Annotated in this window: 212 protein-coding genes, 2 tRNA genes and 1 riboswitch (2 of these 215 running past the window's edge); of the genes, 94 read left to right on the top strand and 120 right to left on the bottom strand. The window is 69.4% G+C overall.

Annotated elements, in window-relative coordinates; translation table 11 throughout:
• The 5 genes in view from AJAP_RS09120 to AJAP_RS09100 are tightly spaced (at most 25 nt apart) and all read right to left on the bottom strand, a layout consistent with a single transcriptional unit that may run on beyond the window.
• A protein-coding gene (locus AJAP_RS09120; RefSeq protein WP_038509650.1) for a sugar ABC transporter ATP-binding protein crosses the window boundary here: on the bottom strand, positions 1–635 show its beginning. It extends 886 nt beyond the left edge of the window; the window shows 635 of its 1,521 coding nt (coding positions 1–635); the start codon lies at positions 633–635; its stop codon lies beyond the left edge, outside the window.
• Complete coding sequence (locus AJAP_RS09115; protein ID WP_038509648.1) at positions 632–1,669, bottom strand: sugar ABC transporter substrate-binding protein; 1,038 nt, start codon at positions 1,667–1,669, stop codon at positions 632–634. The genes AJAP_RS09120 and AJAP_RS09115 overlap by 4 nt, the downstream gene beginning before the upstream one ends.
• Before the next feature lie 25 nt (positions 1,670–1,694).
• Positions 1,695–2,456 carry an SDR family NAD(P)-dependent oxidoreductase gene (locus AJAP_RS09110; RefSeq protein WP_038509646.1) on the bottom strand — a complete coding sequence of 254 codons (762 nt, stop codon included), beginning with the start codon at positions 2,454–2,456 and terminating at the stop codon, positions 1,695–1,697.
• A complete protein-coding gene (locus AJAP_RS09105; protein ID WP_038509644.1) occupies positions 2,453–3,754 on the bottom strand; it encodes an enolase C-terminal domain-like protein in 1,302 nt (433 codons plus the stop codon). The genes AJAP_RS09110 and AJAP_RS09105 overlap by 4 nt, the downstream gene beginning before the upstream one ends.
• Complete coding sequence (locus AJAP_RS09100; RefSeq protein WP_038509641.1) at positions 3,754–4,614, bottom strand: fumarylacetoacetate hydrolase family protein; 861 nt, start codon at positions 4,612–4,614, stop codon at positions 3,754–3,756. The genes AJAP_RS09105 and AJAP_RS09100 overlap by 1 nt, the downstream gene beginning before the upstream one ends.
• 230 nt (positions 4,615–4,844) lie before the next feature.
• On the opposite strand from AJAP_RS09100, the gene AJAP_RS09095 reads away from it, so the two are divergent.
• Positions 4,845–6,104 carry a Bcr/CflA family multidrug efflux MFS transporter gene (locus AJAP_RS09095; RefSeq protein WP_038509639.1) on the top strand — a complete coding sequence of 420 codons (1,260 nt, stop codon included), beginning with the start codon at positions 4,845–4,847 and terminating at the stop codon, positions 6,102–6,104.
• A gap of 77 nt (positions 6,105–6,181) precedes the next feature.
• On the opposite strand, the gene AJAP_RS09090 is transcribed toward AJAP_RS09095, so the two are convergent.
• On the bottom strand, positions 6,182–7,405 hold the full coding sequence (locus AJAP_RS09090) for an NAD(P)/FAD-dependent oxidoreductase (RefSeq protein WP_038509637.1): 1,224 nt from the start codon (positions 7,403–7,405) through the stop codon (positions 6,182–6,184).
• Positions 7,406–7,601: 196 nt separating this feature from the next.
• Between AJAP_RS09090 and AJAP_RS09085 the strand changes: the two genes are divergently transcribed.
• From AJAP_RS09085 to AJAP_RS09075, 3 genes are all read left to right on the top strand, one after another.
• Positions 7,602–7,820 (top strand): hypothetical protein, encoded by a 219-nt coding sequence (locus tag AJAP_RS09085; protein ID WP_039922712.1) that lies wholly within the window; start codon positions 7,602–7,604, stop codon positions 7,818–7,820.
• A gap of 58 nt (positions 7,821–7,878) precedes the next feature.
• Positions 7,879–9,852, top strand: a complete 1,974-nt coding sequence (locus AJAP_RS09080) for an SDR family oxidoreductase (RefSeq protein ID WP_038509636.1) — start codon at positions 7,879–7,881, stop codon at positions 9,850–9,852.
• A gap of 113 nt (positions 9,853–9,965) precedes the next feature.
• Entirely contained in the window at positions 9,966–11,774 is a 1,809-nt protein-coding gene (locus AJAP_RS09075) for a hypothetical protein (protein WP_038509635.1), read from the top strand.
• A 72-nt stretch (positions 11,775–11,846) separates the two neighbouring features.
• Here the strand turns inward: AJAP_RS09075 and AJAP_RS09070 are convergent, their stop codons facing one another.
• Positions 11,847–13,163 (bottom strand): aminotransferase-like domain-containing protein, encoded by a 1,317-nt coding sequence (locus tag AJAP_RS09070; RefSeq protein WP_038509634.1) that lies wholly within the window; start codon positions 13,161–13,163, stop codon positions 11,847–11,849.
• 128 nt (positions 13,164–13,291) lie between these two features.
• Between AJAP_RS09070 and AJAP_RS09065 the strand changes: the two genes are divergently transcribed.
• A complete protein-coding gene (locus AJAP_RS09065) occupies positions 13,292–14,119 on the top strand; it encodes an ABC transporter ATP-binding protein (RefSeq protein ID WP_038509632.1) in 828 nt (275 codons plus the stop codon).
• 32 nt (positions 14,120–14,151) lie between these two features.
• On the top strand, positions 14,152–14,808 hold the full coding sequence (locus tag AJAP_RS09060) for an O-methyltransferase (protein ID WP_038509631.1): 657 nt from the start codon (positions 14,152–14,154) through the stop codon (positions 14,806–14,808).
• Between the two features lie 542 nt (positions 14,809–15,350).
• Here the strand turns inward: AJAP_RS09060 and AJAP_RS09055 are convergent.
• Positions 15,351–17,291: a transglycosylase domain-containing protein gene (locus tag AJAP_RS09055; protein WP_038509629.1), complete on the bottom strand. Its 1,941-nt coding sequence runs from the start codon at positions 17,289–17,291 to the stop codon at positions 15,351–15,353.
• A gap of 100 nt (positions 17,292–17,391) precedes the next feature.
• Here AJAP_RS09055 and AJAP_RS09050 point away from each other — a divergent pair, with 100 nt between their 5' ends.
• Together AJAP_RS09050 and AJAP_RS09045 are read left to right on the top strand one after the other, a co-directional pair.
• Complete coding sequence (locus AJAP_RS09050) at positions 17,392–17,721, top strand: ArsR/SmtB family transcription factor (protein WP_038509627.1); 330 nt, start codon at positions 17,392–17,394, stop codon at positions 17,719–17,721.
• Between the two features lie 4 nt (positions 17,722–17,725).
• The gene (locus AJAP_RS09045) at positions 17,726–19,396 is read left to right on the top strand and encodes a SulP family inorganic anion transporter (protein WP_038509624.1); all 1,671 of its coding nucleotides are present in this window, start codon (positions 17,726–17,728) and stop codon (positions 19,394–19,396) included.
• Here the strand turns inward: AJAP_RS09045 and AJAP_RS09040 are convergent.
• The 11 genes from AJAP_RS09040 to AJAP_RS08990 form a co-directional block, all read right to left on the bottom strand.
• Positions 19,370–20,092, bottom strand: a complete 723-nt coding sequence (locus tag AJAP_RS09040) for a FadR/GntR family transcriptional regulator (RefSeq protein WP_016336365.1) — start codon at positions 20,090–20,092, stop codon at positions 19,370–19,372. The genes AJAP_RS09045 and AJAP_RS09040 overlap by 27 nt on opposite strands.
• 88 nt (positions 20,093–20,180) lie before the next feature.
• On the bottom strand, positions 20,181–21,554 hold the full coding sequence (locus AJAP_RS09035; protein WP_038509622.1) for an L-serine ammonia-lyase: 1,374 nt from the start codon (positions 21,552–21,554) through the stop codon (positions 20,181–20,183).
• A gap of 16 nt (positions 21,555–21,570) precedes the next feature.
• On the bottom strand, positions 21,571–22,572 hold the full coding sequence (lipA, locus tag AJAP_RS09030) for a lipoyl synthase (RefSeq protein ID WP_016336367.1): 1,002 nt from the start codon (positions 22,570–22,572) through the stop codon (positions 21,571–21,573).
• Positions 22,569–23,837, bottom strand: coding sequence for a serine hydroxymethyltransferase (gene glyA / locus AJAP_RS09025; RefSeq protein WP_038509619.1), 1,269 nt, complete (start codon positions 23,835–23,837; stop codon positions 22,569–22,571). The genes lipA and glyA overlap by 4 nt, the downstream gene beginning before the upstream one ends.
• A gap of 1 nt (position 23,838) precedes the next feature.
• A complete protein-coding gene (gene gcvH, locus AJAP_RS09020; RefSeq protein WP_038509617.1) occupies positions 23,839–24,216 on the bottom strand; it encodes a glycine cleavage system protein GcvH in 378 nt (125 codons plus the stop codon).
• Positions 24,217–24,233: 17 nt separating this feature from the next.
• On the bottom strand, positions 24,234–25,325 hold the full coding sequence (gene gcvT / locus AJAP_RS09015; protein ID WP_038509615.1) for a glycine cleavage system aminomethyltransferase GcvT: 1,092 nt from the start codon (positions 25,323–25,325) through the stop codon (positions 24,234–24,236).
• A gap of 8 nt (positions 25,326–25,333) precedes the next feature.
• Positions 25,334–28,165, bottom strand: a complete 2,832-nt coding sequence (gene gcvP, locus AJAP_RS09010; RefSeq protein ID WP_038509613.1) for an aminomethyl-transferring glycine dehydrogenase — start codon at positions 28,163–28,165, stop codon at positions 25,334–25,336.
• A 142-nt stretch (positions 28,166–28,307) separates the two neighbouring features.
• Positions 28,308–28,401: riboswitch (glycine riboswitch) on the bottom strand.
• 532 nt (positions 28,402–28,933) lie between these two features.
• Positions 28,934–29,701 (bottom strand): 3-oxoacyl-ACP reductase, encoded by a 768-nt coding sequence (locus AJAP_RS09005; protein WP_037342142.1) that lies wholly within the window; start codon positions 29,699–29,701, stop codon positions 28,934–28,936.
• A gap of 2 nt (positions 29,702–29,703) precedes the next feature.
• Positions 29,704–31,068 carry an aldehyde dehydrogenase family protein gene (locus tag AJAP_RS09000; RefSeq protein ID WP_038509612.1) on the bottom strand — a complete coding sequence of 455 codons (1,365 nt, stop codon included), beginning with the start codon at positions 31,066–31,068 and terminating at the stop codon, positions 29,704–29,706.
• On the bottom strand, positions 31,065–31,778 hold the full coding sequence (locus tag AJAP_RS08995) for a gamma-glutamyl-gamma-aminobutyrate hydrolase family protein (protein ID WP_038509610.1): 714 nt from the start codon (positions 31,776–31,778) through the stop codon (positions 31,065–31,067). Before AJAP_RS08995 ends, AJAP_RS09000 begins: the two co-directional genes overlap by 4 nt.
• A complete protein-coding gene (locus AJAP_RS08990; RefSeq protein ID WP_084098082.1) occupies positions 31,759–33,123 on the bottom strand; it encodes a glutamine synthetase family protein in 1,365 nt (454 codons plus the stop codon). Before AJAP_RS08990 ends, AJAP_RS08995 begins: the two co-directional genes overlap by 20 nt.
• Before the next feature lie 228 nt (positions 33,124–33,351).
• Here AJAP_RS08990 and AJAP_RS08985 point away from each other — a divergent pair, with 228 nt between their 5' ends.
• The gene (locus AJAP_RS08985) at positions 33,352–33,876 is read left to right on the top strand and encodes a general stress protein (protein ID WP_038509609.1); all 525 of its coding nucleotides are present in this window, start codon (positions 33,352–33,354) and stop codon (positions 33,874–33,876) included.
• A gap of 124 nt (positions 33,877–34,000) precedes the next feature.
• Here the strand turns inward: AJAP_RS08985 and AJAP_RS08980 are convergent, their stop codons facing one another.
• Positions 34,001–35,245 (bottom strand): DUF1700 domain-containing protein, encoded by a 1,245-nt coding sequence (locus tag AJAP_RS08980; RefSeq protein ID WP_038509607.1) that lies wholly within the window; start codon positions 35,243–35,245, stop codon positions 34,001–34,003.
• Entirely contained in the window at positions 35,242–35,565 is a 324-nt protein-coding gene (locus AJAP_RS08975) for a PadR family transcriptional regulator (RefSeq protein WP_034323457.1), read from the bottom strand. Before AJAP_RS08975 ends, AJAP_RS08980 begins: the two co-directional genes overlap by 4 nt.
• Before the next feature lie 164 nt (positions 35,566–35,729).
• Here AJAP_RS08975 and AJAP_RS08970 point away from each other — a divergent pair, with 164 nt between their 5' ends.
• The 4 genes from AJAP_RS08970 to AJAP_RS08955 are packed head-to-tail and all read left to right on the top strand — an operon-like array spanning position 35,730 to position 38,053.
• Complete coding sequence (locus AJAP_RS08970; RefSeq protein ID WP_016336380.1) at positions 35,730–36,107, top strand: GntR family transcriptional regulator; 378 nt, start codon at positions 35,730–35,732, stop codon at positions 36,105–36,107.
• On the top strand, positions 36,104–36,991 hold the full coding sequence (locus AJAP_RS08965; RefSeq protein ID WP_038509603.1) for an ABC transporter ATP-binding protein: 888 nt from the start codon (positions 36,104–36,106) through the stop codon (positions 36,989–36,991). Before AJAP_RS08970 ends, AJAP_RS08965 begins: the two co-directional genes overlap by 4 nt.
• Complete coding sequence (locus tag AJAP_RS08960; RefSeq protein ID WP_038509601.1) at positions 36,988–37,677, top strand: hypothetical protein; 690 nt, start codon at positions 36,988–36,990, stop codon at positions 37,675–37,677. Before AJAP_RS08965 ends, AJAP_RS08960 begins: the two co-directional genes overlap by 4 nt.
• A 28-nt stretch (positions 37,678–37,705) precedes the next feature.
• The gene (locus AJAP_RS08955) at positions 37,706–38,053 is read left to right on the top strand and encodes a DoxX family protein (protein WP_038509599.1); all 348 of its coding nucleotides are present in this window, start codon (positions 37,706–37,708) and stop codon (positions 38,051–38,053) included.
• On the opposite strand, the gene AJAP_RS08950 is transcribed toward AJAP_RS08955, so the two are convergent.
• The 14 genes from AJAP_RS08950 to rsmD form a co-directional block, all read right to left on the bottom strand.
• Positions 38,037–39,230, bottom strand: a complete 1,194-nt coding sequence (locus AJAP_RS08950; RefSeq protein ID WP_051972390.1) for an MAB_1171c family putative transporter — start codon at positions 39,228–39,230, stop codon at positions 38,037–38,039. The two genes, AJAP_RS08955 and AJAP_RS08950, sit on opposite strands and share 17 nt — an antisense overlap.
• Complete coding sequence (locus AJAP_RS08945) at positions 39,227–39,790, bottom strand: hypothetical protein (RefSeq protein WP_038509597.1); 564 nt, start codon at positions 39,788–39,790, stop codon at positions 39,227–39,229. The genes AJAP_RS08950 and AJAP_RS08945 overlap by 4 nt, the downstream gene beginning before the upstream one ends.
• Entirely contained in the window at positions 39,791–40,231 is a 441-nt protein-coding gene (locus AJAP_RS08940; protein ID WP_016336386.1) for a helix-turn-helix domain-containing protein, read from the bottom strand.
• Between the two features lie 67 nt (positions 40,232–40,298).
• Complete coding sequence (gene mutM / locus AJAP_RS08935) at positions 40,299–41,159, bottom strand: bifunctional DNA-formamidopyrimidine glycosylase/DNA-(apurinic or apyrimidinic site) lyase (RefSeq protein WP_038509595.1); 861 nt, start codon at positions 41,157–41,159, stop codon at positions 40,299–40,301.
• 42 nt (positions 41,160–41,201) lie between these two features.
• Positions 41,202–42,560: a polysaccharide lyase 6 family protein gene (locus tag AJAP_RS08930; protein WP_038509594.1), complete on the bottom strand. Its 1,359-nt coding sequence runs from the start codon at positions 42,558–42,560 to the stop codon at positions 41,202–41,204.
• A gap of 111 nt (positions 42,561–42,671) precedes the next feature.
• A complete protein-coding gene (gene rnc / locus AJAP_RS08925) occupies positions 42,672–43,418 on the bottom strand; it encodes a ribonuclease III (protein ID WP_084098080.1) in 747 nt (248 codons plus the stop codon).
• 15 nt (positions 43,419–43,433) lie between these two features.
• A complete protein-coding gene (rpmF, locus tag AJAP_RS08920) occupies positions 43,434–43,616 on the bottom strand; it encodes a 50S ribosomal protein L32 (RefSeq protein ID WP_005160412.1) in 183 nt (60 codons plus the stop codon).
• Between the two features lie 72 nt (positions 43,617–43,688).
• A complete protein-coding gene (locus tag AJAP_RS08915; RefSeq protein ID WP_037342128.1) occupies positions 43,689–44,306 on the bottom strand; it encodes a YceD family protein in 618 nt (205 codons plus the stop codon).
• 553 nt (positions 44,307–44,859) lie between these two features.
• Positions 44,860–45,585, bottom strand: coding sequence for a DivIVA domain-containing protein (locus AJAP_RS08905; protein WP_038522693.1), 726 nt, complete (start codon positions 45,583–45,585; stop codon positions 44,860–44,862).
• Between the two features lie 119 nt (positions 45,586–45,704).
• A complete protein-coding gene (locus AJAP_RS08900; protein WP_038509589.1) occupies positions 45,705–46,460 on the bottom strand; it encodes a hypothetical protein in 756 nt (251 codons plus the stop codon).
• The gene (locus AJAP_RS08895; protein ID WP_038509586.1) at positions 46,460–46,975 is read right to left on the bottom strand and encodes a SigE family RNA polymerase sigma factor; all 516 of its coding nucleotides are present in this window, start codon (positions 46,973–46,975) and stop codon (positions 46,460–46,462) included. The genes AJAP_RS08900 and AJAP_RS08895 overlap by 1 nt, the downstream gene beginning before the upstream one ends.
• A 67-nt stretch (positions 46,976–47,042) precedes the next feature.
• A complete protein-coding gene (locus tag AJAP_RS08890) occupies positions 47,043–47,735 on the bottom strand; it encodes a ribonuclease domain-containing protein (RefSeq protein ID WP_038509584.1) in 693 nt (230 codons plus the stop codon).
• Positions 47,736–47,834: 99 nt separating this feature from the next.
• Complete coding sequence (gene coaD, locus AJAP_RS08885; RefSeq protein WP_016336395.1) at positions 47,835–48,317, bottom strand: pantetheine-phosphate adenylyltransferase; 483 nt, start codon at positions 48,315–48,317, stop codon at positions 47,835–47,837.
• 52 nt (positions 48,318–48,369) lie between these two features.
• Complete coding sequence (gene rsmD / locus AJAP_RS08880; protein ID WP_038509581.1) at positions 48,370–48,924, bottom strand: 16S rRNA (guanine(966)-N(2))-methyltransferase RsmD; 555 nt, start codon at positions 48,922–48,924, stop codon at positions 48,370–48,372.
• Between the two features lie 122 nt (positions 48,925–49,046).
• On the opposite strand from rsmD, the gene AJAP_RS08875 reads away from it, so the two are divergent.
• Complete coding sequence (locus tag AJAP_RS08875) at positions 49,047–51,161, top strand: HelD family protein (RefSeq protein ID WP_038509579.1); 2,115 nt, start codon at positions 49,047–49,049, stop codon at positions 51,159–51,161.
• Between the two features lie 256 nt (positions 51,162–51,417).
• Here the strand turns inward: AJAP_RS08875 and AJAP_RS08870 are convergent, their stop codons facing one another.
• Positions 51,418–55,233: an nSTAND1 domain-containing NTPase gene (locus AJAP_RS08870; protein ID WP_456061782.1), complete on the bottom strand. Its 3,816-nt coding sequence runs from the start codon at positions 55,231–55,233 to the stop codon at positions 51,418–51,420.
• Between the two features lie 164 nt (positions 55,234–55,397).
• Between AJAP_RS08870 and AJAP_RS08865 the strand changes: the two genes are divergently transcribed.
• The 12 genes from AJAP_RS08865 (at position 55,398) to AJAP_RS08810 (ending at position 67,116) form a co-directional block, all read left to right on the top strand.
• Entirely contained in the window at positions 55,398–56,393 is a 996-nt protein-coding gene (locus AJAP_RS08865) for an LLM class flavin-dependent oxidoreductase (protein ID WP_174492010.1), read from the top strand.
• 798 nt (positions 56,394–57,191) lie between these two features.
• Positions 57,192–57,986, top strand: coding sequence for an MlaE family ABC transporter permease (locus AJAP_RS08860; RefSeq protein WP_016336400.1), 795 nt, complete (start codon positions 57,192–57,194; stop codon positions 57,984–57,986).
• Entirely contained in the window at positions 57,986–58,837 is an 852-nt protein-coding gene (locus AJAP_RS08855; RefSeq protein WP_038509575.1) for an MlaE family ABC transporter permease, read from the top strand. Before AJAP_RS08860 ends, AJAP_RS08855 begins: the two co-directional genes overlap by 1 nt.
• Positions 58,834–60,099 (top strand): MCE family protein, encoded by a 1,266-nt coding sequence (locus AJAP_RS08850; protein WP_038509574.1) that lies wholly within the window; start codon positions 58,834–58,836, stop codon positions 60,097–60,099. Before AJAP_RS08855 ends, AJAP_RS08850 begins: the two co-directional genes overlap by 4 nt.
• On the top strand, positions 60,096–61,103 hold the full coding sequence (locus AJAP_RS08845; protein WP_037342114.1) for an MCE family protein: 1,008 nt from the start codon (positions 60,096–60,098) through the stop codon (positions 61,101–61,103). The genes AJAP_RS08850 and AJAP_RS08845 overlap by 4 nt, the downstream gene beginning before the upstream one ends.
• Positions 61,100–62,089 (top strand): MCE family protein, encoded by a 990-nt coding sequence (locus tag AJAP_RS08840; RefSeq protein WP_037342601.1) that lies wholly within the window; start codon positions 61,100–61,102, stop codon positions 62,087–62,089. Before AJAP_RS08845 ends, AJAP_RS08840 begins: the two co-directional genes overlap by 4 nt.
• Positions 62,086–63,078: an MCE family protein gene (locus AJAP_RS08835; protein WP_037342113.1), complete on the top strand. Its 993-nt coding sequence runs from the start codon at positions 62,086–62,088 to the stop codon at positions 63,076–63,078. The genes AJAP_RS08840 and AJAP_RS08835 overlap by 4 nt, the downstream gene beginning before the upstream one ends.
• Positions 63,078–64,133 (top strand): MCE family protein, encoded by a 1,056-nt coding sequence (locus tag AJAP_RS08830; RefSeq protein ID WP_038509572.1) that lies wholly within the window; start codon positions 63,078–63,080, stop codon positions 64,131–64,133. Before AJAP_RS08835 ends, AJAP_RS08830 begins: the two co-directional genes overlap by 1 nt.
• Positions 64,133–65,326, top strand: a complete 1,194-nt coding sequence (locus AJAP_RS08825; protein WP_038509570.1) for an MCE family protein — start codon at positions 64,133–64,135, stop codon at positions 65,324–65,326. The genes AJAP_RS08830 and AJAP_RS08825 overlap by 1 nt, the downstream gene beginning before the upstream one ends.
• On the top strand, positions 65,311–65,814 hold the full coding sequence (locus AJAP_RS08820; RefSeq protein WP_038509568.1) for a hypothetical protein: 504 nt from the start codon (positions 65,311–65,313) through the stop codon (positions 65,812–65,814). Before AJAP_RS08825 ends, AJAP_RS08820 begins: the two co-directional genes overlap by 16 nt.
• Positions 65,811–66,419, top strand: coding sequence for a hypothetical protein (locus AJAP_RS08815; RefSeq protein WP_038509565.1), 609 nt, complete (start codon positions 65,811–65,813; stop codon positions 66,417–66,419). Before AJAP_RS08820 ends, AJAP_RS08815 begins: the two co-directional genes overlap by 4 nt.
• 37 nt (positions 66,420–66,456) lie before the next feature.
• Entirely contained in the window at positions 66,457–67,116 is a 660-nt protein-coding gene (locus tag AJAP_RS08810; protein WP_038509563.1) for a hypothetical protein, read from the top strand.
• 64 nt (positions 67,117–67,180) lie between these two features.
• Here the strand turns inward: AJAP_RS08810 and AJAP_RS08805 are convergent, their stop codons facing one another.
• Positions 67,181–68,095, bottom strand: coding sequence for an RCC1 domain-containing protein (locus AJAP_RS08805; protein WP_038509561.1), 915 nt, complete (start codon positions 68,093–68,095; stop codon positions 67,181–67,183).
• Positions 68,096–68,440: 345 nt separating this feature from the next.
• On the opposite strand from AJAP_RS08805, the gene AJAP_RS08800 reads away from it, so the two are divergent.
• The 3 genes from AJAP_RS08800 to AJAP_RS08790 all read left to right on the top strand — a co-directional run bounded on the left by AJAP_RS08800 (position 68,441) and on the right by AJAP_RS08790 (position 71,163).
• Positions 68,441–69,067 (top strand): DUF6801 domain-containing protein, encoded by a 627-nt coding sequence (locus AJAP_RS08800; protein ID WP_016336411.1) that lies wholly within the window; start codon positions 68,441–68,443, stop codon positions 69,065–69,067.
• Between the two features lie 70 nt (positions 69,068–69,137).
• Positions 69,138–69,758: a DUF6801 domain-containing protein gene (locus AJAP_RS08795; protein ID WP_038509558.1), complete on the top strand. Its 621-nt coding sequence runs from the start codon at positions 69,138–69,140 to the stop codon at positions 69,756–69,758.
• Between the two features lie 31 nt (positions 69,759–69,789).
• Positions 69,790–71,163, top strand: a complete 1,374-nt coding sequence (locus AJAP_RS08790; RefSeq protein WP_038509557.1) for a DUF6801 domain-containing protein — start codon at positions 69,790–69,792, stop codon at positions 71,161–71,163.
• A gap of 72 nt (positions 71,164–71,235) precedes the next feature.
• Here the strand turns inward: AJAP_RS08790 and AJAP_RS08785 are convergent, their stop codons facing one another.
• The 5 genes from AJAP_RS08785 to AJAP_RS08765 all read right to left on the bottom strand — a co-directional run bounded on the left by AJAP_RS08785 (position 71,236) and on the right by AJAP_RS08765 (position 79,480).
• Positions 71,236–72,519 (bottom strand): PucR family transcriptional regulator, encoded by a 1,284-nt coding sequence (locus AJAP_RS08785; RefSeq protein WP_038509555.1) that lies wholly within the window; start codon positions 72,517–72,519, stop codon positions 71,236–71,238.
• Positions 72,520–72,750: 231 nt separating this feature from the next.
• Positions 72,751–73,545 carry an arginase family protein gene (locus AJAP_RS08780; protein ID WP_038509553.1) on the bottom strand — a complete coding sequence of 265 codons (795 nt, stop codon included), beginning with the start codon at positions 73,543–73,545 and terminating at the stop codon, positions 72,751–72,753.
• A gap of 339 nt (positions 73,546–73,884) precedes the next feature.
• A complete protein-coding gene (locus AJAP_RS08775; protein ID WP_038509552.1) occupies positions 73,885–77,262 on the bottom strand; it encodes a pyruvate carboxylase in 3,378 nt (1,125 codons plus the stop codon).
• An 88-nt stretch (positions 77,263–77,350) separates the two neighbouring features.
• Complete coding sequence (locus AJAP_RS08770) at positions 77,351–78,250, bottom strand: S8 family peptidase (protein WP_038522687.1); 900 nt, start codon at positions 78,248–78,250, stop codon at positions 77,351–77,353.
• Between the two features lie 69 nt (positions 78,251–78,319).
• On the bottom strand, positions 78,320–79,480 hold the full coding sequence (locus AJAP_RS08765) for an erythromycin esterase family protein (RefSeq protein ID WP_038509550.1): 1,161 nt from the start codon (positions 79,478–79,480) through the stop codon (positions 78,320–78,322).
• Positions 79,481–79,511: 31 nt separating this feature from the next.
• Between AJAP_RS08765 and AJAP_RS08760 the strand changes: the two genes are divergently transcribed.
• The 3 genes from AJAP_RS08760 (at position 79,512) to AJAP_RS08750 (ending at position 81,724) form a co-directional block, all read left to right on the top strand.
• Positions 79,512–80,120, top strand: a complete 609-nt coding sequence (locus tag AJAP_RS08760; protein WP_038509547.1) for a TetR/AcrR family transcriptional regulator — start codon at positions 79,512–79,514, stop codon at positions 80,118–80,120.
• A 430-nt stretch (positions 80,121–80,550) separates the two neighbouring features.
• Complete coding sequence (locus tag AJAP_RS42430; protein ID WP_051972389.1) at positions 80,551–80,934, top strand: hypothetical protein; 384 nt, start codon at positions 80,551–80,553, stop codon at positions 80,932–80,934.
• A gap of 382 nt (positions 80,935–81,316) precedes the next feature.
• On the top strand, positions 81,317–81,724 hold the full coding sequence (locus tag AJAP_RS08750) for a hypothetical protein (RefSeq protein WP_038509545.1): 408 nt from the start codon (positions 81,317–81,319) through the stop codon (positions 81,722–81,724).
• Here AJAP_RS08750 and AJAP_RS08745 read toward each other — a convergent pair.
• The 5 genes from AJAP_RS08745 to AJAP_RS08725 all read right to left on the bottom strand — a co-directional run bounded on the left by AJAP_RS08745 (position 81,714) and on the right by AJAP_RS08725 (position 88,485).
• Positions 81,714–82,217, bottom strand: coding sequence for a GNAT family N-acetyltransferase (locus tag AJAP_RS08745; protein ID WP_038509544.1), 504 nt, complete (start codon positions 82,215–82,217; stop codon positions 81,714–81,716). The genes AJAP_RS08750 and AJAP_RS08745 overlap by 11 nt on opposite strands.
• A 2-nt stretch (positions 82,218–82,219) precedes the next feature.
• Positions 82,220–84,283 (bottom strand): caspase family protein, encoded by a 2,064-nt coding sequence (locus AJAP_RS08740; RefSeq protein WP_038509541.1) that lies wholly within the window; start codon positions 84,281–84,283, stop codon positions 82,220–82,222.
• Positions 84,280–84,660, bottom strand: a complete 381-nt coding sequence (locus AJAP_RS08735; RefSeq protein ID WP_051972388.1) for a hypothetical protein — start codon at positions 84,658–84,660, stop codon at positions 84,280–84,282. The genes AJAP_RS08740 and AJAP_RS08735 overlap by 4 nt, the downstream gene beginning before the upstream one ends.
• Before the next feature lie 83 nt (positions 84,661–84,743).
• Complete coding sequence (recG, locus tag AJAP_RS08730; protein WP_037342091.1) at positions 84,744–86,897, bottom strand: ATP-dependent DNA helicase RecG; 2,154 nt, start codon at positions 86,895–86,897, stop codon at positions 84,744–84,746.
• 4 nt (positions 86,898–86,901) lie between these two features.
• Entirely contained in the window at positions 86,902–88,485 is a 1,584-nt protein-coding gene (locus AJAP_RS08725; RefSeq protein ID WP_038509537.1) for a DAK2 domain-containing protein, read from the bottom strand.
• A gap of 133 nt (positions 88,486–88,618) precedes the next feature.
• Here AJAP_RS08725 and rpmB point away from each other — a divergent pair, with 133 nt between their 5' ends.
• Positions 88,619–88,810 (top strand): 50S ribosomal protein L28, encoded by a 192-nt coding sequence (rpmB, locus tag AJAP_RS08720; RefSeq protein ID WP_007031450.1) that lies wholly within the window; start codon positions 88,619–88,621, stop codon positions 88,808–88,810.
• 564 nt (positions 88,811–89,374) lie between these two features.
• Here the strand turns inward: rpmB and AJAP_RS08715 are convergent.
• From AJAP_RS08715 to AJAP_RS08705, 3 genes are read right to left on the bottom strand one after another with little or no spacing between them, the layout of a single operon-like run.
• A complete protein-coding gene (locus tag AJAP_RS08715) occupies positions 89,375–90,052 on the bottom strand; it encodes a uracil-DNA glycosylase (protein WP_038509535.1) in 678 nt (225 codons plus the stop codon).
• Between the two features lie 11 nt (positions 90,053–90,063).
• Positions 90,064–90,594: a gamma carbonic anhydrase family protein gene (locus tag AJAP_RS08710; RefSeq protein ID WP_038509532.1), complete on the bottom strand. Its 531-nt coding sequence runs from the start codon at positions 90,592–90,594 to the stop codon at positions 90,064–90,066.
• An 8-nt stretch (positions 90,595–90,602) separates the two neighbouring features.
• Complete coding sequence (locus tag AJAP_RS08705; protein WP_038509530.1) at positions 90,603–91,073, bottom strand: GNAT family N-acetyltransferase; 471 nt, start codon at positions 91,071–91,073, stop codon at positions 90,603–90,605.
• Positions 91,074–91,130: 57 nt separating this feature from the next.
• Between AJAP_RS08705 and AJAP_RS08700 the strand changes: the two genes are divergently transcribed.
• Entirely contained in the window at positions 91,131–91,877 is a 747-nt protein-coding gene (locus tag AJAP_RS08700; RefSeq protein ID WP_038509527.1) for a GNAT family N-acetyltransferase, read from the top strand.
• Here AJAP_RS08700 and AJAP_RS08695 read toward each other — a convergent pair.
• A complete protein-coding gene (locus tag AJAP_RS08695; RefSeq protein WP_037342083.1) occupies positions 91,874–92,830 on the bottom strand; it encodes a thiamine-phosphate kinase in 957 nt (318 codons plus the stop codon). The genes AJAP_RS08700 and AJAP_RS08695 overlap by 4 nt on opposite strands.
• Positions 92,831–92,963: 133 nt before the next feature.
• Here AJAP_RS08695 and AJAP_RS08690 point away from each other — a divergent pair, with 133 nt between their 5' ends.
• Positions 92,964–93,197, top strand: coding sequence for an Lrp/AsnC ligand binding domain-containing protein (locus tag AJAP_RS08690; protein WP_005160289.1), 234 nt, complete (start codon positions 92,964–92,966; stop codon positions 93,195–93,197).
• 19 nt (positions 93,198–93,216) lie between these two features.
• Positions 93,217–93,759, top strand: a complete 543-nt coding sequence (locus tag AJAP_RS08685) for a DUF3515 domain-containing protein (protein WP_038509525.1) — start codon at positions 93,217–93,219, stop codon at positions 93,757–93,759.
• A gap of 4 nt (positions 93,760–93,763) precedes the next feature.
• Here the strand turns inward: AJAP_RS08685 and AJAP_RS08680 are convergent, their stop codons facing one another.
• Entirely contained in the window at positions 93,764–94,732 is a 969-nt protein-coding gene (locus tag AJAP_RS08680; RefSeq protein ID WP_038509523.1) for a zinc-binding dehydrogenase, read from the bottom strand.
• Positions 94,733–94,765: 33 nt separating this feature from the next.
• On the bottom strand, positions 94,766–96,124 hold the full coding sequence (gene pdxR / locus AJAP_RS08675) for a MocR-like pyridoxine biosynthesis transcription factor PdxR (RefSeq protein WP_038509521.1): 1,359 nt from the start codon (positions 96,122–96,124) through the stop codon (positions 94,766–94,768).
• A gap of 81 nt (positions 96,125–96,205) precedes the next feature.
• On the opposite strand from pdxR, the gene AJAP_RS08670 reads away from it, so the two are divergent.
• Positions 96,206–96,859, top strand: coding sequence for a pyridoxamine 5'-phosphate oxidase family protein (locus AJAP_RS08670; protein WP_037342079.1), 654 nt, complete (start codon positions 96,206–96,208; stop codon positions 96,857–96,859).
• Between the two features lie 257 nt (positions 96,860–97,116).
• On the opposite strand, the gene AJAP_RS08665 is transcribed toward AJAP_RS08670, so the two are convergent.
• Both AJAP_RS08665 and AJAP_RS08660 read right to left on the bottom strand, forming a co-directional pair.
• The gene (locus AJAP_RS08665) at positions 97,117–98,553 is read right to left on the bottom strand and encodes a sensor histidine kinase (protein ID WP_038509518.1); all 1,437 of its coding nucleotides are present in this window, start codon (positions 98,551–98,553) and stop codon (positions 97,117–97,119) included.
• Positions 98,550–99,245 carry a response regulator transcription factor gene (locus AJAP_RS08660; RefSeq protein ID WP_038522680.1) on the bottom strand — a complete coding sequence of 232 codons (696 nt, stop codon included), beginning with the start codon at positions 99,243–99,245 and terminating at the stop codon, positions 98,550–98,552. The genes AJAP_RS08665 and AJAP_RS08660 overlap by 4 nt, the downstream gene beginning before the upstream one ends.
• A 145-nt stretch (positions 99,246–99,390) precedes the next feature.
• Here AJAP_RS08660 and AJAP_RS08655 point away from each other — a divergent pair, with 145 nt between their 5' ends.
• From AJAP_RS08655 to AJAP_RS08630, 6 genes are all read left to right on the top strand, one after another.
• Positions 99,391–100,728, top strand: a complete 1,338-nt coding sequence (locus tag AJAP_RS08655) for a ferredoxin reductase family protein (RefSeq protein WP_038522678.1) — start codon at positions 99,391–99,393, stop codon at positions 100,726–100,728.
• 17 nt (positions 100,729–100,745) lie between these two features.
• The gene (locus tag AJAP_RS08650; RefSeq protein WP_038509516.1) at positions 100,746–101,165 is read left to right on the top strand and encodes an FMN-binding protein; all 420 of its coding nucleotides are present in this window, start codon (positions 100,746–100,748) and stop codon (positions 101,163–101,165) included.
• Entirely contained in the window at positions 101,162–101,899 is a 738-nt protein-coding gene (locus AJAP_RS08645; RefSeq protein WP_038509514.1) for an FAD:protein FMN transferase, read from the top strand. Before AJAP_RS08650 ends, AJAP_RS08645 begins: the two co-directional genes overlap by 4 nt.
• Positions 101,900–101,941: 42 nt before the next feature.
• Entirely contained in the window at positions 101,942–102,322 is a 381-nt protein-coding gene (locus tag AJAP_RS08640) for a VOC family protein (protein ID WP_038509512.1), read from the top strand.
• Positions 102,319–103,143: a class I SAM-dependent methyltransferase gene (locus AJAP_RS08635; protein ID WP_038509509.1), complete on the top strand. Its 825-nt coding sequence runs from the start codon at positions 102,319–102,321 to the stop codon at positions 103,141–103,143. The genes AJAP_RS08640 and AJAP_RS08635 overlap by 4 nt, the downstream gene beginning before the upstream one ends.
• A 350-nt stretch (positions 103,144–103,493) precedes the next feature.
• On the top strand, positions 103,494–104,507 hold the full coding sequence (locus tag AJAP_RS08630; protein ID WP_038509508.1) for an asparaginase: 1,014 nt from the start codon (positions 103,494–103,496) through the stop codon (positions 104,505–104,507).
• A 46-nt stretch (positions 104,508–104,553) separates the two neighbouring features.
• Here the strand turns inward: AJAP_RS08630 and AJAP_RS08625 are convergent, their stop codons facing one another.
• The 3 genes from AJAP_RS08625 to AJAP_RS08615 all read right to left on the bottom strand — a co-directional run bounded on the left by AJAP_RS08625 (position 104,554) and on the right by AJAP_RS08615 (position 107,049).
• Positions 104,554–105,033: a cysteine dioxygenase gene (locus AJAP_RS08625; protein ID WP_038509505.1), complete on the bottom strand. Its 480-nt coding sequence runs from the start codon at positions 105,031–105,033 to the stop codon at positions 104,554–104,556.
• A 259-nt stretch (positions 105,034–105,292) separates the two neighbouring features.
• On the bottom strand, positions 105,293–106,306 hold the full coding sequence (locus tag AJAP_RS08620) for an NAD(P)H-dependent glycerol-3-phosphate dehydrogenase (RefSeq protein WP_174492009.1): 1,014 nt from the start codon (positions 106,304–106,306) through the stop codon (positions 105,293–105,295).
• Positions 106,306–107,049 carry a lysophospholipid acyltransferase family protein gene (locus tag AJAP_RS08615; protein ID WP_038509502.1) on the bottom strand — a complete coding sequence of 248 codons (744 nt, stop codon included), beginning with the start codon at positions 107,047–107,049 and terminating at the stop codon, positions 106,306–106,308. Before AJAP_RS08615 ends, AJAP_RS08620 begins: the two co-directional genes overlap by 1 nt.
• 90 nt (positions 107,050–107,139) lie before the next feature.
• On the opposite strand from AJAP_RS08615, the gene cofC reads away from it, so the two are divergent.
• Genes cofC through AJAP_RS08600 form a run of 3 tightly spaced genes read left to right on the top strand, consistent with a single transcriptional unit; the run spans position 107,140 to position 111,039 of the window.
• Entirely contained in the window at positions 107,140–107,745 is a 606-nt protein-coding gene (gene cofC / locus AJAP_RS08610) for a 2-phospho-L-lactate guanylyltransferase (protein WP_038509500.1), read from the top strand.
• Positions 107,746–107,803: 58 nt separating this feature from the next.
• Complete coding sequence (locus AJAP_RS08605) at positions 107,804–110,107, top strand: RNA degradosome polyphosphate kinase (protein ID WP_174492008.1); 2,304 nt, start codon at positions 107,804–107,806, stop codon at positions 110,105–110,107.
• The gene (locus AJAP_RS08600; RefSeq protein ID WP_038509497.1) at positions 110,104–111,039 is read left to right on the top strand and encodes an NUDIX hydrolase; all 936 of its coding nucleotides are present in this window, start codon (positions 110,104–110,106) and stop codon (positions 111,037–111,039) included. Before AJAP_RS08605 ends, AJAP_RS08600 begins: the two co-directional genes overlap by 4 nt.
• A gap of 623 nt (positions 111,040–111,662) precedes the next feature.
• Here the strand turns inward: AJAP_RS08600 and AJAP_RS08595 are convergent.
• The 3 genes from AJAP_RS08595 to leuC all read right to left on the bottom strand — a co-directional run bounded on the left by AJAP_RS08595 (position 111,663) and on the right by leuC (position 114,634).
• On the bottom strand, positions 111,663–112,328 hold the full coding sequence (locus AJAP_RS08595; protein ID WP_038509495.1) for an HU family DNA-binding protein: 666 nt from the start codon (positions 112,326–112,328) through the stop codon (positions 111,663–111,665).
• 253 nt (positions 112,329–112,581) lie between these two features.
• Positions 112,582–113,184 (bottom strand): 3-isopropylmalate dehydratase small subunit, encoded by a 603-nt coding sequence (gene leuD, locus AJAP_RS08590; protein WP_038509493.1) that lies wholly within the window; start codon positions 113,182–113,184, stop codon positions 112,582–112,584.
• A gap of 31 nt (positions 113,185–113,215) precedes the next feature.
• A complete protein-coding gene (leuC, locus tag AJAP_RS08585; protein WP_037342059.1) occupies positions 113,216–114,634 on the bottom strand; it encodes a 3-isopropylmalate dehydratase large subunit in 1,419 nt (472 codons plus the stop codon).
• Between the two features lie 79 nt (positions 114,635–114,713).
• Here leuC and AJAP_RS08580 point away from each other — a divergent pair, with 79 nt between their 5' ends.
• Positions 114,714–115,415, top strand: a complete 702-nt coding sequence (locus tag AJAP_RS08580; RefSeq protein ID WP_007031477.1) for an IclR family transcriptional regulator — start codon at positions 114,714–114,716, stop codon at positions 115,413–115,415.
• Positions 115,416–115,479: 64 nt separating this feature from the next.
• Here AJAP_RS08580 and AJAP_RS08575 read toward each other — a convergent pair whose 3' ends face one another.
• The 4 genes from AJAP_RS08575 to AJAP_RS08560 form a co-directional block, all read right to left on the bottom strand.
• Positions 115,480–115,872, bottom strand: a complete 393-nt coding sequence (locus AJAP_RS08575) for a hypothetical protein (protein WP_038509490.1) — start codon at positions 115,870–115,872, stop codon at positions 115,480–115,482.
• Positions 115,873–115,980: 108 nt separating this feature from the next.
• Positions 115,981–116,646: a winged helix-turn-helix domain-containing protein gene (locus AJAP_RS08570; protein WP_037342057.1), complete on the bottom strand. Its 666-nt coding sequence runs from the start codon at positions 116,644–116,646 to the stop codon at positions 115,981–115,983.
• A 9-nt stretch (positions 116,647–116,655) separates the two neighbouring features.
• Entirely contained in the window at positions 116,656–118,305 is a 1,650-nt protein-coding gene (locus AJAP_RS08565; protein ID WP_038509488.1) for a right-handed parallel beta-helix repeat-containing protein, read from the bottom strand.
• Positions 118,305–118,958, bottom strand: coding sequence for a helix-turn-helix transcriptional regulator (locus tag AJAP_RS08560; protein WP_038509487.1), 654 nt, complete (start codon positions 118,956–118,958; stop codon positions 118,305–118,307). Before AJAP_RS08560 ends, AJAP_RS08565 begins: the two co-directional genes overlap by 1 nt.
• A 159-nt stretch (positions 118,959–119,117) precedes the next feature.
• On the opposite strand from AJAP_RS08560, the gene AJAP_RS08555 reads away from it, so the two are divergent.
• The 4 genes from AJAP_RS08555 to AJAP_RS08540 are packed head-to-tail and all read left to right on the top strand — an operon-like array spanning position 119,118 to position 122,357.
• The gene (locus AJAP_RS08555; protein ID WP_174492007.1) at positions 119,118–119,783 is read left to right on the top strand and encodes a response regulator transcription factor; all 666 of its coding nucleotides are present in this window, start codon (positions 119,118–119,120) and stop codon (positions 119,781–119,783) included.
• Entirely contained in the window at positions 119,780–121,033 is a 1,254-nt protein-coding gene (locus tag AJAP_RS08550) for a sensor histidine kinase (protein WP_038509486.1), read from the top strand. Before AJAP_RS08555 ends, AJAP_RS08550 begins: the two co-directional genes overlap by 4 nt.
• An 8-nt stretch (positions 121,034–121,041) precedes the next feature.
• Positions 121,042–121,398: a hypothetical protein gene (locus AJAP_RS08545; RefSeq protein WP_038509484.1), complete on the top strand. Its 357-nt coding sequence runs from the start codon at positions 121,042–121,044 to the stop codon at positions 121,396–121,398.
• Positions 121,383–122,357, top strand: coding sequence for a DUF6177 family protein (locus AJAP_RS08540; protein WP_038509482.1), 975 nt, complete (start codon positions 121,383–121,385; stop codon positions 122,355–122,357). Before AJAP_RS08545 ends, AJAP_RS08540 begins: the two co-directional genes overlap by 16 nt.
• 46 nt (positions 122,358–122,403) lie before the next feature.
• Here AJAP_RS08540 and AJAP_RS08535 read toward each other — a convergent pair whose 3' ends face one another.
• Genes AJAP_RS08535 through AJAP_RS08520 form a run of 4 tightly spaced genes read right to left on the bottom strand, consistent with a single transcriptional unit; the run spans position 122,404 to position 135,061 of the window.
• Positions 122,404–124,635, bottom strand: coding sequence for a YrhB domain-containing protein (locus AJAP_RS08535; RefSeq protein ID WP_228694898.1), 2,232 nt, complete (start codon positions 124,633–124,635; stop codon positions 122,404–122,406).
• 2 nt (positions 124,636–124,637) lie between these two features.
• A complete protein-coding gene (locus AJAP_RS08530; RefSeq protein ID WP_038509480.1) occupies positions 124,638–134,345 on the bottom strand; it encodes a WXG100-like domain-containing protein in 9,708 nt (3,235 codons plus the stop codon).
• Between the two features lie 15 nt (positions 134,346–134,360).
• Complete coding sequence (locus tag AJAP_RS08525; RefSeq protein WP_038509478.1) at positions 134,361–134,687, bottom strand: hypothetical protein; 327 nt, start codon at positions 134,685–134,687, stop codon at positions 134,361–134,363.
• On the bottom strand, positions 134,684–135,061 hold the full coding sequence (locus AJAP_RS08520) for a YbaB/EbfC family nucleoid-associated protein (protein WP_038509476.1): 378 nt from the start codon (positions 135,059–135,061) through the stop codon (positions 134,684–134,686). The genes AJAP_RS08525 and AJAP_RS08520 overlap by 4 nt, the downstream gene beginning before the upstream one ends.
• 118 nt (positions 135,062–135,179) lie before the next feature.
• Between AJAP_RS08520 and mycP the strand changes: the two genes are divergently transcribed.
• Positions 135,180–136,466 (top strand): type VII secretion-associated serine protease mycosin, encoded by a 1,287-nt coding sequence (gene mycP, locus AJAP_RS08515; RefSeq protein ID WP_228694897.1) that lies wholly within the window; start codon positions 135,180–135,182, stop codon positions 136,464–136,466.
• A 70-nt stretch (positions 136,467–136,536) separates the two neighbouring features.
• On the opposite strand, the gene AJAP_RS08510 is transcribed toward mycP, so the two are convergent.
• Entirely contained in the window at positions 136,537–136,851 is a 315-nt protein-coding gene (locus tag AJAP_RS08510; protein WP_038509473.1) for a hypothetical protein, read from the bottom strand.
• Between the two features lie 12 nt (positions 136,852–136,863).
• The gene (locus AJAP_RS08505) at positions 136,864–137,199 is read right to left on the bottom strand and encodes a hypothetical protein (RefSeq protein WP_038509471.1); all 336 of its coding nucleotides are present in this window, start codon (positions 137,197–137,199) and stop codon (positions 136,864–136,866) included.
• A 134-nt stretch (positions 137,200–137,333) separates the two neighbouring features.
• On the opposite strand from AJAP_RS08505, the gene AJAP_RS08500 reads away from it, so the two are divergent.
• The 5 genes from AJAP_RS08500 (at position 137,334) to AJAP_RS08480 (ending at position 144,782) form a co-directional block, all read left to right on the top strand.
• Entirely contained in the window at positions 137,334–141,308 is a 3,975-nt protein-coding gene (locus tag AJAP_RS08500) for a type VII secretion protein EccC (protein ID WP_038509470.1), read from the top strand.
• 95 nt (positions 141,309–141,403) lie between these two features.
• Positions 141,404–141,787, top strand: coding sequence for a hypothetical protein (locus tag AJAP_RS08495; protein ID WP_038509468.1), 384 nt, complete (start codon positions 141,404–141,406; stop codon positions 141,785–141,787).
• Between the two features lie 17 nt (positions 141,788–141,804).
• Positions 141,805–143,136 (top strand): hypothetical protein, encoded by a 1,332-nt coding sequence (locus tag AJAP_RS08490; protein WP_038509466.1) that lies wholly within the window; start codon positions 141,805–141,807, stop codon positions 143,134–143,136.
• 10 nt (positions 143,137–143,146) lie between these two features.
• Positions 143,147–143,563, top strand: coding sequence for a hypothetical protein (locus AJAP_RS08485; protein WP_038509464.1), 417 nt, complete (start codon positions 143,147–143,149; stop codon positions 143,561–143,563).
• Between the two features lie 10 nt (positions 143,564–143,573).
• On the top strand, positions 143,574–144,782 hold the full coding sequence (locus AJAP_RS08480; RefSeq protein ID WP_038509461.1) for a hypothetical protein: 1,209 nt from the start codon (positions 143,574–143,576) through the stop codon (positions 144,780–144,782).
• 73 nt (positions 144,783–144,855) lie between these two features.
• On the opposite strand, the gene eccB is transcribed toward AJAP_RS08480, so the two are convergent.
• Together eccB and eccD are read right to left on the bottom strand one after the other, a co-directional pair.
• The gene (gene eccB / locus AJAP_RS08475; RefSeq protein ID WP_038509459.1) at positions 144,856–146,289 is read right to left on the bottom strand and encodes a type VII secretion protein EccB; all 1,434 of its coding nucleotides are present in this window, start codon (positions 146,287–146,289) and stop codon (positions 144,856–144,858) included.
• Positions 146,290–146,293: 4 nt separating this feature from the next.
• The gene (gene eccD / locus AJAP_RS08470; RefSeq protein WP_038509457.1) at positions 146,294–147,676 is read right to left on the bottom strand and encodes a type VII secretion integral membrane protein EccD; all 1,383 of its coding nucleotides are present in this window, start codon (positions 147,674–147,676) and stop codon (positions 146,294–146,296) included.
• Between the two features lie 102 nt (positions 147,677–147,778).
• Here eccD and AJAP_RS08465 point away from each other — a divergent pair, with 102 nt between their 5' ends.
• Positions 147,779–149,182 (top strand): serine/threonine protein kinase, encoded by a 1,404-nt coding sequence (locus tag AJAP_RS08465; protein ID WP_038509455.1) that lies wholly within the window; start codon positions 147,779–147,781, stop codon positions 149,180–149,182.
• 60 nt (positions 149,183–149,242) lie between these two features.
• Here the strand turns inward: AJAP_RS08465 and AJAP_RS08460 are convergent, their stop codons facing one another.
• The 4 genes from AJAP_RS08460 to AJAP_RS08445 are packed head-to-tail and all read right to left on the bottom strand — an operon-like array spanning position 149,243 to position 155,620.
• A complete protein-coding gene (locus AJAP_RS08460) occupies positions 149,243–151,414 on the bottom strand; it encodes a transglutaminase TgpA family protein (RefSeq protein ID WP_038509454.1) in 2,172 nt (723 codons plus the stop codon).
• Entirely contained in the window at positions 151,411–152,538 is a 1,128-nt protein-coding gene (locus AJAP_RS08455; RefSeq protein ID WP_038509452.1) for a DUF58 domain-containing protein, read from the bottom strand. The genes AJAP_RS08460 and AJAP_RS08455 overlap by 4 nt, the downstream gene beginning before the upstream one ends.
• Before the next feature lie 2 nt (positions 152,539–152,540).
• Positions 152,541–153,494, bottom strand: coding sequence for an AAA family ATPase (locus tag AJAP_RS08450; RefSeq protein WP_038509449.1), 954 nt, complete (start codon positions 153,492–153,494; stop codon positions 152,541–152,543).
• On the bottom strand, positions 153,491–155,620 hold the full coding sequence (locus AJAP_RS08445) for a fibronectin type III domain-containing protein (RefSeq protein WP_038509447.1): 2,130 nt from the start codon (positions 155,618–155,620) through the stop codon (positions 153,491–153,493). The genes AJAP_RS08450 and AJAP_RS08445 overlap by 4 nt, the downstream gene beginning before the upstream one ends.
• 128 nt (positions 155,621–155,748) lie before the next feature.
• Between AJAP_RS08445 and AJAP_RS08440 the strand changes: the two genes are divergently transcribed.
• Positions 155,749–157,068 carry a type VII secretion protein EccE gene (locus tag AJAP_RS08440; protein WP_228694896.1) on the top strand — a complete coding sequence of 440 codons (1,320 nt, stop codon included), beginning with the start codon at positions 155,749–155,751 and terminating at the stop codon, positions 157,066–157,068.
• Here AJAP_RS08440 and AJAP_RS08435 read toward each other — a convergent pair.
• Positions 157,061–157,537, bottom strand: coding sequence for a TspO/MBR family protein (locus tag AJAP_RS08435; protein WP_038509445.1), 477 nt, complete (start codon positions 157,535–157,537; stop codon positions 157,061–157,063). The two genes, AJAP_RS08440 and AJAP_RS08435, sit on opposite strands and share 8 nt — an antisense overlap.
• An 86-nt stretch (positions 157,538–157,623) precedes the next feature.
• On the opposite strand from AJAP_RS08435, the gene AJAP_RS08430 reads away from it, so the two are divergent.
• Positions 157,624–158,364: a nucleotidyltransferase domain-containing protein gene (locus AJAP_RS08430; protein ID WP_038509442.1), complete on the top strand. Its 741-nt coding sequence runs from the start codon at positions 157,624–157,626 to the stop codon at positions 158,362–158,364.
• 82 nt (positions 158,365–158,446) lie between these two features.
• Entirely contained in the window at positions 158,447–158,572 is a 126-nt protein-coding gene (locus AJAP_RS45045) for a hypothetical protein (RefSeq protein WP_007031507.1), read from the top strand.
• Between the two features lie 106 nt (positions 158,573–158,678).
• Here the strand turns inward: AJAP_RS45045 and AJAP_RS44260 are convergent, their stop codons facing one another.
• Both AJAP_RS44260 and AJAP_RS08425 read right to left on the bottom strand, forming a co-directional pair.
• Positions 158,679–158,819 carry a hypothetical protein gene (locus tag AJAP_RS44260; RefSeq protein WP_162483759.1) on the bottom strand — a complete coding sequence of 47 codons (141 nt, stop codon included), beginning with the start codon at positions 158,817–158,819 and terminating at the stop codon, positions 158,679–158,681.
• A gap of 7 nt (positions 158,820–158,826) precedes the next feature.
• A complete protein-coding gene (locus AJAP_RS08425) occupies positions 158,827–159,441 on the bottom strand; it encodes a hypothetical protein (RefSeq protein ID WP_038509440.1) in 615 nt (204 codons plus the stop codon).
• Between the two features lie 106 nt (positions 159,442–159,547).
• Here AJAP_RS08425 and AJAP_RS08420 point away from each other — a divergent pair, with 106 nt between their 5' ends.
• The 3 genes from AJAP_RS08420 (at position 159,548) to AJAP_RS08410 (ending at position 161,228) form a co-directional block, all read left to right on the top strand.
• Complete coding sequence (locus AJAP_RS08420; protein ID WP_038509437.1) at positions 159,548–159,988, top strand: Hsp20/alpha crystallin family protein; 441 nt, start codon at positions 159,548–159,550, stop codon at positions 159,986–159,988.
• A gap of 80 nt (positions 159,989–160,068) precedes the next feature.
• Positions 160,069–160,443 (top strand): DUF6292 family protein, encoded by a 375-nt coding sequence (locus tag AJAP_RS08415; RefSeq protein WP_038509434.1) that lies wholly within the window; start codon positions 160,069–160,071, stop codon positions 160,441–160,443.
• Positions 160,444–160,496: 53 nt separating this feature from the next.
• A complete protein-coding gene (locus tag AJAP_RS08410) occupies positions 160,497–161,228 on the top strand; it encodes a maleate cis-trans isomerase family protein (protein WP_038509432.1) in 732 nt (243 codons plus the stop codon).
• Here AJAP_RS08410 and AJAP_RS08405 read toward each other — a convergent pair.
• Entirely contained in the window at positions 161,218–162,006 is a 789-nt protein-coding gene (locus tag AJAP_RS08405) for a SigB/SigF/SigG family RNA polymerase sigma factor (RefSeq protein ID WP_038522664.1), read from the bottom strand. The genes AJAP_RS08410 and AJAP_RS08405 overlap by 11 nt on opposite strands.
• A gap of 237 nt (positions 162,007–162,243) precedes the next feature.
• Between AJAP_RS08405 and AJAP_RS08400 the strand changes: the two genes are divergently transcribed.
• The 3 genes from AJAP_RS08400 to AJAP_RS45420 are packed head-to-tail and all read left to right on the top strand — an operon-like array spanning position 162,244 to position 163,933.
• Positions 162,244–162,576 (top strand): hypothetical protein, encoded by a 333-nt coding sequence (locus AJAP_RS08400; protein ID WP_037342007.1) that lies wholly within the window; start codon positions 162,244–162,246, stop codon positions 162,574–162,576.
• Positions 162,577–162,587: 11 nt separating this feature from the next.
• Complete coding sequence (locus tag AJAP_RS45425) at positions 162,588–163,355, top strand: aminotransferase class I/II-fold pyridoxal phosphate-dependent enzyme (protein ID WP_228694895.1); 768 nt, start codon at positions 162,588–162,590, stop codon at positions 163,353–163,355.
• Positions 163,316–163,933: an Orn/Lys/Arg family decarboxylase gene (locus AJAP_RS45420; RefSeq protein ID WP_456061781.1), complete on the top strand. Its 618-nt coding sequence runs from the start codon at positions 163,316–163,318 to the stop codon at positions 163,931–163,933. The genes AJAP_RS45425 and AJAP_RS45420 overlap by 40 nt, the downstream gene beginning before the upstream one ends.
• On the opposite strand, the gene AJAP_RS08390 is transcribed toward AJAP_RS45420, so the two are convergent.
• Complete coding sequence (locus AJAP_RS08390) at positions 163,930–164,274, bottom strand: STAS domain-containing protein (RefSeq protein ID WP_038509429.1); 345 nt, start codon at positions 164,272–164,274, stop codon at positions 163,930–163,932. The genes AJAP_RS45420 and AJAP_RS08390 overlap by 4 nt on opposite strands.
• Before the next feature lie 44 nt (positions 164,275–164,318).
• A complete protein-coding gene (locus AJAP_RS08385; protein ID WP_038509427.1) occupies positions 164,319–164,870 on the bottom strand; it encodes a hemerythrin domain-containing protein in 552 nt (183 codons plus the stop codon).
• Between the two features lie 81 nt (positions 164,871–164,951).
• On the opposite strand from AJAP_RS08385, the gene AJAP_RS08380 reads away from it, so the two are divergent.
• Complete coding sequence (locus AJAP_RS08380; RefSeq protein WP_038509425.1) at positions 164,952–165,335, top strand: VOC family protein; 384 nt, start codon at positions 164,952–164,954, stop codon at positions 165,333–165,335.
• A gap of 77 nt (positions 165,336–165,412) precedes the next feature.
• Positions 165,413–166,195, top strand: a complete 783-nt coding sequence (locus AJAP_RS08375) for a GAF and ANTAR domain-containing protein (RefSeq protein ID WP_038509423.1) — start codon at positions 165,413–165,415, stop codon at positions 166,193–166,195.
• Positions 166,196–166,303: 108 nt separating this feature from the next.
• Here the strand turns inward: AJAP_RS08375 and katG are convergent, their stop codons facing one another.
• Both katG and AJAP_RS08365 read right to left on the bottom strand, forming a co-directional pair.
• Positions 166,304–168,538 (bottom strand): catalase/peroxidase HPI, encoded by a 2,235-nt coding sequence (katG, locus tag AJAP_RS08370; RefSeq protein ID WP_038509421.1) that lies wholly within the window; start codon positions 168,536–168,538, stop codon positions 166,304–166,306.
• A gap of 27 nt (positions 168,539–168,565) precedes the next feature.
• Entirely contained in the window at positions 168,566–168,988 is a 423-nt protein-coding gene (locus AJAP_RS08365) for a Fur family transcriptional regulator (protein WP_007031522.1), read from the bottom strand.
• Positions 168,989–169,114: 126 nt separating this feature from the next.
• Here AJAP_RS08365 and AJAP_RS08360 point away from each other — a divergent pair, with 126 nt between their 5' ends.
• Positions 169,115–170,056: a hypothetical protein gene (locus AJAP_RS08360; protein ID WP_038509418.1), complete on the top strand. Its 942-nt coding sequence runs from the start codon at positions 169,115–169,117 to the stop codon at positions 170,054–170,056.
• Here AJAP_RS08360 and AJAP_RS08355 read toward each other — a convergent pair.
• Genes AJAP_RS08355 through AJAP_RS08340 form a run of 4 tightly spaced genes read right to left on the bottom strand, consistent with a single transcriptional unit; the run spans position 170,032 to position 174,786 of the window.
• The gene (locus AJAP_RS08355) at positions 170,032–171,414 is read right to left on the bottom strand and encodes an MATE family efflux transporter (protein ID WP_038509415.1); all 1,383 of its coding nucleotides are present in this window, start codon (positions 171,412–171,414) and stop codon (positions 170,032–170,034) included. The genes AJAP_RS08360 and AJAP_RS08355 overlap by 25 nt on opposite strands.
• Positions 171,411–172,469, bottom strand: a complete 1,059-nt coding sequence (locus AJAP_RS08350; RefSeq protein ID WP_038509412.1) for a PLP-dependent cysteine synthase family protein — start codon at positions 172,467–172,469, stop codon at positions 171,411–171,413. The genes AJAP_RS08355 and AJAP_RS08350 overlap by 4 nt, the downstream gene beginning before the upstream one ends.
• Positions 172,466–173,812 carry a type III PLP-dependent enzyme domain-containing protein gene (locus AJAP_RS08345; protein ID WP_038509410.1) on the bottom strand — a complete coding sequence of 449 codons (1,347 nt, stop codon included), beginning with the start codon at positions 173,810–173,812 and terminating at the stop codon, positions 172,466–172,468. The genes AJAP_RS08350 and AJAP_RS08345 overlap by 4 nt, the downstream gene beginning before the upstream one ends.
• Entirely contained in the window at positions 173,803–174,786 is a 984-nt protein-coding gene (locus tag AJAP_RS08340; RefSeq protein WP_038509407.1) for an ornithine cyclodeaminase, read from the bottom strand. The genes AJAP_RS08345 and AJAP_RS08340 overlap by 10 nt, the downstream gene beginning before the upstream one ends.
• A 101-nt stretch (positions 174,787–174,887) precedes the next feature.
• Here AJAP_RS08340 and AJAP_RS08335 point away from each other — a divergent pair, with 101 nt between their 5' ends.
• Complete coding sequence (locus AJAP_RS08335; protein ID WP_038509404.1) at positions 174,888–176,171, top strand: amidase family protein; 1,284 nt, start codon at positions 174,888–174,890, stop codon at positions 176,169–176,171.
• 526 nt (positions 176,172–176,697) lie between these two features.
• Here the strand turns inward: AJAP_RS08335 and AJAP_RS08330 are convergent.
• A complete protein-coding gene (locus tag AJAP_RS08330; protein WP_038509402.1) occupies positions 176,698–177,564 on the bottom strand; it encodes a LysR family transcriptional regulator in 867 nt (288 codons plus the stop codon).
• A 195-nt stretch (positions 177,565–177,759) separates the two neighbouring features.
• Between AJAP_RS08330 and AJAP_RS08325 the strand changes: the two genes are divergently transcribed.
• The gene (locus AJAP_RS08325; protein WP_228694894.1) at positions 177,760–178,185 is read left to right on the top strand and encodes a cysteine dioxygenase family protein; all 426 of its coding nucleotides are present in this window, start codon (positions 177,760–177,762) and stop codon (positions 178,183–178,185) included.
• Between the two features lie 69 nt (positions 178,186–178,254).
• Here the strand turns inward: AJAP_RS08325 and AJAP_RS08320 are convergent, their stop codons facing one another.
• Together AJAP_RS08320 and AJAP_RS44255 are read right to left on the bottom strand one after the other, a co-directional pair.
• Complete coding sequence (locus AJAP_RS08320) at positions 178,255–178,674, bottom strand: GNAT family N-acetyltransferase (protein ID WP_038509396.1); 420 nt, start codon at positions 178,672–178,674, stop codon at positions 178,255–178,257.
• A 31-nt stretch (positions 178,675–178,705) separates the two neighbouring features.
• Entirely contained in the window at positions 178,706–179,218 is a 513-nt protein-coding gene (locus AJAP_RS44255) for a hypothetical protein (protein ID WP_162483758.1), read from the bottom strand.
• Between AJAP_RS44255 and AJAP_RS08315 the strand changes: the two genes are divergently transcribed.
• From AJAP_RS08315 to AJAP_RS08295, 5 genes are all read left to right on the top strand, one after another.
• On the top strand, positions 179,183–179,878 hold the full coding sequence (locus AJAP_RS08315; protein ID WP_073848090.1) for a response regulator: 696 nt from the start codon (positions 179,183–179,185) through the stop codon (positions 179,876–179,878). The two genes, AJAP_RS44255 and AJAP_RS08315, sit on opposite strands and share 36 nt — an antisense overlap.
• Positions 179,879–179,978: 100 nt before the next feature.
• Complete coding sequence (locus AJAP_RS08310) at positions 179,979–180,479, top strand: lamin tail domain-containing protein (protein WP_038509394.1); 501 nt, start codon at positions 179,979–179,981, stop codon at positions 180,477–180,479.
• Between the two features lie 32 nt (positions 180,480–180,511).
• Positions 180,512–180,796, top strand: coding sequence for a helix-turn-helix domain-containing protein (locus tag AJAP_RS08305; RefSeq protein WP_038509392.1), 285 nt, complete (start codon positions 180,512–180,514; stop codon positions 180,794–180,796).
• Positions 180,797–180,931: 135 nt separating this feature from the next.
• Positions 180,932–181,561, top strand: a complete 630-nt coding sequence (locus AJAP_RS08300; protein WP_038509390.1) for a lamin tail domain-containing protein — start codon at positions 180,932–180,934, stop codon at positions 181,559–181,561.
• Between the two features lie 206 nt (positions 181,562–181,767).
• The gene (locus AJAP_RS08295) at positions 181,768–185,811 is read left to right on the top strand and encodes a S8 family peptidase (RefSeq protein WP_228694893.1); all 4,044 of its coding nucleotides are present in this window, start codon (positions 181,768–181,770) and stop codon (positions 185,809–185,811) included.
• On the opposite strand, the gene AJAP_RS08290 is transcribed toward AJAP_RS08295, so the two are convergent.
• Together AJAP_RS08290 and AJAP_RS08285 are read right to left on the bottom strand one after the other, a co-directional pair.
• Positions 185,774–186,808: a helix-turn-helix domain-containing protein gene (locus AJAP_RS08290; RefSeq protein WP_038509387.1), complete on the bottom strand. Its 1,035-nt coding sequence runs from the start codon at positions 186,806–186,808 to the stop codon at positions 185,774–185,776. The two genes, AJAP_RS08295 and AJAP_RS08290, sit on opposite strands and share 38 nt — an antisense overlap.
• A gap of 98 nt (positions 186,809–186,906) precedes the next feature.
• On the bottom strand, positions 186,907–187,257 hold the full coding sequence (locus AJAP_RS08285; RefSeq protein WP_038509385.1) for an ArsR/SmtB family transcription factor: 351 nt from the start codon (positions 187,255–187,257) through the stop codon (positions 186,907–186,909).
• Between the two features lie 46 nt (positions 187,258–187,303).
• On the opposite strand from AJAP_RS08285, the gene AJAP_RS45190 reads away from it, so the two are divergent.
• Both AJAP_RS45190 and AJAP_RS08280 read left to right on the top strand, forming a co-directional pair.
• Positions 187,304–187,615, top strand: coding sequence for a hypothetical protein (locus AJAP_RS45190; protein WP_321167116.1), 312 nt, complete (start codon positions 187,304–187,306; stop codon positions 187,613–187,615).
• Entirely contained in the window at positions 187,516–188,583 is a 1,068-nt protein-coding gene (locus AJAP_RS08280) for an MFS transporter (RefSeq protein ID WP_321167115.1), read from the top strand. The genes AJAP_RS45190 and AJAP_RS08280 overlap by 100 nt, the downstream gene beginning before the upstream one ends.
• On the opposite strand, the gene AJAP_RS42425 is transcribed toward AJAP_RS08280, so the two are convergent.
• Together AJAP_RS42425 and AJAP_RS08270 are read right to left on the bottom strand one after the other, a co-directional pair.
• Positions 188,543–189,538 carry a hypothetical protein gene (locus AJAP_RS42425; RefSeq protein WP_148311484.1) on the bottom strand — a complete coding sequence of 332 codons (996 nt, stop codon included), beginning with the start codon at positions 189,536–189,538 and terminating at the stop codon, positions 188,543–188,545. The two genes, AJAP_RS08280 and AJAP_RS42425, sit on opposite strands and share 41 nt — an antisense overlap.
• Complete coding sequence (locus AJAP_RS08270; protein WP_321167114.1) at positions 189,535–189,882, bottom strand: PadR family transcriptional regulator; 348 nt, start codon at positions 189,880–189,882, stop codon at positions 189,535–189,537. Before AJAP_RS08270 ends, AJAP_RS42425 begins: the two co-directional genes overlap by 4 nt.
• 125 nt (positions 189,883–190,007) lie before the next feature.
• Between AJAP_RS08270 and AJAP_RS08265 the strand changes: the two genes are divergently transcribed.
• The 5 genes from AJAP_RS08265 (at position 190,008) to AJAP_RS44045 (ending at position 193,721) form a co-directional block, all read left to right on the top strand.
• Complete coding sequence (locus AJAP_RS08265) at positions 190,008–191,354, top strand: DEAD/DEAH box helicase family protein (protein WP_038509382.1); 1,347 nt, start codon at positions 190,008–190,010, stop codon at positions 191,352–191,354.
• Positions 191,355–191,486: 132 nt separating this feature from the next.
• Positions 191,487–192,464, top strand: a complete 978-nt coding sequence (locus AJAP_RS08260; RefSeq protein WP_198941815.1) for a zinc-binding dehydrogenase — start codon at positions 191,487–191,489, stop codon at positions 192,462–192,464.
• 293 nt (positions 192,465–192,757) lie between these two features.
• Positions 192,758–193,420 (top strand): hypothetical protein, encoded by a 663-nt coding sequence (locus AJAP_RS08255; protein WP_148311483.1) that lies wholly within the window; start codon positions 192,758–192,760, stop codon positions 193,418–193,420.
• The gene (locus tag AJAP_RS44050; protein ID WP_158509791.1) at positions 193,411–193,560 is read left to right on the top strand and encodes a hypothetical protein; all 150 of its coding nucleotides are present in this window, start codon (positions 193,411–193,413) and stop codon (positions 193,558–193,560) included. Before AJAP_RS08255 ends, AJAP_RS44050 begins: the two co-directional genes overlap by 10 nt.
• On the top strand, positions 193,557–193,721 hold the full coding sequence (locus AJAP_RS44045) for a hypothetical protein (protein ID WP_158509790.1): 165 nt from the start codon (positions 193,557–193,559) through the stop codon (positions 193,719–193,721). The genes AJAP_RS44050 and AJAP_RS44045 overlap by 4 nt, the downstream gene beginning before the upstream one ends.
• Before the next feature lie 239 nt (positions 193,722–193,960).
• Here AJAP_RS44045 and AJAP_RS08250 read toward each other — a convergent pair.
• From AJAP_RS08250 to AJAP_RS08240, 3 genes are all read right to left on the bottom strand, one after another.
• Positions 193,961–194,033 (bottom strand) — tRNA-Glu (locus AJAP_RS08250).
• Between the two features lie 131 nt (positions 194,034–194,164).
• Positions 194,165–194,236 (bottom strand) — tRNA-Gln (locus tag AJAP_RS08245).
• A gap of 51 nt (positions 194,237–194,287) precedes the next feature.
• Positions 194,288–195,022, bottom strand: a complete 735-nt coding sequence (locus tag AJAP_RS08240) for an HAD family hydrolase (protein ID WP_038522653.1) — start codon at positions 195,020–195,022, stop codon at positions 194,288–194,290.
• A gap of 552 nt (positions 195,023–195,574) precedes the next feature.
• Here AJAP_RS08240 and AJAP_RS08235 point away from each other — a divergent pair.
• The gene (locus tag AJAP_RS08235) at positions 195,575–196,810 is read left to right on the top strand and encodes an FAD-dependent oxidoreductase (RefSeq protein ID WP_038509378.1); all 1,236 of its coding nucleotides are present in this window, start codon (positions 195,575–195,577) and stop codon (positions 196,808–196,810) included.
• Between the two features lie 65 nt (positions 196,811–196,875).
• On the opposite strand, the gene AJAP_RS08230 is transcribed toward AJAP_RS08235, so the two are convergent.
• The 6 genes from AJAP_RS08230 to AJAP_RS08205 form a co-directional block, all read right to left on the bottom strand.
• Entirely contained in the window at positions 196,876–197,646 is a 771-nt protein-coding gene (locus AJAP_RS08230; RefSeq protein WP_037341952.1) for a fumarylacetoacetate hydrolase family protein, read from the bottom strand.
• Positions 197,647–197,665: 19 nt separating this feature from the next.
• On the bottom strand, positions 197,666–199,291 hold the full coding sequence (cimA, locus tag AJAP_RS08225) for a citramalate synthase (protein WP_038509377.1): 1,626 nt from the start codon (positions 199,289–199,291) through the stop codon (positions 197,666–197,668).
• Between the two features lie 285 nt (positions 199,292–199,576).
• Entirely contained in the window at positions 199,577–200,620 is a 1,044-nt protein-coding gene (locus AJAP_RS08220) for a 3-isopropylmalate dehydrogenase (RefSeq protein ID WP_007031599.1), read from the bottom strand.
• A 236-nt stretch (positions 200,621–200,856) separates the two neighbouring features.
• The gene (locus AJAP_RS08215) at positions 200,857–204,261 is read right to left on the bottom strand and encodes a S8 family peptidase (RefSeq protein ID WP_038509376.1); all 3,405 of its coding nucleotides are present in this window, start codon (positions 204,259–204,261) and stop codon (positions 200,857–200,859) included.
• Positions 204,262–204,547: 286 nt separating this feature from the next.
• On the bottom strand, positions 204,548–206,146 hold the full coding sequence (gene serA / locus AJAP_RS08210; protein ID WP_038509375.1) for a phosphoglycerate dehydrogenase: 1,599 nt from the start codon (positions 206,144–206,146) through the stop codon (positions 204,548–204,550).
• Positions 206,147–206,247: 101 nt separating this feature from the next.
• Complete coding sequence (locus AJAP_RS08205) at positions 206,248–206,814, bottom strand: TetR/AcrR family transcriptional regulator (RefSeq protein ID WP_038509374.1); 567 nt, start codon at positions 206,812–206,814, stop codon at positions 206,248–206,250.
• Between the two features lie 96 nt (positions 206,815–206,910).
• Here AJAP_RS08205 and AJAP_RS08200 point away from each other — a divergent pair, with 96 nt between their 5' ends.
• From AJAP_RS08200 to AJAP_RS08180, 5 genes are all read left to right on the top strand, one after another.
• Positions 206,911–207,819 carry a TIGR03620 family F420-dependent LLM class oxidoreductase gene (locus AJAP_RS08200; protein ID WP_038509372.1) on the top strand — a complete coding sequence of 303 codons (909 nt, stop codon included), beginning with the start codon at positions 206,911–206,913 and terminating at the stop codon, positions 207,817–207,819.
• Positions 207,816–208,652 carry a TIGR03620 family F420-dependent LLM class oxidoreductase gene (locus tag AJAP_RS08195; protein ID WP_038509371.1) on the top strand — a complete coding sequence of 279 codons (837 nt, stop codon included), beginning with the start codon at positions 207,816–207,818 and terminating at the stop codon, positions 208,650–208,652. The genes AJAP_RS08200 and AJAP_RS08195 overlap by 4 nt, the downstream gene beginning before the upstream one ends.
• Entirely contained in the window at positions 208,636–209,592 is a 957-nt protein-coding gene (locus tag AJAP_RS08190; RefSeq protein ID WP_038509370.1) for an ankyrin repeat domain-containing protein, read from the top strand. Before AJAP_RS08195 ends, AJAP_RS08190 begins: the two co-directional genes overlap by 17 nt.
• Before the next feature lie 365 nt (positions 209,593–209,957).
• The gene (locus AJAP_RS08185; RefSeq protein WP_038509368.1) at positions 209,958–210,899 is read left to right on the top strand and encodes an NADP-dependent oxidoreductase; all 942 of its coding nucleotides are present in this window, start codon (positions 209,958–209,960) and stop codon (positions 210,897–210,899) included.
• An 80-nt stretch (positions 210,900–210,979) separates the two neighbouring features.
• Positions 210,980–211,861: a nuclear transport factor 2 family protein gene (locus AJAP_RS08180; RefSeq protein ID WP_038522650.1), complete on the top strand. Its 882-nt coding sequence runs from the start codon at positions 210,980–210,982 to the stop codon at positions 211,859–211,861.
• Here AJAP_RS08180 and AJAP_RS08175 read toward each other — a convergent pair.
• The 4 genes from AJAP_RS08175 to AJAP_RS08160 form a co-directional block, all read right to left on the bottom strand.
• Positions 211,858–212,121, bottom strand: a complete 264-nt coding sequence (locus AJAP_RS08175; RefSeq protein WP_038522647.1) for a DUF397 domain-containing protein — start codon at positions 212,119–212,121, stop codon at positions 211,858–211,860. The two genes, AJAP_RS08180 and AJAP_RS08175, sit on opposite strands and share 4 nt — an antisense overlap.
• An 86-nt stretch (positions 212,122–212,207) precedes the next feature.
• Positions 212,208–213,221 carry a ketol-acid reductoisomerase gene (ilvC, locus tag AJAP_RS08170; protein ID WP_016336537.1) on the bottom strand — a complete coding sequence of 338 codons (1,014 nt, stop codon included), beginning with the start codon at positions 213,219–213,221 and terminating at the stop codon, positions 212,208–212,210.
• A gap of 37 nt (positions 213,222–213,258) precedes the next feature.
• A complete protein-coding gene (ilvN, locus tag AJAP_RS08165) occupies positions 213,259–213,765 on the bottom strand; it encodes an acetolactate synthase small subunit (protein ID WP_005162051.1) in 507 nt (168 codons plus the stop codon).
• The gene (locus tag AJAP_RS08160) at positions 213,762–215,636 is read right to left on the bottom strand and encodes an acetolactate synthase large subunit (RefSeq protein ID WP_038509367.1); all 1,875 of its coding nucleotides are present in this window, start codon (positions 215,634–215,636) and stop codon (positions 213,762–213,764) included. Before AJAP_RS08160 ends, ilvN begins: the two co-directional genes overlap by 4 nt.
• 321 nt (positions 215,637–215,957) lie before the next feature.
• Here AJAP_RS08160 and AJAP_RS08155 point away from each other — a divergent pair, with 321 nt between their 5' ends.
• Positions 215,958–216,416, top strand: coding sequence for a PH domain-containing protein (locus AJAP_RS08155; protein ID WP_038509366.1), 459 nt, complete (start codon positions 215,958–215,960; stop codon positions 216,414–216,416).
• Positions 216,417–216,479: 63 nt separating this feature from the next.
• Entirely contained in the window at positions 216,480–218,324 is a 1,845-nt protein-coding gene (gene ilvD, locus AJAP_RS08150; RefSeq protein WP_038509365.1) for a dihydroxy-acid dehydratase, read from the top strand.
• A gap of 66 nt (positions 218,325–218,390) precedes the next feature.
• On the opposite strand, the gene AJAP_RS08145 is transcribed toward ilvD, so the two are convergent.
• The 3 genes from AJAP_RS08145 to AJAP_RS08135 form a co-directional block, all read right to left on the bottom strand.
• A complete protein-coding gene (locus AJAP_RS08145) occupies positions 218,391–218,933 on the bottom strand; it encodes a DoxX family protein (protein WP_038509364.1) in 543 nt (180 codons plus the stop codon).
• Between the two features lie 77 nt (positions 218,934–219,010).
• Complete coding sequence (locus AJAP_RS08140; protein ID WP_038509362.1) at positions 219,011–219,835, bottom strand: DUF72 domain-containing protein; 825 nt, start codon at positions 219,833–219,835, stop codon at positions 219,011–219,013.
• A gap of 32 nt (positions 219,836–219,867) precedes the next feature.
• A complete protein-coding gene (locus tag AJAP_RS08135) occupies positions 219,868–220,773 on the bottom strand; it encodes a 2-hydroxyacid dehydrogenase (protein ID WP_038522644.1) in 906 nt (301 codons plus the stop codon).
• A 62-nt stretch (positions 220,774–220,835) separates the two neighbouring features.
• On the opposite strand from AJAP_RS08135, the gene AJAP_RS08130 reads away from it, so the two are divergent.
• Complete coding sequence (locus tag AJAP_RS08130; RefSeq protein WP_038509359.1) at positions 220,836–222,059, top strand: PQQ-dependent sugar dehydrogenase; 1,224 nt, start codon at positions 220,836–220,838, stop codon at positions 222,057–222,059.
• 6 nt (positions 222,060–222,065) lie between these two features.
• Here the strand turns inward: AJAP_RS08130 and AJAP_RS08125 are convergent, their stop codons facing one another.
• The 6 genes from AJAP_RS08125 to gatC all read right to left on the bottom strand — a co-directional run bounded on the left by AJAP_RS08125 (position 222,066) and on the right by gatC (position 228,081).
• Positions 222,066–223,463, bottom strand: coding sequence for an alpha/beta hydrolase family protein (locus AJAP_RS08125; protein WP_038509358.1), 1,398 nt, complete (start codon positions 223,461–223,463; stop codon positions 222,066–222,068).
• A 26-nt stretch (positions 223,464–223,489) separates the two neighbouring features.
• Positions 223,490–224,185 carry a cupin domain-containing protein gene (locus AJAP_RS08120; RefSeq protein WP_038509356.1) on the bottom strand — a complete coding sequence of 232 codons (696 nt, stop codon included), beginning with the start codon at positions 224,183–224,185 and terminating at the stop codon, positions 223,490–223,492.
• 78 nt (positions 224,186–224,263) lie between these two features.
• Positions 224,264–224,773 (bottom strand): hypothetical protein, encoded by a 510-nt coding sequence (locus tag AJAP_RS08115; RefSeq protein WP_038509354.1) that lies wholly within the window; start codon positions 224,771–224,773, stop codon positions 224,264–224,266.
• Positions 224,766–226,271: an Asp-tRNA(Asn)/Glu-tRNA(Gln) amidotransferase subunit GatB gene (gene gatB, locus AJAP_RS08110; protein ID WP_038509351.1), complete on the bottom strand. Its 1,506-nt coding sequence runs from the start codon at positions 226,269–226,271 to the stop codon at positions 224,766–224,768. Before gatB ends, AJAP_RS08115 begins: the two co-directional genes overlap by 8 nt.
• On the bottom strand, positions 226,268–227,785 hold the full coding sequence (gene gatA, locus AJAP_RS08105; protein ID WP_038509349.1) for an Asp-tRNA(Asn)/Glu-tRNA(Gln) amidotransferase subunit GatA: 1,518 nt from the start codon (positions 227,783–227,785) through the stop codon (positions 226,268–226,270). Before gatA ends, gatB begins: the two co-directional genes overlap by 4 nt.
• Positions 227,782–228,081, bottom strand: a complete 300-nt coding sequence (gatC, locus tag AJAP_RS08100) for an Asp-tRNA(Asn)/Glu-tRNA(Gln) amidotransferase subunit GatC (protein WP_005162012.1) — start codon at positions 228,079–228,081, stop codon at positions 227,782–227,784. Before gatC ends, gatA begins: the two co-directional genes overlap by 4 nt.
• 244 nt (positions 228,082–228,325) lie before the next feature.
• Between gatC and AJAP_RS08095 the strand changes: the two genes are divergently transcribed.
• Positions 228,326–228,979, top strand: a complete 654-nt coding sequence (locus AJAP_RS08095) for an ACT domain-containing protein (RefSeq protein WP_037341914.1) — start codon at positions 228,326–228,328, stop codon at positions 228,977–228,979.
• A 72-nt stretch (positions 228,980–229,051) separates the two neighbouring features.
• On the opposite strand, the gene AJAP_RS08090 is transcribed toward AJAP_RS08095, so the two are convergent.
• Positions 229,052–229,549 carry a GNAT family N-acetyltransferase gene (locus AJAP_RS08090; protein WP_038509346.1) on the bottom strand — a complete coding sequence of 166 codons (498 nt, stop codon included), beginning with the start codon at positions 229,547–229,549 and terminating at the stop codon, positions 229,052–229,054.
• Positions 229,542–229,976 carry the final stretch of an NAD-dependent DNA ligase LigA gene (ligA, locus tag AJAP_RS08085; protein WP_038509344.1) on the bottom strand. It continues 1,701 nt past the right edge of the window, so the window shows 435 of its 2,136 coding nt (coding positions 1,702–2,136); the start codon falls outside the window, past its right edge — the gene reads right to left on this strand; the stop codon is at positions 229,542–229,544. The genes AJAP_RS08090 and ligA overlap by 8 nt, the downstream gene beginning before the upstream one ends.

The raw sequence follows: 229,976 nt of genomic DNA, 5'->3' as shown, positions 1-229,976 counted from the left end.
ACCTCGTGGAGGTGGTGCGAGATGAACAGGAACGTCACGCCGTTCGCCTGCATCTGACGCATCCGCGCGAAAAGCCGGTCGATCGCCTGGCTGTCCAGCTGCGCCGTCGGCTCGTCGAGCACGATGAACCGGGCGCCGTAGGAGAGCGCCCTCGCGATCTCGACGAACTGTCGGTCCTCGACCGAGAGCTCGCCCGCCGGGGTGTCGACGTCGACCCCCACGTCCCAGGAGTCGAGCAGATCCCTTGCCTGACGGCGCAATCGCTGCCAGCCGATCGCGAACCCCTTACCGGACTGGCGGTTGAGGAACAGGTTCTCCGCGACGGTCAGCTGCGGGACGACCATCGCGTGCTGGTAGACGCAGGCGACCGCGCGTTTCCAGTCGTCCTGTTTGGACAAGGGCGGCGCGGGGACGCCGCCGAACTCGACGTGACCTGTGTCCGTTTTGGACAGTCCGGTGAGGATGGAGACGAGCGTCGATTTCCCGGCCCCGTTGCGGCCGACGAGCGCGTGCGACTCGCCGGGGCGCACGGTGAGGCTGACGTCGGACAGCGCCACGGTCGGTCCGTAGCGTTTGCCGACACCCTGTGCGCTGACCACCGGCACGGCGGCGGACCCGGCGGGCAGCGCGCTCACAGGTTGTTCCCCCAGAGTGCCTTGTCGTCCACGTTGTCCTTGGTGACGACGGGCGCGGGGAGCTGGTCTTCGAGGATCCCCGGCCGGACCTCGACGACGGTGCTGCCGTGATCGGTCGGCCCCGCCTTGAAGGTCTCCCCCGCCATCGCCTTCTTGATCCAGTACATGCCGTACTTGGCGTAGTCGTCGGCGGGCTGGGAGACGGTCGCGTCGAGTTCGCCCGCGCGGATCGCGGCCAGCTCCTGGGGAATGCCGTCGTTGCTGACCAGCACGACGTGCTTCGGGTCGCCGACCGGGAAGGAGAGGTTCTTGCGTTTGAGCGCTTGCTGCGTCGGCGCCAGGTACACCCCGCCCGCCTGCATGTACACGGCCTTGATGTCCGGGTGCGCGGTCAGCAGGCTGTCCAGGCCGGACGAAGCCTTGTCCGCCTTCCATTCGGCGGCGACCTCCAGCACCTGGACGCCCGGGAACTTCGTCTTCATGCACTGACGGAACGCTTCGGAGCGGTCGCGGCCGTTGACCGAGGCCAGGTCGCCCATGACCTGCACGACCTTGCCCGAAGTGACCTTCGCGCCGATCGCCTCGCAGGCCTTGGTGCCGTACGCCTTGTTGTCCGCGCGCACCACCATCGCGACCTTGCCGCCCTCCGGCGCCACGTCGACGGCCACCACCGGGACACCCTTGTTCTCCGCCGCCTTGAGGCCGGCCACGACGGCGGCGGAGTCCAGCGGCGTCACGACCAGGCCCTTGACGCCCTGGTTGAGCAAGGTGTTGATGTCGGTGATCTGCTTCGCCGGATCGCTGTCCGCGTTGACCGTGGGCAGCGCCTCGACGCCCTGTTCCTTCGCCTTCTGCGGTACGTAGTTGTTGTAGGCCTGCCAGAACGGCGAGGTCAGCAACGGGATCGTCGCGCCGACCTTGCCGCCCCCGCCCTGGGGAGCAGTGGCTGCGTTGTTCTTAGTGGACCCACAGGCCGACAGCGCCAGCCCGAGCGCGGTGGCCGCGGCGGCCACCTTGATCACCCTCGTACGCACCGCATCCTCCTTGATGGCAGCGAAACTACTGGTGGTGGACCGGGCCGCGCGGACGCAACCCGTACATCCCTCCGTCGACCGCGAGCGCCGTGCCGGTGGTCGAAGCCGACAGCGGGCTGGCGAGATACACGACCGCGTTCGCGACCTCGTCCGCGGTGACCAGCCTGCCCATCGGCTGACGGGCGGCCAGCGCGGCGCGTTCGGCCTCCGGATCGCCCGCGGCGTCGAGCAGCCTGCCGACCCACGGCGTGTCCGCGGTGCCGGGGCAGACGCAGTTGACGCGGATCCGGTCGGCGAGGTGATCGGTCGCCATCGCCAGGGTCAGCGAGAGCACCGCGCCCTTGCTGGCCGAGTACAGCGCGCGGTTGGGCAGGCCCGCCCACGCGGCGATCGAACAGGTGTTGACGATCGCGGCCGACGGCGAGTTCTTCAGATGCGGCAACGCCGCCCGCGCGAGCCGCACCATGCCGACGACGTTGATGTCGAGCACCCGGTGCCATTCGTCGTCGCTGTTGGCGGTGACGTCGCCCTGCGCGCCGATACCCGCGTTGTTGACCAGGACGTCGAGCCTGCCGAATCGCTCGGCGACCGCGTCGATCGCCGACCGAACCTCCTTGTCGGAGCCGACGTCGCAGCGGAATCCGGTGAGGCCTTCGGGAAGGTCGCCGGGATTCAGGTCGAGCACCGCGACCTTCGCCCCTCGCGCGGCGAGCAGGTCGGCGGTGGCCCTGCCGATTCCCGAGGCACCGCCGGTGACGGCGGCGACGAGGCCTTCGAACTCACTCACTGGTTTGTCTCCGTCCACTCTGGACCGTCGGGGAAGGTGAACCGGCGCAGGGTCGCGTCGTGCATCCGGGCCGAGAAGCCCGGCGCGGACGGGGCGACGTAGCGGCCGTCGACGACGGCGGCCGGATCGGTGAAGTGCTCGTGGAGGTGGTCGACCCATTCGATGGACCGGTCGGTGTCGCTCCCGGACACGGCCACGAAGTCGAACATCGACAGGTGCCGGACGAGTTCGCACAGCCCGACGCCACCGGCGTGCGGACAGACCGGGACGCCGAATTTGGCCGCCAGCAACAGGATCGCCAGGTTCTCGTTGAACCCGCCGACCCTGGCGGCGTCCAGCTGCAGTACCGAGATCGCGCCCGCCTGCAGCAGCTGCTTGAACACCACGCGGTTCTGGACGTGCTCGCCGGTGGCCACCCGGATCGGGGCGAGCGCCTTGGCGATCGCGGCGTGCCCGAGCACGTCGTCCGGCGAGGTGGGTTCTTCGATCCAGTACGGGTCGTACGGGGCCAGCGCGGTCATCCAGGTGATCGCGGTCGAGACGTCCCAGCGCTGGTTCGCGTCGACGGCGACCCGGATGTCCGGGCCGACGGTCTCGCGGGCGAGCTTCATCCGGCGGACGTCGTCCTCGAGATTCCCGCCGACCTTCAATTTGATCATCTCGAAGCCGTCCGCGACCGCCTGTTCGGCGAGCCGGACCAGTTTCGCGTCCGAGTAGCCGAGCCAGCCGGGGGAAGTGCTGTACGCGCGGTAGCCGTCGCGCTCGATCTTGGCGATCCGCTCGGCGCGGCCGGGTTCGGCGGCGCGGAGGATGTCGAGCGCCTCCTGTTCGGTCAGCGCGTCGGAGAGATACCGGAAATCGACGAGGGAGACCAGGTCCTCCGGCGACATCTCGGCGGCGAACCGCCAGACGGGGAGCCCGGCGATCCGCGCGGCGAGATCCCACGCGGCGTTGACCACCGCGCCGATCGCCATGTGCGCGACGCCCTTTTCCGGGCCGAGCCAGCGCAGTTGCGAGTCGCCGACCAGTGCCCGTGAAAGGTCGCCGAGCGCGGCCGCGTCGGTGGGCACGTCCCTGCCGACGACGTGCGGTTCCAGCGCGCGGATCGCCGCGGCCTGGACGTCGTTGCCGCGTCCGATGGTGAAGGCGAGCCCGTAGCCGTCCGGGCCGCCGTCGGTGTGCAGCACGACGTACGCGGCCGAGTAGTCCGGGTCCGGGTTCATGGCGTCCGAACCGTCCAGCTCCCGCGAAGTGGGGAAGCGGACGTCGAGCACCTCCATGCCCACGATCTTCGCCATCACGCCTGCCTGACGTTCTGACGCTGGCGGCCGAGGCCGTCGATCTCGAGCTCGATGACGTCACCTTCGGTCAGGTACGGCTTCGGCTCGGGCTGGCCGAGCGCGACGCCCTGCGGGGTGCCGGTGTTGATGAGGTCCCCGGGGCGCAGCACCATGTACTGGCTCACGTAGTGCACGATCTCCGCGACCGAGAAGATCATGTCCTTGGTCGACGAGTCCTGCTTCTTCTCGCCGTTGACCCACAACCGCAGGCCGAGGTCCTGCGGGTCGGCCACCTCGTCGGCGGTGACCAGCCACGGGCCGAGCGGGTTGAAGTTCTCGCACGACTTGCCCTTGTCCCAGGTGCCGCCGCGTTCGAGCTGGAACTCGCGCTCGGACACGTCGTTCGAGACGGTGTAGCCGGCGACGTACTCCAAGGCCTCTTCGACACTTTCGAGGTAGCGCGCGGTCTTGCCGATGACGACGCCGAGCTCGACCTCCCAGTCGGTCTTGGTCGAGCCGCGCGGCACGAGCACGTCGTCCTCCGGGCCGACGACGACGTCGGGCGCCTTCATGAAGACAACGGGTTCGGTCGGGACCTCGGCGCCGGATTCCTCGGCGTGCTGCCGGTAGTTGAGGCCGATGCAGACGACCTTGCCCGGCCGCGCGATCGGCGAGCCCACCCTGGCCGACGTGAATTCGGGGCCCGCTTCGGGCAGTTCACCGGCGGCCAGCGCGGCCGCGACCCTGGCGACGCCGTCGCCCGCGAAGAAGCTGCCATCGATGTCGGCGGTCAGCGCCGAGAGGTCGCGCAGCGTGCCGTCCCCGGCACGTACGAACGGACGCTCACTTCCCGGCTCCCCGAGTCGCAACAGCTGCACGGATTTTCCCTTCCAGCCGAACCGTCAACAATCAACGGCTCCCACAGCAACGAACAGACATCCGATGTATACCCGACGACCTCCGACGAGATCTAGGGGCCACTCGGATTTGTCCGGAAAATTGATCGGATCAGTCTTGCGAAGTCCGGGTGGCGAGACTCACAGTGGGAATAGTTACCTACTCTAAGCAAGTTGTTCCTCGCGGAACCATCACTGGGGAAGGAACGAGCATGACCATCGCGCCCGAGCGAGTGGAAGAACCCGTCGCGCGTCCTCTCACGACCGGACGCGCCCGGTTCGTCCTGATCCTCGGCGGCCTGTCCGCCTTCGGGCCCCTGTCCATCGACATGTACCTGCCCGCGCTGCCGCAGATGGCGGGCGAACTGCGCGCGGCGGACGCGACCGTGCAGCTCACGCTCAGCGCGTTCATCATCGGGCTCGCGCTCGGCCAGCTGATCCTCGGACCGCTGTCCGACGCGATCGGCCGCCGCAAACCGCTCGTGGCCGGGCTCGCGCTCTACATGGTCGGCTCGATCCTGTGCGCCGTCGCCCCGACCGCCGAACTGCTCATCGCCGCCCGCGGGGTGCAGGCCTTCGGCGCCGCGGCCGGCATCGTGATCGCGAGGGCGACCGTGCGCGACCTCTACTCCGGCACCGCGATGACGAAGTTCTTCTCGCTGCTCATGCTGGTCAACGGGCTCGCGCCGATCCTGGCGCCGATCATCGGCGGCCAGGTCCTGAACTGGACGTCGTGGCGCGGCGTGTTCGTCTGCCTGACCGTGTTCGGCGCGGTCCTGCTGGCCGTCGTCTTCTTCCTGCTGCCGGAACCCCTGCCCGAGGAACGCCGCACCCCCGCGCGGTTCGGCTCGGTGCTGCGGAAGTACGCGAGCCTGTTCCGCGATCGCGGCTTCCTCGGCTACGCGCTGGCCTCCGGGCTGATGTTCGGCAGCCTGTTCGCCTACATCTCCGGCTCCTCCTTCGCGCTGCAGGGCGTCTACGGGCTCAGCCCGCAGGCGTACAGCCTGGTGTTCGGCCTCAACGGCATCGGAATCGTGGCCGTCGGACAACTGAACGGGCGCATCGTCGGACGTTTCCCGGAGCGGACGCTGCTGACCGTCGGCCTGGTCATCGCGGCGGTGGCCGGCTTCGGCGTGCTGGCCGCGACGGTGCTGAACCTCGGGCTGATCGGGCTGCTGATCCCGCTGTTCATCCTGGTGTCGAGTATCGGCATGGTGGCGCCGAACGCGAGTTCGCTGGCGCTCGCCGAACAGGCGCGGTCCGCCGGTTCGGCGTCGGCGCTGCTGGGTGTGCTGCAGTTCGTCGTCGGCGGGCTGGCGACGCCGCTGGTCGGGCTGGGCGGTCCGGGCACCGCGGTCCCGATGGGGATCGTGATGGCGGGCTTCGGCGTGCTCGCGCTGCTGGCCTTCGGGACCATGACGCGGCCTTCGCGCGCTTCGGTGCCTCTCGCGGCTGTCCCCCAGGAGGCCTGACCCCCTCACGCGCGCTAGGAAAGGACCGTTCCTTGCAAATTTTGCAAGGAACGGTCCTTTCCTAGCATCCGGAGGGGTCAAACGAGCGAAGTGAGATCGGCAGTCCTCAGCTGCTCCGCGGTCACCGCCGCGCGTCCCTCGACCAGGGCCTTCAAGGCGTCCCCGTCATCCCACTGGTTGACGTTCATCGCGGCGGCCACCTGCCCGTCCCGCAGCCAGAACGCGGTGAAGTCCCGCGCCGCGAGATCGCCCCGCACCACGAGTTCGTCGGTCTCGGGATCGGCGAGGCCGCGGTACTCGCATCCGAGGTCGTACTGGTCCGAGAAGAAATACGGACTCCGCAAGTACGGCTCGTTCTCGCCCAGCAGGTTCCCGGCGACGTGCTCCCCCTGCCACTTCGCGTTCGACCAGTGCTCGACGCGGACACGTTTTCCGTAGCGGGGATGGAAATGCGCGGCGATGTCGCCGATCGCGTAGACGTCGGGCGCGGCCGTCCGAAGGCCTGCGTCGGCGCAGACACCGCCGTCGTCGGACAGTTCCAGCCCGGCGGCGTGCGCGAGGTCGACCCGCGGCGCGGCGCCGACGGCCACCAGCACGACGTCGGCAGAGAGCTCGTCACCACTCTGAAGGCGGACACCGGTCACCCCGTCCGGGCCGCCGGTGAAGCCGGCGACGCCTTCACCCAGACGCCAGTTCACCCCGTGCTGCGTGTGCAGGTCCTTGAAGACGCCGGACACCTGATCGCCCAGTACCGCGAGCAACGGCGAGCCGACCTGGTCGACCACGGTCACCTCGGCGCCGTGTTCCCTGGCGGCCGCCGCGGCCTCGGTCCCGATCCAGCCCGCGCCGACGATCACCACCCGCCGCGCGTCCTTGAACGCCGAGCGGAGCGCGAGCGCGTCGTCGAGGGTGCGCAGGGTCCGCAGACCCGGCAGATCCCCGCCGGGCACCGGCAACGAACGCGGCCGGGAGCCGGTCGCGAGGACGAGCCGGTCGAAGCGGTGTTCGCCGCCCGCGTCGTCGTGCACGAGCCGCGCGCCGAGCTCGATCCTGGTCGCGGTCACCCCGCTCCGGAACGCGATGTCCTTCTCGCCGTAGAAACCTTCGCCGTGCACCCAGTCGGGTTCATCGGTCTTGCCCATCAGAAGTCCCTTGGACAAGGGCGGCAATTCGTACGGGCGATGTGTATCGGTGCCGAGAAGCACGATCTCGCCCTCGTAACCGCGTTCTCGCAGCGTCCCGGCGGCCGTCGCCCCGGCGAGACCGGCGCCGACGATGACGATCTTCCTGGGTTCGGACATCCATGACCTCCCAAGCAGTCCCTCCCCCGGACGCTACTCCCGTTCGTCCCCTTCCGGCCTAGCGAGAGCGGAAGTCGATCACGATATGCAGGATCGGTTAACCCATCAGTAGGAACATGGGGTAATCGGCGTCACGCCCCCGAAAGCGCCTCGTCCCAGCCTCGGACGAGAAAGGGAGATCATGGGATACGGGAGGATGAGGACGTTGGCACCCCGGGACGAATGGTCGGTCGGCTGCCGGGATCTCGCGGGCAGGCGCAGGGACGTGACGGTGTTCGTGAGCAGCGACAAGATCGTGCTCGTGGCGCCGCCCGGAGAGGCCGCCGTACTCGGGCCGCTGGACGTGGGGCGCCTGCGCGCCGCGCTCCGCGACGCCGTGGTCGCGGTGGCCGAACATCCGGACCACAGTGAATGACAACTACCGTTCCTACTTCTGAGTAGGTAGAGTCGGCCCCGTTCGGAAGGAGCCGGCCATGACCACCTACTTCGTGACGGGCGCGACGGGTTTTCTGGGAAAACGCCTGGTCGCGCGCCTACTACGGCGACCGGAGACCGTAGCCGTCCATGTTCTCGTGAGGGAGACCTCACGCGGGAAGCTCCCGAGCCACGAGAAGCTCGTTCCCGTCACCGGCGATCTGACCGAACCCTCGCTGGGCATCGATCCCGCCCGCGTGGGACCCCTCGACCACGTCGTGCATCTCGGCGCGATCTACGACCTCACCGCGGACGAAGCGGCGAACCGCGCGGCCAACGTCGACGGCACGCGCAACGTCCTGGAGTTCGCCGCGGCCGCGAAGGCCGGGCTCTTCCACCACGTCTCGTCGATCGCGGTCGCGGGACAGTACGCCGGACGGTTCACCGAGGCCGACTTCGACCTCGGCCAGGGTTTCGCGTCGCCGTACCACGCGACGAAGTTCGAGGCGGAGAAACTCGTACGACGGCACGGGAAAACGCCGTTCCGCGTGTACCGGCCGTCGGCCGTGGCCGGTGATTCGCGCACCGGTGAGATGGACAAGATCGACGGCCCGTACTACTTCCTTCCCGCGATCTCGCGACTCGCCGCGCTGCCCCGCCGTCTTCCACTGGCCGCCCCGGATCTCGGCGCCACGAATCTCGTTCCGGTCGACTACGTCGTCGAAGCGATGGAACACCTCATGCACGTCGACGCGCCCAGTGGCAGCACGTACCACCTCGCGTCGCCCCGGCCACAGCCGCTTCACGAGGTCTACAACGCGTTCGCGCGGGCCGCGGGCGGGCCGAAGATCTCCGCCGTTCTTCCCGCCCGGCCTTCCGGAGCGCTCAAGCGCGCGGGAACCCGGCTGGCGAAATCCGCGGCCGCCGGCTTCGACCGGGTCCCCGGCGGACGGTCGGCCCGCGCGGCGGTGCTCGCGGAACTCGGCATCCCGCTCGAAGTCCTGCCGCATCTGAGCATGGAGGTCGACTTCGACACCAGCGCGACCACGGCCGCGCTCGAAGGCAGCGGGATCACCTTGCCCCCGTTGAAGGAGTACGCCGGTCCGCTCTACCGGTACTGGCTCGCGCATCTGGATCCCGATCGCGGCCGCCGCCGTCCCGGGCCGGAACCGCTCGACGGCCGCAAGGTCCTCATCACCGGCGCGTCCTCGGGTATCGGGCGCGCGTCGGCGCTCGCCGTCGCCGCGAAGGGCGGCGAAGTGATCCTCGTGGCCAGGCGCGCCGACGAACTCGAAGAGGTCCGCGAGCAGATCGTCGCGGCCGGCGGCAAGGCGTCCGCGTATCCGTGCGACCTCACCGACGGCGGCGCCGTCGACGCTCTGGTCAAGGACGTGCTCGCCGCGCACGGCGCCGTCGACATGCTGGTCAACAACGCGGGCCGCTCGATCCGGCGATCGCTTTCGCTGTCCACCGAACGGTTCCACGATTTCGAGCGCACGATGGCGATCAACTACTTCGGACCCGTGCGGCTGACGCTGGGCCTGCTGCCGTCGATGACCGCGCGCGGTTTCGGCCACGTCGTGAACGTGACCACCCAAGGACTCCAGACCGACACGCCGCGGTTTTCCGCTTACCTGGCTTCGAAGGCCGCGTTGGAGGAGTTCGGGCTGACCGCCGGGCGGGAAACGCTTTCCGACGGCGTCACCTTCACCTCGGTCCGGATGCCGCTGGTGCGCACCGACATGATCGCCCCGACCGGTTCCTATCGCGGCATGCCGTCGAGCTCCCCCGAACGCGCCGCCGCGCTCGTGGTGAAGGCGTTGGAGAAACGACCGGAGATCCTGAACCTGCCCGAGGGAACGGCCGCCGAACTGGTGACGCTCGTCGCACCGAAGACGGCCCGGTTCTTCGCCCACCTCGTCTATCGCGCGATGCCCGAATCCGCACCGGAATCCCGTGGCCTGCCCCGAAAGGCCCCGCTCGCGTCGGTGGCGGGCGCGGTCACGAGGCTGGTCTGGCGCCGTCGTCCCTGACGTCCCGCCGCCGGGGCTCGATCGGGGGACGCCCCCGGCCGCTACCATCGGTTTCCGATACGCCGGGGGTCGGCGGGCACGGGCCGAGGTAGGGACGACCGGGAAGGGGCAGTGTGGACGTCGCCAGTCCCCCGCTGTCGACCGGACCGGACGCAGCGGTGGTACGTCCGTCCAGGACAGTGCTGCGGCTGTGCCTGCACGCGGCCTGGGTGCTCGCGCTCGCCGTCGCCACCGAACTCCGGGTGGGGCGCTTCGGTTTCCACCCGTCGGACCAGGGTTTCATCCTCGCCCAGGCCTGGCGGGTGCGGCACGGGGAAGTGCCGCATTCGGACATCATCTCCGCGCGGCCGCTGGGTTCGGCGTACCTGCACATCGTCGACTTCCTGCTGCCGGGGCCGCTGTTCTTCGTCTCCAGCGTGCTCAGCATGCTGGAGATCATCCTGGCGACCATCGCGTTCGCGGTTCTGGTCACCCGCCGCCGCGTGCGTGACTGGGGGCCGGGACTCACCGGGCTGACGGCGGCCGCGTCGCTGCTGAACCTCAACGCGTTCCCGCTCATGGCGTGGCACACGATCGACGGGATCTTCCTGACCGCGTGCGGCGCTTGGGCGCTGGATTCGGGACTGCGCAACGGCAAGGCGTGGCCACGACGGCTCGGCCTGGTGCTGCTGGGCACCTCGGTGTTCGTCAAACAGAGTTTCGCGCCGGTGCCGCTGATCGCGCTGTGCTGGCTGCTGCTGCACCCGTCGCTGCGCGAGGGAGCGTTCCGCACCGGCCGCTGGTGGGGACGGCTGGCCTGGGATCTGCTGGCGCTGGGCGCTTTCCTGGTCTTCTACGTCGGAATCGTCACCCTCGACGGCGGGCTCGGCGCGATGGCCGAGCAGCTCACCGGCGGGCTGCCCGCGTACGGCGAGCGGCTTCTCGGGCTGTGGCTGGAAAATCCCGCGTCCCTGCTGCGTCCACCGGTGCGGGGCTTGACGTTCTTCCTGATCGCCGGGGTGTTCCTGGCCCTGCTCGGGACCTTCCGCGACCGCGCCGGTTTCGCCGGGGCGCTCCTCGCCCGGCTGTTGCTCCTGGCGGGGGTGGCGGTGGTGGTCGGCACCGTCGTCGACGGGCATTTCACCGGCGCGTCGCGCTGGGCGGACGTCCTCTGGTGGATCCTCGGTGTCGCGCTGCTGGTGAACTGGGTCGCGACGCGGCGATTCCCGAGAATGGCGGCGCTGGTCTTCGCGACCGGCTTCATGACCAGCCTGTCGTGGGGCAACGACACCCCGACGTTGTTCACCGGAACACTGGCGCTGACGGCGATCCTGCTGCTCGCGGACGCGCTGCCGCCGATGCCGGAGCCGGCCCGCCGGGTGCGGCTGGCGGGCGCGACAGCGATGGGCCTGGTCGCGGTGCTGGTGTCGGGCTGGGCCGTGGTCGCGCATCACGACGAAGCCGCGTACCTCGACATGGCGCACGAGAAGCTGACGGGCGACCTCGGCACGGTGACGCCGTCGATGCGCGGCATCCGGACGAATCCGGGTACCTACACCTACATCTCCCAGATCCACGACTGCGTCACGCGTTTCCCCGCCGGGCGCACGGCCGTCCTGCCCGACAATCCGTTCGCGTATCCCGCCTTCGGCCTGCGCAACCCGTTCCCGCTGGAATGGCCGCTGCCGCTGGAGATCGTCGCCGACGCCCCGGAACGCATGCTCGCGGCGGCCGACGGGCTCAACCGCGACGGCGACTACCTCGTGCTGTTCCAGACCGTGAGCATGCCGGTGCTGGCCAAGGGCGGCCCCGTGCCCGACCAGGTCGCCGGGGACGCCCCGATCTTCGACTACCTCGGGCTGGAGAACGCGCTGCGGTCACGGCTCACCGGGCGGACCGTCACCTGTGGCAGCTTCATCGGCAAGTGGGCACCCCGCCCCTGACGCGTTTCGTCCTCTGAATGCGGTAGTTCGCGCTGCCAACTACCGCATTCAGAGGACGAAACGCGTTGGGGGTCAGTCGACGCCGGCGTCCTCGGGGCGGCCGGAGGCGAGTCCGGCGAGGACGTCCAAAGCGGCCGCGAGCGTTTCGAGCGGCGGCGACGAGACGGCGAGCCGCACCGCGTTCGGGGCGTGACCGGGGACGACGGCGAACGCGGCCGCCGGGGTGACCGCGATCCCGCGGCGCGCGGCCGCGGCGACGAAGGTCTCGGCGCGCCAGTGTTCCGGGAGCTCCCACCAGCAGTGGTACGCCTGCGGATCGGCGCGCAGGGTGAACCCGGCCAGGCGTTCCGCCGTCAGCCGCTGGCGTTCCGCGGCGTCGAGCCGTTTCGCCCGTTCGACGGTTTCCAGCGTGCCACCGGTGATCCACCGGGTGGCTGCTTCGACCGCGAGCCGGGGCGCGACCCAGCCGCCCGAGCGCACGGCCGCGGCGAGCCGTTCCGTCCATGCCGCCGGGACGGCGAGGAATCCGGTGGTCAGCCCCGGCGCGAGCCGTTTGGACATGCTGTCGGCGAACACCGTGCGTTCCGGCGCGTACGCCGCGAAGGGGCGGATCTCGGGCCGCAGGAAGGTGTAGATCCCGTCCTCGATCACCGGGATGTCCATCCGGCGCACGGTTTCGGCCAGCTCGATCCGGCGCGCTTCGTCCATTGTGGACCCAAGTGGATTGTGCAGCGTCGGCTGGACGTACAGCGCGCGGACGGACGCGGCTTCGAGCGCTTCGGGAATGAGGCCCCGGTCGTCGGTCTCGATGGGCACCAGTTGCACACCTAGCCGCCCGGCGAGCGCCTTGACCACCGGGTAGGTGATGGCTTCGACGGCGAGCCGTTCCCCCATCGGCACGAAGGCGGCGATGGCGGCCGCGATGGCCTGCCGCCCACTCCCGGCGAAGAGGACTTCAGGTGTCCAGCCGTCCTTCGCGATCAGCCCGGCGACGGCGTCACGCGCCTGCTTCGAGCCCGAGACGCTTCCCGGCCGCAACGCTGCTGTCAGGACGTCTTCGCGCAGAAGCGGCTCCAGCGCCTTCCCGACCAGCGCCGACTGTTCCGGAAGGACGGCGAAGTTGAGTTCGAGGTCGACCGTCGCACCGCCGGGCTCGGCGAGCGCGGTCTCCAACGGCGGCCGACCGGCGCGGACGAACGTGCCCCGGCCGACCTCGCCGACCACGACACCCCTCCGGACGAGTTCGCCGTAGACCCGCGCGGCCGTCGAGTTCGCGATCCCGCGTTCCCTGGCGAACCGCCGCTGCGGCGGCAGCCTGTCGCCCGGCCGGAGCCTGCCAGCCTCGACGTCGGCGGAGATCTCGTCCGCGACTATCCGGTAGTCCTCCATGCCGCCCTTCGATCGCACCGAGTGCATTCACGCGATTGCACTGGGGATGATGCCATCGAAGCACGTCGTGAGCCGACTGCGACCTACGGAACACCACAACGGCGGCCTCCTAGGTTAGCCTAACCTGCGTGGAGACCGTGGAAACCCTCACCGAGCAGAGCACGACGTCCCGTCTGCACGCGGACGCGCTGACGCTCGCCTACGACGGCCGGACCGTGGCCGAAGACCTCGGGGTGGTCATCCCCGACCGGTCGTTCACCGTCATCGTCGGGCCGAACGCCTGCGGCAAGACCACCCTGCTGCGCGCGCTGGCGCGGATGCTCAAACCGCGCAAGGGTTCGGTGTTCCTCGACGGCCAGGTGATCAGCTCCTTCCCCGCCAAGGAGGTCGCCCGGCGGCTCGGCCTGCTGCCGCAGAGCTCGATCGCGCCCGACGGCATCACCGTCGCGGACCTCGTCGCGCGCGGCCGGTACCCGCACCAGCGCCTGCTGCGCCAATGGTCCCGTGAGGACGCCACCGTGGTCGCGGAGTCCATGCGCGCCACCGGCGTCGACGATCTCGCCGAGCGGCTGGTCGACGAACTGTCGGGTGGTCAGCGGCAGCGAGTGTGGATGGCGATGGCGCTGGCGCAGGAGACCGATCTCCTGCTGCTCGACGAGCCGACGACCTATCTGGACATCGCGCACCAGATGGACATCCTCGACCTGTGCGCGGAACTGCACCAGAAGCAGGGCCGGACGCTGGTCGCGGTGCTGCACGACCTCAACCACGCCGCCCGCTACGCGACGCACATGATCGCGATGCGCGGCGGAGAGGTCCTCGCGACCGGCGCACCCGAAGAGGTCGTGACCGCCGCCAACGTCGAAAAGATCTTCGAGCTGCCCTGCCGGGTCATGCCGTGCCCGGAAACCGGTACCCCGCTGGTGATCCCGAAAGCCGGCCGCCGCGCCGCCTGATGCACTCGGAGTAGGTTGGCGGCGGAGGTGCCATGTCACAGCAACTGTGGTCCGAAGTGGACGACTATCTGTCCGGGGTGCTCGTCCCGTCCGACCCCGCCCTCGAAGGCGCGCGGAAGGCGTCGGACGAGGCCGGGCTGCCGTCGATCGCCGTCGCACCGAACCAGGGCAAACTGCTCAACCTGATGGCGCGGATGATCGGCGCCCGGTCCATCCTGGAGATCGGCACGCTCGGCGGGTACAGCACGATCTGGCTCGCCCGCGCCCTGCCGCCGCAGGGCAGGCTCGTCACCCTCGAATACGACCCGAAGCACGCCGATGTCGCGCGCAGCAACATCGACGCGGCCGGGCTCGGCGGGCTGGTCGACGTCCGCGTCGGCAAAGCGCTGGACCTGCTGCCGTCGGTCGACGGCCCGATCGACCTGGCGTTCATCGACGCCGACAAGGCCAACAACCCGGCCTACTTCGAGGCGTCACTGAAGCTCGTCCGGCCCGGCGGCGTGATCGTGGTCGACAACGTCGTCCGCGGTGGCACGGTGACCGACGCCGCCAGCGAGGACCCGAACATCCAGGGCATCAGGCGGCTGCACGAGATGATCGCCGCCGAACCCCGCGTCGACGCGACGGCGATCCAGACCGTCGGCAGCAAGGGCTACGACGGCCTGACCGTCGTGCTCGTGAAGCCCTGACGGACATCGCTCGGCCCGCCGGGTCATGGGTGTTTCGGGTCGCTAGAGCCAACGGTGTCTTAGGTACCTACGCGGATCGCGGCTGAGCCAACCTGCGCCAGTAGGCACGTCAGCGCGTGAAGCTTCGGGTCAGGTCCGTGAAGGCCTCTTGCCTCGGCTCAGCCGAGGAAACTCGACCATGCCAGTACATGAAGGCCCCCATCCTTGCGCCTAGGTACAGGAAGGGGGCCTTCATGTACAACCCGGCTCGTGAGTGGCGTTTCGGGTTAGAACCAACCGTGTCCTGAGTACCTACTGGCGGTCTTGCGTGACTGGATGGACGACACACGTGATCCGACGGACGACACGCGTGTCTGGACGGACCACTCACGGCGAAAGCTTCGCCGCGAGCGTGTCGTCCATCTGATCACATGTGTCGTCCGTCGGATCACACGTGCCGTCCGCCCAATCACGCGAAGCCACCGTCTCGGTACAACCCGGCTCGTGAGTGGCGATTCGGGTTAGAACACGAAACGCCACTCACGACCCACTGGACCGAAGCATCACCGCGGCGCCGTCGTGGCAGGCCGCGGTTCGGAACCGTCCGGCCACCGCGCCGGCTGTCCTCGGTGGACACCGTTCATGAAGCGCTGCCACATGTCCGACGGCAGTGTCCTGCCCGTCAGTTTCTCCCCGGCGGCGTCCCGCATCCGGCGCGGCTCGTCGGAGCCGACCCAGACCGCGGTCGCGAGCTGCGGCGTGTACCCGACCGCCCAGCCGCCCGCGTTGTCGTCCGTCTCCTCGAACCGGAAGTCGCCGGTCTTCAGCGCCGCCGGACGATCCTTCAGACCGGTGGCCAGCACCTGGCTCATCGTGCCCGCGATCCGGCGGCTCAGCACCTCGTCGCCCTGGAACGCGGGCGTCTTGTCCGACGGCCGTTCCCACACGATTTCGCCGTTCTCGTCCCGGATCTTCGACACCAGATGCGGGGTGGCACGCATGCCGTCGGCGGCGAAGGTCGCGTAAGCACCGGCCATGTCGCTGGGGCGTAAGGGATACCGGCCGACGGCGATCCCCGGGCCGATCAGGAATCCGTCCTTCTCCCGCAGGGTCACCGCACCGTCGACGGACTCGGGGATCCCGGCCGCGCGGGCGCCTTCCCGGACCGCTTCGGCGCCGAGCTTCTTCGCCAGGTCGACGAACGGCCCCTGAGCGCCCCGCCCCATCGCCTCGCGCAGCGTGCACTTCCCGCCTTCGCCGCATTGGTCCTGGAACTCGAAGGTCTCGCCGAGGAAATCGACCGACGCGGCCGCCTTCAGCGGTTCGTCCACGTTCACGCCCCGTTCGAGACCGGCGGCGAGGAGCAACGGCTGGAACGCCGAGCCGGTGCCGTACTGGGTGCCCGCGTAGTCGTGCACGCTCCAGCCACCGCCGTTGTAGGCCCGGATGGCCCCGGTCCCGGGTTCGACGGCGACCAGCGACGCGCGGAAATGCTCAGGCTGCCCCTTCAACCGCTCCTTGACCGCCTTCTCGGCTTCGGCCTGGGCACGCGGATCGATGGTCGTCTCGACCTTCATCGCGCCGCCGCGCAGCCGGTCGAGCGGGTAGCCGACCTGCTCGAGTTCGGCGAGGACCTGCTGCTTGATGTGGTACTGCTCGTAGGTGACGCGGCCGGCGCGGGTCTCCGACGGCGCCTGGATCGCGTCCTCCGGATAGGTCATGGCGACCGCTTCGGCCTGGCTCACATAGCCACGCGCGACCAGTTTGTTCACCACGTAGGACCAGCGCTTCATGGCGTGCTCGTGGCTGGAGGCGTACGGGTCGTGCACCGAAGGCGACTGGATCATCCCCGCGAGGAAGGCCGCCTCACTCCAGGTCATCGAGTCGTCGAGTTTGCGGCCGAAGTAGGCGTTCATCGCCGAAGCCGGGCCGTAGGTGCCGCGGCCGAACGAGATGATGTTGACGTAGCTTTCGAAGATCTCCTTCTTGGTCTGCTGCTGGGTGATCTTCGTGGCGAGCACGAGTTCGGAGAACTTCCGCGTGAGGGTGGCGTCCTCGTTGCCGGTGGACTTCTTGATGTACTGCTGGGTGATCCCCGAGCCGCCGCCGACACCGGTCACCAGCGCGCGGCCGAGCCCGGTGAGATCGAAACCCTCGTTGTCCCAGAAGGTCGGGTCCTCGGTCGCGACGATCGCGTCGCGCAGTTTCGCGGGGACGGCGTCGTAGGGCACGAACAGCCGGTCGCCGCCGGGCGGGACCACCTTGAGCAGTTCGGAGCCGTCGGCGTTCTGCAGGACGACGGTCTTGTCGAGATCGGCGAGCACCTCTTGCGGGCTGCGGACGTCGAGCAGGACGTACGCGAGCCCGAACGCGACGACCGGGATGCCGATCACCAGGCCGAGCGTCCAGGCGACGATCTTGCGCCACCTGCGCTTCTTCGGTTTCGGCTCCGGGGTGGCCGTGGTCTCCGACTCGGGTGCGTCTGCCTCATCCGGGTTTTCCACGCCAGGTTAGACGCCCGAACGAGTGAAAAGGTTGTGGGAAAGTCACCAAACTGCCTCCTGTTCATGACTTGAAGAATTCTTCATTTGATAATGTGAACAGATGCCCGTCCCCCTGTACCAGGCCAAGGCGGAGTTCTTCCGCATGCTGGGCCACCCGGTCCGGATCCGTGTACTGGAGCTGCTCGCCGAAGGCCCGAAGGCCGTCCGCGAACTGCTCGCCGAGATCGAGGTCGAGGCCTCCAACCTCTCCCAGCAGCTGGCTGTCCTGCGCCGGTCGGGAATCGTCACCTCGACCCGCGAGGGCTCGACGGTGGTGTACGCGCTCGCCGGCGGCGACGTCGTCGAGCTCCTGCGCGCGGCCCGGCGCATCCTCACCGAGCTGCTGGCCGACCAGAACGTCCTGCTCGCCCAGCTACGCGACGCGGAGTGACGGCGTGGCGGGTCTGAGACTTTCGGAACTGCGCTCGCTCCTGCCCGGACGTGAAGACCTGCGGACGCTCAAACGCGCTCCCCGGCGCGACCTCACGGCGGGCCTGACCGTCGCGATCGTCGCGCTGCCGCTGGCGCTGGGCTTCGGCATCTCGTCCGGCCTCGGGGCGGAAGCCGGGTTGGTCACCGCGATCGTCGCCGGCGCACTGGCCGCGATCTTCGGCGGCTCCAACCTCCAGGTGTCCGGGCCGACCGGCGCGATGACCGTCGTGCTGGTGCCGATCATGGCCACGCACGGGGCGGGCGGCGTGCTGACGGTGGGCCTGCTCGCCGGGATCTTGCTGCTCCTGCTCGCGGTCGCCCGCGCCGGCCGGTACATGCGCTACGTGCCGACACCGGTGGTCGAAGGCTTCACGCTGGGCATCGCCGGGGTGATCGCGTTGCAGCAGGTCCCCGCCGCGCTCGGCGTCGCCACGCCGGAAGGCGAGAAGGTGGCCGTCGTCGCGGCGAAGGCGGTGGCCGATTTCGCCGGACATCCCGCCTGGCCGTCGATCGCGATCGCCGCCGGGGTCGCCGCCCTGATGCTGCTCGGCGCGAGGTGGCGGCCGTCGATCCCGTTCTCGCTGGTCGCGGTGGCCGTCGCGACCCTCGTGAGCCATTTCGCGCAGCTGCCGGTCGCGCGGATCGGCGCACTGCCCAACGGTCTTCCCGCGCCCTCGCTGGATTTCCTGGATCTGTCGACCTTGGGCGCGCTGGCTCCCTCCGCCGTCGCGGTCGCGGCGCTCGCCGCGCTGGAAAGCCTCCTGTCGGCCACGGTCGCCGACGCGATGAGCGTCAACGAACGCCACGACCCGGACCGGGAACTCTTCGGGCAGGGCCTCGCGAACCTCGTCACCCCGCTGTTCGGCGGCGTGCCCGCCACCGCGGCGATCGCGCGCACCGCGGTCAACGTCCGCGCCGGGGCGAAATCGCGGCTGGCCTCGTTCACCCACGCGATGGTGCTGGCGGTGATCGTCTTCGCGGCGGCGCCGCTCGTGGCCACGATCCCGATCGCGGCGCTCGCCGGGGTGCTGCTGGCCACGGCCGTCCGCATGGTCGAGGCGGGTTCGGTCCGCGCGCTCCTGCGCTCCACCCGGCGTGACGCGCTGGTCCTCGTGCTCACCGCCGCCGCGACACTGATCCTGGACCTGGTCACCGCGGTCATCCTCGGCCTCGTCGTGGCGGGCGCCCTGGCCCTGCGGGCGATCGCGAAGGCGGCTCGCATCGAAGAGGTGGCGCTCGACCACGCCGATCACGTCGCCGAGGAACGGGCGCTCCTGGACGAGCACATCGTCGCGTTCCGGCTCGACGGACCGCTCGTCTTCGCCGCGGCGCACCAGTTCCTGCTGGAGCTGTCCGAGGTCGCCGACGTCCGGGTGGTCATCCTCCGGATGTCACGGGTGTCGGCCATCGACGCCACCGGCGCCCTCGTCCTGCGCGACGCCATCGAACGCCTCGAACATCGCGGGATCACGGTGCTGGTGTCGGGGATCAAACCCGGCCACGAGAAGGTGCTCGACGAACTCGGCGTCGCGGACCGGCTCCGCGCGGAGGGCCGGGTCTTCCCGGATACACCGCACGCCATCGATTTCGCGCACGCGCTGCTGACCTCAAGCGAGGAACGCGCGAAGCAGTGACGCGGTCCCTTCGACGTGTTCCGTCATCGCCCGGCGGGCCGCCTCGGAGTCCCCGGCGAGGATCGCGTCGACGATGGCCTCGTGCTGGGCGTTGGAATGCTCCAGGTTCGGTTCCAGCAGCGGGATCATGTCGAGCAGCTGGTTGACCCGCATCCGCGCGTCGGCCATCGCCGTGGTCAGCGAGCCGGACGCGGTGACCTCGGCGATCGCCAGATGCAGCCGCGAATCCTTGCGCCGGTAATCGCCGACGTCGGCCGCCGCGGCCTCGGCGAGCGTGCTGGTCAGATGCTGCCGGTCGGCCGGGCTGAGCGAACGCGAGGCCGCCATTTCGGCGGCGCCGGTCTCCAGGACGTGCCGGAGGCCGAGCGCGTCCTCCAGCGTGGCGTTGTCGACCTTCCGGCCGTCGGCGGCGGGCGGGTCGGGCAGGACGTCGTTGACGAACGTGCCGCCGTACCGTCCCCGCCGCGACTCGACGTAGCCCGCGTCGGACAGCGCGCGGATGGCCTCGCGCAGCGTCACCCGGCTGACCCCGAGCCGCTCGGCGAGCTCGCGTTCCGAGGGCAGCCGCTCCCCCGCGCCCACCACGCCCAGCCGGATCGCCTGGAGCAGCCTTTCGACGGTCTCCTCGAAGGCGTTGCCCGCGCGCACCGGGCGGAACAGCGCGTCACCCGCGTTCGCGACCGTGCTCGACTCCACCCTTCGAGTTTAGGCGGCCCGCAATTCGTCCTCTGGATGCGGTACTTGCGTGTGCAACTACCGCATCCAGAGGACTAAATGCGGGCCGTCAGCACTCGATGACGTTCACGGCGAGGCCGCCGCGCGCGGTCTCCTTGTACTTGACGCTCATGTCGGCACCGGTCTCGCGCATCGTCTTGATCGCCTTGTCCAGCGTCACGACGTGCGAGCCGTCGCCGCGCATCGCCATCCGCGCCGCGTGGATCGCCTTCGACGCGCCGACGGCGTTGCGTTCGATGCACGGGATCTGCACCAGCCCGCCGACCGGGTCACAGGTGAGCCCCAGGTGGTGCTCGACGCCGATCTCGGCGGCGTTCTCCACCTGCGCGGGTGAACCGCCGAGGACCTCGGTGAGCCCGGCGGCGGCCATGGCGCTGGCCGAACCGACCTCACCCTGGCAACCGACCTCGGCGCCCGAGATCGACCCCGTCTGCTTGAGGATCGAGCCGATCGCGCCCGCGGTGAGCATGAACGTCACGATGCCGTCGTCCGACGAGCCCCGGATGAACCGCTGGTAGTAGTGCAGAACGGCCGGGATGATCCCCGCCGCGCCGTTGGTCGGCGCGGTGACGACGCGGCCACCCGCGGCGTTCTCCTCGTTGACCGCCAGCGCGTACAGGCTCACCCAGTCCATCGCGTACAACGGATCGCCGACGCCGTCCTCGGCGAGCAGCTTCTCGTGCAACGCCTTGGCGCGACGCGGAACCTTCAGGCCGCCCGGCAGGACGCCCTCGTGCTCGCAGCCGTTGCGCACGCATTCCACCATGACCTGCCAGATCTCCAGCAGCCCTTCGCGGATCTCCTCGCGGGTGCGCCACGCGAGTTCGTTGCGCAGCATGACCTCGCTGATGGACAGCCCGGTGTCCTCGCAATGCTTCAGCAGGTCCGCGCCGGTGCGGAACGGGAACTCCAGCTTCGTCGAGTCCTCGACGACGACGGTGTCGGTCTCGTAGGACTCGTCGCGGACGAACCCGCCGCCGACGGAGTAGTAGGTGCGCTCGCGCAGCACCTTCCCGTCGGCGTCGAACGCGCGGAAGATCATCCCGTTCGGGTGCGCAGGCAACGACTTCCGCCGGTGCATGGTCAGGTCGGTGTCCTCGGTGAACACGATCTCGTGCTCGCCGCGCACCTTCAACCGGCAGGATTCGCGGATCGCCGCGATCTTGCCGGGCACGGTGTCGGTGTCGATCTCCTCCGGACGCTCCCCGGACAGCCCGAGCAGCACGGCCTTGTCGCTGCCGTGCCCGAACCCGGTCGCGCCGAGCGAGCCGAAAAGCTCACTCTGGACGCGTGCCGTCGCGGTGAGGTCACCGTCGGCCGCCAGACCGTCCACAAAGGTCAGTGCGGCCCGCATCGGGCCCACCGTGTGGGAGCTGGAGGGGCCGATGCCGATCGAAAACAGGTCGAAGACGCTGATCGCCATTGATCTGCCCTCCTTCCTATCTGGCCAGCAGTGAGCTGGCCTCTTGGGCCGCGGGCCCTTCGGCGGCGAGATGGGCCAAATTCTCCGACAGCGCTTCGCCGCGGTGGGCCTTCGTCTGGGCGAACAGGCGACCGGCCCGATACGACGAGCGTACGAGCGGCCCGGCCATCACACCAGCGAAGCCCATCGCTTCGGCTGCCTTCGAATGCTCGACGAACTCCTCCGGTTTGACCCAGCGGTCCACGGGGTGGTGGCGCGGTGACGGGCGCAGGTACTGGGTGATCGTGAGGATCTCGCAGCCTGCGTCGACCAGGTCCTTCATCGCGGGCGCGACCTCTTCGGGGGTCTCGCCCATGCCGAGGATCAGGTTCGACTTCGTCACCAGACCGGCCTCACGAGCCTTCGTGATGACTTCCAGCGACCGCGCGTACCGGAAGCCGGGCCGGATGCGCTTGAAGATCCGCGGCACCGTCTCCACGTTGTGCGCCAGAACCTCCGGGCGCGAACCGAAGACCTCGGCCAGCTGGTCCGGATCCGCGTTGAAGTCCGGGATCAACAACTCGACACCGGTGCCGGGGTTCAGCGCGTGGATCTGACGGACGGTCTCTGCGTACAGCCACGCACCACCGTCCTCCAGATCGTCGCGCGCGACACCGGTCACCGTCGAGTAGCGCAAGCCCATGGCCTGCACCGACTCCGCCACCTTGCGCGGCTCGGTCCGGTCCAGCGCCTCCGGCTTGCCCGTGTCGATCTGACAGAAGTCACACCGGCGCGTGCACTGGTCACCGCCGATCAGGAACGTCGCCTCACGGTCTTCCCAGCACTCGTAGATGTTGGGACAGCCGGCTTCTTCGCAGACGGTGTGGAGGCCTTCACGCTTGACCAAGCCCTTGAGCTCCGTGAATTCCGGACCCATGCGCGCACGGGTCTTGATCCACGGCGGCTTCTTCTCGATCGGGGTCTGCGCGTTGCGGACTTCCAGCCGGAGAAGTTTGCGCCCCTCGGGGAGCGCGCTCATCGGCCGAGGTCCGCGTACAGCGGGTGCTTCTTGGCCAGCAGTTCGACCCGGGCGGCCAGCGACTGGCGCAGGTCCTCGTCGAAGTCCGGGCGCAGCGCCTCGGCGATGATGTCGGCCACCTCGGCGAAGTCCTCGGCACCGAAGCCGCGGGTCGCCAGCGCCGGGGTGCCGATCCGCAGGCCGGAGGTGACCATCGGCGGACGCGGGTCGAACGGGACGGCGTTGCGGTTGACCGTGATACCGACCGAGTGCAGCCGGTCCTCGGCCTGCTGACCGTCCAAAGTGGAGTTGACCAGATCGACGAGCACCAGGTGCACGTCGGTCCCGCCGGTCAGCACGCGGACGCCGGCCTCGCTGCAGTCCGTGCGCGACAGGCGGTCGGCCAGGATCTTCGCGCCTTCGAGCACGCGCTGCTGACGCTCGCGGAACTCCTCGCTCGCGGCGATCTTGAGCGCGACGGCCTTGGCGGCGATGACGTGCTCCAGCGGGCCGCCCTGCTGACCGGGGAACACCGCCGAGTTGATCTTCTTGGCGAGTTCCTGACGGGACAGGATGATGCCGCCGCGCGGACCGCCGAGGGTCTTGTGCGTGGTCGTGGTGACGATGTCGGCGTAGGGCACCGGGCTCGGGTGCAGCCCGGCGGCGACCAGACCGGCGAAGTGCGCCATGTCGACCATGACCTTCGCGCCGACCTCGTCGGCGATACGGCGGAACTCGGCGAAGTCGAGCTGACGCGGGTACGCCGACCAGCCTGCGATGATCAGCTTCGGCTTGTGCTCCTTGGCGAGGCGCTCGATCTCCTCGATGTCGACGATCCCGGTCTCTTTGTCGACGTGGTACGCGACGACGTTGTAGAGCTTGCCCGAGAAGTTGATCTTCATCCCGTGGGTCAGGTGCCCGCCGTGGGCGAGGTCGAGACCGAGGATGGTGTCGCCGGGGTTGAGCACCGAGACCATCGCGGCGGCGTTGGCCTGCGCGCCCGAATGCGGCTGGACGTTGGCGTGCTCGGCGCCGAAGAGCGCCTTCGCGCGGTCGATCGCCAGCTGCTCGATGACGTCGACGTGCTCGCAACCGCCGTAGTAGCGGCGGCCGGGGTAGCCCTCGGCGTACTTGTTCGTCAGCACCGAACCCTGCGCCTCGAGCACGCCCACCGGGGCGAAGTTCTCCGAGGCGATCATCTCCAGGGTCGACTGCTGCCGGTCGAGTTCGGCCGCGACGGCGGTGGCGACCTCGGGGTCCACATCGGACAGGGCAGCGTTGAACATCTCAGTTCTCCTGGGTCAAGACGGCGTACGCCTGGGCGTCGAGCAGGGCGGGCACGTCGCCGGTCAGACGCACCTTCAGGAGCCATCCTTCGGCGTACGGGTCCGAGTTGATGAGCTCGGGGGTGTCCGTTGTGGCCTCGTTCACCTCGACGACCTCGCCGTCCACCGGTGCGTACAGCTCGCTGACCGATTTGGTGGACTCGACCTCGCCGAACACCTCGCCCGCGGTGACGGTGTCGCCGACCGAGGGGAGCTGGACGAACACGATGTCACCGAGCGACTCGGCGGCGAAGGCGGTGATGCCCACGGTGGCGACGCCGTCGGCGACGTTCAGCCACTCGTGTTCCTTCGTGTACTTCAGGTCCTGGGGGATGCTCATGATGTCGGAAGGGCCTTTCAGGCGCGGGAGTAGAAGGGCAGGGCGACGACCTCGACGGGCTCGATACGGCCCCGGATGTCGACGGAAAGCTCGGTGCCGGGCTCGGAGTGCTCCCGGTCCACGTAGGCCATGGCGATCGGGTAACCCAGCGTCGGCGAGAGGGCACCGCTGGTGACCTCGCCGATCTCGGTCTCGCCCGCCAGGACGGTGTAGCCGTGACGCGGCGCGCGGCGGCCGGAGCCCTTGAGCCCGACGCGGACCCGGGGAACGTCCTTCTTGGACAGCTCTTCGAGCGCGGCCTTGCCGACGAAGTCGTTCGGCTTCTCGAACTTGACCACCCGGCCGAGACCGGCCTCGAACGGGCTCAGCTGGAGGCTGAGTTCGTTGCCGTACAACGGCATTCCGGCTTCGAGACGCAGGGTGTCGCGGCAGGCGAGGCCCGCCGGGAGCAGGCCGTGCGGCTCGCCGGCCTCGGTGAGGATGCGCCAGACGGCGGGTGCCTCACCGGCCGGGACGTACAGCTCGAAGCCGTCCTCGCCGGTGTAGCCGGTGCGGGCCAGCAGGACGTCGTGACCCTTCACCACGGCCGGGACGCTCGCGTAGTACTTGAGCGCGCCCAGGTCGGCGTCGGTGACGGCGCCGAGGATCTCGACGGCCTTCGGACCCTGGACGGCGATCAGCGCGACGTCCTCGGACTTGTTCTCGACGACCGCGTCGAAACCCGAGACCCGCTCGGCCAGCGCTTCGGCCACCACGGCGGCGTTGCCCGCGTTGGCCACGACCAGGAACTTCTCGTCGGCGAGGCGGTAGACGACCAGGTCGTCCAGCACGCCGCCGTTCTCGTCGCAGATCATCGTGTAGCGCGCCCGGCCCGGCTTGACGCCGGACAGGTTGCCGACCAGCGCGAAGTCGAGGGTGTCGGCGGCCTGCGGGCCGGTCACCTCGATCTCGGCCATATGCGAGAGGTCGAACAGACCGGCGGCCTCGCGGACCGCCTTGTGCTCCGCCAGTTCGCTGGAATAGCGGATCGGCATCGACCAGCCCGCGAAATCGGTGAACAGCGCACCCAGTCCTTTGTGGACTCCGTGCAGGGACGTCTCTTTCGACATCAAGTGCCTCAGTTCTCGTAGGCGTTGAGCGGCGGGCAGGAGCAGACGAGGTTACGGTCCCCGCGCGCACCGTCGATGCGGCGCACCGGAGGCCAGTACTTGGACTTGCGGTTCACTCCGGCGGGGTACACCGCCAGTTCGCGGTCGTAGGGCAGGTCCCAGTCGCCGACGAGGGTCTCGGCGGTGTGCGGGGCGTTGCGCAGCGGGCTGTTGTCCGCGGCCCACTTGCCCTGCGCGACGGCGTCGATCTCCGCGCGGATGGCGATCATCGCCGCGATGAAGCGGTCGATCTCGCCGAGGTCCTCGGATTCGGTCGGCTCGACCATCAGCGTGCCCGCGACCGGGAAGGACATGGTCGGGGCGTGGAAGCCATAGTCGATCAGGCGCTTCGCGACGTCGTCGACGCTGACGCCGGTCTCCTTGGTGAGCCCGCGCAGGTCGAGGATGCACTCGTGCGCGACCAGGCCGTCCTGTCCGGTGTAGAGCACCGGGTAGTGCTGGTTGAGGCGCTTGGCCACGTAGTTCGCGGCGAGCACGGCGACCTGCGTCGCGGCGGTGAGCCCGCCCGCGCCCATCATGCGGACGTACGCCCACGAGATCGGCAGGATCGACGCCGAGCCGTACGGGGCGGCGCTGATCGGGCCGACCCCGGTTTCGGGACCGGCCTTCTCCAGCAGCGGGTGGTTCGGCAGGTACGGCGCGAGGTGCGCGCGGACCGCGACCGGGCCGACGCCGGGGCCGCCGCCGCCGTGCGGGATGCAGAAGGTCTTGTGCAGGTTCAGGTGCGAGACGTCGCCGCCGAACTCACCCGGCTTGGCGAGCCCGAGCAGCGCGTTGAGGTTCGCGCCGTCGACGTAGACCTGGCCGCCCGCGTCGTGGACGATCTTGGCCAGCTCGTCGATGCCGTTCTCGTACACGCCGTGCGTGGACGGGTACGTGACCATGATCGCGGACAGCGTGTCGCGGTTGGCCTCGACCTTGGCCCGCAGGTCTTCGAGGTCGACGTTGCCCTCGTCGGTGCACTTGACCACGACGACGCGCATCCCGGCCATCACCGCGGAGGCGGCGTTCGTGCCGTGCGCGGACGACGGGATCAGGCAGACCTCGCGTTCGGTCTGGCCGTTGGCGTGGTGGTACGCGCGGATCGCGAGCAGACCGGCGAGCTCGCCCTGGCTGCCGGCGTTCGGCTGCAGCGACACCTTGTCGTAGCCGGTGACCTCGGCCAGCCAGCCCGACAGCTGCTCGACCAGGGTGTGGTAGCCCTCGGCCTGGTCGGCGGGCGCGAACGGGTGGATCCCCGCGAACTCGCGCCAGCTGATCGGCTCCATCTCCGTGGTGGCGTTGAGCTTCATCGTGCAGGAGCCGAGCGGGATCATGCCGCGGTCGAGCGCGTAGTCGAGGTCCGAAAGGCTCCGCAGGTAGCGCAGCATCGCGGTCTCGGAGCGGTGTGAGTGGAAGACCTCGTGGGTGAGGTACTCGCTCTGGCGGCCGAGACCGGCGGGCAGGGCCTGGGCGTCGGCCGCGGGGGTGTCGACGCCGAACGCGTTGAGCACCTTGGCGATGATCGCGGGCGTGGTGACCTCGTCGACCGCGATGCGGACGTGGTCGGCGTCGACCGGGCCGAGGTTGATCCCGTTCTCGCGCGCGACCGCGACGACCGCTTCGGCCTGTCCGGGCATGCGGGCGAGGACCGTGTCGAAGAAGCCCTCGTGGACGACCTCGACGCCGCCCTCGCGGAGGGCTCCCGCCAGTCCGGCGGCGAGTTCGTGGACGCGGGTCGCGATGCGCTTGAGGCCGTCCGGACCGTGGTAGACCGCGTACATCGCGGCGAGCACGGCGGGCAGGACCTGCGCGGTACAGATGTTGGAGGTGGCCTTCTCGCGGCGGATGTGCTGCTCGCGGGTCTGCAGGGCGAGGCGGTACGCGGGGTTGCCGTCGGCGTCGACCGAGACGCCGACCAGGCGACCCGGGAGCGAGCGCTCGAGCCCGGCGCGGACGGCCATGAACCCGGCGTGCGGGCCGCCGTAGCCGAGCGGGACGCCGAAGCGCTGGGTGGAACCGGCGGCGATGTCGGCGCCGAACTCACCCGGCGCGGTGATCAGGGTGAGGGCGAGCAGGTCGGCGGCGACGGTGTACAGCGCGCCGGCGGCCTTCGCGGTCTCGGAGATGGCGGAGTAAAAGCCCGCGCCGCGCAGCACGCCGGAAGCGCCCGGGTACTGGACGACGACGCCGAAGAACTCCTCCGGCAGGCCGGTGAGCAGGTCGCGGACCTCGACCTCGACGCCCATGGCCTCGGCGCGGGTGCGGACGACGGCGATGGTCTGCGGTAGGCACTCGGCGTCGAGGACGACCTTGTTCGACTTCGCCTTCGACGCGCGGCGCATCAGCATGACGGCCTCGGCGACTGCGGTGGACTCGTCGAGCAGGGAGGCGTTCGCGGTGGCGAGACCGGCCAGCTCGGAGACCATGGTCTGGAAGTTGAGGAGGGCTTCGAGACGGCCCTGCGAGATCTCCGGCTGATACGGCGTGTACGCCGTGTACCAGGCCGGGTTCTCCAGCACGTTGCGGCGGATGACCGCCGGGGTGACCGTGTCGTGGAAGCCGAGGCCGATCATCTGCGTCATCGGCTTGTTGAGCGCGGCGAGCGCGCGAAGCTCGGCGATGGCGTCCTCTTCGGACGCGGCGGGGGGAAGGTCGAGGTCGCGGGTGACGCGGATCGCGGACGGCACCGCGGCCTGCACCAGGGCATCGAGACTGCCGAAGCCGACCTCGGCGAGCATCTTGGCCTGCTCGGACTCCGAGGGGCCGATGTGCCGGTCGTCGAAGGACGTACTGGTCAAGGGAGCTCCTTGGGTCAGGCGCCGGATAGACCGGTGCGCTGGGAACTCCCCCTCTGTCATGGCACCTGAGAGTTTCACCACCGATGAGGGTGGCTTTCACCTTGGGTGAGGCGCACTTGCGCGCCTGCTTTCCAGAGTGGCCTCGCGTGAAGCGGTAGTGGGTACCTGAGAGATTCCGGGGAGTTTGCTCCTTCGGTGCCCCACCACGTTCGTGGGGGCTCTCCCGCTCCAGCTCGACGGCCCGATCTGCAGTTGTGCGCACACCGTACCTGGCCTGTTCAGCGCGCGTCTACTTCCCACCGACCACGTCACTTGCGAGTTCCGGCTCCAAGCACGCGAGTTCCGGCCCCGATCACGCGAGTTACGGCCCACATTCAGAGGACTAAACGCGCCGGGGCGCGGCAGGGCCCGGGGTGAAGGGGCCCTTCACCGCATGAGACGAGGGGAAAGCGTCCTTCGGCCCCCGGCCCGGGCGCGACGGTCGGCCCGAGTACATGAAGGCCCCCTTCCTGTACATAGGCGCAAGGAAGGGGGCCTTCATGTACCTCACCGCATTCAGAGGACGAAATGCGCCGGGGCGCGGCAGAGCCCGGGGGTGAAAGGGCCCTTCACCGCATGAGACGAGGGGAAAGCGTCCTTCGGCCCCCTACCCGGGCGCGACGGCCGGCCCGGAGGCCGTGAAGGCCTCCTTGAGGGACTCTGGGTCTCTCAAGGAGGCCTTCACGGACAGACCTCACCGCATTTAGAGGACTAAACGCGGGCCCGGGGTCAGAGCGGCGTGACGTAGGCGCCCGAGATGCCGCCGTCCACCAGGAACTGCGAAGCGGTGATGAACGAGGCGTCGTCGCTCGCCAGGAACGCGACCGCGCCCGCGATCTCCTCCGGCTCCGCGAACCGACCGACCGGCACGTGCACCAGCCGCCGCGCGGCCCGCTCGGGGTCCTTCGCGAACAGTTCCTTGAGCAGCGGCGTGTTCACCGGACCCGGGCACAGCGCGTTCACCCGGATGTTCTCCCGCGCGAACTGCACGCCCAGTTCCCGGCTCATCGCCAGCACCCCGCCCTTGGACGCGGTGTACGAGATCTGCGACGTCGCCGCGCCCATCACCGCGACGAACGACGCCGTGTTGATGATCGAGCCCTTCCCCTGCCGCTGCATATGCGGCAGGACCGCCTTGCAGCACAGGTACACCGACGTCAGGTTGACCTTCTGCACCTTCTCCCACGCGTCGATGCCCGTGGTGAGGATCGAATCGTCCTCGGGCGGGGAGATACCGGCGTTGTTGAACGCGACGTCGACCGAGCCGAAGGTGTCCACAGTGGTCTGGAACAGGGCCTCGACCTGCTCGGCGTCGGTGACGTCGGCCTGCACGAACAGGCCGCCGACCTCATCGGCCGCGGCCTTGCCCGCCTCGGCGGAGATGTCGCCGATGACGACCTTCGCGCCTTCGCTCGCCAGCCGCCGCGCGGTGGCGAGGCCGATCCCGCTGCTGCCGCCGGTGATGACGGCGACGCGGCCTTCGAAACGCTGAACCATTCCTATTCCTCCGTGCTGATGAAGACGTTTTTGGTCTCGGTGAAGGCGTCGACGGCGTCCGGACCCAGCTCACGGCCCAGCCCGGACTGCTTGAATCCGCCGAACGGCGTCCAGTACCGGACGGACGAATGCGAGTTGACCGACAGGTTCCCGGCTTCGACGCCGCGCGCGACGCGGAAGGCGCGGCCGACGTCGCGGGTCCAGATCGAGCCGGACAGCCCGTATTCGGTCTGGTTCGCCATGGTCACCGCGTCCGACTCCCCGTCGAACGGGACCACCGCGACGACCGGGCCGAAGATCTCGTCCGAGGCCAGCGGATGCCGCAGATCCGGCGGGGTGACGACGGTCGGCGCGAACCAGTACCCGGGGCCGACGGGCGCGTTGCCCCGGAAGGCGACCGGCGCGGAATCGTCCACATAGGACGACACCTTCGCGTGATGCCCCGCCGAGATCAGCGGGCCCATCTCGGTGACCTCCAGCCGCGGATCCCCGACGACGACACCGTTCACGGCGGGTTCCAGCAGCTCCATGAACTTCTCGTACACGCTCGACTGCACCAGGATCAGCGACCGCGCGCAGCAGTCCTGCCCGGCGTTGTCGAAGACGCCGTACGGCGCGGTGGCCGCGGCCTTCTCCAAGTCGGCGTCGGCGAACACGATGTTCGCGTTCTTGCCGCCGAGTTCCAGGGTCACCCGCTTCACCTGCGCGGCGCAGCCCGCCATGATCTGCTTGCCGACCTCGGTGGAGCCGGTGAACACCACCTTCCGCACCGCCGGATGGTCCACGAAACGCTGCCCCACCACGGATCCCTTGCCGGGAAGCACCTGGAAGACGTCTTCGGGGATCCCCGCCTCGCGGGCGAGTTCGCCGAGGCGGATCGCGGTGAGCGGGGTGAGCTCGGCGGGTTTGAGCACGACGGTGTTCCCGGCGGCGAGCGCCGGCGCGAACCCCCAGCCAGCGATGGGCATCGGGAAGTTCCACGGCACGATCACCCCGACCACGCCCAGCGGCTCGTGGAACGTCATGTTCACGCCACCGGGCACCGGGATCTGCTTGCCGCTCAGCCGTTCGGGCGATGCCGAGTAGTACGTCAGCACGTCGCGGACGTTGCCCGCCTCCCAGCGCGCGTTGCCGATCGTGTGGCCGGCGTTGGCGACCTCCAGCGCGGCGAGGTGCTCGATGTCGGCGTCGACGGCGTCGGCGAACCGGCGCAGCAGCCGCGCCCGGTCGCCGGGGGCCACCGCGCGCCAGGCGGGGAACGCCGCGTGCGCGCGGGCGATGGCCGCGTCGGTCTCCTCGGCCGAGGTCGGTTCGACCGACCTCACCACCTCCTCGGTGGCGGGGTTGATCACCTCGAACGTGGTCATTCGCGCTCCTTCGCAGCTTTCACCAGCGCTTCGAAAAGCCTGATGTCGTCGGGATTCTGTTCGGGATGCCATTGGACGCCGAGTACGAACCCGTCGCCGGGCAGTTCGGCCGCCTCGATGGTCCCGTCGGCGGCCCAGCCGGCCGGGACCAGCCCGTCACCGAGCTTGTCGATCGCCTGATGGTGGTAACACGGCACCTTGGTCTCGGCGCCGAGGATCGACGCGACGCGGCTGCCCTCGGCAAGCGTCACCGTAGTGGTGCCGAAGATCCCCGGCGAGGGCTGGTGATCCGCATTGTCCACCGTCTCCGGCAGATGCTGGACGAGCGTGCCGCCCAGCGCGACGCTGAGCACCTGCAGCCCGCGGCACACGCCGAGCACCGGTTTCCCACTGTCCAAAGCGGACCGCAGCAGGCCGAACTCGAACGCGTCCCGGTTCGGCCTCGTGTACGTCGTCGCGTGCTGCTCCTGGCCGTAACGTGCCGGGTCGACATCCGCGCCGCCGACCAGCACGAGACCGTCCACGGCGGAGATCAGCCGATCGTGTGCCTCGCTCACCGGTGGCAGCAGGACCGGGATCCCGCCCGCCGCGACGATCCCGTCGACGTAGACCCGGTGGAGCAGCGCCGCTTCGGTCTCCCACACCAGGAACTTCGCGGGCTCCAGATAGGACGTCAGCCCGATCAGGGGTTCAGAGCCGTTCGAAGCCACGGATCCTCTCCCAGTCGGTGACGGCGGCGTCGTACGCGGTGAGCTCGACCTTCGCCGCGTTCAGGTAGTGGTCGACGACCTCGTCCCCGAACGCGGACCTCGCGAGTTCACTCCCGTCCAGCAGCGCCGCCGCGTCCCGCAGCGTGGTCGGCACGGTCGGCTTGGCGGAACCGTAGGCGTTGCCGTGGAACTCCGGCTCCAGCTCCAGTTCGTTCTCGATACCGTGCAGCCCCGCCGCGATCAGCGCGGCCACCGCGAGGTACGGGTTCACGTCGCCGCCGGGCACGCGGTTCTCCGTGCGCAGCGAATCCCCGTGTCCGACGACGCGGAGCGCGCACGTGCGGTTGTCCGTACCCCACGCGACGGCCGTCGGTGCGAAGCTCCCGGGCACGAACCGCTTGTAGGAGTTGATGTTCGGCGCGAAGAAGTAGGTCAGCTCACGCAGTCCGGCCAGCTGACCGGCGAGGAAATGCTCCATCAGCGGCGAGAATCCGCCAGGACCGTCACCTGCCAGGACGGGCTCGCCCGCGGCCGAGCGCAAGCTGATGTGGATGTGACAGGAGTTGCCCTCGCGTTCGTTGTACTTCGCCATGAACGTGAGGCTTTTGCCTTCCTGCGCGGCGATCTCCTTGGACCCGGTCTTGTAGACGCTGTGGTTGTCGCAGGTGGTCAGCGCGTCGGCGTAGCGGAACGCGATCTCGTGCTGGCCCGGATTGCATTCGCCCTTGGCGGACTCGACGTACAGCCCCGCTCCGCCCATGTCGTTGCGGATACGGCGCAGCAGCGGTTCGATCCGGGCGGTGCCGAGCATCGAGTAGTCGACGTTGTACTGGTTGGCCGGGCGAAGGTCCTGATAGCGCTTGTCCCAGGCCGATTCGAAGGTGTCGTCGAAGACGATGAACTCCAGCTCGGTGCCGACGTAGGCGGCGAGACCGCGCTCGGCGAGCCTGTCGAGCTGGCCGCGCAGGATCTGGCGGGGCGAGGGGGCCACCGCGCCGCCCTGCACCCGTTCGAGGTCGGCGAGGACCAGCGCGGTGCCCTCCTGCCACGGAAGCAGGCGCAGCGTGTCGAAGTCCGGGCGCATGACGAAGTCGCCGTAGCCGGTCTCCCAGGACGACATCGCGTAGCCGTCGACGGTGTTCATGTCCACGTCGACGGCGAGGAGGTAGTTGCACGCTTCGGTGGCGTGCTCGACGACCTCGTTGAGGAAGTACTCGGCGGCGCAGCGTTTGCCCTGCAGCCTGCCCTGCATGTCGGTGATCGCCACCAGCACCGTGTCGACGGTGCCGTCCTCGACCAGTTCCCGGAGCCGATCCAGCGTGAGCATGCCGCGCCTGTTCGCCATCAGCCTCACCTAAAGGTTCGAAGCGGTACCTTTGCGGCTTCTTCCTACCGGGTCGACCCGACCCGGTCAACTCGGTCAATGGTCTAGTTCGCTATCCATTGCTCACCGTAGTTGATCCCTGGGCGGATTGTCTGTGATGCCCGGCTGAGAAGATGCTGTGAATCCCGCCGCACCGGGAGGAGATCCGCGCATCCGGGACGTTGTACGGATCAAGAGAGGTGAGAAGGAATGACACAGGCATTCACGCAGCAGACCACGTTCACCGAGCCCCAGGGGCGGGCTCAGCTCCCGACGCTGCCCAGCGGGTGGCCGATCGGCTCCTACGAGTCCTACTCCGAAGCGCAGCGTGCCGTCGACCACCTCGCGGGAACGGACTTCCCGATCACGGACGTCACGATCGTCGGTGTCGAGCCGATCCTGGTGGAGCGCATCGCCGGACGCATGGGCTGGAGCAAGGTGCTGACCAGCTCGGCGCTGTCCGGCGCGATGTTCGGTGTGTTCCTCGGACTCGTGCTGAGCCTGCTGAACCCGGGCGCCGGGCTGGTGCCGATCATCGTCGGCCTGGTCGGCGGTATCGGGTTCAACCTGCTGTTCGGCGCGCTGGGGTACGCGTCGTCGAAGAACAAGCGAGGGTTCATCTCGCAGAGCCAGCTGGTCGCCCGGCGTTACGACGTCCTGGCCCAGCCGCGCAACGCCGAGAAGGGCCGCGCCCTGCTGGCCGACCTGGCCGCCAGGAGCGCGTTCAACCACTGAGCCTCACCCCACGAGGCGCCGCGTTTCGTCCTCTGAATGCGATCGTTGGCATCGCGAACCACCGCATCCAGAGGACGAAGCGCGGATGGAGGCGGCCCCCGACGTCCGCCTCCACCCGGGCCACCTAGCGCGTCGGCTGGGTGGAGTTCGACGGCGGCGCCGGGGAAGACGGCGGCGCCTGGGCGGTCGTGGAAGGCGGCGCCGGGGTGATCTTCGGGATCGCCGCGCTGAACGGCACGTCCGTCCTTTCCAGACAGTAGCTGCGGTAACCGTTGTAGCCGTTGAGGTTTCCGTCGTTGTCCCGGACTCCCCGCTCGAGCCGCGGCCGCGGATAGCGGTTGTCGTCGCCGATCTTCCGCTTCTCGCCCGTGCTCTGCTCGCAGGCGTACCGGGTCGTGCTGAGCGGGCGGCCGTTCTCGTCGTAGAGGTAGATCTCGGTCAGCGGTTTGCCTTCGGCGTCGAACGCGTAGATGTTCTCCACGTCCTGGCTGCCGTACGTCAGCTGCGGGTTCCCGTAGCTGTCGTTGTAGCTCGGCCCATAGGGGCTGTTGTAGGAACCGCCGCCATAGGACCGCTTCGCGATCAGATCGACCGCCGCGCCCGCCCCGCCGAGCATGCTGCCGATGACGAACGCCGAGATCGGCACGGCCAGCCACAGCAGCCGCCGGTCGGTCTTCAGCTTCGGCCCCGCCCAGACCACCGCGACGGCGGCCAGCAGCATCAGCGGCAGCAACAGCACGGCCTCGGTGTCGCGCAGCACGAGCAGCAGGCCGAAGATGACCAGCACCGCCGCGCACAGCACCCACCACGCCGGCTTGAGTGTGCGGAAGTAGTTGACCCCCTTGCTGTTCCGGTTGTTCTGGAACGACGTCGCGATCTCGCGGAGCTTGACCACCTCGGGCAGCTCGACGATCGGGGCGACCCCCTTCCGCACCACGTAGGCGACGCTGATCGCGAGCACGGGCGCGACGAAAAGCAGGCCCAGCAACGGTTCCACCCGCACCCACACCGCGGCCGCGAAACCGAACAACGCGAAGCCGCCGACTGAGAACACCAAGCCCCAGAACGCGAACCGCGCCCCGCCGATCCCGGTCTTGACCTTCAGCACGGTGGTCTTGCCGCCCGCGTCGGGCGGACGCGGCGGATAGCCGCCGGACGCCCGCAATTCGGCGGCATAGCCTTCCGGGCTCCCCAACCGCTCGATCAAGGCGTCGACCTTGGGGTTCTCCCCCAGTTCCGCCTCCATCTCGGCGAGATGCGGCCGGACGTCTTCGAGGATCTCCTCGACTTCGCTCTCGGGCAGGTCGGCGAGCGCGCTCCTGACCCTCGCCAGATACACCCGCACGGCGGTCGGATTCTGCGTGCTCATGCTGCCTCTCCCAACAGGCTGTTCATTGTCGTGGCGAAAGTCCGCCAGGTCTGCCCCGACTCTTCGAGGCGCTGACGACCCGGCTCGTTGAGGCTGTAGTACTTGCGGTGCGGGCCTTCCTCACTCGGCACCACATAGGACGTCAGCAGGCCTGCCTTGTACAGCCGCCGAAGCGTCCCGTACACCGAAGCGTCGCCCACTTCCTGCAACCCCGCGATACGGAGTCTTCGGAGCACGTCGTAGCCGTAGCCGTCCTCTCCGCGAAGCACCGCGAGAACGGCGAGGTCCAGCACGCCTTTGAGTAGCTGACTGATCTCCACAGTCGCGTCCCTCCCAGTCTTACGCAACAGAAGGTACCACGCATTGCACAGTAGTGCGCACGGCGGAAGCCACTTGCGCCGAAGGGGTGGTTCATGGGTTACTTAGTCCAGTAATGAACCACCGCACCCCGAGAGGGTGCTCGAAGACTGGGGACGGAGGTGTCGTGCTCGACGAAGGAACACCCCTGTTCGTGCAGATCGCCGAACAGATCGCCGACGACATCGCCGAGGGAAGCCTGGCCGAGGGGGAACGCGTGCCGTCAACCAACGAACTCGCCGCCTTCTACCGGATCAATCCGGCGACGGCGGCCAAGGGGATCAACGTGCTGGCCGACGACGGCCTGCTCGAAAAGCGACGGGGTATCGGCATGTTCGTCGCCGCCGGCGCGCGGCAGAAACTGCTCACCGACCGGCGGCAGCGGTTCGCCGAGCAGTACCTCGACCCGATGCTCATCGAAGCGAAGCGCCTCGGCATCGACGACGAAACCTTGATCTCGCTCATCCGCGGGAACGGACACCGGAACGGAGGACCCGCCGCATGACGCCGACCATTTCGACCACCGGCCTGACCCGGCGCTACGGCGACCATCTCGCGCTCGGCGATGTCTCGGTCGACATCGGAGAAGGAAAGATCACCGGCCTGCTGGGCCGCAACGGTGCGGGCAAGAGCACCTTCCTGCGGATCGTGACCGCGCAGGAGTTCGCCAGCGCGGGCTCGGTCCGTGTGTTCGGCGAGACCCCGGTCGAGAACGAGCGGGTGCTGCGGCGCCTGGTGCTCGTCCGCGAAGACCAGCAGTTCCCGGACTTCAAGGTGCGGCACGCCCTTTCGGCGGCGTCGTGGTTCTACCCGAACTGGGACGCGGAACTGGCCGAAGACCTGCTCCGCGACTTCGATCTGCCGACGAAACGCCCGATCAAGAAACTCTCGCGAGGGATGCGTTCGGCGCTGTCGATCACGATCGGGCTCGCGGCCCGGGCGGAACTCACGCTGCTCGACGAGCCGTACGCGGGACTCGACGCCGTCGCACGCCAACTGTTCTACGACCGGTTGCTCGACGACTATTCGGCCCATCCCCGCACGATCCTGCTTTCCACACACCTGATCGACGAGGTCGCCGACCTGCTGGAGCACGTGGTGATGATCGACAAGGGCCGCGTCGTCCTCGACGCGCCCGCCGACGAACTGCGCGGCACTGCCGTCACGGTTTCCGGCCCCTCCCTCGCGGTGGACGACTTCGTCGCCGGCCGCCGGGTGCTGCACCGCCGCAGGATCGGGTCGCGCGCTTCGGTCACCGTCGCCGACGCGCTCGGCCCCGCCGACAAGGCGAAGGCGAAGGCCCTGCATCTCAAGCTGGAGCCGCTTTCCTTGCAGCAGTTGATGGTGCACACCTCCAACGGACAGACCGCAGAGGAGGCGTCCGCATGAACACCCTGGTCAACGTCGCGCGCTACCACCTGGTGGACCGGCTCCAGTACGTCGTCCTCCCGGTCGGCGTCACGTTCTTCGCCTTCGGGGTGAATCTCGCGATCTTCTCGCTGATTCCCGAAACACCCGAGGAGAACTACTCCGGCGGCCTGTTCACGCTGTTCGTGTTCATGCTCGTCTGCGGGGCACTGAGCATGACGAAATCGCTCCCATTCGGGCTCGCGCTCGGTGTGTCGAGGCGGTCTTACTACCTCGGCACGATCCTGCTGGTCGCCGGGCTCTCCGCCGTGTACGCGGTGGGGGTCACCGTGTTCCAGGTGATCGAAGACGCGACCGGAGGCTGGGGGCTCGGTCTCAACTACTTCCGCGTTCCCTGGTTGCTCGACGGTCCCTGGTACCTGACGCTGCTCACGTCGTTCGTGTTCCTGTTGCTGATGTTCGTCTACGGCATGTGGTACGGCCTGATCTACCGGCGCGCCGCGGTGGTGGGTGTCGTCCTGTTCGGCGCGGCGCAGGTCCTGGTGCTGCTGGGCGGGGTGCTGCTGCTCAGCTGGACCGACTCCTGGCCGAAGCTCGGAGAGTTCTTCAGCACGTTGACCGTCGGCGGGATGACCGGGGTGCTCGCCCTGATGGTCTGCCTCGCCGGGGCGGGCGGGTTCGCCACGATGCGCCGCGTCACCGTCTGAGATTCCTTCCACACCAAGGAGTTCCGTTATGGCCGTGGCTCATGTGGTGCTGTCGGTGATGCTGATCGCGATCTTCGCCGTACTGGGGGTGGCGAAGGTCCTGCGTCAGCCGGCGTTGGTCTCCCGGACCGAGAGGCTCGGCTTCTCGGTCCGGGGGATCCAGGGGATCGGAGCGCTGGAGATCGCCGGGGCGGCGGGCCTGGCGGCCGGATTCTTCTGGCCACCACTCGGGATCGCCGCGGCGATCGGCCTGGTGGCGTTGCTGATCGGGGCGGCGATCTCCCACGCGCGGGCGGGCGACGGGATCAAGGACGTCGCCCCTCCGGTCTGGCTCGCGCTGGTCGCGGCGGCGGCCGCCGTCACCGCGATCGTCTAGCCGTCCGGCGGAACTCGCGTGTTTGGGCACGGAACTCGCGTGCTTGGAGGCGGAACTCGCGGGTGACCTCCACCAGCCACGCCGCTTCGGTGGCGATGTCCGGCTCGTCGAGGTAGGTCGCCGGAACGTCGTCGGGGGCGTACCGGCGGCCTGCCTCGGAGGCGACGAGCGCGGCGGCCAAGGTCGCGGCCTCGACCGTCGCGGCCACGCGGGCTTCGGGGATCTTCGCCTTGCGTGCTTCGGCCTCGGCGACCGGCGGGAGGTCCGGATCGAAGTAGGGCCGCAGTGCGAGATGGCCGTCCCGGATCTCGATGACCCTGCGGTACAAGGCGAATTCCACGCCACCCGGCATACCGGGGCCCGGGTCCAGTGCGATGCCCGGGACGGCTTCGCGCAAGGCGGCCCACAACGGTTCGATCCGCCGGTACGTCCGGTACGTGCCGAGCAGCCGGAACGGAGTGGCCAGCGCGGGCCCCCACACGCTGAGCGTCGCGCCCGCCCCGGCGAGCCCGACGCTCAGCGCCGCCAGGATCGCCGAGAGCGTGTCCTCGCCGGCGTCGACCGCGCCCGTGGTGGCGAGGATGTAGATGTCGTCGACGTCCCAGAAAGTCCAGCCCAGCGCGGAAACCCCGCCGCCGACGAGCAGCCACAGCCCCGTGCGAAGCGGCCCGGGGTCGGCATGCCGCGCGAAGCGGGCGAAGACGATCGAGAACGTCAGCAGGCTGATCAGACCGTAGACGAGGAAAAGAACGTTGTACGCGACGAACCAGCCGAGCCCGCCCGGTCCGGCGGCGGTGTGCTCGCCGACGCGATAACTGCCGGAGAGGAAGAAGAGCGCGATCTCGGCGGCCACGACGGCCCAGGACAGCAGCGCGTGCCGGCCGATCCGCTTGCCCTCCCCCAGTTTCAGCGAATGCGCGAACGCGACCGCGAAGGCCATCGCGCCGATCTTGAGCAGATCGGCCGCGAGATTCAGGAGGCTGCCGATGGGTTCTTCGACACCGACGGCGTTCTCCATGGCCGGAGTGAGCAGCATGATGCCGCCCGCGATGCACATGCCGAAGGCGCTGAGGAACCACATCCGCCGCCGAGGCTGGGTGTGCCGGGCCTGGATCAGCTTGTAACCGAAACCCGCGAAGGCCACCACGCAACAGAAGTACGCGATGGTCTCGGTCACGGCAGGCGCCGTTTACGGCTGCCGAAGAGGTCGTCGACCCGCGCCAATCCGCCGGCGAGATCACTTCCGTCCTCGTGGTGCCGGGCCGTGCCGCGCACCGACGTCCGCGCGACGCGTTGCGCGAGGAGGCTGGCCAGCAGTTCGGCCTCCTGCTCCTCGACGGCGCTGTAACTCGTGCGGCCGAGGACACGGCGGACGAGCTCGGGCGCGAGATTCGGCATGAGGGCCTTGCTGGCGGCGGCGTCGAGTGCGATCCCGTCGGCTCCCGCGTTCGCACCGACGTGACCGCACAGCAGGTGGCCGACCTCGTGCAGCAGGATATGCCGCCGGTGCAGGGCGGTGGTGTTGGTCGGATAGAGGATGTAGTCCGCGCGCTCGGTGCTCATCAGCAGCCCGCACGGGCCACTGGAAGGGACGCTGACCTGCATCAATTCGATCGGACGGCCGCGTCCGGCGGCCAGTTCGGCGACGAAGGACTCCGCGTCGAAGGGTTCGGGAAGCGCCACGCCGTCGGCGAGACTCCGGCAGCGGCGCCACAACTCCTTACGGCGGCGATCCACTCACGACTCCTTCTTCTGGCCGCCCCGTCCGGATTCCCTGCGGGCGATCGCGTCGATCATGTCGCTGATGGTGTCGAGTCCGTCGGGGGAAAGCGTTACGGCCCGGAGCGCGACATCGCGGACGCCGGCGTCGCGGAGGGCGCCCAGGAGCGCGAGTTCCTCGGCGATCTTGGCGCTCTGCTCGTCGTCGAAGAAGTACGCGGGCGAGACGCCGAAGAACTGGGCGAGCGCCTCGAGATGGCGTTTCGTCGGGTTGTCGCGACGGCCGGTGCGCAACTGCCACAGGTACGTCGTCGAGAAGCTCTCGCCGGTGGCCTCGCGGCAGGCCTTGGCGACCTCCTCGTGGCTGTACGGCTCGCGATCGGGTCTCAGCACGATCTGGAACAGCTTGTCGATCTTCTCGGCGAGCGTCGTCTTACCGGGCTCGGTCGCGGCCACCATCCCACTCCCTACATGTCGTGCCCGTTCATGCTAGTTGACGCAGGCCCCGCGCCGTACACGACAGTTTTCACCTCGTGCGCGGCCTCGGCTGGCAACGGGGGCAGGAGAACGACGAACGGTTCATGAAGGGATCGCGCCGGATGGGCGTCCCGCACCGTCCGCAGGGCAGTCCTTCCTGGCCGTAGGCGTCGAGCGAGCGGTCGAAGTATCCGGACTCGCCGTTGATGTTGACGTAAAGCGCGTCGAACGACGTCCCGCCGACGACCAGCGCCGCGGCCATCACGTCGCTCGCGGCGGTGAGCACAGTGCGTCCTTGGGCCGCGGTGAGCCTGCCGGTCGGGCGGGCCCAATGGAGCTTGGACCGCCAGAGCGCCTCGTCGGCGTAGATGTTGCCGATCCCGGAGACGAGCGTCTGGTCGAGCAGGGCGCGTTTGAGCTCGGTCCGCCTCGACCGCAGCGCGCGGACCGCCTGGTCGAGGTCGAACCGAGGATCCATCGGGTCGCGGGCGATATGCGCGATGGTGGCCGGCAACTCCGTCCCGTCGACCTCGGTGAGTTCCGCGAGCGCGAGCCCGCCGAAAGTCCTCTGGTCGACGAAGCGCAGCTCCGGTCCTTCGTCGGCGAAGCGGAATCGCACGCGAAGGTGCTTCTCGTCCGGCGCGTCCCTGGGTTGGATGAGCATCTGGCCGCTCATGCCGAGATGCGCGAGCATCGCCTGGCCGTCGGAAAGCTCCAGCCACAGGTACTTGCCGCGGCGCCGGGCGGCGGTGATCTTCACGTCGGAGAGCCGTCCGCTGAAGTCCTCGGCGCCGAGTTCGTGGCGGCGGATCGCGCGGGGGTGGAGGACTTCGACCTCGGTGATCATCCGGCCGGAGACATGCGCCTCGAGCCCGGCGCGGACCACCTCGACCTCGGGGAGTTCGGGCATACCGCCGATTCTCCCACCGGCCCTCGTGAACGGTGAGGACGGTCAGGGAGCGGCCGGCCCGACATCCGCCCGCGTCAACGCTTTCCGCGTCCCTCCCGGCAGCAGTTCGTCGGCGCCGACGTCGTACTTCCCCGACCGCGTCTGCAGATCGAAGTCGGTCCCCGCGTACGGGTAGGAGCCGACACCGGCGTCGATCGCCGGGCTCCCGGCGGACAGCCGGTACAACCCGTCCTGAACCAGCTTGGGGTCGACGGCCTTGTAGCCACCCGAAGGCATTCCGGCCGGCCCGCCCCAGACGATGTTGCCCTCGTACTTCACGTCCGAACCGCCCGGCATGCTCACGAGCTTTCCGGTCCCCTGCAGGATGTTGTTCGCGAGCACGCAGTCCTTGGGCTTGAAGTCGCCGCCGTCGCCGTGGATGCCGTCGGTGGTCCCGACGACGGTGTTGTACGCGACCACGACCCGGTCGGGCCGGTCGTGGAGTTTGCTGTCCGGCCCGCTGTCCGCCTCGTTGCCCGAGCCGAACACGATCCCGCGGTCCGCCGTGGTGTGGACGTAGTTGTTGACGATCTTGTGGTCATTGCCGTGGAAGCGGATCCCGGACCGGCCCAGCAGAATGTTGCCCTCCACCACGCTGCGATCCCCGTGGCGCAGCACGATGAAGCCGCGGCTGTCGCGGATCGTGTTGTACCGGACGACGTTGTCCGACGACTTCACGGAGATCGCCTCGGAATCCCCGTCGGCCTTCTCGAACAGGTTGTACTCGACGACTCCGCCCGCCGAGTACTTCTGATGGTGGCTCAGCCCGAACCGGATCGACTCGCCACCGTTCGACCCGGTGAACTTGTGGTTCGAGAAGTAGTTGTGGTGCACCTTGACCCGCTTGGCCATGTCCTTCTCCGGGCCGAGCACCTGCAGGAAGACGCCCTGGATGGTGCGGTTCTGCAGGACGTTGTGGTCGAACTCGGTGTCGTCGCCGTTGAGCGTGACCCAGTTGCCGCCGCCGGAGAGCTGGACGTCGAGCCGCGTCAGCCGGTTGTGCGTGCTGCCCACCGGCACGCTCATCGAGCCGCCGTGCCGGAGTTTGAACCCGCGCAGCACGACATGCGAAGCGCCCGAAGAGAACGAGAAGCCCGCGGAGCCCTTGATCTCGGCCTTGCCGACGTGTTCCGCGGTGATGGTGATCGGCGCGTTCGCCGTTCCCGACCGTTTGATCACGATCGCCGAGCCCGCCGAATAGCTCCCGTCGGCCAGCCGGATCTCGTCGCCGGGACCGGCCTTGTCGATCGCGGACTGCAACGCGCTCAATGATGTGACTCGGACAACCTGAGCGGCCGAAGCCGTGGAAGGACCTGTCACCAGCGCCAGAATCGTCGCTGTGACCAGGCAGAAATGACGCATCCGCCGACCTCTCGACAAGCGACCTGAATGGTCGCGTCAGTGGCGGCGGACTGCGATGAGGTTACTGATTCACCGACTCGTGCGTCAACGAACCGTCCCGGTGAAGGGGACTCAGGTCGTCTTCGGCGGCTGCTCGATGTCGAGCTCGGACGAAAGCTGGCGCCAGGCCGTCTCGGCGGCCTTCTGCTCGGCTTCCTTCTTGGTCGTTCCCGAGCCGTAGCCGAGTTCACGCCCGCCGACGAGGACGGTGGCGCTGAACTCCTTGCGGTGATCGGGCCCGGTGTCCTCGACCTTGTACTCGGGCACGCCGAGCCCGGCCGACGCCGTCAGCTCCTGGAGGCTGGTCTTCCAGTCCAGGCCGGCGCCACGCAGCGGCGCCTCGGCGAGCAGGTCGTCGAACAGGTGGTGCACGAGCTTGCGCGCGATGTCGATGCCGTGCTGCTGGTACGCGGCGCCGATGACGGCTTCGAGCCCGTCGGCGAGGATGCTCGCCTTGTCCCGGCCGCCGGTGAGCTCTTCGCCCTTGCCCAGCAACAGGTGCCTGCCCAGCCCGCCTTCGCCGAGGCCGCGCGCGACCCTGGCCAGCGCGTGCATGTTGACCACGCTGGCACGGAGCTTCGCGAGCTGACCTTCGGCCAGTTCGGGATGGGTGTTGTAGAGGTGGTCGGTGACGACCAGGCCCAGCACCGCGTCCCCGAGGAACTCCAGACGCTCGTTCGGCGGCAACCCACCGTTCTCATAGGCATAAGAACGGTGGGTCAACGACAACGTCAGCAGCTCGGGCTCGATCGTGATCCCGAGTGCTTCGAGCAGTGGTGCGGGGTCCGCGGGTGGTCCACCGGCCGACTTGCCCCCCATGTCGTCAGCTGCCGATCAGGCGGGCTCGACGACCTGGCGACCGTTGTGCTGGCCGCAGGCCGGGCACGCGATGTGCTGGAGCTTCGGCTGCTTGCAGGCGCGGTTGGAGCAGGGCACCAGCTGAACCGGAGCCGCCTTCCACTGGCTGCGGCGCGCGCGGGTGTTGGATCGCGACATCTTCCGCTTCGGGACGGCCACGAGTAGATCTCCTTCAGACGGTCTGCCCGCGGTCGCGAGCGAACTTGCTTCTCCGGAACGAGCTGGTGCTCGTCAGGCTTGCTTTCCGGGGCCATCGGCCTGGTCATCGCCCGTTTCGTCCTCGAAACGATCGACCAGCGCGGCCCACCGAGGGTCTATCTTCTCATGCCCGTGCCCGGGCTCGAGATCGGCCCACTTGACACCGCATTCGGTGCACAGTCCCCGGCAGTCCTCGGTGCACAGCGGGGCCAGCGGCAGCGCCAGCACCACCGCGTCGCGGACGGTCGGCTCGAGATCGATCCGGTCGTCCACCAGGCGGGGGATCTCGTCCTCGTCGGTGGTCTCCTCGGTCGCGGAGCCGGGGTAGGCGAAGAGCTCGGTCAGGTCGACCTCGACGTCCTCGGTGATCGGGTCGAGGCACCGCGAGCAGTGCCCCGTCGCGACGGCGGACGCCGTACCGCTGACGAGCACACCCTCGACGACGGATTCGAGCATCAGGTCGAGCTCCAGGCTAGAGCCGGCGTCGATGGTGATGACGTCGGGCACACCGAGCGCGGACTCGACGGGGATCGAGCGTTGGACGGCCTTGCTCAGGCCGGCGTGACGGCCGAGCTCGCGGGTGTCGAGCACCCACGGGTTCCGGTCGTCCAGCTGCGCAGGCCTGGCCTGCGGCGACTTGTTCTCAGACATCGGTCACCAGGGTACGCAGGTACCGCCACTCACTTTCGGGCGGCCGGAGGCCGGGCAAGTCCGTGAAGGCCCCCTTGAGGGAATCGTCTTTGTTCACCCACCGGTCTTCGACGGATGAGTGCGCCCAATGTGGCATTGGGGACACTGAGCGCCTCCGATGCCACATTGGGCGCACCGGATGGAGCCGCGACTCTGGGCAGACTGGTGGTAGGCAAGTCCGTGAAGGCCCCCTTGAGGGACCCAGGGTCCCTCGAAGTTCCCCTCACCCATCGCGAAGCACCCAAGCTGGCGGCCAGCGAGTCGCTACTGCAGGAGCCGTCCGTGAAGGCCTCCTTACCTACCCTGAAGGTAGTGAAGGAGGCCTTCACTACCTTCAGGAGCGCCACCTTGTGCCCCATAAGCACCAGCAGTCACAACGGCCGCGCGTGAAGGCCCCTTCCCTCGGCTCAGCCGAGGAAACTCGACCTTCACACCTTCCCAAGTACGTGAAGGCCCCCTTCACTACGTCTAGCGCAATGAAGGGGGCCTTCACGTACTTCAGATGCCCAGGCGATCAGCTCTGGTAGTCGTACAGCGAGGTCCGGCTGTTGCCCGGCAGGTTGACCGGCGACCGCAGGTGGTTGCGCCCGGAGTCGACCGTCCGCAGCGTGGTCGCCAGCAGTTCGGAGAACTCGGCCAGCTTCCCGTCGACGTAGGCGTCGCAGTCGCCGCGCTGCTTGTCGGCCTCGACGTGCGCCTCGTCGACGATGCGCGCCGCCTCGCCGTGCGCGGCCTGGACGACCTCGGTCTGGGCGACGAGCCGGGCCTGTTCGGCGCGGCCGTCCTCGATTGCGCGCTCGTAGGCGTCGCGGCCGGCCTGGATCATCCGTTCCGACTCGGCACGCGAGCGGTCGGTGAGGTTCTGGAACTCGGCCTGTCCGGCGGCGACCATGCGCTCGGCCTCGCCGTGCGCGTCGCTCATCATCTGCTCGGCGCGGGCCCGGGCGTCGGCGAGGATGCGCTCGGCCTCGGCCTGCGCGTCGGCGACCGTGCGGTCGGCCTCGGTGTTCGCCGTGGTGATCGTCTCCGCCGCCTCGGTACGGGCGGTCTGGATCAGCTGATCACGTTTGTCCAGCACGTCCTGCGCGTCGTCGACCTCGCCCGGCAGGGCGTCACGGATGTCGTCGAGCAGCTCCAGGGTGTCGCCACGCGGGACGACGCAACTGGAGGTCATCGGCACGCCGCGGGCTTCCTCCACGATGGTGACGAGCTCGTCGAGCGCCTCGAAAACCCGGTACACGGCCACTCCCTACCTACAGCGATCCCCACATTCCCTGAGTTCAGTTTGCCCTCATCGCCGCCGTAAGGGGTGAAAGCGCGCGGTACCGGGCGTGTCCCCGCCGGTACCGCGCGCCATGATCACCTCGGAGCGAACACCGGATCCAGGACCAACGCGAGCAGTTGCCGGTCGGTCAAGGACGGGGCACCGCGGTCGCCGTCGTCCAGTGTGCCGAGATCGGCGATGTTGACCGAGCCACCGCCGCCGGACGGGAAGGCGATCGCGGCGCGGGTGACGATCCTCCCGGTCGTGAACCCTTGACCGAGGATGACGTCGCCGTCCGATTCCGCCGACTTCGGCGTGGTTTCGGAGATCACCACGAAGCTCCCGTCCGGCTGGGGAAGTTCCACGCACCGCGTCGGCTTGCGATCCGACCCGATCGCGTCGGCCCTCTTCGCCGGGTCACACCGGTTTTCGCGCGGATATCCGTCCTTCGTGCTCACCGGACCGGCGATCGTGAGGTTGACGCCCCGCGGCCTCCCTTCGGCGTCGGTGTACCTGACTTCCGAGGTCTTCAGGTCCCCGAACCCCACGAAGTCCCGCACTTGGATGTCCTTCGCGCCGGTGAGCACCTTCGGCATCACGTCCTTCAGGTGCTGGAGCGGGTCCTTCGGTGCGGCCTGCGACGCCGCCGGTGCCAGCGGCGCGGGGCCGCCCCCGGGCGCCACGAACACCACCGCCGCCGCGATCACCGCCAGCGTCGCGACCCCCGTGGCGACGACCCCTCGCCGGTTTCGCGCCTTCTTCGCCGCCTTCCCGGCGACCTCGTCCGGGTCGAAGCCGAGCGGTGGCTCGGCCAGTGTGATCCCGCGCAGCCTGTTTTCGAGTTCGTCCATCACGCGCTCCTCCCGGAGACAGCCTCGTCGTGCTGTCTCTGCAGGGCCGCGCGGAGGACGTCGAGTCCCCGCGCGGCCTGGCTCCTGACCGTCCCTTCCGAACAGCGCAGCGCGACGGCCACCTCCGCGACCGGGAGATCGGCGCAGTAGCGCAGCACGACGGCGGCGCGCTGTTTCGGGGGAACTTCGGCGAGGGCGCGAAGCAACGAATCCGAGATGCCGGCGGTGGCCGGAGCGGCGGGCTCGTCGGGGACGACGCCGTCGCGGTTCTCTCTGCTCCGCCAAGGTCGTCGCCGCTCGTCGAGCCAGCAGCGCATCAGGATCTGCCTCGTGTAGTTGTCGACGGGCCCTTTCCGGCGGACCTTCGGCCAGACCCGGTAGAGCTTGATGAGCGCGGTTTGGACCAGATCCTCCGCGAGATGCCAGTCGCCGCAGAGCAGATACGCCGTCCGTCTGAGCGGTAGCGCCTTGGCCCTGGCGAACTCCCTGAAGCTCGCATCGTCCCCAGACCGCATCGTGCCTCCTCGTCCGTGTTCCGGTGTATCTCACGGACGAGGAGGCACGAAATGTTGCACGGACTGGTCAACCGGCGAGATTCACCAGCTTGAAGGTGACGTAGCGGTCCGGCGTGTAGACGATCTCGCCGCCCTTTCCGGAGATCACGCGGTCGCTCGTGCCCACCGGGAACAGCTGGTAGTAGCCGGCGGCGCACGACGGCAGCACACCTTCGCGGTTCTCGTAGACGGTGCCGGTCGCGCCGCCGCGGGCCTTGTCCACCACGGACTTGGCCGCGGACGACAGCGTCGAGTAGCCGATCTTCGTCAGCTTCGAGGTGTCACCGCAGGACGGCGCCGGGGTGCCGTCGACGTCGATCACGGAGAAGGTCTTGTAGTGGTCGGCGGTGTAGAAGAACTCCCCGCCGTTACCGGTGACGATGCGCCGCGCGCCGCGGTCCGGCGAACCGGGCGTCGGGACCGTGTACTCGTGGTAGTAGGCCGACGCGCACTTCGGGAGGATGTTCTCCCGGTTCGAGAAGACCGTGCCGTCCTTGTCCGGGTACGGGAACGGCCCGCCCTTCTTGATGAGGTCGTAGGTCGTCGAGGCCTCGGCGGGCAGCGACGACAACGACACGTGCTTGAACCCGGCGAGATCCCCGCACGGGTTCTGCTGGATGGAGACGGGAGCGGCCGTGGCCTGCGCGGCACTGAGCCCGCCGAAGAAGCTGACAAGCAGAACGAGCAGCGCGGCGGCAATCCGCGATCGTTTGTTGGTCATTTTCGGACCGTAACCCGATCGTGTATTCACCAGAAGGCGTCGAGATGAACTCTTCATCGCCGCCCGCGACTGCCCGACCAACGGCTTCGGCCGTTCGGGTCAACCTCGTTCGGAGTACTTCTCCGAGAGACGTTTGAACACTATCGGCGGCACCAGGTGCTCGATGTCGCCACCGAGCGCGGTGACCTCCTTGACCAGCGAGCTCGACACGAACCCGTACGCCGGGTTGTTCGCCATCAGCAGGGTTTCGAGCCCGGTCAGCTCGCGGTTCATCTGCGCCATCTGGAGCTCGTAGTCGAAGTCGCTGACCGACCGCAGGCCCTTCGCGACCGCGATGATGTCGTTCTCGCGGCAGTAGTCGACCAGGAGTCCTTGCCAGGAATCGACGCGCACGTTCGGCAGCTTCGCGGTGATCTCGCGCAGCATGTCCATCCGCTCCTCGGTGGTGAACAGGCCCTTCTTGCTCTTGTTCACCCCCACCGCGACGACGACCTCGTCGAACAGCTTCGCCGCCCGCTCGATGATGTCGAGATGTCCATTGGTGGCCGGGTCGTAGGACCCGGGACAGACCGCACGCCGCATGGCGCGGACGCTACCAAGGAGAGTGGCCCCTTGCGCGCTCATCAGGGTTGCGTCACACCTGATATTCGGCCCAGTAGAGCGCCGTGTCGCCGTAGCGCTTCGTCCGCATCGGCTCGAAGCCCGCCGGCCAGTCCGGCTCCCCGTCGCGCGCCGCCCGCTCGATGACCACCAGCGCCCCGTCCGTGATCCACCGGTTCACCGCGAGCGCGGCCATGACCTCCCCCAGGCGGGTGGAATCCACTGCGTAGGGCGGGTCGGCGAGGACGATGTCGAACGTTTCCGCCGCCGGAGCGGCCACGACGGACTCGACGGCGCCCGCCCGGACCGCGCCGCCGAGCCCCAGCGCGGCGACGTTCCCCTTGAGCACTTCGACCGCGCGCCGGTCCGACTCGACGAACAGCGCGCCCGACGCGCCGCGGGACAACGCCTCCAGCCCGAGCGCGCCCGAACCGGCGTAAAGGTCGAGGACCTGGGCCCCCTGCAGCTCGCCGGCGACCTCCAGCGCGTTGAACAGCGCCTCGCGCACCCGTTCCGAGGTCGGCCTCGTGCCTTTCGGCGGGACCTTCAGCCGCCTGCCGCCCGCGGTCCCCGCCACGATCCTGGTCATTGGAGCATCGTGCCTCAACGCCTTCCGCCGTGACGTTGGCCGGGACTTGGTGAAGCCTCCGTCCAGCTCGCGTAGAGTCGTCCTTCGCCCTCGGAGGCGATAGAAGCGTTTAGGAGCGTTGCGTGTCCGAACCTCGGGTCAGACGGGCCGAGATCGCCATCGAGCAAGCCCATGTGGACACCGTCTACACCCGGCTCGCCGAGCTGCGAGCCCAGGCTGAGGCCATGCGTACCAAGGGCTACGAGATCGGCCATGGCGCCGGGCGGGAAGCCATTTTCGAGCAGGCGTCCATGCTGTTCGAGCGGGACATGATGGTGTATCACGCCAATCAGACCCTCCAGACCCTCGACGCGGAGTACGAGGGCCTGGTCTTCGGCAGGCTCGACCACCTCGACAACGACCACATCTACGTCGGCCGTCTCGGCATCCGCGACGCCGAGTTCGACAACCTCGTCACCGACTGGCGCGCGCCCGCGGCCGCGGCGTTCTACCAGGCGACGGCAGAGGAGCCGATGGACGTCGTCCGGCGCCGGGTGATCCGGTGCTCGGGCCAGAACGTGCTCGACGTCGACGACGACGTCCTGATCGCCGACGCGGTCCCCGAGAACATGCAGATCGTCGGCGAAGGCGCGCTGATGGCCGCGCTCGGCCGGTCGCGCGGCGAGAAGATGCGGGACATCGTCGCGACCATCCAGAAGGAACAGGACGAGGTCATCCGCGCGCCGTGGCGCGGTGTCACCGAGATCACCGGCGGCCCCGGCACCGGCAAGACCGCGGTCGCGCTGCACCGCGCGGCGTACCTGCTCTACCGCCACCGCCGTCAGCTCGGCGGCGCGGGCGTGCTGGTGATCGGCCCGTCCGGCGTGTTCACCAGCTACATCTCGCGGGTGCTGCCGTCGATGGGTGAGACGAACGTCGAACTGCGCGCGCTCGGCGAGGTCCTCGACGGCCTCGAAGCGACCCGGCAGGACCCGGCTCCCCTGGCGGCGATCAAGGGTTCGCTGCGGATGCGGAAGATCCTGCTGCGCGCGCTGCGTGACACGCCGGAAGACGCGCCCGAGGACATGAAGATCGTGTACCGCGGCGAGGTGCTGCGGCTCAACGCGCGCGAGCTCGACAAGGTGCGCCGCAAGGTGCACACCGCGGGCGGGCCGCCGAACCGGTCGCGGATCCGCGCCGCCGAACTGCTGCTCGACGCGCTCGCCGCGAAGGCCGAGCAGCACGCGAAGGACGACGGCCGTCAGATCGACAAGGCCGAGCTGATCACCGAGCTCGGCGAGCGCATCGAGTTCCACCGGTTCCTGGTGGTCTGGTGGCCGATCCTGTACCCGGCGCAGATCCTGCGGTGGCTCGGCACCGAGAAGCGGCTCGCCTCCGCGGCGAAGGGCCTGCTCAACCGCAACGAGATCAGCATGCTCGCGGCCGACTTCGCCGACCGCTCGCGCGGCTGGACCATCGCGGACGTCGCGCTCCTCGACGAGCTTCGCGTCCTCATCGGCACGCCGCCCAAGAGCCGCCGGGCCCGCCAGAGCATCGAGGTCAACCCGGAGCGCGGTGGCGCCCCGACCCGGCCCGAGCACTACGACGAGTACTCGCACGTGGTCGTCGACGAGTCGCAGGACCTCTCGCCGATGCAGTGGCGGATGGTCGGGCGGCGCGGCAAGTACGCGAGCTGGACCGTGGTCGGCGACCCGGTGCAGAGTTCGTGGCCGGATCCCGCCGAGGCCGCGATGGCGCGGGACCAGGCGTTCGGGCTCAAGACGACCCGGCGCCGGTTCACCCTGCGCACCAACTACCGGAACTCGGCGGAGATCTTCGATCTGGCCGCGAAGGTCGTCGCGGGGCACGCGGAGGCCGACGAGCTTCCGCGCGCGGTGCGGCAGACCGGCATCACGCCGGAGGTCAGGCCCGTCGAGGCTTCCGGACTGGAGGCGGCGACGCAGGCCGCGGTGAAGGAACTGATGGGGGCCGTCGAAGGCACCGTCGGCGTGATCACCGCCATGGACCGGGTGCCCGAGGTCGAGGGCTGGCTCGAAGGGCTTTCGGACGAGCGGCTCAAGGTCGTCGGCAGCCTCGACTCCAAGGGTCTCGAGTACGACGCCGTCGTCTTGGTGGAGCCGAACGACCTCATCACCGAGTCGACCACCGGCCGCCGGGTGCTGTACGTCGCGCTGACCCGCGCGACCCAGCAGCTGACCGTCCTGGCGTCCAACCCCGACTGGATCCCGGCCGCCTGATCCCCTCACGCATTTAGTCCTCTGAATGCGGTGCTTGCGCGTGCAACTACCGCATCCAGAGGACGAAACGCGTGCGAAAAAGCTGAAGGGCTCCTTCAGGACACTGGTGAATGCCCTGAAGGAGCCCTTCAGACCCCCGGTGAGTGAACGATGTGGGGACGCATCGCACGTCCAGGGGTATTTCTAGCGCCTCTTCGTTGTTCGGTGTCACAACGGTTTCACCGAACAACAACGCCGAACAACGAATCGGCCGTGGTCACGGGCACGGGGGCTGGTAATCGAGCCCCGGCAGGTGTTGTTCCCACTCGCCCGCCGTGATCCGCGGGTACACCGTCGCGCAGATGCGTTCGGCCGCCCGCTCGGGGCTGGTCTCCCACAACCGCACGCTGCCGTCCGCGACCGAACCCGCGAGCGTGTGCCCATCGGGGGCGAACGCCACGGCGTTGACCCGGTCGACGTCGTCGCTCAGGTTCGCCGATTCGCGGACGGATCCCGGATCGGAGACGTCCCATAGTCGCACGGACCGGTCGTAGCTGCCGGTCGAGAAGGTCTTCCTGTCGCCGCTGAACGCGACCGAGATGACGTTGTCGGTGTGCCCCGCCAGCAGTGCGGCCTCGCGGGGAGCCGCCGGATCCGTCACGTCCCAGAGCCGGGCCGTGCGGTCGGCGCTTCCGGTGGCGGCGAGTTTCCCGTCCGGGCTGTAGGCCACCGAGAACACAGTGTCGGAGTGTCCTTTCAGTACCGAAAGCTGCTTCGGCGCCTTCGGCATCGAGACGTCCCACAGCCGGGCGGTGTGATCCCACCCGCCGCTGAGCAGGGTGCGGCCGTCCGGGCTGAACGTGAGCGAATGGACGTCGTCCTCGTGCCCGGTGAGGGTCGCGAGTTCGACGGGCCGCCGGATGTCGGCGACGTCCCACAGCTTCATCGTGTGCCCGGACCCCGCGGTCGCGAGCGTCCGGCCGTCCGGGCTGAACGCGACGGGGTCGATCTCGTCCGCCGGGCGGTAGAAGACGCCCGCGTCGACCGGCTTGCGCGGATCGGTGACGTCGATCAGCCGCATCGTGTGGTCCCAGGAGCCGGCGGCGAGCGCGCGGCCGTCCGGGCTGAACGCGAGCCCGCAGACGCCCTGGCCGAAGCCCGTGATCTTGCCCAGCTCACGCGGGTTCCGTGTGTCGGACACGTCGACCAGGCGCACCACGCCGTCCTGGCTGCCGGTGGCCAGCAGCTCCCCGTCGGCGCTGAACACCGCCCGGCAGGCCGACCTCGCCGGGCCGCTGATCGCGGGCCCCGGCAGATCCCACATCCGCACCGTCTGGTCGTCGCTCGCGGTCACCAGCGTGCGGCCGTCCGGGGAGAACACGGCCCAGACCACGGCCGCGGTATGCCCGACGAGCGCCGGTTTCTCGCGCGGCTTCGCCGGATCGGTGATGTCCCACAGCCGCGCGGCGCGGTCGAAACCGGTCGTGGCCAGCGTCGTCCCGTCGGGGCTGAACGCCACGGACCGCACGATGGACTTGTGCGCGGTCATCGTCCCCAGCGGTGACGGCGCCATGGGGTCGGCGATGGACCACAGGCGCGCGGTCTGGTCGATGCTCGCGGTGGCGAGCGTCCTCCCGTCCGGGCTGAACGCCGCGGAGTGGACACCGGCGGTGTGCCCGTTCACCACTCCGAGCGGTTTGGCCTGGAGCGGATCGGCCACGTCCCACAGCCGCGCGGTCTTGTCGGCGCCGGTCGAGACCAGCGTCCGCCCGTCGGGGGCGTAAGCGAGCCCATTGACGTTGCCGGTGTGCCCGGTGAGCGTGGCCGTCAGCACCGGTTTCGCCAGGTCGCGGACGTCGAACAGGCGCACCGTGCCCTCGCCGTCCGCGGTGGCGAGCACCGCCGCCTTCGGGCTGAACGCCACCGCGTTGACCCGGCCCGGATGCTCCCCGACCAGCACGCCCGGCCCGGGTTTCGCCGGATCGGCGACATTCCACACCCGCGCGGTCTTGTCCCAGCCCGCCGTCGCGACCGCGCCGCCGTCTGCGCTGAAGGACACCGAGTTGACGTTGCCGGTGTGCCCGGTCAGCGTGGCCAGCTCGCTCGGGCGGTGGGGATCCTTGATGTCCCACAGCTTGGCCGTCTGGTCCCAGCTGCCGGTCACCATCACCTGGCCGTCGCCGCGCAGGGCGGTCGCGTTGACGCGGTGGCCGTGCCCCCGGACGCGGGTCGAGTACGGCGACTCGAACATCCCGAGCACGCTGCCGCGGGTGTCGACGCTCGGATCGACGCGGTACGCCGCCAGCGCGAGCTGCGCGGCCAGCGCCGGGTTCGTCGTCCGCATCTCGATGGCCTGCCCGGCCACCTTCTGCGCGAGCGCGCTGTTGCGCTGGGCGGTCGCGGTCTGCTCGGCCCGGACGGCGTACACCATCGCGGCCGTCGCCAGCACCAGCAGGACGGCCAGGAGCGCGACCAGCTGGCGCAGCCGCCGGGTGCGGCGCCGAGCGACGGCCTGCTCGTGGTTCTCGATCGCCGCGCTCGCCTCGAGGAACCGGCGTTCACGCTGGGAAAGCGCGCTCTCGTGCTCCCCCGCCCAGTCCCTGGCGATGGACAGCCGCGCGCCGCGGTAGAGCCAGCCGTCGTCGCGGCCGACCGATTCCCACGCGTCGGTCGCCTCGGTGAGCTGGCGGTGCACGCGCAGGCCCTCGCGATCCTCGGCGAGCCATTCGCGCAGGCGCGGCCAGCCCCGGATCAGCGCCTCGTGCGCGATCTCGATGCCGTTGTCGTCGAGGGTGACCAGCCGCGAAGACGCCAGCCTGTCCAGCACGACGGCGACGTCCGGGTCGTCGGCGTCCACCTCTTCGCGGGTGATGCGGCGTTTGGTGTCCTCGGTGCCTTCGCCGAGCGCGGTCATCCGCAGGAAGATCTGGTTCGCCAGCCGCTGCTGGTGTTCGCTCAGCGCGGTGAAGGTGTGCTCGGAGGTCTGGGCGACCGACCGTTCGATCCCGCCGGTGGACTCGTAGCCGGTGAGCGTGAGGGTGTTGCCGTGACGGCGGCGCCAGGTCTCCAGCAGGGCGTGCGAAAGCAGCGGCAGCACGCCGGGCTGCCCGGTCGCGTCGGCGACGAGCCGTGAGACCAGCGCGTTCTCGACGCGGTACCCGGCGTCGATCGCCGGCCGCGAGATGGCCTGTCGCAGCTCCTCGGTGCTCATCGGGCCGACGAGGATCTGCGCGTCCTGCATGGCCTCGACCAGCTCGGGATGCCGCGCGCAGTGCGTGTAGAAGTCGGTGCGGATGCCGAGGACGACCCTCGTCCGGCTCTCCGGCTCGGTCGTCGCGGTGACCAGCGCCGACAGGAAGGCGGCCCGCTCGTCGGCGTCCTGGCAGAGCGTGAAGACCTCTTCGAACTGGTCGACGACCAGCACGACGTCGCCCTCGCGGTCGGCGACCAGCTGACGGGCGGCCAGGCCGAGGTTGCGCGGATGCTCGGTGAGTTCGGTGAGCAGCCCGCCCGGGGCGAGCCCGAGCGCGGCGCCGAACTGGACGGCGCACTCCTGCAGCGGCCGCGACCCCGGGCTCATCAGCATCGTCACGGAGGTCTCGGCGAGCGCGGGGAGCAAGCCCGCCCGGAGCAACGACGACTTACCGGAACCGGACGCCCCCAGAACCGCCAAGAATCGTTGATCCGAAAGCCTCGCGACGAGTTTTCCGACAAGTCGTTCGCGACCGAAGAATCGGCTCGCGTCGTCCGGTCCGAATGCGGTCAGGCCGATATAAGGTGCCGATTCCCCATTCAGCGGGGCAACCGGTGAATCGCGGACTCCGGCGCGCGTACGCTCGGTCACGTCGTGCCACCGGGCCTCCCACTCCTCCTCGGGGCCGTCGCACGCCCGGACATAGGCCAACGTCACCGCCAAGCTGGGCATCTTCTTCCCACCGGCGGCTTCGGAGAGGGTTCCCGCGGAGTAGTGGGCACGCCTGCCCAGCTCGCGGTACGTCGGATTTCCGGCCTTCTCCCGCAGACGCCGGAGATCGGCGGCGAACTCCAGCAACGGATCGTCCCCGGGGTCCAAAGGTCGCTCCGGACGCGGCACCCTCAATCCTTTCTTTTCAGTGGTTTTCCCACCCTCGCATTCGGGGGCAACCGTACCGTGGAAACGGGGGAACCCCGCCGAGTACCGGGTACATCGAGGTGGTTAATTTCGATCGATTGACAGACACGGGAAGGGATCGAGGTCCCGGCGCGTTGTACCGGGGCGTGACCTCTTTGCCTGACATCCCGCTGTCCGTGCTCGACCTCTCGCCCGTCGTGGCCGGAGGCGGTGTGGCGGATTCGCTGCGCAACACCCTCGACCTCGCCCGCCGGACGGAGGCCCTCGGCTATCACCGGTACTGGCTCGCCGAGCACCACAACATGCCCGGTATCGCGAGTTCGGCGACCGCCGTGATGATCGGCCAGGTCGCGGCCGCCACCGAACGCATCCGGGTCGGCTCCGGCGGGGTCATGCTGCCGAACCACGCGCCGCTGGTGGTGGCCGAGCAGTTCGGCACCCTGGAGGCGTTCCACCCCGGCCGGATCGACCTCGGGATCGGGCGCGCCCCGGGCACCGACCAGCGGACCGCGCTCGCGCTGCGCGGGCCCGGCGGGCTCAGCGCGGAGAACTTCCCGCAGCAGTTCGCGGAACTGCTGGCCTACTTCGAGCACTCCGACCAGCGCGCCGTCAACGCCGTGACCGCCGAGGGCAACAAGCCGCAGGTGTGGCTGCTCGGATCGAGCGGCTTCAGCGCGCGGATGGCGGGCGAACTGGGCCTGCCGTTCTCGTTCGCGCACCACTTCAGCGCCGAGAACACGCTGCCCGCCGTGGCGCTCTACCGCGACGCGTTCAAACCGTCGGACGTCCTCGACGAGCCGTACGTGATGCTCGGCGTCTCCGTGGTCGCCGCCGAAACCGACGAGCGCGCCCAGTATCTCGCCGCCCCGAGCGGTCTGACGTTCCTGAGCCTGCGCAAGGGCCGTCCGATCCCGCTGCCGACGCCGGAGGAGGCCGCGGCGTACCCGTACACCGACATCGAGCGCGTGTTCATCGAGGACCGGGCTTCGAGCAGTGTCATCGGTTCGCCTGAGACGGTCCACAAGGGACTCGAGACCTTGCTGGCGGATACCGGGGCCGACGAGCTGATGATCACGACGATGGTGCACGACCAGGCGGACCGGGTGCGGTCGTACGAGCTGGTCGCCGAACTGGCGCGCTGACGCCGGGCGGTCTCGCCTGCCCGCTGCCGCAGGTGCCATGAAAGGTCCTTTCCTTGCAAAATTTGCAAGGAAAGGACCTTTCATGGCATCCGGGGTGGTGCAGGGCCGGAGGCTGTGTTGCGCGCGTGGCAGCACCGCGGCGCGTGTCATGAAAGGGTCGTTCAGGACGAAAGATGCCCTGAACGACCCTTTCATGACACGTGACCGACCGGCTTCAGTGCCGATATCGGCGGGCCGGGTCCCCGTTCCGTGAAGGCCTCCTTGAGGGACCCAGAGTCCCTCAAGGCGAACCAACGTTTGTGTACTTACGTCCGACCTGCGTGGGAGCGAGAGTCCGGTTGTCGTCGAGGAATGGCGATGGGCGGACGACCGAACGGGGAAGATCCCGGACGTTGGACGGCCGGAATCTTCCCCACTCGCCCAAGACGACAGCCGGCATCAGCTTCACTGCCCCCTCCCTTACCAACGGGGTCCCTCAAGGAGGCCTTCACGGACAAGCGCACTCACCCACCCCGCGCCCCGAACGGACCAACGCCCCACCGAACACGAAAGAACCGACAAGATCCCCGCCCGCCTTTGTCAGAAAAAGACAAGAATTCACCGGTTACCAGGACGTGACGTCTTGATCACACCGAAGTTCTTGTCACCAGGCAGGCGCGTGATTAGCGTACCGACCAGTAGCAAACAGCACGGTAACACCCCGTTGATCCTATTCAACGATTCCGTTCCGCCATTCGGAGCAAAGGAATTGCGCAAGCTGGGGTGTATTCGCCGTGCCCGGAAAACGGGAGGGTCGGCGTGGGCGTCCGGACTGGCGCACCCTCATTCCCCGGCGCGGGTGCGATCCGGGAGACCGGAAGGCTCTATTCGCTCGGCCTCGACGTCGTCCGCCTGACCTTCCGGCGGCCCTTCCAGGCACGCGAACTGATCCAGCAGTTCTGGTTCATCGCGAGTGTGTCGATCCTGCCGACGGCGCTGGTCGCGATCCCGTTCGGCGCGGTGATCGCACTGCACATCGGTTCGCTGACCGCGCAGATCGGCGCGCAATCCTTCACCGGCGCGGCCAGTGTGCTGGCGATCATCCAGCAGGCCAGCCCGATCGTGACCGCGTTGCTGATCGCGGGCGCGGGCGGTTCGGCGATGTGCGCGGACCTCGGGTCCCGCACGATCCGCGAGGAGATCGACGCGATGGAGGTGCTCGGGGTCTCCCCCATCCAGCGCCTGATCGTGCCGCGCGTGCTCGCCGCGATGGGGGTCGCCGCATTCCTCAACGGAATGGTCAGCGTGGTCGGCGTCCTCGGCGGTTATTTCTTCAACGTCATCATGCAGAACGGGACACCGGGTGCGTATCTGGCCAGTTTCTCCGCTCTCGCGCAGCTTCCGGACCTCTGGATCAGCGAGATCAAAGCGGTCATCTTCGGTTTCGTCGCGGCGATCGTCGCCTCTTATCGCGGGCTCAATCCGAAAGGCGGCCCGAAAGGCGTCGGTGACGCGGTGAACCAATCCGTGGTCATCACGTTCCTCCTCCTGTTCCTGTTGAACCTCGTGCTGACGACGCTTTACCTGCAGCTCGTCCCGGCGAAGGGCAGCTGATGGTCACGACCACACCCACCCGTGCGACGCGGGTTCGCGAAGCCGTCGATCGACGGTTCGGGTTCCTGGACACGCTCGGCGACCAGATCCTCTTCTTCCTCAAGGCACTCGCCTGGGTGCCGCGCGCGGTGCGCCGCTATCTCCGGGAGATCACCCGACTGCTGGCCGAGGTCAGTTTCGGCAGCGGCGCGCTCGCGGTCATCGGCGGCACGATCGGCGTGATGATCGGGATGACCGTGTTCACCGGCACGGTCGTCGGGCTTCAGGGGTATTCGGCGCTCAACCAGGTCGGGACGTCGGCGTTCGCCGGGTTCGTCTCCGCGTACTTCAACACCCGCGAGATCGCGCCGCTCGTGGCCGGGCTGGCCTTGTCGGCGACCGTCGGCTGCGGGTTCACCGCGCAGCTGGGCGCGATGCGCATCTCCGAGGAGATCGACGCGCTCGAAGTAATGGGCATCCCCAGCGTCCCGTACCTGGTGACCACCCGGATCATCGCGGGTTTCCTCGCGGTCATCCCGCTGTACGCGATCGGCCTGCTGACCTCGTATCTGGCGTCGCGCCAGATCACCGTCTGGTTCTACGGCCAGTCCGCGGGCACCTACGACCACTACTTCCTGCTGTTCCTGCCGCCGGGCGACGTGCTCTGGTCGTTCGGCAAGGTGCTGGTGTTCAGCGTCGTGATCGTGCTCGCCCACTGCTACTACGGCTTCCGCGCGAGCGGCGGCCCGGCGGGCGTCGGGGTCGCGGTCGGCCGTGGCGTGCGGACCGCGATCGTGGCGGTCAGCGTGCTCGACTTCTTCCTCAGCCTCGCGATCTGGGGCGCGACCACGACGGTGCAGGTGGCCGGATGAGCCGGCGCGGGCTGCGCAAAGCCGGGGTCAGGACGGCCGGGGTGCTGTTCCTCGTGGTGATGTCCGCCCTCGTACTGCTGTCGATCAAGATCTACCGGAAGGATTTCGTCGACTCCGTACCGGTGACGTTGCAGGCGGACCGCGTCGGCAACCAGTTGCGCACCGGCGGGCAGGTCAAGGCGCGCGGCGTGGTGGTCGGTGAGATCCGCGACGTCCGCGCCACGCCGGGCGGCGCGGAGATCGACCTGGCCATGGAGCCGGGGAAGGTCTCCCAGCTGCCGAAGAACGTGTCCGCGTTGCTCGTGCCGAAGACGCTGTTCGGCGAGCGCTATGTGCAACTGTCCATTCCGGACGGACCGAAGGCCGGATCCTTGAGCCCGGGCGACGTGATCACCCAGGACCGGTCGGCCAACGCGATCGAACTGGAGCGCGTCTTCGACAATCTGTTGCCGCTGCTCAAGGCCGTGCAGCCGCAGAAGCTCGCGACGACGCTGACCACGGTCGCCACCGCGCTCGAAGGCCGCGGAGACCAGATCGGCGACACGCTCGCCACCGCGGCCGCGTATCTCAAGGAATTCAACCCGAACCTCCCGGCGCTGAACGACAACATTCGCGACCTCGCCACGGTTTCGAAGCTGTACGGCGACATCGCACCGGACCTGCTCGACGCGCTGAGCGCCTCGGCCGTCACGCTCGACACGGTCAAGGAGAAACGGGCCGAGCTGGCGTCGGTGTACCAGCAGGTGACGTCGTCGTCCCAGCAGGTCACGACGTTCCTCGCCAACAACCGCGCCAACATCATCGCGCTCGCCGCCGACAGCCGCGCTCCGCTGGAGGTCGCCGCGAAGTACTCGCCCAGTTTCGCCTGCACGCTCGACGCGCTCGCCAAACTGAAACCGCAGATGGACAAGGTGCTGGGCGCCGGAACCGACGAACCCGGCCTGCACGCGGAGATCGTCGTGACCCAGCCTCGCGGCAAATACGTCCCGGGCAAGGACGATCCGGTCTACGACGCCACCGGCGAGCCGCGCTGTTATCCGTCCAACGGCCTGATGGGCCAGGGGATCGCGGCGACCGGTGAGAAGACCGCCGCGCTGCCGGGTGTGCAGGGCGACCTCGGGCTGCCGAACTCGCCGCAGGAACGGGAATTGATCTCGACGCTCGTCGCGCCGTCCATGGGCGTTCCGACAGCCGAGGTGCCCGCCTGGGGCAGCGTGCTCGTCGGCCCGCTCTACCGCGGCACGGAGGTGACCCTGCGATGAGGAACTTCGTGAGCCCCCTGATCAAGGGGCTGATCTTCGTCGTCGTCACGACACTGGCGACAGTGCTGCTGGCGGTGTCCATCACGAACACCGGCCTCGGCGACACCAAGAACTACAGCGCCAAATTCCTCGACGCGACGTCGCTGAACGTCGGCGACGACGTCCGGATCTCCGGGGTGCGGGTCGGCCAGATCGAGGCGCTCGAGATCGCCGACCACAGCCTGGCCCGCGTCGAGTTCTCCCTCGACTCCCAGCGCAGGCTGCCCGCCGACGTCACCGCGGTGATCAAGTACCGCAACATGGTCGGCCAGCGCTACATCGCGCTCGAACGCGGCAAGGGCACGCGCGAACTCCTGGAGCCCGGCGCGGAGATCCCGCTGGAGCGCACGACACCCGCGCTGGATCTCACGGAACTGTTCAACGGGTTCAAACCGCTGTTCCAGGCCCTCTCGCCCAAGGACGTCAACCAGCTCTCCGGCGAGATCGTCCAGGTGCTGCAGGGTGAAGGCGGCACGGTGGAAAGCCTGCTGGCGCACACCGGTTCGCTGACCACCACGCTCGCCGGCCGCGACAAGGTGATCGGCGAGGTGATCACGAACCTGGACACGGTGCTGAAGAGCATCAACGGCAAGGGCGACGCGCTGTCCACATTGGTCTCCACGCTCAAGGAGTTGGTTACGGGGCTCGCCGGTGACCGCACCGAGATCGGGGAAGCCGTCTCCGGCCTCGCGGAACTCACCACCGCCACGGCCGGCCTGCTCGAACAGGGCAGGAAACCGCTCAAGGACAGCATCGAAGGCCTGGGCCTGCTCTCCGGTCAGCTGACGACCGACGAGGCGAAGGCCGAGGTCGACAACTTCCTCACCGTCCTCCCGGGGAAGCTGAACGAACTGGGACGGATCAGCTCCTACGGATCGTGGATGAACTTCTACCTGTGCTCGGCCGTCCTCAAGGTCACGCCTCCCCGCGGGATCCCGGCGACGGCGGAGAGGTGCACGTCGTGAAACCCTTCAAGGAACGGAACCCGATCGTCGTCGGTCTCGTCGGCAGTGCCGTGGCGGCCGCGGTGCTGACCGCGACGCTCAACTACGAGAACCTCCCGATCATCGGTTCCGGGACCACCTACCAGGCCGAATTCTCCGAAGCGGCGGGCCTGCAGCAGGACGACGAGGTCCGCATCGCCGGGATCAAGGTCGGCGAGGTGAGCGACGTCCGGCTCGCCGAAGACCACGTGGTGGTCAGCTTCCGGGTCAAGGACGCCTGGGTCGGCGACAAGACCGCCGCCGAGATCAAGATCAAGACCTTGCTGGGCCGGAAGTTCCTCGCGCTGCGCCCGACCGGCGAAACGGTGCAGAACCCGAAGCAGATCATCCCGCGCACCAGGACCGTGACGCCCTACGACGTCACCGAGGCCTTCAACGGGCTGGCCGACACCGCGGGCGCGATCGACACCGATCAGCTCGCGGAGAGCTTCACGACGCTGTCCGACACGTTCAAGAACTCGCCCGAGCACATCAAGAAGGCGCTCGAAGGGCTGACGTCGCTGTCGAAGACCGTGTCCTCCAGGGACAGCGAGCTCGCCAGCCTGCTGTCCAACGCGCACGGCCTCACCACCACGCTCGCGAATTCGAACGACGACTTCGCCAAGCTCCTCTCGAACGGCAATCTCCTGCTGACCGAACTGGACCGCCGACGGCAGGCGATCCACGACCTGCTGACCGGCTCGCAGCAGCTCGCCGCCCAGCTTTCGGGACTGGTGAAGGACAACAAGGACCAGCTCGGCGGAGCGCTCAGACAGCTCGGAGAGGTGACCGACATCCTGCAGCGGCAGAACGACAATCTCGCCAAGAGCCTCGACCTCGCCGCGCCGTACTTCCGCGTGGTGAACAACTCGCTCGGCAACGGGCGCTGGGTGGACGGCTACCTGTGCGGCCTCGTCCCGGAGAACCGGGACCCCTGCACCCCGAAGATCCCGGGAGGCCGCCGGTGATCAGCAGATTCGTCACCCTCGCGCTCGTGCTCGCGCTGGCCGTCGTCGGCGGTCTCTGGTGGATCTTCTCCGGCAGCGGGCTCGACCGCGTCACCGTGTACTTCTCGCGCGCGGTCGGTGTCTACAGTGGATCGGACGTGCGTGTGCTCGGCGTCCGGGTCGGCCAGGTGGAATCGGTCGCCCCGGAAGGAGAGCGGGTCAAGGTCGTGCTGACCGTCGACGGCTCGACACCGATCGCCGCCGACACGAACGTCCTGGTCGTGGCGCCGAGCGTGGTGGCGGACCGGTACGTCCAGTTCACCAAGCTCACCCGCGCGGGAAACCGGCTGGACGACGGCGCGGTGATCCCGGTCGAGCGCACCGGCACCCCGGTGGAACTCGACCAGCTCTACTCCAGCCTCGACACGCTCGCCAAGGCGCTCGGCCCCAAGGGGGCGAACGCCGACGGCGCGCTTTCGGATCTGCTGCGCACCGGCGCGAAGAACCTGCAGGGCAACGGCAAACCGTTCAACGAGTCGGTGCGCAACTTCGCCGACCTCGCCAGGACCCTGTCCGGGAACTCGCAGAACCTGTTCGCCACCGTCGACGAGCTGCAGCGGTTCACCTCGATGCTGGCGACCAACGACCGCAACGTCAGCGAGGTCAACAAGCAGCTCGCCTCGGTGACCGGGACACTGGCCGCGAACAAGGACGAGCTCGCCCGAGCGCTCAACGGCCTCGGTAGTGCGCTCGCGGAGATCCAGCAGTTCATCAAGGAGAACCGCGCGCTGATCAAGTCCAATGTGGACAAGCTCGCGGTCACGACCGGGACGCTGGTCGACAAACGCGCCGCGCTGGCCGAGACCCTCGACACGATCCCGCTGGCGGTGACGAACGTGCTCGAAGCCGTCGACCCGAAGACCGGCAAACTGCAGAGCCGCGGCAACATGCTCGAATACGCCCCGCTCCCGCTGCCCGTCGCCGGCGACACCTACACCGGGGGGCGTTGATGGCCACGAAACGGGCGATCGCCGCGCTCGCCGCGTGCTGCGTCGCACTCACGGCCTGCTCGTCGGATTTCAAGGGGGTCTACGACCTGCCGCTGCCCGGCGGCGCGGACATCGGCGACCATCCGTACCGGGTGACCGTGCAGTTCGCCGACGTGCTCGACCTCGTCCCGCAGGCCGCGGTGAAGGTCGGCGACGTCCCGGTCGGCCGGGTCGAGACGATCAGGCTCGGCGAGGACGGCTGGACGGCCGAGACCGTCCTGGCGGTCAACGGCGACGTCCACCTGCCCGCCAACGCCATCGCGCGGCTGCGGCAGTCCAGCCTGCTCGGCGAGAAGTTCATCGAGCTCGCCCCGAGCGCGGCGAAGGCCGAGGGCAGGCTGGGCGACGGCGGCGTGATCCCCGTCGCGAGCACGAACCGCAACCCGGAGTTCGAGGAGATCTTCGGTGCGCTGTCCCTGCTGCTCAACGGCGGCGGGATCGGGCAGTTGCAGACCATCAACCGCGAGCTGTCGAAGGTGATGGACGGCAACGAGGAGGAGATCCGGTCCTTCCTGTCCACTGTGGAGAAGCTGGTGTCCAACCTGGACTCCCACCGCTCCGAGATCACCTCGGCGCTCGATGGGCTGAACCAGCTCTCGGCCACGCTGGCGAACCGGAAGAAGCAGGTCGAAGGCGCGCTCACCGATCTCACGCCCGGCCTTCAGAGCCTCTCCGATCAGCGCACCCAGCTCGTCTCGATGCTGCAGTCGCTGGACCGGCTCTCGGGGGTCGGCGTCGACGTGATCAAGAAGAGCCGTGCCGATCTCGTCGCGGACCTCACCGCGCTCGCGCCGATCCTGAAACGGCTGGCCGACGCCGGCGAGAGCCTGCCCAAGTCGCTGGAGATCCTGCCGACGTTCCCGTTCACCGACGCCGTCCGCGACGGGATCAAGGGCGACTACCTGAACGTCTACGCCACGATGATCCCCGCACCGGGCGTCGAACTCCCTCCCCCAGGCGAAGGGGTCCCGCCGGGACTTCCGACCCTGCCGCTGCCGTCCTCCGGAGGTAGCTGATGCTCACCACCCGTGTCCGGATCCAGGTGATCGCGTTCGTCATCCTCGCCCTGGCGACGACGGCGTTCGTCGGGGCGAGCTACGCGGGGCTCGGCAGGCTCTTCGGGGCGGGCGGGTACACCGTGAAACTCGCGCTGACCGACGGCGGGGGCCTGTTCACCAACGGCGAGGTGACCTACCGGGGCGTCGCCGTCGGCCGCGTCGGCGAACTGCGGCTCACCGACGGCGGGATGGAGGCGGATCTGCTGATCGACGACGACGCGCCGCCGATCCCCGCGAACTCACGGGCGGTCGTGGCGAACCGGTCCGCGGTCGGCGAGCAGTTCGTCGACCTGCAACCCCGGACCGGCGACGGGCCGTTCCTGGCCGAGGGTTCGGTCATCCCGCGCGAGGCGACGACCGTTCCGCTGCCGGTGCAGAACCTGCTGACCGATCTGGACTCGCTGACCGCGTCCGTGCCGACCGAGGATCTGCGGACCGTGGTCGACGAACTCGACAACGCCCTGCGTGGCTCCGGCGCGAACCTGCAGGTGCTGCTGGACTCCACCACCGACTTCACCAAACAGGCGTCGGATCATCTTCCGCAGACGGAGAAGCTGATCACCGACGGCTCGACCGTGCTGAAGACCCAGGTCGACTCGTCGCAAGCCTGGCGGCAGTTCAGCAGCAACGCCAAGCAGTTCGCCGAGCAACTGTCCCGTTCGGACGGTGATCTGCGGCGGCTGATCGCGACGGCGCCCGACGCGGCGACGCAGCTTTCCGGGCTGTTGCGCGACAACGAGCCGGGGCTGCCGATCCTGCTGGCGAACCTGCTCACCACGTCGCACGTGTTCTCGGCGCGCACCGACGGCCTCCGGCAGCTGCTGATCAACACCCCGAAGGCGGTGTCCGCGGTGGACGCGGCCGTCGACGAGCAGTCCGGGAAGATCGGGCTGGTCCTGACCTTCTTCGACCCGATGCCGTGCACCAAGGGCTACGAGGGCACGAAGGTCCGCACCAGCGCGGAGCTCTCGGCACTGCCGTTCAACACGGGTGCCGCGTGCACGCTCGAAAGGGGCAACGCGAGTTCGGTCCGCGGCTCGCAGAACGCGCCGAAGGGCGGGGTGCCGCCCGCCGCGATCCCCGGCGGCTTCGGCGCCGACGGCCAGCCGACGTCCACCAGCCTCGAGGAGATGTTGTGGCTGCGAAACTGAAGATCGCGATCGCGGTGTTCGCCGCGGCCTGCGCGTTCGCGGGATGGGCCGGGTACACCTGGTTCACCGCGTCGGCTTCCGAAGCCGTGTCCTACGGGAACTCCCGTGACGAAGCGCTGAAATCCGGACGCGAACTCGTCGCCCGGCTGACGAGCCTCGATCATCACCGGGTCGACCAGGGCATCGCCGACTGGCTCGCCGCGTCGACCGGTCCGCTGCGCGATCAGCTGGGCAAGACCGACGACGCGACGAGGCAGGCGCTCACCAAGGACGCGACGGTCTCGACGGGCAAGGTGCTCGACGCGGCGATCAGCGAACTCGACGACCACGCGGGAACGGCCAAGATGCTGGCTTCGGTGGAGATCACGATGGCGAAGGAAGGCGCGGCACCGACGACGAAACGCAACCGTTTCGCCGCCGGGCTGACCAGGACGGACGAGGGCTGGAAGCTCAGCGCGCTCGACCAGCTGCCGGTGGGTGCGCGATGACCGCCACGGCCGACACCGATCCCGACGCCGATGTCACTGCGGAGACCGAGCCCGAGACCACGGCCGAAGAGACCACCGAAGAGGCCGCCGGGAAGCCGTCCCGCCGGCCGGACCTGCCACTGATCCTGCTGGTCGCGGCGGCCGTGCTGCTGGCGGCCGGGGTGTGGTTCACGCTGGAGGCGAAGTCGGTCTCGGCGACGCCGTCGGCGGCCAACACCGCGCTCACCGACGTCGGGGCGACGGCCGAGGTGAACTCCGCGGTAACGGTGGCGCTCGACAAGATCTTCTCCTATTCCTACGACCGGACCGACGTCACCGAAAAGGCGGCCGCCGCGGTGCTCAGAGGAAAGGCACTGGAGTCCTACAACCGGCTGTTCACCCAAGTCAGGGAAAAGGCTCCGGCACAGAAACTGGTCCTCACCACCCGGGTCTCCTCATCCGCCGTCCAGGAACTCGGCGGCGGTAAAGCGAGGCTGCTGGTATTCCTCGATCAAGCGGCCGTCCGGGCCGACAACAATTCTTCGACGGCGGCCGCGGCGCAGCTTTCGATCACCGCGGAACGCGAAGGCGAAAACTGGGTCATCACCGACCTCATCCCCAGGTGATCCGCTTTGTAAACCAGGAGAGAAAACGAGGAGAATCATGTTCGGTCGAACGCGCTCTAAAACAGCCCGCCGCCGTCTCGGCACGGTCGTCGCGCTCACGTCCGCGCTCGCCATGGCGGGCGGTCTCGCCGCGACCCCCGCCCTGGCGGACGACCCGGTGGAGATCCCGGTCTCCTACACCGTCACCGGGAAGACCACGGTCAAGAAGACCGGCGGCACCCTCGACCTCGGCCCCGGTCAGCTCAACGGCGCGCTGGTCATCGACGGTGACAACGTCGGCATCCGCGGCGATCTGGCCCTGCCGCCGTCGACGGCGAACATCTCGCTGGTCTCGGGGGTCTTCAAGATCAAGGCCCGCGTGCGGATCGAGCCGACCGGCCCGGTCACCGGCACGCTCGCCAACGGCGACCTGACCACCCACTCGCAGGCGAACATGCTGATCGACAACATCGTGGTCGGCCTGTTCTGGCCGGTCATCCCGCTGCCGACGGTGCCGAACGCCTGCAAGACGGTCAAACCGCTCGACCTGACCCTGATCTCGAAGAACGTCGACCTGTTCGCCGAGACGATCCCGTCTTCGGGGACGTTCACCATCCCCGAGTTCAAGGACTGCTTCATCAACGACCTCGCGCTGGGGGCGTTGATCTCCGGTCCCGACAACACGATCAACCTGAGCATGAAGTCCAACCTGTCCTGACGCTCAAGTCCGTGAAGGCCTCCTTGAGGGACCCTGGGTCTCTCAAGGAGGCCTTCACGGAACGTCAGCAGAAGTACGGCGCCGTGGGGTCGACCAGCGCGACGCCGGTGCTGTCACCGGCGGAAACGGCGTAGACCGGAGCGCACACGCCGGAGAACTTCCACATGTCCATCGGCGGCTCCGAGCTGGTGTCCCGGCTCTCCGCCTTCACGTTGCTGCCCCAGGCGAAGACACTCCCGTCGGCCTTCAGCGCGACGTTGTGGTTGAAGCCCGCGTCGATGGCGACCACGCCGGACTGCGCTTCCGGCGGAACCGTGGCCTGGCCGTAGAAGTTGTCACCCCAGGCGATGACGCCACCGTTCTTCAGCGCGATGCTGTGCCGGAAACCGGCCGAGATCGCCGAAACCCCGGAGGTGGCCGCCGCGGGCACCGTGATCTGGCCCTTTCCGTTGCTGCCCCATCCGATCACGCCGCCGTTCTTCAGCGCGAGCCCGTGGTCGCCGCCCGCCGAGATCGCGGTGACCCCGGAGGACACGGACGCGGGAACCGTGGTCCGCGAGCCCCAGCTCACCACGCTGCCGTTCGTTTTGAGCGCCAGGTTGAAGTACGCACTGGTGGAGATCGCGGTGACCCCCGAAGTCGCGGACGACGGCACGACGTTCTGGCCGTAGAAACCGTTGCCCCAGGCGATCACGCCGCCGTTCTTCAGCGCGAGTTCGTGCGCCCAGCCGGCGGCGATCGCCGAGACGCCGGACGTGGCCGCCGCCGGAACCGACAACTGGCCGTAACTGTCGTTCCCCCAGGCGATCACCCCGCCGTCCTTGAGCGCGAGATGGGTGATCGCGCCCGCGGAGACCGCGCTGGCGCCGAGCGCGGCGGCCGGTATGGTCCCCTGCCCGTAGTCGTTGCTCCCCCATGGCCGCGCTTCGCCGGTCTGCGCGGCGCTCGCCGTACCGCAAAGGGAAACCGTTGCGATCATTACGGTAATCGCGACGCCCGCTACCCGTCGTGATGCCGATCGTCGATTCTCGGAAGACATGCGCCGAATGTTAACCCGGCTGCACCGATCGGCCGTCTCTTTGTCATCCACGGACAAACTTCATAATCGCATTCAGCGCCCACTGACAAGAAAGAACGGGCGTCTCACCCACTTCGAAACATGTCGACATGAATCCTTGTTACGTACATAACTCGCGGGTAACCTCGGTTTACCCCACCACCGAGAAAGCCGCTCGAGTCGAGCATATTTGATCAGAAAAATCCGCCGAAAGGCGCATGGGGAAAGCCGCCCGAGACGTAAACTGGATCAAAGGAGATGACAGGTATGTCCCGTAGACTTGGCAAGCTGTCGGCAGGCGTCGCCACCACCGGCATCGTGCTCGGCGCCGTCGCCGTGCTCACCGCCGGCACGGCCGCCGCCGCGACCACCTACGCCACCGGCACCGTCGCCTACATGTGCAACTTCCCCGGCATCGGCCAGCAGCAGCTGGACGTGAAGGCGAACTTCGTCGGGCCGGACTCGGTCGCCTCCGGCGGCACCGCCACTCCGTCGAGTGTCGGCGGCACCGCGACGATCAACGCGACCATCAACGCGCTGCTCAACGCCGCCAACTACGACGGTGTCCGCGGCAAGGCCAACATGCCGATCACCGCCACCAACGCCACCCCGACGTCGGCGACGGTGACCAACCTGGACGTTCCGACCCAGATCAACCCGTACGTGCCCGGCCCCCGGTCGTTCAACATCGTCCAGGACGCCGGCACCAGTGTTCCGACGCTGACCGCGGGCGCTCCCGGTTCGGGCGTGATCTCCCTCGGGACCACGATCAACGCTCCGCTGGACTTCCACAAGAAGGACGGCACCTGGACGGCGTGGAACTTCAACTGCACGGTGAAGAACACCAACCCGGCGCAGAACCGCGCGTTCAGCCCGGCGATCCCGATCACCTGACGAACCACCCGTGCGGGGCGGGGACGCCCGCCCCGCACGGTCTCCACCACACGATGCGAAGGGAAACCCCATGGGACGGCAGGTTCGCCGGGCGGGCGCGGTCTCGGCCGTCGTGATCGGCGCGGTCTCGCTGCTCACGGCCGCACCGGCCACGGCCGAAACATCCTTCGCCACGGGGACGGTCACGTACATGTGCGGCTTCCCGTCGATCGGCCAGCAGCCGCTCGACGTCAGGATGACCTTCACCGGCCCCGATTCGGTGCCCGCCGGTGGCGCCATCTCGCCGGGCGGAATCGCCGGGAGCCTCGTGTTCAACGCCATGCTCAACGCCGTGACGTTCAACGCCAGCAACCGGGACGGTATCCGCGGCACGATCACCACCTCGCTGACCGGGACGAACACCGCGCCGGCCTCGGCGGAGATGACGCGGCTGAGGATTCCCGAACAGATCGCGCCGTACGTCCCGGGGCCGCGCTCCGTCCTTTTCGAACAGGACACGAGCACCGTCGTCCCCACCTTCGCGGCGGGCACACCCGGCCAAGCGGCCATCGGGCTCGGGACCACGTTCCGTATCGAAGGCGCCCTTCACCAGAAGGACGGGACGTGGAGTCCCTGGATCTTCAACTGCACGGTGAAGAACACCAACCCGGCGCAGAACCGCACCTTCAGCCCGGCGATCCCGATCACGTGACACATCAGCGCAAGGCACGAGAGGAACACCCATGACGCAACAGGTTCGCCGGGCACTCGGGAGGTTTCCCGTTCTGGCGGGCGTCATCCTGCTCGTGGGTGTGAGCGGGGCACTGTCCTCTTCGGCCGCGACCGATCCGGCCACGCCGCCGCCGGCCCCGTTGCAGGGCACCACGTCCGCACACCAGCGCCTCGCGAACACCTGCGTCTTCCCGGATCCCGCCGGGGAACGGCCGGTCACCATGGACGTCCAGGCGACGCTGCCGAAAGTCGTCCCGACCGGGAAACCCGTTCAGGTCAAGGACTTCTCGCTGACCTTCACCATCGGCGAAGGGTCACTCGGAACCGTCGCCGAGGTCACGGGTGGCGCGACCGTCGAACTCACGGCCGCGAACGGGGACAAGAAGACCCCGATCCCGGTGTCCGTGACGATCCCGACGACGAAGGTGCCCACCACCGGCGAACTGAAGCTGGTCGCGACGGGTACCGTCCCCGACATCCTGCTCAAGGTGCCGTCCGAACTGCGGCTGAGCACGGGCGCGCCGTCGCTCGCGCTGACCGCCGCGGAGACGCCGCTCAAACCGATCACCTGCACCCAGACGCCGGACCAGAACACGCTGCTCGGCAGTGTCGCGCTCCTGCCGCTCGGAAAACCCAAGCCGCAGTCCGGCAAACCCGGCGAGCAGAAGAAACCCGGTACCGACGCGCGGGCCGCGGACGAGGTCCACGCCGACGCCCTCTACCCGATCGCGTTGCAGCCGTTCGAGCTTCAGGGCACGTCGTCGATCACGAAGCTCGGCGCCTTCGCCCGGCTGAAGCCCGCGTTCATGGTCAACGCGGTGTGGCATGTCGACCTCGAGAACACCGAAGGGCCCGGCAAGATCACCGGCTCCGTCATCATGCCGCCGAGCAAGATGAGCTTCCTCGGTTTCGGGTTCGTCCCGATCACCGCGACCATGGAACTGCTGCCGGAGGACTACGCGACCGGCAATCACATCATCGACGTCGACGGGGTTTCGATCCCGGAGCCGGAGGGCAGTTCGACCGTCCTCACCCCGCTCAAGGTCTACGGGAAACTGAGCGGGGTCACCATCAACGGGGTCGCCCTCGACGTCGGCGACCACTGCCTCACCGCGGAGCCGATCAAGATCAATCTCCGCGGGGAGAAGTACGGGATGTTCACCGGCGGCGTGGTGCGCACCGATCCGAAGTGGACGGATCCCGCCTATCGAGACTTCACGCTGCCCCCGTTCTCGGGCTGTGGCGCGAAGGAGGATCTCGACTCGCTGCTGACCGGGATGGCTTCGGGGCCAGGGAACCAGGCCTGCGTCGGGGTCAACCAGGTCGGGCTGCCTTGGGAACCCGAGCGCAAGTGCCCGAACGTCGAGCCGCCGGCGGGCCGCTGACGCGTGTCATGAAAGGGTCGTTCAGGACGTTTTTCGTCCTGAACGACCCTTTCATGACATCCAGGCGTGCCCCTACGACCCGCTCGGCGTCCACTGTGGACTCTTGCGCGGCGACGGCAGCACCTCCGGAAGCGTGAAGCCTTCGGGCGAAGCGGAAAGGCCGACCCCGGCCCGCAGCGCGAGTTCCATCTCGAACCGCGCCCCCGGGTCGCGCAAGTGCTCGCCGAAGGTCGCCTGCAGCTGCCGCATGCGGTACCGGACGGTCTGCGGATGCACCTGGAGCCGCTCGGCGATATCGACGACGTTGCCCTGGCTGTCGAGCCAAGCGCGGAGGGTTTCGAGCAGCCGTTCCCGCTGTTTCCCGGTCATCTCGGCCAGTGGGGCGAACAGCCGGTCACGCAGCTGGCAGGTCAGCGCGGCGTCGGCGTTCACGAGCAGGGTGGCGAGGTGGTCTTCGGCGCGGATCACGCGGCGGGCCTGGATGATGCCGCGTTCGGAAAGGAGCAGGGCCTCGCGCGCCCAGCGAAGGGAATCGGCGACGGAATGCAGCGGACGGCACGGGCCGATCGACAGCCGGTACTCCGGCAGCGCGGCCTGCAGGGTGGCCAGGCGGGCGATCGAGATCTCGCCCGGGACGAGAAGGCGCGGCTCAGCGCAGTCGAGTTCGGCGAGGACGTCCGAATCCACCGCGTTGTGCCGCCGGGGTCTGACGGTCTCGCCGATCGGGTGCAGCACCACCGGGGTGGCGCGTTCGGGCACCGTCCAGCCGGTCAGCTGCGCGAGTTCCGCGATCGCCTTCGACGGCGCGGGCGGCGTCTCCAGCACCAGGTGCAGCAGTTTGCGGCGCCACGTGTCCAGCGCGCCGGCGGTGCGCGCCTTCGCTTCGAGGTACCCGTCCAGCGCGACGGACGCGAGTTCGTCCATGAACGCGAGCATCGCGTCGGCCAGTTGCGACATCACCGCGGACGACAGCCCGCTGCGGCGCCCGACGCGCATGATGCGCCGCCACGAGACCCGGGCCCCGACCCGATAAGCCGACTGGAGGGTGTCGAGGCTGCGGCCTTCCCGCATCTCGTTCTGCCCGAGCCGGTGGTGGACCTCGTGCGACTGTTCCTTGGAGACGGTGGGATCCGCGATCTGGGCGACGAAGAGCGTGATCGCGTACTCGACGCCCGCGCGGATCGATTTGCCGTAGGGCCCGTCGAGCGGGCGCGCGTACGCGGGGATGGTCGCCCGGATCTCGTCGACGATCTCGTTGGCGAGACTGCCGAGCTCCGGTCGCAAAATGTCGGCGAGTTTGCGGGGAAGTGCCGCGGGAGGCTGCGCAGCGTGTTCGATTCCGCGCTCCACCGACATCGCAGCTCCTTTGCTCCGCCCAGCGTCCTGACATCCCACGATCGTCGTGAGGTGACAACGAACACATCGCGAAGTCGCCCGTGAATGTGTCACCTTTCGCAGAAGAAACCGATTTCTTGTCACCATCGTGACAAAATCACGGGGCAGCCCTGAATTTTGATGACAAGTGCCCGGCAAACGCCTCGCACGGTACGTACGAACGGCCGAAGTGGATGCGACCGTGACGCAGCGTCACTGCTTTCCGGTGAGCAATTCACCGAGTACTTCGAGCACGGGGGCCAGCACGCGGACCTCGGTGCCGACGCATTCGGTGATCCCCGCGCCGACGACCTCGAAATCGCTCAGGCCGCGAAGCATCGTCACCAGACGTTCGATCGTCAAGCCACCGGGCTCCGGATAGTTCAGCCCGTCGAACTCCGCCGGGTCGAGCACGTCGAGATCGAGATGGACGTACACCTTGTCCGCATCGGCCAGCCCGGCGGCGACGTCGGCCGTCTCGACGACGAGCCCGCGCTCGACCACGGCCCGCTCGGCGTCGTCGAAGGCCCTCGTCCCGGCGAGCACCACGCGTCCGGGTTCGACCGGCGGATTCGCGGCGAACTCCGGGTCGCCCTCACCGAGCAGCGACCGCAGCACCATGCCGTGGAACGCGCCCGACGGCGACGTCTCCGCGGTGTTGAGGTCGGAATGCGCGTCGAACCAGGCGACGCCGAGCCCCGGACCGAAGCGGTAGCGCGCGACCCCGATCGGGATCAGTTCGACACCGCAGTCGCCGCCGATGGTGAGCACCGGCCCGCCCGGCGCCTCCAGCGCGGCGAGCTGCGCGGCCCGGTTCGCGCCGGTGAGCACCGCGCGGTTGGCGATGCCGTCGACCGCGGGCGAGGTCTCACGCGTCTGCCGGATGTGGTGCACCGGCACGCCCAGCACGTGGCCCGCGAGCTCGGCGAGCGCGACGCAGCCCTCGGGCAACTCCGGCGCCCGCTCGGTCAGTGCGCCCTGGAACTGGGGTACGGCGTTGATCAGCACCGGTCCACGTTAGCGACGGCCGCAAGTGCGTGAAGGCCGGACCGAGAGGCCGACGTTGCGAAAGCCACTTTCGCAACGTTGAAGGTTGCGAAAGTGGCTTTCGCAACGTCGGCGAAGGCTGGGATCGACGGTCACCCCTGGGCCCGGCGACTATGTCGCGAAAGCCACTTTCGGGACGTCTGATGTCCCGAAAGTGGCTTTCGCGACACCATCGCCCCGCCACTGCGCGTGAAGGCCCCCTTTCCTCGTCCATCCATGCCCCCGCCGCCGCCCTCAACGGACGCGCTGACGCGCGGCAGGACTGAACTCGACCGGGGGAAGGGGGCCTTCACGGGCAAATCACTCCAGGACGAGCAGCAGGTCCCCTCCTTCCACCTGCTGGACGGCGTTGATCGCGCGCCGCGACACCTTGCCGCCGGTCGACGCCGTGATCGACGCCTCCATCTTCATCGCCTCGATGGTCGCGACCGTGGCACCGGCCTCGACCTCGTCACCCTCGGACACCTGCAGCGTGACCACGCCCGCGAACGGCGCGGCGATCTGCTTCGGGTCGCCCTTGGCGGCCTTCTCCGTCGCCGGGATGTCCGACGCGATCGCGGTGTCGCGGACCTGGATCGGGCGCAGCTGGCCGTTGAGCGTGGACATCACCGTGCGCAGGCCGCGCTCGTCGGCCTCGCCGATGGCCTCCAGCTCGATCAGCAGCCGGACACCCTGTTCCAGGTCGACCGAGTACTCCTCGCCCGGCCGCAGGCCGTAGAAGAAGTCCTTGGACGGCAGGACGGAGGTGTCACCGTACTGCTCGCGGTGCGCCTCGAAGTCCTTCGTGGGCCCGGGGAACAGCAGCCGGTTCAGCGTCGCGCGCCGGTCCTCGGCGAGTCCCTTGTGGTCCTCTTCGGACAGTTCCTGCACCGGCTTCGGCTGCGCGCGGCCTTCGAGGGCCTTGGTGCGGAACGGCTCCGGCCAGCCGCCGGGCGGGTCGCCCAGTTCGCCGCGCAGGAAGCCGATCACCGAGTCGGGGATGTCGAACTTGTTCGGCTCCGCCTCGAAATCCGAGGGCGAGACACCCGCGCCGACGAGGTGCAGCGCGAGGTCACCGACCACTTTGGACGAAGGCGTGACCTTGACCAGGTGCCCGAGGATCTTGTCCGCGGCCGCGTACATCGCCTCGATGTCCTCGAACCGCTCGCCGAGGCCGAGCGAAATCGCCTGCGTGCGCAGGTTCGACAGCTGACCGCCCGGGATCTCGTGGTGGTACACGCGCCCGGTCGGCGACGAGAGCCCCGCCTCGAACGGCGCGTAGATCTTGCGCACGCTCTCCCAGTACGGCTCCAGGTCGCCGATGGCCTGCAGATCCAGCCCGGTCGGCCGGTCCGAGTGGTCGGTGGCCGCGACGAGCGCGGACAGCGACGGCTGCGACGTGGTGCCCGCCATGGACGCGACGGCACCGTCGACGGCGTCCGCCCCGGCCTGGATCGCGGCGAGGTACGTCGCCAGCTGCCCACCCGCGGTGTCATGCGTGTGGATATGCACCGGAAGGTCGAATTCCTTGCGCAGCGCGGAAACCAGCCGCACCGCCGCCGGCGCCCGCAGCAGGCCCGCCATGTCCTTGATGGCCAGGACGTGCGCCCCCGCGCCGACGATCTGCTCCGCCAGCTTGAGGTAGTAGTCCAGCGTGTACAGCTTCTCGGCCGGGTCCGACAGATCCGAGGTGTAGCAGAGCGCCACCTCGGCCACGGCGGATCCGGTCTCGCGGACGGCTTCGATCGCCGGGCGCATCTGCTCGACGTCGTTGAGCGCGTCGAAGATCCGGAAGATGTCGATGCCGGTCGCCGTCGCCTCCTCGACGAAGGCGTTGGTCACCTCGGTGGGGTACGGCGTGTAGCCGACGGTGTTGCGGCCGCGCAGCAGCATCTGCAGGCAGATGTTCGGCACCGCTTCCCGCAGCTTCGCCAGCCGCTCCCACGGGTCTTCGGCGAGGAACCGCAGCGCGACGTCGTAGGTCGCGCCGCCCCAGCACTCCAGCGAGAGCAGCTGCGGCGTGGTCCGCGCGACGACCGGCGCGACGGCGAGCAGATCCTTCGTCCGCACGCGGGTGGCGAGCAGCGACTGGTGCGCGTCGCGGAAGGTGGTGTCGGTGACGCCGATGGTCGGCGACTCCCGCAGCCAGCGGGCGAAGCCCTCCGGGCCCAGTTCGGTGAGCTTCTGCTTCGAGCCGGGCGCCGGTTCGAGGCCCTTGGGCAGCTTCGGCAGTTTCACCTGCGGGTCGAGGGTGCGCGGACGCTCGCCGTGCGGTTTGTTGACCGTCTTGTCGGCGAGGTAGGTCAGCAGCCTGGTGCCGCGGTCGGCCGAATGGCGCGCGGTGAGCAGATGCGGGCGCTCCTCGATGAACGACGTCGTGACGCGGCCTTCGCGGAAGTCCGGGTCGTCGAGGACGGCCTGCAGGAACGGGATGTTCGTGGCCACACCGCGGATCCGGAACTCGGCGACCGCGCGGCGGGCGCGGCCGACGGCGGTCTTGAAGTCGCGGCCGCGGCAGCTGAGCTTCACCAGCAGCGAGTCGAAGTGCGCGCTGATCTCGGTGCCGGCGAACGCCGTCCCGCCGTCGAGGCGGATGCCGGAACCACCGGGCGAGCGGTAAGCGCTGATCATCCCGGTGTCGGGGCGGAAGCCGTTGGCGGGATCCTCGGTGGTGATGCGGCACTGCAGGGCGGCGCCGCGCAGGTACACCTTGTCCTGTGACAGGCCGAGGTCTTCGAGTGTCTCGCCGGAGGCGATGCGCAGCTGCGACTGGACGAGGTCGACGTCGGTGACCTCCTCGGTCACCGTGTGCTCGACCTGGATGCGCGGGTTCATCTCGATGAAGACGTGATTGCCGTCCCGGTCGAGCAGGAACTCGACGGTGCCGGCGTTGCGGTAGCCGATCTGGCGGGCGAACTTCACCGCGTCGGCGCAGATCCGGTCCCGCAGTTCGGACGGCAGGTTCGGCGCCGGGGCCAGCTCGACGACCTTCTGGTGCCGCCGCTGGACCGAGCAGTCGCGCTCGTAGAGGTGGATCACGTTGCCCTCGCCGTCGGCGAGGATCTGGACCTCGATGTGGCGCGGCTCGACGACGGCCTTCTCGATGAACACCGTCGGGTCGCCGAAGGCCGACTCGGCCTCGCGCGCGGCGGCCTCGATGGACTCGCGCAGCTGCGCGGGTTCCTGGACGCGGCGCATACCGCGGCCGCCACCACCGGCGACGGCCTTGACGAACACCGGGAAGCCGATCTCCTCGGCCGCGGCGATCAGCGCGTCGACGTCGGAGGACGGTTCGGAAGAACCCAGCACCGGCACACCGGCGTCGCGGGCGGCCTTGACCGCACGGGCCTTGTTGCCGGTCAGCTCGAGGATGTCCGCGCTCGGTCCGACGAAGGTGATTCCTTCGTCCTCGCACGCGCGCGCGAGGTCCGGGTTCTCGGAGAGGAAGCCGTAGCCGGGGTAGACGGCGTCTGCGCCCGCCTTCTTGGCGGCCGCCACGATTTCCTCGACCGACAGATAGGCCCGCACCGGGTGACCGGGTTCGCCGATCTCGTAGGCCTCGTCGGCCTTCAGCCGGTGGAGCGAATTGCGGTCTTCGTGCGGGAACACAGCCACCGTGCCCGCGCCGAGCTCGAATCCGGCGCGGAACGCGCGGATGGCGATCTCACCCCGGTTGGCGACCAGTACCTTGCGGAACATGCCGGTCCTTCCCATCATCGGATCGGTAGGTGAGGCACGTTACCTGCTTGCTCCCGCAGGGCGGGAGTTGTTGCCCAGGTGATGGACATCATCCCTGGCCGAGTTGCGCTCCGGGACTCTGCAGCAACCTGTTCGCGGTGCCCTCGTGAACCCCGGTCAGCACATCGACGGAAGCGAGGTCGACGAGGGCTTTCGCGACATCCGGCGCCGAGGCGTCCGGGTGCAGGGCCCGGTACAGCGCGGCCACCCCGGCAACGTGCGCGGCGGCCGACGACGTGCCGCTGAGCACCCGGCCACCGCTCCCGCCCGCGTTGGGTCCCGGCACGTCGACGCCGGGCGCGAACAGGTCGACGACCTCGCCGTAGTTCGACGTCGACCCGACCTGGTCACTGGCGTCGGTCGATCCGACGGTGAGCGCTTCGGTGACCCGGCCGGGTGAGAACTTCCCCGCGTCGGTGGCCTCGCCGCCCGCCGGGAGGGCGATCGGGACGACCGCCGCGAGCGCCCGGACGGCGGCGTCGAGCTGGTCGTTGGCCGCGCCGCCGATGCCGAGGACGGCGACGGCGGGCTGCCGTGCGTTCTGCGTCACCCAGTCGATACCCGCGATGATCTTGTCGGTCGCGCCGCCGCCCTGTGCGTCGATCACCCGGACCGGGACGATCTGCGCGGCCTTCGCGACACCGAAGGTCCTCGACGCGGCGACACCGGCCAAGTACGTGCCGTGACCGTTGGTGTCGGTGGTGTCCGTGCCGCCGTTCAGGAAGTCCTTACCGGGTTTGACGCGGCCGCCGAAGTCCGGATGCGCCGCGTCGACCCCGCTGTCGATCACGTAGACCGTGACGTCCTTGGCGTCGGTCTCGTAGTGGTAGAGCTGATCGAGACCGGTTCGCTGGTCGATCCGGTCCAGCCCCCAGTTCGGCGGGTTCTGCTGGACTTCCGTCGCGGAAGCGGGCTGCGCCACCAGCACCAGGAGCGCCAGCGCGGCCATGATCCGTACCAGTCGAATGATCATGCCTTGGCTCTACGCCTGTACCTGTGGGGCGGCAACCCCGGAGTGTCACCCGTTCGACTGGTCTTGGCCGATATGCGCGCTGACCGTCGACTTCGGGAAGCAGACCAGCGCGTCGAACGCCTCGACGACGTCGACGGGGTTGAACAGGTGCGCGTGCCGGATGCTCTGTGGTCCCTCGGTTCCACGTCGCGCGCGAAGGTCGACCAGGCCGGGGCCCTCGGCTTCGACGCTGCCGTCCGCCGGAGCGTCCAATTCCTGGCGGTACACGGTGAAACCGAGCCGCGCGGTCGCATCCGGCTTGAGCCCGGTGGTCTCGCCCTCGACCGCGGTGAGCCCGAGCGCGAAGTAGTCGTCGCCGAATTCGGCGGCCAGATGCGTCCCCGCCGACGGCGAGGTGAGGCCGGGAAACGGCGAGAACGGCACGCGCTGGAGATGTCCGTTGTGGAGCATCACGACGATCTTCGTGTCGTCACCGTGAAGCCGCCGGATCAGCCGGACGGTGTCGGCCATGTACGCGTCGCGCGAACCGCTCTGCAGGGCGGGCGCGGCGCCGGACATCATCGCGGCGACCTCGGCGAGGTACGCGTCGACGCGTACCGCGCCTTCGACGTGGTGCTCCGCGACGGCGGTGTCCCCGTAGACGGGACGCAGCGAGGTGAGGTGGGTCTTGAGCCGCGTGAGCGCCGCGGTCGCCTTGTCCTTGGCCTCGGCGTCTAGGGCGGCGTACTTGGCGGGCGCGTCCGCGCTGCTGACCGAGGCGTATCCCTTGGTCGCCTCGATCGCCGCGTCGACGAGGCTCGACGCCTCCGGGTCCACAGTGGACAGATAGGCGCGGACGGCGTCGAGCGATGGCACCGGCGAGCCCGCGGAACTCGGTACGTCGAGGCCGTAGTAGGCGACGTCGCCGCGTTCGCGGAGCCACGTCAGCATTTCGTGCGCCTCGGGGGACTCCCCGAGCGAGAACGTGAAGCCGTCGCGACCGATGTCGGTGACGTCCCCGGGCGCGCCCTTCAGCCAGTCTTCGACGAGCTTTCCTTCGGCGAATCCGGATTCGAACGCCAAGACCCGGAAGCCGTGGTGCTCGACGAGGTGCTGGAGCAAACGATTGCGCAGGTCGCCGAACTCATGGACGTGGTGGTTGTTTTCACCGATGGCGACGATCTTGGCGTCTCCGACGAGTTCGGCGATCTTCGCTGGGTCTGGCATACTGGCCACACTAACGCAACAGGAGTAGCAATTGGCAACCTCCGGCACCCAGCGGCCCGGCGGCCGGACCGAACGCACGCGCCAGGCCGTCTTGCACGCAACCCTCGATCTGCTGGCCGAACGCGGGTTCGGCGAATTGACCGTGGAGGCGGTCGCCGAGCGGTCCGGCGTGCACAAGACCACGGTGTACCGGCGCTGGTCCTCACCGGACGGTCTCGTCGCCGCCGCGCTGCAGATGGGCGCGGAGGACGACTGGAAGGCGCCCGACACGGGGTCGCTCGAGGACGATCTGTACGAGGTCGCGGCCGAGGTGGTGCGGTACTTCACCGAGCCCGCGCTGAAGGAGTTGCCGACGGCGTCGGTCCTGGCGGCCTTCCAGTCTCCGCAAGCGGCCGAGGCGCTGCACGACTTCTACGCCGATCGGCACGTGCGCATGGCGCCGATCGCGGAACGGGCCGTCGCGCGGGGCGAGATCCCGGCCGGCACGGATGGCGACGAACTGGTGCGGGCGGTGTGCGGGCCGATGTTCTACCGGCTCTTCCTGTCGCGGGAAAGTGTCACGGTGGCGGACGCACGGGTCACCGCACGTGCGGTGGCGGTCGCCGCGCGCGAAGGCGCCTTCGTTCGGCCACACGTTTAGTCGCGGAAATACGCGGTGGGGCGGTGATCGGTTGTTGATGAAGGAATCGGGACATTGAGTGTCCCGATTCCTTCATGGCCGTGGGTTATGTCGGCGATGGAGCTTGGTCGACGGAGGATCGAGAACACTCAACGTCCCCGATTTTCGCTGATCAAGGGCCATGCCTGGATCCCGCACTCGGGTGTCCCGGCTCCACGCACACGAGATCCGCTTTCAAGCACGCGAGACCCGGCTCTGAGCACGCCACCGTTGGCTTACCTCTCAATAACCCGAATCGCCGCTCACGACCACCCGCCAGTTCGGTCTGGTCATGAGCCACGAGCGGCTTACCGGGGAGAAGGAGGTTTTCACTGCAGCGAAAAGGTGTGGTGATCGATTCGTGCGGCGGCGATCGTGGTTTCGTCAGCAACATCCACAGAGGGGAAATATCATGCGAACCAAGCATGTTGTCGTGTCCACGATTGCCGGCGTCGCGCTGGCGTTCGGCGTTACGACGGGGACAGCAGCAGCCGCCGACGGTGGCACGACCGGCGCGCCGGTCGTGCTGGGTGCCTGCCCGGATACCGGTAATGAGGTCAGCATCAGCGGCGGCTACGCCGAGTGGGACATCACGTGCGAAAAGGGCCGGGTGCACGTCCGGGGGCACGTCAAGGACACCGCGCTCGACGGCAAATGTGCGCGGGTGAAGGCCACGAACATGACCGGAGGCAAGACGAAGAAGGTGTCCGCCTGCGGCTGGGGCACCGACAAGAAGATCAACTTGGATCTCGGTAAAGGCAGCAAGGGAGCCGAGGTCTACCTGTACAAGTCGTGAGGCCCAGCCTGAGTTGATCGCGCAGGAGTGAACCCGGCCCGGATCCCCGAGCCGGGTTCACATACGGTGTCCGACTCCAGGACCAGACAAGTCTTTGACACCCCGGGACTCGATCTCGGCCAGATACCGCCCCAACCGACGGACGCCTCCCGCACAACCTGCGGAAACTCGGGAAGAACAGTCTTGGACACCTCTGGATAATATCTCAAGATAATCGAACCTGTATTCGTAATTTAAGCGACAATGAAACCGGCGAAACAATACTGAAGGGTGATAGAGCCAGAAACACCGCTACACCCGAGCTCTTGAGGTCAGTTTTACCGTCAGCGCCGGGAACTTTCCGGGCCAGACTGGTTTCTCCGTGCCACGAGAGGGGACCGTCATGACCGAGGAAGTCCGGAAGCCGACGCGCGAGATGCCGCGCCAGCTCAAGTTCGTCCGCGTTTTCCTCTGGGTGCAAGCGGTCCTCAACATCCTCGTCAGCGTGCTCGTGACCGCGCTCGCGATCAACGAACTCGACCACGGCAACGAGGAAGCCGGCCTCGCCCTCGCGCTGGCGATCCTCGGTTTCGTCGTCGCCGCCGTGCTGATCGCTTGCGCGATAAGGATTTCCCACGGTTCGCCCTGGGTGCGGCCGACGGTCATCGCGGTGGAAGGGCTCTCCGTCGTCATGGGACTGATCAGCCTGGTCAACGGCGGGGCGATCACCCAGCTGATCGGCATGGGCATCGCCGTCGGCATCATCGTCACCCTCAACAAACCCGAGGAAACCGCCTGGTTCAAGCGCTGACGAGAGCGATCCGGTAGCGCACTTCGGCAAGCGGGACGTCCTCGCCGGGCATGGTGTCGGTCTTCGTCGCCCCGTCCGGCACCCATCCCCCGGCCGAGTAGAAACGCCGGGCGCGTTCGTTGGTTTCGAGCACCCAGAGCGTCGCCTCGCGGTGCCCCGAATCCCGCAGCGCGGCGACGGCGGTGTCGAGCAGCAGCCTGCCCAGTCCCGTGCCCCAGCGCGCCGGTTCGAGGTAGATCGCGCGCAGTTCCCCGCGGACCCGGTCGACGGCGGTGAAGCCGAGGAGCTTTCCGTCTTCGACCAGGACCAGGATGTCGCCCCGGTTGGCGGGATCGGCGAGCGTCCGCTGCCAGCGGGCCGCCCGTCCCTCGACGGACAGATCGCGAAGGTAGAGCTCGGGCAGCAGGCCCTGGTACGCCGACTGCCACGACCGCACGTTCACCTCAGCGATGGGCCAGGCGTCCTCGACGGTCGCGAGGCGGATCGTGGCCATCGTCAGCTTTTCACTTCGCGGGCGGCGAAACCGGTCACGACGGCCAACGCGAGCACCGCCCCCAGCGCGATCCACCAGCCGGCGCCGGTGACGCTCGAACTGCTCGGCATCGCGTAGGAAAGCACGCACGCCATGACGATGCCGCCTCCGGCCACCCCGCCGAGGAAGGCGATCCCGAAGGCCACCGGCCGTAGCAGCACACCGAGCAGCGTCCCGATCAGGAGCACCACCGAGACCACGAGGTAGATCGCCGCCTCGTCGGCCCGGCTCGACGAGTAGTCGAGCAGTTCGACGGCCTCCGCCACCAGCCCGGCCGTACCGGCGGCCCCGGCCACGAGGGCCGCGATGGCGAGTCCGCCCCTCGGCTTCCCCAGCCCGAGACGGAAACTCCGGTCACGCCGCACCGAGATCAGCGCGCAGACGGCCCCCGCGAGCAGGCAGCCGTCGGTGAGGACCAGCAGCACCGGACCGGACGGGATCGCCGAAAGCAGCGCGAGTCCGCACAGCGCTCCCGGCCCCGCCAACCGGCGTGTGGCAGGCAGGAACATCATGATCCCCGCCGCGATCGCGAAGATGCCGAGCGGTACGACCGTCCAGCCGCCGTCTTCGAAGAAGTCCTCCATGCTGCGGCTGAGCGCGAGACTGATGGGCAGCAGGTACACCGCGGCAGCGAACGCGAGCACACTCGCGGCGACGGCGAACGGCTCGAACTTCGGCGCGGCTTCGACCGGCCGCACGGGTTCCACGACCGTCGTTTCCGGGATCTCCACGGGCGGGGCGGGTTTCGGAGCCGGTTCGGGCCGCGACGGCGGCACCGGCGCGGGTTCCGCGACCACCTGGCCCTCGACCCGTACCACGACCTCGCCGGTCGGTCCGGTCACCGTGATCCGCCCGTCGAACGCCCCGAGTTCCGACAGCTCCAGGGAGATCTCGGCCCCGTCGGCGTCCTCGGTCACCCGCAGCCAGGAATGCGACGAGGCGAAGTGGCACGCCCGCGCGATCGGCGGCCCGGCCAGCCGGACGCGCGCCACCGGCCGCGTCCCCCGGACGACCTCGCCGAACCGGACCACTTCGGACTCGGCCCGCACCCGCGCTTCGGCCCGCGCCAGTTCGGCGGCCTCGGCGATATGCCGGATGTCGGTCTGCGCCATCGTCGTGAGGACCTCGTGCGCGCCGATGGCGACCGACAGGTTCTCACTCGTCAGCCGTCGCTGGAGTTCGGTCACCGCGCCGAGGCGGGTGAACATGTTGGGATCCTCGCTCGCCGCGCGCAGATCCGCCGGGACCGGCGACGGTTTGATCCGGCGGCGCCTGCTCCTGGCCAGATACAGCTCGCCCTGCATCTCGATGTCACGACTGGGTGTCTGATTCGGATTCCGCTCCCGGACACTGTCGAACAGGTAGTCGTAGAGCTCGCTGAGCGCGATCCAGCCGTCCTCGTCGCGGTCCGCGTCGCCCGTCCGCAGCCCGTCGACCAGTGCCGAGGTGAACACCGACGGCCGCGCGTGGTCGTCGGCGAGCTGATCACCCTCGAAGGCGTACTCGATGGAGTTCGACGCGGTGATCACCGCCCTGCCTCGGCCGCCGAAACCCCCGCCGGGGAACGCGTCGAGCACGTTGGCCTCGCCGGTGGCGCGCACGGCGACCCCCTGGCTGAAGGCGCCGCCGTAACAGCAGTCCAGCAGGAGGACGATGCTGCGCGACCGGCTCATCCGCATACAGCGCTGGACGAAGTCGGCGGGGACGGCGGTCGACGCGAGCCGCTCCGGCCGGGTGTTGCGGGCGGCGAAGAACAGCTCGCCCGATTCGCTTTTCAAGCCGTGGCAAGAGAAATGCACCAGCAGGACGTCGTCCGGCGCGCTGTCGGCGAACAGATCCTCGACCCGGCCCGCGATCACGTGCGCGGTCTCGTCGCGTACCACCTGGACGTCGAACTCGCTGACGGCACGGTCGGCGAGGACCTCGGCGAGCGCCTCGGCGTCGGCGGCCGGGGACCGCAACGCGCTCAGCCCGGGGTTGTCGTACTCCCCGTTGGCGATGATCAGGGCCCGCCGTTCGCCGGTCATGACGACGAATGCCTGCTCACGAAGAGATCGACGAGTTTGTCCTGATCGGTGAGCGTCGCTTCGGACAGCTCCAGCACGTCGCCGTCGATCTCCAGCCGGACCGTGCGCCTCACCCGTCCGCCGCGCGAAAGCCATTCCCGCACGGCCGTCACCACCGAGCGCAGGCCGTCGGCGGACTTCCCGAGCGTGACGAGCAGGCCGCCCGCGGTCGCCACGTCGAAGCCCCGCGCGCCTGGTGGCGCCTCACCGGCGGGCAACGCCTTGACGTCGGAGACGCCGCGATCGATCAGTTCCCCTCGGAGGTACCCGGCGAGCCGCTCGACCCGTTCCGCGTCCGCCCCCTCCTCACCGAGCTGGACCCGCACCGCTGCTGTCATCCCGGCCTCCCTCGCCCGTACGGATCGAGGAAAGCCCCTCGGCCCGTCCGGCGGCAAGGTCCGATCGGGCAGAGATGTTCACGTCAGCTTTTTTCCAGGTACTCCACACGATCTTCGTCGACGACGTCGGCGATCATGTGCGCCAGCCCCAAGTAATTCCCCAAGGCCGGGTCCTTTTCGACGATTTCCGACGCGCGGGCCCTCGCCTCGGCGATGACCTCCTCGTCCTGCAGCAACGAAAGCAGCTTCAGCGTCGACTTCTTCCCCGACTGCGCGGCGCCGAGGATGTCGCCCTCGCGGCGCAGTTCCAAGTCCATTCTGGACAGTTCGAAACCGTCCGTCGTGGACTCGACGGCGGCGAGCCGCTCGCGGGTGGTCGTCCCGTCCAGGGTCTCGGTGACCAGCAGGCAAAGCCCCGGCACGCTGCCCCGGCCGACCCGCCCACGCAACTGGTGCAGCTGGCTGATGCCGAAGCGGTCGGCGTCCATGATCACCATCGCCGTCGCGTTCGGCACGTTCACGCCGACCTCGATCACGGTGGTCGCGACGAGCACGTCCAGATCACCTTTGGCGAACGCCTGCATCACGGCGTCCTTGTCGTCGGCGGGCATCCGGCCGTGCAAGGCGCCGATCTTCAGCCCCTTCAACGGTCCTTCGGCCAGCTCGGGCGCCACGTCGAGGACGGCGAGCGCGGGCCGCTTGTCCCCCTTGTCCGAAGCCGGTTCGTCCCCGATACGCGGGCAGACGATGTACGCCTGATGGCCCTTGCCGCATTCCTCGCGGACCCGCTGCCATGCCCGGTCCAGCCATGCGGGCCGTTCCGCGACCGGCACCACCGACGTCTTGATCGGCGACCGGCCGGCGGGCATCACGCGCAGCGCGGACGTCTCCAGGTCGCCGTAGACGGTCATCGCGACCGTGCGCGGGATGGGCGTCGCGGTCATGACGAGGACGTGCGGGCTGGTCTCGTCGGAACCGCGGGAACGCAGCGCGTCCCGCTGCTCCACGCCGAAGCGGTGCTGTTCGTCGACCACGACCAGGCCGAGATCCGCGAAGGACACGGTGTCCTGGATGAGCGCGTGTGTGCCGACGACGATCCCGGCCTCGCCGCTGACCGTCTCCAGCAACGCCTTCTTGCGTTCCTTGGCGCCCATCGAACCGGTCAGCAGGGTCACGCGCGTCGCGTTCTCCGCGCCGCCGAGTTCGCCCGCCTGCCCGAGGTCGCCCAGCATCTCGCGCAGCGACCGGGCGTGCTGCGCGGCGAGGACCTCCGTCGGCGCGAGCATCGCCGCCTGCCGTCCGGAATCGACGACCTGCAGCATGGCGCGCAACGCGACCACCGTCTTGCCGGAGCCGACCTCACCCTGCAGCAGCCGGTTCATCGGATGCTCGGTGGACAGATCGCGGGCGATCTCTTCGCCGATCTCCTGCTGGCCCGACGTCAGCGCGAACGGGAGCCGCTTGTCGAAGGCGTCGAGGATGCCGCCTTCGGTGTGCGGGCAGGCTTTCGCGGGCCGCGAGACCAGGGAATGCCGTCGCTGCGCGAAAATCAGCTGCACCGCCATGGCTTCGTCCCATTTGAGCCGCCGGCGCGCGGAGTTCAGCGCGTCCCAGCCCGAAGGACGGTGGATACCGCGCAGCGCGCTTTCCAGGCTGGGCAGGCCGTACTGGGCGAGCAGCTCGATCGGCATCGGGTCCTCGTCGACCTCCAGCACGTCCAGCACTTGCCGGACGGCCTTGGCGATCACCCAGGTCGGGATCCCCTGCGCCGCCGGGTACACCGGGATGATCTCGGCGAGGAAGTCGTCCATCGCCTCGGCCTGCCGGTCGGCGTCGAACAGTTCGTATTCGGGGTTCGCCAGCTGGAGGACGTCGCGGAAGGCGGTGACCTTGCCCGCGAACAGCCCGTTCTTGCCGGGTACGAGCTCCTTCTCGCGCCAGGCCTGGTTGAAGAAGGTGCACTGCAGGCGGCGTTTGCCGTCGGTGATCACCATTTCGAGCAAGGTGCCGCTGCGCGCCTTCATCCGGCGCTTGTTGACCCGCTCGATCCGCGCCATCACGGTGGCGTGCTCGCCGAGTTCGAGACCGGCGATGTCGGTGAGCTGCCCGCGCTCGGCGTAGCGGCGTGGGTAATGGCGCAGGAGGTCGCTGACCGTCTCGATCTTGAGGCCCTTGGCCAGCGCCTTCGCCGTCGCCGCGCCCACGACCAGCTTGAGGTCCGCGCGCAGGTTGGTCATGCGGTCACTCCACCCCCATCAGCAGCACGGCGTCGGACTGACCGCCGGCGTAACTCGTCAATTCGACCTCGGGATGCTCCACGCGGAGCTGATCGGCCAGCTCACCGGGCAGCCGGACCGGCGCGTCCACGCCGGTCAGCACGGTGACCAACTCGCCGCCGAGGGCCAGCATCCGGTTCAGCACACCGACCGCCGCCGCGACCAGGCTCGTCTCCGAGGCGGGCGCGGGCTCGATCGACACGACCTCGCCGTCGACGAGGCCGACGACGTCACCGGCCTGCGCCCGGCCCACCCAGGTTAGCGACTCCTCCTGCGCTATCCGCAGTTCGCCACGCCTGGTCGCGGCCGCCGCTTCGGCCATCGCGACCACGTCGTCGTTGGTGCGGCGGTCCTTGTCGTGGACGGCCAGCGCGGCGAGCACCTGGACGGGTGAAACGCACGGGATGACGACGACGTCGCGATCCGCCGCCATCGCGTGCCCCGCCGCCGCGTCGGCCGCCGCGGTCAGCCGCTGACCGCCGGGAAGGACGGTGACGTGATGGCCGGCGGCCTCGTTGATCAGGCCCAGCATCTCCTCGACCGTCGGCTCGCTCCCCTGCGGGACCGAAAGCACCGCGACCCCCTCCGCGCGGAGGAGTTCGGCCAGCTGCCCGCCGTGGACCACGGCGACCACGGACCGGTCGATCCCGCCACCGACCTCGACCGGGGTGGGCGTGATCAGCGGCTCGACCCGGACGCGGCGTGGGCGGCCCAGCTCGATCCCGGCCTCCAGCGCCGCGCCGATGTCCGCGCAATGGACATGGACGGCGTACGCGCCCGCGCCGTCCCCGGCGACCGTGACGCTGTCGCCGAGGCCGCTGAGGGTCTTGCGAAGCCCAGGGAGGCTGCCTTCGTCGACGCCGTCGAGCAGGTACATGACCTCCCACGCGGTCGGCGCGTCGATCGTGTGATGGTGATGCGCTTCGAGCGGGTGCTCCGGTTCGGTGACGCCGCCGGAGATCACGCCGGACAGGGCGTCGAGGACCGCGACCAGGCCGCGGGCGCCCGCGTCGACCACGCCGGCCACCGCCAGGACGGGCAGCTGCTTCGGGGTCTCTTCGAGCGCTTCGGCGGCGACGCGCGCGGCTTCGACGGCCACCTCTTCGAGTGAGCCCGTCGCGTCGCGGACGGCCGCCGCGACGGTGTGGAGAACGGTCAGGATGGTCCCGGCCACCGGACGGCTCACCGCGCCCGTGGCAGCCCGGTCCGCGCAGCCGAGCGCCTCCGCGAGCCCCGGCCCGTCGAGCTCCCTCGCGGCCGCCGACTCGGCGATCCCGCGCACGACCTGCGACATGATCACGCCCGAGTTGCCCTTGGCGGCCGCGACCGCGCCCTTGGCGAACGCCGCCAGCGCCTCGGCGGTCGTCGCGGGATCGGCCTCCGCCAGCGCGTCGCGGGCCGCGGTCATGGTGAACAGCAGGTTGGAGCCGGTGTCGGAGTCGGCGACCGGGTAGACGTTGATGCCGTCGATCGCCGGCCGCAGCACGGCCAAGCTGTGCACACAGGCCGCGGACCAAGCCGAGACCGCCGCCACGTCCAGCACCCGCACCCCGTAACCTCCTACCTGTTCCAGCGAGGGTATCGACCCGGTGCCGGAGGGCTCTGAGCCACTGGTTACTATGGTCGAGTTGCCCAGCATGCTGGGCGCGTCATTCTTTGTCCCAGATCCAGAGGAGTTCGACGTGGCTGCCGTGTGCGACGTCTGTGGCAAGGGACCGGGCTTTGGCAAGTCGGTCTCGCACTCCCACCGGCGTACCAACCGCCGGTGGAACCCGAACATCCAGACCGTTCACGCCAAGATCGGTCTGTCCCAGCGCAAGCGCCTGAACGCCTGCACCTCGTGCATCAAGGCGGGCAAGGTCGTTCGCGGCTGAGCCGGGTTTTTGGGGAATGGCGGGTGCTCTTCGGAGCACCCGCCATTTTTTGTGTGCGGTGGGCTCGGGCGTCGTCGTGAGTGGCGATTCGGGTTCTAACCCGAATCGCCACTCACGACCACTGTGACCGAGCCGCAGCCCGCACCGTCCGTGAAGGTCTCCTTGAGGGACTCTGGGTCCCTCAAGGAGGCCTTCACGGACAGAAAGCCTTCCCGCGCGCCTCAGTAGCACCACCAGTCACAACGGCGGCGCGTGAAGGACCCCTTCCCTCGGCTCAGCCGAGGGAACTCGACCTTCACACCTTCCCGAGTACATGAAGGACCCCTTCCTTGCGCCTAGGTACAGGAAGGGGGCCTTCATGTACTCGGGAAGCGACCGCCTCAAGCCGGAAGTCCGTGAAGGCCTCCTTCCCTACCCTGAAGGTAGTGAAGGAGGCCTTCACGGACTTCGGCGAAACCTCAGGAGTCACAGCGGCCACTGCTGTCACGCAAGGGCCCAAGCAAGCGCGTGAAGGCCTCCTTCCCTCGGCTCAGCCGAGGAAAGGAGGCCTTCACGCGCAAAAGCTCAGGGGAGCTTCCACTCCACCGGACCGGCGCCCTGATCCGCCAGCAGCTGATTCGCCCGGCTGAACGGCCGCGACCCGAAAAAGCCCGCGTGCGCCGAGAGCGGGCTCGGGTGCGCCGACTCGATGCACGGCACCTGCCCCAGCATCGGCTTCAGATTCCGCGCGTTACGGCCCCACAGGATCGCGACCATCGGCTCGTCCCGCGCCGCGAGGGCCTTGATGGCCTGCTCGGTGACCGCTTCCCAGCCCTTGCCCTGATGCGAGTTCGACTTGCCCGGCTGCACGGTCAGCGACCTGTTGAGCAGCAAGACCCCCTGGTCGGCCCACGGCGTCAGGTCACCATTCGACGGCAGCGGGTGCCCCAGGTCTTCGCAGTACTCCTTGTAGATGTTGATCAGGCTCTTCGGGATCGGCCGGACGTCCGGCGCCACCGAGAAGCTCAGCCCGACCGCGTGCCCGGGCGTCGGGTACGGGTCCTGCCCGACGATCAGCACCCGCACGTCGTGGAACGGCTGCTGGAACGCCCGCAGCACGTGTTCACCCGCCGGGAGATAGGTCCGGCCCGCGGCGATCTCCGCGCGGAGGAATTCCCCCATCGCGGCGACCTGCGGCGCCACCGGTTCGAGGGCCTGCGCCCAGCCTGCTTCGACGATGTCCTGCAGCGGTCGTGCGGTCACGGCGTGCGAGCTTACTCACGTGGGTCGAGCCGCCGAAGTTCGACCCGGAACCGGGCAGCCCTCTCGACATACCCGTCCACCACGAGCTTGATCATGTCCGGCCCGAACGACGTGTTCGGCCGTGTCTTCGCCGGGACACCGAGCGCGATATACCCACTGTCCACATAGGAACCATAGGAAAGAACGGCGCCCGCGCCGACCATCCCGCCGTCCTCGACGACGGTTCCGTTCAGCACCACCGATCCCGAAGCGATCAGGCAGCCTTCGCCGATCCGCGCGCCCTCGATGTGCACGGAATGCCCGACGGCGGAGGACTTCCCGATGATCGTCGGTTCCTTGCGAGTGCAGTGCAGGACGCAGCCGTCCTGGACGTTGGACCGCTCGCCGATCTCGATGTACCCGTGGTCGCCTCGCAACACCGTCTGCGGCCACACCGACGCGAACGCCGCGATCCGGACGTCGCCGATCACCGTCGCGTCGGGATGGACGTAGGCGTCCGGGTGGATCGAGGGTTCGAGGTCACCCAGTGCGTAGATCGGCATCCGTCCTCCTATACCAGCGACTTGCCGTAACAGATGCTTTCCGGCTCGTCCTTGTAGTACCCGAAACCCGGAATCTCCAGGTAACCGGCCGACTCGTACAGCGCGATGGCCTCCGGCTGCTTGTCCCCGGTCTCCAGCACCATGCGCAGCCGCCCGGCCTCGGCGGCCGTCCGCTCCAGATCGGCGAGCAGCGCCCGCGCGAGGCCACGGCCGCGCGCCGAGGCCATCACGAACATCCGCTTGATCTCGGCGTCGCCGGGCCGCAGCGGGTCCGGACCGTCGTGCGCCCGCCAGGCACCGCACGCGACCGGGACGTCGTCGAGGTAGGCGGCCAGGAACAGTCCCTTCGGCGAGGCGAACTGCGCCGCGTCCATGGGCGTCTCGTCTTCGCTGCCGTACCGGGCGGCCAGTTCGAGCTGGGCTTCGGCCAACAGTTTCACCGCGTCGGGGTGGTCGTAGGCCAGCACACGAAGGTCCATGAGCGCGAGATTAGCGATCCGCCCTCCCGCCGGGGAAGCGAGCGCTAGGTTCTGCTCATGTCGATCGAAGCAGGCCTCGCCGAGGCGCAACTCCGCCAGGCCCGCAACTCCGCCGCCTTCTGGGCGGCCACCGGCCGCTCCCGCGGTCACGAAGTGATCCGCCGCAACGGTTTTCTCGCCGTCGCAGGTGACGAGCGCGCGGGATTGCGCGTTCTGATCCAGGAACCCGGCCTCACCGACGGCGAGGTGGCGGAGATCACGGAGCTCGCCAGGCGGGCGAAGGGCCCGGTGGACGCCGAGGATCCCTTCAGCGTCACCGATCTGAGCCACCTCGGCGACATGCGCAGCTGGCGGATGCCCGTCATGTTGCGGCCTCCCTCCCCGGTCGCCGAACCCTCGATGAAGGTGGTCAGGGTCGACGGGGAGGAAGACCTGCGAGGCGCCGAACGCGCGGTCATCGCGGGCTTCGAACTCGACCGGTTCGAGCCCTACCGCGCCGGAGAGATGTTCCCCATGGCCTTGCTCCGCGAGCCGGGGGTCGAGGTGTTCGTCGCGCGGCTCGACGGCGAGGTCGCCGGGGCGTGCGTCACCGTCGTCGAGAACGGCTTCGGCAGCCATTACTGGGTCGGCACGCCGCCGGCTTTCCGCTCCCGCGGCGTCGGGCGAGCCGTGATGCTCGGTTCCCTCGTCCCCTTGGCGGAAAAGCCGGTGACCCTCACCGCGTCCAAAGCGGGCAGGCCCCTGTACGAATCCCTCGGCTTCACCGTCGCCGGCGAGTCGACCTGGTGGGCTTCCCGCTCTTAACGCCAGTGCTGCCAGCCGCTGTCGTGGCCGTACCGCTTCCCGTCCACCGTGACCCCCGAATCCGGCATGGTGACGACGCCGATCTCGGTCCAGCCCTCCGGCAGTTCGGCGAACGAGGGGAAGGTGGCCGCGAACGCGTGGTCCTCGCCGCCGGTGAGCACCCATTTCAGCGGGTCGGCGCCGAGCGCGGTGCCGACCTCGGTCAGCCTGCTCGACACGTCGAGGTCCGCCGTCCGTACGTCGATCCCCACGCCGGATGCCTCGGCGATGTGACCGAGGTCGGACAGGAGCCCGTCGGACACGTCGATCATCGACGTCGCGCCGCCGTCGGCCGCGCGGATGCCCGCCTCGTAGTCCGGTTCGGGGCAGCGCTGCGCGTTGACCACGCTGACCGGTGACCGGAAACCGCGGCCGAGCACGGCGAGACCGGCGGCCGCCCAGCCGAGCCGTCCACAGACCGCGACGACGTCGCCGGGACGCGCGCCGGACCTCGTCACCGGCTCCCGGCCGCCGAGGTCGCCCAGGGCGGTGACGCTGATCACGATCTGGTCGGCGCGCACCATGTCGCCGCCGACGATCCCGATACCGGCGCGATCGGCTTCGAGCCACATGCCCTGGGTGAGTTCGGTGACGAGTGCCGTCGGGGTGTCCGAGGGGCAGGCGAATCCCATGAGGACGGACGTCGGGCGGGCGCCCATCGCGGCGATGTCGGTGAGGTTCACCGCGACCGCCTTGCGGCCCACCTGTTCGGCACTGGACCAGTCGAGCCGGAAGTGGACGCCCTGCACGAGGACGTCGGTGGACGCCACCGTCCGGCCGTCCGGGCTGGCCACGACGGCCGCGTCGTCCCCCGGTCCGAGCAGGGTCGACTCCGGCTGCTTCCGGCCTGCCGTCACCGCTTCGATCAACCGGAATTCACCGGTCCCGGCGACCGTGCCGTCGTTCGGTGACACCCGTCACCTCCACTTTCCCTTGTCCGGACAAATGTCGATCACCGATAGTCGGAAGCCCTAGGTTTTTCCCGGGGCTGGCGATACGTTGCTACAACGTTCCTACCTTGAGCCGACTTTTACGAAGGGGCGCGCCGTGGTCCACGCATACATCCTCATCCAGACCGAGGTCGGCAAAGCCGCCGCGGTCGCCGCGGAGATCTCCACCATCTCCGGTGTCACCAGTTCGGAGGATGTCACCGGCCCGTACGACGTCATCGTCAAGGCCGCCGCCGACACCGTCGACCAGCTCGGTCAGCTCGTGGTCGCCAAGGTGCAGAACGTGGAGGGCATCACGCGTACGCTGACCTGCCCGGTGGTGCATCTCTGAGAGGTGGTGTAGTGGTCCGGTGGCTGACACGGACACCGGCGCTCCCCCGAAACCCCTGCTGATCGCGGCCGCCTGCCTGGCGATCCTGCTCGTCGCGGGCGTGGCCGTGTTCGGGCTGACCCGCGGCGCGGACTCCGACGCCCCGGTGGCGGACGGTCCGCTCCCGCTCGTCCCGGTCCCGGCGCCGCAGTCGGGGTCACCCGAATGCGCGAAACTCATCGGTGCGCTCCCCCACGAGCTCACGTCGTCCGGCACCACGCTGGTCCGGCGGACGCTGGCCGATCCGGCCCCCGAGGCGACGATCGGCTGGGGCACCGGCGATCCGGTGGTCCTGCGGTGCGGTCTCGGCAAGCCGCCGGAGCTGACCCGGACCTCGCAGCTGCGGACGATCAACACCGTCCAGTGGCTGCAGGTCGAGGGTGAGGGCACCGCGACGTGGTTCGCGGTGGACCGGCCCGTCTACACCGCGCTCACCGTGCCGGACACCGCGGGGACGGGGCCGCTCCAGACGGTTTCGGACGTCATCGCCGCCAACCTCCCCGCGGTGCCGCTGCGGTTCTGAGCGCTCAGGGCAGGAGCAGGCTCTTCCCGGTGTACCGCCGCGCCTCGATGTCCGAGTGCGCGGCGGACGCCTCCGCCAGCGGATACGTCCGGCCGATGACCGGGGTCACCGTTCCTTCGGCCGCCCGCCGCAGGATCTCCCGCACCCGGCGCGCGTTGTCGGGCCAGAACCCGACCAGCTGCGCCATGTCCACAACGGACAGCCGGGCACGGTCGGCGTCACCGATCACGGTCTCCGCCCCGCTGGACATGCCGTAGCCGGAGAAGCGGCCGCCGTTGCCCAGCAAGGCCAAAGAGGCGGCGCCCAGTTCACCTCCGACGCCGTCGAAGACCACGTCCAGCCGGTGGCCTCCCGTGCGGGCGAGGACCTCCCCCGTCCAGTCCGCCGCCGAGTAGTCGGCCGGCTCGGCACCCAGTTTCCGCGCGATCGCCGCCTTTTCCTCGCCTCGGACCGCCGCGACGACCGTCGCGCCCGCGGCGCGGGCGAGCTGCACCAGCACACTGCCGAGCCCGCCCACCCCCGGCATCACCAGGATTCGCTCGCCGGCGGCGACCGGGGTCTTCTCCAGCAACGCCAGCGCGGTACTGCCGTCGTCGAACAGGGCCACCGCGTGCCGGGGATCCAGCTTCTCCGGGATCGGGAAGGTGTCGTCCGGCAGCGCGACGACCGTGTCCGCGTATCCCCCGCCGTAACCGCCCGGCGCGTGGGTGAGGACCGCCTTGCCCAGCCAGTCCTCGTCGACGCCGTCGCCCACCGCGTCGACGGTGCCCGCCACCGACCCGCCCGGGACGTACGGCGGCTCGACGGCGAACACGTCGGGACCGTCACCTCGCCGGATGAGGGCGTCGAGCCAGCCGACCCCGGCCGCCTTCACCGCGACTCGGAGCTCCCCCTCGCCGGGCTCGGGAGTGGGCACTTCGACCTGCTCGAGGACGCCGGGATCGCCGAACCGGGACACTCTGATCTCACGCATGAACGCAAGCTATGACCTCCAGCTTGGTCGAGGTCAACCGAGCACGGCGATCAGCGGTTTGAGCGCGGTGTGGAGCGCCTCGCGCGAGCAGCCCGCGTAACCGATGAGGTTCCCGAACACCGTCGGCGTCCCGGCGAAATGCCGGGCCAGCCCGTCGAGCCGGATCCCGGCGCGTTCCGCCGCCGCCATCCGCGCCGCCTCCTCCGCCGCGGATCCACAAGGGACGACCAGATGCGCGCCCGCGTCGTCGCCGAGCACCGGTATCCCCGCGGACGTCAGCGCGGCCGACACCAGGGACCGGCGCTCCGACAGTTCCCGCCGGAGTTTCCGCAGATGCCTGCCGAGATCGCCGTGCCGCGCCAGTTCGGCGAGTACCCGCTGCCCCGCGGGCGACGGCCGCGTTCCGGTCGCCTCGCGGTACTCCAGCACCGCGGCCGCGACCGGGGCGGGCGCGACCATCCAGCCCGCGCCCAGCGCCGGGGTGAGGATCTTGCTGGTGGTCCCGAGATGCGCGACGACGTCGGGCGCGAGCGCGGCCAGCAGCGGCAGCGGCGCGACGTCGAACCGCAGCTCGCCGTCGTAGTCGTCCTCGATCACCAGCATGCCTTGGGCACGGGCGAGCTCGACCAGGTCGACGCGGCGCGACGCGCTCATCCGGCTGCCGAGCGGATACTGATGCGCGGGCGAGCAGTACACCGCGCGCACGTCGGCGGGGACGGCGTCCGGGCGCAGGCCCTCTTCGTCGACCGGGACGGGCACGACCTCCATCCCCGCCCGGCGGAACGCCTGCACGGCCCGCTGATACCCCGGCTCTTCGATCGCGACGCGGTCACCGCGCGAGAGCATCGCGCCCGCGAGTTCGATCACCGCGGCCGTCGTGCCGCCGGTCGCGAGCACCGTTCCGGCCGCGAGACCGCGGTGGCGCAGCAGATGTTCGGACACGGCGTCCCGGTACGCGCGCAGCCCGGCCCGGTCCTCGCGGTAGGTCGGGCGCGGATCGGCGGCGGCCCGCCACGCGCGGCGCCAAGCGGCCTTCTCGACGCCGTCGGCCCACGGGACACCCGGGGTGAGGTCGACCAGCGTGGGCGGCGCGGCGGGTGTTCCGGGAGCGGGCCCCTTCGACGGCCGGTCCGCGGGCGGTGTGGTGGTGACATACGTGCCGGAGCCGTGACGGCCCGCGATCCAGCCTTCCGCGTGGAGCTGCTCGTACGCGGCCGACGTCACCGTGCGGCTGACGCCGAGACGGCTCGCGAGCGCCCTGGTCGACGGCAGCCTGTCCCCGCCGCGCAGATGCCCGTCGCCCGCGGCCGCGCGCAACGCGTCGGCCAGCTGGACCGCGAGCGGGACGGCCGAATCGCGGTCGAGACTGACCGGCAGGGCGGTGTCGGACATGGCGTACTCCTGAAGTGGACTTCTCAAGTATAGGAGAATTGGACATTATTACAGGCCACTCTCGTGGGTGAGACTGGTCGCATGTCCACCCCGCTCTCTCCCACCGACCGGACCACCCTCGGCCGCAAGAAGAACCGCGCGCTCACCGACCGCTCGGCGCTGTACGCGGTGCTCGACGAAGGCCTGATCTGCCATCTGGGCGTCGTGCGCGACGGCGTCCCGCTGGTCATCCCGACCGGCTACGGCCGCGACGGGAACACGCTCTACCTGCACGGATCGACCGGGGCGAGGAGTATGCGCGACTCCGACGGCGTCGAGGTCTGCGTCACGGTGACCCTGCTCGACGGCATCGTCTACGCGCGCTCGATCAACAACCACTCGATGAACTACCGCAGCGCGGTGATCCTGGGGAAGGCCGCCGCGGTCACCGATCGCGACCGGAAGATGCACGGCCTCCACGTGCTGACCGACCACCTCGCGCCCGGTTCGTGGGAACACGCGCGGGACATCAACGCGAAGGAGTTCGCGTCCGTTTCGGTGCTGGAACTGGACCTCACCGAGGCGTCGGTGAAGATGCGCGGCGAAGGTCCCGACGATCCCGAGGACGAGGTCGCGGACGATCTCGCGTGGGCGGGGGTGCTGCCGGTGCGGACCGTGTTCGGGGAACCGGAGCCGTCGGTGGACCTGGTCGGTGAGTGGACGGTGCCGGATCACGTGAAGCGGCGGGTCGGGTAGTCGCGCGCCGCTCTTGGTCACTTCCCCGAGTACATGAAGGCCCCCTTCCTTGCGCTAGACGCACTGAAGGGGGCCTTCATGTACTCGGGGAGGCCTTCACGCGCATCTCCTGTGACTGCTGATGCAGGTGGGGCGAATATGGCGACTCGCCAGTCCGTGAAGGCCTCCTTGAGGGACCCTGGGTCCCTCAAGGAGGCCTTCACGGACTTACCTTCGACCAGGCTTTCCCAGGGGCGCGGCTCTGTTCCGAACCGGGGTCACGAGCGGTGGCGCGGCAGCCGCACGGTGAACGTCGTCGCCCCCGGCACGCTCTCGACCTCGATCGTCCCGCCGTGCGCCGAAACCAGCGAGAGCACCACCGAAAGCCCGAGTCCCGTCCCGCCGTTGCCGCGCGTGCGGGCGGTGTCGACCCGGTAGAACCGGTCGAAAATCCGTTCCCGTGCTTCCGGCGGGATCCCGGGCCCGGCGTCGCTCACCCGCAGGACGACCTCCGAACCCGACGCCGCGGCCGACAACGTCACCGCGGTCCCGGGCGGCGTGTGCACCGCGGCGTTGGCGAGCAGATTGTCGAGCACCTGCCGCAGGCGCACCGGATCCGCTTGCAGGACAACACCTTCCGGTAACGCGCCGACGCTCAGCGGATGCTCTGGGCGTCCGGCCGCGAAGGCCTCCCCCGCGTCGGTGACCAGCTCGGCGAGGTCGACGTCGACCAGTCGCAAGGGTGGTTCGCTCTCCGGCGCGTCGAGGCGCGCGAGGAGCAGGAGGTCGTCGACGAGCACGCTCATCCGCTGCGTCTCTTCCCGGATCTTCGACAGATGCGCCTCGCGTTCGGCGGGTTCGTTCGCCGCGGCATAGCGGAAAAGCTCGGCGTAGCCCCGGATCGACGTCAGCGGCGTGCGCAGTTCATGGGAGGCGTCGGCGATGAACCGCCGCAGCCGTTCGTTCGCCTCCCGGCGCGCGACCAGCGAGGAATCCAGGTGCGCCAACATGACGTTGAACGCCGTCCGCAGTTCCTCGACCTCGGCGCCGCCGCCGTTCGCCCGCGCGCGCACCGGGAGATCGGCGTTCGTGGTGAGGTCGTGCGACGCGATGTCGTGCGCCGTCCCGGCCATGTCGCTCAACGGCCGCAGCCCACGCCGCAGCACCAGCCGTCCCGCGATCACCAGCACCGCGAGCGCCAGCAGGAACGCGACGACCTCGACCATGATCAGCTGGCTGACCGTCCGGTCCAGGTCCGCCTGCGGCGCGGCGCTGACCAGCACGATGTTCTGCGCCGGCTCGATCGGGCAGGCCCGGACCCGGTACGTGCCCTTGTCCTCGATGTAGACGGTGCGCAGGACCTCGGTCCGCGTCGCGTCCTCGGCGACCTTTTCGAGCGCTTTCGTGTCCGGCGGCAGGGAACCGCCCGCCTGCGGCAGCGCGTCGCCGTTCTGCACCGCGAAGACCGCGGAGAACCAGCCGTAGGCCTGCTGCGGTTTCCCGCCATGCGTGGTGCGCAGCGACGGCACCTGGCTGATCTGGGTCTTGGCGAGCTGTTCGTCGAGCCGGTCGTTCAGATAGCCCTTCATGATGCCGACCATCACGGTGCCGACGACGGCGAACACGACCAGCGCCAGCGCGCCTAGCCCGAGCGCCAGCCGGGTCCCGAGCCTCGACCGGCGCCAGGCGTCGTACCACCGGCGCACCATCTTCATCTCGCCGCCTGCCGCACGACGTAGCCCACGCCGCGCACGGTGTGGATCAGCGGCTCGTCGCCCGTGTCGAGTTTGCGGCGCAGATGCGAGATGACGAGTTCGACCACATTGGACCGGCCGCCGAAGTCGTACTCCCAGACGTGGTCGAGGATCTGCGCCTTCGTCATCACCGAGGGCGAATGCCGCATGAGATAGCGAAGCAGTTCGTACTCGGTCGGGGTCAGGTCGGCCGGTTTGCCGTCACGGGCGACCTCGCGGGTGTCCTCGTTGAGGGTCAGGTCGCCGACCCGCAGCACCGCGGCCTTGGCCTGGTTGGTGCTCCGCCGCAGGACCGCGCGCAGCCGCGCCATCAGTTCCTCGACGGAGAACGGCTTCACGAGGTAGTCGTCACCGCCCCGGGTGAGCCCGGCGACGCGGTCCGCGGTCGCGTCCTTCGCGGTGAGGAAGACCACGGGCACCGCCGTCCCGGCCTCGCGGAGCTTGTCCAGCACGGTGAACCCGTCGATCCCGGGCAGCATCAGGTCGAGCACGACGATGTCGGGCACGAATTCGGCCGCCTTGGCCAGCGCGGCCTCGCCCGATCCGGCGGTCACGGCCTGCCACCCCTCGTAGCGGGCGACGGTGGCCACCAGATCGGCGATATGCGGCTCGTCGTCCACCACCAGCAGGCGCACGGGGTTCTCGGTGTTCACGAAGCCATCCTCCGTGAACGCGCGCGCGAGGGCGAGGCGGGACCGCACACGACAGCAAGCCGACAGCTTCCGCCAAGAAAGGTCACAGGTTGACACAGCAGGCTCGGCACTTGAACCAGCCTGGAAGGGGCCACGTGTGACCACCATGACGCAGACCGCCGTGAGACCGCGCCCGGCGATCCGGCCCAGGATCGCCGCGCGCGCCGGGCTCTTCCTCTTCCTCGGGGCCAACGTGGCCGCCGTGACCGTGCTGTTCTTCGCCGCCGGGCCGTCGGACAACGTGCTCATCAGCATCGGCAGGCTCGCCGGGCTGTACGGGGCGCTGACGATGGCGTTCCAGCTGCTGCTGGTCGCCCGGCTGCCGTGGCTCGACCGCCGCCTCGGCATGGACCGGCTCACCGGCTGGCACCGCTGGACCGGATTCGGCCTGCTGTGGACGCTGCTCGCCCATTTCGTGTTCATCGTCTTCGGCTACGCGCAGGTCGAGGACAACGGTGTGGTCGACGAGTTCGTCACGATGGTGACCAAACTGGAGGGGATCCTGCGTGCGGTCGTCGCGTTCGCGCTGATCCTGCTCGTCGGCGCCGTTTCGGCCCGGTTCGCCCGGCGACGGCTGGCGTACGAGACCTGGCATTTCATCCACCTCTACACCTACGCCGCGGTCGTGCTGGCGTTCACACATCAAATCGCGCTGGGCGGATCGTTCGCGTCTTCGCCGGGAGCACAGGTCTACTGGTGGGCGGTGTGGGGCGTCGCGCTCGGCTCCGTCGTCGCCGGCCGGGTGGTGCTGCCGCTGGCGCGGAATCTGCGGCACCGGTTGAAGGTCGTCGCCGTGGTGCCCGAATCCCACGACGTCGTCTCGGTGTACATCTCCGGCAAGGACCTCGACAAGATGCCCGCGAGGGCGGGTCAGTTCTTCCTGTGGCGCTTCATGACGCGAGATCGTTGGTGGCAGGCGAATCCGTTCTCCCTCTCCGCCGCACCGGACGGCCGCACCCTGCGGCTGACCGCGAAGGCCGCGGGCGACGGCAGCGCGTCCTTGCGGTCGCTCAAGGTCGGCACCCGGGTGTTCGCCGAAGGCCCGTACGGCGCGTTCACCACGATGCACCAACAGAAACCGGACGCACTGCTGGTCGCGGGCGGCGTCGGGATCACCCCGATCCGCGCGCTGCTGGAGGAGATCTCCGGGCACGTCGTGGTGCTTTACCGCGTCCGTGACGCACGTGACGCCGTCCTCCTGCCGGAGCTGATCGGGTTGGCACGGGCGCGCGGTGCGGCCGTCCGAGTCCTCAGTGGACCGTCCGATCAGACCGGTCCGGTACTCGGCGCCCCCAATCTGCGGCGGCTGGTGCCGGATATCGCGGACCGGGACGTCTTCGTCTGCGGTCCGCCCGGGATGACCTCGGCGACGCTGCGCAGCCTGCGGGAACTGCGGGTGCCGGGCAGCCAGGTCCACGCCGAACGTTTCAGCCTCGCCGCCTGAACCAGGGAGACCCGATCATGAAGAAGACCATCGTCGCGGCCACGGTCGCGCTGTCGGCCGCCGGCTTCCTCGGTGTGTGGCTGTACGAACCCGGCCCGCTCGGCTCTGAGACCGTGGCCGTCGCGGCGCCCGCTCCGGCACCGTCGTCGAGCGCGGACGGTGGAGCGTCCGAGGGCGCCGAACGCACCCTCGACGGCTCGGTGGAGAGCAACCGGTACGGCACCGTGCAGGTGCGGCTGGTGCTCTCGGCCGAGGACAAGATCTCCGAAGTCCGTCTGCTGCAACGGCCGACGAGCGGCCGAGGGGTCGACGCGATCCCGATCCTGCAGGAGGAGACGCTGACCGCGCAGAGCGCCGACATCGACACCGTCTCCGGGGCGACGTCGACGAGCGAGTCGTACGTCAAATCGCTGCAGGCGGCGCTGGACGCCAGATGAACCGCGTCGAACAGGTGATGGGGCTGCCGGTCTCGGTCGACGTCCGCGCGGGCGGCGGGCTCGTCGACCACGCCATCGACGGCGTCTTCGGCTGGCTGCGGGAGGTCGACGCGCGGTTCAGCCCGTTCAAGGCCGACAGCGAGGTCTGCCGTTACGACCGCGGCGAGCTCTCGCCTTCGGAACTGAGCGACGACCTCCTGGAGGTGCTTTCGCTGTGCGACCACTACGAACGGCTGTCCGGCGGGGCGTTCACCGCCCGGCTCCCCGGACGGCGGCTCGATCCGAACGCGGTGGTCAAGGGCTGGGCGGTGCAGCAGGCGGCGTCGCTGTTGCTGGCCGAGGGGTTGGACGTGTTCTGCATCAACGCCGGCGGCGACGTGATCACCTCCGGCGAACCGGAACCCGGCCGCGCCTGGCGGGTCGGCATCCGGCATCCCGAACGGCCCGACGCGGTCTGCGCCGTGGTGGAATCCTCCGGCGGCGCGGTCGCGACGTCGGCCGAATACGAACGCGGCGCGCATATCCTCGACGGCCGGACCGGGCGCCCGCCCGTCGGGCTGCTGAGCGTCACGGTCGCCGCCGACGACCTCGTCACCGCGGATTCCCTCGCTACCGCCGCCTTCGCGATGGGGACGGAAGGGATCGCGTGGGTCGCGTCGCGGCCGGGCTGCCAGGTCCTGGTCATCGACGCGGAACGGCAGGTGCACCGGTCGCGGGGGCTGCGGCTGGCGTAAACCGTTGGCCGGGTTCCGCGGGCTCGGGCAGACTGCGGCGTCATGACCTCTGTCGTACAGAACTTCTTCTTCGACTGCGCCGACGCCTACGAACTGGGCCGTTTCTGGAGCGGTGTCGTCGGCAAACCGATGGCCGACGACGACGTCCCCGGCGATCCCGAGGCGATCATCGAGATGGACAACGGTGTCACGCTGTTCTTCGGGCAGGTCCCGGAGCCGAAGACGGTGAAGAACCGGATCCACCTCTGCCTCACCCCGGACATCCCGCGCGACGAGGAGGTGGAGCGCCTGCTGAAGCTCGGCGCGACCCTCCTGCACGACCGGCGCAATCCCGACGGCACCGGCTGGGCCGTCCTCGGAGACCCCGAAGGCAACGAATTCTGCGTGCTGCGCAGCGCCGCCGAAAAGGCCGCGACGGCGTGACGGATTACGTGACGGTCAACCGGGCGAACTGGGACGAACGCGCTCCCGCGCACGCCGCTTCGGCCGACTACGGCTACGAGAAGTTCGTCGCGGATCCGACGCATCTCAGCGGCGTGGTCACCTTCGACCAGCCGCTGCTCGGCGATGTCTCCGGCGCGCGCGGGGTCCACCTCCAGTGCCATATCGGCACGGACACGCTTTCCCTGTCCCGCCTCGGCGCCCGGATGACCGGTCTCGACTTTTCCGCGCCCGCGCTGGAGATCGCGCGACGGCTGGCCGCCGAGACCGGCGCGGAGATCGACTACCACGAGTCCGATGTGTACAGTGCCGCCGACGTGCTGGGCGCCGGGGAATTCGACCTCGTCTACACGGGGATCGGCGCGATCTGCTGGCTGCCGGACATCGCCCGCTGGGGACAGGTCGTCGGGAAGCTGCTGAAGCCGGGCGGACGGCTGTTCATCCGCGACATGCATCCGATGCTGGGCACTCTCGACGAGACGCAGCCGCAGATCACGCCGAAGTACCCGTATTTCGAACAGGCCGAACCGCTGGTGTTCGACGAGCCGGGGACCTATGTGGACACCGACGTTTCGTTCCAGCACAACCGGACGCACGAATGGAACCACGGGCTGGGCGAGATCGTCACCTCGCTGCTCGACGCGGGGTTGACGCTGACGCGGCTGGTGGAGCACGACAGCGTGCCGTGGAACGCGCTGCCCGGGTTCATGACCCTGAACGAGGCGACCGAGGAATGGCGGCTGACCGAGGATCCGCAGCGGCTGGCGGCGAGCTTCACCATCGAGGCCGTCAAGGCACGGTGAGCCTTGGGCTCGCAGGTCGCGGCCCCGCAGCCCCAGCAACACCACCGGTCCCGGCAGTCACAGCGGTGGCGCGTGAAGGCCCCCTTCCTCGGCTCAGCCGAGGAAACTCGCTATTGCCAAGTACGTGAAGGCCCCCTTCACCGCGTCTAGCGCAATGAAGGGGGCCTTCACGTACTTCAGAGTCGAGAAGATCAAACGTGTCTTGTCAGGCATAGCGTCCTGAAGGCCCCCTTCGGGACGCTGGATGTCTCAAAGGTGGCCTTCAGGGCATCGCTTCTGTCCGCGCCGGGGCGCCCAGCGGCCGTGTCACATTCGCCTTACCCGCCACAAAGTTTTGGGAAGATGTCCGTATGAGCGTCTCCCCTGAGAAACGGCCCCTTGTCGCCGTCGCCGCCCTGGGCGGCACCATCTCCATGGTCCCCGGTGACGGCGAAGACCACGCCGTCCCCCGGCTCACCGCCGCCGACCTGCTCGGCGACCTGGGCGAGAACCTCGAGATGGACGTCCGCGCGGAGACGCTGGCGGGGATTTCCAGCGCCTCGATGGACTTCGCGACCCTGATCAGGACGCGGGACTGGGCCGCTCGGGCCGTCGACGAAGGCGCTGAAGGCGTCGTCGTGATCCAGGGCACGGACACGCTCGAAGAGACGGCGTACTTCTTCGAGCTGACGTGGGCTTCCGAGGCGCCCATCGTGGTCACCGGCGCGATGCGCAACCCCAGCCTGCCCAGCGCCGACGGCGCGGGGAACATCCTCGCCGCGCTGACCGTCGCCGCCGATCCTCGCGGCCGGGGCCGCGGCTCGCTGGTCGCGTTCAACGACGACGTCCACGCCGGACGCTGGGTCCGGAAGACGCATTCGAGCCACGTCGAGGCGTTCTCCTCGGCCCCCGCCGGCCCGCTCGCGCTGGTCAGCGAGGGGTTGGTGCACTACTTCCACCCGGCGGCCGCCCGTCCGGCGGCGTTGCCGCTGGAGAACGCCGACTTCTCCGGGCTGGTGCCGATCGTCGAGAGCGGCGTGGAGGACACCGGCGAACTCCTGGAAACGCTGGTCAAGGCCGGGGTCAAGGGAGTGGTGCTCGCCGCCAACGGCGCCGGGCACGTTTCGGCGGGGTCCGCCGACGTGATCGAGCGGGCCCTGGCGGAGGTGCCGATCGTGGTCGCCGGCCGCACCGGTGCCGGGCCGACGTTCCGCGGCACCTACGGCTTCCGGGGTTCGGAGTCGGATCTGATCGCGATGGGCGCGACGATGGCGGGCTGGCTGGACCCGCGCAAATCCCGGCTCCTGCTGCACACCTTGCTCGCCACCGGCGCCTCCCGGGAACGCGTCGAAGCCGAATTCCGCCTGCGCGGCGACCTCGCCTGACCCCCGCGTTTAGTCCTCTGAATGCGTAAGGAACGCATTCAGAGGACTAAACGCGAGAAGGGCCGGTGACGGGGTCCAGGTGGTAAGGCCGCATGGCGCGGGGCCGGTGCCGGTAGACGTGCACGCTGACGGCGGGATCCGGGCCGTCGTTGCGCACCTCGTGGATGTAGCCGGGACCGAAGACGCGGGACTGCCCTTCCGACAGCGAGTGCAGCTCGGTCACGGCACGTCCGCCGGCCGCGCGCCGGGCGACGGTCTCGCTCAGCTTCCCGCTGACGACGGTGAACGCGCCCGCGGCGAACTCGTGGTCGTGCAGGTCGGTGTGCTGGCCGGGCAGCCAGCTCATCAACCAGATCTCCTGCAGCTCATCGGCGTCGACGAGAGCCGAGAAGCGCTCCTCGGGGTCGTAACGCAGCAGATGCCGCCAGCGGTCACGGTCCGCGGCGAACTCGAGCGCGACGCGCACCGGGTGGCGCAGGGCGGGGTTTTCGGGAATGACGAGCGTGTTGTCCGGGACGGCGAACATGGCGGTGTCCTCGCAAAAGGAAGTAGGTGTCGAGCTGGGCCGGGGCTGGGTTCACCGACAACAGCGACACGCGCACGCGACCACGCCAAGACCCGAGAGGCCCCGCGACACAGTCATCCCACGTGCGAACATGCGCCCAGCGAACCAGTGCGGAGCCCGGCGGTCAACAGATCTCATACCGTGGACCGTGAGTTCTGCACCTGACGTCCATGCTCGCAACACGGATCCGCCCCGGTCTGTCGCGATATTGCGGTCTCCCTCAGGACCACTCGTGCTTCTGCGACCGCCCGAGCAGCTCGGCCCCCGCACGCCGCGGGTCGACACCTTCGTGGCACACGCGGTGCATCGCGTCCGTGATCGGCATGTCGACACCGAGGCCCATCGCCAGTTCCCGGATCGACGTGCACGATTTGACGCCCTCGGCGACCTGGCCGCCGGTGGCCGCCAGCGCCTGCTCCAGCGTCTCGCCCCGGCCGAGCCGCTCGCCGAAGGTCCGGTTGCGCGACAACGGCGACGAGCAGGTCGCCACCAGGTCGCCGACACCGGCGAGCCCGGCGAAGGTCAGCGGGTCGGCGCCGAGTTTCGCGCCGAGCCTGGCCATTTCGGCCAGCCCGCGGGTGATCAGCGTCGCGGTGGTGTTGGTGCCCAGCCCCAGCCCCGCCGCCATCCCGCAGCTGAGCGCGATGACGTTCTTGCACGCCCCGCCCAGCTCACAGCCGACGACGTCGGTGTTGGTGTACGGCCGGAAGTACTGGTTGAAGCTCGCCTGCTGGATCGCCTTGGCGTTGTCGTGGTCGGTGCACGCCAGCACCGCCGCCGCGGGCTGCCCCAGCGCGATCTCCTTCGCCAGGTTCGGCCCGGACACGACCACGATCTGCCCGTCGTCGACCCGCGCGATCTCGGCGATGACCTCGCTCATCCGCTTGAGCGTGCCCAGCTCGACACCCTTCGCGAGGCTCACGAGGATCGCGTCGGGCGGCAGCAGACCGGACCACTCCGAGAGATTGGTCCGCAAGGTCTGGCTCGGCACCGCAAGGACCACGGCCTGCGCGCCGTCGAGGGCCTCGGCCGGATCGGCCGTCGCGGTGATCCGCTCCGGCAGTTCGATACCGGGTAAATAGGACGAATTGAGATGCCGCTCCCGGATTTCGGCCGCGACCTCGGGCCGCCGGGCCCACATGGTCACGTCGCGGCCGGCGTCGCCGAGCACCTTGGCGAACGCCGTCCCCCACGATCCGGCGCCGAGCACGGTGACCCGCTGGACCTCGGCCATCAGGCGTCGTCCTCCGGCTTCTTCGCGGGCGGTTCCTCCTGCCGGATCTCCGCGAGCAGCGCGGTGATCTCCGTCATCATCAGGTCGGTGACCTCGCGCAGCTTGGACGCGCTGCGGGTCGAACCTTCCTTGTACGCCGAAAGGTCCATCGGCTCGCCGACCAGGTGCGTGATCTTCTTGCGCGGGAACGGCGTGAACTTCTTCGTGTAGCCGTTGAAGATGTGGTTCGTGCCCCAGCGGGCGATCGGGATCACCGGCACGTCGGTCTCCAGCGCGAGCCGCGCGGCCCCGGTGAACGGCTTCTTCGGCCAGCCGTCCGGGTCCTTGGTGATCGTCCCCTCCGGATAGATCACCACGACCTTGCCGTCACGCAATGCCTGGTGGGCGGCCTTGAGACTGTCGCCGGCGGCGGCCGAACCGCGGGACACCGGGATCTGGCCGGCGCCGACGAAGATCTTGCCGAAGAGCGGCGCCCTGGTCAGGCTCTCCTTGCCGAGGAACCGCGGCACCCGCTTCTGCCGGTGCACGAACACCGCGTCCACCGCCGGGTCCATGTGGGACACGTGGTTGAGCAGGAGCAGCGCGCCGCCTTCGCGGGGGATCCGCTCGGCGTTGCGGTAGACCCGCTTGCCGATGGCCGTCGCCGGGTAGAACAGTGCGGCGGCGATGCCCACCCAGATGCCGCCCTTCTCACGCCGGGCCAATTCGTCCTCCTCGAAGTCACACGTGTCGTCCCAGACCATTGATCCTGCCGCGCGCATACGAGCGCGGTCCAGGGAGGGTCGGGTAAGAAGTGAGATGTGGACCGTGTGGGCTTTGACCTGATAGTGCCGATGAAACGCCCCGCCGAGGGCAAGTCGCGGCTTCGCGGCGCGGTGGTGCCCGAGCGGCACGCCGAACTGGTGCTGGCGCTGGCCTACGACACGTTGTCCGCGGCGACCTCGGCGGACGGGGTCCGGCGGGTGCTGGTGGTCGCCGCCGACCCGGCGTCCGTGGCGGATCTCACCGAGCTGGGCGTCGAAATCGTCACCGAACCGTCGCGCGGCGGACTGAACGCGGCCCTGCGCCACGGCGAGGAACTGCTGCGCCGGGACGGGCCGTCCGGTCTCGTCGGCGCACTGCAGGCCGATCTCCCCGCGCTGCGGACCGAAGACCTCACCGCCGCGCTGGCCGGGGCCGCCGGACGACGGGCGTTCGTCGCGGACCGGCAGGGAACGGGCACCACGCTGTTGCTCGCGGGCGCCGGGCAGGCGTTGGCACCCCGCTTCGGCACGGGTTCCGCGCGGGCGCACACCGCCTCCGGTGCGACCCCGCTCACGATCGCCGCGGAATCGCTTCGCGCCGACGTCGACACCGCGGATGATCTCGCTCACGTCCGCACCCTCGGTGTCGGAAAGCGCACTTCAACGCTGCTCGGAACACCCTGCGTGGTGATGTGACGAGAGTTCACCCTGCCGACCCGCGCGCGGCGCACATAATCGCCCCGAGTGGTGAACAATGAAGCCCGTGAGCACAAATGACGGCGGCACCCCGAACTCGGCAAGGAAGCGGAAGACCTCCGCCGCGAAACCGGAACCGGACAACGGCACGGCGAAACCCGTCCGTGCGCGGAAGACGAACAGTTCGACCCCGCGCACGGCCGTCCGCGCGACGCGTGGTGGCTCGGCGAGCCGCCCCGCCCAGGAGTTCCGCGCGCTGCCCGCCGCGCCGCCCGCGGTGACGTCGGCGCCCACGGCCGTCGAGAGCCTTCCCGACGACCGGTACTTCAACCGTGAGCTGTCGTGGCAGGACTTCAACGCGCGCGTGCTCGCGCTGGCCGAGGACGAGTCGCAGCCGCTGCTCGAACGCGCCAAGTTCCTGGCGATCTTCGCGTCCAATTTGGACGAGTTCTACATGGTGCGGGTCGCCGGGCTGAAACGCCGCGACGAGACCGGCCTCCCGGTCCGCAGCGCGGACGGGCTCACCCCGCGCGAACAGCTGGCGTACATCGCCAAACGCAACCAGGACCTGGTCGAGCGGCACACGAACGCCTTCGAGCTGCACCTGCGGCCGCAGCTGGCCGACGAGGACATCCACATCGTCGGCTGGAACGACCTGACCGGCGCCGACCAGCTCCGGCTGTCCAACTACTTCAGCGAGCAGATCTTCCCGGTGCTCACACCGCTGGCCGTCGATCCCGCGCACCCGTTCCCCTACATCTCCGGCCTTTCGCTCAACCTCGCGATCACCGTCCGGGACCCGGAAGCGGGCACCGAGCGGTTCGCGCGCGTCAAGGTGCCGAGCAACGTGCCGCGCCTGATGCGCATCGAGCAGCAGCCGCGTGAGGTCCGCACCGCGACGTTCCTGCCGCTGGAGGAACTGATCGCCGCGCATCTCGGCGAGCTGTTCACCGGGATGGAGGTCACCGAGCACCACGCGTTCCGGGTGACCCGCAACGCGGACTTCGAGGTCGAGGAAGACCGGGACGAGGATCTTCTCCAGGCGCTGGAACGCGAACTGGCGCAGCGGCGGTTCGGCCCGCCGGTGCGGCTCGAAGTGGCGCAGGACATGAGCGAGCACATGCTCGAACTGCTGCTGCGCGAACTGGAGGTCGACCCGCGCGACGTCGTCGAGGTCCCGGGTCTGCTGGATCTGACCTGCCTGCACCAGTTGTCCGGCGTCGACCGGAAGGAACTCAAGGACCGCCCTTTCGTTCCCGCCACGCATCCGGCGTTCGGTGAGCGCGAGACGCCGAAGTCGGTGTTCGCGACGCTGCGCGAGGGCGACGTCCTCGTGCACCACCCGTACGACTCGTTCTCCACCAGCGTCCAGCGGTTCATCGAACAGGCCGCCGCGGACTCGAAGGTGCTGGCGATCAAGCAAACGCTGTACCGCACCTCCGGCGACTCCCCGATCGTCGACGCGCTGATCGACGCGGCCGAGGCGGGCAAGCAGGTCGTCGCGCTGGTCGAGATCAAGGCGCGGTTCGACGAACAGGCCAACATCACCTGGGCCCGTACGCTGGAACGCGCGGGCGTGCACGTGGTCTACGGGCTCGTCGGGCTGAAGACGCATTGCAAGGTGTCGATGGTGGTGCGCCAGGAGGGTTCGACCATCCGCCGCTACTGCCATATCGGCACCGGCAACTACAACCCGAAGACGGCGCGGCTGTACGAGGATCTCGGCATCCTGACCGCCGACCCGACGATCGGCGCGGACCTGACGGATCTGTTCAACGTGCTGACCGGGTACTCCCGCCAGGACACCTACCGCAACATCCTCACGTCGCCGCACGGGATCCGGCGCGGCATCGTGCGCGCGATCGGCGAGGAGATCGAGCTCGCCAGGGCGGGCCAGACCGCCGGGATCCGGATCAAATGCAACTCGCTCGTCGACGAGCAGGTGATCGACGCGCTGTACCACGCCTCACAGGCCGGGGTGCCGGTCGACATCGTGGTGCGCGGGATCTGCGCGCTGAAGCCGGGTGTGGAGGGACTGAGCGAGAACATCCACGTGCGCTCCATCCTCGGCCGGTTCCTGGAGCACTCGCGGATCTTCACCTTCCTCGCCGGCGGCACGCGCTGGATCGGCAGCGCGGACATGATGCACCGCAACCTCGACCGCCGGATCGAAGCGCTGGTGCGGGTCAAGGATCCGAAACTCACGGCGCAGCTGGACTACATCTTCGAATCCGCGCTGCATCCCTCGACCCGGTGCTGGGTGCTGGGTTCCACCGGCGAGTGGACACCGTTCCCCGCGTCCGGGGACGACGTCCGCGACCACCAGGTCGAACTGGCGAAGCGGCACGGGGCGGCGGGATGAGCGGGACCGTGCGGGCGGCGGGAGCCGTTCTCTGGCGTCGTCAGGGCGACCGGATCGAGGTCGCGCTGGTCCACCGGCCTCGCTATGACGATTGGTCGCTGCCGAAGGGAAAGCTGGATCCCGGCGAGACCATCGCGGGTGCGGCGGTCCGGGAGATCGCCGAGGAGACCGGATTCGAAGCGGTGCTCGGCCGGTATCTGGTGCGGACCGAATACACCGTGGCGGGAGCGCCGAAGACCGTCGACTACTTCTCCGCGCACGCGGCTTCCGGCGCGTTCGCGCCGAACGAGGAGGTCGACGAGCTGCGCTGGCTCGACACGGAGTCGGCGGAGAAACTGTTGACGCGGCCGGGCGACGTCCGGGTGCTGCGCGAGTTCTCCGCGCTGCCGCCCGAACTCACCACGGTGATCCTGGTGCGGCACGCCAAAGCGGGTAAACGCGACGAGTGGAACGGCGACGACGATCTGCGGCCGCTGTCGGACGCGGGCCAGCGTCAGGCCGAGGCTTTGCGTTCGCTGCTGCGGTACTACGCGCCCGGCAGGGTGCTTTCGGCGCCGCGGCTTCGGTGCGTCCAGACGGTGAACGGGCTCGCCGAGGATCTCGGGGTCGAGATCCGGCACGAGCCGCTGCTGTCGGAAGAGGGCTACTGGCCGGACCCGGTGCTCGGTGTCGCCCGGCTGCTGGCCATCGCCGGAGACGGTGGGACGCCGGTGATCTCCAGCCAGGGCGGGGTGATCCCGGACGTCGTCAGCGCGCTGGCCGACCGCGACGGCGTCGACCTGACCGCCGCGCGCGGCGGTGTGGTGCCGTCGAAGAAGGGCTCGTTCTGGGTGCTGTCGTTCCGGGCCCCGACCGAAGAGGACGGGCCGGTACTGGTGGCCGCGGACTATTTCGCGTCGCCTTTGCCCACGCCCGCACCCGCCCATCCCTGAGGCTTCATCGCGCGTGAAGGCCTCCTTCCCTCGGCTGAGCCGAGGCAAGGAGGCCTTCACTCGCTGCAGGGCTATTCAAGGTCTGGCTGGGCGTATCCGCGTGCCGCGAGGATGTCGCGAAAGCCACTTTCGGGACGTCTGATGTCGCGAAAGTGGCTTTCGCGACATGCGACGGGGAGCGCCTCACGACGACCGCGCCCGCCGCGCCTCCTCGTTGCGAAAGTGGCTTTCGCAACGTTGAAGGTTGCGAAAGTGGCTTTCGCAACCCCCTCGCGTCAGGCTTGCCCCTCAAGGAAACCCGACGGCGCCGCTCCCCCACGTGGGTGACGTGCCTACTCCGGCGGTGTCGAGGCGAACCGGCGCACGTCGCTCCACTGTGGAGCCAGTGAGCGGGACCATGCGTCCATCGGAGTGACGATCGAAGCGGATTCTTTTCCGCGACTTCGCCTGAGGGCGCGAGAATCGCATCACATTCGCCCGCAGGGCCGCCGCGGATCCGTGGCGGGACAAGATCCCCGGAGACCGCGCGCGAGTGCGTCAGCGTCGATCACGGCCCTGGAAATGCGGCAAGGCCCCGCGCGGTGCGCGGGGCCTTGCCGTTGGCTCACTCGTGGAGAGGGAGCTTACTTCTTCTTCGCGGCAGCCGAAGTCCGCTTGGCCGGAGCCTTCTTCGCGGGAGCCTTGGCAGCGGTCGCCTTGGCGGCCGGCTTCGCGGCGGCCTTGGTGGCGGTCGCCTTCTTGGCCGTGGTGGCGCGAGTCGTGGCCTTGGCGGCGGTCTTCGGCGCGGCCTTGGTCGCGGTCGTCTTGGCCGCGGCCTTGGTCGCGGTCGCCTTGGCGGCCGGCTTCGCGGCGGCGCGCGTCGTCGTCGCGGCGGCGCGGGTCCGCGTGGTCGTGGAACGCGTCGCGGCCGGGCGGCTGGCGGCCGTCCGGGTCGTCGTCGCGCGGGTGGCGGTGGCGCGAGTCGCGGTGCCGGCGGTCGCGCGCTTCACAGCGGTGGCCTTCGGCAGCTTCTTCGAACCACTGATGACGTCCTTGAAGGTCGTGCCGGCGCGGAACGCGGGCACGTTGGTCTTCTTGACGCGAACGGTCTCACCGGTGCGCGGGTTCCGCGCGGTGCGGGCGGCGCGGGCGCGCTTCTCGAACACACCGAAGCCGGTGATGTTCACCTTCTCGCCCTTGTTGACCGTCCGGATGATGATGTCGACAAGGCCATCGACGGCCTCCGACGCGACCTTCTTGTCGCCCAGGCGCTCCGACAGCGCCTCGATCAGCTGGGCCTTGTTGGCCATTCCAGTCCTCCAAGAAGAACTACTTGTACACGGCCCCGTCGGCCGACTTAGCGCACACGGTATTACCAATGCAGCACAAATTCCAAACGACGCGCGGAAATTTCCCTTGTCTCGGGGGCTGTTCCGCCTCCCGAGGGACCCCTTGAGGGCCTCCGGAGGTGCCGTTCGGTGTGGTTTCGGGGCTGTGCCGAGGACTCCCGGCCGGGGTGCGGATTCCCTGCTCAGCAAGGGAATCCGCCCCCTTTGACCTGCCCTAGGAGGAGGCCGCCGGGAGGGTCACCGGCTTCCAGGTGGGGCGCCCGGTCTCGAAAGTGTCGATCTCATCCGCGTGGCGGAGTGTCAGGGCGATGTCGTCGAGCCCTTCGAGGAGCCGCCAGCGGGTGTAGTCGTCGATCTGGAAGGGCGCGGTGAAGTCCTTGGCCCGTACCGTCTTCGACTCGAGGTCCACCGTGACCTCCGTGCCGGGCTCGTTTTCGAGCAGCTTCCACAGCAGTTCGACGTCCGCCTGCTCGACCTGAGCGGCGACAAGGCCCTGCTTGCCCGAGTTGCCGCGGAAGATGTCCGCGAACCGGGAGGAGATCACGACCCGGAAGCCGTAGTCCATCAAGGCCCACACCGCGTGCTCACGGGAAGAACCGGTGCCGAAGTCCGGGCCCGCGACCAGGACCGACCCGCTCTTGAAGGGCTCTTGGTTGAGGATGAACGACTCGTCGGACCGCCAGGCGGCGAAGAGCCCGTCCTCGAAGCCGGTGCGGCTCACGCGCTTGAGGTAGACCGCCGGGATGATCTGGTCAGTGTCCACGTTGGACCTGCGCAGCGGGACCCCGACGCCGGTGTGGTGGGTGAACGCGTCCATGTTGGGAACTCCTTCGCGGATGTCAGCGATGTCAGCGAGCGGCGGCGGGCTGGAGGTCTTCGGGGCTGGACAGCGTTCCCCGCACGGCCGTGGCGGCCGCCACGAGCGGCGACACCAGATGCGTCCGGCCGCCCTTGCCCTGCCTGCCTTCGAAGTTGCGGTTCGAGGTCGACGCGCTGCGCTCGCCCGGCTTGAGCTGGTCCGGGTTCATGCCGAGGCACATCGAGCAGCCCGCCTGACGCCATTCCGCGCCCGCTTCGGTGAAGACCCGGTCCAGCCCTTCGGCTTCCGCCGCCTGGCGGACCCGCATCGAGCCGGGGACCACGAGCATCCGCACCGAATCGGCGACCTTGTGCCCGCGCAGGACGTCCGCGGCGGCCCGCAGATCCTCGATCCGGCCGTTCGTGCACGAGCCGAGGAAGACGGTGTCCACCGCGATCTCGCGCAGCGGCGTGCCCGGCTTCAGGTCCATATAGGACAGGGCCTTTTCAGCGGCGATGCGCTCGTTCTCGTCGCCGATGCGCTCCGGGTCGGGCACCTCGGCGCCCAGCGGGAGCCCCTGGCCCGGGTTCGTGCCCCAGGTCACGAAAGGCGTGAGCTCGTCGGCGTTCAGGCGCACCTCGGCGTCGAAGACGGCGTCGTCGTCCGTGCGGAGTTCGCGCCAGTTCTCGACGGCGGCGTCCCAATCGGCGCCCTGTGGCGCGTGCGGACGGCCCTTCAGATACGCGAACGTCGTCTCGTCCGGCGCGATGAGCCCGGCACGCGCGCCGGCTTCGATGGACATGTTGCACACCGTCATCCGGGCTTCCATCGACAGCTTTTCGATGGCCTCGCCGCGGTACTCGAGGACGTAGCCCTGCCCGCCGCCGGTGCCGATCTTCGCGATCACCGCGAGGATGATGTCCTTCGCCGTGACGCCGGGCCGCAGTTGCCCGTCGACCGTGATCGCCATCGTCTTGAATGGACGGAGCGGCAGGGTCTGCGTGGCCATCACGTGTTCGACCTCGGAGGTACCGATGCCGAACGCCATGGCGCCGAAGGCACCGTGCGTCGAAGTGTGACTGTCACCGCACACCACGGTCATCCCGGGCTGGGTCAGGCCCAGCTGCGGGCCGATGACGTGCACGATGCCCTGCTCGGCGTCGCCCATCGGGTGCAGCCGGACGCCGAACTCCTTGCAGTTGGCGCGAAGGGTGTCGACCTGGGTGCGGGAAACGGGATCCGCGATCGGCAGCTCGATGTCGATCGTCGGGACGTTGTGGTCCTCGGTGGCGATGGTGAGGTCGGGGCGGCGCAGTTTCCGTCCGGCCAGGCGGAGTCCGTCGAACGCCTGGGGGCTGGTGACCTCGTGCAGCAGGTGGAGATCGATGTAGAGCAGGTCGGGCTCGGCCCCCTCGCCGCGCCGCACCAGGTGCGACTCCCACACTTTCTCGGCCAGTGTCCGGGGCATTTCCGGCTCCTCACATGCGATGGAATAGGTGCTTCCCACCATCTGGACATCTCAAACTTCGGGAAGATAGTATCGGCTTGTGGGACAGCATAGCGGTATCGGAGTACTCGACAAGGCCGTGGCCGTGCTTCAGGCCGTGGCCGAAGATCCTTGTGGCCTGGCGGAACTGTGCACGCGGACCGGTTTGCCGCGCGCGACGGCGCATCGGCTCGCGGTCGGCCTCGAAGTGCATCGCCTGTTGCGGCGCGGCCCCGACGGCCGCTGGCGCCCGGGTACCGCACTCGCGGAACTGGCGGGCGGTTCGACCGACCCGCTGCTCGACGCGGCGAGTTCGGTGCTGCCGAAACTGCGCGACATCACCGGCGAAAGCGTTCAGCTGTACCGCCGCGACGGCGTCCAGCGGGTCTGCGTTTCGACGGCGGAACCGCCGAGCGGGCTGCGTGACACGGTGCCGATCGGTTCACGGCTGCCGATGACCGCGGGCTCCGGCGCGAAGGTGCTCGCCGCGTGGTCGGATCCGCACACACAGCGCACGATCCTCACCGAGGCGGTGTACGGGGAGCGCACTCTGCTCGAAGTCCGCCGTCGCGGCTGGGCCCAGAGCGTGGCCGAACGGGAACCGGGTGTGGCGAGTGTCTCGGCGCCGGTACGGGATTCGACGGGCACCGTCGTCGCCGCGGTGTCGGTTTCCGGGCCCATCGAACGTATAGGGCGTAAGCCGGGGGCGCGCTGGGCCGCGGACCTCCTCGCCGCCGCGGACGCGCTGCAGGAGCGCCTCTGACCCTCGAAACGAGTGAAGGCCCCCTGCGGTGCAGGGGGCCTTCACGTACTTCCGAAGGGTCCTATCAGAACTCGTCGGCCTTGGTCAGCTCGTGTTCGAGGGTGTCGGCACGCGTGACGAGGGACTTCAGCGGATGTTCGAATTCGTTGACCAGATTCAGGTCGACCAGCGGAATCGTGTGCTTGAGCAGCGCGACACCGTCGACCACCGCCGCGCCGCCGACCGAATCACCGCCGGCCAGTTCGAGCAGGCGCCGCAGATCGATCTTGTCGGCCCAGCCGACCGGAGACGAGATCTCCACCCACTCCGCGCCGTCGTGGTCGGGCAAGTGGTGCAAGGACACCTGCTGGCCGCGGCCGTCGCCGGTGTCGACGCGGAACCGGAGCCAGCCGTCCCGCTCTTCGAGCACCTCGTACCGCGCCCGGACGAAATTGATCACGCCTGCCCAGATGGACACCCTCGTCACCTCTCGGTTTCGCCGCCTCGTGCGCTGTCGAGCATGGCACATCCGGGACGCGCGGGGTGTCGACGGTCTCATTCGGGCGGGGTGGGAGCGGCCCGTGGCCTACTGAAGCGGCGCCATGCGGTAACCCGACCCTCGCACGGTGTGGATGAGCGGCGGGTCCTTGAGCTTCCGCCGCAGCCGCGCGATCACGACGTCCAGCACGTTGGACGCCGGATCGGCCATCTCGTCCCAGGCGTACCGGATCAGTTCCCGCCGCGAGACCGGCCGCCCGGTCGCGGCCATCAGCCGCTCCATGACGAGATACTCCTTGCGGGTCACGGTGAGCAGCACGCCCGCCCGCGAGATCTGGTGCCTGCCGGTGTCGAGTTCGACATCGGCGCAGCGCAGGATCACCGCCTGTCCGGCCATGTCCCGGCGGCACAGGCTGCGCACCCGCGCGATCAGTTCCGGCATCGCGAACGGCTTGACCAGGTAATCGCCGCCACCGACGCGTAAACCGTCGATCCGGTCGGCGACACTGTCGCGCGCGGTCAGGAACAGCACCGGCATCGGCCATCCGGCGCTGCGCCGGTTGCGGACGTAGGCCAGCGCGTCACCCGAAGGCAGCATCCGGTCGAACACCGCGCAGTCGTAGGCGTTCACCGTCAACGCCTCGTCCGCGCCCGGCAGATCGGCGGCGGTGTCCACCGCGAAGCCGTCGCCGCGCAGCGCGAATTCCAGCGCCACCCGCAAGTTCTCGTCGTCCTCGGTCACCAGCACCCGCACACCCGAACGTTATCGCGTGATCGCCGCCTCCACGTCGGCCACGTGCAACCCGCGCAGTTCTTCGATCGCGGGCATCCGGCCCAGCAGCCGCAAACGTTGCGACTGAGCCGTGCGCGCCTTCTCGAACAGCAGGCGCGCGTCCCGCGCGTTGCCGAAGTTGACGTCGCCGGAAACGCGCCGGAAATGGCCGGTCAGCACCGGGCCCGCGGCGGGATCGAGTTCGTAGTCCCCGGCGGACGCCATCCGCCCGAAGATGGCGAGCAGTTCGTCGGGGCTGTAGTTCTCGAACTCGATCGTCTTGCCGAAGCGCGACGCGAGACCGGGGTTGGCGGCGAGGAAATCGACCATCTCGCCGGTGTACCCGGCCACGATCACCGCCACCTCGTCGCGATGTTCCTCCATCAACGGCACCAAGGTGTCGATCGCCTCCTGGCCGAAATCGCCGCCGGAACCGGCGAGCCGGGTGAGCGTGTACGCCTCGTCGATGAACAGGACCCCACCCTTGGCCTCCTCGAAGACCGTCGCGGTCTTTTCGGCGGTGTGCCCGATGTACTGCCCGACGAGATCCCGGCGGGACACCTCGCGGAACTGGCCGACCGGCAGGACTCCCAACGCCTTCAGCAGTTTGCCGTAGATCCGCGCGACCGTCGTCTTCCCCGTGCCGGGCGCGCCCGCGAAGATCAGATGGTGCCCCGCCGCCCCGACCGGCAGTCCGGCCCGGCGGCGCCATTCGTTGACCTGCAACTCGTCGACCAGCGAACGGACTTCTTCCTTGACCCCGGGAAGGCCGATCATCGAGTCGAGTTCGGCGAGCATCTCCTCCAGGGCGTCGTCCTCCACCGCGCCGGGCTCGGCGGTCTCCCCGACCGTCGGCGTCGCCCCTTCGGCGATGGCGATCCCCGGTTCCGCCGTGTTCGAGACCCGGCAAGCGGAGATCTCGCCACCGCAACCGGACGCGAACGAGATCCCCGGGCCCCGGGTGTCGGTGACCGTGCACCGTTTGATCACCGGCACCCCGTGGTGCGCCACGGCGATGCCTTCGTGACCGGTGTGCGAGACGGTGCAGCCTTCGACGACCGGCCGGGCGTATTGGTAGACGTAGACGCCCCTCAGCCCGCAGCCGGTCACCGTGCATCCGGTGACGACCGGATCCGCGCCCTGCCCGACCGTGATCCCGTCGCCCAGCACGTCTTCGACGGTGGTGTCCTCGATCCTCCCCGGCGAACCGTCGACGAGGATCCCCTGCTCCGCCGCCGAAATCACGCAACCGCTCACGGCGAACGCCGTCGTGCCGCGGATCGCGATCGCCGGCCCGCGGCCGCCGGAGACGGTGCAGTTCCGGACGGCCAGTTCCGTGTCGTCGGCCTGGATCGCGGACGCGCCGCCCGCCAGGACTTCGATCCCGTCGAGCGCGAGAGCTCCTCCTGTGGTGCGGAAAACCGGCCGGTCGGCCCCCCGGCCGTCGACGACGACGGTGGCGCCGTCCGCCGCGGCCAACGTCACCCGGAGACCCGCGAGCTCGACGGTCTCGGCGTATTCGCCGCCAGCGATGGTGATGACGGCGCCGTCGGACGCGTCCACCAAGGCGTCGCCGATGGTCGGGTACGCGCCTGGCCGCTGGGACACCAGCAGGACGCGGCCGGAGGTCGAGGTGGTCATCAGCCCGCCTTCGCCATCAGCCAGCCGCGGTCGACGGCCTTGGCGCCTGCCTGGAACCGGCTGCGGGCACCGAGCCGGTTCATGATGTCGGCGACCATCCGGCGCACCGTCCGCACCGAGACGCCGAGCCGCGCGGCGGCGGATTCGTCGGTCGTGCCGGAGAAGAGCAGCGTCAGCAGTTCCTGTTCGCGGCAGGTCAGGATCGAAGCGTTCTCGGGTTCCGGGAGGTCCAGCGGGACGAGCGGGGCGGCGGCCTGCCAGATCCGCTCGAACAGCCCGACCGTCGCGGTGACCACGCCGGGCAGGCGGAACACCGCGGAACCGGCCTGCCTGCCTTCCGCCGGAAGGACGACCGAGGTCCGGTCGATCACCAGCGCGTCCATCGGGACCTCGGCGTCGGTCCGCACCTCGGCGCCCGCCCGCGACATCCGGTTCAGCGCGCCGGACATCCGTGCGGAGTCGGGGAAGAGCACCTTGTGCCGGACGCCGGGGCGCACGCCTCCGAGCGCGATCCGCTGGAACGCGGTGTCCGTTCCCGTGCTCATGACGAGCACCTCGCCGGTCGCTTCCGCGAGCAGCTCGCCGAGCCCCGCCCGGTCGCCGCCCGGGCCCGCTCCCGTGACCAGACTGAGCTGGCCGGCCTGCACGGTCATCGCAGGTACCTCCCTCTTCCCCCGGCGCGGTGCCGCCGACGACGTCCTGTTCATGCCAGTTCCCCGCCACCGGGGCGGTCACGGGCACCCGACGCGTTAGCGTTCAGGGGCACCGGGAACTGCACGCGTCTACTTTCGCTGTCCGAACATGAGGTTTTGATGACACGGGTGATGGTCGTCGAAGACGACGGGAATCTGCGGCTCGCACTGGTCACGCAGCTGCGCGCGGCCGGCTTCGTCGTCGACGAGGCGGGCGACATCGCGACCGCGGACCGGCTGCTGCGCGGAACGCACCACGACTGCGTGGTGCTGGACCGGATGCTGCCGGACGGCGACGCCATCGAATACGTGCACATGCGTCGGCAATTGGGCTGGCGGGCGCCGGTGCTGTTCCTCACCGCGCGCGACGCGCTCGCCGACCGGGTGGCGGGTTTCGAGCACGGCGGCGACGACTACCTCGTGAAGCCGTTCGTGATGGCCGAGCTGACCGAGCGGGTGGCGAACCTGTGCCACCGGTCGGCGTTCGACCGGCCCTCGGTGCTGCAGCACGAAGATCTGGTGATGGACTGCGCGCGGCGTGAGGTGCGGCGCGCGGGCGTGCTGCTCACCTTGACCAACAAGGAGTACGCGGTGCTCGAATACCTGCTGACCAGGGCCGGCCTGCCCGTGCAGCGGGCCGATCTGATCGAGCACTGCTGGGACGCGCAGGCCGATCCGATGTCCAATGTGGTCGATGTGGTGGTGAAGCGGTTGCGCCGCAAGTTGAAGGAACCCGAGCTGATCCACGCCGTCCGCGGCCTCGGCTACCGGCTGGGCGCCCGGTGAACACCCACTCCTCGGCCGACCGGCTGCGCAGGCTGCGCTGGACGCTGACCGCGTTGTTCACCGTGATGAACACGCTCGGGCTGGTCGTCTTCGCGTGGCTGCTCATCAACGAGGACGGCGACCAGGGTGACGAACGGATCGACGCGGCGCTGACCCAGGTCACGTCTTCGGTCAGCAGACTGGTCGAATTCGACGGCACCGTCGGCTTCGGTCTGGTCAACACCGACGTGCTGAACGACCGCTGCCCCCAGTTCGCGATCCTGTCCGGCGGGGCGCCCGCGTTCCAGCCGCATTTCTCCCGGGCGAACTGCGTCCCGATGAGCACGCAACTGCTGAACGGCCTGGCGACCGAGGCGGTGAAGACCGGCAAGCTGGTGCAGGGCCACCAAAAGGCGTCCGACGGCGCCATGGTCAAGGTCCGCGCCGAACCGCTGCGCGACGGCGACGGCAAGACGTTCGCGGCCGTCGTCGCGGTGCAGTCCACCGAGGCCGAGGACTCCGCGCACACCCGGTTCACATTGCTGGTGATCGGCGGCACCGTGCTGCTGATCGCGATCCTCGGCTTCGCGGGCCACCTGCTGTCCGGCCGCTCGATCCGCCCCGCGGCCGCGGCCTTGCAGCAGCAGGAGGTCCTGCTCGCCGAAACCGCGCACGACCTCCGCACCCCGGTCGCCGCCCTGCGCGCGCTCGCCGAAACCGCGATGGCCAACCCCGCGCAGTCCGCGGAACTCCTGCCGCGCACCGTCCGGCTCGCCGCGAGAATGGGCGGGATCATCGACGACCTGCTCGTCCGCGCCCGGCTCGCCGCGGGCGTGGAACAGCTGAGCATCCAGCCGATCTGGCTCGATCAGCTGGTGGTGGGCATCGTCGAGGACACCGCGACCGAAGGCGCCGAAGTCACCGTCACCGCCGCGCCCACGAAGGTCAACGCCGATCCCGCGCTGCTGCAACGAGCGATCGGCAACCTTCTCGACAACGCCATGCGCTACGGCCGCCACCCGGGCGCGAAGGCGTTCGTGCACCTGACCGTCGCCGGCGGCACCGTGACCGTCGCCGACCACGGCCCGGGGATCGACACGACGATGGCCGGCGACGCCTTCGACCGGTTCGCCAGCACCGGCGGCTCTTCCGGGCTCGGGCTGTCGATCGTGCGGTGGGTCGCGCAGGCGCACGGCGGCACGCTCGCGGTTTACAACGCCGACGAGGGCGGCGCGATCTTCGAACTGCGGTTCCCGGTCAGCCCGAACTGAGGAGTGGCATGACCTTCGACATCATCGGCTTGTGCCGCGACGAACCCGGCGCGGAGGAGACCATCGAGGCGCTGCTGGTGGCGGGCCCGGAACTGCTGGTCGCGGAGCAGGCGGAAGACGGTGTCACGCAACTGCATCATCCCGATGGGCGGCCGCTGGTGGTCATCGAGGACATCCGGCTCGTCCGGGTCGCCGGTGAAGCACAACGCCTGCTCGGCCTCGACGCCGAAGTGGAGGTCCCGCATCCGGTGTGGTGGGTGGAATGCCGCACGCGTGATGACGATGCGGAAGCGGAAACGGTCGCCAGGGCCTTCATCGGGGCTCTTGTCGAAAGAACAGGAGGACTGTCGTGGTCGAACCGCTGACCGGCACCCCCGCCGCCGACATCGAGACTGCGGAGGCCATCGTCGTCGAACAGTTCCGAGCCGTCGTCTCGGCTTCTCCCCGGCTCGTCGCCGCCGCGGGGGAAGCGGCTGCGAGCCGTCGGCTGCTCCAAGTGGTCACCGCCGAGCACAGCGGTCTCACGTATCCACTCGAACTGCTTCTCGGCGAAGGACGGTGCGAATGGGTGGTCCGGGACTCCCGTGGTGGTCATCGCGACGGGACGCGCGGATTCCCCTTGCACTGGACCGGAACCCGGTTCGCCCCCGAACCGGATGCCACGGCGGCGGAGCCGGCGGAACCGATACCCGGCTCGGGCTCGCTGGAGGTGCGGATCACCACGCTGCACGACGGCGGCGCGACATTCCGGCTCGGCAGGGCGGTCGAAATCTTGACGTCGGCGCTCGGCGACGGCGAACCAGCGGGATGGGGCGCCGCCGAACCGGTCACCGAGCCGTGGTCTGCCGCGACGCTCACGAACCTCTGCCGTGACCGGCTGCCCGCCCCCACGGAAGTGATCGTGACCGGCCCCGGAGTGGTGGGACGATTGCGCACGCGGAAGGTGGAGGCCGGTGTGCAGGAGGAGGTCGAGCTCAGCGGTCCTCCCGCGGGAACGGTTCCGCGGGCCGCCGTCGAGACGCTGGCCGCCGAAGCCGCGGGTTTCGCCCGGATGATGGTGGTCGCCGCTCACCCCGGCAGGCCGGACGGCTTGCGGGTCAGCGGCCCGACCCCGCCCGCCCTGCCCTACGGTGTCCTCATCGGACACGAACTGGTCGCCAGGAACGGTGTCGCACACGCCGAACGGACACCGGTCGCGAAGGTGGCGATCCTCGGCGGCGTCGGCCATGAGGCCGCGTGGTGCAGGCTGGACGGCGGACAGCGCCCTCCGTACGAGCAAATGGCCGCCATCCTGCACCACTACGGTATGCCGGATCAGGGCTGAGGTCGGCGTTCAGAGGCCCCGCTGCCGATCATCGAAGGCGCCGTCGTCAGGTTCCAGGCCGGCCACCGGCGAGGCCCGCGCCCATTCCGCCCGCGTCCGACGGCGGCCAGATCCGCGGATACCGCCTCGCCCACTCGTCGGCGAAACGCTCGTCTTCAGCCGGAGAGCGAGCCGAGAAGTGCCAGAACGCGTCGCCGGCGACGGTTTCCACCAAGCCGGGTCTTCCCAGCCCGCCGAGCCACTCCTGTGGCAGCCCGGGAACCCCGGCCCGTGCCCCCACCACCGCGCCGGCGATCGCCCCGGTGATCGCGCTGCGCCCGGAGTGATTGACGGCGGCCCGCATCGCCCAGCGTGGATCGAAGAACCGCCGCGACACCGCGATCATGGCACGGCCCAGCGCGTCGACGGCGGTGTCGCCGGTTCCGAAACCGTCCAGTTCCTCGGTATCGGGACGGATCTGCTCTACCTGAGCGCGCACCGCGGCGGCGAGTGCGGCCACCGCCGGGCCACGCGCGCCTTCACGCTCGGCCACCCGCCGGCAGACGACCTGCGGCGGCGGCGCGTCGGTGTGGAACAGCCCGGTGAACAGCTCGGCCGTCACACCGGCCGCCTCGGCGGTGGGTCCGTCGGCACCGGCACCGGTCGCGAGCAGCCTGCCGACCTGCGCGGCGGTCGCGGCATCGGAGTCGGGCCCGCCGCCACAGAGCGCCGCCACCATTCCCAGCACCAGAAAGGTGACGTCGTTCGCGACCGGGGGCGGTTCCGACCGGCCGTCCTGGATTTCCGGGACGCGGGAGAGCCAGCCTTCGAGGAGGTCCGGGCTCGGCCGCGAAAGCAGCGCGCCGAGCGCCATCAACCTGCCTGAGGCGGCGCCACCGAACCGCGGCGGTAAAGCGCGCAGCAGCCCTTCGGTGTGGAAGAGCAGTCGCCGGGTCAACGGGCCGAGCCGTCCGTCGGAGATCGGTTCGACGACCCCTTCCTCGCCGAACTTCGTCTTGATTTCGGGCCAGGTCACCGTGTCCACGGCCGAACCCAACGCCTCCCCCGCGGCGAACCCGGCGAACGCGCCCGCGATACGACGCCAGGCGAACCGGACTCCGTCGGCGTCCTGGCGAAAGAACTTCCCCGATGCCGACGCGTGTGGCCGGACCCGGCCCGCGGCGTCGTATCCGGCGACGAGACCGTTCGCGCCGAGGTCCTCGGGCCAGGACTGTCCCTCGATGTCGTCGTCAGGGGAGGCGATCCCGCCGGTTTCCACCCCGTTGCGCTGTTCCCACGCCCGGCCGAGCACGAACCGCTGACAGTCCTCGACGGACAGTTCGAATCCGGCCGTTCTGGCCTTTCCCGCCGCGTCACGGAGCCCGGCTGCGGGGTCGATCCCCTCCGTTGCCGCACGGATCTGTTCGATCACGGCCACGACCGGCGCCGAGTACTCGGCGGGGACCTCCACGACCCGCGTGATCGCGCGGAGGACCGGCCACCGCGCTCGCGCCCAAGTGAGCTCCTCGACGGTGACAGAGTCCGAAGGAACCGAACCGGGGTTGACGACCAGGCCGGTCCCGGGGAACTCGGCGGCGAACGACAGCACGTCCATCCGCACCCATTTCACCGTCCCCGCCGGAACCCGTCTGCTGGAACTGAACACCGCCAAGGCTCGCGGATTCTCCCGCCACAAAGAGGAAAGCGGTCGTTCCGTCCGCGGGTCGACCGGGATGTGGACCGTCGCGGTGAGCAGCCCGGCGAGGTAGCGCTCACGACTGAAGCGACGGGCCTCAAGGCAACCGAGGAGTTGTTCGAGCCGGGTCTCCATGACTGGATGTCCGAGCCGCTCGGGACCGGGCCGGTAGCCGGGATTGGCCCGGATCTCCTCTGTCGGCCCGCCCGCCTGATCGTGCTTCCGCCAGCCCAGTACTGCACTCGCCGGCACTCCGAGATAGGCCACCCCGCTGCGCGCGAACTCGGGTTCCAGGATCTCTCGCCAGTCCTCCTGTCCGGCGAAGGGGACCGGGACGCTCGGCCCGAGACCGTCCGGATCGGGATCCGGACGGCGCAGCTCCCCGTTTTCCCGCACGAGCAACATCGGTCGCGGCACGAGCGAGGCGAGCCGGTCCCCGCCGTCCAGCGCGCGAATCGTGTTGTAGGGCACCAGCCAGCCGTCCGGAACCTCGCGCACCCGATCATGCTCGATCCGGACCGCGTGCTCCCCCGTCGTCAGATCCACGGATGTGCCGAAGCGCAGCCACGCCTGTGCCTTCGCGATCGCCTCACCAGCGTGCACGATCACTCCTCCGTCTGCGTGTTCTTGGTGACCACGACTTCGAGTTTGGCGAAGTCGTCCTCGATCCGGACTCCCTGCGTCGGGTACCAGGCCCGCATCGCGACATTGGTGCCGTGCCATTTGGGCTTGATGTCGGTCCAGAACTCGACTCCCCTGCGTCCTTCCGGCAACGGGCCGCGGTAGGCCTGCACCACCGGCGCGCTGTCCCCGTAGACGGGTGCCCTGCCCCAGATCTCGCGGGACGCCGACTGCATCCCGGCCACGCCGGCGTTCTGGCTCGTGCTTTCCAGCCGATGGAACGGACCGTACCGCGCCGGGGCGCCCGGCGACGCCGGATCGGCGTCCGCGATCAGCTCGAAATCCGGGCTTCCGCCGTATCTCAGGACCAGGTCCGCCCCGGCCTCGAGAAACCCGTCCGCCGGTTTCCCTTCCGCCCCCACGTAGAGGTACACCACCTTGCCACCGGGTGGTACGACCCCGCGGTCGAAGGGGCGGGAATCCGGTGAGACGGCACCTCTGGCGAAGACCCGGACCTCGGTCCCGTCGGCGAGCCGCCCGTGCAGGTCGAGTCCCGCCACGAGCTCCACGGTCTTCTCGATCTTCAGGCCCGGCAAGCCCAGCGCCGCCAGCCGCCGGGAGCTCAGTCCGCTCAAGCCCTTCGCTGCGCTTTCGAAGGGAACGTCGGTGAACGGCAGCAGGGCGAGGGCGACCGGCCGCTCGGGCAGTTTCAGCAACCAGCCCGTCTGCGGGTCGAGGAACACGATCCCGTATGGCCGCCGAACCACCAATGCGACGTGCTCGCGTGCCAGTCCGTCGTCTCCGGTGTGGACGATGTCGATGACCGCCATCGCGCCGACCGGACGGGAATTCATCGCGGCGATGACACTGTCGTAGCTCACGCCGTGACCGGTCTCCCACACACCTCCGAGGCGGTCGGAGACATACGCCAGCGTCGCGGCTTCCTCCGGCAGGACCGGACCGGCCGTCACCTCTTCACCACGCAGGCGCAGCACGAAGGCGACCACCGCCTTGGTGCAGTTCGTCCGGTAGCCGTCTCGCTCGGCGTCGGGCGAGTGGCCGTTCGGATTCGTCTTGGGCAATTCGGGGAACTCCGCCGCGATGAGCCGTTCCGCGTCGGCCCGCCGCACGGAGCCGTCGTGGATCGACGGCGACGAAGTGAGCGGCGTCGCCTTGGCCAGCTTCGAGAAGTCCGCTTGTGACGACGCCGATGCCGCGGTGCGGTTCCGCCACGTCGGCAGCCAGCTCCCCGCACCCCGGGGCACGGTCCCCCAACCGGTACTGGCCGGCCAGTCCAGTGTGTCCAGTATCGGTGGCGAACTCCACGGTGCGGGGAGCGCCGCCGCGGCACTGGTCTTGCCGGGACCGGACGGCCAGTCCGGGGCGGGTTCCTGAGTCGCCTTCGCCCAGTCCGCCGAACTCAGCCGCTGGTAGCTCACGATGGCGTTGTTCAGGTCCGCGTTCCCCACCCAGACCGGTTCGCCGTTGCCACTCCGGCGATAGTGTTCCAGCAGCGTGACCACTCGGTCGGCGAGCCGCGCGAGTTCGACGACGGCCAGTCGCCGCGCACCGATCGTCTCGTAGTCGCCCCAGTCCTTCGTCGTGTCGAGCCGGGTGGACTCCGCCGCGATGGAGCGCCGCGCTTCGAGGAGTGCGGCCTCGTAGGGAGCCGCCCAGTCCAGGTTCGGCCACAGATACTCGGCGATCTCGAGCGGTTTCAGATTACGGAGGGGCGTGGGCGGCTTTTCCGGCGGCCGGGCCGCCATGAACGCGGCGACCTGCCGCATGGCGTCGAACGCCTTCGGGGCCAGGCCGAGCACCGCGGGCCGGTCGGCCCGCCGTGCCTCCGCGGCGACCGCCTCGGCGGACATGGTCACCTTGGCGGTGACGAACCGCTCCGTCTCCGCCTGCTCCGCGGCCCTCTTGTCCGCCTTCTGCTGGTTGGTCGCGGCGATGTTCTTGTCGCTCGCTTCTAGTTCGGCCTTCCGGTGCCACCATTTGCGCCAGCCGATCACCGGCCCGGCGGCCGCGACCGCGACGGCGGAGACCGCGAGTGCCGGACTCGCCCCGGACAGCTCGACGGCCCCGACAGTGGCCGCGGCGCCGATCGCCGAAACCCTCGTGTAAGCCTTCATGAAGTCCGCTTTCGAAGCGAATCCGGGACGGATCGCCGCTTCGTCCGATGTGGACACCGATCGCGGCTCCGTCCGCGGCGGCTTCGGCGATCCGAAGAGAACCGCCGCGTCACGCAACCGCCCCCAGAAGCCGGGCCGCGGCCCGACCGCCGACTCGGCCAGCTTCAGAATCCCTTCGCGTTCCTTCGCCACCTGTGGACTCGCGAGATAACGCAGTTGCCGCTCATCGAAGGTCCGCCTGGCGACGGTGTGCTCCAGTTCGGTCTGGTCGAGCTTGTTCAACTGCCAGACCGCGATGAACAAGGTGGCGAGACTGCGGCCTGCGCCATAGGCGAACATGGATTCGAAGAGGGTCAGATGCCGCGCGAGGAACGCGCTCTGGTCGAGCGTCCCCGCGGCGGTGCCCCGGAACGTCCGCCTGACGATCTCACTGAAGTAGGGCAGGATGTCCGGTGTGTTGGCCGCCTTCCCCAGCCCGAGCGGCTTCGGATCGCGGTGCGCGAGACTGAGGCTCTTCGGTTCTGGGCCGGGGTCGAGACCGAGACGCTTCGCCAGGTCCACATAGACCTGGACGTCGTAGGCGGCCAGCAGGTGGTCCAGCTCCCTGGCGTTGTCATCGATCTTCCTGAGCTCTTCTCCCTTCTGGATCTGCGTCCGCCGCCGTTCGGCGAGGGGCTGCAAGAGCGCGGCGACCCCCGCGAGAGCGGCGATGCTGAGCACGGACGCCCCTGTGAGTCCGAGGGGGATGCCCACGCCGATCCCGACACCCGCACCGGTCAACGGCGGCAGGGCGAACCGCCGGACGTGCTTCCCCAGACTCTGGGCGAGATCGGGCCGCGGCCCCAGCCGTGCGAGACCCGCCTGTCGTTCGGAGGGCGCGGACGGCCCGTGGTGGGCGGGCACGCCGACCTGAGCCAGGTGACCACGTACCTGTCCGGCCGACGCGGCGCCGGCGTCGATCCTGCGTGCCGTGGCGTCGTACACCCGTCCCTTGGCTACCTGTTCGTCCTTGGCGATCTCCCATTTCCGGGCCATCCCCGCACCGAGCAGAGCGTTGACCAGACCGAAAACCGCCCAGGCGATGCCGCCTCCCCCGGAGCCCAGCATCATGAAGACACCCGCCGAGATCCCCGACGGGAGGACACTCGTGTAGAGGCCGGTGACCGCGTGGGTCTTCGTCGCGAGGTAGCCGTCCGTCACCTTCGGCGGGAGGTGGCGCCGGACCTCCCACCTACCGGGTTCACCCGCCAGTGCCGCAATACGGTAGTCGCTCCCGCTCTGGTTCGGATCGAGACCGAGGCGGCCCAGCAGTTCCACGATCGCCTTGCGCGTGCGGGCACGCGCCGGTGGATTCAGCGCGGTCCGCTGGAATTCGCGGTCGAGGACGACGACCTGTGCGAGATGTCCGCGGTCGGTGGGAGTCAGCTCCGGCCTGCGGTCGAGATCTCCCTCCGGGTCGAGATATCCCGGAGTGGCGGACCCGCCGTCGGCGAGATCGGCCGCGCCGGCGGCGAGGGCGTGAGCGAGCGCCCGGGGAACGGCGCCGGGCGCGAGCCGTGCCGACACGACGATCCGGAGGACGTTCCTCGCGGGGTCCCCGACCGGTCCCCGGGCTGATACCGACCACAGCGCCGCTCGGTCCCCGAGCCAGTCACCGACTTCGGCGACGACCGTGAACCGCTGATCTCCGTCACCGGCCACTATGGACGATCGGACGTACTCCGCGAGCACCGTCAGCCCGGCGGCCTCGACGGCTTGGGAGAAGGCGCGCGCGAGCTCGCCTTCCAGTTCCGGCCGCGCCGGCGCGGCCACGGCGGCACCGCGGATTTCGATCGACGTCCAGCCGCTACCGAGTGGCGGAGCCGGCCTGGCCGGGCGGGCCTTCGCCGCCTCGGCGGCCGCACGGTCCAGCGCCGACGCGAGATCGCGGTGCTGTTCAGGTGTCAAGGAAGCGAGCAGCTTGGGGATTCGCCGCGGCTGGGGATGTTTGCGCGCCCCCGCCAGTTCCGCCGCGTGCGCACCCAACAGCCGGACGATGTCCGAATGCCCCGAAGCGGCCGCCTTCGCCATCGCCGCCTGACCGTCAGCGGAGAGTTGCTTCCACACCTTGGCCGGAACCTGGGTCGGCCTCGACGGAAGCGACGGCTCGGAAGTCCTCGCCGCCGGCACGGTGGTGGCTTTCACCGAAGAGGGCGGACGCTCGGGGTGCGGCCACTGGCGCTGCGGGTGCTTCTGCCGTTTACCGCCCAGCGGCCCGAATGGAGCCTGCAGGTCCATATCGGCCAGACCGGCCGCGAAGAGCTGGTCCCGGCGTCCTTGATTCCATCTGATCGGAAGCGCCGGTTTGCTTTTCGCGACCAAATCGACGTTCTGCAGGGGATCGAGGTGCAGGACCGCGTAGGCGCCGTCCGAGATCACCTGCTTGGCATAGGGAACGTCGACCTTCGACGCGAACAGCACGAAGAGCTTCGTGGGGCGGGCGGTGAAGTCCTCATGAGCGCCCTGGTTCCGGAGCTTGACCGCCAGATCGTCCTCGTACCTTTTGGTCCCGTAGTCCAGTTTGCTGCGCTTGACCTCGATCCACACCCTCGTGCCGTCCGTGAGCTCACCGAGGATGTCGATGTCGGACAACTCTTCGCCGTTCGGCCGGTAGATCTTGCGGTCCAAGGCGATGATCTTCAGTCCCGGCAGGCCGAGCCGCGCCAGCCTTTCCGGATCCGTATGACTCAGGTCCGCGAGCCGAAGCGCGCTGCGGAGAGTGGCTTCGAAACCCCTGAGGTTCTCCGGATTGCCGCCCACGTCCTTCGCGGCGATCTTGCCCGCCGGATCCAGACCGGTGAGTTTCTCGAACGTGAGCCTCAGGTTGCGGTGCAGCTCCTCGTACAGCTCGGCGACGTTGGTGACTCCGTGTCCGGCCAGCCTGTCTATGACCTGGTGAAGGACCAGCCACCTGTCGAGGATGGGACGAACGTCGTGGAAGAAGAGCGTGCGCCCCATCTCGGCGGCGGAAGTCGGCGTGACCTGTTCGGTGAACAGCCGGCGCAGGATGTCGAACCGGGCTGCGTCCAGGTCCGCGACCCGCTGCAGTGGAGTGCCTCGTACCGAGGTCAGCTCCCCGATCCGGTTGTTGAACTCGGACAGCGCGACCTGCAGGCCTTTCGTCTCGATCAGTTTCGCGAACGCTTGCTGCACGTCCACGGGCATCTTGTGCCAGGCCGGAACGAATTTGGGGGGCAGGTTGTCCGGTGGCGGAACCCTGGCCAGCCACTCCGCCAGCGAAGCGGACACGTCGCGGGAAAGCCCCTTCTCCTGTGCCAGCCAGGTCACGAAATTCGCCAGGGCGTAGCGGCCGGCCTTCGGTCCCACGGTCGCGGCCAGATCGGCGAGAGCTCGCTGTTCTCGGGCCTTCAGCTCTTCCCAGAGCGGGATCAGCTCGTCCGGCAGATCGGCGGGACGGGCGGGGGCGGCGGGCCGAGCCGGATGCGGCTCGTGGCGCTGGGGGTGCCGAGGCCGGACGTTGCGGGCGAAAAACGGGTCCAGCAAGGGAAGTTCGTCCGGTACCCGGCTTTCCCGCCCGTGGGGCAGCACCGCGTCGAAACCGAGCGCGCCCAGGTCCCCGGCGACCTGCTTGATCCCCGCGGTGCCTTCGAGCGATGCCGGGGCGCTGAGCACGAAGTACCGCTTTACGGCGGCGGACGACGGCGCGACCGACTTCGCCGCGCTGTCGAGCAAGTTCGCGGCGTCCTTCTCACTGGGCCCGGCGAGCCGCCCGACAGTTACCCACACCTCGGTTCCATCGGCGAGCCGTGCCTTGATGTCGATGGTGCCGAGAAGCTCACCCTCGGCTGAGAACACCGGTTCCCGGACGCCCTCGATCACCACCCCCCGCGGTCCCTTCGCGGCGAGCTCCCAGGCTGCGACGAGGGCGGATTGCACGTTGTCCCGCAAGTTCCGCAGGAGTTCTTTGAGCCGCGGCAGGTCCCCTGTCGCTTCGAGCAGCTTTTCGACCTCCTCGGGCGGCAGGAAACCGGCCGCCCACATGAGCTGCTCGAGAAGTTCTTCGTGCTCCCGGACCGCCTTGTCGTAGGCGGTTATCGTGTCGGAGTTCAGCGAAATCGTGTAGGGGAACCAAAGCCCTTCGGGCGAACCGAGGATCTGGTACTCGGGCTTGGGCTTTCCCTCGGTCGCGGGTCGTGGCCTGACCGGCTGTGCGTCGAGGATTCCCTCCAGCCGTTCACGGAAGGCCGCCCGTTGCGCGTCGGTCAGCGACGCGAGCCGGTCCGGGAGTCCGATTCGGTTCGGGATACCGGGCTTCCCCGTCAACTCCGTCAGGACGCGTTCCAGGATGAACGCGATGTTCACTCCGGCGGCGGCGAGTGCGTCGAGGAGGTCGCGCTCGGTTTCGGTCAGCAATTCCCGGATTTCGGGAGGAACCACGCTCGGCTGGTCTTCCCTGGGGCCGAGAGGGAAATCCGGCGCGATCGGCTGGTGCCGGGACGGGATCTCCACCGGCCAGGCGGGCACCGCGTGCTCGGGCACCGCGGACGGTCGCGGAGGTGGAGAGGTGACGGGCGCGCCGGGCCACGGCGGATTCGCCGACGGCAGCACGGGAACCGACTCGTCCGGCAGCAAGGGCAGCTCGACGGGAGCCGGGTCGACCGGGCGAACGGTGACGTCGGGTGGGTCGACGGGCGGGACGATCTCCACGGGCGGGCGATCCGGCCCACCGGGGGTCAGCGGGGAAACCGGATCGGCGACGCGGTCCGGAACGGCGGGAAGTTCCAGCGGCCGCTCCGGTACGCGCGGCGGCTCGGGGTACACCGGCCGGTCCGGGCCGACGGGTGCCACCGGGACCGTCGTCCGGCCCGGCGGGTTCCGCACCTCGCCGGGAGGACGTGGGAAGTCCACGGTGGCCGGTGGCGGGAAGCCCACCACCGGCGCGGGCGGGGTCCCCACGACCGGCCGCGACGGGAAACTTGTGGGAGGGCGGACCGGATCGCCGATGGCGGGCAGCCTCGGATCGGTCACCCGGGGGAGGCCCCCCGCTTCACCCGAGCGCACCTTGTCCGGATCGGGCTTCACCGTCAGCGGCTCCGCCTCCGGATGTGGAAGCGGCTTGGGAGCGCCCGAAATCACGTCGCCGATGGTGGCCTGTTCGGCGAGCCGAGCGGTGGCCGGGCTCGGCGAAGACCGGGTGGAGTGGACCGGCTGCGCAGGCTCGGCCCGCGCAACCGGTGCCTCCGCCCGGGCGCCCGCGGCCGACTGCTCGGCCGCGCGTTGGAGCGCGGGGGTGACGGGATCCAGCACCGCGGTCGCGACGCTGCCTCCCCCCGTTTCCGGTGCCGGCCCCGACCCGTCGTCGGTCCGTGCGCGACCGGAACCGCCGGGGCCACTGGGTGGCGGCTCGTCCGGCGTCCTGTCCGGCGAGCCTGGCGTGCCTTCCTCCGGTGAGTCCCCAGGGCGGCGCGGCCCGGGTTCGCCGTCGCCTTTCCACTGTCCGCTCGCCCGCGCCTCCTCGATGCCCACGTGCCCGGCTTCGCCCAGCTTCCCTCGCGCGAGGTCGTCCAGGCGGAGGACGTCCCGGGGGTTCACGGGAGGTCCGTCGTCGCCGTGGCGAGGACCGTCGCCGTCGGCGTGTTCCCCCGGCGCACGGCCTCCCTCGTGACTGCTGTGCTGGGGAACGGTCCTGCCGTTGTCACCGCCTCGCGGGGTGAGCGACTTCGCCGGTGGTTGCCCTTGTTTGCCTTGATCACCGAGTCGCTCGGTGTTCGCCGGGGGACGCTCACGATGCACGGGATGCGCGGCGGCGTTGTCCGACGGCGGCCCTGAAGGGTTATCGGCCTTCCCGGTGTTCGGAGTGGACGGTTCCACACCGCGAGGTACCTCGGGCGGCGGGTCTCCCTTCCACCTTCCGCTCGCGTGGGCCTCCGCCGCACCGGCACGGCCGGCCTCGCCCAGCTTGCCGTTGGCCAGCTCGTGCATGCCGACGGTGTCGAACACGTTCGTCGGCGGATGCCCGGCCTTCACCGGGGATTCCTGTCGCTGCGGCGAAGGCGGCGGAGGCGGTTTGTCGCCCGGCCCGTTGGGGGCGTGGTGTTCCGGACGGCCGCCCGGCCCGGGTGTCTCGGCGAGATCGGCGTTCCGGGCGGGTTGACCGGCATGCGGCGGCTCGGCCGCGAGTGACTGTTTCGGCGGGGTCGACGGCGGATCCGGTGTATGGGGCGGGCGGCCGCCGGGGCCTGCGACGCCGCTGTCCGGATCGCGCGGACTGTTCCCTCCGGTGTCGTGCGGCCGGGCCACCGGGACATCGGCGCCGGGGCCGGCATGCCTCGCCAGGCTTTCCCCGACCGAACCCGGCAGCGGTCCGAGCGGGTTCCGGATGACCTGCGCGGCGGTCTCCGCACTGATCCCGCGGTCGCCCCTGACGACACTCCGGACCTTCTCGAGAGCGTGGGGCGCGTTCCTGATTGCCAGTTCGGTGACCGTGGGGACCTTGACCAGAGCCTCCCCGCCCCGCCCCAGTCGCGCTCCGGCACCCGACACCACCTTGCCGACGCCCGAAAGGCCGGAGACCCGGCTGGCGGCCGCCCCCGCGCGCGAGATGCCCGCCCCGGCGGCGCGCGTGACGGATCCGGCCCCGCGCAGGCCGACGAGGGCGGCGACGTTCACGAGCGTTCCGCCGAGGGCGTGCCCCGGATCCTCTCCCCACTCGCCGTAATGGATGAACTGCTTCCCGAAATCGAGCAGCACCCCACCCAACTCGCCGCGCTCTCCCCCCGGCAGACCGACGACGAGGTCCACCCAGCCGAGGCCATGGGTGTACGCCTGCACGGCCGCGCCGAGCTTGGCCATCCCGCCCCATGCGAGCACGGCGTTCGACAAGCTCCAGCTGGAGCCACCGAAGGGGCCGTCCGCGTAGCCGATCAGGCCACCCATCATCTTGGCCAGGTTGACAAGTCCGTCGTAGATCCCGCCGACGAAACCCGGGTTGGCGATCTTGGGAGTGGCGGCGGGCGCGCTGTCCGGATCGGTGATCAGCGCGGCCGCGGCCGTCACCAGTTCCGCGATGTTCTTCGCCACGGCCCTGGCGAAGAACCGCTGTGCCGCCTCACCTCCGGGATTGAGCAAGGATCCGCCGTCATCCAGGTGGCTGTAGATGAAGCTGTGATAGGAGATCGTTTCCCGGATCTGGGTCTTGACGAAGTCGAGGATCTCCGCGTAGCCGTCGTAGGCCTTTCCCAGCCCCTCCATGGCGGGCGGGACCTCCCTGACACCGCCTTGACCTTCCAGGGTGCCGTTGTTGATCCTGGTTATGCCGTCATACAGCGCATAGCCGTTGGGATCGGGCCAGGACGTGCGCAAGCCCTGCGCGATGAGGTTCGAGGAGTCGACGGCCGTCTTCAGCGCGGCCGCGCCGTCCTTCCACGCCGTGGCCATCGCGCGAGCGGCCGTCTCGCTGTCCGGCGGCCAAAGGCTGTCCTTGGCGTAACCGCCCTCGGTGAGGACGGCGTTCCACAGGTCGCCGCCCGGCTCGCGGATGTCGCCCTCGCCGCTCATGGTCTCGGTGGTCCCTCAGGAAGACAGGGCGTCGGTCGCCGCGGCTTCGCCGTCCAGGTAGTACCCGACGGCCTTCTTCCCGCCGTCCGCCGCTCCCTGATAGAAGCCGGGCATCTGGTCGACGATCTTGCTCACTTCGTTCGACGGCGTCTCCAGTGCACCTTTCAACGCGATACCCATGGGACCGCCGAAAAGCGCGCCCGGCGCCTTGATCCGGTCGTGGGCGCTCTTCCACCCGTTCGCGAGATTCGTGCTCGCGGTGCGCAGTTCGTCCAGCTTGCCCTGGGTCTCGACGGGATAGATGTCGATGAACCCGTCGGTGTTCCAGTCGACGCCCGTCATCGCGGGTCTCCGGCGACCTGCCGGTCGAGTTCGTGCAGGAACGGGTCGAGCCGCAAATCCGTCGTCTCGGCGGTCGCGTCCGGCGGGAGGTAGTCCCCGGCGATGGCGACTCCCTCTTCCTTCGCCAGAACGACCGCCCGCTGGAAGGTTTCCACGATGGCCCGCGCCAGCGCCACCGAATCCGGAGTGCGGTAGATACGGGGATCGAGCCAGAGATCGTGCACCTCGCCGGTGCCACCGATGGTGATGCTGATCAGTTCGTCGTCGGATTCCGCGGTCGCCCGGATCTCGGCCAGGCGCTTCTTCATCGCCCTGACGTCCTCGGCCATCCGCTCGTACTCGGCGTACATGCCGAGGCGCAAAGATGTGTCCACCGGCCCTCCTCGATCGGTTCCGGTCCAGTGTCGCCACGACGACCGGGGCCGGGGCGTCCATGGCCTGTTTCTGCCACGAGTGCGTGAACCGGTGCCCCGCGAGCGGAACATGAGGGCGATGAGACGACTTCGGATGGCGGCTGCCGTCGCCGTGCTGACCATGACTGTCCCTCAGACGCTCGGCGGCACGAGCGTGGCGAACGCGGCTCCGCCCGCCGGGGCCTGCCATGACGCCGCTCCCGCCCGCGCCCAGGTGCGCGCGCACCCCTGGGCGCAGCAGGTCCTCGCCCCCGAAAGAGCCTGGCCGCACAGCCGGGGAGCCGGTGTCCTGGTCGCGGTGGTCGATTCCGGGGTGGACGCCGACCATCCCCAGCTGCGCAGGCCGGGGAAAGTCCGCGCGGGAAGGGATTTCTATCTTTCGGGTGGCCACCCCGGCGCTTTCGACTGCGTTTCGCATGGCACGGGTGTGGCCGGCATCATCGCCGCGGATCCCTTGCCCGGCATCGGTTTTCGTGGGGTGGCCCCGGACGCGGAGATCCTGCCGGTCCGGGTGAGCGACCGGGATCTCGGCGATCAGGGAGAGCAGTTGCGGATCGACCCGCAGGTCGTCGCCAACGGCGTTCGCTACGCCGCGGACCAGGGTGCGAAGGTGATCAACCTTTCGCTGGCCGGATTCGACGACTTCGCCGTCATCCGGGACGCCGTCGCGTACGCGGTGTCCCGGGACGCTCTGGTGGTCGCCGCGGCGGGCAACGGCCAGCGGGACGCGACGATCGCCTTCCCGTCCTATCCGGCCTCCTACGACGGCGTACTCGGCGTCGGCGCGGTGGACATCAACGGCGCCAGGATGACCGGCTCACAGATCGGGTCCTATGTGGACCTGGTGGCCCCCGGCGCCAAGGTTCTGACCGTGGCGAGAGTGGACGGCCACGCCTACGTCGACGGCACCAGTTTCGCCACCCCGTTCGTGGCGGGCACCGCGGCACTGGTGCGCGCCGCCTGGCCCCGGCTGTCCGCACCCGAGGTCGCCCGGCGGCTGATCGCGACGGCCGCACCGTCGCGCGGCGGGAACGGCAGCGCGGCTTACGGCCATGGTCTGGTCGATCCCTACCGTGCCGTGACCGACGGTCTCGACACTCGTGCACCGGACGTGCTGCCCGCCCATGCCCCCCGCCCACCGGATCAGGCGCGGCTCGACCGGGCCGCGTCGGAAGAGAGCATCGCGGAAACGGCGCGATGGTGCACCGTGGCCGTGGTCGGCGCACTCGCCTTGGCCTTGCTGATGGCGCTGGTGGTGCCGCGCGGCAAGCGTCGCCGCTGGCGAGCGGGCCGGGCCCGAGCGGTGCCCGTCGAACCGCGGATCATCGAGCCACCGGAGCAGGTTTTCCTCATTTCCGGCCGGTAGGAAGGGCTTCCGTCCTACCGGCATGCCGAATGCCCGGCGCTGCGACGCGCCGGGCATTCGGTGTTCCGTGTTACGCCATACCCGCGTTCCCGAGGGCGTTGCACGCGCGGCCGAGCGCGTCCTGGCATTCGACGCCGGCCTTGCCCCAGCCCTGGCTCACGGCGCGGTGTCCGTCGGCGGTTTCGAGGTTCTGGTTGTGGCTGCGCTGGTTCACCTGAAGGTACTGCTGGCCGCTTTCGTCGTACCAGCCGTCGGTGGCGAGGGCACGCGCCCGCTGAAGTCGTTCGGCGGAGGCGTTCTCGATGCTGTCACCACCGTCGCGATACGTCCGGCCGCCCGCTTCCCCGCTGGCGAAGTCCCATTTGAAGTGACCGTCTACCGACATTTCCTACCCCTTTCAGGCCTGGTTCCCGATGACCTTCGAGACTTGCGAGACGCTGTTGTGCAGCGAGTTCTGGGCACCGTCCTGACCGCTGCCGAGGATGTTCACCGCGGTCGTCGGATTTTCGACGAGGGCCTGCTGGCCCCAGTTGAGGAGCCGCCTGTGGCTGTCCCCGGTCACCTCGTTGGTGCTGAACGCCGCGGACTGGACGACGCCCGCCATCCCGCCGGAGGCCAGCTCGGTGATCTGCCTGCCGAGGGAGTCGGCCCCGGCAAGCTGTTCGCTTTGACTGGTGTCACCGAAGCTGATGCCACCTCGCGCCATCGCGAAATCGATATTGACTTCGGGCATTCTTCGCCCCTCCTTGTTCTGACGTGAAATGTCTGTGTCACCGAAGCTAGTTCCGGGAGAGGCTCCGCCCCGGCGGACGGCACGTTCCTGCCACCGTCCCCTTTCGCGGCCCTCGGACGCGAACCATCGGGTGGGTGGCGACAGTCGTGGTGAAGAGACCGATGCGCAGGCCCGCTCCGGAAATGCCGGCGGGCGAGCTGATCCTGCAGGCCCCGCCGGAGATCCCGCCCCCACCGGGCAGGCAGTGGGCGCAGGTGCTCACGGTGCTGCCGATGGTGGCCATGATGGCGGCGATGCTGCTGATGTACTCCGGCAGCATGACCGGCTCCCTGCGCTTCGTCATCTACGGGATGATGGGTGTCGCCATGCTCGGCATGGTCGTCATGGGATTCCTGCAGGGCGGCGGCCCGAGCAAGCGGGAGATGGCCTACGCCCGGCGCAAATATCTGCGCCACCTCGCCCAGCATCGGCTGCGGCTGCGGCGTTCGGTGCGCCGCCAGCGGGAGGCGATGGAATATCTGCACCCGGACCCGGCGTCGCTGTGGTCCCTGGTGTCGAGTTACCGGCTTTGGGAACGCCGCAAGGACGATGTGGATTTCGGCGTCGCACGGATCGGACGCGGCCCGCAGAACCCGGCCGCCACCCTGATCGCGCCCGACACGAAACCGCTCGAGGAGCTGGAACCGCTGTCCGCACTTGCGTTGCGCCGGTTCCTCACCACCTACTCCAGCATCCGCGATCTGCCGATCGCCATCGCGGTCAACGGGTTCAGCCGGGTCTACCTCCGCGGCGACCGGGACGCGGCACTCGGAGTGCTTCGGGCGATGCTCGCGCAGCTGGCCGCCCTGCACTCCCCGGACGACCTGCGGGTGGCCGTGTGCACCGGCGAGGATCGCCGCGCGGACTGGGAATGGGTCAAGTGGCTGCCGCACGCCCAGCACTCCGAACGCACCGACCTGCTCGGCCCGTTGCGGTTGGTGGCCCCCACCGTCCCGGCGCTGGAATCCATGCTGGAGGAGGAACTGGTCAAACGGCCTAGATTCGACCCGGAGTCCGACGGCCGAGTACCCGGCCCGCATCTGGTGGTGGTGATCGACGGTGGTTCGGTAGCGGGCTCGGACCATCTGATGACCGGCGGCGGCGTCGAAGGCGTGACCGTCGTGGACCTGACGACCATGCCGCCGAGGGCGCTGGACCGGACGACCGTGGTGCTGGCCGTGGACGCCGGCGGGGAATTGCTCAGCGAGACCATCGACGGCGAGGCCACACTCGGCAAGGCGGACCGGCTTGGCCAAGCGGCGGCCGAGGGACTCGCCCGTCAGCTCGCCCCGCTCCGCCTGACCGCGGGACTGCGCGGCGACGCCCCGATGACCTCGGAGCTCGGACTGGCGGAGTTGCTGGAACTGGGTGACCCGTACCGGTTCGACCCGGACGACACCTGGGAGCCGAGGCCGAACCGGGACCGCCTGCGACTCAAGGTCGGTATCCAGCCGGACGGGTCTCCGATCGAACTCGACCTCAAGGAGTCCGCACAGGACGGGATGGGCCCGCACGGATTGCTGATCGGGGCTACCGGCTCCGGGAAGTCGGAGCTGCTGCGCACCCTGGTGCTGGGCCTGGCCATCACCCATCCCCCGAGCTCGTTGAACTTCGCGCTGGTCGACTTCAAGGGCGGGGCCACCTTCACCCGGCTGGACGCGCTGCCGCACACCAGCGCGGTGATCACCAACCTCGCCGACGAACTGCATCTGGTCGACCGGATGACCGACGCGATCAACGGCGAGCTGATCCGCCGTCAGGAACTGCTGCGCGCGGCGGGAAACTTCTCTTCCTTGCGCGACTACGAGAAGGCGAGGACGGCGGGTGCGCCACTGCCCGAGGTCCCCACCCTGCTCGTGATCTGCGACGAGTTCTCCGAACTGCTGTCCGCAAAACCCGACTTCATCGACATGTTCGTCCAAATAGGACGGGTGGGTCGATCGCTCGGAGTGCATCTCTTGCTCGCTTCGCAACGGTTGGAGGAAGGCAGGCTTCGTGGTCTGGAAACCCATCTGTCCTACCGGATCGGCCTGCGAACGTTCTCCGAAATGGAGAGCAGGGCGGTGCTCGGCGTCGCCGACGCGTTCAAACTGCCACGGGCTCCCGGACACGGCTTCCTGAAGGTCGGGACCGAACAGATGGACCGATTCCGCTCCGCTTACGTCTCCGGGGTGTACCAGCGCGGTAGCGACGGCGGAGCCGCTGTCGCGATGGGCGGGGAGCACCTGGTGCTGCACGAGTACACGACGACCTACGTCGCCGCCGAACTCGCCGCCGACGAGGAGGAACCGGAACCCGCGGAGGATCCGGACACCGCGGTCGGCGAGACCCTGCTGGACATCCTGGTCGACCGGCTTGAGGGTCGCGGCACACCTGCCCACCAGGTGTGGCTGCCGCCGTTGGACGCGTCTCCGACGCTCGACGGGCTGCTGCCCGGCCTGATCGCCCATCCCCGGCGCGGGCTGTCCCCTAGCGGGTCCGACGCGGTCGCGAATCTGCGGCCGGTGCTCGGGATCGTCGACCGCCCCTACGAGCAGCGGCGCGACCCGCTCACCCTCGATCTCTCCGGCGCGGCCGGGCACGTGCTGATCCTCGGCGCGCCGCGGACCGGCAAAAGCACCGCGCTGCGCACGCTGATCCTCAGCCTCGCCCTCACCCACACCCCGCGCGAGGCCCAGTTCTATTGCCTGGACTTCGGTGGCGGCACCCTCGCCTCGGTCGGTGGCCTGCCCCATGTCGCGGGCGTGTCCGGCAGGCTGGACACCGGCGCGGTGCGGCGGACCATCGCCGAGGTCGCCACTGTGCTGGCCAACCGGGAAAAGCTGTTCGCGGAGCACCAGATCGACGGCATCGCGACCTATCGCAAGCTTCGGGCTGAGGGCCGTTTCGGCGATCAGCCCCACGGCGACGTGTTCCTGGTGATCGACGGCTGGCAAACACTCAGGGGGGACTTCGAGGGCCTCGAAGACATGGTCGGTGACATCGCCGCCCGCGGGCTGTCGTACGGCGTACACGTCGTGACGGCCACCGCCCGTTCGTTCGATCTCCGGATGAACGTCCGGGATCTGTTCGGCAGCAGGCTGGAACTGAAGATCGGCGATCCCATCGATTCGATCATCGACCGGCGCGCCGCGATGAGTGTCCCGGCCGACGCACCCGGACGGGGGGTCTCGATGAGCAAGCATCAGGTTCTCCTGGCCCTGCCGCGAACGGACGGCCGGAACACCACCGAAGACCTCGCGGAGGGCACGGCCGAACTGGTCGGGGCGATCGGCGCCGCGTGGCCGGGGCCGCCGGCCCCGTCGGTGCGGCTCCTGCCGGGTTTGCTCGCCTACGAGGAACTTCCCGCCACGGACGAGCTGAGTGGCGCCGACGCCGGACTCGCGGTCGGCATCCACGAGCGGGACCTGTCCCCGATGCGTCTCGACTTCGCCGCCGACCCGCACTTCTTCCTGCTGGCAGACACCGAAAGCGGGAAGACGGCCTTCCTGCGCACAGTGGCCCGCCGGATCGAAAACGCGTACCGGCCCGACCAGGCCCGCATCGTCGTGGTCGACCACCGGCGAGGACTGCTCGGCGAGATCGGCGACGACCACCTGCTCGGCAGCGGCACCAACGACGCGCACAGCCGCGAACTGCTCGGGGAGGTGGCCGAAGCGATGACCAAACGCCTGCCGGGCAAGGACGTCACGCCCGAACAGCTGCGCGCGCGCAGCTGGTGGGAGGGGCCGGAGATCTTCGTGCTGGTGGACGACTACGACATGGTCGCCACGCACAAGCAGCATCCGCTGATGCCGTTGCTCCCGCTGGTCGCTCAGGGCTCCGACATCGGGCTGCACGTGGTGCTCACGCGCCGCTCGGGCGGCGCCGGAGCCGGGTTGTTCGAGCCGTTCCTGTCTCGCCTTCGCGAGGTCGGCACGCCCGGCCTGATGATGTCGGGCGACCGGGACGAAGGTCCGTTGCTGGGCGGTATGCGCGCGCAGGTACTCCCGCCGGGACGGGGCTGGCTGGTCGATCGCCGTGGCGGCAAGGGACTCGTCCAGCTCGCCTGGCTCGAGCCGCGGGCGTAGACCGGCTGGCCGGAACCGGCCGCCCACCCCCGGCGGCCCGGCTGGGGTGGTGGGCTTGATCAGCAGACCGACGCGAGCACGGAAAGGGAGGGAACATGAGTGGCAGGGTCGACGCTTGGATACCGGCGCTTCGGACGTTCGCCAACAATTTGCACCAGCAGGTCAACGCCATCCCGGCGCCCACGATCGACCGGGAACCGGGTGCCGGTTGCACGCTCATGCAGGAATGCGAGGCACTGGCCGCCGCGGACAAGTTCGTGACCGGCGAACTCAAAGCCTTCATGACCGCGGCCGCCGAAGGATTCCAGACCTTCGAAGACCTCGCCCGGCGATGCGCGAACGAATACCAGAGCGCGGGCGAAGCGGCCGCGACGGCGATCCAGGGATTGTCCGACAAGGTGAACCGTGGCCCGCAACCACCTTCCGCCCCCGCGCCGGACATCCCCTTGCTCGGAAACCCCTACGCGCCCAGCCTCTGACCGGGACGAGAAACGAAATGGCCAGTTATACGAGGTTTTCCCTCGACGAGCAGCTCAACATCCTCCGCGGCGAGATCGCGCACACCTATCCCGCGCTCAAACAGGCGAGTGAGATGTGGAAGTCCGTGCAGACCTGGCTCAACCCTGCGAGCCGTTCCCTGCGTGAGTCGACCAACGCGCTGGAACCGTTCTGGGACGACGAAGCCGGGCGCCGGATGGTCCAGTGGCTGCGCGACACTCACACCGGCTCGCTGGGTCCATGGGAACGCGCGGCCGCGGAATCCCATGTCGTGGAACATATCGACAAGCTCACCGCGATGCTCATCCTGAACGCGTTCACGTTCGCCTCGGAGGCTACGAAAGCGGCCAACGACCCCGACTACGAAGAAACGGCCAGGTCGGTCGTCGGCGCGAAACTCGACGAAATGGCGACACAATATCTACGCACCGGGCAGGCCATGCTCGCCGCTCGCAGTCGCCCCTGGAACGGGGCACGGGGCGAGGTCGACCCCGGCGTCGACACCAGTTCGTCTCCGGCAGGCCCGGGCACGCAAAACCCGGCGTCCCCCACCTCGCCGTCGAATCCGGCCCCCGGCCAGGAAACACCGGCGAACCCGGACCAGCCGCAGAGCCCCACCGAGGACCCGCTGCAGGACGCACTCGAGGCGGCACCTGGGGCACTGGACGCCTTGACCAGCGCGCTCGAATCGTTGCAGCAGCTGGCAGGTGGCGGACAGAGCATCCCCGAGCCGGCGGCGCTGCCGGATCCGACGGGCGGGCTGCCCTCGTGGGATCCGTCGTCCATGTCGCCGTCCGGGCTCGGTGACCCGTCGGGTATGCCGAGCCTGGCAGGCGGTGGCGGCGATCTACCCGGTGGCGGCGGCGGTGCCGGCGGGCCGGGTACCGGTCTGGGAGCGGGCACCACGGCGGCGAACCCGGTATCGCCTTCCGGAACCGGTGCCGTCGGAACCGCACTACCGCCCGTCGCGACAGGGACCGGTGCGCGGTCCGCGGCCGGGACGGCGGGCTCCGGCGCGATGCCGCCGATGTATCCACCGCAGTCGGCCGGAGCGCGGGGAAGCGGCGGCGGGGTGAATCCCGGAAACGCCGACCGGGCCACCGGCAGGCAGCGTGAGCGGAAGCCCGGTGGCACGCCAGGTGTGTCCCTGATGGGTCGTGCGGGAAAGGGCCGGGCGGCGAAGGGGGCGGCGGCACCGTCCGCCCCACCCGGCGCACGGCGGGATTGGGACACGGAGAACGACGGCGTCCAGTTGCTCGACGAAGAACTGTGGCAAGTGGACCCGGTGCACAAGAACCAGGAAGAGCCGCGGTTCCACGCGGGACGATGAGGAGGGGCAGATGCCCGCAACCGAGATCAACGGCAACACGACGGCGATGAGCGCGTATTCCACCAAGCTCACCGCTCCAGCCCAGCCGTCGTCACTGACCCGGCCGGGGACGGCGGACATCGCCGGGATGTTCGAAGGGATCGCGATGTCCCTGTTGGACAAGGCCGCCGCCGCCGAGATGGCGGCGCTACTGGCCAAGATCACCGAGGACATGGCCACCGATTCGACGACGGTCAAGGCGATCGCCGCCGACTACACCGCCGCGGACGCGGCCAGCGCGCTGACGCTCGCCACGTCGACCATCAAGCTCGCAAAGCAGGGTTTGAGCCTGCTGAAGCAGGCGTCGGGCTCCATCGGCCAGGCACCCGGATCCACCGAGGAAAAGACCGACACGTCCGCGGCCGACGGCTCGCAGACCCAAGCGTGAGGAGCGATCGATGATCCCCTACCAGCTGCTCCCCATCGAGATGCACGATGTGATGGCCCGCGCCGAAGCCAAAAAAGTCCCGGCCCTGCTCGAAGCCGCGACCATGTGGCGGGACGTGCGTGGCTGGATCGACACCACCGCCGCGGAGATCAGCACCCGGGTCGGCGAGCTCACTCCGGAGTGGACGGACGAAGCCGGACGGAAGCACGAAGAGAAGGTCCAGCGGACCCTGGCCGAGCTCAAGTTCTGGGGAGACCGGATCGATCTGGCCGACCCCGCCGGGAAACTGACGACGCTCGCCTCCGACGTTTCGGCGACCGCGGCCGCGGTGGCGACGTTCTACGCGGAGTACCGCATCGCCACCCTCACTCCGTTCGGCGCGGCAGCGGCTTTCGCCCTCCAGCAGGCGTCAGGCATGAAAATGACCGAACTGGGCGGGAACTTCGACTTCTCGATGCTCAGCGTCTGCGCGGCGGCCGGTATCCAATCACCGGCCGATCTGCTGCCCGCGCAGCAAGCCGTCTCGGCGGAGGGCAACTCCCCCGCGGACTTCATCGCCGCCGCCGAAGCCGGAATGACCGCGCTGACCGAACTCCAGAGCCTCGCCGAAACCGCGGGGTCGTTCGCCGACGGCGGATCGTCGGACATCGACCTGCCGACGACCGGCGACGGGGCCGGATCGGGCACCGGCTCGTCCGGGCTCTCGCTGGCAGGCCTCGGCTCCCTGCCGACGGTGCCAACGGCGGGCGTCGTTCCCCCGATCGGCGGGCTGCCGGGTGGTACCGGCACTCCGCCCATGCCGGCGGGACTGCTGGGCGGGATCGGGGCGGCCGCTGGAGCCGGCGGTCTTCCCGTCTCCGCGAAGCCGGTCGTCGGCAAGCGGGCCCCTAGCCTGGCGTCGGAGGTCCAGCCGGGCACGGCGAGCCCCACCGGAGCGAAGTCCGCGAGCACGGGGATACCCCCGATGACGCCACCACACGGCGGCGGTCAGGCCACCGCAGGCACGCTACGGCCCGGCTCGGGCGACCAGCCGACCGGACGCAACGGGGCGGCGCGGAGGGAGTCTTCCGGCCGGAGCGACGGTGTTCCGGCGAAGCTGCGCGGCCGGGCCGCCAGCGGTAATCCGGACGGCGAGTTCACCTTGGCGCGCGGTCGCCGGTCGGATGAGTCGGACACGGGTTCGGTGCAGCTGCTCGACGAAGATCTGTGGCGGCGCTGAACCCGGACATGGCTGAAGGGAGCTTTCCCCGCATCGCATGCGGGGAAAGCTCCCTTCTTCGCGTCAGGGTCCCTCAGCCGCCCAGGGTCTGGCGCCGCGCGGCGGCCGGGTCGAGGCTCGGGCCCTCGGGCAGCCGCGCCACCAGACCGGCGGGAAGCCGCACCGGACGCGCCGACGGGTACCCCAGCATCTTCAGTACATCGGGCGAAGCCAGCGGATAGCGGCGTCCCATGTCGGTCACCACGGTGAGGGTTCCGACAGCCGCGGAAGGGGACGGCATCGCTTCGACGACGATCGCACTGCCGGGCGGCACGTGGACGCGGTCCGCGAGCGGGGTTCCGGAGGCGGTCCGGCGGGCGGTGGTGGACATCGGATCCGCGGGCGGCATCGAGGGATCGACGGTCAGTGAAGGAGCCGCGGAACCGTCGCCGAAGGTCGCGCACACGGTGGTGTCCTGGTCACGCAGGCGCGCGATGGCCGGGCGTGTGGCGGGTGCGGCGCCCACGTCGGCCTGGACGGGGTCCAGTTGCCGGGACATGGTCGCCAGTGAAGGCGGCAGCGGCACGGTTTTCGGTTCACCGCCGGGATAGGCGGCGAGCATCTGGGCGCTCGCGCGCTGGACGTCGTACTGCAGTTCGCTGATCGGCCGCAGGGCGTCCCGTTCGGCCAGATAGTGCTGCTGTCCCCCGCCGGAGGTCTGCACCATCAGCAGCATCCCGTTCCGGATGTCGGTCCGGCCCGGTACAGCGGTGGACACCTCGCCCGGCGCCGCCACCGGCAGCGGGCCGATCGGCGTGCCTTCCGGGAGCACGTCGAGCCACGCCCGGCCGACCCGCGCCCACGGCTCGGCGGTCAGCGCGAGTCCGGTGCCGACGGCGCCGTAGTCGGTGATCCGGTGCCGGTGCCCGCGCCACACGACGAACCGGTCGCCGGTCGACGTCGATTCCACCAGCAGCGCCTGGTCTCCCAGCTCCGCGCCGCCGGACGGCGAGGCGCCTGCCAGCAGCACCGATTCCTCGATCCTGCTGCCCGCCAGGTCGCTCGCGGGCGCGGAGCACAGCGACCACGATCCGGTGAGCAGTTTTTCGGGGCCGGGCAAGCCGTCCGGCGCGTCGGCGATCCCGATCCGGGGTCCTCGCGGGACTCCGGCGAGCGACTCGCGCGAAACCCGTTCCGTGGTGCCGTGTTCGCCGAGCAGCAACAGGGCGGACGCGTAGTTCGCGACGGGATGCAGCCGTTCGTCCAGATAGACGTACCGGGTCCCGCTCTCCTTCTCCACGATGACGGCGGCGTTCTTGCGCCACGCGTTGTTCCCGCCGGGCACGATCATCCCGTAGACCCCGACGCACGCCAGCGCCACGATCGCCAGTGCGACACCGGCGAAAGCGGCACCGGACGGGCGGCGGAACGGCGGCTGCTCCGGGTCGGTCTCCCTCGTCACGAGCGCGGAAATCGCGCGCTGCACCAGGAATTGGTAAGCCTGCAGCTGATCCCGTTTGGACGCCATGGTTTCAGCCCCCCAGTCCGCGCACGTAGCCGTACAGGCCGAGCACCGAACACGCCACCGGGACGACGGCGATCGTCACCAGGATCTCGAAGTACTCGGCGATCCGGCCGAGATACGGGTTGGCGGCGCGGGTGCTCAGCACGACACCGGAGGCGATCACGCCCGCCGCCACCGCCAAGGAAAGCGGCCCGGCCAGCACGAGCAGCAGCGAGCGGTCCGCCATGAGCGGGCCCGCCAGCAGGCAGCCGGCGCCGAAGATCCCGGCCACCAGGATCGGCGTCCGTTGCCGCAGGATCGGATACAGCCGCGCCCGCACCAGGAATCCGGCCGCGAGCAGGGCGACGAGGACGACCGCGGCCTCGCTGTCGCTGCGGATCAGGTGCATCTGGCAATACATGGCGACGATCGCCGCCCCGCCCAGCATCCCGGTGAGCAGCGCGTCCGCTCTGGCGACGGCGGCGTGCACGAGGTCGAGCGGTGGCTGGGGATCGTCGCGGACCAGATCCGCGGTCGACCGCGGCAGCACCGGCATCGGCACCCGGCCGAGCCGCAGCGACAGCGGCGCGAACGTGGTCGAGAGCACCAGCACCGCGCTACCGATCACCGCCGCCGACCGGTAGCCCGCCAGATCGTCGAAGGTGGCCAGCCAGCCGCCGAGCACCCCGAGCAGCCCGACGGTGGCGGCCCCGGCGAACAGGGCGGGCGCGGCCGTCACCCCCAGGTGACCGACGACGGCCGCGAGCAGCAAGGCCGCGCTCGCCAGCAACAGGTGACCGGCGGACAGCTCGCCGATCGGATCGTCGCCCGCCAGCAGCAGACCGCCACCGGCGAAGGCGAACGGGAGCGCGACGGCGGCGAGTACCGCCCCGGCACCGGCGTCGCGCAGTGCCCGCGCGAGCAGGACACCCGCCGCCAGCAAAAGCGCTGAGACCGCCAGCGCCCACGCCGCCGGTGACGTCCACGGCGGACCGGCGCGTAGTACCGCGAGCAGGCCGAAGGACATCGCCACCGCGCCGACGGCCAGTCCGGCCTGCCGCGTGTGCCGCGGTCCCCAGGCCTTGCCGGTGCGGCCGGAGCCGGTGGCGATGGCGTCCACGAGGTCGTCGTACTCGGGCTCCGGCCATTCGGCGCGGCGCGGCGTCAGATGGAGGATCTCCCCGTCCCGGACCCGGTGCGCGCCCAGCGTCCGGTCCAGATCGAAGGCCGTCCCGTCGGCGCGGCGCAACTGCCAGCCGCCGCCGGCGACGCCGTCGTCCGCCATTCCCTCACCCGCCCGCGCGAGCAGGCCGGGGAGGATTTCGGCGACGGACGCGTGTTCCGGCAGCGCCATGTCGATGCGCCGGTGCGGAGTGGTGATGGTGACCCTGACCAGGCCGGCAGTCTGCATGGGAAAAGGGTCGGCCAGCGACGGGTCCGCCGGGCACCGGCGGCAGGAACCTGCCGCCGTGAAAGTACTCCGGATCCGGACTTCTTGCGCGACAATGGGGTCATGAGCATCGAGACAGGGCTGCTCGCCCAGGGCCCCATCGCGACCGTGTACGCGGGCAAGGATCCCGCCACGGGCAACGACTTCGCGATCAAGATGTTCCCCAGCACCTTCGACCGCGAGACCTCCGCTTGGCTCGAACGCGAGCGGAAGGCGCTGGCGGCGGTGCGCTCGACGCGTTCGGTCCTGCAGATCGACGACGTCCTGACCCACCCCGACGGCCGGTCCGGTGTCCGCCGCGAACTGTGCCCGGGTTCACTCGCCGGTGTACTGGATTCCGGTGCCAGGCTGGGTGTTCCCGACGTGCTCGCCCTCGGCGCCGCGATCGCGTCGGCACTCGCCGCGGCGCACGGCGCGGACGTCCTGCACGGCGGTGTGAGCCCGCACAACGTGTTGTACCGGGCGTCCGGCGAGTTCGTGCTCGCCGACTTCGGGGTGGCCCTGCGGCGGCGATTCCCGCGCGACCCGATGTACGCGGTCGAGTACACCGCGCCGGAAACCCTGCGCGACGACACGCTTTCCCCCGCGTCCGACCTTTATGGACTCGGCGCGGTGCTCTACGTCGCGTTGACCGGGACGCCTCCGTTCCCCCGCCACACCGGGCAGCAGCCCGGCGAGCGGATCCTCCAGGTGCTGCGGGAACCGGTCGCGCCGATCCAGGATCCGGCCGTCCCCGGCGAGCTCGCCGCCACGATCCTGCGGTTGCTGGCCAAGGAACCGGCCGACCGGCCGCAGGACGTCGCGTCGCTGGCACGGCTGTTCACGAAGCTGAGCCGTCCCGGTGGCGAGATCGTCACGGGCGATTCCTCAGACCTGCCAAGCGAAGAAGAAGAGGTCGAGGTCGAATTCGACGACTTCGCCCAGGTTCACCGGCCCGCGGTCCCGGTCCACTCGGCCCCGGCGCCCGTTCAGGTGGTGCAGGCGCCGCCGAGGGGCGGCCGCACCCTGATCCGCGAGTTCAGCGGTCCGCTCAAAACCGAACGCGGGTTTCCGTGGAAGCCCGTCGCGCTGGCGGGCGGCGGCGTGCTCGCCGCCGGGCTCGCCGTGCTGCCGCTGGTCCTCGGCCCGGCGGAGATCGGCGGGCAGGCCGTCCCGGTGGCGGCCGCGATCCCTTCTCCCGCAGCGGCTTCCGCGCCGGCGCCGGACGTCAAGCTGGCGCTCGCGCCGCCGCAGGACCAGAGCGATCACGTGCAGCTGACGTGGACCGCGGAAGGCGAACTGGATTTCGTCGTGATCATGGCGGGCGAGCGGCTCGAGACGAAACAGCTCGTCGCCCACCGTCAGCGCAGCCTGGACGTCCCCGTCGACCCGGCGCGCCGGTACTGCTTCCAGCTGAGGGCGACCGACGGACGGCACATCTACACCACCGAGCCGGTCGCGATCCGCGGCGCCCGCTGCAACCCGTAGTCCGTGAAGGCCTCCTTGAGGGACCCTGGGTCCCTCAAGGAGGCCTTCACGGACAGGCCTTCACCCCTCGCGAGAGCCCCGGCCGCGGATCGGCACCAGGGTCCGCGGCTCGAGTGCCGCCAGCACCCGAGCCGCGAACGGTCTGGTGGCCAGCCCCCGTCGCACCTCGCCGACCTCCTGCCACGCCCGCCGGACCGAACCGTCCCCCACCGGGACGCCGGACCACAGCGTCACGTCCAGCACCTTGGCCAGCCGCGCGACCGGCTCGCGGATCCCGTCCCCGGCAAGCGATCCGGCCGATTCGGCGAGATCGCGCGGGGTCATCCCGATCCGGAACGGCACGCCGTGCGCGCGCAACCGGTCGCGGATCTCGTCCCACGCGCCGAGCACGCCTTCGGCACCGGACCGTCGACGACGCCGCCGGGCGCGGACGACCTTCGCCGCCGGAACCCCGACGAGCCACAGGAGTCCGAAAAGGACGATCGCGGCGACGAGCGACGGCCACCACCAGCTCATCCCCGCTTCGGTGCTCTGATCCTCGCCGGAGTCCGCGGGCGTGCCCGGTGGGAGCTGGGGCGGCCGCAGTTGCTGTTCGGCGGGCAGTTGCGCCCGCGCGCGGGCGACCGCTTTGCCTGGCCCTGCCTGGCTTCGCTCCGCCTTGCCCGCCGCGGCGGTCGGGTCGAGTGCCACCCAGCCCGCTCCGGCGACCGCGACTTCGGGCCACGCCAGGACATCGCGGTTGCGGACGACGTGCATCCCGCCGTCGGTCTCGGCCGAACCCCGGAACCCGACGACGAGCCGGGCCGGGATACCGCTCATCCGCGCCAAGACGACGTACGCGGCGGCGAACTGCTCGCTCGTCCCCCGCTTGCTCTCCAGCAGGAAGTGCCTCAGCTGCGGCCAGCCGTGCCCGGTCGGCAGTTCCTCCGTGCCCGTCGCGACCTGATAGTTCGTGCTGAGGAAGCGTTCCAGCTGCAAGGCGGACTGGAACGTCGGACGCAGGCCGCGCACGGCGTCCTTCGCCACGTTCTCCACGTCGGGCGGCACCGCGCCGAGCCCGCCGAGCGGCGCCCGCGGGTCGATCTCCCCGGAACCGAGATCGACCTCTGGTGACGACCAGCTGAGCCGGTAGTTCCGTTCCTGGCCCGTCGACGGCGATTCCGTCATCAGGGTGCCCGCGGACTCGTCCACCAACGGCGTCAGACCGTCCACACCGGTCAGATCCTGATGGCTCGGCAGCCACGGCCCGGAGAGCCCGCGCACCTTCAGTTCCGCGCTGCCACTCACGCCGGGAGCGCCTTCGAGGCCCGCGCCGAGCCTCCGGAGCCGGGAGTCGGACAGCCAGTTCGCCCCGTCGAAACCGTTCAGCACGATCAGGCGCCACTGGTCGACCGGGGTGTCACCGCGGTAACGGAACACCTCCTCGCCCGGCCGGATGAGCCGCTGGGCGATCTCGTCCAGCGGGTTGCCGATCCGGCTCCTCGGCGGCGGCGCGGCCTGGGTGTCCTTGAGCGTCAACGGATCCCGGCCGACCGGATCGAGCCCGGCGAGCGCGACCGCCCCGGCGACGAGGGCGACCACAGTGGACAGTGCGGGCCAGACCGCCGAGCCGGTCAGCCGCCAGGAGAACCGAGGTCCACCGGGTGCCCGGCTCACCGACCGGACCCGACGGCCCGACCACAGCAGGAGCCCGGCTGGCAGCGCGTAGGCCAGCGCCGCCACCACCGCGAAAACCCCCGTCAACGCCTGATACGCCTGGGCGAGGCAGGCGACGGCCAAGCTGGGCACGAGCGCTACGAGCGGCTTCTTGAGACGCAGCAACAGTTCCAGTCCGAGCACGACGGCGAGCAGCACCGAAAGTGGCACGAACAACAGTTGTTCGGGGATCGGCCGCGCGGGCCAGGTGGACTGCAGCGTGAGCCGCCAGCCTTCGGTGAGGCCGCGCGCCAGCCCCTGCAGCGAAGCGCCGGTCGGCAGGAAGGCGAGCGTGGTGGAGGTCAGCACCGTCTCGATCAGCCCGAGCAGGCCCAGCAGCGCGACGAGCAGCGGCCGGTACGGGGTCAGCTTGGGGAATTTCGCGGTCAGCTCGGCGCAGCCGTACGCGACGAGAACGACCACGAGCACCGGGACGAGCAGCTCCGCCCAGCCGAACACGGGCGCGAACAGCAGCCCGGCGATCCCGGTCACGGCGAGCAGCGCGGCGACCGCGATCTGGTCGAATCGGTCGCTCATGACTTACCCACCAAGGAATTCCACTGTGCCGCGGCACCGGCGGCGTCGACCGCGACGATCAGGCCGCGGGAGCCCGCCGACGGCCGGAGATCACCGATCCGGACCACGGTGTCGGGCCGCCAGCGGGCGGCGTGACCGAGATCGGCGTCGGGACCGGTGATCAGCACCAGCACCCCGCCAGGGCGTTCGGCGGCGGCCAATGCCGAGGGCAGCAGCGGCGCGTCGTCCGCGGCGTCCTGGGTGACGAGCGCGAGTTCGTCCAGCAGCGCCCTGGCCGCGCGTACCCCGCTGTCGGTCGGCGTGTCCGCGCCCGCGGAGGTGATGAAGCGGCAGTGCTGCCCCGCCGACGCCGACGCGTAGAACAGGGAGGCCGCCACCTCGACGGCTTCTTCGAAAACGGCAGGGCTCATCGACGCGGGCCGCGTGTCGAGCACGGCGGTGAACCGGGGCTGCGCGGGGTCGGCGTATTCACGCACCATGAGCCGCCCGGTCCTGGCGGTCGCCTTCCAGTGCAGATGCCGGACCTCGTCGCCGACCACGTACTCCCGCACCGCGCGCAGATCCGCCGAACCACGCAGCGGCGGGTCGGTGATCGGGCCTTCGTGGTGGTGGCGCGGATGACCGGCCTGCGCCGCGCGTACCGCGTGCCGTCGCGGATGCACCCACAACCACGCGGAGTCCCCGACGGTCTGGTCGCCGCGCGCGAGATCGAACAGGTCGGGCCGGTGCACGACGAGCGGGCCGACCCGCAGTTTCCCGCGTTTCGTCGTCGGAAGTTCGTAGTGGTACGTCGCTTCCGCGCCGGGCGCGAGCGGGCGGACCCGCAGGCCGTGCGTCTCGCCGCCGATGCCGTCCGCCGCGGCGAAACCGCCGTGCCGCCGCGAATCGGTGTTGCGCACGACGAGCGAGGCCAGCGCGGGTTTCCCGCGTTCGACCCGGTCCGGCTGGACGGTCCGGCCGATCTCCACCTTCGGCCGGAACCTGGTGGTGGCCAGCGCGATCAGCACCGCGCCGGCCGCGATCCCCGCGAAGGCACGGAAAAACGTGTACCCGGCCAGCTCGCCGAGGGCGTAGAACCCGGCGGCGAAGGCCAGCACGATGACGCCGCGGCGGGTGAGCCGCACGCCTACCTCCCCATCGCGGCCATGGGAGCGGCCGTCGCGCCCAGGAGTTCGTCGACGATGTCCGCGGTCCGCCGCTGGTTGAGTTCGGCGTCGGGGGTCAGCACGAGCCGGTGGTCGAGCACCGGATGCGCGACGTCCTTGACGTCGTCCGGGGTGACGAAATCGCGGCCGAAGGTGGCGGCGAGTCCCTGTGCCGCCCGGATCAGCGCGATACTGCCGCGCGGGCTCGCGCCATAGCGGACGTCGGGATGCGATCGGCTCGCCGCGGCCAGCCGGACCGCGTAGTTGACGATCTCCGGTGCCAGATGGGATTTGCGGACCTCGTCGATGACCGACTGGACGTCGGCGATGCTCAGCACCGGCTTCAGCTCGTCCGGCGTCACCCCGGCGCAGTCCCCCATCACCACCCGCATCTCGGATTCCAGATCCGGGTAGCCGACCGAAATACGCATGAGGAACCGGTCGAGCTGCGCTTCGGGCAGCCGGTAGGTGCCTTCCAGCTCGATCGGGTTCTGCGTGGCCACCACGAGGAACGGCCTCGGCACCGCCTGGCCGACCGAATCCACGGTGACCCGGCGTTCGGCCATCACCTCCAGCAGCGCGGCCTGTGTCTTGGGCGTGCCCCGGTTGATCTCGTCCGCCAGCACCACGTTGGCGAAGATGCCGCCGGGGTGGAACTGGAACCGTTCGTTGTTCTGGTGGTACACCATCACGCCGGTGATGTCGCCGGGCAAAAGGTCCGGGGTGAACTGGATCCGGCTCCACCGGCCGCCGATGCTGGCGGCGACGCAGCGCGCGATCGTCGTCTTGCCGACGCCGGGCACGTCCTCCATCAGCAGGTGTCCTTCGGCGAACAGCGCCGCCACGGTGAGCCGGACGACCTCCGGTTTCCCGCGCACCACCGATTGCACGTTCTCGGCGATCTGCTCGAAGGCGACCCTGGGTGTGAGCGTCACAGAAGTTCCTTTTCCTTTCGTCGGCGCAGGCCCACCAAGGCCATCGGGCCGAGCCAGACGAGCGCGCCGCCGTTCACCGTGGGCACACCTCGCCAAGTGTCCGTGGCGGTACCCGCGGAGGTCTTGATGGTCGCGGTGATCGTGATGGAGCCGATCCAGGCGACGTTGGAGATGGTCAGGGTCGTTGCCCCGGAACAGGCCGTCGGCTTGGTCTCGCTGAAGAACTCGGCCGTGCAGGTCGCGGAGACACCTTTCCCGTTGGCGTTCACGGAAACCAGCAATGCGTTGTCCTTGCTCCGCACCTGGGTGATCGTGATCGTCGGTGGTCCCGAGGCCACCGGCACGGTGACCTTCCGGCTCCCGGCGGCGCCGTTGATCGCCGCTCCCGAACCGAACTTCGTCACCGCGCGGACCGTGACGGTCGCGGTGCCGGTGACCCCGGTGAACTCCGCCGACGTGGCCGAAACCGTGCGCTGCCCCTTGCCCGTCACGCTCACCAGGTAGTGCACGAGCGTGCCGCCGCGGAGGTCGGGCTGGGTCCAGCTCACCGAAACCTTGCCGGCGGCGGTGGCGTTCGCGGTGACGACCGGTGCCGTGGCAGGCCTGTTCACGGGTCCCGGGATGACCGCCTTGGCGCTGGCGCCGACCCCGAGGCCCGCCGAGTTCTCCGCGACCACGGTGACCACGTACGGGGTTCCGTTGGTCAGCCCCGAAATCGTGGTCCCCCGCGACGATCCGCCCACCCGGGTCGAACCGCCGGGCCAGGACACCCGGTAGCCGGTGATCCGCGCGCCGTTGTCCGCCGCCGGGCTCCACGAGACCTTGATCGAGCCGTCCCCCGAACTCGCGCTCAGCTTCCTCGGCGCGCCGGGCGGAGTCGCCTTCGCCACCGGCGGGGGCGCCTGCTGGGTGTTCGGCGGCGCCTGCTGTCGCTGGTCCTGCTGAGGCGGGGGCTGGTCGCCGGACGGTTCCGGATCGGCCGACGGCGCGCCGGCGGTCTGGGTGTTGGCCGCCTTGTCGACGTCGACGTCGACCACCGAGCCGTCGTCACCGTTGACGACCAGCACGTGCGAGCCGTCGGAACTGTCGACGTAGATGCGGTTGTCCTCGCCCTTGGCGAGCCTCGGCGGCGTGCCCTGGCCCGGCACCTTCGCGGTGGACTTGAGCTTGCCCGCGGCGTCGTAGGTCAGCACCTCGCCGCGGGTCTCGTCGACCATGGCGACGACGTTCGAGGACGAGAGCGGGCCGTTGAACCGGCTGCCCTTGGTCAGCTCGACCGAAATCGGCTTCGCGGAAGGACGGTCCTGGTCGAGGCCGCTGATGTCGATGAGGTGGAGCTGGTTGCGCTCGGGGTCGGCGATGGCCAGCCGGTCGCCGACGGCGCTGTTGGCGACCTGTGCCGACGGCGAAAGCTTGATACCGAGCGGAAGTCCGTCGCCGAGCCCGTCCGGGCCGACGCGGTGGAGGCTGTCGCCGGTGGTGTCGAGCACGACCGGCCGGTCGCCGACGAGGGTGAGCCCGCCGCCGTGCCCCGGCGGAAGCTGCGCGGGGCAGGTCATGACGGCGGTGCCCTTGGGCAGATCGCAGATCGCGCCGCTGTCGACACGGTGCGCCCACACCGTCCCGTCGGTGGTCGCGACCGGCCGGGACAGTGGCCCCCCTGCGGGCACTGTCGCGGCCGGGTCCCCGAGCCGCACGATCTGCCCGGCGTTGCGGTAGACCAGGTACGGGCCGCCCGCGATCTCCATCACGAACGGTGTTTCCGGTGCGGGCGGCGGCGTGGACTCCTCCACGCTCAACGTCGCCTTGTCGAACTCCGTGATGCGGTTCCGCTCGACCACGTAACCGGAGCCGTCGCCCTGCGCGACCTGGCTGCCGTTCGCGCCGGGCACGTCCGCGCGCGCGTCGACGCGGTTCGTCGAGCCGTCGACGTGGAACGCGGACTGGGCGGCGTCGTTGTAGACCCAGTGGCCGACCTGGACGAACTCCAGCCGTTCCGGCGTCGCCGCCTGTCCGGTCACGGCCAGCCCGATCAGCGCCAGGCAGCCCGCGACCACCAGCGCAACGGCCATTCTCGTCCTGGCGACCACGCTGAACCGCTTCGTGCCCCGCTCGTCGGTGTTCACGCGATCAAGCTAGAGAGCGACCATGAAATTTCGATGAAACAGCCTGTCCCGTGCTCGCGGACGCCGTGTCATCGAAACCTCATGTTCGCCGGGGACGCTGAGCAGACCCGGTTCGAGGAGGCAGGACGATGACCGATCTCGGCGCGGCGAGGACGGACGGGCGGTACCCCGCGGCACCTCTGCCGCTTCCCCCGATCGCCCCGGCCGTACCGCGGGCACAGGCCATGGCCGATCCGCTCGCCTACGCCGCACCCGCCGCGCGGGCCGCCGCCCGTGAGGCCGCTTTGGCCGCGCTCACGGCGGCTCGACAGGCGGAGCAGCGACCGCGCTGGTCCGCGGCGGCGCCCGTTCCCGCCCCCGCGCCCGGTCCGCCGCGGCCGAATCCGCCGTCGCCCGGCCGAGGACGCCGGCAAGGTCGGCCGGTCGGGATCGGGGTGGCGCAGATCGTCTGCTGGCAACTCGTGCTCGTCGCGCTGGTCCTGGTGGCGGGGCGGCCCTGGCCGCTGGCGGCCGCGGTGGTCACCGCCGCCGTGGTGGTGCTCGCGCTGACCGCCGTGCGGATTCGCGGACGCTGGCTCTATGCCTGGCTCGGTTCGGCGTCGGGCTACCTGACCCGCGACCGCGACCGGGATCTCCGGCAAGCGGGCGAAGCGGGCCGTGCGCTGCTGGGTCTGCTTTCGCCGGAAGCGACGGGGATCACCGGCGAGATCGGCGACGAGACGGTGTTCATGGTCAGCCGAGCCGACGGGATCACCGCTGTGCTGCAACCGAAATCCGCCGCCCGCGAGCAGCCGATGCCGTCGCCGCCGATGTTGCTGCCGCCGCCGTCCCGCGAGCAGGCCCTGGACGTCGCCGCGCAGGTCATCCACCACGTCGGCGCGGACCGCTCCCGGCCGCCACGGGGCTGGGTCGCGCTGCAGGCACTGCGCACCGCCGACGTCCACCGCGACGCCGATGTGCGGCAGGCGCTCGGGAACACGGTCAGGCGGGTGCGGCGGCAGCTTCGCCGCGACGGCCTGCCGGTGCGGGCGCTCAGCGAAAACGAGGTCCTCGGCACCCTCGCGTCGCTGGCGCACGTCACGGCGGGCCGGTCACGGATCCGCGAAGACTGGCGGTTCTGGCACAGCGGGCCGATCAGCCAGGCGACTTTCCGCCTCGACGGCTGGGACGCGCTGCCCCCGGTGCTCGCGGCGGATCTGTCACGCCGTCTGCTCGCCGCCGCCCCCGGGTCCGCGGTGACCCTGGCCGTGACCGCGCGCCGGAGCGCCGCCGAGACCGAACCCCGCGTCAGCGCCGCGATCCGGGTCGCGGCCGCGGGGGTCCAGGCGGTGGACCACGCGGTGCGGGACCTGGAACTCGCCGCGCGCCGGGGCGGGATCACGCTGGAGCGGCTCGACGGCAGGCACGCCAAGGGAGTGGCCGCCACCCTGCCGATCGGGATCAGTTGAGCACGACGATCGCGGCGGTGAGCGCGGTCGCGTACAGCGTCCAGGCGAGGTACGGCACCAGCAACGCGGCCGAAACCCGGGAAGACCGGCGGAAGTACAGCGCGGTGACGACGATCGCGACGTCGAGCAGGACGATGTCCACCAATGCCACGCCGTACGCACCCGCCGCGAAGAACAGCGGCGTCCAAGCCGCGTTCAGGGCCAGTTGTGCCGCGTACCAGATCAAGGACCGGCGGTCGCCGCCGGATTTCCAGTACAGCCAGCCCGACAACGCGATCGCGAGGTACAGGACCGTCCACACCGGACCGAAGAGCCAGGCGGGTGGCGCGAACGACGGCAGTTCGAGTCCACTGTAGACAGAGCGGGCGCCGGCCGCGGCGAGCCCGCCGACGACCGCCACCACCGCGACCGCCGCCAGGAACGGAAGGAACGCCAGCGGCGCACGGAGTCTTCCCGGGATCGTGGTCATCGTTCGAGCGTACGGGCGCGGACACGGGCTCGCGCGCTCAAAACCCGTCGCTTCGGCGCGGGAGACGGTCTTACGATCTGCACGCGATGAACGACGACACCTTCCTTGCCCACGTGGCCGACGGCCTCGCCGCGCTGCCCGCCGTGCACGCCGTCACGCTCGGCGGATCCCGCGCCCAGGACACCCACGGTCCCGGCAGCGACTGGGATTTCGCCGTCTACTACCGCGGCGGCTTCGACCCGGCCGACCTGCGCGCCGTCGGCTGGGACGGCGAAATCTCCGAAATCGGCGCCTGGGGCGGCGGCGTGTTCAACGGCGGCGCCTGGCTCACGATCGACGGCAGGCAGGTCGACGTCCACTACCGCGACCTGGACGCCGTTGAGCACCATCTCGCCGAAGCACGGCAAGGCCGGTTCCATTGGGAGCCGCTGATGTTCCACCTCGCGGGTGTCCCGAGCTACCTGCCCGTCGCGGAACTCGCGGTCAACCGCGTGCTGCGCGGCGACCTGCCGCGGCCGGACTACCCGGAAGCGTTACGGGAGACGGCTCCGGCGATGTGGCGGGGCCGCGCCGAACTGACGCTGCGCTACACCCGCGGCGCCTTCGTCCCGCGCGGGCAGGCCACGGAGGTCGCGGGCGCGCTGGCCACCGCCGCCATGGAGACGGCGCACGCGGTCCTCGCAGCCCGCGGCGAGTGGGTCACCAACGAGAAACGGCTGCTGCGGCGCGCAGGCCTGCGTGAGATGGACACCATCCTCGCCGGGTTGCGCGCGGATGTCCTCGCGAAGGCGGTGGACGACGCGGAAGCGCTGTTCCGAACGGTCTGAGCGTTGTGGCGCGGGTCACGGAATGACCGGCGATCTTCAGCGCTACAGAGAGATGAGACCAGTTCCGTACCGAGGGAGAGACATGTCCGCCACCGCCACGCCGGAAGAGACCGCTCTGGCCGTCCCCGCGCTCGACGATTTCGACTTCCCGCTCACCGACGGCGCCGCCTGCCGCATCGACGACCCGGACTGCGAAGCCTGCCAGTAGCGGACACTCACGACCACCCGGACGGCGGGGGGGCGAAGGCTCCTTTTGTCGCATCACACGCGGCGAAGGGAGCCTTCGGCCCACGCACCTCGGACGCGTCGGCGGGCTATCCCGTCCGGCCGTCGACGGCCGCCACGATGAGCGCGGCGCACCGCTTGATCGGCAGCCCTCGTTCCCGCGCCATCGCGTCGAGCGCCGCACGGGCGGCCTCCCCGCGCAGTCCTTGCGCGGCAAGCACCGGTTTCACACCCGCGTCATCGTGAGGATTGGCGATCCCGCCGGTCGTCGACGGCGTCCCGCCGGACCTGCTCGGTGTGCATGCCGATCTCCCCGAGCCGTTCGGCGAATCCGGTGTGCTCGCGGGGCAAGCGGGCACGCAGGTCGGCCATCGGGGCGAGGAGACCGGTGACGTCGTCCTCGCCGAGCACGGCGCTCAGCCTGTCCGCGCTTTCCCTGGCCTCGGCGTCCAGCCCGGGCAGCGCGCCGGCCTGACCGGCGAGTTGCCGCAGGATCGCCGAATTGCGGCGAGCCCACTCCGCGACCGCGCGGTCACCGGCGCGCCGGTCCCGTTCCGCGTCGACCCGCGCCTCGCCCGTGCTCTCGCCGCTGACGGACGGCCGCAACCGCAGGAACCGCCGCTCCGCCGCCTGACGGCTCGCGACCCCCAAGGCCGGGGCGAGCGCGGTCCAGCTCGTCCCGCCCGCGCGTGCCGCCGCGATCAGCTCCGGTTCCCACGCTGCCAGTTGTTCGCGTACGTCCCTCAGCGCCGTCAAAGCCGCCAACAGCCGCTCCGGGTCCGAGACGCCGGAGCGTGCCTCTACCACGACATCGCGCACCGCACGCACGGTCCGGGCGGGGTCTTCGTTCATCTTTGTCATCCTATCGACGACTCGGTGGTTGTCATCGTTTCGATGACATGTTAGAACAGTAGGGCGTGTTGACACCAGAGACGACGAACCCAGGAGGTGGAACCCGATGTTGATGCGCACCGACCCGTTCCGCGAGCTCGACCGGCTGACCCAGCAGATGTTCGGCGCCGCGAACCCGGGGACCTGGTCCAAGCCGGCCACCATGCCGATGGACGCCTACCGCGACGGCGACGAGTTCGTCGTCTGCTTCGACCTTCCCGGCGTGGCCGCGGACGCCATCGAGCTGGACGTCGAACGCAACGTCCTGACGGTCAAGGCGGAGCGGCGGCCCACGCCCGGCAAGGATGTCCAGATGCAGGTTTCCGAGCGCCCGCTCGGCGTCTTCTCGCGCCAGCTGTTCCTCGGCGACGCCCTCGACACCGACCGCATCGCGGCCGGATACGAAGCAGGCGTGCTGACCCTGCGGATCCCCATCGCCGAGAAGGCCAAGCCGCGGCGCATCGAAATCTCCGGCGCCACGTCCGACCGCAAGGAGATCCAGGCCTGAGTGTCCGCCTCCGGTGCGGGGCCGCCGGGTCCCGCACCGGACCGAGACCGGGGAAGGAAGGGAAATCCTCGTTGCTCACCATGCCTGTCCGCCACCCGCACACCCGCGACGCCGTGTGGGGTTATCTCGGCGAAATCACCGAGGCGCTCGGCGTCGGCCTCGAATCCTGCACCGTCGACCTCGACGACCCGGTCTCGGCGTACGTCGCGCTCGACGAGCGGCTCGCCACCCATCCGGAACGCGACGTCGCCCTGCTGTGGGACGAGGTCCACGGGTGGGCCGTGGCGATCGAGACCCATTCCGGCGAGGACCTCATCGTCCTCCGCTACCTGGGCGGGAAGTCCGCCACGCCGCGCCCCGCCGAGGTCGCGCGCTTCGTCAAGGCCGTCCGCGAGGACGACCATCGCGTCGGGCAGCTCACCCCGCCGGATTTCCGCGCCGTCCCCGCCGAATGAGGGCGGCTCGCGTCGGGTACCTCCGAAGGGCGTCGAGCCGGAAGGAGTGAGCCGTGATCGGCCTGCTGTACCCGACGCGGGACTGCGGCGAGGACGATTTCCTCGCGTGCGCGCGAAAACTGGATCCGGACCTCACCGTGGACTTCGCCTACGTCCCGTGGGGCGAGAACATCGGCCGCGTCGACGACCTCGATCCGGCCGAAAAGCACGAAGCCGTCCGCGAACTCGGTGCACCGGAGAGGCTCGCGGCCGCCGCGCGGTTCGGTACGACACCGGACGTCGTCAGCTGGGCCTGCTCCAGCTGCAGTTTCACACGCGGCCTCGCCGGCGCGCGTGACCAGGCGAGCGTGCTCAGCGAGCGGCTCGGCGTTCCCGCGCGCAGTACTTCCTTGGCCTACCTCACCGCACTGGCCCACCTCGGGACCAAGCGGGTGGCGCTCGCGTCCGTCTATCACCACGACACGACGGCGTCTTTCGTCGATTTCCTTGCCGAGGCTGGAATCTGGACCGTTCATTCGGTCTCCGCCGACGCGCCTTCGGACCGCGCCCTCTCCACCTGGGGTCGCCGCCGGATCACCGAATTGGCGAACGCGGCCGACCACGAAGACGCCGAAGCCGTCCTGATCCCCGAAACCGCGTTGCACACGACGCCCCTGCTCGAAGACCTCGAAACCGCCCTCGGCAAACCCGTGCTGACGGCCACCGCGGTCACCCTTTGGGACGCGCTGCACGCACTGGGCGCCCCGCCGGTCCGGCGGGGCCTCGGGAAGTTGTTCAGCCGCTGAGACTGCCGCGCAGATCCTGCAGGATCTTCGCGAGCAGGCGGGAAACGTGCATCTGCGAGATCCCGATACGTTCGGCGATCTGGGATTGGGTCATCCCGTCGAAGAACCGCATCGTGACGATCGCCCGCTCCCGCTCCGGCAGCCGCCGGAGCAGCGGGACCACGGTGTGCCGGTCCTCGATGTGCTCGAACCGGGAATCCAGTTCCCCCATCACATCGGACAGGGGAAGCGAGCCCTCGCCATCGTTGACCGGCCGGTCGAGGGACGAGGTCTGGTAGCTGTTCGCGGCGAGCAGGCCGTCACGGACGGTGTCGACGTCCACGTCGAGATGCCCGGCGAGCTCGGACGGGGTCGGCGCGCGGCCGAGGGTCTGGGTCAGTTCCGTGGTCGCCCGCGTGAGCCGGGTGCGCAGTTCCTGCATCCCGCGCGGGACGTGCACCGCCCAGCCGGTGTCGCGGAAGAACCGCCGCACCTCGCCCATCACCGTGGGCACCGCGTACGCCAGGAATTCCCCGCCCTGTGCGGGATCGAACCGGTCCACGGCCTTCATCAGCCCGATCCGCGCCACCTGGATCAGGTCTTCCCTCGGCTGGCCGCGTCCACTGAACCGAACGGCGATGTGCTCGGCGATCGGCAGCAGTTCGAGGATCAGGCGTTCCCGCAGGCGCCGCCGGTCCGGGTGGCCATCGGGCAGTGCGGCCATTTCGTCGAACCAGGGGCGGCAATGCGAGTAGTCGTCCTTCCGCCGCGTTCGGCGGTCCCGAGGAGCGGGCGGCATCGGCTCCCGTGAGACGGGCCGGTCGACGTCTTCCATGAGGAGCGGGGCGCTCATCGAAGTTAACCTCCGTCCCTTGTGGACTGACATACGTCCGTACGTGCGTTATCGAGCTGATACCCGGGAAGCGGGCAGGGCAAACATCGGCCGCCGGGCCGGGCCACGCTGACCTGGACGGGTGATCTTCCGATTCACCGGCGAGCGGAAGGGGTATCCGCAGGTCACGACGAAGGAGGAGCCGTGCCTGAACAGAGCTGGAGCGACAAACGCGAACGTCAGTACGAGCACATCAAGTCGTCGCAGAAGAAACGCGGCGCGAGCACCGGCCGTGCCGAGGAGATCGCGGCGCGGACGGTCAACAAGAACCGCGCGCAATCGGGTGAATCGAAAACGGCGAGCAAGAGCTCGACCAAGGACACCTCCCCGCAGAAGCGCGGCGGGCAACGGTCCGGCAACCGGAAGGGTCCCGGCGGGCCGACCAAGGACCAGCTCTACAACGAGGCCAAGAAGCGCAACATCAAGGGCCGTTCCAGTATGACCAAGAAGGAACTGCAGAACGCCCTCGGCCGCTGATCGGAGGCAGGATGGACCACTCGCGCGCACCGGTACTGGAAGCCATCGAGGACTACCGCCGCGCGGGCGGGCTGGCCTTCACCCCTCCGGGTCACAAACAGGGCAGGGGCGCCGATTCCCGTGTACTGGACCTGCTCGGCCGCGACGCGTTCGCGTCGGATCTGCTGACCCTCAACGGTTTGGACGACCGCAGGATGTCGCGCGGCATCCTCGGCCAGGCGCAGGAGCTGATGGCCGACGCGGTGGACGCGGAGCACACCTTCTTCTCCACCTGCGGGAGTTCGCTTTCGGTCAAGAGCGCCATGCTCGCCGTCGCCGGCCCGGGCGAACGGCTTCTGGTGTCCCGCAACGCCCACAAATCCGTCGTCGCCGGTCTGGTGATCAGCGGGGTGCATCCGGTCTGGGTGCGCCCCCGGTACGACGAGGAGCACCATGTGGCGCATCCCCCCGGTCCGGAAGAGACCAAGGCGGCGCTGGCGGAGGCGCCCGACGTCAAAGGCATGCTGCTGATCACACCGACCGACTACGGTACCTGCGCCGACATCCGGGGCGTCGCCCGTGCCCTGCACGACGCGGACAAGCCGCTGATCGTCGACGAGGCGTGGGGCGCGCACTACCCGTTCCACGACGACCTGCCGACCTGGGCGATGGACGGGGAAGCCGATCTGTGCGTCACCAGCACGCACAAGATGGGCGGCGGGCCCTGCTGTTCGCCTCCCTCGACGGCTGGCGCAGGCAGATGGTCGAGCACGGCGAAGAACTGTTGGGCAAGGCGCTGACGCTGGCGGCCCGGGCACGCGAAGAGATCGAAGGCATCTCCGGTCTCCACGCGCTGGCGGAGGAGTTCCACCCGCTCGCCTTCGAACACGATCCCCTCAAAATCGTGATCGACGTCGCCGAACTCGGCATCACCGGCTATCAGGCGGCGGATCATCTCGCCGAACGCCACCTGCACGTGGGGTTGTCCGATCACCGGCGGATCGCTGCACAGATCACCCACGCCGACGACGAGGACACCGTTTCCGCCCTGCTGCACGGTTTGCGCGGGCTGACGGACCACGACTTCGAGCGGCGCCCGCCGGTCGACCTGCCCTCCGGGGCGGATCTGAAGCTGGAAACGCGGATGCTGCCACGCGACGCGTTCTTCGCCGAGGCCGAGCACGTACCACTGGACAAGGCCGAGGGACGCGTCAGCGCGGAGATGATCAGTCCTTATCCACCAGGGGTTCCGGCGATCGCTCCCGGCGAGGTGTTCACCGAGGCGATCATCGATTATCTCCACACCGGCGTGCGGACGGGCATGTTCATCTACGACGCCGCGGATCCCGAGCTGGGCACCGTCCGCGTCGTCGGCTAGTCGCCCGCCATTTTCAGCGTCGGCAAGAGCCCGGTGAGCTCGATGGCCCGGCGCACGACCTTGGACGGCGCGAAACTCAGGTCGATCCCGGACTCCTGGCACTGCCGGTTCAGTTGCACCAGCACGGAAAGCCCCGACGAATCGCAGAAACCGACACCGGTCATGTCGACCACCGCGGTGCCGGGACCGTGCGCCACCAACTCGAACAGCTCGGCGCGGAGCCGGGGACTGGTCGAAATGTCGATGTCACCCGCCACCTCGACGGTGATCGCGTCTTCGGAGCGGGCCGCCTCGGCCACGACGAGAGGAGCGGCCTGCCCTGCTTCGGAGTCGATCGCCATCCATCGACGGTAGAAGGGGGCGGTCCGGTCCGCAACCGTCGCGATCAGGAAGACTTGGCCACCTCGCGCGCGATCTCGTCCTTGTCCATCTTCGAAGCACCCGTCACGCCCGCGTTGCGCGCCTGGGTCAGCAACTCCCGTTTGGTGGCCTCACCGGGACGGGCGCCGAGATGGGAAGTCCTGCTGCTCACGAAGGCCTTTCCCAGCTCGCGTCGCCGGGCTTCGGTCAGCTCGCGCCGCATCTTCGGCAGGACGGTGGATTCCTCTTCCTTCACGTGATGTGTGACGGCCTCGACGAGGTCGGACAGCACTTTCTCGAACTGCTTCGATTCGGGCTCGGTTTCGTTCAGCTTCGCGAGCAACTGCTCGGCTTCGGCGTGTTCCTTCTGGCCGTGCGCGACGTCTTCGGCCTCGTCCGCCTCGCCCTTGGCGGCCGGGTACACCTCGGCCTCCTCGGCGCGGCTGTGCGCGGTGAGCAGCGACGAGAGCACCGGGACGAGCAGCGGCCGTTTCTCGGGATGCCGCTCGAGTTCATGGAACAGCCGCTCCACCTCGCGGTGGTCCTGCATGATCAAGTCCACGACGTCGCCCGCCACGTCCGCCTCCTCGGTTCGGGATCAACTCGACGCACCCGGATACCCGCTCCGCGCGGATTCAACCGGGCTATCCTCGGCCGTATGGCCTGCCGTATCACCGAACTCATCCTCGACTGCGCCGATCCTGTCCGGATGGCGGCGTTCTGGTGCGAAGTGCTCGGATACGTCGAGATCGGCAAGGACGGCGAAGACATCGAGATCGGCCCGCCCGGCGTCGGTTTCGGCGGCCCGCAGCCGACGTTGATCCTGAGCCGCGGCGACGACCCGAAACCGGGCAAACTCCCCCTGCACATCGACGTGAACCCCACCGACCGCGACCAGGACGCGGAGCTGGAGCGGCTGCTCGCCGCCGGGGCCCGGCCCGCCGACGTCGGACAGACCGGGGAGGAGTCGTGGCACGTGCTCGCCGACCCCGAAGGAAACGTGTTCTGCCTGCTTCGCAAGCGAGTAGAACCGTCCACTTAGGACGATCCACTGGTTGGCCCGCGGCGCCACCGGGTAACCGGCGAAGGACATCGAACCCCGACTGGGATGGTCAGCTGATGGCGGACGAAGGACTGTGGCAACGCGACAAGGACGAATTCGGTTCCGGCGAGTACACCTCGGCGGGCCCGTTGGCAGGCCAGTTCGTCGAACTCACGCGCCTGCTCTTGGCCGCCTCGACACCGGCCCAGGTCCTCGAACAGGTCGTCGCCGCCGCGTATCGGGTGGTCCCCGGCGCGGATCTGGTGTCGGTCACCCTCCGTGCCCCGGACGGGACCTTCCACACCCCGGTTTCGACCGGCGAGGTGGCGCTGGAGCTCGACGAGGTGCAGTATCGCGCCGGAACGGGCCCCTGCGTCGATGCGGCCGACAGCGGAAGCCCCGGCTACATCCGCAGTGAGGATCTGAAGGCGGAGAAGCGGTGGCCGGATTTCTCCGCGGCGGCCGTGCGGCACGGCTACACGGCGATCCTGTCCACCGTGATGATGCCCGACGCGACCCCGCCCAGGGTTCCCGGCGCGCTGAACATCTACAGCCGCCGCCCCGGCGCCCTCGATTCGCAGGCCCAGGACTCCGCGCTCCTGCTGGCCACGCACGGCTCGCTCGCACTGGCGAGCACCACCGCCGTGAGCCGGGCGGAGCTGGAGGCGAGCCATCTCCGGCGGGCCGTCGAATCGCGCGACGTCATCGGGCAGGCGAAAGGGATCCTCATGCAACGCCGCGGCCTGACCGCCGACGAGGCCTTCGACCTGCTGCGCCGGACCTCCCAGGACCTCAACGTCAAACTCGCCGAAGTCGCCCAGACCCTGGCCAGCCGGCATTCGGAACTCGACACCCCTTGACTCGCGTGAAGGCCTCCTGTTCTTACTGGTCCGAAGTCCGTGAAGGCCTCCTTGAGGGACTCTGGGTCCCTCAAGGAGGCCTTCACGGACCGGGCTACCCGACCGACGTCAGTCGAGGTCGAACCGGTCCAGTTCCATGACCTTGGTCCACGCCTTGGCGAAGTCGGCGGCGAACCGCTCCCGCCCGGCCTGACCCGCATAGACCTCGGAAAGCGCCCTCAGCTGCGAGTTGGAGCCGAACACGAGGTCGACCGGGGTCGCCGTCCACTTCACCGCGTCCGTGCCGGCGTCGCGGATCTCGTACACGTTCTCCTCGGACTCCGACACCTTCCACCGGGTGCCCGGCGAGAGGAGGTTGGTGAAGAAGTCGTTGGTGAGCACGCCGGGCCGGTCGGTGAGGACGCCGTGCCGGGTGTCGCCGGCGGTGATCCCGAGCGCACGCAGGCCGCCGACGAGGACGGTCATCTCGGGCGCGGTCAGGTCGAGCATGTAGGCGCGCTCGACCAGCAGGACCTCCGGCTGCAGTTTCTCCTCGGGACGCAGGTGGTTGCGGAACCCGTCGGCCCGCGGTTCGAGCAGCGTGAACGACTCGACGTCGGTGTCCTCCTGGGTGGCGTCGGTGCGGCCGGGGTGGAACGCCACGGTCACGTCGGTGCCCGCGTCGCGCGCCGCCTTCTCGACGGCGGCAGTGCCCGCCAGCACGATCAGGTCGGCCAGCGAGATCTTGGCGCCACCGGCGTCGTTGAACTCGCGCTGGATGCCCTCCAGGGTCTCCAGCACACTCGCGAGCTCTTCCGGCCGGTTGACCTCCCAGTCACGCTGGGGTGCCAGGCGGATCCGGGCCCCGTTGGCGCCGCCGCGTTTGTCGGTGGACCGGAAGCTCGCCGCGGACGCCCACGCCGTGCCGACCAGCTGCTCGACCGTGAGCCCGGACTCGAGCACCTTCGTCTTGAGCGCGGCGATGTCGGCGTCCCCCACGAGTTCGTGGTCGACGTCCGGCACCGGGTCCTGCCACAGCTGCGGTTCGGGCACCCACGGCCCCAGGAAACGGCTGACCGGGCCCATGTCGCGGTGCAGCAGTTTGTACCAGGCCTTGGCGAACGCGAGCGCGAAGTCGTCCGGGTTCTCCAGGAAGCGGCGCGAGATCTTCTCGTACTCCGGGTCGACGCGCAGCGCGAGATCCGTGGTGAGCATGGTCGGCTTGTGCTTCTTGGCCGGGTCGTGGGCGTCCGGGATGATCGCCTCGGCGTCCTTGGCGACGTACTGCTTGGCGCCGCCCGGGCTGGTGGTGAGTTCCCATTCGTAGCCGAAGAGGATCTCGAAGAACCGGTTGCTCCACTGCGTCGGCTTGTCGGTCCACGTCACCTCGAGACCGCTGGTGATCGCGTCGGCGCCCTTGCCGCTGCCGTGGGTGCTCAGCCAGCCGAGGCCCTGTGTCTCGAGCGGGGCGGCTTCGGGTTCCGGGCCGACGTGGTCGTCGGCGATACCGGCACCGTGGGTCTTGCCGAAGGTGTGGCCCCCGGCGATGAGCGCGACGGTCTCCTCGTCGTTCATCGCCATCCGGGCGAAGGTCTCCCGGATGAAATGCGCCGCGGCGGCCGGGTCCGCGTTGCCTCGGGGTCCCTCGGGGTTGACGTAGATGAGGCCCATTTCGGTCGCGCCGACGTCGGGGACCATCTCGGTGTCGCTCGCGTAGCGCTCGTCACCCAGCCAGGTGTCTTCCGGACCCCAGAAGATCTCCTCGGGCTCCCAGGTGTCCACGCGGCCGAAACCGAAGCCGAACGTCTTGAACCCCATCGACTCCAGCGCGACGTTCCCGGCGAGCACGAGCAGGTCGGCCCACGAGATCTGCTGGCCGTACTTCTCCTTGACCGGCCACAGCAGCCGCCGTGCCTTGTCGAGGTTGGCGTTGTCGGGCCAGCTGTTGAGCGGGGCGAACCGCTGCGCGCCGTCACCGGCGCCGCCTCGGCCGTCGTGGATGCGGTAGGTGCCCGCGGCGTGCCAGCTCATCCGGATCATCAGGCCGCCGTAGTGGCCGAAGTCTGCGGGCCACCAGTCCTGCGAGGTGGTGAGCACCTCGGTGATGTCGCGTTTGAGGGCCTCGACGTCGAGTTTGGCGAATTCCTTGGCGTAGCTGAAGTCCGCGCCGAGCGGGTTCGACTTCGACGAGTGGGCGTGCAGCACCGAGAGGTCGAGCTGGTTGGGCCACCAGTCCTTGTTGGTACGCGGGCGGCCGCCCGATTTCGGCGTCGGCGAGTCGATCGCCGGGTTCTCGCTCTCACTTCCGTGCGCGGTCACGGAGTCGTGGGCCACCGGGCAGCCCTTCTCCGGGTTGTCACTCATTTCTTTCCTTCCGAGCAGGCGAATTCATCACTGGACAGGTTCGGCCGCACAGCCGGGGCACAGGCCCCAGTAGACGACCTCCGCCTCGTCGATCACGAACCCGTGATCGCCCGAAGCGGTGAGACAGGGGGCATGGCCGACGGCGCAATCGACGTCCGCGATCGCACCGCAGGAACGGCACACGACATGGTGATGGTTGTCCCCCACCCGGGTCTCGTAACGGGCGAGCGCGCCGGCGGGCTGGATCCGCCGGATCAGACCGGTTTCGGTGAGCGCCCGCAGCACGTCGTACACCGCCTGGTGCGAGACCGTCGGCAGATCGGCCCGCACCAGCGCGATCACCGTTTCGGTGTCGACGTGCGGATGATCGCGCAGCGCCGCGAGCACGGCCAGCCGAGGCCGCGTCACGCGCAACGAAACCGCTCGCAGCTGTGCCTCGAAGTCGGACATCACCAAGGACGATAAGAGCGTCTTTGGAACGGGTCAAATCAAGAACCCCGGGGAGTGAAGGCCGGTTTCGAACGCCTTGACACCGGGTAGCCGTGGAACGAGCCATGACTTGCGTGAGGTGAGTTCATGACAACGACCGGCCGTATCGGTATCGCCGACGTCGAATGTCTCGAAAACGCGGTCGATACTCTGCGCGCGTTGGACTATCGGCAGGGCGGCGCCTTTTCCCACGACGCGGTGCACGTCGTGAAGTCGGTCAGCCTGCTGCTCACTTGGGGCGCCGTCCCCGGCGGACTCCGGTCACGGTTGCTGACCGTGCTCGCGGATCTGCACAATCTGCTGGGCTGGACGGAATTCGACATCGGCCGCCGCGTTCCGGCACGGCTCCGGTTCGACCGCGCGCTCGGTCTCGCCGCCGCGGCGGGCAACGACAATCTCATGGCCAACATCTGTTACCGCCTCGGCAGGCTGGCGTTGCATCATGACGACGTCGAAGGCGGGTTGGACCATCTCCGGCAAGGCCAAGCCGCCGCCCACCGCTCCGGTTCCCTGCGGGCCCAGGCGATCCTGACGATCAACGAGGCGTGGGCACTGGCCAAGGCCGGTGACGAGCGCGCGGCCCTCACGAGCCTGGCGCGGGCGGAGTGCGAGTTCGAGAACGCGGGCACCTGGGCGGCGCCACGACCGTGGGAAGCCTTCTTCGGCGCCACGGACATGGCCGCGATGCGCGGGACCGTCCTGACCGAATTGGCCAGGACGGTCGCCTCCCGGCACAGCGAAGAAGCGATCGAGCGGTTACGCGACGCCGTCGACGGCTACGGCGCCGAGATGTCCCGCAGCCTCGCGCTCACCTTGATCATGCTCGCGCAGAACCACGCGCTCCAGGGCGACTTCGGCGAAGCCGTCCGCACCGGCGACGAGGCGCTGGACCTCGCGCGGGGCCTCGGTTCCACCCGCACCAAGGACCGGCTCGCACCGCTGGCGGCACTTCTGCGCGGAGACGCCGATCCCGCCTCCCGCGACCTGCTCGCCCGGATCGACCGCTATCGCGCAGAACCGGCTCCCTGACCGGCGAAACTCCGTCCGAGCAGGACCGCGGTCGTCGCGAAGCCGAGACACAGCCCGGCCCAGACCCCCCAGCCGCCCCAGGCGAACACGTAGGCGCACAAGAACATCGCGGGCACGCCCACCGCCCAGTACCCCACGAGCGTGCAGCGGAGGCCGGAGACGGTGTCACCGAGCCCGCGCAGCAGGCCGACGAGGATGTTCTGCGTTCCCTTGCTGTACTGCTGCGCGATGGCGAACACCAGCAGGGTCGACGCCGTGCCGAGCACCACCGCGTCGGTCTCGTCGTGCAGGAACGGCCACAGCAGCACCTGCGGCACCAGCAGGTACGCCAGGCTCACCACCGCCATCAAGGACCAGGAGAGGGTGAACGCCTGGCGCGCGATCACCGGTGCGCGATCCCGGTCACCGTGGGCGACCGCGCGGCTGACCAAAATGGACGATCCTTGCGACAGCCCGATGTTGGCCTGGTAGACGATGTAGGCGAGCTGGTTCGCGACGTTCGACGCGGCGAGCATCGCCGGGCCGAACGCACCCATCAGCATCGTCGCGATCGAGGTGATCGCCGCCTCCGAGCCGTAGGTGAAGCAGATCGGCGTCCCGTGCCGGACGATGCGCCGGACCACCGCCCGATCCGCGCGCCACAGCGCGAGCGACACCATGGGGCGCAACAGCGGGTCCCGCCGGAGGGCCGAGGCGAACACGGCGAGCGTGAAGAACTGGACCAAGGTCGTCGCCAGGCCGATACCGGCGACGCCCAGCTCGGGCAGACCCGCCCAGCCGTAGATGAAGGCGGCGTTGAGGGCGGCGTTGACCGCGATCGACACCAGCGTCACGGCGAGGAGCGAACCCGGCCGCCGCAACCCGACGGCGAACTGGCGCACCACGTTCAGCCACACCATCGGGAACAGCCCGCCGGCCAGTGCGAACATCATCGGACCGGCGAGCGAAACGATCTCCGGTTTCTGGCCGAGCGAAGGCAGCGCGACGGCCAGTCCACAAAGGACGGCCGCGCCGAGCGCCGCGGTCAGGGTCGCGACGAGCAGCGCCGACCGCAGGAGCGACCGGATCTCGTCCCGCGCCCGCTCGTCGAGTTCGCCGGTGCCGGTGCGGAGTTCCCCGGCCCCGGCCGCCGTCGCCACGAGGTTCCCGACGCCGGTGACCATGCCGACGCACATGGTGCGGATCTGGTTGTAGAGCAGGATCGCCAGCCCGCCCGCCGCCACCGCGGTCACCCCGAGCAGCCCGAGCATGGCCAGGTCGACGCTGGTGAGCGCGACCTGTGCCAGCTGGATTCCCGCGATCGGCGCGGCCAGCCCGGCGAGGGCCCGGTAGCCGCGGGTCGTCACCGCCGTGCTCATCCGCCCACCGCCACCGGGGTCCGGCGCACCGCCCGGTCGCGCGTGGCGACCTTCACGGATTCGGCGTAGGTGGCGAACCAGCGGTCCATCCGGCGGTGGGCCAGTTCGTCGAGTACGCCCCTGGCGCGCAGCCATTCGTCGTCGTACACCGAATCGAGGTACTTCTCCCCCGCGTCGTTGCACAGCACCACGACGACGCTTCCGGCCGGATACGCGTAAAGCCGCCGCAGCGCGACGTGGATCGCGCCGCCGGTGGTCCCGCCGACCAGCACGCCGGTGCGCCTGGCGACGACGCGGGCCCCGGCGAACGCGTCGCTGTCGGAAACGCGGTGGGCTTCGCCGATCACCGACCGGTCGACGTTGTCCCCGATCGGGAAACCGGCCGGGCTGCCCGCCCCGGTCTGGTGGTAGATCCCCGGCGCACCACCGAAGATGATCGAGCCGACAGGTTCGACCGCCACCGCGTGGGTGCTCGCTCCCGCCGCGCGCAGGGCGCGGGCCGTACCGCACAGGGAGCCGCCGGTGCCGATCGCCGCGACGAGCACGTCGACGTCGCCGAGCTGCTCGACGAGTTCCCGCGCCAGCCCGGTGTACCCGTTGCCGTTGCCGGGATGGTTGTGCTGATCGGGATGGTAGGCACCGGTTTCCGCGGCGATGCGGGCCGCGACCCGCCGCCGCTGGACCGAACTGACCCCGCCGTCCGGCGGGCATTCGACGAACACCAGTTCCGCGCCGAGCGCGCGCAGCATCCCGAGTTTCTCGCGGGCGGCGTGGTGATCGACCACGGCGGTGAACCGGTAGCCGCGTTCCAGCGCGACCAGGGCGAGCCCGTTCCCGGTGTTGCCGGACGTGGGTTCGACGATATGCCCGCCCGGCCGCAGCCGTCCGTCCAGCTCCGCCTCGTCGATCATCTGCCTCGCCATGCGTACCTTGCACGAGCCGGTGGGGTTGAGGTGGTCGAGTTTGAGCAGCAGACGCGTCCCGGTGCCGGTACGCGCGAGCTCCAGCAGCGGCGTGTTCCCGATCAGGTCGGACGCGCGCCGGACGATCGTCATCGGATCTCCTGGATCGGGTGGTCGGTGTCGAGGTGCCAGCGGTCGCCGTCGACCACCACTTTCGGCGGCAACGGAAGCTGGTGGAAACCGCTCTCGTTCTTGTCCATCTGGTAGCCGGCCGTGTTGGGGTACACGAGCAGGTCGCCGGTCCTCGGTTGCGCGGGCAGCTCCACCGCGCGCCAGGTCAGCACGTCGTACTCCATGCAGCTCGACCCCGCGACGATGGTCCGCACTGGCGTACCGCCCGGTCCGTCCCTGCGCACGAGCAGCGGGTCGGGCAGGAACTCGCTGCCCTTCCACTGTTCGGACAGGCTCATGGACAGGCCCGCGACCGTGGTGATCAGGTGGTCTTCGGCCGGTTTGCAGCCCAGCACCGGGAACACCGAGAACCCGGCGCCGTCGACGAGGGCTCGGCCCGGTTCGAGCAGCAGCTCGATCCCGGCCGCGCGCAGGCGCTCGGCCAGTGTCTTCCCGGCGATCTCGTGCCGGAGGATCGCGGTCACCATCGCCGCCCCGGTCGGCGCCTGGTGGTATGGATAGGTCCTGGCCGGATTACGGCCGGCGTGGAACCAGCCGTCGTGCCTGCCGGACTCGAACCGCGCCCAGTCACCGGCGTCCACATAGGACACAGCGATCCCGCCGCCCGCACTGATCTTCGACGCGGGATGTCCGAGCGCGCGGGCGTCGTGACACAGATCGATCAGGTATGCGGCGAGTTCCGCCCTCGGCACGGGGTCGTAGCCGTCGAGGTGGAACGAGAAACCCCGCAGGACGACCGGGCCGCCGCACTGTCGCACGGCCGCTTTCACCGCGTCGGGCGCGAAACCGAACCGGCTCTCCGGCGCGGACGGCGGCCGCACTCGCAGCAGCACTTCGGCGGTCTCCCCGAGTTCGGTGGCCAGCCGGGCGACGCGTTCCAGCTCGTCGGCCGCGTCCACCGCGATGAGACAGCGATGCCGCAGGGCGAGCCAAAGGAGGCCGTCGGGTTTGGCGGCGCCGGTGACCCCGATCGCTTCGCCGCGCAGCCCGTTTCCGAGGGCGTGCACCAGTTCGGGCACACTCGCGACGTCGACCCCCGTGCCGGGACGCGTGCATTCCCGCAGCCAGGCCGCCGCCTTGTTCGCCTTCTTCCCGTAGTAGACGGTGCCTTCGACCCGTTCGGCGGCGAGCGCGTCGACCATTTCCCCGAGGTTCTCGGCGAAAGTGGCCGGATGGACCACGTGGAACGGGCCGCCGCCGACCCCGCGGGCGATCTCCCACAGCGTCTCCGAAGCACGCAGCCGGTGCGCCCAGGGACGTTCGAGCGCGGGCAGGGGCGGGGACAGGGTGTCGATCAGGTCCACAGGGCCACCTCGCGGCCGCGGCCGGCGGCGATGGCGCGGGCGGCCAGCGCGTGCGCCACCGGGATGTCGGTGATGATCATGCCGCTGCTGAAGGCGAACACCCGGTCTTCGTCGCCGCGGCGGCCGGGGGCCTTGCCCGCGAGGATCTCCGGGAGTTCGGCGTCGATCCGGAACACGCCGTCCGGACCCGCCATCCGCTGCCCGGTCACCTCGACCTGCGCGCCGCTGGTGGCCACCGTGTAGTCGGCCTCGGCGAGCGTGCCTTCCTGGACTCCCTTGCTGGCGACGGAGATCAGCAGCCCGCCCGGCGGCAGCCAGCCGAGACGGATCTTCGGGTGGGCCGCCCGGCCCGACGCGGCGACCACGATGTCGGACTCGCGCGCCGCGGCCTCCACGTCGTCGACGAGTTCGACCTCGCGGTCCGGGAAGCGCTCCTTCAGCGCGGCGACGCTGTCGCGAAGACCGTCGGGATGCGTGCCGAACAGCCGCAGCCGTTCCAGCTCCGGCAGCGCGGTGAGCAGGTACGGCAGCGTCCGGATCCCCTGCGCGCCGGTGCCGACCATGAGCGCGGATCGCGCGCCCGGCCGAGCGCAGGACCGCGCGATCAACGCGGTGCTCGCGGGCGTGCGGGTGGCGCCGACGCGGTGGCAGTCCATGAGCGCGAACGGCAGGCCCGTGGTGTCGTCGTACAGGGTGATGGTCGTGTAGTACTTCTCGGCCGACGTGCTGCCTTGGCGGTAGCTCGTCTTGAACGCGGCCTGTTCGAGGGAACCGTCGTAGCCGAGCATCGAGTACGCGACGGCGTCCCGCGCGGGATCCGGGATCGGCACCATCAGCTTCGCCGGGTTCCGCGAGGCCCCGGCCGCGTAGGCCAGATAGCCGTCTTCGACCATCGTGATCGCCTCGCCAGGGGTGAGTTCGAGGCTGTGCAGATCCGAGCGCGTGAGTACGTGCAGCGAGGGACCGGAGCTCATGAACGATCGACCTTTCTCGTGGGAAGGTGGCGCGCCGCAGCTTAATGAAAATGATTGTCTTTATCGATGACTGTGGTCCTTGTCACGCTAAGCTGGCGGCCGTGAGTGGACCCTGGAGCGCTTCGGAAAGCCGCGCGCGAGCGGAAGAAGTGCGGCATCTCAACGCGATCGGCCACCTGGCGCCGCACGATCACGCGGCCGCGCCGGCCGGCCCGCTCAGCGGGATCCCGTTGGTGGTCAAGGACAACATCCACGTCGCCGGGATGCCGAACACCGCGGGTACCCCGGCGCTGGCGGGCCACGTTCCGCGCGAGCACGCGACCGTGGTCCGACGGCTGACCGACGCGGGCGCCGTCGTCGTCGGCAAGGCGACCATGCACGAACTCGCCCTCGGCATCACCTGCGACACGACCCCGCTCGGCCCGGTGCGCAACGCGTGCGACCCGTCCCGGTTCGCCGGGGGCAGCAGCGGCGGGACCGCGGTCGCCGTCGCGGCGGGCATCGTGCCCGCGGGTCTGGGCACCGACACCGGCGGTTCGGCCCGTGTTCCCGCCGCGCTCAACGGGGTTTGCGGCTTCCGGCCGACCACGGGCCGCTACCCGTCCGACGGCATGACGCCGCTGAGCAGCACGCGGGACACGGCCGGGCCGATCGCCCGCACGGTCGCCGATCTCGCGCTCCTCGACGCGGTCCTCGCGGCGGAAGAGCCGACACCCCTGATCGAGAGCACGTCGGTCAGGCTGGGTGTGCCGCACGGTTTCCTGACCGGCGACCTGTCCGAGGACGTCGAAGAACTCTGGGAAGCCGCGCTTGCCCGCTTGGGCGCGGCAGGCGTCACCCTGGTGCCGCTCGACGACACGCCGCTCGCCGAACTCGTCGTCGATCAGGGAATGCCGCTGGTGATCCACGAAGCAGGCGTCGGGCTCCGCTCCTACCTCGCCGAGCACGTACCCGAGGTTTCGTTCGAGCGGCTCGTTCGCGAGATCGCCGCGCCCGACGTCCGGGCGATCTTCGCCGAAGCGGTCGTGCCGGGCGTCGAACCCGCCGTCTACGAAGCGGCCATCACCACCCGCTCCGCCTTGCGTCGCGCCTACGCGAAGATCTTCGACGAGAGCGGCATCGACGCGCTGGCCTTCCCCACCACACCGGCGACGGCCCGGGACTTCTCGGCCGTCGGGAGCTTCGTGCACCGAGGGCGCGAGGTCCCGACCTTCCCCACCTTCATCCGCAACTGCCAGCCCGGCAGTATCGCGGGATTCCCCGGCCTGACCGTCCCGATGGGGCGCGCACGCGACGGCCTGCCCGCCGGGCTGGCGCTCGACGGCCTGGTCGGGGACGACCGGAAGTTGCTGGGCGTGGGGGCTTTCGTCGAACGGGTTCTGTAGTGGTCCGTGAAGGCCTCCTTGCCCACCCTGAAGGTAGCGACCCCGGCAAGGTCACATAAGCGCAGGTCAAGCGCTTGATTGCCCTGGTCGACGGGAGTCGAACAGGCTCCAACCGTCCACTGTGGTCACTTCGCGGCGACCGAATGTCTCATTCATGGCGAAATGGGTGATTATGCCGAGGGGTCGTGAGTGGTAAAGGTCGTTCTAACCCTCTTTACCACTCACGACCCCTTTGCGAAACGCCCAAATCGGGCACTCTCCCCCTGGAAGAGTCCCTTGTGGACAGTCGAGAAGGAAGCGAGGCCACCGTGGCGAGTGCCTCCGTTGCCCACTTGACCAGCGAATAGGCGACTTTGCCGGAACCCTGACCCTGAAGGTAGTGAAGGAGGCCTTCACTACCTTCAGGAGCGCCACCTGCGGCTCTTCAACACCGTCGGCCCCAGCAGTCACAGCGGCCGCGCGTGAAGGCCCCCTTCACCGCGTCTAGCGCAATGAAGGGGCCCTTCACGGACTTCAGAACCCCGCCCTAAGCCCGGATGCTCGTCTGAAGCGCGTCGATCAACGCCGCTGCGGCCGGAGGATCGGGCGGGTCGCCATAGGTGACGGCATAGATCTGACGCGGGTCTTCGGCCAGCTCCGTGGCGTGCACACCGGGCATCCGATGCGCACGCAGCGCCAGCCGGGGCAGCGTGGTGACGCCCATCCGGGCCGCGACCAGCGCCTGCATGACCACGATGTCGTCGCTGACCATCGAAATACGCGGGGCGAACCCGGCCCGCCCGCAGATCGTGACGAGTTCGTCCTGGCATCGGGCGCAGCCGCCGATCCAGGTCGAGTCACGATGATCGGCGATGGTCTGCCCCGGTTCGCTGGTGAGCAGGTAGATCGGGTCCTCCAGCAGGTGCACGAGCCGGAGCCCCTGTTCCTCGCGGGGCGTGTCCGCGTACCGGAAGATCAGGGCGACGTCGATCCGCCCCTCCCGCAGCATGCGCAGCGCCTCGCCCGGATGTTCGTCCACCAGCCCGAGTTCGAGTCCGGGATGCGCACGGGCCAGCGTCGCGGCCGCGTCGGGGACGATCGTGCTCAGGATCGACTGGAACCCCGCCATCCGGACCCGCCCGGCGCGCAAGCCCACCTGCGCGGCCAACTCGGCTTCGGCGCCTTCGACCCGGCCGACGATCTCGGCCGCGCGGGCGGCGAGCAGTTCCCCTTCCGGTGTGAGCCGGATGCCGCGGCCGATCCGCTGGACCAGCTTCGCGCCCGTCGCCGCCTCCAACCTCGCGAGATGGTGGCTCACCGCGGGCTGCGTGTAGTGCAGTTCCTTCGCCGCCGCGGTCATCGAACCGTGCCGCGCGACCGCCGCCAGCACCGTGAGCTGCACCAGATTCAGCATGGATAAAGAATATCTATATCAACGAAAGAACGTCGTCATTGGACGCCGCCCGGACGGCGGGCCACGATGAGAAGCGACGAGAAGGGAGAACGAAAAATGACCGTCACGACCCTCAGACCAGGCCTTCCGGAGCTGATCAAACGTCTGCGCCAATGCACCGGAAGACCATCCGAACCCCTTGTCACCGCACAAGCCGTGGCGAACGTTCTCACCGAACTCCGCCCGACTCCGCAACTGCTCACCGCGACGGAACGCGCCGGCTCCCCCGACGGCTACACCCGCACCACCCTGCACGCCGAGTCCGCCTTTTCGATCGTCGGACTGGTCTGGCGGCCCGGTCAGCTCACCGAGATCCACGATCACCTGGTGTGGTGTACATTCCTTGTCCTGCAAGGAACCGAGACCGAGACCATCTTCGACATCGACGACGATCGGCTGGTCCGGAAGGCCCAGCGGCAACGCCCGGCGGGGTCGGTGAGCGGCGTCGCGCCGCCCGACGACATCCACCAGGTGCACAACGCGGGCGACACCGTCGCCATCACCTTGCACGTGTACGGCGCCGACCTGAGCAAGGGAACCAGCGTGCGCCGCAATTACCGGATGCGCGCCACTTCGCGGTGAAAGGCGCAATCAGCAGGGCCATTTCGCCCAATGCACCCGACCGATATCGCCGCGCGATTCCCGGACGCCTTATCCGGCGTTTTGGCGCCGCATGCCGATGGTCCCGGGAGCGGTCTCCACGAAACCGTGGCGTTTGTAGAGCCGCCATCCGGGTGGATCGCCGAGCAGATTGACGTACGCACCCGGCGCCGCGGTGTCGATCGCCGCGAGAAGGGCCTCGAGGACGGCGTCCCCGATGCCGCGGCGCTGATGGGCGGGCAGAACGGCCATGTCGACGATGTGGAAGTACCACCCACCGTCGCTGATCACCCGGCCCATCCCGACGGTCTCGCCGGTGGGCCGGTGGACCACCCGGACCGACGTCCAGGCGCCGCGAACCCCGCGCTCCGCCTGTTCCCTCGGCGGTTCGCTGAGACCGGCCTCGCGGCGCAGCCGCAGGTAGTCGTCGACCGACGGGGAGCCTGCTTCCAGGCGGTAAGAGTCGTCCATGACGGGCTTGCCTTTCTGTCATACCAACGGCCTACAGCGTCGCACCCGGGGCCGGTCCCTCCACAATGGCCCCACGGTGAATCACCGGAGCGAGCCGGGAAAACGACTTCACGAAGTCGATATCGGACGCCATCGGGTTTTCCAACGAAATCAACCAGTCCGCTACGCCGAGCGCCGCACCCCGGCTTTCCACGTGTCCGGCGCGGCGCGTTCGGAATCTGTATCCCCGTTCCGCCGTCCGGCCCAAATCCGGCGCCCCGCGTGGCGGCTTTTCGCCCTTGTCACCCGATTGCTGGTCCTCACCCGCGCGGATAAGCGGGAAGATCACTGCCGGACCGCGACGAAAGAGGATTCGGCGAAAAATGAGTACCGACGTCGCCGCGACGGTCGGTTCGACGGATCGCCCGAGCGAGCGAACCTGTTCTCGGCGAATGCGAGCGCCGCCCGGCCCGGGCCGACCGCACGGCCCGGGCCACACCGGGCGCCCGTCGATACCCCAAGGGGAACCATGAACCGCGTCACCACGCTCGTAGTAGACGATCAACCCCTCATCAGATACGCGCTCAGCAGGCTGTTGCGGGATTCGGCGGGGGTGGGGGCGGTGGCCGAAGCCGCGAGTGAGCCTGAAGCGTTGTGGCAGTGCGAAAAGAGCCATCCCGACATGGTCATCACCGAGCTGTCGATCTGGGGTGAGCCTGCCGGGACCGCGATCTGCCGGTTCGTGAAGGAACAGTTCGAACGCGCTGCCGTCCTGGTCTTCGCCGGTGATTCGTCGCCATCGGCCATCGCGATGGCGCTGAACGCGGGTGCGGACAGCTTCGTGCACAAGTCGGCCAGCGGCGGCCAGGTGATGTCGGCGGTGCGCTCGACGCTCGCCGGGCAGCGGGTGTGCCTGCAGGCGGGCGGAACCCCGCCGGCGGTCACCGAGGCCGTGCGCTACGCGAGCGCGATGACCAGACGGGAGGAGGAGATCCTCGCGCTGATCCTCTACCGGTGGTCGAACGACGAGATCGCCGAGGAACTGCATCTCGCCACGCAGACCGTGAAGAACTACGTCAGCCGGATCCTGCAGAAGCTGGGCTTCGGCAGCAGACGCGACCTCTTCCGGGCGCTGCGTTTCCGGCCGGGCGGAAACCTGTTGCCGCGCCTGGAGACGACCGAGCGCGAAGGCGAGTTGCACACGGCGGACGGGTACCGGGGCTAGCCCGGCCGGGCGAGCGACGTACCGGAAGTACCTGGACCGGACGAGGTTCGGTACCCGCCGTATCCTGTGGCACCGAGATCATTTTTCTAGCGTTGCTGTCATGACGAAGCCAGGTTCCCTGTTCCTGCTCCTCGCACTCGCCGGAACCCCGGCCCCGGACACCGTCCGGGCTTCGTCGGCCAAGATCCACGAGGTGCTCGGCGGCCCGGCAGGCTACATCGACCTGCACAACACCGGCGCCACCACCCTTGACATCGGCGGCTGGTCCGTTCAGGCGTGCACGGGCGGGGCGACACCCGTCGAACTGGCCGCCATGCCCGCCGGGAGCGAGATCCCCGCCGGTGACCATTTCCTCATCACCGCACAGGGTTTCGGCGGGACGATGCAGCAGGTGGTCGTCGAGGCTATCGTCGGGGACGGCGAGATACTGCTGGACCGGCGCGGGGCGAGGGTCGACAGCGTCGGATGGGCGCCGTCGTCGCCCTGCCGCGAGAACCAGGCCGCCGTCTCCTGCCCCGGGCTCGCCCAGTCGAGGGACGCCGTCAGCCGCGACACCGACAACAACAAGGCCGACTTCGGCTGTGTACGGCCGGCCGGCTGAAAGCACTCCACCAGTACGAGAAAGGTGCGGTCGTGACCGCGAACAGCGAACGCGGGGCCGCGGCCCCGCTTTGCGAACTGCTCGCCGAACAACGAATCGCGAAAGGATGGTCACAAGGCGATCTGGTCGTGAAGTTGCACACCCGCTCCGGCAACGACAGTGTCACCAGGGAAGAGATTTCCCGCTGGGAGCGGGGAAAACGCATTCCCGGTCCCTATTGGCGGCAGTGGCTCAGCGATGTGCTGGACACCTCCAGCCGCGAGCTCGAACTCGCCGCCGCGGTCGCGAGAAGGCGGCGCCGGAACATTATCGCGTGACGCGAAAGTACCGGAAAACTGGCCCCTTCCCGGCGGCACCGCGATTCTCGGATGATTGTCGTGTCGGCACCGGCGGAAAGGATTCCGGTCCGACGGAACAAATCCCCCGGAAAACCAAGCTGAAAGGACTTTCCCGTGCGACGAATTCTGGGCGCTTCGGCGGTATTCGCAATGCTGGCGATGGGTATGGCCGGTGGTGTCGCGAACGCGGCAGGCGAGAGCGAGGGCACCGAGGCCGCCCCGCTCGTGTCGTCCACCGTGGTCATCAACGAGGTTTCGACCCGCGGCGTGAACGGTCTGCTCGACGAGTTCATCGAGCTGCGCAACGTTTCGAACCAGCCGCAGGACGTGAGCGGCTACGTGATCCGGATCTACTCGCCGTCGAACGTCGTGACCGACACGATCGTCCTGCCGGCGGGCACGATCCTGCAGCCGAAGGGCAACGCGGGCCAGTACGCGGTGCTCGTCGGGCAGAACTTCTCCGGCACCGTCGTCGACCAGACCTACGTCATCCCCTTCACCCTGACCGGCGCCGAGGGCATCCCGACGGCCGGTGGCCTTTCGCTGCAGAACATGGCGGCCGCGAAGATCGACGGTGTGGCCTTCAGCAACGCCGTCGTGGCCCCGCGTGAAGGCCAGGCCGCGATCCCGGAGAACGTCATCACCGATCAGCTCAACGCGGCGAACACCCGCAACATCCTGAGCACCGACACCGACAACAACCGGCAGGACTTCTCGCTGCAGCTGCGCACCCCGGGTCTGTAAGTCCCCCAGCACCGACCCGTCTCTCGACCGGGCCCGGGCCGCCGTCGGCGGTCCGGGCCCTTCCATGGCGGTATCTCGCCAACGGCGACATACCGCCAACGATAATTGTGTTCATCCGGGAACTCCTGCCTCATCCTCGGGAAACTCCATCTTCGCGGCGGCCGTGCCCACGGCCGCTTCTCACTATCCGAGGAGAGTGAGGCTCGATGTTCCCCCGTTCCCCTCACCTGACGAGACACCCCTGGCACCCGGTGGCGATCCTGGCGGCCTCCGCACTGGTCGCCCTCACCCCCTTACCGGTGATCGCGACCGCCGCGACCGCCGCCGTATCCGGCCCCGCTCCCGTCACCGGGCGGCCGGACGTCCATCGCGTCACGTTGCTCACCGGCGACGTGGTGACCTACGAACGAGACGGCGCCGGGCACGGCACCGCACAGGTCGAACCGGCGGTGCGGCCGGACCGGCCGAGCCCGGCGTTCCAGATCACGACCACGGCCGAAGGGCTGATGGTGTATCCGTCGGACGCGCTTCCGTTCGTCGGCAAGGGACTGCTGAGCCCGGACCTGTTCAACGTCACCACGCTCGTCGGAGACCGGCGTGACGACGCGGCGAGCACCACGATCCCCGTCATCGTGCGTTACGGCGACCGGTCGGGGCTGTCCGCCCGGACTCTGGACGCGAAGGCGAAGGCGCTCCCGCAGACCCAGCGGCTCACCCCGCTGGTCACGGCCAACGGAGTGGGGGTTCAGGTCAAGAAAGCGGGGACGGGCGAATTCTGGCGTTCCCTCGTCGCGTTCGATGCGAGCGGGAAACCCGTTTTGAACCAAGGGATTTCGCAAGTCCGGCTGGACAGGAAGGTCCGGGTGACGCTGGACAAGAGCACCGCGCGGGTCGGTGCGCCGTCGGCGTGGAGCGGTGGGTGGACCGGGAAGGGGACCACGGTCGCGGTGGTGGACACCGGGATCGACGAGAACCATCCCGACCTGGCGGGCAAGACGGTCGCCTCCGCGGACTTCAGCGGCGAGGGCGACGTCGTGGACCGCCACGGCCACGGCACGCACGTCGCGTCGATCGTCGCCGGTACCGGCGCGGCATCGGGCGGCCGGTACAAGGGTGTGGCACCGGACGCGAATCTGGTGGTGGCCAAGGTTTTCGACGCGTCCGGCGAGGGTGACACCGCACAGGTGATGGCCGGGATCGACTGGGCCGTCGCGCAGGGCGCGAAGATCGTGAACCTCAGCCTCGGCGCCGGCGTCAGCGACGGGGCCGACCCGATGAGCGAGCAGATCGACTCGCTTTCGGCGAAGTCCGGCACGCTGTTCGTGGTCGCGGCCGGGAACTCGGGGCCGGGCGACCGGACAGTCACGACACCGGGGGCGGCGACGTCCGCGCTCACCGTCGGAGCGCTCGACCGGGAGGACAAGATCGCGTGGTTCAGCAGCCGCGGCCCGCGGTTGCGGGACGCCTCGGTCAAACCGGAGATCACCGCGCCCGGCGTCGGGATCGTCGCCGCCAGGGCTGCGGACACGGCGCTGGGCGAACCGGTGGACGACTCCTACACCGCCGCGTCGGGCACCTCAATGGCGACACCGCATGTCGCGGGCGCCGCGGCGATCCTGCTGCAGCAGCGACCGGGACTGACCGGGCAGGCACTGAAGAACACCCTCGTCACCACGGCCAAGGACGTCGGTCTTCACTGGTTCGAGCAGGGCGCCGGAATCCTCGACGTCGCGCGGGCCGTGTCTCAGAAGGCGACCGGCACCGCCGTCGCGAGCTTCGGCCGCAACGAACGGACGACCAACGCCTCGGCACAGGTCGTCCGGCAGCTGTCCTACACCAACACCGGGGACCAGCCGCTGAACCTCAACCTGAAGCTGACCGTGCGACCTTGGGACGGCGGCGCCGCGCCGGGTACCGGGATGCGCCTGGCGAAGACGGATCTGTCGATCCCGCCGAAGTCGAGTACCACCGTCGACCTCGCCGTGAACCCGAACGAAGGAACGGCGGGCGTCTACGGCGGCGCCGTGGTGGCCACGACCGCGGACGGGACCAACGCGGTGCGGACTCCCGTGAGCACCTACAACGCGGCCGAACTGTTCCCGGTGACGATCCGGGTCCGGGACTCGGCGGGCGGGCCCGCTCAGTCCGCGTCGGCCCAGCTGATCGACGACGCGGCCGGTGCGGGTAACCGCAACGACCCGTTCCTCGACCAGGTCAGCCAGCAGGTCGGCCTGGTGGACGGGGTCGGCCGGGTGCTCGTGCCAGCCGGACGCTATTCGGCGCTCGGCTGGGTGATGGAGCGCGGGCTGACGGTGCGCCGCTGGTCGGCGATGAGCGCGACGCAGGTCGCTGTCAGCGGCCCGGCGGAGATCGCGCTGAACGCGGCGAACGCCGTCCCGGCGGGGCTGATCACGCCCACTCCCACCGATCTGCGGGATCGCACGGTGATGCTGCGGCGCGTGATCCCCGGCGGAGCCGGTGTGAACGGTTACGTCGGCGAAGCCGGGCTGGCTTCGGGCGCGGGCTGGGAGGTGCGCGTGACCCCCGCGGCCGCCACCTCGGCGGGCGCGATTTCGTTGCAGGACAGCGCGACACTGTCCCAGACCGCGGTCGAGATGCGGATCGTCGGTGGCGGTCCGGCCGTGCTGAACCCGGCGTACGACGTGCCGACGTTGACGGCGAAGTCGCCCGGTGAGCGAACGCTGCCGGTCGTGTTCGGTGGCGCGGGTGATCTCACCGGTCTCGACGTCCGCGGAAAGGCCGTCCTGGTAAGGATTCCGGTCCCGGCCGGGGCACCGGACCCGGTGAGCGCGGTCTCCGCGGGCATCGCGAACGCTTCACGCGCGGTGTCCGCCGCGGGTGGGGCGGCGTTGATCCCCTACGCCGGTTCTCCGGGTTCGCTGAGCGTTCCGGGTCTCAGCAGCGCGGTGGTGCCGACCTTGTCCCTCGGCTGGGACGAAGGCGAAAAGTTGCGGACCGCCGGTGCCGTTTCGGTGCGCTTGCTGGTGCGCTCGGCTCCGGACGCGATGTACAACCTCAGCTATCTCGACGCCAACGGCGTGCCGAAGGAGCTCGTCCGGCGGGTCGACCAGAAGACCTTGGTCGCCACGAAAACCGGCTACCAGGCCGAAAAACCGGGACTGACCGGACAGAAGAACTGGTACGCCTTCCCGACCGGCCTGTGGAAGACACAGGCGGTGCAGGGCACGAAGATCCCGGTTCCCGGCTCCTGGACCGAATACACCGGCCCGGCGAACGATCGGCTGGTCTGGAAACGGGTCGTCACCCTGTCCGGCAACGACACCGCGGGGCGCCGCGCCGCGCTGAGCATGAACGCGCAGAACGTCTACCGCGCGGGCGAGCGGTCGAGACCGGACGAGTTCTGGTTCCGCGCGCCACTGCACAGCGGCACGGTGGAACTGCCCGCCGATCATCCGGCCCGGTACCCGGCGACGGCCTCCGGCTGGGCGGTGCTGTGCTCGATGTGCCGTGGTGGCACGGATCCCGACCTGTTCCTCCCCGGCCTGCAGTGGATGGACGGCACGACCGGGGCGGGCGGGCATTACGCGAATCCCTACGAGAACGCGCGGTACTTCGCGGCGACCACGGCACGGCTGTACCGGGACGGGACCGAGATCCCGCGGTCCAATGCGGACGATCCGCTCGCGCTCATCCCGGAGTTCCGGCTCGCGCCGACCCCCGCCACCTACCGGCTGGACGTGACCGACGTGCTGCCCGGCCAGGCGCAGGTCGGCATCCCGAGCGGGGCGCTGTTCCAGCACGCCCCGAGGACGGACACGTCGTGGACGTTCGCCTCGGCGCGGTCAGACGCCGCGGCACCGCTCGGCTTCTCCTGCCACAACGCGGGCAAGTCGTGTTCCTTCCAGCCACTCATCCAGCTGGACCACCGGTTGCCGCTCGATCTCGGCGGCCGCGCCCCGGCCGGACGCCCGTTCACCTTCGACGTGTCCGCCGGCTCGCACAGCGGCGCGCGGGGCGGCGGACCGGTGACGCGGCTGCAGGTGTCGGCGTCGACGGACGGCGGGCGTACCTGGACGGCGGCGACCGTCCGGCCGGGCGCGAACGGGCTGTGGTCGGTGACGGTGGCCCACCCGCCACTCGCGGCGACGGACGGGTTCGTCTGGCTGCGCTCGGAAGCACGGGACAGCTCGGGCAACACCGTGACGCAGACGGTCCAGCGGGCCTACGCGCTCACGGACGTGGCGAAGGCGAACCCGCGCGCTCGCTGACGTCGTCCTCGATCGGGGGTTGGGTCGACGGCAAGGTGACCCAACCCCGCGTGGCGACCTGAAGCCCGGCCTGGAACCGGGTGGTCGCGCCGAGCGCGGTCATGAGGTCGCGGAGCCGTCGCTGGAAGGTCCGGTAGCTCATGCCGAGTTGTTTGGCGATGCTCCGGTCCGGCAGGCCCGTGGTCAGCAAGGCGAGCAGGCGGGCGTCGTCGGAAGGGGCGACGTCCGCCAGTTCGGCCGAACCGGGCAGGCGCAGCGGAAGCCCGCTCTGCCAAAGGAAAGCGAAGACCGCGCCGAGCGCGTCGAGCAGTGCGCACGGGTGGATCACCAAGGCCGCGCCGACCTCGGGGCGATCGGACCGCAGTGGTACCAGTCCGACGCGCTGGTCGACCACGATCATCTTGAGCGGGGCGCTGGTGACCACGCGGGCCTCCTCGCCGAGCGCGAGGCCTGCCTCCAGGTCGGATGACAGGTCGTGCATTTCCAGCGCACTGCGCTCGTAAACCCCGCGAAAGCGCACCCCCCGGCCGAGGAGATCACGTTCGGCGGGATGCAGCACACTCGGCGTTCGCGCGTAAGGCGGTTTGTCGACGAAGGCGACCTCCCGCTCGGCCGAGCGCAGCAGCTGATCCGCCCGCTCGGCGATCAGCGCGTCGCCGTGGATCACTTCGATGAGATCGACCGCGCGTTCGCCGGACGTCGCCCGGTACCGCTCGCGCAACCGGTCGGCGACCAGCCGCGCGCTCGCGAGTTCCTGTTCCTTCAGCCGGAGCATCGCCTCCAGCGCGATCTCCGGCCGCACCGCCGAATACACCTCCGCCCGGCCGGGAAGCCTGACGAGCAAACCTTTTTCCGTCAGCGCGCCCAGTACGCGCAGCAGCCGTTGTTGCGGAATCCCGGTTCGCCGCCGGATTTCGGCGACGGTCAGCGAACCGGTGCCGGCGAAGGCATCGTAGACCTCGACGTCGGTTTCACTCAGACCGATGATGTCCAGCAAATCGTCTCCCGCCGCAGCCGCGGTCGCCTTCGTCCGACCATACCGCTGGAATCCGGCGGGCAAAAGGGACCGCGTCGCGTCCGGACCGTCCACTGTGGTCAGTCGTGGTCGGGGATCCCGTGAAGGTGGTGATCGGCCGCGTTCATGACCTCCGCCAGCAGCCTCCGGACGTGCCCGCCGCGGGCCCGGTAAAGGATCCGGCGGCCGTCCCTGCGCTGGGTGACCAATCCGGCCAGCTTGAGCTTGGCCAGATGCTGGGACACCGCCGGACGCGCGATGCCCACCGCGGCCGCCAGTGACGCGACGTCGTACTCCTCGCCGCTGATCAGCCACAGCATCCGCATCCGGGTGGGATCCGCGAGCATCCGCAACGCCGTGGACGCGGCTTCGATCTGGTCGTCCGGCGGCAGCCGGGACCATTGGCCGCCTGATTCGTCATGTGCGTACATGAGCACCTATCATGGAAGGAACGCCGCGCGAGAGGAGCCGTGAAGCATGTCGCTGTTCGGTCATCGTGACTATCGGCATCTGTTCGGGGCGCAGCTGGTCGCGCTGTTCGGCACTGGATTGACGACCGTAGCGCTCGGGCTGCTGGCCTACGACTTGGCGGGGTCCGACGCGGGCGCCGTCCTGGGCACCGCGCTGGCCATCAAGATGATCACCTACGTCACGGTGGCGCCGCTCGCCGTCGCGTACGCCGCGACCGGGTGCCGCGCCGTTTCTTCCTCGTCACGCTGGACGCGATCCGCGCGCTGGTGGTGCTCGCCCTGCCCTTCGTCGACCAGGTCTGGCAGATCTACGTCCTGATCGTGATCCTCCAGTCCGCGTCGGCCTCGTTCACCCCGGCGTTCCAGGCCGTGCTCCCCGATCTCCTTCCCGACGAACGCGACTACACGAAGGCACTGTCGCTGTCCCAGCTGGCTTCGACGATGGAGAGCCTCCTCAGTCCGCTCCTGGCCGCCGCCGTGCTCAGTCTCGTGTCCTTCCACTGGCTGTTCACCGGCACTTCGCTCGGTTTCGCGGCCTCCGCCGCACTGGTGCTGAGCACCCGGATCCCGGACGCGGCGCGCGGCGACCGCGGCGGGGCCTGGGATCGCACCATGGCCGGGATCAAGATGTACCTCGCGACCCCGCGCCTGCGGGGCACCCTCGGCCTCGACCTGGTGGTCGCGGCGGCCGGCTCCGTGGTCATGGTCAATACCGTGAACTACGTCCGAGACACCCTCGGCGGAACACAGTCCGACGTCGCCCTGCTCCTGGCGGCCAACGGCGCCGGCACCATCCTGGCCGCGCTCCTGCTCCCCCGTGTACTCGACGGGATCCCCGACCGCACCGTCATGCTCACCGGCGGCGGAACCCTGCTCGCCGGACTGACCGGCGCCATCGCACTGTCCACAGTGGAGCACGGGGCCGCGGCGCCGGTCGTATGGGCCGTCATCGGGCTCGGCACCGGGCTCGTCCTCACTCCCGTCGGCCGGGTACTGCGCAGATCCAGCCGTCCCGCCGACCGGCCCGCGATCTTCGCCGCCCGGTTCTCCCTTTCCCACGCCTGCTGGCTACTCGCCTACCCGATCGCCGGACGGCTCGCCACCGACGCCGGGTTCACCGTCACCTGGCTCGTCCTCGGCGCACTCGGCGTCATCGGCCTCGTCACGGCCGTCCGCGCGTGGCCACGAAACGACGACGAGGACCGACCGCGGCCGAAATCCCGGCCAGGTCAACCCTTCGAGGACATCACCGGGCAGCCACCGGCGGCAGCGCGCGCACGGCCTTGACGGCGAGCATCGCGAGCGGCACCGATATCGCCAGAACCGCCACGGTCTGCCCGGCGGCGATCGCGATCATGATGTCCAGTTCCGCGGTGCGGGCCGCGAGCCGGAGGTAGTCCAGCAGCGTCACGACCCGCTGCACGAGGGCGACCAGCGCGAGCGAAGCGAGCGTCGTCGACCACGACACCGCGGCACTCCGCCAGCCCAGGCGAGGCACGCTCAAGTAGACGACCGCGGCGACGAAAACCGCCGCACAGTCCACGCCCGGCCAGTCCACGAGCGCCGGAACGCTGACATAGGTGACCGACATCGCGACCGTCAGGAGGCCGACACCGGCAAGCAGCGCGACGAGCCACGGCCGCGCTTTCACCGGTGGGGCCTGCCGATGGAACGCGACCAGTGCCACCACCGGCAGCGCCTCCAGCAGGAGTCCGACGGTCCCGGACAGCCCGTACGCGCCCTCGACGGCCACGAGATCCACGCCGAAGAAGACCGAGGCTTGAGCCAGCGCCGTCACCGCGAGCCACCGCGCCGCGCGCCGCCTGCCGGTCACCAGGCACAGATAAGCCGCCACCCAGACCAAGCCGAGCAGGGTCTGCACGTCGGCCGGGATCGGATTCGTCACCGAGGGAGACCACAGCCACGCCCCGATACCGACCAGCGCGGCCACCGCCTGCACGAGCAACCCCACCAGCGCCAGCCGCCGGACCGTCTCACCCCACACGAGGTAGCGGAGGGGCGCGCCGTCGCCTCCCAGCCGCAGCCGCACCGCCAGCGCCACGACGCTCGCCACCTCCGGCCAGCTCGGCCTGCCGTGGTCGACGGCGAACTCCGCGTCCTCGGCGTCCTCCGGCATCTCGCTGTGCAGGAAGGTGGCGACCATGTCCTCCTCCCACGCCTGACGATAGGAGGCGGGGAGCAGCCGCAGCACCCGCCGGTACCGCTCCTCCAGGCGGTTCACGCCAGGCCCCCGGTGTCCGCCGGCCGCCACGCGCGCAGCCGTTCCGAGGCGGCGCGGGCGTTCGAGGCCTGCCGTTGGACCTCGGCCGCGAGCGCCGTGCGGCCGTCCTCGGTCAGCCGGTAGTACCGGCGGAGCCGCCCGTTGGCGACCTCCTCCCGATCCGGCTCGACCAAACCGTCCGCGACCAGCCGATCCAGCACGCCGTACAGCGTGCCGACCTTCAGCTTCACCCGGCCGTCCGAGAGACCGCTCACCTCGCCGACGATCCCGTACCCATGCCGCGGCGTGTCCACCAGCGCGGTGAGCACGAAGAACGCCTGCTCCGTCATCGTTCGACCAGCCATGGGCACAATATATCGCTAGCCGATATATTGTGCCACCTGCGAGAATCCGTCGCACTTGAAAAGAAAGTTCGCCATGCCTAAACTTTGGCTTAGGCGCCCCGACAACACCGCGGACAGGTGACCCGATGAACTGGAGTCAGCTCCTCGTTCCCGTGACCAGCGGTGTGTCCGTCGCCCTCATCGTGGCGACCGTCAGGTTCCTGTGGCGGCGCACCCGTCTGCCGACCGGCCTCTCCCAGCGGATGACCCGGCGGAACTACCTGGCGGAGATGCTCGTCATCTCCAAGAACGACAACGTCGACCGGCTCGACGCACTGGTCCCGAATCTGCTGCCGGCACAAGGCTCCCCCGTGCTCGTCGAGATCCAGGAGTCGTGGACGCAGATCAACGGCCGGCGCGGCGTCCGGGTGATCACCCGGACCGAGCCCGCGTCCCTGACCGCCGGAGCCGAGTTGCTCGCAGCGGGGATCGAGGTTCGCGTGTCCCGCGCACTGACCGCGGATCACCTGTCGTACCACCTGTTCTCCGGTTCGGAACACCACACGGTGCTCAACCGCCGCAACGGCGGGAAGGACCGGCCCGAACGACTGGACGAGATCTCCGCAGCCAAGGTGTTCCGCAGCCACTTCGACGAGACGTGGAGCGAGTCCGAACCCATCGAATCGTTCCTGGCCGGGCAACTCCTGGCCGGGCCCGACTCCGGCCTCGCGGACCGGATCCGGGAGCAGCGCGCGGCGTACCAGCTGCCCGCCAAGGCGGAGGACGCGATCCTGCGGCATCTGGCGTTCCGCCACCGGGCGCCGGTCGTCTTCGTCACCGGCCTGCCGGGTGCCGGCAAGTCACTGGTTCGACGAGCTCTCGCCGAAGAGCTTCGGCGGTGGCGGATGCAGGTCGACGAGCTGAACGACTACGTCTACGCGTTCGAGGAATTCCTCCACGCCTTGATGCTCCTCGGCGACGGTCGCGGTGCCGGCTTCAGCGCCCAGCAGGGCGGCGCGTTCCAGGTGGAGCGCGAGGACGATCTCCGGCCCGCCCTGCACACGCTCGGCCACCGCGTCTGGGAAAACCGCCGGAGCAACCCGATCACGATCGTCGAGTTCGCCAGGGCCGACACGATCGGAGCGCTCCAGGTGTTCGGCGACGAGGTACTGGCGGCGTCGCAGATCATCCACGTCCGCGCCTCCGACACCGAGCGCTCCGCCCGGCTGGCCAGACGGGGCGAACCACCGAAGATCTCGGTGGCGGGTCAGTCGATCAGTCTCGAAGTGTCCGACGAGCATCGGCTGCCCAGCAACGCCGCGGACACCCTGTACAGCAGGGATGACTTCGCACTCCTGAAGGCACAGAAGAACATCGCCAACCGCCTTTTCCTCGTCGAGAACGACGCCGAGGAAAAGGCGCACGTCGACGAACAGGTCACGGCGTTCGTCGAGGCGGTCGTGCGCCCCTACCGAGTACTCGCGCGTACCTAGACCGCAGAAGGTCGTTTCATGATCCCCCCAGTCCGGTGCCGCTCTACCATCGGCTGACACCGCGGGCGCGCTCCGGCGAGGTGACCGGCCGGAACGAGACTCCGCGTCGCGATCGGGAGAGGGGAACGAGTCATGACCATGCGGGCGGCATATCTGGCAGAGCCCGGAGTGGTCGCGGTCGGGCGGTTCCCGATACCGCGCCCCGAGGAAGGGCAAGTGCTCGTCGAAATGCGGCACGCCTCGATCTGCGGCTCGGACGTGCACATCGTGTTCGACGGCTTCCACGATCAAGAGCGGTTGGGCAGCCCTGGCTATCCAGGGCACGAGGGCATCGGAGTGGTGGCGGAAAGCCGCAGCCGAGCCTTCGCCGCCGGCGATCCTGTGCTCACCGTGCCGCCTGTGGAACACACCGGTTGCTTCGCCGAATACCAGGTCGTCGACGAGGGGAGCCTGGTACCGGTTCCGCGCGAGGGCGACCTGTCCCGCCTGCTGCTCGCACAACAACTCGGGACCACGGTGTTCGGGATGGCGAAATTCGTCGACGGACCCCCACCCCGGACCGCGGCCGTGATCGGTGCGGGCTCCGCGGGATTGTTCTTCTTGCAGTTGCTGCGCCGCATGGGATGTGAGTCCGTGCTCGTGTCGGACCTCGATCCCGGCAGGCTCGTCGTCGCGGACCGGCTGGGCGCACAAGTGGTCGACGCACGACGAGCGGCTCTCGCGGACACGGCACGCGAGATGACCGGCGGTATCGGCGTGGACCTCGTCGTCGAAGCCGCCGGGCCCGACGCCTGCAGGGTGGAGGCGGTCGAAGCCGTCCGGGAGCGCGGCACGATCGGGTTCTTCGGCTTCCCCGAACGCAAGGGCACGGCCCCGTTCCCGGTGGAGCGGGCATTCCGCAAGTCGGTACGGATGGAATGGGTCAACGGAACGCAGAAGGAACCGGGCCTGGTGTCGTTCCGGCGAGCCGTGGATCTGATCCGAAGCGGCGAGATAGTGGTCGACCATTGCCTCGAGCACGCCTTCGACCTCGGAGACATCGCCGAGGCGTTCGCGTCCGCCCGCCGCCACGGTGATGGCCACCCGAAGGTGGGAATCATTCTGCGCTGATCGGCACGCACTCACTTCGAGGACCGCGCAGCCACCTTGTCGGATCGCGCGATTCTTGAGTCTGTCGATCACCACGGAGCCGTCTGTGTCCCAGCCGAGTTGGGTGACGATTCCGTCGTTGATCACCGGGCGATCGACTACTTCATCGATATTGCGGTCGAGGGGCGGGCTACGGCGTTCCACCTTGGTCGGGGCGGATGTGTCGAGGTCCGAGAAGGTTGCATACGAGCCCTACTCCTGACAAACGCACCCATTTGCCGCCGTGCGGGTGGGAGCGACGCACCCTCATGCCGATGAGCGAGCGATCAGCGCGACGACGATGCCCGAGGCCCACATGCCGCGACTACAAGGCCGCGGCGACGGGCGCCGATGCCGTGGCTGACCGTGATCGGCACGATCGCTGGGCCGCGGATCGATTCGCCGAACTGGAGAAAGCCACCTCCTGGGCGGAATGGGGCCCGGCGACGACCCGCACCATCTGCGAGGTCGACCGTGCTTCGTCCTTCGGACAGTCTGATCCAGGCACCGTGACCTGTACTTCGACCTGGGTGCGGCAAGCAGGCTTCGACGGCGAACTGCCTGACCGGATCCGAGCTTTCGACGAGATCGTCAAGACACACGAGTGGTCTGAAAGTGCAGGCTCGATCACACAACCCATCGACTACTACCGCCAGTTCCGGGGTCGCCCGGAAGGACCGAACCGGGTCTACGACGCGAGCGACCTCCCCGGCGTCGGCTACACCCGGCAGGTGGCCGACACCACCCGCATGGGACTCGGCGAGTCCTGGACCGAAGCGGGACAGCCGGTACGGGAGCACCCCGAGCCGTCGTCAGACCTTTTCACCCATACCAGCGGACCGAACCAGCATGCCTTGATCACCGAGCAGCTGACCCGACACCATTACGTGATGACCTTGACCATGAGCACCAGGCAGACCTATCCGACGTGTCGGTGAAGCTCATGTGTTCGGCGGCCGGGAAGTACACGTCACGCTTCCAGCCCGTCGACGCCGTCCAGAACGCCGCCCAGTCGTCGTTGTACCGGTGGTTGAAGGCCGCCAGACGACACCAGCCACCTTCGACCACCCGCTGGTGACTTCCGGAAGCCGGCTGAACGACGGCGGCGTGGTGGTCGAACACGGTTTCGCCGGGGCCGGGGCCGGCCTCACGCTCTCCGTCGCCGCGATCGCCACCATCCCCGCCGCCTTCGACGCACACGTCCCGGTCACTCCGGTACTCAAAGCGGAGACCGCTTAGCAGCGCCACGCGAATCGGACCCGACCACACCGACGGTCGAGGACGGACGGTTTCTTCGAGGCCTGACCGTACGTCCATTCCGGAAGCCGATTCGGCCACTGTGGACACCACAGCCGCGCGAGCGCGTCTCCAACGACAAGCTTCCGCGATCGCGGAAGCTTGAGAAAGGATCACCGACGTCAGCCGGCTCCCGAAATAGCGAAAAGCGCCGATCGAAATGATCGACGCTTTTCGCGATGTACCCCCGATGGGATTCGAACCCACGCTACCGGCGTGAGAGGCCGGCGTCCTAGGCCGCTAGACGACGGGGGCTAGGATTTTCTCCTTCAGGAGGAGATTTTCAGTTGTTCACCTGCTGTGTTGCTGTGGAGAAACTTACCAGACCGGGTTTCCCGCCTTCGCAGGGGGGGTCACTCTGTGTTTCACTCCGGAGAGTTCTCCAGCTGGGGTACCAGGACTCGAACCTAGACTAACTGGACCAGAACCAGTCGTGCTGCCAATTACACCATACCCCAGTGAGGTACCGTTCCGATCTCGACCGGCTCGGTGCCGCACGAGAAAGAATACTAGAGCACGCTGTTCCGCACCGTGAAAGCGGGGGTCTCAGTAGCGCGCTGAGCGGGCACGCCGAGCTTCGCGAACTCGGAAACGAGCAGCTCAGGCAGCTCGTCGAGGCCCGAGATGGTGTGCACGCCCGCCGGGGCGCGCTCGGCGATGCCGTCCCGGTCGAGCCAGACGGCCCCCAGGCCGGCGTCGCGCGCGCCGATGGCGTCGGTGTCGAGTTTGTCGCCGACGTGGACGGCCTGCGCCGGGTCGCAGCCGAGGCCGAGGCAGACCGAGTGGAACATCGCCGGGTCGGGTTTGGCTACTCCGAGTTCACCGGCGATGGCCACGTGATCGAAGAACCGGGCGAGGCCGAGGTCGGCGATCTTCTTGCGCTGATGCGCGCCCGAGGCGTTCGTGACCGCGGCGACGAGAACACCGGCGGCCCGCAGCCATTCAAGGCATGGGAGGACATCTTCGAACAATTGCCACGAACGGGTGAGAATTTCACGACGACGTCTTTCGAAGCCGCTGACCTGCTGTTCGTCGGCCAAAATGCCGATCTCGGCGAGGAAACATTCCGTACGCTTGTAATGCATGGTCGCGTAATCGATTTCGCCCGCGACCACCAGCGCGACATGCTCTTCGGTGATGAGATCCCACAGCGGCCAAAGGTCGTTCTGGCCAGTGAGGGCGCTCAGGCTGAGGCGGATCGCCGCCGTGCAGTCGATCAACGTGTCATCGATGTCGAGGCACACCAATCGTAACTCCGGCGGCTCCCACGGGGCTCCGTCCGGAGCGTCCGGCGTGGTTCGTGACGAGGTCCGGGGCACGAGAGCGAAATCCACCAAGTGAGGCTAGGGCACTCAGCGCGATCGCGACTCTGCCGATGAGGTGATTAAGGCTGCTCTGTTCCGGCGCGGGCACTCTACTCCCAGTTGGTGAGATGACGTGTTTTAGTTACCGGACAACGGCTAACGCGGGCGGCCGGGTGAAATGTCGATACGCGGCACCCCATCCGATTCTCGGCGCGCACGCCCTGTGATGACAACGAAATCCTTGCCCCGCTTGGGTCGCGAGACCGTCCACAAGGGCATTTCCGCGATCGCCGTCCTTCCGGGACGGTCGCGCATCCCTCAAGTCCTTTTTGGACATTCGTCTCGACGTCCGCCGGTTCACGCGGTCCGGTGAGACCTGGGCCATACCCCGAACAGCGTATCCGCCCGGATGGCGCTTGACGCGCCCGTCGGAGGGGTGCATCCTGAGCTTATTCAACAAGTGATGAATAAGGGTTCGAAGGGGTGGGACGGATGAACGAACGTACGAACTGCGTGGTCGTCGGCGGTGGCCCCGCGGGTATGGTCGCCGGATTGCTGCTGGCCAGGGCCGGGGTCGAGGTCACCGTGCTGGAGAAGCACCAGGACTTCCTGCGGGACTTCCGCGGCGACACCGTGCACCCGTCGACGTTGACGTTGCTGGACGAGCTGGGCCTCAGCGAGAAATTCCTCAGCCTGCCGCACAGCGAGATCGCCTACGCCGGCTTCCCCGCCGAGGACGGCACGATGATGCGCCTCGCCGACCTGACCAGGCTGAAGGTGGCGCACCCGTACATCGCCATGGTCCCGCAGTGGGACTTCCTGGACCTGCTCGCCGACGCCGGGGCGAAGGAACCCACGTTCACGCTGCGGCAGAGCACCGAGATGACCGGGCTGATCTTCGAACACGGCCGGGTGAGCGGGGTCCGCTACCGCGACGCCGACGGGAAGGCCGGCGAACTGCGCGCCGACCTGGTGATCGCCGCCGACGGACGCTGGTCGCTGGCCCGCCGCGAGGCCGGGCTCATGACGAAGGACTACCCCATCCCGTTCGACGCGTGGTGGTTCCGGATCTCACGGCGGGACGGGGAACGCGAAGGCATGCTGACCCCGAAGATGCGGGATCGCCGCTTCGCCGTGCCGCTGCCCCGCAAGGGCTACTTCCAGATCGCCTACCTCAGCCCCAAGGGCCAGGACCTGCGCGACAAGGGCATCGAGGCGTTCCGGGAGAACGTGGCCGCGATCCTGCCCGAGCTGGCCGACCGCGTGGACGAGCTGAAGACGACGGACGACGTCAAATTCCTCGACGTCAAGATGAACCTGCTGCGGAAGTGGCATCTCGACGGGCTGCTGTGCATCGGTGACGCGGCGCACGCGATGTCGCCGGTCGGCGGGGTCGGCATCAACCTCGCGGTGCAGGACGCGGTCGCGGCCGCCACCCTGCTCGCCGAACCGCTGCGCCGCGGCAGGCCGTCGGTGGCGGATCTGGCGAAGGTCCGCAAGCGCCGTCTCGCGCCCACGATGCTGGTGCAGGGGCTGCAGCGGATTCTGCACAAGAACGTGATGGGGCCGGTGATGGCGGGCAAGCGCAACGGCCCGCCCGCGCCGATGGTGAAGCTGTTCAGCCGGTTCCCCGCGCTGTCCTACATCCCCGCGCGGCTGCTGGGCCTGGGGCTGCGGCCCGAGCACGCCCCGGCCTTCGCGCGGCGGGCGATGGAACCGGCCGGTTAGCCTCCGGATGCCAGGAAAGGTCCTTTCCTCGCAAATTTTGCAAGGAAAGGACCTTTCATGGCGCGCTAGATGTCTTGAACCGGGTTCGTCAGGGTGCCGATGCCCTCGATGGTGATCGACACGGACTGGCCGTCCTCGATCGGGCCGACGCCCTCGGGCGTGCCGGTCAGGATGACGTCACCGGGCAACAGGGTCATCACCCCGGACACGAATTCGACCAGCTCGGGGATCTTGTGCACCAGGTCCGACGTCCGGCCGTCCTGCTTGAGCACACCGTCCACCTCGGACTTGAGCGCGAGATCGGCCGCGTCGAGCGAGGTCTCGATCCACGGGCCCAGCGGGCAGAAGGTGTCGAAACCCTTCGCCCTGCCCCACTGGCCGTCGGACTTCTGCAGGTCACGCGCGCTGACGTCGTTCGCCACGGTGTAGCCGAGGATCGCGCTCGCCGCGCGGGCGGCGGGCACGTTCTTGACCGGCTGGCCGATGACGATCGCCAGTTCGCCCTCGAAGTCGACACGGCCGACACCGCGCGGACGGCGGATCGGCACGTTCGGCCCGATCACCGTGGTCGACGGCTTGATGAACAGCATCGGGTCCTGCGGGACCTCGTTGCCGAACTCGGCCGCGTGCTTGGCGTAGTTCCGGCCGACCGCGATCACCTTCGACGGCAGGATCGGCGCGAGCAGCCGGACGTCGGCGAGCGGCCAGCGTTTGCCGGTGAAGTTGGGGTTGCCGAAGGGGTGCTCGGCGATTTCCAGTACCTGGGCGTCGTCGCCGTCCCCTTCGATCGAAGCGAACGCGACACCACCGGGATGAGCAATTCGGGCTAGACGCACTCCCCCACTGTACGACTCCTCACGCCGGGCCCTCGCTGAGGGACTTGTGCACGAGCGCGTCGCACAGCGCCAGCCAGCTCGCCTCGACGATGTTGCCGTGCACGCCGACGGTGGTCCACTCGCGCTCGCCGTCGCTGGTCTCGACGAGCACACGGGTGACGGCGTCGGTGCCCGGATGGCCGGGCAGGATCCGCACCTTGTAGTCGGCCAGCTCGACACTGTCCAACCAGGACAGATGCGGGCTGAGCGCCTCGCGCAGGGCGGCGTCGAGCGCGTGCACGGGCCCGTTGCCCTCGGCGGTCGCGATCACGCGCTGCCCGGCGACGTGCACCTTCACCGTCGCCTCGGAGACGACCTCGCCGTCGGACCGGTGGTCGAGGACGACCCGGTACGACTCGAGTTCGAACGGCGGTTCGTCGAGGACGTCGCTCTGCGGGCCGTCGACCTCCCGCCGCAGCAGCAGTTCCAGTGAAGCGTCCGCGGCTTCGAAGGACCAGCCTTCGGATTCGAGGCGTTTCACCTTCTTCACGGCGCTCGTCAGCGCCTCGGGCTGGCCGGCAAGGTCGACCCCGAGCTCACGTCCCTTGAGCTCCAGGCTGGCCCTGCCGGCCATCTCGGTGACCAGTACCCGCATGTCATTGCCGACAGAAGCTGGATCGATGTGGTTGTACAGCAACGGATCCACCTTGATCGCGCTCGCGTGCAGTCCCGCCTTGTGGGCGAAGGCCGACGCCCCTACGTAAGCCTGGTGGGTGTAGGGGGCGATGTTCGCGATTTCGGCAAGGGCATGGGAGACCCGGGTGAGCTCGGCGGCGCCTCCGGTCGGGAGCACCTCCATACCGAGCTTGGTCACCAAATTCCCTGTCACGGCGAAAAGATCGGCGTTACCCGCCCGCTCGCCGTAACCATTGGCGGTGCACTGGACGTGCGTCACGCCGGCCTGCACGGCGGCGACGGAATTCGCCACCGCGCAGGAAGTGTCGTCCTGACAATGGATTCCGAGCCGGAATCCGGTCCTTTCCTTGACCTCGCGGACGGTTTCCGCGAGTCCGAGCGGCAGTTGCCCGCCGTTGGTGTCGCACAGCACGGCGACGTCGGCACCCGCGTTCACGCCCGCGTCGAGCACCTTCAGCGCGGTGTCCGGGGAGAACGCGTAGCCGTCGAAAAAGTGTTCCGCGTCAAGGAAGACGCGACGTCCTTCACCGACGAGGAACGCGACGGTGTCGCGCACCATCTCGCAAGCTTCGTCGACGTCGACCCGCAGCGCGCGTTCGATGTGCCGCAGATCGGATTTGGCCACGAGCGTGACCACCGGTGCCTGCGAGTCGAGCAGGGCCCGCACCTGCTGATCCTGCTCGGCCTTGGTGCCCGCCTTCCGCGTCGCGCCGAACGCGACGAGCGCGGCATGGCGAAGTTTCAGCTCGCCCGAAGCCGCACGGGCGAAGAATTCCGTGTCCTTGGGCAGCGCGCCCGGCCATCCGCCTTCGATGAACCCGACCCCGAGTTCGTCGAGCAGCCTCGCCACCGCCAGTTTGTCCGCGACGGAGTAGGAGATCCCCTCACGCTGCGCACCGTCGCGCAACGTCGTGTCGTACAGGTGGAAGGCGTCGCCGAGCGGTGTATCGGCGGGCTCCTTGCGGGTCACGGGAATCTCCTCGCGGTGGTGGCAAAGCGTGTTCAGGCAACAAAAAAACCTCCCGCATGGGTGCGAGAGGTTGCGCGCCGGGGGCTCTTGTGGAGCTGTTATCCGGCGCGCTCGGCGATAATGATGGTGCAGGAGGTCACGGACGCATCATGGCACACGCTTCGCCGGGCGTCCACAAACCGGGCGAAAGGTTCCACACTTCGGGACGCATTCCCGGATCACCAACGCAGCGAAGGGGCCCTTCACCGCGTGAGATGCGGTGAAGGGCCCCTTCAGCCCAAAAAACTACTGAGTGACCGGGCGCACGTTCGACGACACCAGGGCCGCCAGCCGGTCACCGATCGCGTGCGTCGCACCGGGCGACGCCTGGTCGCGGGTCGCGAGGTCGAAGGCCACCGAGGCCTCGATCCGCCGCGCCGCTTCCTTCTGTCCCAAGTGGTCCAGCAGCAACGAGACCGAGAGCACCGCGGCGGTCGGGTCGGCGAGACCCTGGCCGGCGATGTCCGGCGCGCTGCCGTGCACCGGCTCGAACATGCTCGGGTTCCGCCGGGTGATGTCGAGGTTCCCGCTCGCCGCCAGCCCGATGCCGCCGGTCACGGCGGCCGCCAGGTCGGTGATGATGTCGCCGAACAGGTTGTCCGTCACCACGACGTCGAACCGGGACGGGTCGGTCACCAGGTGGATGGTCGCGGCGTCCACATGGGAATAGGCGACCGTCACCTCCGGGTGCTCCAGCGAGACCTCTTCGACGATCCGCGACCACAGCGAGCCCGCGTACTCCAGCACGTTCGTCTTGTGCAGGAGCGTCAGGTGCTTGCGGGGCCGCGCCTCGGCCCGGTTGAACGCGTCGGTCACCACGCGCCGGACGCCGAACGCCGTGTTGACGCTGACCTCCGTCGCGATCTCGTTCTCGGTGTCCTTGCGCAGCAGGCCACCGTTGCCCGCGTACGGGCCTTCGGTGCCTTCACGCACGACGACCATGTCGATCTCGCCCGCCTCGGCGAGCGGTCCGCGCACACCCGGGTACAGCCGGGCGGGGCGCAGGTTCACGTGGTGGTCGAGTTCGAACCTGAGCCGCAGCAACAGGCCACGCTCCAGGATGCCGCTCGGCACCGTCGGGTCGCCCACCGCGCCCAGCAGGATCGCGTCGTGCTGACGGAGTTCACCGAGTACCGACTCCGGGAGCAGCTCGCCGGTGGAGTGCCACCGGGCGGCGCCGAGGTCGTAGTTCGTGATCTCCGCCGTCGGTACGACCTCACCGAGCACCTTGAGCGCCTCGGAGACCACTTCGGGCCCGATCCCGTCTCCTGGGATCACCGCGAGCCGCATCCACACACCTCCGTAGACCAGGCCACCGGCAGTCCGGATGGCCCATCCGCAAGAAAACGCCAGCAGCGGAAGGTTACCGGCCGTAGCCCGGTAGCCGTAGCCGCACCACCCTTATGCCGGAACCTCCCACAGAGCGAGACAGCCGAAAGAGTGAAAACAAGAAGGGACGCCCTGGCGCAAAGCATGCCGCCAGGGCGTCCCTCACCTCATCGAACGCCGGTTATCGCACTATCGCGTCAGCCCACACCGATCGGCTGACGTCCGGTGTGCCGCCCGCCGTTGCCCGGCCGGTCGACACCCGTGTTGCCTCCACCCGCGTTCGTCTGGATCTTCACCACGTTCGCCCGGTTGCCCGAGGCGTTGTGGTGCTCGATCGCCAGCAGGCCCAGCACGGTGTCCTGCGCGGCCGCGTTGCGGTTGACCACCAGCGCCGTGCCCGGCTTCGCGACGTAGCCCAGCGCGGAGTCGCCGCCGCCCTGGACCGTGTACGCGGGAGCCAAGGCGTCGAACGAAAGCGGCGTGCCGACGTAGTCGATCGTCGACGAGTCCGCACCAGGCGCCGCGTAGAACCCGGAGGTCCCGACCGTGTAGCTGATCTTGTGCGACGCGGCGTTGGGGTCGATCCCCAGCGCGGCGATGCTCACCGGCAGCACGACGACGTTGGTGTCGTACACGTTCGTGTCGACGTCGCCGAGCTGGCCGTTGATCGGCTGGATGTCCACCTGCGGGAAGCCCGGCTTCAGGGCCACGGTGACCGCCACGAGGACGTCGGTCGACGTCACCTTGGTCACATAGGTCTCGAAGTCCGGCTGCCCGTCGCCCGTGGTGTCGATGTCCACGAACGGCGAGGTGTTGCTGCCCAGGTTGGCCAGGTCGCTCCAGGTGGTGAGACCGAAGGCCAGCAGCGCGTTCTCCGGCTCACCCTGCGCCTTGGCCAGCGGAGCGGTCGACGCCGCGCCGATGTAGCGCAGGTCGGCGCCCTTGGCGGTCTGGTTCAGCGTGCAGTCGGTGGTGACGTCGCCGTCGCACTCGGGCAGCTGCGGGGATTCCGCCTGCAGTTCGAGCACGCTGATCAGCGAGCGGTACCGCTGCGCACCGGAGCCCTGGTCCACGCCCTTGCCGGTCAGGTTCAGCACGGCCTGGTTCTGGCCGGCGCCGAAGTTGACGTTGCCCGGGGTGTTGATGGACGAAACGGGCTTCGGCGCTGAGTACACCGAGAGCCGCAGCGGAACGGTCGTGCCGCTCTTCGGGGTGAACGCGATCCGGCCGGAGGCGTCCGCCACGAACTGGCGGGCGAGGCCGACCTGCGTGGCCGCCATGGTCGGGTCCATGACCTTGCGGAGCGCCTTGGGGTCGGCGATCTTCAGGGTCACCTTCACCAGCGCGATACCGCGCGGGCTCAGCTTCACCGTCGGCTTGTCCACTGTGTACTCGACACCGGGGAGCGAGTTCACGGCTTCGTAGCCCACCGAGTACTCGACCGGCTTGATGCCCTTGTTGACCACCTTGACCGTCTTGGTCAGGGTGACCGGGCCGCCCGCTTCGACGACGCCGAAGTTGACCGAGACGAAGCCGGGGTTGTCGACGACGTAGGCCAGGACCTGGTTGTCCAGCGCGGCCTTCGCGTCGATCCGGCCGCTGCCGACGCGCTGCGGACCGTAGACCCGGCCCGAAGCGTCGTGGATGTCGTGGCCGGCGGTGTTGATGACCGAGGCCTTGACCTCCTCGACCGACCAGTCCGGGTGCGCCTGACGGATCAGGGCGGTGATGCCCGAGGTGTGCGGAGCCGCCATCGACGTCCCGGAGATGACCAGGCGGCCCGCTCCGCTGCCGGCCAGCGCCGACGAGATCGAGTCACCGGGCGCCGCGACGTCCGGCTTGACGGCCGGGCCGCGCCCGCCACGCGAGGTGAACGAGCTCGGGGTGTCCACAATGGACTGATCGGTGGTCGGCACGGACACGCGGCCCTTGCCGGTCATCCGGATCTGCAGCGTGCCCGCGGCCACCGCCGGGCGGACCGAGGCGGTCGCGCTGCCGGTCAGCTGGAACGTCGGCAGGGCCGCGTTGCCCGCGATACCCGCCGAGAAGTGCTCCAGCGTCGAGGAGAACAGCGCGCCCTTGGCACCGGCTGCCTGCGCGTTGTTGGAACGGGCGCCGGAACCGCAGGCGCGGGTCGCGTCGTTGTCGTCCCATTCGAGGAACACGATCTTGCCCGCGGCCTTGGCCTTGTCGGCTTCGGAGTACGGCTTGCAGCCGGCGGCGTTGTCGGCCGACAGCGTGACCACCGGCGCGGTGACGTCGAGCGTGTCGTAGGTCGCGTAGTTCTGGCTGAACTGGCCGGTCTTCGCGCCCTTGACGCCGTCGGGAGCGACGGCTTCGACGGCGTCGCGGAGGACGGACGCGTCACGGCTGCTGGCGACGGTCAGCGCCTCGGGCGTGTTGCCCGGCGCGCCGCCGACGTCGTTGAGGTCGCCGCCGTTGCCCGCGGAGAACACCGGGACGACGTTGTTCGCGGCGATCTTGCGCACGAACAGCGAGTCCGGGTCGTCCGGGGTGGCGAAGTCGCCGCCGAGGGACAGGTTCACCACGTCGAGGTGGTCGGTGAAGTCGCCGTCGCCGTCCGGGTCGAGCGACCAGTCGAGCGCCTGCGAGGTGACGTTGGTCGAGCCGTCGCAGCCGAAGACCTTGATGGCGTACAGGAGGGCCTTGGGCGCGGTGCCCGGGCCGATCTGCATCGCTTCGATCTTCTTCTTGTTGAGCTTCTTGTAGTCGCCCGTGAAGGTCTTGCCCGCTTCGTCGACACCGAAACCGGCGACCGTGCCCGCGACGTGCGTGCCGTGGTGGCCGCAGGCGAGCGGGTTGGGGTCCGGCTTCGGGGTCTTGAGGGCCGGGTCGTCGCTGCCCGAGTCGTAGGCGTCGCCGACCAGGTCGATACCGCCGACGACCTTGTCGGTCGGGAAGGCCGGGGTGGCCTGGTCGCGGTTGATCGCGTTGTAGGCCTCGGCCGTGCCCGGGCCGCCGAAGTCGGCGTGGGTGTAGTCGATGCCGTCGTCGATCACGCCGACGCGGATGCCGTCGCCGTAGCGGCCGGTCTGCTGCCACGACGCGAGCGTGTTGGTCAGCTGGACCGCACTGGAGTTGGTGCGGGTCTTGGGGACCACCTTCTTGACCGAGACGACGTCCGGCCGCTTCGCCAGCTCGCGGATCTTCGCCGCGTCGGCCGTGACGACCGCGCCGGCGACCGCGTTGGCGGTCTGGGTGACCAGCTGGGTGCCGGCGTCGGCGGCCTTGAGCTGACCGACGACGGAGTTCACCGTCGCGGCCGCGGCGGCCTTGGCGTCCTTCGCGGCCTTCTTCGCCTTCTCCTTGCCCGCGCCCTTGTTCTGCTCGGCGTTGAAGGCGTCGACGGCGGGCTGCTTGGCCAGCTCGACGAAGGCGGTGATCTGCCCTTGGGCGGCCTTGAGCTTCGGCTCGACCTTCCCCTGGAATCCGTTACGGTCGATCTTCGCCGGTGTGACACCGTCCGCGAGGGGGACATCCTGCGCGGCTGCGGTCGCCCCGGTCACGGACGTCGCGAGCAACGCGGCGAAGACCGCGGCCGATGAGCGGATGGCCCATCGGGGTACGCGGGATCTGTTCATGAGTAAGTGCCCTCACTCGAGGCCTCGACTCGGAACCTGCCTGCCGCTCGAACACACCCCCGACGGTGAGCCCCGGCGCCGCGCCGTGCCCTTGACGGCGCGATGGTTCGGCCTCGCCGGAAGAACCTATCCGGGGACCAGCCCGACTTCAGTAGGCATTTTTCACCGTTATTGAATCTTGCTCTTCGCGCGTGGTCGACTACTTGCGAAGAGCGCAAACAACTTGTTGGCACATAACGAAAGCCGCGTCCGTGGACGCGGCTTTCGTCAGTGCGATTCCCGCAGGTCAGCCGAAGTTGACCGCGCGGATCGTGTGCGCGCCGACGGTGGCGCCGATCGGCTCCAGCAGGTGCGAGTCGACGGAACGGTCGACGCGCAGCAGCATCACCGCGTCCGCGCCGTCGGTGGTCTGGCTGATCTGCGCGGCCTCGATGTTGAGGCCCGCCTCGCCGAGCAGCGTGCCGACGCGGCCCATGATGCCCGGGCGGTCCGGGTACTCGAGCAGCAGCACGTTGCCCTCGGCGCGCAGGTCGAAGTGACGGCCGTTGACCTCGACCAGCTTCTCGACCTCGTCCTTGCCGGTGACCGAACCGGACACCGAAAGGGTCGTGCCGTCGGCGTGGACCGCGCGGACGGTGACCAGGCTGCGGAATTTGGGGCTTTCGGTCTCGGTGACCAGTTCGACCTGGACGCCCAGTTCTTCGGCGACGCGCGGCGCGTTCACGAAGGTGACCTGGTCCTCGACGACGCCGGAGAACACGCCGCGCTCGGCCGCGAGCGGCAGCACGCTGACGTCCTCGGCGGCCAGCTCGCCCTTGACCACGACGGTGACCGAGGCCGGGGCCTTCGGGTTCAGGGCGGTCAGCACGGTGCCGAGCTTCTGGGTGAGCGAGAGGTACGGCCGGACGTGCTCGCCGACCGTGCCGCCGCCCGCGACGTTCACCGCGTCCGGCACGAAGTCGCCGCGCAGCGCGAGCAGCACGGACTTCGCGACGTCGGTGCCCGCGCGGTCCTGCGCCTCGGCGGTCGACGCGCCCAGGTGCGGGGTGACGACGACGTTCGGCAGGCCGAACAGCGGGCTCTCGGTGGTGGGCTCGGTGACGAACACGTCGATACCGGCACCGCCGACGTGGCCGGAGCTGACGGCGTCCGCCAGCGCCTGCTCGTCGATGAGGCCACCGCGCGCGGCGTTGACGATGATGACGCCCTGCTTGGTCTTCTTGAGCGCCTCGGCGCCGATGAGGCCCTTGGTCTCCGGCGTCTTCGGCAGGTGGATGGAGATCGCGTCGGCGCGCTCCAGCAGCTCGTCCAGCGTGACCAGCTCGATGCCGAGCTGCGCCGCGCGGGCGGCCGAGACGTAGGGGTCGTACGCGATGATCTTGGTGTCGAACGCGGCGAGCCGCTGCGCGAACAGCTGGCCGATCTTGCCGAGGCCGACCACACCGATGGTCTTGCCCTGGATCTCGACGCCGGAGTAGGCGCTGCGCTTCCACGCGCCGCCCTGGAGGCTCTGGTCCGCGGCCGGGACCCGGCGGGCGACGGCGAGCAGCAGCGCGACGGCGTGCTCGGCGGCGGAGACGATGTTCGAGGTCGGCGCGTTGACCACCAGCACACCGCGTTCGGTGGCGGCGGGGACCTCGACGTTGTCCAGCCCGACGCCGGCGCGGGCGACGACCTTGAGCAAGGTGGTGGCGCCGAGGACCTCGGCGTCGACCTTCGTCGCGGACCGCACGAGCAGCGCGTCCGCCGTCTTCACGGCTTCGAGCAGCGCGGGGCGGTCCGTGCCGTCCACATGCTGGACCTCGACCTCGTCGGAGAAGACGCTCAACACGGAGGGCGCGAGCTTCTCGGCGATGAGGACGACGGGCTTGTTCGGCTTGGTCACGATACGGCTCCCACTATCTGGTCTGTGCCTGCGACTCACTGTTGACGGTCACGCCGTTGTGCCCGGTTGCGCCGCAGTTTAGACCTGGTGACAGGGGATTGTTAACTCGCCCGTAATCCCGCGAAAACGAGATCGAGGAGCCGTTCGAGGCCCTTGTCACCCGAAAGGTGTTCGCTGGCCCAGGAAAGCGCGTGCAGCAGCACCAGTAATTCGTGCACTGTGACGTCGGCCCGGAGCTCCCCCGAAGCCTTCGCCCTTTCCACCAGTTGGGACACCTGGTCACGCATGGCGTGGCAGGAGGCGTACAGCGGCGAGGTCTCGTCGTTGAGGACGTCGACCATCAGCTCGGGCAGCCCCCGGTAGCGCGCCGACTGTTCACCCATCCCGGCGAACCAGGCCTTCAACGCCTCCACCGGCTCCGGGGAGCCCAGCAGGTCGCGAGCCGCTTCGGCCTGCGCGTCGAAGCCTTCGCGCAACACCGTCTCGACCAGCGCTTCCCTCGTCGGGAAGTGCCGGTAGAGCGTTCCGATCCCGACTCCGGCCCGGCGCGCGATCTCCTCCAGTGACGCCTCGACGCCGTTCGCGGCGAAGGCGCGCCTCGCTTCTTCGAGGAGGCGCTCGTAGTTGCGCCGGGCGTCCGCCCGCAGCGGCTTCTTCTCGGTGTCCATCGCGCTCCAAAGCCTAGTCTCGACAAATCGGAGGCAGCCTCCGTATAGTCGGGCGGCGTAAGCGGAGGCTGCCTCATGTTAGCTGGGGAGACTGTGATGGACCTGATCGAAGAAACCCGGGAGCGGCTGGGCCCGGTGGGTGTCTGGTTGCCGGTCGGCATGTTCACGCCGACACCCGACGAAGAACGGCGGGCGATCCGACGCCTGGAAGAGCTGGGTTACCGCACCGTTTGGGGTGGCGAGGGGCCCGGCAACCGGGAGCTGTTCGCCTACAGCGCCATCACCCTCGCGGCCACCGAGCGAGTGGTGGTCGGCACCGGGATCGCGAACATCTGGTCGCGGCCCGCGTACACCGCCCACAGCGGCGGGCGCACACTCGCGCAGGCGTTCCCCGGCCGCTTCGTGCTCGGCGTCGGGATCGGCCACTCCTATCAGGCGGCGAAGGCGGGCTCGGACTACCGGCCGCTCGACCAGACCCGTGACTACCTCACGGCCATGGCCGCGGCGGCGGAGGAATTCCCTTCCCCTGTCCCCTTCCCGCGGGTCCTGGCCGCCGTCGGGCCGAAGATGCTCGAACTCGCGCGGGAGCTCACGGACGGGGCGCATCCGTTCGCCCAGCCCTTCGAGCACACGCCGTACTCGCGCGAAATCCTCGGCCGGGACAAGCTGCTCATCCCCACCCATTCGGTTCTGCTCGGCGACCGCGAACAGGCGCGGAAGAGCGTGGCGAGGGACATCGGGCTGATGAAGCAGTACGGCATCCCGCACTATTTCAAGGGCTGGAAGCGGCTCGGCTACACCGACGCGGACATCGACGACGTCAGCGACCGGCTCGTGGACGGGCTGACCGCGTGGGGCGACGAGGAGCGGATCGCCGGGCGGCTCAAGGAACTCGTCGACGCCGGAGCGGACACCGTGCTCGTCAATCCGGTCGGGGACGATCTCACGTCCATCGTGGACCAGCTGGAACGGCTCGCCCCCGCCCTGACGGCGGTGACCCGATGAACGTCGGCATCTGGACGTTTTCTTTCGACGGCAAGGAAATCGGCGAAGTCCGCGAGGCGGCCGCGGAAGTCGAGGAGCTCGGCTACGACACGTTGTGGTTCGGGGAGTATCTGGGCCGGGAGGCGTTCACGCAGGCGGGTCTGCTGCTCGCGGCGACCTCACGGATGACCGTCGCCACCGGCATCGCGCGGTTCTCGCATCGGGCCCCCGTCGCGGCGGCCGCCGCCGAGCGAACCCTCGCCGAGGCGTATCCCGGCCGATTCGTCCTCGGCCTCGGCGGACACCTTCCTGGCGCGAAACCGCTGGAAGGGATGCGCGGCTACCTCGACGAAATGGACGGGACCGAACTGTCCACACCGGACTCCCCGCGCCGGCGTCTGCTGGCCGCGCTGGGGCCGACGATGCTCGCCCTGGCCGCGGAACGCACCGATGGGGCACATTCGTACTTCGTCCCCGTCGAGCACACCGCGCTGGCGCGGGAGGCCATCGGGCCCTCGTCCTTCCTCGCCGTCGAACAGGCCGTCGTGCTGGGATCGGACCGGGAGATCGCGCGGCGGCACGTGTCGATGTACCTGGAACTGGCGGCCCACCATCGGGCGAATCTGCGGCGGTTCGGGTTCACCGAGGCGGACTACGGCTCCGACAAGCTGGTGGACGCGCTGGTCGCCGTCGGGGAGGACGAGATCTCCGCGCGGGTCCAGGCGCATCTGGACGCCGGGGCCGACCACGTCTGCCTGCAGGTCCTGACCGGGGACGAACGGATCCCGCTGGCCGAATGGCGGGTTCTGTCGGGGGTCGGGGGTAGCGTGCGGGAGCGTGACGTCACCGGCTGAGCTCGCCTTCGAGAAGGCACGGGAACTGATCGACGCGCGAGACCTGGCCGGGCTCGCGCGCCTGATCGGCGACCTGCCCACCCTTGTCCACGCGCACGGGAAGAACGGGAACGATCTGCTCGGTATGGCCGCCGCGACCCGCGACGAGCGGCTGTGCCGGATCCTGCTCGACCACGGCGCCGATCCGGCGTCCGCCAACGTGCACGGCTGGACGGCGTTGCACCAGGCCGGGTACGTCGGATTGCCGCTGCTGGTCACGATGCTGCTCGACGCGGGCGCCCCCATCGACGTCCCGGCCCGGGGCGACGGCGGGACACCGCTGGTGGTCGCGCTGTTCTGGGGCCATCGGGAAGCCGCGGAGCTGCTGGCTTCGCGCAGCCTCTCCCCCGGCAACCTCCGGGTGGCGGCGGGGCTCGGCCGGGCCGACCTGCTCGACGAACTGCTCGCACCGGACGGCACGCTCGCCCCCGCGGCGGGCGCGCATCGCGAATTCCACCGGCCGCACAGCGGTTTCCCGGAATGGCGGCCGAGCGAGGATCCGGCCGAGATCGTCGACGAGGCGCTTTCGTGGGCGGCACGGAACGACCGGTCCTCTGCTGTGCGCACCCTGGTGGAACGGGGTGCCCACGTGGACGCCGACGTCTACCGCGGCACGGCGCTGACGTGGGCCGCCGCCCAAGGGAAGGCTTCGGCGATCAAGACCTTGGCGGAGCTGGGCGCTTCGGTCGACCACCGGGGGACGTTCGGCGGGCTTTCGCACGGGGAGGGTGTCACGGCGCTGCATCTGGCCGTGCAGGGCGGGCATGTGGACGCCGTGCGGGCGTTGCTCGACGTCGGAGCGGATCCTTCGCTGGAAGACTCGCTGTACTCGTCGTCGGCCTTGGGGTGGGCCGAGCACTTCGGGCAGACGGAGATCCTGGCGGTGTTGCGGGGCGCCTGAGCCCTGAGGCCGACCTGCGAAAGTCCCCCGCCGTAGGTGTTGCGAAAGCCACTTTCGCAACGTTGAAGGTTGCGAAAGTGGCTTTCGCAACCCCGAGACGGGCGGGACGGTCGCGGAGGCGCCCGACCGGCCGCGCCCGCCCCAACCCGAACGCCATGAAAGGTCCTTTCCTTGCAAAATTTGCAAGGAAAGGACCTTTCATGGCACTGCCGCCGGTCCCCCGAGTGTCATGAAAGGGTCGTTCAGGACGAAAAACGTCAGGAACGGCCCTTTCATGACATCCGTGAGAGACGTGTCCCGATCCTGATGCCCACTGGCCCGCCAGACCCTCGCCGAAAGTACGACGCTCGCCGAACAATGGACCCATGCGAGCGATCAGCCAAAACCGCCTGGGCGGCCCCGAAGTCCTCGAACTCGTCGACGTCGAGAGACCCACCCCGGGCCCGACCCAGATCCTGGTCCGGGTGCACGCCGCCGGCGTCAACCCGGTCGACTGGAAGACCCGCGAGACCGGCGGCATCGGCCCGATGGGCGATCCGCCGTTCATCCTCGGCTGGGACGTGTCCGGCGTGGTCGAGGAGGTCGGCGCGGGCGCTTCCCTGTTCTCCCCCGGCGACGAGGTCTTCGGCATGCCGTCGTTCCCGTTCCAGGCGGGCGCGTACTCGGAATTCGTAGCCGCGCCGAGCCGTCACTTCGCGCGCAAGCCGTCCACTTTGGACCATGCGCACGCGGCCGCGGTCCCGCTCGCGGGACTGACCGTCTGGCAGAGCCTCGTCGACACGGCGGATATCCGGCCAGGGCAACGGGTCCTGATCCACGCGGCGGCGGGCGGCGTCGGGCATCTCGCGGTCCAGATCGCCAAGGCGCGTGGCGCGTACGTGATCGGGACGGCCAGCGCGGCCAAACACGAGTTCCTCCGCGGTCTCGGCGCGGACGAACTCATCGACTACCGCACGACGGATTTCGCCGATGAGGTCCGCGATGTGGACGTCGTCCTCGACACGATCGGCCTGGAGTACGGGCCCCGGTCACTCAAGACGCTGCGCCGCGGCGGCAGGCTCGTCCAGCTCACCCGCACGAACGACGAGCGGATGCCGGAACTGGCCGAGGCGGCCGGAGTCACCGCCGGGTTCACCCTCGCCGAACCGGACCGCACCGGCCTGCTCGCGCTGGCCGAACTCGTCGACAGCGGACGGCTCAAGCCGACCATCGACACGGTGTTCCCGCTGGAAGAGGCCGCGAAAGCCCAAGAACTCGTGGCGGCGGGCAAGACCACGGGGAAGGTGGTGCTCTCCGTCGTGGAATGACCAGTGGACAAGTGGAGTCTGTAGTCCGTATCGTCAAAGGCGGACTACAGACTCCGTTTATGTCCTCCTGGGAGACCTTCATGACCACACCCCGCGACGTCTTCGACGCGCTTTCCGAACGCATCACCGCCCGGCGCTGGGACGAGATTTTCGCGCTCTACGCGGAAGACGCCGTCGTCGAAAACCCGCAGCGACCACCGGTTCCGTCCAGGTACGAGGGCCGCGAGACCCTGCGGAAGAACTTCGGCGGCGGCCTGAACGCGCGCATGGACAGGGCGGATGTCCTGATTCACGGGACAACCGACCCGGAGGTGATCGTCGCCGAGTACCGCAATGTCGGCGAGGCGCTGGACACCGGGAAGTCCTTCGACATCGCCAACATCCAGCTGCTCCGCATGCGCGACGGGCTCATCGTCCATTCACGCGACTACCACGACTACCTGCCGCTCATCGCGGCACAGGACGGCCTGGAAAATCTGAAGAAGGGCTTCGAGACCGCGGAGCGCGAGCTCACACCGGTGCCGCCGCGCCCCGCGTCGACGGCGGATCCGAAGAGCCCGCGCGGCGTTTTCGAGCGGCTCGCGTACGGCGTCGCGGACGGCGACTGGGCCGGATTGCCGGAGCTCTACGCCGAGGAAACCCAGGTCACGCACCTGTTTCTGCCCGGGGCGGAGACCCTGAAGTCGAGGGAAGACCTGCGTGAGCATTTCAAGTTCGGCGAGCGGGGCGCGGTCCGTTTCCAGGTCCGGGATCTGGCGATCCACGAGACCCTCGACCCCGAGGTCGTGATCGGCGAGTTCGACTACCAGGGAACGGCGGGCGGCAGCGCGGAATTCCGCGTTTCCAACATCTTCGTGCTGCGCGTGCGCGACGGACTGATCGTCGAATCACGGGACTACGTCGACCATCTCGCCATCGCGGCCGCGACCGGCCGGCTCGACGAGCTGATCTCCCGGCTCTAGGCAGGCAGGTCGAATTCGCCGTCCCGAACGCCTTTCAGGAACGCGTCCCATTCAGTAGGCGTGAACACGAGCAGATGCCCGTCGGGTTCGACGACCCGGCGCATCGCGGTGTAGGTGACCCCGTCGGCGTGCGGCACCAGCGCGTACTCGACGGCGTCCTTGAGGTTCGCGCCTTCCGGTTCGCCTCGGATCCACACGGCGTCACTCAAGTCCAGGTCGGGCCGGATATGCGCCTTGTCGTCCACCGGCTGCTCACTCATGGTGCCCACGCTATCGCTTTCCGATGTGCAAAACGAAGGGGCCCTTCACCGCATCGCATGCGGTGAAGGGCCCCTTCAGCCCACGACTAGGCGGTTTCGGTGATCGGCCGGTCCACCCACGACATCAGGTCGCGCAGCTTCTTGCCGGTCTCCTCGATCGGGTGCTGGTTGCCCTGCTCCTCGAGCTTGGTGAAGTTCGGCCGCCCGGCCTCGTCTTCGGCGACCCATTCGCGGGCGAACGTGCCGTCCTGGATCTCGCCGAGGATCTTCTTCATCTCTTCCTTGACCGCCGGCGAGATGACGCGCGGGCCGCGGGTCAGGTCGCCGTACTCGGCGGTGTCGGAGATCGAGTAGCGCTGACGCGCGATGCCGCCCTCGTACATGAGGTCGACGATCAGCTTCAGCTCGTGCAGCACCTCGAAGTAGGCGATCTCCGGGGCGTAGCCGGCCTCGGTGAGCACCTCGAAACCGGTCTGCACCAGCGCGGAGGCGCCACCGCAGAGCACGGCCTGCTCGCCGAAGAGGTCGGTCTCGGTCTCCTCGGTGAAGGTCGTCTTGATGACACCGGCGCGGGCGCCACCGATGGCGGCCGCGTAGGAGAGCGCGAGCGCCTGCGCGTTGCCGGAGGCGTCCTGCTCGACCGCGATGAGCGCCGGGACGCCCTTGCCGTCGACGAACTGGCGGCGGACCAGGTGGCCCGGGCCCTTCGGGGCGACCATGGCGACGTCCACGTTCGACGGCGGCTTGATGAGGTCGTAGCGGATGTTGAAGCCGTGCCCGAAGAAGAGCGCGTCGCCGTCCTTGAGGTTCGGCGCGATGTCCTGCTCGTAGATGAAGCGCTGCTTCGTGTCCGGCGCGAGGATCATGATCAGGTCGGCTTCGGCGCTGGCCTCGGCCGGGGTGAGCACGCGGAGACCCTGCTCCTCGGCCTTGGCCCGCGACTTCGAGCCCTCGGGCAGGCCGATGCGGACGTCGACGCCGGAGTCGCGCAGGCTCAGCGAGTGCGCGTGGCCCTGGCTGCCGTAGCCGATCACGGCGACCTTGCGACCCTGGATGATCGAAAGGTCCGCGTCGTCGTCGTAAAAGATTTCCACTGCCATGAGGGGTACTACTTCCTTTCCTGACTTACAAACAAAGTTATCGAGCGGAGGTGGCGGTGATCGAGCGGGAGCCCCGGCCGACCGCGACCATGCCGGACTGGACCAGTTCACGGATGCCGTAGGGCTCCAGCATCCGGAGCAGGGCACCGATCTTGTCCGAGGTCCCGGTGGCTTCGACGGTGAGCGCCTCGGGAGACACGTCCACCACCTTCGCGCGGAACAACTGCACTGTTTCGAGGACCTGGCTGCGCACGGTGTTGTCGGCCCGGACCTTCACGAGCAGCAGTTCACGCTGCACGGCTGTGGACTTTTCCAGTTCCACGATCTTGATGACGTTGACCAGCTTGTTGAGCTGTTTGGTCACCTGTTCGAGCGGTAGCTCCTCAACGGCGACCACGATCGTCATCCGGGACACCTCGGGATTCTCCGTGGGCCCGACGGCGAGGGATTCGATGTTGAAACCACGCCGGGAGAACAGTCCGGAAACCCGCGCGAGGACACCGGGCTTGTTCTCGACCAGAACGCTCAGGGTGTGCACGCTCATCGGGCGTCTCCTTCTGCGGCCGCGTTGATTTCCGCCTCGGCGGCGACTTCGTCGTCGTCGAAGAGCGGGCGGATCCCGCGCACGGCCATGATTTCGTCGTTACCGGTGCCCGCGGCCACCATGGGCCACACCTGGGCATCCTTCCCCACCACGAAATCGATCACGACGGGGCGGTCGTTGATCTCCATGGCGCGCCGGATGGTGGCGTCGACGTCCTCCTTGGTCTCGCAACGGAGCCCGGCGCAGCCGAGCGCCTCCGCGAGGAGGGTGAAGTCGGGGATGCGGTGCTTGTGGGTACCGAGATCGGTGTTGGAGTACCGCTCGGAGTAGAAGAGGTTCTGCCACTGGCGGACCATGCCCAGGTTGCCGTTGTTGATGACGGCGACCTTGATCGGCGCGCCTTCGATGGCGCAGGTGGCCAGTTCCTGGTTCGTCATCTGGAAACAGCCGTCGCCGTCGATGGCCCAGACCTGCTTGTCCGGCACGCCGAACTTGGCGCCCATCGCGGCGGGGACGGCGAAGCCCATCGTGCCGAGGCCGCCCGAGTTGATCCAGGTGCGCGGGTTCTCGTACTTCACGAACTGCGCGGCCCACATCTGGTGCTGGCCGACGCCCGCGGTGTAGACCGCGTCCGGGCCGACGAGCGAACCGATGCGCTCGATGACGTACTGCGGGGACAGCGTCCCGTCCTCGGGCCACTCGTACCCGGCCGGGTAGTCGTCGCGCCAAGCGCTCGCCTGCGTCCACCAGTCCTTCAGGTCCGGCTTCGCGGACTTGTCGGTCTCGGCGCGGACGGCCTCGATCAGCTCGGTGATGATCTCCGCGCAGTCGCCGACGATCGGCACGTCCGCCTTGCGGTTCTTGGAGATCTCGGCCGGGTCGATGTCGGCGTGGACGATGGCGGCGTCCGGCGCGAACGAGGACAGCTGCCCGGTGACGCGGTCGTCGAAGCGCGCGCCGAGGGCGATCAGCAGGTCCGCCCGCTGCATCGCGGCGACCGCGGCGACCGAACCGTGCATCCCCGGCATGCCGAGGTGCTGCGGGTGCGAATCGGGGAACGCGCCGCGCGCCATCAGCGTGGTGACGACGGGGATGCCGGTCAGTTCGGCCAGTTCCATCAGCTGGCGCGAGGCGTCGGCCTTGACCACGCCACCGCCGACGTAGAGGACCGGGCGCCGCGACTTGCTGATCAGCCGCGCGGCCTCGCGGACCTGCTTGCCGTGCGGGCGCAGCGTGGGCCGGTACCCCGGCAGCCGCATCTCCGTCGGCCAGGAGAAGGAGGTCATCTCCTGCAGGACGTCCTTGGGAATGTCCACCAGGACCGGGCCGGGACGGCCGGTCGAGGCGAGGTGGAACGCCTCCGCGATGGTGCGCGGGATGTCCGCCGGGTCGGTGACCAGGAAGTTGTGCTTGGTGATCGGCATCGTGATGCCGCAGATGTCGGCTTCCTGGAAGGCGTCCGTGCCGATCAGCGCGCGGGACTGCTGGCCGGTGATGGCGACGACCGGCACCGAGTCCATGTTCGCGTCGGCCAGCGGGGTGACCAGGTTGGTCGCGCCGGGACCCGAGGTGGCCATGCACACCCCGACCTTGCCGGTCGCCTGCGCGTACCCGGTGGCGGCGTGGCCGGCGCCCTGTTCGTGACGGACCAGGACGTGGCGGACCTTCGTCGAGTCGAGCAGCGGGTCGTACGCCGGGAGAATGGTGCCGCCGGGAATACCGAACACGACCTCCGCGCCCACCGCCTCGAGCGAGCGGACGAGCGACTGCGCGCCCGTGACCCGCACCGGGGTCCCGGCGGGCGGCGCCGGCTTGGGTCGGGCACCGGAGGTACCGGAGTTCGCATCAGCTCGCGAGGTGGCACTAGTCATCGCTGTTTGCCTCGTCTTGTCTAGTCACTCGTTCGGGTATTCATTGGCTGGTTCGGCAGGGAAACTCTATCCAGGCAACAAAAAACCCCCGCCGACCGGAGTGGTCGCACGAGGGTCGCGCGTCGACGCAGCGGAGACTTCCCTAAGCGTCGACGCGCTTGGGAAGTACGAGGCCGGTCTGCGTTGTCACGAGAGTGAAGCTAGCCGGTCGCCGTCAAGAGTGTCAACTCTGCGGGACGGCGATTCCGCATGCTGGACACCTTCGGCGCGTGGTGCGACCCGCGTTCGGGGCCACGGAGGCGGCGGTGCACCATCTTTGACGTGGCAGAAGAAAAGCAGCGGGAACAGGCGAACGAGGACCGCAAGGCCGTCTTCAAAATCCCGAACACGGCATTGCTGGCGATCGCTTTCCTCGTCGTTTGTGTGACGCCTGTCGCGTTCGGCGACGTGCCGTATCTCCAGTGGCTCTACCTCTTCCCGATCGCGCTGGCGGTGTTCGTCATCCGGACCCGCACGACGGCGACGGCCAACGGGCTGGAGGTGCGGACGATGTTCGGGCGGAAGGATCTGCCGTGGACCTCCCTCAAGGGCCTCGCCATCACTGACAAGGCGAAGGTGCAGGCGGTATTGAAGGACGAGACCAAGGTCGCGCTGCCCGCCGTGCGCACCCGTCATCTTCCGGTGATCTCGCTGGTCAGCGCGGGCCGGATGGCCGATCCCTCCGGGCTGACCGACGACCTGGCCGAGGCTCCGGAAAAGCGTGACGATTCCGGGGAGTAGGATTGGTAGGACCAGTTTGGCGCTCGTTCGCCCTGGTCCCCATCCCGAACCTTGGAGTCAGCCGTGCCTCAACTCCGTTCCCGGACCACCACCCACGGCCGCAACGCGGCGGGCGCGCGCTCGCTCTGGCGCGCCACCGGAATGACCGACAGCGACTTCGGCAAGCCGATCGTCGCCATCGCGAACTCCTACACCCAGTTCGTGCCGGGGCACGTGCACCTCAAGGACCTCGGCGAGATCGTGGCCGGCGCGGTGAAGGAGGCGGGCGGTGTCGCCCGCGAGTTCCACACGATCGCCGTCGACGACGGGATCGCCATGGGGCACAGCGGAATGCTCTACTCGCTGCCCTCGCGCGAGATCATCGCCGACTCCGTCGAGTACATGGTGAACGCGCACCAGGCCGACGCGCTGGTCTGCATCTCCAACTGCGACAAGATCACCCCGGGCATGCTGAACGCCGCCATGCGGCTGAACATCCCGGTGGTGTTCGTCTCGGGTGGACCGATGGAGGCCGGGAAGGCCGTGGTCGTCGGCGGGGTCGCGCAGGCGCCGACCGACCTCATCACCGCGATCGCCGCGTCGGCCAGCAGCGAGGTCGACGAAGATGGACTGTCCATTGTGGAGCGCTCGGCCTGCCCGACCTGTGGCTCGTGCTCGGGCATGTTCACCGCGAACTCGATGAACTGTCTCACCGAGGCGCTCGGGCTCTCCCTGCCGGGCAACGGCTCCACCCTCGCCACGCACGCCGCCCGCCGGGCGCTCTTCGAGGACGCCGGGCGCACGGTCGTCGAGCTGTGCAAGCGCTGGTACGAGCAGGACGACGAGTCCGTGCTCCCGCGCTCGATCGCGTCGAAGAAGGCTTTCGAGAACGCGATGGCCCTCGACATGGCGATGGGCGGTTCGACCAACACGGTGCTGCACATCCTCGCCGCCGCGCAGGAGGGCGAGGTCGACTTCACCATCGACGACATCGACGCCATCGGCCGCCGCGTGCCGTGCCTGTCGAAGGTCGCGCCGAACTCGGACTACCACATGGAGGACGTCCACCGGGCAGGCGGAATCCCGGCCATCCTCGGCGAACTGCACCGCGGTGGGCTGCTGAACACCGACGTGCACTCCGTGCACTCGCCGGATCTGGAGTCGTGGCTGTCCACTTGGGACATCCGGGCGAAGGAGCCGTCGGAGCGGGCGATCGAACTGTTCCACGCCGCTCCGGGCGGGGTCCGCACCACGGAGGCGTTCTCCACCGAGAACCGTTGGTCCTCTTTGGACACCGATGCCGCCGGCGGCTGCATCCACGACGTCGAGCACGCCTACACCAAGGACGGTGGGCTCGCGATCCTGCGCGGCAACCTCGCCGAGAACGGCGCCGTCATCAAGTCGGCGGGTATCGACGAGGAACTGTGGCATTTCGAGGGCCCGGCCCGGGTGCTGGAAAGCCAGGAGGAGGCGGTCTCGGCCATCCTCAAGAAGGAGATCCAGCCCGGTGAGGTGCTGGTGATCCGCTACGAAGGCCCGGCGGGCGGCCCGGGGATGCAGGAGATGCTGCACCCGACGGCGTTCCTCAAGGGCTCGGGGCTGGGCAAGAAATGCGCGCTGATCACCGACGGCCGGTTCTCCGGCGGCTCGTCGGGCATCTCGGTCGGGCACATCTCGCCCGAGGCCGCCGCGGGCGGGGCGATCGGCCTGGTCCAGAACGGCGACCGGATCCTGCTCGACGTCCACGAGCGGCGGCTCGAACTGCTCGTCGACGAGGACGTGCTCGCCGAGCGGCGCGCGAAGATGGAGGCGAGCGAGCGGCCGTGGCAGCCGGTCTCGCGGGACCGGAAGGTCACCGCCGCGCTGCGGGCCTACGCGCGGATGGCGACTTCGGCCGACACCGGCGCCGTCCGGGACCCGAACAAGTAGGCCACGAGCTCGCATTGAGAGGACTAAATGCGCAACGAGCGCATTTAGTCCTCTCAATGCGAGCGGTCAGCGGCAGAGGACGATCACCACGACCGAAGCCGCGGCCGACAGGAGCAGCCCGATCAGCCCGAACGAAAGCGGCCGCTTCCGCCACGGGGTGTTGACGTCCAGCGCGATCCGCCCGGAGCCCGCGAGCAGGACGGTCAGCGAGGCCGCGGCCAGCAGGAGCTCGAACTCGAAGCCCTGCCCCTGCTTCTGGAAGAACCCGCCGCCGAACTTCACGTAGACGATGTTCGCGCAGACGCCGAGCAGCGCGGCGGCGCCGATCGGGGTGAACAGGCCCACCAGTACCAGCGCACCGCCGACCACCTCGCTGATCCCGGTGATCCACGAAAGCAGCGTGGTCTGGCTGGTGTAGCCGAAGTCGCCGAGTGCCCTGGCGAAGCCGCCGACCCCAGGGCCGCCGAAGGCACCGAAGAGGTGCTGAAGCCCGTGCGCGCCCATCGTCACGCCGAGCACCACTCGCAGGACGAGCAGACCGAGATCGATCCCGCCCCTGGTCTCCGCCGGGCCGGGGCCGCTGTCGGCGTCGGCCACGTCCGAGATCATGCTGGTCTGATAGTCATCGCTCACGCGCGAAGGGTAGGGGAAACCGGCCCGTCAGGCGACCGAACCGCCGGAGCGGCTCAGAACAAGGTCGCGGGCTCGACCGGTTCGGGCTCCGGCAGCGGGTCGAGACCGGGCACCAAGGCGCGCACGTCGTCGTGGAAGCGGCGGGCGAGCGCCGGGGCGTCGTCGTTGTCGGGGGTGTGCACGAAGACCGTCGGAGACCGGCCCTCGCGCAGCCATCCGGCGACCACCTCGGTCCACGGCCGCCATCCCTCGACGGTCACTTCGGTCGCATCGCGGCCCAGGTAGCGGACGATCGGGCGGTCGGTGAGCGCCCGTGTCCGCCGCGGCAGACGGGGTTTCTTCGCCCAGGCGTCCTGTTCGGCTTCGCTGACCGGCGGACTCGCGAAGAAGACCGTGGTGTCGAACGGCACCCATTCGGCGCCCGCGTCGGTCAGTGCCGTCTCCAGGAGCGCCGTCGCGCGGGCGTCGCTGTGAAACCCGGGGTGCCGCACCTCCACGGCGCGCCGGATGCCGGCGGGGAGACGGCGCAGGAAGCGGCCGAGGGCGTCGACGTCCGGCGGGCCGAACGAGCCGGGCAGCTGGGTCCACAGGACCGCCCGCTCGCCGAGGGGTTCGATCGCGTCGAGGAACGCCCGCATCTCGGTCTCGACCCCGGCAAGCCGTTTCTCGTGCGTGACGACCTTGGGCAGCTTGACCACGAACCGGAAACCGGGACCGGTCTGCCGCGCCCACGTCTCGACGGTTTCCCTCGCGGGGGTCGCGTAGAAGGTCGTGTTGCCCTCGACCGCGTTGCACCAGCCGGCGTAGGCCCGCAGGCGTTCCCCGGCGGGCGACGACCGCGGCACGAACCGGCCCGCCCACGCCTTGTGCGTCCACATCGCGCACCCGACATGAAGATTCGCCACGATGCTCAGTATTCGCCGTGGACCAGGTTCTTCGGCAACTCCCCGCCCAGATAGTGGCTCAGTTCCCGGACCACCACCGCGTAGGCGCGCTGCCGCCGCCCGCTCACAGCGCCCGCGACGTGCGGCGTCAGCAGCAGTCCCGGCACGTCCCACAGCGGGTGTCCCTCGGGCAGGGGCTCCGGGTCGGTGACGTCGAGGGCGGCACGCAGTCGTCCCGACGCGAGTTCCGCGACGAGCGCGCCGGTGTCCACGACCGGCCCCCTCGACACGTTGACGAGGATCGCGTCGTCCGGCATAGCGGCCAGGAACTCCGCGTCGGCCATGCCCCGCGTATGCGGTGTGAGCGGCACCATCAGGACGGTGATGTCGTGGTCGGGCAGCAGCCCGGGGAGTTCGTCGTTGCCGTGGACGCCCTCGCGGGCCGTCGCGCCCACCATCGTGCAGCGCACGTCGAACGTCTCCAGCCGACGGCGCAGATGCCTGCCGAGGTCGCCCGCGCCGACGATGAGTGCCCGCTTGCCCTGCAGGGTGTCGGTGATCCGGCGTTCCCAGTGCTTCCGCCGGTGGCCGTCGGCGAAACCGCCGAGGTCTCGGTAGATGGTCAAGAGGACCGCGACGACCCACTCGGCCGAGCTTCCGCCGTGCGCGCCGCGGCAGGTCGAGAGCAGCACGCCGTCCGGTACCTTGCCGACCCAGTCCTCGGCACCCGCCGCCAGCAGCTGCACGAGTTTGACGTTCGGCAGTTCGCGCCAGAGTTCCTCGCTGGGCCCCTCGCCGGTCACCAGGACCTCGGCCTCGGCGGCTTCGGCGGGCACCGGCTCCCCGCGGCGGTACACCACCGGACGCACGCCCTCGATCTCCGAAAGCGCGGCCACTCCCTCTTCGTCGGGCACGAGAACGGTCACAGTCATGATCACAACGGTATCGAGGAGCTCTTACCCGTGGCTCACGTACGCCCGCCTAGGCTGGTCCCGTGCGTACCCGGTACCGGCGGAAATGGACCGCGCCGCTGGCCATACTGGCCTGCGGCGCCCTGCTGCTCTCCGGTTGCGCCGAATTCGACAACACCGCCGCCGGGCAGAAGTTCACCCCGGTCAACCCGCCGTCCCCCGAGGTCCCGCCGCAGATCGGGCCGGGCGGTGAAGCGGGCGACGCCGGTCCAGGCCGGGGAAACGGGCCGAACCAGGCACCGACGCCGGTCCCGCCGCCGCAGGGCTGCAAGGACTTCGACAAGGCCGTCATCGCGACCTGCCTGGACACCGTCGCCGCCGTGGCCGCGATCCCCGGCGACGGCACCGCGCCCAGCGCGCTCGCCGGAGAACGCAAGAGCGGCCGGATCCTGCTCGCCGCCGCGGAGAAGGACCCGGCCGACTGGGCGACCGTCCCCGTGGACGGCTCCGGCGACGGCGGCCTCACCTCGCTCGCGCTCTCCCCTGGTTTCGCGGAAGACCAGCTCGTCTTCGCCTACATCACCACGCCGACCGACAACCGGGTCGTCCGCCTGGCGAAGGGCCAGGCTCCGAAACCGGTGCTGACCGGGATCCCCAAGGGGGCCACCGGCAACCGCGGCGCGATCGGCACCGACGCCAAGGGCGCGCTCCTGGTCGCCACCGGCGACGCGGGCAACCCCGGGCTCGCGGCCGATCCGGCGTCGCTGGCCGGGAAGGTGCTGCGCATCGACACCTCCGGCAAACCGGCGCCGGGCAACCCCACGGCGGGTTCCGCGGTCTTCTCCACCGGCGTGCACTCCCCCGGCGGGATCTGCCGCGACCAGGCCGGTTCCCGGGTGTGGCTCACCGACCGGCTGGCCGACAAGGACGTCCTGTACCGGCTTCGCGGCGGCCAGCCGCTGACCACCCCGGCCTGGAGCTGGACCGACAAACCCGGTGTCGCGGGGTGCGCGGATTTCGTCGGCACCACCGGGTATCTCTCGATCACCACGTCCATCGCGGGCAACCTGCAGAACCTGCCGGTCACTCCGGACGGGGCGGTGACCGGCAAGCCCAACGTCGTCATGGACGGCAAGGTCGGCAAGCCGCCGAAGACCTTCGGCAGGCTGTCCGCGATGAGCATGGTCAACCCGCAGATCGCGCTCGCCGGGACGGTCAACAAGGACGGCGGTTCCCCGGTTTCGAGCGACGACCGCGTCGTCATCATCACGCCGTCGGCCAGTTCCGGCGGGGGTGGCAAGGACTGAGCGGCCCTAGCGGGACGGCCGCGGGTGGGGCGCCGGGATGAACCGGGTGAACGACGGCGGCATCGCCTTTTCCTTACCCTGCGGGTCGAACAGCTCCGGCACGAGCCGGTAGTCCGGGCCCAGCGCGTTCGCGGCGGCGGTGAGCAGGCGCGGTTCGGTGGACGGCCAGCGGCCGGTGTCCACGCGGGACAGCAGGGTGCGCAGCAGGACGATCTCCTCGGCCGCGTTGAACGAGCAATGACCGCCCCGGTTCACGTAGGTCTGCCGCAGCAGAGCGGGATCGCCGTTGCGCCGGACCTGATCGCCGTACCACCGGGCCTGGCCGGCCACGGCGCCGCCGTCACCGGTGGTGTGCGTGGTCAGCACGGGTGACGGCGTGATGCCGCGCGCCACGGTGATGCGCTGCATGTAGGCCTGCGCCTTCGGATCCGCCGAAATCCGCGGGGCCGCGGCGAGCCGGTCGAGGTCGGCTTCCAGATCCACGCCGCCCGTCCGGTAGGCCTGCCGGACCAGGTCGAGACCGGCGGACCGGACGAGCTGACGCCGGTAGTCGATCCCGATGTTCGACGACGGGTTCCCGCCTGCCCGGCGCTCGATTTCGGGACGCGCGCCCGGTCCGTAGCCGTACAGGTAGGCGCCGGTGACCCACATCGCCTGCTGGGCCAGACGGTCGGCGGACGCCGTCGGCTCCGGCTCGTGGGCGAGCGCCCAGCCCGGCACGGCGCCCAGCGCTCCGGCCAGCGCGATCCGCGCCCGGTCCGCGTCGGTCTTCTGCGCTTCGGCCACGACGGCTTCGAGTGCCGCCTGCGCGGCCTGCGGATCACGCGGCCGGACCAGGTCGATGTCCGCGTCCGGCGCCAGCAATGTCTTGAGCGCGAAGAGCATGTCCAGCGCGCTGTTCCACGTTCCGTGCGCGTCGTACTCGCCGCACTGCGCCAGGACACCGTCGAACCGGCCCGGGTTGTTCTCGGCCAGCTTCAAAGAGATCACGGCGCCCATGGACATTCCGCTCGTGACGGTCCGCCGCGGTTTGCCCACGTTGGTCTCGAACCAGTCCAGCAGCGCGATCTGGTCGGTCAAGGCTTCTTCGATCGCGTGCCCGAAGGTGCCCTTGTAGTTCGACGCGGCCAGCGCGTAACCCTGGTCCAGCAACCAAGACTCGGTCTCGGGTCTGGTGGCCAGCATGATCTGCTTCGGCGCCCACGGGTCCACGTAGAGCCCGTGGCTGTAGAGCACCAGCGTGCCGTTCCAGCGTTTCGGCACTTTGACCAGGTAATCGGCGCCGTCGATGGTGCCCTCGTGGGTCCGCGGGCGCTCTCCGGCGGCCGCGGGCGCGGCGGTGAACAGCGCGCCGAGGAGGACTGCGACGAGCACGGTGACGAGTGTCCTGCGTGAAGTGGTCATGCAGGACAAAATAGGTGACCAAATGGTCACATGTCAATCCGGTACTCCGTCCGCCTCCCGCACATCCCGTAACCGTCCTCTTCGGACGGACCGGCGACCCGCACGCCGGACTGCTCCAAGTGGCTCGCGTCGCCGTTCGCGAGCGCCCTCAAATGCTCGCCGGTCAGCTCGGCGGCGGCCAGCGCACCGGATCGCCAGCGCGGGAGCCAGGCCTCGACCTTCGGCGCGACCAACGCGACGGCCGCGCGATGGAACTCCCTGAGCGGGCCGGGATCTCCCGCGACGAGCGCGTCCCGGATCGGCAGGTAGCCCTCGATCGCGAGGTCACGGCGACGACGGGCCGCGTCGTCGTCGGCGGGCATCGCGGCGGCCTTCGCGTACGCGTCCGGGTCGGCGAGGACCGGCGGCGGGAAGGTGAACACCGCGTCACCCGCTTCGGGCAGTCCACTGTTCTGCATCAGCACGGTGATGCGGAGTTCGTCGCGTTGCACCATCCGATGGACCGTGCCGGGCGCGAACCACGCGACGACACCGGCTTCGAGTTCGGTCTCCCGGTAGCCGCCGACGTCGAGCGTCTGCACAGCGCCGCGTCCGCCAGTGACGACGTAGGCCTCGGTGCAGGCGAGATGAAGATGCGGGCTGCCACCGCACACCCCGTCCGCGGCTTCCCATTCATAAGCGCACAGATGGGAAAGTCCGATGCCACCAGGAAGCGGGAACACGGTGACCTCCTCTTGAGAGAAAGCGCTTTCTCAACGCCCCCTTCTCGCATTCAGAGGACTAAATGCGAGAAGGGGGACTCAGGGACGGCGGGTGCGGGTCTCGGCACGCAGGCGCCGGACGTCGAAGAACGCCACGACGACGGAGACCGCGGCGGCCACCAGGCCGAGATGGCGACCGAGGCCGCTCCCGATTTCGATACCGGCGGCGGAAAGGATCCCGCGCTGGTCGGCGTCGAACTGCCAGTCGAGGGTGGTCCAGCCGAGCACCATCAGCAGCAGCGCGCCGATGGCCGCCATCAGCCACAGATGCGGCAGGCCCGCCCGGCGGACGGCGTCGACACGGCCGAACAGCACGACCGCGAGGCCGGGAAGGAACAGGAGGAACACCGGCGCCCAAGCGAGAAAACCGGAACGCCACGCGTCGCGCGTGACGTCGGTGGCGGGCAACGTCCTCAGCACGTCTTCGATTTCCGGGCGCGAGGCGGTCAGCGTCGTCCACGGAAGGAACAAGGCCACCAGCGCGAGCAGCCCGGCCGCGAGGCCGAGCCACTCACGCCAGGTGACCTTCTTCAAAGCGAGATCAGGCACCGACTCGCTCGACGATCAGTTCGCGCACGCGCTTGGCGTCGGCCTGGCCCTTGGTGGCCTTCATGACCGCGCCGACGATCGCCCCGGCCGCGGCCACCTTGCCGCCGCGGATCTTCTCGGCGACGTCGGGCTGCGCGGCCAGCGCCTCGTCGACCGCCGCGATGAGCGCGGAGTCGTCGGAGACGACCTTCAGGCCGCGCTTCTCGACGACCTCGGACGGCGATCCCTCGCCGGCGAGCACGCCCTGCACGACCTCCTTGGCCAGCTTGTTGGTCAGCTCACCGGCGTTGACCAGCGCGATGACCTCGGCCAGCTGCGCCGGGGTGATCGCCAGCTCGGCCAGCTCGATCTCGCGGGAGTTGGCCTCCTGCGCCAGCGTGTTGACCCACCAGCTGCGGGCCTCGTCCGGCGTCGCGCCCGCCTCGACGGTCGCGGCGACCAGATCGACCGCGCCGACGTTGAGCAGGTCGCGCAGCGCCTCGTCGGTCAGGCTCCACTCCCGCTGGATGCGCTTGCGGCGCTCCGACGGCATTTCCGGCAGCGTCTTGCGCAACTCCTCGACCCATTCGCGCGACGGCGCGATCGGGACCAGGTCGGGCTCCGGGAAGTACCGGTAGTCCTCGGCGGTCTCCTTGGTGCGGCCCGACGACGTGGTGCCGTCGGCCTCCTGGAAGTGCCGCGTCTCCTGCTTGATGGAGCCGCCCTCGGCGAGGATCGCCGCCTGGCGGGTCATCTCGTAGCGCACGGCGCGCTCGACACTGCGCAGGGAGTTCACGTTCTTGGTCTCGGTACGCGTGCCGAACTCGGTCGCGTCCTTGGCCATCAGCGAAACGTTCGCGTCGCAGCGCAGGGACCCCTGGTCCATGCGGACGTCCGAGACGTCCAGCGCGCTCAGCAGGTCACGCAGGGCGCTCACGTACGCGCGGGCGACCTCGGGGGCGCGGCCGCCGGTGTGCTCGATCGTCTTGGTGACGATCTCGATCAGCGGCACGCCGGCGCGGTTGTAGTCGAGCAGCGAGTGCTCGGCGCCGTGGATCCGGCCGGTGGCGCCGCCGACGTGCAGCGACTTGCCGGTGTCCTCCTCCATGTGGGCACGCTCGATCTCGACGCGCACGACCTCACCGTCGTCCAGCGTCACGTCGAGGTAGCCGTTGAAGGCGATCGGCTCGTCGTACTGCGAGGTCTGGAAGTTCTTCGGCATGTCCGGGTAGAAGTAGTTCTTCCGGGCGAACCGGCACCATTCGGCGATCTCGCAGTTGAGCGCGAGGCCGATGCGGATCGCGCCCTCGACCGCCTTGCCGTTCACGACCGGCAGCGAACCGGGCAGGCCGAGACAGGTCGGGCACACCTTGGTGTTCGGCTCGCCGCCGAACTCGTTGGCGCAGCCGCAGAACATCTTGGTGTTCGTGTTCAGCTCGACGTGCACCTCGAGGCCCAGCACCGGGTCGAACCGCTCGATGACGTCGGCGTAGTCCATCAACTCAACCACGGCGGTCACTTCTTTCCTCCCAGCTCCGGAACCTCGTGCACCAGCGAGCCACCGTTGGCGGCGTCGCGCGCGACCTCGTAGGCGGCGCCGACGCGGTACAGCCGGTCGTCGGCCATCGCCGGGGCCATGATCTGCAGGCCGACCGGCAGGCCGTCCTCATGCGACAGTCCACTCGGGACACTCATCGCGGCGTTGCCGGCGAGGTTCGACGGGATGGTGCAGAGGTCCGCCAGGTACATCGCCATCGGGTCGTCGACGCGCTCGCCGATCTTGAACGCCGTGGTCGGCGTGGTCGGCGAGACCAGCACGTCCACCTTTTCGTACGCGGCTTCGAAGTCGCGCGTGATGAGCGTGCGGACCTTCTGCGCCGAGCCGTAGTACGCGTCGTAGTAGCCCGAGGAAAGCGCGTACGTGCCGAGCATGATGCGGCGCTTGACCTCGGGGCCGAAGCCCTTCTCGCGGGTCAGCGACATGACCTCTTCGGCGCTGTGCGCGCCGTCGTCGGACACGCGCAGGCCGTAGCGCATGGCGTCGAACCGGGCGAGGTTCGACGAGCACTCGCTCGGCGCGATCAGGTAGTACGCGGGCAGCGCGTAGGTGAAGTTCGGGCACGAGACCTCGACGACCTCGGCGCCGAGCGCGCGCAGCTGCTCGACGGCGGCCTCGAACGACCGCAACACGCCCGGCTGGTAGCCGTCGCCGGCGAATTCCTTCACCACGCCGACGCGGACGCCCTTGAGGTCACCGGTCAGGCCCTGCCGGGCCGCGGCGACCACCGGCGGGACCGGCGCGTCGATCGAGGTCGAGTCCATCGGGTCGTACCCGGCGATGACCTCGTGCAGCAGGGCGGCGTCGAGCACCGTCCGCGCGCAGGGACCGGCCTGGTCGAGCGAGGAGGAGAAGGCGACGAGACCGTAGCGGGAGACACCGCCGTACGTCGGCTTCACGCCGACGGTGCCGGTGACCGCGCCGGGCTGGCGGATCGAGCCGCCGGTGTCGGTGCCGATCGCGATCGCGGCCTCGAACGCCGCGATGGACGCCGAGGAGCCACCGCCGGAACCGCCCGGGATGCGGGCGTGGTCCCACGGGTTGTGGGTCGGGCCGAACGCGGAGTTCTCCGTGGAGGAGCCCATCGCGAACTCGTCCATGTTGGTCTTGCCGAGCACCACGACACCGGCCTCGCGCAGCTTGCGCGTCACGGTGGCGTCGTACGGCGGGATCCAGTTCTCCAGGGTCTTCGAACCGACCGTGGTCGGGATGCCCTTGGTGGTCAGCACGTCCTTGAGCGCCAGCGGGACACCGGCGAGGGCCGACTTCGGCGCCTTGCCCTCGGCGACGTCGGCGTCCACCGCGCGGGCGGCTTCGAGCGCGCCCTCGGTGTCGACGTGCAGGAACGCGTGGATGTGGTCGTCGACCTCGGCGATCCGGTCCAGGTGGGCCTGTGCGACCTCGACGGCCGAGACCTCACGGGACTGGATCTTCTCCGCCAGCTCGGCGGCGGTGAGCTTGATGAGTTCGGTCACTGTTCTTCTCCCAGAATCCGCGGCACCCGGAAACGACCCTCTTCGCTGGCCGGCGCACCGGCCAGCGCCTGCTGCTGGGTCAGCCCCGGTCGGACCGTGTCCTCACGGAACACGTTGGTCAGCGGCACGGCGTGCGACGTGGGCGGGACATCCTCGCCTGCGACCTCGCTCACCTTGGCCACCGAGTCCAGGATCTGGTCGAGCTGGCCTGCGAAGACGTCCAGCTCCTCTTCGGTGACGGCAAGCCTGGCCAGCTTGGCGAGGTGTGCGACCTCGTCGCGGGAAATGTTGGGCACGCGGGTGACTCCCGGGGTGTGCTGTGCGGGTTCTGTCGGAAGCTGCAAGTCTATGGTGGCGGCGTCGGCGAACTCGACTGGGTTATGCCGCGGCCTGCGCTCCCATGTCGGGTAAGGAGTGCCTGGTTCGTTATCCCGCGCCCCGGACGTCGGGTCCCATTACTTCGTCCGGTCTGTCACAATCGGCGCCCGGCGTAGCGCGTTCCACGGCGAGGCTGGGACGCCTGAGGCGAGAGGGGCGCGTGTGTCGTTCCTGATCCGGGTCCAATTACCGGACACCCCGGGGACCCTCGGCGCGGTCGCCACCGCGCTCGGCACCGTCGGCGCCGACATCCTGAGCGTGGACGTCGTCGAACGGGGCGGCGGTGTCGCCATCGACGACCTCGTCGTCGAAATCCCCTCCGGCAGGCTGCCGGACGCGCTGATCACCGCCGCCGAAAGCGTCGACGGGGTCGAGGTCGACGCCGTCCGGCCGTACGCCGGGGTGCTGGACACCCATCGTGAACTCGAACTGGTCGAGGAGATCGCCGCGAAGCCCGCTTCGGGACTGGAGATCCTCGCCGAAGGTGTGCCGAGGATCATCCGGGCGGGCTGGGCCGTCGTCGTCGAGCACGCCGAGGCCGGCGCGATCCGGCTGGCGTCGTCCAACGCCGCGCCCGAGACGCCGATCACCGACCTGCCGTGGCTGCCGCTGGAACGCGCCACCATCCTCGACGCCGAGGAGGCCTGGGTGCCGGAGACGTGGAAGGAACTGGGGACCGAGCTCGCGGCGACGCCGCTGGGGAAGCCGGGGAAGGCGCTGCTGGTCGCACGGCCGGGCGGGCCGAACTTCCGGGCCGCCGAGGTGGCGCGGTTGGCGCATTTCGCCGGCATCGTCGCCGTCGTACTGGACAGCTGACCTCATGCATTTCGTCCTCTGAATGCGGTGGTTGCACGCGCAAGTACCGCATTCAGAGGACGAAATGCGGGGTTAGGTGAGCTCCAGGCGGTACGCGATCAGGGTCACCCCGGGATGCGGCTCCCAGTCCCGTTCGGGCAGCCGCACGAAGCCGAGCCGCTCGTAGAGCCGGTGGGCCCGCGTCATCGTTTCCAGGCTGCACAGGACCACCCGGGCCGCGCCGAGTTCCCTCGCCCGCGCGATGACCGCCCTGGTCAGCGCCTCGCCGATTCCGCGCCCGGTCGCCGAAGGCAGCACCCCGAGCATGCGGAACTCCAGTTCGCCTTCGCGGGACAGCTCGGCGAACGGCGTCCCCGGGTGGGCGATGGTGACCGTGCCGACGAGCGTGCCGTCCCCGTCCACCGCGACCAGCAGTTCCGCCAGCTCCGCCCGCCGGGCGGCGTCGAGCAGCTCGGTGGCGTAGCCCACGCCGTCGACGAGGTTCCGCTCCGCCGAGTACGCGGCCAGCGTGAGCTCGCCGACGGCCGTCAGCTCCTCCGGCCGCGCGGGCCGGATCTCCAGGTCACTCACCGCTCTCCTCCTCGCCGGTCGGCAACGCGAGCTCGGCCGCGGCCTCGGGCCCGTCTTCCAGCAGCACACGGAAGCCGTTCTCGTCGAGCACCGGCACCTTCAGCTGGACGGCCTTGTCGTACTTCGTGCCCGGCGCGTCGCCGACGACGACGAACGCCGTCTTCTTCGACACCGAACCGGCCGCCTTCCCGCCGCGGGCCATGATGAACTCCTTGGCCTCGTCACGGGAGTAGTCGTTCAGCGAGCCGGTGACGACGATGGACAGGCCTTCGAGGTTGCGCGGGACGGACTCGTCGCGCTCCTCCTCCATCCGCACGCCCGCCGCACGCCATTTCTCGACGATCTCACGGTGCCAATCGACTTCGAACCATTCCTTCGCGGCTCGCACGATGGTCGGGCCGACACCGTCGACGGCGGCGAGCTCCTC

The sequence above is a fragment of the Amycolatopsis japonica genome, assembly GCF_000732925.1.
Lineage (GTDB): Bacteria > Actinomycetota > Actinomycetes > Mycobacteriales > Pseudonocardiaceae > Amycolatopsis > Amycolatopsis japonica.
This window is presented reverse-complemented; position numbering and strand designations above follow the sequence as displayed.

Coding starts and splice junctions, on each gene's coding strand:
- AJAP_RS09105 (WP_038509644.1), bottom strand. CDS start 3,754: ATGGCGAAGATCGTGGGCATGGAGGTGCTCGACGTCCGCTTCCCCACT.
- AJAP_RS09095 (WP_038509639.1), top strand. CDS start 4,845: ATGACCATCGCGCCCGAGCGAGTGGAAGAACCCGTCGCGCGTCCTCTC.
- AJAP_RS09090 (WP_038509637.1), bottom strand. CDS start 7,405: ATGTCCGAACCCAGGAAGATCGTCATCGTCGGCGCCGGTCTCGCCGGG.
- AJAP_RS09085 (WP_039922712.1), top strand. CDS start 7,602: ATGAGGACGTTGGCACCCCGGGACGAATGGTCGGTCGGCTGCCGGGAT.
- AJAP_RS09080 (WP_038509636.1), top strand. CDS start 7,879: ATGACCACCTACTTCGTGACGGGCGCGACGGGTTTTCTGGGAAAACGC.
- AJAP_RS09070 (WP_038509634.1), bottom strand. CDS start 13,163: ATGGAGGACTACCGGATAGTCGCGGACGAGATCTCCGCCGACGTCGAG.
- AJAP_RS09060 (WP_038509631.1), top strand. CDS start 14,152: ATGTCACAGCAACTGTGGTCCGAAGTGGACGACTATCTGTCCGGGGTG.
- AJAP_RS09050 (WP_038509627.1), top strand. CDS start 17,392: ATGCCCGTCCCCCTGTACCAGGCCAAGGCGGAGTTCTTCCGCATGCTG.
- AJAP_RS09035 (WP_038509622.1), bottom strand. CDS start 21,554: ATGGCGATCAGCGTCTTCGACCTGTTTTCGATCGGCATCGGCCCCTCC.
- lipA (WP_016336367.1), bottom strand. CDS start 22,572: ATGAGCGCGCTCCCCGAGGGGCGCAAACTTCTCCGGCTGGAAGTCCGC.
- glyA (WP_038509619.1), bottom strand. CDS start 23,837: ATGTTCAACGCTGCCCTGTCCGATGTGGACCCCGAGGTCGCCACCGCC.
- gcvH (WP_038509617.1), bottom strand. CDS start 24,216: ATGAGCATCCCCCAGGACCTGAAGTACACGAAGGAACACGAGTGGCTG.
- gcvT (WP_038509615.1), bottom strand. CDS start 25,325: ATGTCGAAAGAGACGTCCCTGCACGGAGTCCACAAAGGACTGGGTGCG.
- AJAP_RS09005 (WP_037342142.1), bottom strand. CDS start 29,701: ATGGTTCAGCGTTTCGAAGGCCGCGTCGCCGTCATCACCGGCGGCAGC.
- AJAP_RS09000 (WP_038509612.1), bottom strand. CDS start 31,068: ATGACCACGTTCGAGGTGATCAACCCCGCCACCGAGGAGGTGGTGAGG.
- AJAP_RS08990 (WP_084098082.1), bottom strand. CDS start 33,123: ATGGCGAACAGGCGCGGCATGCTCACGCTGGATCGGCTCCGGGAACTG.
- AJAP_RS08985 (WP_038509609.1), top strand. CDS start 33,352: ATGACACAGGCATTCACGCAGCAGACCACGTTCACCGAGCCCCAGGGG.
- AJAP_RS08980 (WP_038509607.1), bottom strand. CDS start 35,245: ATGAGCACGCAGAATCCGACCGCCGTGCGGGTGTATCTGGCGAGGGTC.
- AJAP_RS08965 (WP_038509603.1), top strand. CDS start 36,104: ATGACGCCGACCATTTCGACCACCGGCCTGACCCGGCGCTACGGCGAC.
- AJAP_RS08960 (WP_038509601.1), top strand. CDS start 36,988: ATGAACACCCTGGTCAACGTCGCGCGCTACCACCTGGTGGACCGGCTC.
- AJAP_RS08955 (WP_038509599.1), top strand. CDS start 37,706: ATGGCCGTGGCTCATGTGGTGCTGTCGGTGATGCTGATCGCGATCTTC.
- AJAP_RS08940 (WP_016336386.1), bottom strand. CDS start 40,231: ATGGTGGCCGCGACCGAGCCCGGTAAGACGACGCTCGCCGAGAAGATC.
- mutM (WP_038509595.1), bottom strand. CDS start 41,159: ATGCCCGAACTCCCCGAGGTCGAGGTGGTCCGCGCCGGGCTCGAGGCG.
- AJAP_RS08930 (WP_038509594.1), bottom strand. CDS start 42,560: ATGCGTCATTTCTGCCTGGTCACAGCGACGATTCTGGCGCTGGTGACA.
- rnc (WP_084098080.1), bottom strand. CDS start 43,418: ATGGGGGGCAAGTCGGCCGGTGGACCACCCGCGGACCCCGCACCACTG.
- AJAP_RS08915 (WP_037342128.1), bottom strand. CDS start 44,306: ATGTCTGAGAACAAGTCGCCGCAGGCCAGGCCTGCGCAGCTGGACGAC.
- AJAP_RS08900 (WP_038509589.1), bottom strand. CDS start 46,460: ATGGACGAACTCGAAAACAGGCTGCGCGGGATCACACTGGCCGAGCCA.
- AJAP_RS08895 (WP_038509586.1), bottom strand. CDS start 46,975: ATGCGGTCTGGGGACGATGCGAGCTTCAGGGAGTTCGCCAGGGCCAAG.
- AJAP_RS08890 (WP_038509584.1), bottom strand. CDS start 47,735: ATGACCAACAAACGATCGCGGATTGCCGCCGCGCTGCTCGTTCTGCTT.
- coaD (WP_016336395.1), bottom strand. CDS start 48,317: ATGCGGCGTGCGGTCTGTCCCGGGTCCTACGACCCGGCCACCAATGGA.
- rsmD (WP_038509581.1), bottom strand. CDS start 48,924: ATGACCAGGATCGTGGCGGGGACCGCGGGCGGCAGGCGGCTGAAGGTC.
- AJAP_RS08855 (WP_038509575.1), top strand. CDS start 57,986: ATGGTCACGACCACACCCACCCGTGCGACGCGGGTTCGCGAAGCCGTC.
- AJAP_RS08850 (WP_038509574.1), top strand. CDS start 58,834: ATGAGCCGGCGCGGGCTGCGCAAAGCCGGGGTCAGGACGGCCGGGGTG.
- AJAP_RS08845 (WP_037342114.1), top strand. CDS start 60,096: ATGAGGAACTTCGTGAGCCCCCTGATCAAGGGGCTGATCTTCGTCGTC.
- AJAP_RS08830 (WP_038509572.1), top strand. CDS start 63,078: ATGGCCACGAAACGGGCGATCGCCGCGCTCGCCGCGTGCTGCGTCGCA.
- AJAP_RS08825 (WP_038509570.1), top strand. CDS start 64,133: ATGCTCACCACCCGTGTCCGGATCCAGGTGATCGCGTTCGTCATCCTC.
- AJAP_RS08815 (WP_038509565.1), top strand. CDS start 65,811: ATGACCGCCACGGCCGACACCGATCCCGACGCCGATGTCACTGCGGAG.
- AJAP_RS08810 (WP_038509563.1), top strand. CDS start 66,457: ATGTTCGGTCGAACGCGCTCTAAAACAGCCCGCCGCCGTCTCGGCACG.
- AJAP_RS08805 (WP_038509561.1), bottom strand. CDS start 68,095: ATGATCGCAACGGTTTCCCTTTGCGGTACGGCGAGCGCCGCGCAGACC.
- AJAP_RS08800 (WP_016336411.1), top strand. CDS start 68,441: ATGTCCCGTAGACTTGGCAAGCTGTCGGCAGGCGTCGCCACCACCGGC.
- AJAP_RS08795 (WP_038509558.1), top strand. CDS start 69,138: ATGGGACGGCAGGTTCGCCGGGCGGGCGCGGTCTCGGCCGTCGTGATC.
- AJAP_RS08790 (WP_038509557.1), top strand. CDS start 69,790: ATGACGCAACAGGTTCGCCGGGCACTCGGGAGGTTTCCCGTTCTGGCG.
- AJAP_RS08785 (WP_038509555.1), bottom strand. CDS start 72,519: ATGTCGGTGGAGCGCGGAATCGAACACGCTGCGCAGCCTCCCGCGGCA.
- AJAP_RS08775 (WP_038509552.1), bottom strand. CDS start 77,262: ATGTTCCGCAAGGTACTGGTCGCCAACCGGGGTGAGATCGCCATCCGC.
- AJAP_RS08770 (WP_038522687.1), bottom strand. CDS start 78,250: ATGGCCGCGCTGGCGCTCCTGGTGCTGGTGGCGCAGCCCGCTTCCGCG.
- AJAP_RS08765 (WP_038509550.1), bottom strand. CDS start 79,480: ATGCCAGACCCAGCGAAGATCGCCGAACTCGTCGGAGACGCCAAGATC.
- AJAP_RS42430 (WP_051972389.1), top strand. CDS start 80,551: ATGCGAACCAAGCATGTTGTCGTGTCCACGATTGCCGGCGTCGCGCTG.
- AJAP_RS08750 (WP_038509545.1), top strand. CDS start 81,317: ATGACCGAGGAAGTCCGGAAGCCGACGCGCGAGATGCCGCGCCAGCTC.
- AJAP_RS08745 (WP_038509544.1), bottom strand. CDS start 82,217: ATGGCCACGATCCGCCTCGCGACCGTCGAGGACGCCTGGCCCATCGCT.
- AJAP_RS08740 (WP_038509541.1), bottom strand. CDS start 84,283: ATGACCGGCGAACGGCGGGCCCTGATCATCGCCAACGGGGAGTACGAC.
- AJAP_RS08735 (WP_051972388.1), bottom strand. CDS start 84,660: ATGACAGCAGCGGTGCGGGTCCAGCTCGGTGAGGAGGGGGCGGACGCG.
- recG (WP_037342091.1), bottom strand. CDS start 86,897: ATGACCAACCTGCGCGCGGACCTCAAGCTGGTCGTGGGCGCGGCGACG.
- AJAP_RS08710 (WP_038509532.1), bottom strand. CDS start 90,594: ATGCCGATCTACGCACTGGGTGACCTCGAACCCTCGATCCACCCGGAC.
- AJAP_RS08705 (WP_038509530.1), bottom strand. CDS start 91,073: ATGGACCTTCGTGTGCTGGCCTACGACCACCCCGACGCGGTGAAACTG.
- AJAP_RS08700 (WP_038509527.1), top strand. CDS start 91,131: ATGTCGATCGAAGCAGGCCTCGCCGAGGCGCAACTCCGCCAGGCCCGC.
- AJAP_RS08680 (WP_038509523.1), bottom strand. CDS start 94,732: ATGCGTGAGATCAGAGTGTCCCGGTTCGGCGATCCCGGCGTCCTCGAG.
- pdxR (WP_038509521.1), bottom strand. CDS start 96,124: ATGTCCGACACCGCCCTGCCGGTCAGTCTCGACCGCGATTCGGCCGTC.
- AJAP_RS08670 (WP_037342079.1), top strand. CDS start 96,206: ATGTCCACCCCGCTCTCTCCCACCGACCGGACCACCCTCGGCCGCAAG.
- AJAP_RS08665 (WP_038509518.1), bottom strand. CDS start 98,553: ATGAAGATGGTGCGCCGGTGGTACGACGCCTGGCGCCGGTCGAGGCTC.
- AJAP_RS08655 (WP_038522678.1), top strand. CDS start 99,391: ATGACGCAGACCGCCGTGAGACCGCGCCCGGCGATCCGGCCCAGGATC.
- AJAP_RS08650 (WP_038509516.1), top strand. CDS start 100,746: ATGAAGAAGACCATCGTCGCGGCCACGGTCGCGCTGTCGGCCGCCGGC.
- AJAP_RS08645 (WP_038509514.1), top strand. CDS start 101,162: ATGAACCGCGTCGAACAGGTGATGGGGCTGCCGGTCTCGGTCGACGTC.
- AJAP_RS08640 (WP_038509512.1), top strand. CDS start 101,942: ATGACCTCTGTCGTACAGAACTTCTTCTTCGACTGCGCCGACGCCTAC.
- AJAP_RS08630 (WP_038509508.1), top strand. CDS start 103,494: ATGAGCGTCTCCCCTGAGAAACGGCCCCTTGTCGCCGTCGCCGCCCTG.
- AJAP_RS08625 (WP_038509505.1), bottom strand. CDS start 105,033: ATGTTCGCCGTCCCGGACAACACGCTCGTCATTCCCGAAAACCCCGCC.
- AJAP_RS08620 (WP_174492009.1), bottom strand. CDS start 106,306: ATGGCCGAGGTCCAGCGGGTCACCGTGCTCGGCGCCGGATCGTGGGGG.
- AJAP_RS08615 (WP_038509502.1), bottom strand. CDS start 107,049: ATGGTCTGGGACGACACGTGTGACTTCGAGGAGGACGAATTGGCCCGG.
- cofC (WP_038509500.1), top strand. CDS start 107,140: ATGAAACGCCCCGCCGAGGGCAAGTCGCGGCTTCGCGGCGCGGTGGTG.
- AJAP_RS08605 (WP_174492008.1), top strand. CDS start 107,804: ATGAAGCCCGTGAGCACAAATGACGGCGGCACCCCGAACTCGGCAAGG.
- AJAP_RS08600 (WP_038509497.1), top strand. CDS start 110,104: ATGAGCGGGACCGTGCGGGCGGCGGGAGCCGTTCTCTGGCGTCGTCAG.
- AJAP_RS08595 (WP_038509495.1), bottom strand. CDS start 112,328: ATGGCCAACAAGGCCCAGCTGATCGAGGCGCTGTCGGAGCGCCTGGGC.
- leuD (WP_038509493.1), bottom strand. CDS start 113,184: ATGGACGCGTTCACCCACCACACCGGCGTCGGGGTCCCGCTGCGCAGG.
- leuC (WP_037342059.1), bottom strand. CDS start 114,634: ATGCCCCGGACACTGGCCGAGAAAGTGTGGGAGTCGCACCTGGTGCGG.
- AJAP_RS08565 (WP_038509488.1), bottom strand. CDS start 118,305: ATGACCACCTCGACCTCCGGCCGCGTCCTGCTGGTGTCCCAGCGGCCA.
- AJAP_RS08560 (WP_038509487.1), bottom strand. CDS start 118,958: ATGACCGTGCAGGCCGGCCAGCTCAGTCTGGTCACGGGAGCGGGCCCG.
- AJAP_RS08555 (WP_174492007.1), top strand. CDS start 119,118: ATGACACGGGTGATGGTCGTCGAAGACGACGGGAATCTGCGGCTCGCA.
- AJAP_RS08545 (WP_038509484.1), top strand. CDS start 121,042: ATGACCTTCGACATCATCGGCTTGTGCCGCGACGAACCCGGCGCGGAG.
- AJAP_RS08530 (WP_038509480.1), bottom strand. CDS start 134,345: ATGAGCGGCGAGGGCGACATCCGCGAGCCGGGCGGCGACCTGTGGAAC.
- AJAP_RS08525 (WP_038509478.1), bottom strand. CDS start 134,687: ATGACGGGCGTCGACTGGAACACCGACGGGTTCATCGACATCTATCCC.
- mycP (WP_228694897.1), top strand. CDS start 135,180: ATGAGACGACTTCGGATGGCGGCTGCCGTCGCCGTGCTGACCATGACT.
- AJAP_RS08510 (WP_038509473.1), bottom strand. CDS start 136,851: ATGTCGGTAGACGGTCACTTCAAATGGGACTTCGCCAGCGGGGAAGCG.
- AJAP_RS08505 (WP_038509471.1), bottom strand. CDS start 137,199: ATGCCCGAAGTCAATATCGATTTCGCGATGGCGCGAGGTGGCATCAGC.
- AJAP_RS08495 (WP_038509468.1), top strand. CDS start 141,404: ATGAGTGGCAGGGTCGACGCTTGGATACCGGCGCTTCGGACGTTCGCC.
- AJAP_RS08490 (WP_038509466.1), top strand. CDS start 141,805: ATGGCCAGTTATACGAGGTTTTCCCTCGACGAGCAGCTCAACATCCTC.
- AJAP_RS08485 (WP_038509464.1), top strand. CDS start 143,147: ATGCCCGCAACCGAGATCAACGGCAACACGACGGCGATGAGCGCGTAT.
- AJAP_RS08480 (WP_038509461.1), top strand. CDS start 143,574: ATGATCCCCTACCAGCTGCTCCCCATCGAGATGCACGATGTGATGGCC.
- eccB (WP_038509459.1), bottom strand. CDS start 146,289: ATGGCGTCCAAACGGGATCAGCTGCAGGCTTACCAATTCCTGGTGCAG.
- eccD (WP_038509457.1), bottom strand. CDS start 147,676: ATGCAGACTGCCGGCCTGGTCAGGGTCACCATCACCACTCCGCACCGG.
- AJAP_RS08465 (WP_038509455.1), top strand. CDS start 147,779: ATGAGCATCGAGACAGGGCTGCTCGCCCAGGGCCCCATCGCGACCGTG.
- AJAP_RS08460 (WP_038509454.1), bottom strand. CDS start 151,414: ATGAGCGACCGATTCGACCAGATCGCGGTCGCCGCGCTGCTCGCCGTG.
- AJAP_RS08440 (WP_228694896.1), top strand. CDS start 155,749: ATGACCGATCTCGGCGCGGCGAGGACGGACGGGCGGTACCCCGCGGCA.
- AJAP_RS08435 (WP_038509445.1), bottom strand. CDS start 157,537: ATGACCACGATCCCGGGAAGACTCCGTGCGCCGCTGGCGTTCCTTCCG.
- AJAP_RS08430 (WP_038509442.1), top strand. CDS start 157,624: ATGAACGACGACACCTTCCTTGCCCACGTGGCCGACGGCCTCGCCGCG.
- AJAP_RS45045 (WP_007031507.1), top strand. CDS start 158,447: ATGTCCGCCACCGCCACGCCGGAAGAGACCGCTCTGGCCGTCCCCGCG.
- AJAP_RS08425 (WP_038509440.1), bottom strand. CDS start 159,441: ATGAACGAAGACCCCGCCCGGACCGTGCGTGCGGTGCGCGATGTCGTG.
- AJAP_RS08420 (WP_038509437.1), top strand. CDS start 159,548: ATGTTGATGCGCACCGACCCGTTCCGCGAGCTCGACCGGCTGACCCAG.
- AJAP_RS08415 (WP_038509434.1), top strand. CDS start 160,069: ATGCCTGTCCGCCACCCGCACACCCGCGACGCCGTGTGGGGTTATCTC.
- AJAP_RS08405 (WP_038522664.1), bottom strand. CDS start 162,006: ATGCCGCCCGCTCCTCGGGACCGCCGAACGCGGCGGAAGGACGACTAC.
- AJAP_RS45425 (WP_228694895.1), top strand. CDS start 162,588: ATGGACCACTCGCGCGCACCGGTACTGGAAGCCATCGAGGACTACCGC.
- AJAP_RS45420 (WP_456061781.1), top strand. CDS start 163,316: ATGGTCGAGCACGGCGAAGAACTGTTGGGCAAGGCGCTGACGCTGGCG.
- AJAP_RS08390 (WP_038509429.1), bottom strand. CDS start 164,274: ATGGCGATCGACTCCGAAGCAGGGCAGGCCGCTCCTCTCGTCGTGGCC.
- AJAP_RS08380 (WP_038509425.1), top strand. CDS start 164,952: ATGGCCTGCCGTATCACCGAACTCATCCTCGACTGCGCCGATCCTGTC.
- AJAP_RS08375 (WP_038509423.1), top strand. CDS start 165,413: ATGGCGGACGAAGGACTGTGGCAACGCGACAAGGACGAATTCGGTTCC.
- katG (WP_038509421.1), bottom strand. CDS start 168,538: ATGAGTGACAACCCGGAGAAGGGCTGCCCGGTGGCCCACGACTCCGTG.
- AJAP_RS08365 (WP_007031522.1), bottom strand. CDS start 168,988: ATGTCCGACTTCGAGGCACAGCTGCGAGCGGTTTCGTTGCGCGTGACG.
- AJAP_RS08360 (WP_038509418.1), top strand. CDS start 169,115: ATGACAACGACCGGCCGTATCGGTATCGCCGACGTCGAATGTCTCGAA.
- AJAP_RS08355 (WP_038509415.1), bottom strand. CDS start 171,414: ATGAGCACGGCGGTGACGACCCGCGGCTACCGGGCCCTCGCCGGGCTG.
- AJAP_RS08350 (WP_038509412.1), bottom strand. CDS start 172,469: ATGACGATCGTCCGGCGCGCGTCCGACCTGATCGGGAACACGCCGCTG.
- AJAP_RS08340 (WP_038509407.1), bottom strand. CDS start 174,786: ATGAGCTCCGGTCCCTCGCTGCACGTACTCACGCGCTCGGATCTGCAC.
- AJAP_RS08330 (WP_038509402.1), bottom strand. CDS start 177,564: ATGCTGAATCTGGTGCAGCTCACGGTGCTGGCGGCGGTCGCGCGGCAC.
- AJAP_RS08320 (WP_038509396.1), bottom strand. CDS start 178,674: ATGGACGACTCTTACCGCCTGGAAGCAGGCTCCCCGTCGGTCGACGAC.
- AJAP_RS08315 (WP_073848090.1), top strand. CDS start 179,183: ATGAACCGCGTCACCACGCTCGTAGTAGACGATCAACCCCTCATCAGA.
- AJAP_RS08310 (WP_038509394.1), top strand. CDS start 179,979: ATGACGAAGCCAGGTTCCCTGTTCCTGCTCCTCGCACTCGCCGGAACC.
- AJAP_RS08295 (WP_228694893.1), top strand. CDS start 181,768: ATGTTCCCCCGTTCCCCTCACCTGACGAGACACCCCTGGCACCCGGTG.
- AJAP_RS08285 (WP_038509385.1), bottom strand. CDS start 187,257: ATGTACGCACATGACGAATCAGGCGGCCAATGGTCCCGGCTGCCGCCG.
- AJAP_RS45190 (WP_321167116.1), top strand. CDS start 187,304: ATGTCGCTGTTCGGTCATCGTGACTATCGGCATCTGTTCGGGGCGCAG.
- AJAP_RS08270 (WP_321167114.1), bottom strand. CDS start 189,882: ATGGCTGGTCGAACGATGACGGAGCAGGCGTTCTTCGTGCTCACCGCG.
- AJAP_RS08265 (WP_038509382.1), top strand. CDS start 190,008: ATGAACTGGAGTCAGCTCCTCGTTCCCGTGACCAGCGGTGTGTCCGTC.
- AJAP_RS08260 (WP_198941815.1), top strand. CDS start 191,487: ATGACCATGCGGGCGGCATATCTGGCAGAGCCCGGAGTGGTCGCGGTC.
- AJAP_RS08255 (WP_148311483.1), top strand. CDS start 192,758: ATGAGCGAGCGATCAGCGCGACGACGATGCCCGAGGCCCACATGCCGC.
- AJAP_RS08235 (WP_038509378.1), top strand. CDS start 195,575: ATGAACGAACGTACGAACTGCGTGGTCGTCGGCGGTGGCCCCGCGGGT.
- AJAP_RS08220 (WP_007031599.1), bottom strand. CDS start 200,620: ATGCGGCTCGCGGTGATCCCAGGAGACGGGATCGGGCCCGAAGTGGTC.
- AJAP_RS08215 (WP_038509376.1), bottom strand. CDS start 204,261: ATGAACAGATCCCGCGTACCCCGATGGGCCATCCGCTCATCGGCCGCG.
- AJAP_RS08205 (WP_038509374.1), bottom strand. CDS start 206,814: ATGGACACCGAGAAGAAGCCGCTGCGGGCGGACGCCCGGCGCAACTAC.
- AJAP_RS08200 (WP_038509372.1), top strand. CDS start 206,911: ATGGACCTGATCGAAGAAACCCGGGAGCGGCTGGGCCCGGTGGGTGTC.
- AJAP_RS08195 (WP_038509371.1), top strand. CDS start 207,816: ATGAACGTCGGCATCTGGACGTTTTCTTTCGACGGCAAGGAAATCGGC.
- AJAP_RS08185 (WP_038509368.1), top strand. CDS start 209,958: ATGCGAGCGATCAGCCAAAACCGCCTGGGCGGCCCCGAAGTCCTCGAA.
- AJAP_RS08180 (WP_038522650.1), top strand. CDS start 210,980: ATGACCACACCCCGCGACGTCTTCGACGCGCTTTCCGAACGCATCACC.
- AJAP_RS08175 (WP_038522647.1), bottom strand. CDS start 212,121: ATGAGTGAGCAGCCGGTGGACGACAAGGCGCATATCCGGCCCGACCTG.
- ilvC (WP_016336537.1), bottom strand. CDS start 213,221: ATGGCAGTGGAAATCTTTTACGACGACGACGCGGACCTTTCGATCATC.
- ilvN (WP_005162051.1), bottom strand. CDS start 213,765: ATGAGCGTGCACACCCTGAGCGTTCTGGTCGAGAACAAGCCCGGTGTC.
- AJAP_RS08160 (WP_038509367.1), bottom strand. CDS start 215,636: ATGACTAGTGCCACCTCGCGAGCTGATGCGAACTCCGGTACCTCCGGT.
- AJAP_RS08145 (WP_038509364.1), bottom strand. CDS start 218,933: ATGATCTCGGACGTGGCCGACGCCGACAGCGGCCCCGGCCCGGCGGAG.
- AJAP_RS08140 (WP_038509362.1), bottom strand. CDS start 219,835: ATGTGGACGCACAAGGCGTGGGCGGGCCGGTTCGTGCCGCGGTCGTCG.
- AJAP_RS08135 (WP_038522644.1), bottom strand. CDS start 220,773: ATGACTGTGACCGTTCTCGTGCCCGACGAAGAGGGAGTGGCCGCGCTT.
- AJAP_RS08125 (WP_038509358.1), bottom strand. CDS start 223,463: ATGACCACTTCACGCAGGACACTCGTCACCGTGCTCGTCGCAGTCCTC.